This window comes from Stenotrophomonas sp. Iso1 (assembly GCF_027497995.1).
GTDB lineage: Bacteria > Pseudomonadota > Gammaproteobacteria > Xanthomonadales > Xanthomonadaceae > Stenotrophomonas.
Window position 1 is genome coordinate 1763682 of sequence record NZ_JAODBT010000001.1, and the last position, 227831, is coordinate 1991512.

The following is a 227831-nucleotide window of genomic DNA, read 5'->3' on the forward strand; positions in this document are numbered from 1 at the left end:
GGAGTGCTGCAGTTCGTGCAGCAGGCGCGGCACCAGCCCTCCGGTCAGGAATACGCCGTCCCAGGCGCCCTGCACCAGCACGGCGTCGCCTGCGACGGCACCGAAAATTTCCAGAAACACTTCCACCGCGCGCGCCGCTACCGCATCACCTTCCGCCGCGCGAGCGGTGACATCCGCCGGTTGCAGATGCCCCGGGTCGGTGCCGGCGATTTCGCTCAGGGCACGGTGGATATTGACCAGGCCAGGGCCGCAGATCAGACGCTCGTTGGAAACACGGCCAAACTGTGCCGACAGGATCTCCAGGATGCGGATCTGCTCCGGCGAGGCCGGCGCGAAGCTGGCATGACCACCTTCGGTGGCCAGCGGGTAGTTGCGGCCATCGCGCGCCACCAATCCGCCAACGCCCAGACCAGTGCCGGGGCCGAGTACGCAGTAATTGCGCGACTCGCCGGCAGGTGCAGGCACCCAGCTGGCGCCGCCGATCTGTACCACGTCATCCGTCCCGAGCAGGGCGATGGACATGGCTTGAGCGACGAAATCATTGATCAGGTGCAGCTGGTTGAAACCCAGCTGTGCAGCTGTGCGTGATCGCGAAATCACCCAGGGGTGATTGGTGATGCGTGCCTCGTCACCGTCTACACGTCCGGCGACCGCAAACACGCCGCGGCTGGCGGTTGCGCCTTGCTGCTGCAGATAATGCGCGGCGGCATCGGCCAGTGAGGCGAACTCCGTGACCGGATACTCGTCGATGCTGCCTTGGTCCAGCGGAACGCTGGCGGAGAGATCCGCCAGCGCGAAACGTGCGTTGGTGCCGCCGATATCGGCCACCAGTACCGCGTTGGCCGCTTGGCTCACAGTGCGGATTCCGCGCGGTTTTCAGCAACGATGGCCGCCGGCAGGAATTGATGCGCCTGCGCGGGACCCCAGCCGCCGGCCGGGTAGGGCTCCATCGGCAGATTGCCTGCCTTCCACGCGTCGCTGACGCTGTCGATCCAGGCCCAGGCAGCGCGCACTTCGTCGTCGCGTACGAACAGCGCGTGGTTGCCGTTGAAGGCATCCAGGAACAGGCGTTCGTAAGCGATGCGGCGATGCAGGCCGGTCGGTACAGACAGCTCCAGCTCCAACGGTTGCAGTTCCAGTGCGCCCCATTCGGGGCCGGCCAGCGAACTCATCAGGCCGAGCTGGATGTTTTCCTGCGGCTGCAGCTGGAAGGTCAGGCGGTTGGGCGTGGCGCTTTTGCGGTCAGGCCGCTCGAACAGCCAATGCGTCACCGGCTTGAGATTGACCTCAATGCGCGTGGTGCGTTCGGGTAGGCGCTTGCCGGTGACCAGATGGAACGGCACGCCGGCCCATCGCCAGTTATCGATGTGTGCGGTGACGCCGACAAACGTTTCGGCCTCGCTGCCTTCCGGTGGCTGGTAAGCCTGCGCCGGTTGGCCATTGATGGTGCCAGCGGTGTAGCGACCTCGCACCGAATCCTTGGCGGCGTGCTTGGCATCGAGCGGGCGCAGAGCGCGCAGCACCTTCACCTTTTCGTCGCGGATGCGATCGGCTTCCAGCGATGCCGGCGGCTCCATCGCCACCAGGCATAGCAGCTGCAGGATGTGGCTTTGCACCATGTCGCGCAGTGCGCCAGAGCGCGAGTAGTAGGAATCGCGCCCATCCACACCATCACTCTCGGCGACCAGAATGTGCACCGATTCGATGAAGTTGCGGTTCCACACTGCTTCAAGCAGCGTGTTGCCGAAACGCAGCGCCATCAGGTTCTGTACTGGTGCCTTGCCGAGGTAATGATCCAGGCGGAACACGCGGTCTTCGTCGACCAGCTTGCCGATGGATTGCAGGATTTCTTCAGCGCTGTCGGAGTCCGAGCCGATCGGCTTTTCCAGCATCAAACGGTTTGGTGCGGTCAGTGCGCCACCCAGTGCCAGGCCTTCGCAGGTCGAGATGTACAGGCCGGGCGGGATCGCCAGGTAGCTCACGCACTTGCGGTGGACCAGATCCTTGACCGATTCGGCCACGGATTCGGCGTTGCGCAGGTCCACCGAGCGGTAATCGATGCGCGCCAGCAGGTTGTTGATGTCGTCCTGGCTGGCCTGTGGCATGGCCTGTTCAAGGCGCGGACGGAGCAGGTCACGGAACTTGTCGGTGTCGTGCGGCGACAGCGCCAGTGCACGCACGCGGAAGTCTTCCGGCAGCAATCCGTCGCCGAGCAGGCGCAACAGGGAAGGGAACAGGTAGCGCTGGGCCAGATCACCTGTGGCACCGAACAGGAGGAGGGTGTCATGCATGGTCCGAGTTTCGTGTGCTGGTGACATCGTTGTCAATTGGTCTTGATGGGGCGCCAGCCCAGTGGGTAGCGTATGTTCGGGCGGCGGCGGGGCCGGGTGTCGCCGTGGTTGGTGTCCACAGTCTGCATCGCGACAAGGCGGGGTTCGTCACCCGTTCCCCTGCAGCGCAGGCCCTCTGTGAATGCAAGGCCGATGGTGCCATATGAATATGCTTACGGTGCACTCGGTTTCCGATGTATACGATTGCAGTGTTTTGATGGCAGCGGCCAAATCGTTGTAGTGGCAGTGCTTCGGCCGGAAGCGCAGCGAGAAGTTGAAGAGGTGAAGATGGCTAAGGTTCGTTTCGACGGGGTTCGCAAGGTCTACGACAACGGCCAGGTGGCCGTGCAGGGCGCCAGTTTTGAGATTGCAGACGGCGAGCTGATGGTGCTGGTCGGGCCGTCAGGCTGCGGCAAATCCACACTGCTGCGCATGGTGGCCGGTCTGGAGGAGATCAGCGCAGGCGACTTGAGTATTGGTGGCCGAGTGGTCAATGACGTGGCGCCGAAGGATCGCGATATCGCGATGGTCTTCCAGAACTACGCGCTTTACCCGCACATGAGCGTGGCCGAGAACCTGGCCTTCGGCCTGAAGTTGCGTGGCCACGAGAAGGCCGAGGTACAGCGTCGGGTACAGGATGCGGCCGAAGTGCTGGGTCTGACGTCCATGCTCGACACGTTGCCGCGTGCGATGTCCGGTGGACAGCGCCAGCGCGTTGCGCTGGGGCGGGCGTTGGTGCGCGAACCGGAGGTGTTCCTGCTGGATGAGCCGTTGTCGAACCTGGATGCCAAGCTGCGTCATTCGGTGCGCACCGAGATCGCCCAGCTGCACCGCAAGCTCGGCACCACGATGATCTACGTCACCCATGACCAAGTGGAGGCAATGACGCTGGGGCAGCGCATCGTGGTGCTCAACGAAGGTGCTATCCAGCAGATTGATACGCCGATGGCACTTTATGACCACCCCGCGAATCTGTTCGTTGCCGGCTTCCTGGGTAGTCCCGCGATGAATATGCTGCGCGGCGTCACCCGGCAAGGTGATGACGGCGAAGTATTGCTGCGTCTGGGTGACGGGCTGGACGTGCCGCTGGGTGTTGCTACGGTGCCAGGGCAGTGGTTGGGTCGCGAGCTGGTGGTCGGCGTGCGGCCGGAGCATCTGCAGCCGGCGACGGGGAATGCATCGTTCCGGGCACGTATCGAAGGACTGGAGCCGGTCGGCAACGAGATTTTCGTGAACTTGCGTCTGGGTGCGCAGGCATTGGTGATTCGCGTGGCACCGCAAGCGTTGCCGGCGCTGGGGCAGGAGATTGCAGTTGCCGTTGTGCCGGCCGCGCTGCACTTCTTTGATCCAGTCAGTGGGCAGCGGATCGAAGTCTGATGCACCGACTGTAAAGCGGAGCCGTGTCCCGTTCGGGCTTTACCTGGGAAAGACCTGGGAAAGACCTGGGAAAGACACTGCCGAGCATGGATCGGCAGTGTCGCGTGTAATCAGCGCGCCAAACCATCCAGCAGCGGTTCGATGCGTGCGATATCGCCATTGATCTGCAGGGGGCCTTCAGGCAATTCCAGCGGCAGTACCGCAAGGGCGAGATTGCCGGCGGCGCTGGCGACGCTGCCGATGCTGCTGTCTGCCTGCTGGACCTTGTCGCCAGCGTTGGCGGGTGCTGCGCATTCCAGGAGCGCCAGCGAGCGCTTGGCCTTGCCCAGGAAATGTGTACGGGCAACGATTTCCTGCCCCGGGTAACAGCCCTTCTTGACGCTATAAGCGGCAAGTCGGTCAAGCCCCAGCTGCTGTGGCGTCCATACCTCTCGCTGGGTTTCCACCAAGCGCGGCAAACCCAGTCGCAGGTCACTTTGGCGCCAGGCCAGCTCGGCTGCGGGGTCGTAGTTTTCGTCCAGCCTCGGGCAGATGTGGAGTGTGCGGGCGAGGGCGGGGCTACCCGCATCCAGCTCGATCACGCCACCTTCCAGTGTGTGCATCGCCGCACCCTGCGCGGCAATCGGCGCAGCGAGCGCGCCACGCACGACCAAAGTCGCAGCGTGACTGATGACCACTTTGCGCCGGAACACGAAGCGCCGCAGCTGCTCGACCATGGCTTCAGCGCCGCCGTCGTGGCAAACCAGCAGCAGGTTCTGCGGATCCACCCGTAACAGCTGGAAGATAGACAGGACGCGGCCCTTGGCGCTTAGCCAGGTGCTCCATTGCCAGTGATTGTCAGCCAGGGTGGGGACGTCGCTGGAGAATTGCGCCTGCGCGAATGCGACGCAATCCGGGCCGGAAAGGCTCACAAGCTGCGGTGAGGACAGTGTGCGGAAACCGCTGAAAGCTGGGGCGAGGTTGTCAGACACGAGTGTGAGGACTAAAATTTGTGCGTTGCGAGACCGACAATGATAGGACAAACAACCCCCACTCCCGAGACCGAACCTGAAGCCCCGCTGGCACCCGAGAAGCAGCCGCTTCCCGAGTCCGGAACGGTGCCCGAGGAATTCGGTGGTCGCGGCGGACTCGATCCGGTGCGATATGGCGATTGGGAAAAAAACGGGCGCTGCATCGATTTTTGAGCAGCGTTGAGCCAACGCGGCATTGAGCCGCCCAGCCGAGATATCGAGTCAGCGAATGGCGAACAGACCCCGCCCCCTTTCTCCGCACCTGCAGGTGTACCGCTGGCAGATCCAGATGGCCACCTCGATCCTGCATCGAGCCACCGGCATCATTCTGGCTGTCGGCGCCCTGATCATCGCGGGCGGTTTGCTCGCCCTGATGATGGGCCCTGAGTCCTGGAACTGCTTCACCACCCACGCCAGTGCCTGGTACGGGAAGGTGATCATGTTCGGTTGGACGTGGTGCTTCGCTTATCACCTGTGCAACGGCATCCGCCACATCGTGCAGGACTTTGCCATCGGCTACGACAAGGCAACCTTCGTCCGTAGTGGCTGGTTGTCGGTGATCGCATCGTTGGTCATCACTGCGCTGATCTGGGCATATGTCTGCATGGGAGCTGCCGCATGAGCAAGTACCGTACCCCGCTCAAGAATGCGCGTGGCCTGGGCAGTTCCAAGTCCGGCACAGAACACTTCATTCATCAGCGCCTGACCGCTACTGCGCTGGTCGCGCTGACCATCTGGTTCCTGTGCCTGGTGTTGAGCCTGATCGGTGCCGACTACGTCACCGCAGTTGAGGCTGTTTCCAAGCCGTGGAACGCGATCCTTCTGGTTGGCTTCCTGGTTGCCATGTTCTGGCACGCCCAGCTTGGCCTGCAGGTGGTCCTTGAGGACTACATCCACAATTCGCTGATGGCTCTTGCCCTGCAGACCACGGTGAAGTTCATTGCCGTGCTCGGCGCGATCATCAGCATCTTTGCGGTCGCCCGCATCGTGTTTGGGAACTGATACATGTCCGCTTACAACATCACTGAACACAAGGTCGACATGGTGGTCGTCGGCGCCGGTGGCGCTGGCCTGCGTGCAACCTTTGGCCTGGCCCAGAAGGGCCTGCAGACCGTCTGCATCACCAAGGTCTTCCCGACCCGTTCGCACACCGTGGCGGCGCAGGGCGGTATTTCCGCCGCACTGGGCAACATGGGTGAGGACGACTGGCGTTACCACTTCTTCGACACCATCAAGGGGTCGGATTGGCTGGGTGACCAGGACGCCATCGAGTACATGTGCCGTGAGGCCATCCCGGCGATCATCGAACTGGAGCACTACGGCGTTCCGTTCTCGCGTACTGAAGAAGGCAAGATCTACCAGCGTCCGTTTGGTGGCATGACCACCAAGTACGGTGAAGGCCCGTCCGCGCAGCGTACCTGCGCGGCCGCCGACCGTACCGGCCACGCCATCCTGCACACGCTGTACCAGCAGTCGCTGGCACACAATGCGCAGTTCATGATCGAGTACTTCGCACTCGACCTGATCTTTGATGACGAAGGTGTCTGCCGCGGCGTGCTCGCCCTGGACATGGCCGAAGGCACCCTGCACCTGTTCCGTTCGCAGGGCGTAGTGCTGGCGACCGGCGGCTACGGCCGTGCGTACTTCAGCGCTACTTCGGCGCACACCTGTACTGGTGACGGCGGTGGCTTGGTTGCCCGTGCGGGCCTGCCGTTGCAGGACATGGAATTCGTGCAGTTCCACCCGACCGGCATCTACGGCGCCGGCTGCCTGATCACCGAGGGTGTGCGAGGCGAGGGCGGCATTCTGCGCAACAGCAGTGGCGAGCGCTTCATGGAACGCTACGCACCTCATTACAAGGATCTGGCATCGCGTGACGTGGTATCGCGTTCGATGACCATCGAAATCCGCGAAGGCCGTGGCGTCGGCGAGCACAAGGATCACATCCTGCTCGACCTGACCCATCTCGGCCCGGGCGTGATCGACGACAAGCTGCCGGGTATCGCCGAAAGCGCCCGCATCTTTGCTGGCGTCGACGTGCACAAACAGCCGATTCCGGTCATTCCGACCGTGCATTACAACATGGGCGGCATCCCGACCAACTACCACGGCGAAGTCGTGCGCAAGGTCGGTGACAACCCCGATGCAGTGGTGCCGGGCCTGTACGCCATCGGCGAAGCGGCCTGCGTGTCGGTGCACGGCGCCAACCGTCTGGGTTCCAACTCGCTGCTCGACCTGGTGGTGTTTGGTCGTGCCGTGGCCAACCGCTGCGCCGAGACGATCAAGCCGGGTGCCACGCACAAGACCCTGCCGTCCGATGCCTGCGACAAGGCGCTGGGTCTGCTCGACAAGCTGCGTCACGCCAATGGCGATACGCCGACGTCGGTCATCCGCGACAACATGCAGCGCACCATGCAGAACGATGCTGCCGTGTTCCGCACCAGCAAGACGCTGGAAGAGGGCTGCCAGAAGATGGCCGACGTGTTCGATTCGTTCCAGGACGTCAAGGTTTCCGACCGTTCGCTGGTCTGGAACTCGGACCTGATCGAAACCTATGAGCTGAACAACCTGCTGCTCAATGCTGTGGCCACCATCAACTCGGCCGAGCAGCGCAAGGAAAGCCGTGGCGCTCACGCGCACGAGGACTTCCCGGACCGCGACGACGTCAACTGGCAGAAACACACGCTGGTCACCGTCGACGACAAGGGCAAGTGCAGCTTCGACTACCGTCCGGTGCACATGTACACGCTCAGTGATGACGTGTCCGTCGTGCCGCCGAAGCCGCGCGTCTATTGATCCCGGGAACCTACGAACATGGCTGAATTTGCACTTCCGAAGAACTCCCGGCTCACCAAGGGTAAGCACTTCCCGGTCAAGGGCGGTAGCAAGAACACGCGTACCTTCAAGATCTACCGCTGGAGCCCGGACGACGACCAGAACCCGCGTACTGACACCTACGAGATTGATCTCGATGCGTGCGGCCCGATGGTTCTGGATGCGCTGATCAAGATCAAGAACGAGATTGATCCGACCCTGACGTTCCGCCGCTCGTGCCGCGAAGGTATCTGCGGTTCATGCGCGATGAACATCGACGGCACCAACACGTTGGCCTGTACCCGTGCCATTGCCGACTGCGGCAAGGCTGAGGTGCCGATCTATCCGTTGCCGCACATGGATGTGATCAAGGATCTGGTTCCGGATCTGACCCACTTCTACGCGCAGTACGCCTCGATCAAGCCGTGGATCCGCACCCAGACCCCGGCTCCGCCGGACCGTGAGCGCCTGCAGTCGCCGGAAGACCGCAAGAAGCTCGATGGTTTGTACGAGTGCATTCTGTGCGCCTGCTGCTCGACCAGCTGCCCGAGCTATTGGTGGAACGGCGAGCGTTACCTGGGCCCGGCAATCCTGTTGCAGGCTTACCGCTGGATCATTGACTCGCGTGACGAGGACACCGGTGCACGTCTGGACGATCTGGAAGATCCGTTCAAGCTTTACCGTTGCCACACGATCATGAACTGCGCACGGACCTGTCCGAAGGGCTTGAACCCGGCGCTGGCCATTGCCGAGATCAAGAAGCTGATGATGGCGCGCCGCGCCTGATTCAGCGATTGGCCATCGTGAAGATGGCGGCGCGTTGGCCTTCTCCCGCGAGCGGGAGAAGGCGCCCGAAAGGGCCAGTGATGGCGCTCCACGTTTGAATGCCTTGAGTGTGCCTTCTCCTGCTCGCGGGAGAAGGTGTCCTACAGGGACGGATGAGGGGTCTTTCGCGGTTTCCCATCAAGGCGCGTGGCGACGCATTCGTCATGCCCACGCTTGCTGGCGCCTTTGCGCGCCGCTCACCTCGGCCCCCTCCCGCGAACCGGGACTAAGCTTGAAGCCATGCAGACCGAAGACGAAATCCTGTTGAAGAAGCTGCGCTGGCGTTGCCGGCGCGGCATGCGTGAGCTTGATCAGCTGTTTGGCCGTTATCTGGATCGTCGCTGGGTGGAAGCCCCCGAGGCCGAACGCGCGGTTTTCCTGCAGCTGCTGGAGACCGAGGACGATAAATTGTGGCGCTGGTCGATGGGCTATGAGGCTTGTCCGGATGCGCCGCAGGCACAACTCCTGGAATACATCCGCTCCCTTCCGGTGTGAGTGGAAGCCATCGTGCTGGTTGATCGGCGCGATCACCCTGTTGGGAGCACTGGGCGCCATTGCCGGCCTCAATTGCGATCTTGAGCGCCACCAGGCCTTGCCGCTGGCGATGGCGTCTATGGTGTGGGCCAGCCTGTTGCTGCGCAAAGAGCTGCGCAGGCCGTCGCAAAACCTGTTGATTCCACAAGCGTCGAGTCCAACCCGGCTTGATGGCGTGCCGCTGGAAACCTTGGAGCTGCTTGAGCGCGGACCGTTGCTGGTGCTGCGTTGGCGAGCCGCCAAGGGGCGGGGGACGCTGCTGTTCTGGCCAGATACCTTGCCGCGTGCACGCAGACGTGAACTGCGTCTGGCCGTTCGCGCCCACGCCGTTTCCTGCAAAGCGGAGACAGTGGCACCATAGCGGGAGTCCACGGGCACACACGCATGTTCAAACCCTTACCAGTAGCAATCGGATTGCGTTACCTGCGTGCAAAGCGCCGTAACGGCTTCATCTCCTTCATTTCCATGGCATCCATCCTCGGCATCGCGCTGGGGGTAACCGTGTTGATCACGACCCTGGCGGTCATGAGTGGCTTTCAGAAGGAGATTCGTGATCGCCTGCTGCAGATGTCGGCCCACGCTACCGTCAGTGCTGACGGTGAGCCGATGACGAACTGGCAGCATGCCGTTGACGTGGCGATGAAGGATCCACGGGTTGCCGGTGCCGCACCGTATATCGAAATTCAAGCCATGTTGGCCGGCCCGCGTGTGCAGGGCGCCATCGTGCAGGGCGTTGATCCGGCGCAGGAGCCGAAAGTGTCAGTGCTGGGCGAGAAGATGAAGAAGGGCTCGCTCGACAGCCTGAAGCCGGGCGAGTTCAACATCCTGCTGGGCAAGGAGCTCGCGCTGTGGCTGGGCGTGGATGTGGGTGACAACGTGATCGCCACGCTGGCGGAAATCCAGGGTACGCCGGTCGGTGCCATGGCCCGCACCAAGCGTTTCAAGGTAAGTGGCATCTTCGAGGCCGGTTCCAACGAGGTTGACCGCGGTGTTGCCTTCGTCAACATGAGTGACCTTGAGCGCGTCCTGCGCGTGGATGGTGTAACTGGCGTGCGTCTGAAGATGCACGACATGGATCAGGCCTATACGGTGGCGCGCGATCTCGCGGTCAACCTCAACGGTTATTACCGGGTGAGCGACTGGACCCAAGAGAACGCCAACCTCTACCACTCGTTGAAGATGGAAAAGACGGTGATGGGCATCCTGTTGTCGCTGATCATCGCCATGGGCGCGTTCAATCTGGTGTCTTCGCAGGTAATGCTGGTCACCGATAAACAGGCCGATATCGCCATCCTGCGCACGTTGGGGCTGACGCCCGGTGGCGTGATGCAGGTATTCATGGTGCAGGGCACGTTGATCGGTGTGTTCGGCACGATTGCCGGCGTCATCGGCGGCATCACCCTGACGCTCAATCTGGAGCGCATCCTTGGCCTGATCGAGTCGGTCTTCAGCATCAAGCTGCTGCCGGAAGACGTCTACTACATCACCGGTTTGCCGACGGACATGCAGACCAGCGACATCGTCGTCATCACGCTTATCGCACTACTGATGAGCTTTGCGGCAACGCTGTACCCGGCGTGGCGTGCAGCCCGTACCCAACCGGCGGAGGCGCTGCGCTATGAATGACAACACCCAGATGCAAGCTGTGATCAGCGCTGAAGGCCTGGGCAAGACTTACGCCGAAGGCAAGATGCATACGCCGGTGTTTGATGGACTGGACCTGCGCGTGGACGCAGGTGAAACAGTAGCCATTGTTGGCGCGTCCGGCGCAGGCAAGAGCACCTTGCTGCATCTGCTGGGTGGGTTGGACACGCCTACCGCGGGCGAGGTCTATGTGGCCGGCAACCGCATGTCAGCGCTGTCCGATACCGAGCGCGGCCATCTGCGTAATCGCTCGCTGGGCTTCGTCTACCAGTTCCACCATCTGCTGCCGGAGTTCACAGCACTGGAGAACGTGATGATGCCGGTGATGCTGGGCGGTGCCAGTGCGATTGCAGCGACTCGTAGCGCCAAGACCTTGCTGGAATCGGTGGGTCTGGGGCATCGGCTTGAGCACAAGCCCGGTGAGTTGTCCGGCGGTGAGCGGCAGCGTGCAGCTGTCGCGCGTGCGCTGGTCAATCAGCCGGCATGCGTGTTGGGCGACGAACCCACCGGCAACCTGGACGACAAAACCGCTGCCACGGTGTTTGAACTGATGCTGGAGTTGAACCGGGCACAGCGCACCAGTCTGGTATTGGTGACACATGACCGCAGCCTGGCTCGCAAGCTCGATCGTGTGTTGGAGCTGCGTGAAGGCAGGCTGCATCAGCTGACCCGCAACGAGGTTTGATCGGGGCAACCGCATTGCCTTGAATTTCACCCAAGGCAGCGGATGATTGATCGGTGCCCTGGCAACATCGGGGTTTTTCAGACCAGCAGGAGTGGTGTCATGAAAAGGTTGCTTCTTGCATTGATGGCCGCGGTGGTATTGGCGGGGTGTGCTACGGCGGGCAAGCTGACCAGCGGTGAACGCTTGGCGCTGTATCGCGCCCATGCCGGCGCGCCGGTCAAGGATTTCAGGTATTTCGGCTCGCTCAATGGCTGGACTGAACTGGGCGACAGCGCGCTGGCGGTGTGGACCCGGCCGAACGAAGCGTGGTTGTTGAATCTGAGTGGCCCGTGCCTGGATCTGTCGTTTGCCCCGGCCATCACCGTGACCAACATGATGGGTCAGGTGTCGGCCAAATTTGACCGGGTGATCGTGCACGGCAACGGACCGATGATGCATGTCCCTTGCCGCATCGACACGATCCAGCCGCTGGATGTGAAGGCACTGCGTGCGACCGAGAGGCAGCTGCGTGAGGCCAAGCTCGCTGCGCGTGCGGAAGAGCAAGCCGGCACGAACTGATGCGCGAGATGCGCCGCGAAAGAGCTGAGTGATGTTTCGCTGGGCGTTAACGGCGAAGTGAATGCCGAGCGCACTGCTCGGCATTATCGGGCTTGGTTTGGGACCTAGGCTGGGGTGGGCGAAGCGTGATCCCGGCCTGCGCTGTTTCGGCTGGTGGGTGCATGCGTGTAACGGAGCGATGCTTCGCCCGACGTAACCGGTGAAGCACGTGCCGAGCATGACTCGGCAGGGCGGCATCAATGGCTGTATAGGCTTAGTTTGATTCCGGCGCGACGTAGCCTGCTGGCTTTTCCGCGCCGCCGGAGAACAGGTACTTGACCAGTTCTTCTTCCAGGAACGCGCGGTGCTTCGGGTCGCGCGGTGAGAGCCGGTTTTCATTGATCAGCATAGTCTGGTGCGCCAACCACGCAGCCCAAGCCGGCTTGCCGATGTTGGCGAAGATGCGCTGGCCCAGTTCGCCGGGGTAGGGCACGAAATCCAGGCCTTCGGTTTCGCGTTGTTCGTACTGGCAGAAGACGGAACGGGGCATGACGTAATCCTGTTGGTTCAGCGCGCCGGATGGCGCTCGAGCAGTTTGCGGATGGGGGCGGGCAGGCCGAGGTCGGCCAGTTCGGCGCGTGCAACCCAGCGCAGGTTGTCATTGTCGCCAACCTTTGCGCGCAGAGCGACCTTTCGCGCATGCAGCGGCTGAAGATGCAGCCGGTAATGACTGAACGTGTGGACGATCAGGGGCAGTTCTTCGGCATTGTCGTAGTTGCCCTTGATGTTGCCGGCAAACCAGTCGCGCATGCCGCTGTCGGTGTCCGCCTGTGGCAGCGTCCACAGCGAAGCCCAGATGCCGGTGGGCGGGCGCTTGAGCAGCAGGATGCGGCCTTGTGTGTCTTCCAGCAGCAAGGCAGTGGCCTCGCGCTCTGGCAGTGTTTTGCTGGGTTTTGGTGTTGGCAGCGAATCGGCCAGGCCTTGCGTGTGTGCGACGCAGCGGGACTGCAAGGGGCACAGGATGCAGGCCGGCTTTGCGCGTGTGCACAGCGTTGCGCCGAAATCCATCTGCGCTTGCGTGTAGTCGGCCATGCGCCCTTGCGGCACGTGGGAGATGTGTTCGGCAGCAAGCGCCCAAAGCTGTTTTTCAACGACCGGCAAGCCGGGGAAGCCGGTGATGCCGTGGTAGCGGGTCATCACCCGTTTGACGTTGCCGTCGAGAATCGGGAATGGCTTGTTCCATGCCTGGCTAAGGATGGCGCCAGCGGTGCTGCGGCCGATGCCGGGCAAGGCGAGCAGGGCATCGAAGTCGCATGGCAACTCGCCGCCGTGCAGCTCAACGCATTGCTTGGCAGCGGCATGCAGGTTGCGGGCGCGGGCGTAGTAGCCCAGCCCGGCCCAATTGGCCATCACCGTGTCGTTGTCGGCGTTGGCCAGATCGACAAGCGTCGGAAACACCTGCATGAAGCGCAGGAAATACGGGGTGGCTGTGACCACCTGGGTCTGCTGCAACATGATTTCCGACAACCACACCCGGTATGGCGAACGCGGATGCTGCCAAGGCAGATCGTGGCGGCCATGCTGGTCGAACCAGGTGAGGAGTTGGCTGGGGAAGTTGGGCATTGGCTCGCGGAGGCTGGCGACTGCAGTTTTTTTCTCCCGAGAGCAGGGCATCAGTGCTCTGCTTGGGAGAACGTGCCCCGGAGGGGCGGATGAGGGGAGCTTTTGCTGTTTGCGATGGAGCTGATAAAACAGAAGCGCCGTCACCCCAGCCCTTGTCCCGCGCGCGGGAGACGGGTTTTTAAGGAGCTTGACTGCCCAGCGCCTGCGGCAGCAGGGCGTCAACGAAGGCTTCCGGGTCGAACACGCGCAGATCTTCCGGGCGCTCGCCGATGCCGGCAAAGCGGATCGGGATGCCAAACTCACGCGCCAATGCGAACACCACACCACCCTTGGCGGTGCCGTCCAGTTTGGTCACCACCAGGCCGGTCACGCCTGCGGCGGCATGGAACTGACGCAGCTGCGAGAGCGCGTTCTGGCCGGTGGTGCCGTCGATGACCATCAGCACTTCGTGTGGGGCGGTGTCGTCGATCTTGCCGAGTACGCGGCGAATCTTGCTCAATTCGTTCATCAGGCCGGTTTGGGTGTGCAGGCGGCCTGCGGTGTCGGCGATCAGCACGCTGGTGCCACGCGCTTTGCCGGCCTGCAGTGCGTCGAACGCGACCGACGCGGCATCTGCATTCTGGCCTTGTGCGACCACGGCTACACCGTTGCGTTCGCCCCATATCTGCAACTGAGCCACGGCAGCGGCACGGAAGGTGTCGCCGGCGGCCAGCATCAGGCTGTGGCCTTCATCCTTGAAGCGCTTGGCGAGTTTGCCGATGGTCGTTGTCTTGCCGACGCCGTTGACGCCGACGGTCAAGATCACGAATGGCTTGGCTTGGGGGTCGATGACCAACGGCTTGGAGACCGGCAGCAGCAACGCGATGAGGTCGGCACGCAATGCGGCGAGCAGGGCATTGGCGTCGGTGAACTCGCGCGACTTCATGCGCTTGCGCAGGTCTTCGATCAACGCGGTGGTGGCCGGCACGCCGACGTCAGCAGTGATGAGTGCGGTTTCGATCTCGTCGAGCAGGTCGTCGTCGAGCTTGGGGTTGCGCGAGAACAGGCCGCCGAAGCTGCGGGCGAAGGTGCTGTTGCGCAGGCGCTCGCGCCAGCCAAGCTTGCCGGATGCGGCAGCCGGAGCGGCGTTTGCGGGAATGAGTGCGTCGTCGGTTTGTGCAGTGTGAGCAGGAATGATTTCGGCAATCACGGGTGCGGGCGCGACCGGTGCGGTGACTTCCTGCTGCACATCTGCCTGCGGGGCAGGTGCGGTTTCACTGATTTCAACTGGGGCTTGCGGCGCTGCGGGTGCTTCAACGATGGCTTCGGGGGCGACTGGCGTCGGCGGCACTTCCTCCCGCACGGCGGGAGCGGCAACCGGGGCAACTTCGATGACGACGGGCTCGGCGACGGGCGCTTCGACAACCGGCATCACGAACGCTTCGCTGATATCGATCTGAGCAGTGGCTTCGGACGGCGCCTTCGGGAATGCGGCGGCCAGGTCTTCCGCGCTCAGCGTGGACGGCTTTGCAGGCGATAGGGCGTCGTCGGTTTTCTTGCGGCGAAAAAAGCTGAACATGGAGGAAAATCACCTGAAATCAGCTGCATATGCTACCACCGGCGGTCGTACTGCCGAGCGCGGCGGGGTGGGGTTGTGGGCGTTGAGCTCCGCTTCCCCATCCCTCCCCGTTGCCTTCGGCAAAAGGGAGGGGCGGGTACGCCAGCGACGGCTGACGCTGCCTGGGCTGGAATTGGAATCCCAGCGTTTGCGGCGTTAGGCCGACAACTCCAGCAGGAGCTTGTTCAGGCGACGCACGTAGCCGGCCGGGTCCTTGAGGCTGTCGCCAGCAGCCAGCGCGGCCTGGTCAAACAACACGTGTGCCAGGTCATTGAAGCGGCCGGTGTCGGTTTCGGCATCCAGCTTTTCAATCAACGGGTGCGCGGGGTTGAACTCGAACACCGGCTTGGAGTCGGGCACCTTCTGGCCGCTGGCTTCCAGTATCTGACGCATCTGCAAGCCCAGGTCCTGCTCGCCGATGGCGAGGATGGCCGGGGAGTCGGTCAGGCGGTGCGAGACACGCACTTCAGCGACGTCTTCGCCCAGCGCAGTCTTCAGACGCGTGACCAGCGCTTCCTTGGTCTTGGCGACTTCTTCCTGTGCCTTCTTGTCTTCTTCCGACTCCAGCTTGCCCAGGTCCAGGTCGCCGCGCGCGATGTCGGCAAATGACTTGCCATCGAATTCGTGCAGGTAGCTCATCAGCCACTCGTCGATGCGGTCGGTCATCAGCAGCACTTCGATGCCCTTCTTGCGGAACACCTCAAGATGCGGGCTGTCCTTGACCTGCTGGAAGCTCTCACCGGTCAGGTAATAAATCTTGTCCTGGCCTTCGATCATGCGGCTGACGTAGTCCGCCAATGCCACGTTCTGCTCGCCGCTGCCGTCATGGGTGGAGGTGAAGCGCAGCAGTCCGGCGATCTTCTCGCGGTTGTTGAAGTCTTCTGCCGGGCCTTCCTTCAGCACCTGGCCGAAGTTCTTCCAGAAGCCTGCGTAGGCTTCCGGCTGGTCCTTGGCCAGCTTCTGCAGCATGTCCAGCGAACGCTTGGTCAGCGCCGACTTCATCGAGTCGATCACGGGCCCGGACTGCAGGATTTCGCGCGAGACATTCAATGGCAGGTCGTTGGAATCCACCACGCCCTTGATGAAGCGCAGGTACAGCGGCAGGAACTGCTCGGCCTGGTCCATGATGAAAACGCGCTGCACATAGAGCTTCAAACCCTTCGGTGCATCCCGGTGGTACAGGTCGAACGGTGCGCGGCCAGGGGTGTACAGCAGTGAGGTGTACTCGAGCTTGCCTTCGACCTTGTTGTGGGTCCACGCCAGCGGATCGGCCGGATCGTGCGCGAGGTGCTTGTAGAACTCCTTGTATTCCTCGTCCGTGATCTCGGACTTGGAGCGGGTCCACAGCGCATTGGCGCGATTGACGGTTTCCCATTCCGGCGTGGCGGGCTTGTCGGCCTCTTCGCCGTGATGTTCTTTCTGCAGCTCGATCGGCAGGCCGATATGGTCGGAGTACTTCTTGATCAGGCTGCGCAGCTGCCAGCCGTCGGTATAGCCTTCTTCGCCTTCCTTCAGGTGCAGCACGATGCGGGTGCCGCGCTCGGCTTTGTCGATGGTTTCCACCTCAAACTCACCCTCACCGCGCGAGGACCAATGCACGCCTTCGCTGGCCGGCAGGCCGGCGCGGCGGCTGTACACGTCAACCTGGTCGGCGACGATGAAGGCCGAATAGAAGCCCACGCCGAACTGGCCGATCAGGTTGGAATCTTTCTTCTGGTCGCCGGACAGGTTCTTCAGGAACTCGGCGGTGCCGGACTTGGCAATGGTGCCCAGGTGCGCGATGGCTTCATCGCGACTGAGGCCAATGCCGTTGTCGTCAATGGTCAGGGTGCGCGCGGCCGGGTCGGCCTCGATGCGGATGCGCAGCGGCGCGCCGCCTTCCAGCAGTTCCGGCTGGGTCAGCGCCTCGAAGCGCAGCTTGTCGCTGGCGTCGGCGGCGTTGGACACCAACTCGCGCAGGAAGATTTCCTTGTTCGAGTACAGCGAGTGGATCATCAGGTGCAGCAGCTGCTTCACCTCGGTCTGGAACCCGCGGGTTTCCTTGTGGCTTTGTGCGTTCATCGGTCGGTCGTACTCCCTGGCTGACGTGCCGCGACGAGCGCGGCGGCTGACACAGGGGTAAGGGTGAACCGGCCGATTTCAAGGTGTGCGCTGCGTGGCGGGGCGCTGGTCTATCATCTGTGGCCTAATTTGATTGTTGCCGGGTGCCCCGCAGATGTTGTTGATTTACCAGCTGTTGTTGATCGTTTTGCCGGTTGCGGCGGCATGAGCCGCGGGCGCGGCAATGCGCCGGCGGCTGTCGGCCAGGTACGGATCATTGGCGGCCGCTGGCGCAATACGCGGCTCGAAGTGCCGCAGGTACAGGGCCTACGGCCCACCAGCGACCGTGTTCGCGAGACCCTGTTCAACTGGCTGATGCCCAAGCTGCCGGGCGCGCGGGTGCTGGATTTGTTCGCCGGCAGTGGCGCGCTGGGGCTGGAGGCGGTATCGCGTGGGGCGGCCTCGGCACAGCTGGTTGAGCGGGATCCGGCGCTGGTAGCAGCATTGCGCGGCGTGGTTGGCAAACTGGAGGCGGCTGAGCTGGTGCAGGTGTTCCAGGGCGACGCGGTGCAGTGGCTGGGCAGCGCTGCGTCTGCGCAGGCCGATCTGGTGTTCCTGGACCCGCCCTTTGCAGCTGGGCTTTGGGAGCAGGTGATCGAACGGCTGCCGGAGCATCTCGCCCCGGGCGCGTGGCTTTATGTGGAAGCCCCGTCTGGCGCGGGGCTGCGGTTGCCGGCCGGCTGGAACCTGCATCGCGAGGGAAGTACCCGCGATGTGAGCTATGCCCTGTATCGACAAGCCGCTGCTACACTTCGCGGCGACATGAACGCGCCTGAACCCGCATGACTACAGCCAATCGCCGTATTGCCGTTTACCCGGGGACGTTCGACCCGATCACCAACGGTCATATCGACCTTGTTAACCGCGCCGCGCCGTTGTTCGAGAAGGTGGTGGTGGGCGTGGCCCAAAGCCCGGCCAAGGGCCCGACGCTGCCGTTGGAACTGCGCGTGTCGCTGGCCGTGGAAGCCTTGAAGCACCACGACAATGTGGAAGTGGTGGGCTTTGACACCCTGCTGGCCCATTTTGTCCGTGCCTGCCATGGCGGTGTGCTGCTAAGGGGCCTGCGTGCGGTGTCCGATTTTGAATATGAGTTCCAGATGGCAAGCATGAACCGCCATCTGATCCCGGAGGTCGAGACCCTGTTTCTGACCCCGTCCGAACAACACAGCTTCATTTCCTCCTCGCTGGTGCGTGAAATCGCCCGGCTGGGAGGGGATGTATCCGGTTTCGTGCCGGCCACCGTGCTGGAAGCGTTGCGTAACGCCCGCGAAGCCCGCGCGGGCAAGTAAACCCTCCGAACAGTTGTACAGAACCTCAAAAGGGAGAAGAAACATGAAGAACACGATGCGCGTGATGCTTGCCGCTTCGATGGTGCTGGGCTTCACGGCCTGCAAGAAGGACGACGCTGCTCCGGTGGCCGAAGCCCAGCAGGCGCTGGTCGCCCCGGCCAAGGACGACGATGCAGGCTGGAAAAAGTACCTGCAGGCTGTGGCCGTGCAGAACATGGGCAACATCACTGCCAGCCCGTTCCTGTACTACCTCCCGCCGGAGTCGGATCCGGAGTTTGCCGCCAAGTACGAGCGTCAGGTTGAGAGCGCCACCACTGCCATCAGCCGTGGCATCCAGCCGGGCAACATGCTGGCCTTCGGTTCGTCGGCCTCGGCCAAGATGGCCGACATGATTGAAGCCGGCTTCAAGGGTGTGCAGGCTGACTCGATGAAGGGTGTACGTGTGGTGTTCATCGGCGATGCCGCTGATAACGCCCGCGTGCAGACCATTGTCCAGCCGACCGGCGCCGACTACATCTTCGTCGAAGCCAAGTGATGCAGTAGCGTGTGGTCGCATGCGACCACGCACCACGGCGTCATCCTCGCTAGGGCGGGGACCGGGCAGGGGCCGCATAGCGGCCCTGCCTTGCTTTTCAAGGTTGTTGTACGAGCGGCTTCAGCCGCCAAGCTACTGAAGAAACAACTGTCAGCAGGATTGCAATTGCAGACCCCCAATCGGAACCCTTGCCAATTTTGTGGCTGAAGCCGCTTCTGCGATGAATTCCGGAAATCAACCGACATGTTCGGTTGAAACGCCCGCCCTGACGGGAAGGCAGTAATCATGTCACTCAAAATCAATGAGCTCTGCGTCAACTGCGACGTTTGCGAGCCAGCCTGCCCGAATCAGGCCATTTCCATGGGCGAGACGATCTACGTGATCGACCCGGCCCGCTGTACCGAGTGCGTCGGCCATTTTGATGAGCCGCAATGCGTGGTGGTGTGCCCTGTGGAGTGCATCGACCCGGACCCGGACATCCCTGAAACTCAGGATCAGCTGTTGGCCAAATTGTTTGGCTTGCAGCGCGATCACCCCGAACTTTACGAACCGGAGAATCCGTCGGCATGAAGATCATTGCCCGTTCCCTGATGTTGTTTGCGCTGGTATCGACGCCCGCTGCATGGGCGGCTGATGCGCCGCAGGCACGCGCATCGCACCCCGATGGCGCGGTGATTGCCAGTGGTCACTCGCTGGCCACCGATGCCGGCATGGAAATCCTCGCCAAGGGCGGCAATGCGTTCGATGCTGCCATCGCCGTGTCCTCGACGCTGGCGGTGGTTGAGCCGATCAGCTCAGGCTTGGGCGGTGGCGGTTTCTTCCTGCTGCACGATGCCAAGACCGGCAAGGACGTGATGCTCGACGCGCGCGAAACCGCGCCGGAGTCCGCCACGCCGGAACAGTTTCTGGACAAGAAGGGCGACCTGGACCGCGACCGTTCGGTCAACGGCCCATGGTCGGCTGGTATCCCAGGCTTGCCGGCGGCGTTGGTGCAGCTGGCGCGTGAACACGGCCGTCTGCCGCTGACCGAATCGCTGACGCCGGCCATCCGCGTTGCCACTGATGGCTTCCCGGTTTACGCGCGCATGGCAAATGGCTACGCCTCACGTCGCGAAGTGATGGAGCGTTACCCCGGGACGCGTGAGGTCTACCTGCGCAACGGCCGCCCGATTGCCGAAGGCGACCTGTTCAAGCAGCCGGAGCTGGCGCACACGCTGCAGTTGCTGGCCGAGAAGGGCTTTGACGGCTTCTACCGTGGCGAAACCGGCCGCAAGCTGCTGGCTGGCGTGAAGCAGGCCGGCGGCCGCTGGACCGCCGAGGAGCTGGTCGGCTACACGGTCAAGACCCGCGAGCCCATCGTCTTCAACTACCGCGATTGGAAGATCACCACGGCCTCGCCGCCGTCCTCCGGTGGTATCGCGCTGGCCGCAATGTTGCAGATTCTGGAAGGCTGGGATCTGAGCAAGATGGACCAGGCGCACCGCACCCACCTGGTGGTGGAAGCCATGCGCCGCGCCTATCGCGACCGCACCTTCTTCCTGGGCGATCCGGACTTTGTCGACATCCCGCAGAAGGTGCTGACCAGCCACGACTACGCCCAGGGCCTGCGCGCCACCATCCATCCGGAAAGGGCCACGCCCAGCGATATGTTGTCGGGTAACCCGACGCCGCTTGAAGACGACGAGACCACGCATTTCTCGATCATCGACAGTGAAGGCAATCGCGTCGGCGGCACACAGACGGTGAACCTGCTGTATGGCTCGGGGCTGATCCCGGCCGGCACTGGTGTATTGCTCAACAACGAGATGGACGACTTCGCGCTGAAGCCGGGGACGCCCAATGCGTTTGGTGTGATGGGTTACGCCGCCAATGCGCCGAAGAAGGGCAAGCGCATGCTCAGCTCGATGACCCCGACGTTCATGGAGAACGCGGACAAGGTCGTCGTGATCGGTACGCCGGGTGGTAGTCGCATCATCACCATGGTGCTGCTGGGCATCCTCGGTTACGACGATGGCCTGACCGCGCAGCAGGTTGCGGCCTTGCCGCGTTATCACCACCAGTGGCTGCCGGATCTGATCGAAGCGGAAGATGGCGCGTTCGACGTTGATACCATCAAGCAGCTGCAGTCCATGGGCCACAAGATCGACCTGCCGGGTGACACTGCTGCCGGCGGTCGTGGTTCCAGCCACGTGTGGGGCAACCTGCAGACGGTGGAGTGGGACCGTGCCAGCAATACGCTTTACGGCGGCAGCGATCCGCGTAACCCGGTGGGTAGCGCCCGGGTGGTAAAGCCGGAAAAGACCAACTGAGGTTGATCAATAAAAACCCCGCTTTCGAGCGGGGTTTTTGTATGGGGTGTTTGTGGCTTGTGATGGCTGCGTAGAGCGGGGCGGTGCTTCGCTGAAGGATTGCCAGGAAAGCCCCTGTCGCTCAGGGCTCGTATGTTCGATATTTGAGCGTTGAGAGCAAAATCCAGCATCAATCGGGTTGCCTGCGGATGGTCGAACATTTCAGAACAATCGTTACTGGCAGTGTCAATAATCCGGCGCTTCCAAATTGCGAATATTTAACGTGTGCCGGGTAGAATTTTTCATATGAAACTTTGGTCGATCCGCGGTAATTCGCAAAAACTCGATGGCGGCGCAATGTTCGGCAACGCTCCAAAAGCGTTGTGGGAAAAATGGTCGCCGTCGGATGATCTCAATCGCATTGAACTAGCGTGCCGGGCCTTGCTCGCCAGCCCGCTGGGCGGCAAGACGGTGCTGTTTGAAACCGGCATCGGTGCGTTCTTCGAGCCGAAGTTGCGTGAGCGTTTCGGCGTGCAGGAACCGCGCCACATTCTGATGGACTCATTGCGCGAAGCAGGTTTCGAGCATGAGGACATCGACGTGGTGGTGCTCAGCCATCTGCATTTCGATCATGCCGGTGGCCTGCTGGCACCATGGTCGGAAGGCCGCGAGCCCGAGCTGCTGTTTCCCAATGCCACCTTCGTGGTCGGCGCCGCGCATTGGGAGCGCGCGCGGCATCCGCATCCGCGCGACCGGGCCAGCTTCATCCCCGAATTGCCGGGCCTGCTGGAAGCCAGCGGACGGCTGGAAGTGGTCGCGGGCGAGTACTCAAAGACCTTGGGCGAATCGGTGCGTTTCAGCTACAGCGATGGCCATACGCCGGGCCTGATGCTGGCCGAAATCGTCGGCCCGGAGCAGGTCAACGGGCAGTCGCGCGGCGGTGTGGTGTTCTGCGCCGACCTGATCCCGGGGCGCTCGTGGGTGCACGTGCCGATCACCATGGGCTATGACCGCAATGCCGAGCTGCTGATCGACGAAAAGCGCGCCTTCCTTGAAGACAAACTCGCGCGCAACGTGCATCTGTTTTTCACCCATGACCCCGAGTGCGCGATGGCGCAGGTGGTGCGTGATGAGAAGGGCCGATTCGGCACTGCCCATGAAGTGGGCGAGTTGAAGGCGCGCACGTTGGCGGCCTGAGATGACGACTGTCATGCGCAACCGCTGACGTCTGGCGCTGTTCTTGCCGGATGGCGCCGTAGAAACTGATCCCAATTTCCACGACCGGATCAGTCCCTTGAACTTTCGCTCAGTGTTTCGCCGCATCCTGTTTGCCGGCACGTTGTTGCTGGCCCCTGGGGCCAGCTTGCTGGCAGCCCCCACCCTGACGGTAACGCTGCATGTCAGTGCGGAGCGAGCGACGACGATGGACATCTGGGAACCGGCAAAGGTTCGTGGTGTGGTCCTGTTTTCCAGTGGACACGGCGCTTGGCCGGAGCGGTATGACCGCTTGTTGCAGACGTGGTCCGATGCAGGTTTCGTGGTGCTGGCGCCACTGCATGTGGACTCGATGAAGTACCCGGAGCGTGATCGGTTCACGCTGCAGCAAAGCCTGGGTGAGCGCTTTGCCGACATGAAAGCAGCCAGCAGCTATGCCGCAGCGCATTGGCCGGGCATACCGGTCGCTGCGGGCGGCCACAGCCTCGGCACACTGATATCGACTGTGTTGGGTGGTGCATTGGCAAACCTCGGGCCGTTGCGTGATCCGTCGGTGGTCGCGGTGGTGGGCTTTTCGTCGCCAGGCAGGATTCCAGGCTTGATCGGGCCTGACTCCTATGCCTCGCTGGCTGTTCCGCTGCTGCTGGTCACCGGCGACAAGGATGTCGTGCAGGGATTCGTCAGCAATCCGGCCGATCATCTGTACCCGGTGGAGACCGCAGCCGCCGGTGACAAGATTGCCGTGGTGCTGCCCGGTGGCGATCACAACCTGATTGGCGGTGAAGCGGGCCAGTTCGAGCGGGCGCAGCAGCTGGGGACCGCGTTCCTGCAAGCCGAGCTGTTGGGTGACGAACAAGCACGCGAGGTGTTGGATGCGCCGGCGGCGGCTGGCGAACAGTGGTTGCGTCGCTGAGGTTGGTCATGGCGCGGTGCGGATTTCCGGGCGCATTGCCCCGGAAATCCGTTAAGAAACAGCCGACGTGATGTCAGGCTGATCCTGGTGAACAACGAAAACGCTGCTTCAGCTCACTGGAGTGGCAGCGCGTTGCCACTGTTCAAGCGTATTCAGTGAATACCGAAGCTGATGTTGTAGGCGGCGTTCTGGCCGCGACGTGCCGAGGCGCGCATCTGATAAACCTGCACGGTGTAGGTGCCGTTGGTCGGCAGCGTGCCGTTCCAGTCCTGGCCCACCGCACCACTGCCGATTGCTGTGGCGGCACCAGGCACATCGCCCGGGGCGAAGACGTTGAAATTGGCATTGCTGCTGCCGGTGATGCTTACCCGCATCGTCTGCCCAGCCCGTGCCGAGAGCGTGTAACGGGCGCTGTCGTAGCCTTTCACCGCGCCGGGCACGGTGGCGCTGCTTGCGCCCTTGGTGAAGTGAACCGCCGTGGTGGTGATGTTGTCCTGAGCCAGTGCCGGTGCAGTGGCGCAGGCCAGCAGCGTTGCAAATGCGAGCGTCGCGAAATGCTTCATGGAATGCTCTCTTGTCTTTGTCCGTGAATAAGCAACGCTACGCCGTTGGGTTGTCAGCGCGCGTCAATGCGGCGCGCCGCGCAAGGCGGCATTCATGCGAGCCGCGATGCGGATAGATCACCAAGTCATGCGGCAGGAACGCGCTGCGAGGCGCGATGGCTTCAGCCGACGCGCGTGCCGAAGATGCGGTCACCGGCATCGCCCAGACCGGGCAGGATGTAGGCCTTGTCGTTGAGGCGCTCGTCGATGGCGGCGGCGTAGATTTCCACGTCGGGGTGGGCCGCTTCCACGGCCTGCAGGCCTTCCGGTGCGGCGACCAGGAAGATGCCCTTGATGCGGCGGGCGCCGGCACGCTTGAGCATGTCGATGGTGGCGATCAGGGTGCCGCCGGTGGCCAGCATCGGGTCCAGGATTAGCGCATCGCGCTCTTCCAGTCGACCGGTCAGGCGTTCGAAGTACGGCACCGCTTCCAGGGTTTCTTCGTCGCGCTGCAGGCCGACCACGCTCACGCGGGCGGCGGGAATCAGCGACAGCACGCCAGTGAGCATGCCCAGGCCAGCACGCAGGATCGGCACCACGGTGATCTTGGCGCCAGCGATGCGCTGAACCTGCACTGGGCCCGCCCAGCCGGCGGTGGTGTGGGTTTCGGTGTCCAGATCGGCGGTGGCCTCATAGGCCAGCAGCGTGCCCAACTCGTTGACCACTTCACGGAAATCCTTGGTGCTCATGGCCGCATCGCGGAGCAGGCCGATCTTGTGCTGGACCAGGGGGTGACGGACTTCGACGATCTTCATGGCGGAGGTGCTACTGGGGAGATGCCACAGTTTGCCGTAGGCGTTCTGTACTAGGCCAGTACACCGCTGAAATATTCCCGCCTCGGGGCTGTCATGGTGGCGCAACCCAACGGACATAACGTGCGCACCCATCCTTTACACAGTTCCGGGGGCAGGTGTGCGCAAGAGCGTGTTGGTGGTGGCAGTAACGACCGTGGTGGCCTGCATGGCTGCTGCGCCGGCAGGGGCGCAGCAGGTGGCATCGGACGGATCGGTGGTGGCTGTCGCCGCCGCAGGCGCGGTGGACCTGGAGCGGATCGAGGTGCGTCCGCAGTTGGAAGCGCAAACTCGCGCGGTGGAGCTCAAGCGCGATGCCAATGGGATCCAGGACGGCATTGCGTCTGACTCCATGGGCGACTATCCGGACATGAACGTGGCCGAATCCCTGCAGCGTCTGCCGGGCGTCAGCGTCACCCGTGACCAGGGCGAAGGTCGCTTTGTGGTGGTGCGTGGTCTGGATGCGGCGCTCAACAGCGTCAGCATTGACGGTATCGCCGTGGGCACCCCGGAGGATTCATCGCGCGGTGCGCCGCTGGACGTGATTCCCACCGACTCGACCGAGCGTCTGCGGGTGATCAAGTCGGCCACGCCGGACATGCCGGGCGATGCCATCGGCGGCAGCGTGGTGGTGGAATCGGCCTCGGCATTCGACCGCGATGGGCGCTCGCTGAAGGGCAAGATTGAGGCCAGCCATCAGCAGCTGTCCGGTGAAACCAGCCCCAAAGCCGCTTTCAATTACAGCGAGGTGTTCAACGACACCTTCGGCGTGGCGCTGGGTGTGAACTACCAGAAGCGCACCTTCGAGTCGGACAACACCGAAGCGGCCTATGACACCTTCGACGGCGGCGCGGACGACGATCTGGTCGTCACCGAGCTGCAGCGCCGCAAGTACACCATCGAACGCGAGCGCACCGGTGCCAACCTCAATCTGGATTGGCACCCGGATGATGACAACCGCTATTACCTGCGCACGCTGTACAGCCGCTTCGACGATGCCGAAACCCGCCAACGGACCGTGTTCGGGCTGGAGGATGGCAGCATCAGCGCGCTGGGTAACGGGCGCTATCAGGTCGATGACCTGCCGGCCGATGCCATTTCCAAGCGCATGCGCTACCGCACCAAGGAAGAGAACACCTTCGCCGCCAGCATCGGCGGTGAGAATCGCCTGACCAACGCCGTGCTCGACTATCGCCTGGGTTATACAAAGACCCGCGAACGCGTGAATGACGAGATGGAGGCGCGCTTCAAGTACGACGGTGATGACCTGTCGGCCACCATCGACCAGAACAGCGGCATTCCGGGTTTGTCGCTCAGTGACAACGGTTGGACCGATAGCGCCAATTACAAGTTCGACCGTGTGGTGCTCGCACCCAAGCAGGTGGATGACAGTGAGCGCAGCGCGCAGGTCAATATCCGCTTCGACGGTGACCGCGCCAGCTACAAGTTTGGCGTGCTTGGCCGTTGGCGCGAGCGCGCGGTGAACGTGGATGAAGCCGAGCTGCGCAAGGGCCCGGCGGTGGACCTGACCACCTGGAACGGCGAAACCCTGGACCATCGCGGCGGCCCACTGGGGCAGGGCATGAGTTCGGCGGCGATGCGCAAGTGGTGGGCGACCAATGGCAGCCTGTACAGCGCACGTCCGCAGGAAGTGGCGGGCAATGTAATGGCCTCGCTGGAAGAGGACTACACCGCTAACGAAGACATCTTTGCCGCGTATGCAATGGGCACCTGGGACATCGGCGCACTGCGCGTGATCGGCGGCGTACGCGTTGAGAACACCCAGTTCGACGCCACTGGCAACCAGGTGGACATCGACGCCGATGGCAAGAACGCGGTCGTCACACCGCGCACTGCGAACAACAGTTACACCAACGTGCTGCCGGGCCTGCATCTGCGCTACGACACCAGCAACAATTGGGTACTGCGCGGCTCGGTCAACAAGACCGTGGCACGTCCGTCGTTCGGTGATGTGTCGCCGCGCCTGGGCGTGAACCGCGATGACATGGAAGTGCGTGTCGGCAACCCGATGCTGGATCCGTACGAATCCACCAATCTTGATTTCTCGATCGAGCGTTACCTGGGTGACAGCGGCATTGTTTCGCTGGGTCTGTTCAACAAATCCATCGACGGCTACATCGTGGAAACCATCACCGACGAGGACGCGGAATACCCGGGCTTCGACGTGACCCGCGCGATCAACGGCGACAAGGCCAAGGTGTTCGGTGCCGAGTTCAATTGGCAGCAGCAGTTGGCGTTCCTGCCGGGTGCTTGGTCGGGCTTGCTGGTGGGCGTGAGCGGTACCTGGCTGGACACCGATTACGACCCTGGTATTGCCGGCCGTCACAACGATGATTTCACCCTGCCGCGTGCATCCAAGAATGTATACAGCGCGCATGTCGGCTACGAGTGGGCGGGCTTCAGCACGCGCCTGGCCGGCGTGTACCGCAGCGAATATCTCGACACCATTGGCAAGAACAGTGCCTACGACATCTACGTCGCCCCGCACACACAGCTGGATTTCAGCCTCGACTACAAGGTCAGCAAGAGCATGAGTGTGTACTTCGAGGCATCCAACCTGCTCGACAAGCCGCTGGAGCTTTACCAAGGCGTGCGTTCGCGCACCCTGCAGAACGAAGAGTACGGCCGCACCTACGCGGTTGGCCTGAAGGTGGCGCTGTGAGGGCCGCGCTGCTGGGTGCCGCCGTCGCGTTGGCACTGACGGCTTGCCAGCCGACACCGAAGGCATCCCATCCGCCGACTGCCGCCGATGTTGCCGAAGGCGCCGTTGCGACAGCGCCGGCGGCAGTGGCGGTGGCCGAAGCGTTCCTGACCCCGATGACGCCAGCCGACAACATCGACTCGCCAGCCAGCTGGCGGGCCCCCGATGGCCAGCTGTGGCTGATCGCCACCGCCAAGGCCACCGACAAACTGGTGGTCTACGACGGCCAGACTGGCAAGCACCTGCGTGACGTGGGAAGCACGGGCAAAGCGCTGGGGCAATTTGATCGCCCCAATGGCATCGCGGTGACGGGTGACCTGGTATTCATCGTCGAACGTGACAACCGACGCGTGCAGGTGTTGCAGCTTCCCGATTTCAAACCGTTGGGCGTGTTCGCCAGCGGCGATCTGCGCAAGCCCTATGGCGTGTGGGTGAACCCGGCGCAGAACGGCTACGACGTTTACGTCACAGACTCCTATGACGATGGCGAAGATGCCGCGGGCAACGACATCCTGCCGGCGCTGGAGCGCTTGAACGAGCGCGTGCGTCGCTACCACGTCACTCTGGGCGGCAGTGGCGTGCAGGCCACTTTGGTGCGCAGCATCGGTGACACCACGCCGAAGGGCGCGTTGCGAGTGGTTGAGTCGATCTGGGGCGACCCGGCCAATGACCGTTTGCTGGTGGCCGAAGAAGACGAAACCTATGCCAGCGAGTTCAAGGTCTACACGCTGGCTGGCGACTTCACCGGCAACACGTTCGGCAATGGCATGTTCAAGGCGCAGGCCGAGGGTGTGATGCTGCGTACCTGTGGCGATGGCGGCTGGTGGATCACCACCGAGCAGGGCAAGGACCGCAGCGTGTTCCATCTGTTCGATCGCAAAACGCTGGCCCCGGTGGGTGCGTTCCACGGCAGTACCGTGGCCAACACCGACGGGATCTGGAATAGCCAACAGCCGTCGGCGCGGTTCCCGCAAGGGGCTTTGTATGCAGTGCATGACGATCAGGGTGTGGTGGCGTTTGATTGGCGTGATATCGCCAAGGCGTTGTCGCTGCCGCAGGACTGCGCGCTGTGACGTTCAGGGGTAAGAGGCAGTGGCTGCTGTTGGCAGCCACGATGGTGGCGGCCGGAGCGGTGGGGGTCGCTCCGGCCGCAGAGCCAAATACGCAGGTGCCGGCCGGCAGCCGGCATTACGCAGCCAGTGGGTTCCCGGATCGCATCGTCGCTTCGCCGGCACAGGACGCGGCCACCGGTTTCGCGGTGGCTTGGCGCACGTCGACTTTGACGGTGCCACCGATGCTGGAACTGGCGCTGGCAGGTGACTCGCCGGATATGGGGAACGTGCGGCAGGTCACCGCTGCTAGTCGCGTTCTGCAGAGCGAGAACGGCCCGTCGCAGCACCATCGTGCCGATATCGACGGACTGCAACCGGACACGCTGTACGCCTACCGCGTGCAGGGGCAGGACACCTGGAGTGCGTGGCATCACTTCCGCACCGGGGGTGCCGCCGGGCAGCCTCTGACCCTGCTGTACTTCGGTGACACCCAGAACAAGAACCTCAGTCACGTCAGCCGGGTGATCCGCCAAGGCTGGCAGACCGCACCGGATGCACGGCTGGCGCTGTTCGCGGGCGATTTGGTCAGTGGTGGCGACGGTCAGGATGATAGCGAGTGGGGCGAATGGTTCGCCGCTGGCGGTTGGCTGCTGCCGGGCATCGCGGTTGCACCGGCTGCGGGCAATCACGAGTACTTCGAGGAGTTCGAAGACACACCGCAAGAGCGTCGCGTACTGGGTGGGCACTGGCCGGTAACCTTCGCGCTGCCGAGCAACGGCGCCCCGTCCACTGCCAACACCACGTACTGGTTCGACTATCAGGGCGTGCGCGTGGTGGTGCTGGACGGTACCTCCGCATTGGATCTCGGTACGGCGCAGGCACAGGCGCAGTGGCTTGGCGGCGTGCTCGCTGACAACCGGCAGCCGTGGAGCATCGTGGTGGTGCACCAGCCGCTGTATCCATTGCGCGCCGAGCGCGACACGTCGGTACTGGCCACGCAGATTCGGCCGGTGCTGCAGCAGCATCGCGTCGATCTGGTGCTGCAGGGCCACGACCACACGTACGGGCGCCGTGCTGATGACAACGCCGCATTACCGCAGTACATCTCGTCGGTGGCCGGCCCCAAACAGTACCGGTTGTCGACACAGGCGCGGGCGACGATGGAGCCGGTGGCCGAGGACACACAGTTGTTTCAGGTGCTGCACCTCGACGGCAAGCAATTGCGCTATGAAGCACGCACCGCAACCGGCCGCCTGTATGACGCCTTTCAGATCAATCGTGATGGCAAGGGCCGGAAGCAATTCAGGGAATTGCGCGAAGGCCGCATCGCCCCGCGTGACTGCCCGCGCCCGGTGTCGCCCAAGGGTCGTGACGACCGGTGTTGGGAATGATCGGGTTCATGCCCCGAGGAATGCCTATGAAGCTGCGATTTGTCGCGATGATGCTGTGCCTGTTGCCGTGTGCAGCAGGCGCGGCGCCGGGTGTGGTCCATCCGTTCCAGCTTGCGCAGGCGACGAACGCCCCAGAGGAAGCCCTGCTGGTCGTGGAAATCCCAGCCGGTGGCGCGATCAAGTATGAAATGGGTGAGGGCGGCGAGCTGCGGGTGGATCGGTTTCTGTCGATGCCAGTGGCCTACCCGGCCAATTATGGTTCGATGCCGAGAACCTTGGCGGGCGATGGCGACCCGCTGGATGCGTTGGTGCTGACGCGCTTCCCGGTGCAGCCGGGCGCGGTGATCCGTTTCCGCCCATTGGGCGTGCTGCGCATGGTTGATCGCGGCGAGGCGGACGAGAAGATCGTCGGCGTGCCGGTGGATGCGGTCGACCCGACCTATCGCGATATGCGCAGCTTGGACGACTTGCCGGCAATGGAGCGGCAGCGCATCGAAGCCTTCTTCCGTGTCTACAAGCAGCTGCCAGACGGCGGCGACATCCAGCTCAATGGCTGGGGCGATACGGCTGAGGCGCGGCAGATCATCGGGCGAGCGTTGCAGCAGTATCAGCGACAGAATCCGTAAGCCCTGCGAGTGCCAGACCGAAGCGCGCGACGCTTCACGACATGACTTCCGCGCTGCGCCTATAATTTGGCCCGTCGCCGAGTGCTGGGGAGTTGCTGCGGCGGAGCAAGCCAGGCCGAAAGGTCGGCCGGCTTCGATGACGGCCCGCTCCAGATTCCAGCCAAAAGCGAAGACCCACACATCGCCCTGGCGGGAACGGCGCGGGGTGCTCATCACGGAGGATAGTCATGCGAGCAGGCAAGTTTTTGGTCAAGACAGGGGCAGTGGTGTTGCTGGCTGCCGTCGCTTGGGGCGCGACAGCACAGCAGGTGCCGCTGCAGGAAGAGTTCGTAAACCCGAGCGAAGTCGTGTTCGAGGGCGGACAGGCCTATGCCGACGCCGGTGGCGGCAGGCTGGAGCGCCTGCACAGCCGCAAGCAGGACGGGGAAACCGTTTACTACCGCATGGTGCGTTACGACAACGAGTTGGGCTATGTCGACAACGATGGTGATGCTGTTGCATCGCAGGGCGTGAGCGCCAGCGAATCGTTGGGCGCTACGCCTTATCGCTATTACGGCTCCGGGCACCTGTCCCGTCCGGATTTCTACAACAGCCCGTATAACCGCGATGCGCGTCAGCGCTATTGGGGCCCCGGTTACTTCGGCAGCTGCAGCCGCTATGACGGGTGCCGCGAAGTGCAGTACGTGCCGTTGGTACCCGTTGTGCCAGTGGTGCCGTACTACCGCTCGGGGTATTGAGCAGCATCTTCTACGGATGAAGCCGCGGCTATTGGCCCTTCCGCTGTAGGAGCAGCCAGAGCCGCGCGTGGTCTGCAGCGTGGCAAAGGGGCTCGCATCGCTGGGGTCCTTTCAGGCCATGATTCCTGCATAGGCGGGAATCATTCCATTTTGTGAAATGGGCGGCGAATGGCAGTGGAAAAGAGCCAGAGCCAGGAGCCAGAGCGATTCCCCCCTGAGCGGGGATGACGGTCTGGAGGCGGCCTGGCTACTTGAGTGCTAGCCGCACTTCGCTACGCCGAACGCCCAATCCAAAACAGATTTCGTAATCCGGGTAAGTGCAGCGCCGCCGGGTCTGTCGTGGTGACCTCGCTGGCATTCCCGCGCGGCAAGGCTGGATGAAATCTGCCGGCTCCGCAGCGACGCATGCTACCCGGGCGCTTCGCTTGCCCGGGCAATACGCAGACCATCAACACGGCGCCTGCCAACCATCGCACGCCGTGTCGATGGCCTTCAGGCGTTGAGCACTTCCAATAGGCGGCCATCGGGCAGCTTCAACCCTTGTGGGCGCTGCTGGGTCTCGATGAGTTCTGCCAGGCGGCCGGCGTTCGGGCACTGCAACATCATGTAGTTGACGTCGAAGTTGAGCTTGTCCACCAGGAAGTCGATGAACGCGCGGACCTTCGGCGACACCATGCCGCCTCCGGCAAACACGGCGTTGAAGTCGTATTCCGGCCCGGTCCAACCGGCCAGTACGCGACGCAGCATGCCGGACTCGACGAAGGGCTTGGCCATCACGTCGCTGCTCAGCATCAGGCCTTCACCGGCCACCAGCATGGTGTTCAGCGCGGCGGGGTCGTTGGCGACCAGTGCCGGGTTGACCGTGAACTCCTGCATCTCGCCACCCGCTTCGGCCAGCGTCCAGCTGAAGCGGTTGTTGTGGTTGTGTGCCTTGCGTACCGCCAGCGTGCGATGGAACTGCAGTTCGCTGGGGTGGCGCGGCTCACCGTAGCGCTGGATATAGCCCGGGCTGGCGAATACCTGGCTGCGCAGTCGGCCCAGCTTGCGCGCGACCAGGTTGGAATCGGGCAATGGCCCGACCCGCAATGCCATGTCGGTTTCACCTGCGATGAGGTCCAGCTTCTCGTTGCCCAGGTGCATGTCCACGCGGATTTCCGGGTACTGCGCCTGGAACTGGTTCAACAGTGGTGCAATCCACATCGTGCCCATGGAGTAGGGCACGGTGAAGCGCAGCCAGCCGCGCGGGCCGGACTGGAGCTGGCTCACTGCGCTCTCGGCCTGCTCCAGTTCGCGGGCAATGCGTTGGCAATGTTCGTAGTAGACGGTGCCCGCTTCGGTAAGGCCGAGGCGGCGGGTGGTCCGATTCAACAGGCGTGCACCGAGCCGGCTTTCCAGCTCCTGCACCTTGCGGCTGACGGTGGTCTTGGGTTGCCCAAGCAGACGGGCGGCGGCGGTGAAGCTGCCCTGTTCGACCACCTTCACGAAGATCAGGGTGTCATTGAGATCGTTGGCCATTGGGGGCGCTCTAGCGGCAGCGGGATTGTGCCGGCGACGGGATGATTATTCCCTTGAATTCGTACTAATCAAGTCTGGATTAGAGGATTACTGTTTCGTCCTCCGCCAAGTCCGGATTTGCAGCCATGCGCCTGCGCCACCTTCCCGAGTTCCGCCAGACCCGCCGTATCCCGGCGTTCTCCGGTAATGCTGGTTACCGTTTTCCCGTCAACAAGCTGAATTCGTTGAACTTTGAAACCCTTTTCAGCGGTCCCGACGTCGCCGCTGAGCGCAAGGATGATGAGGTGAAGCGAGGTGGTTTGATGACTTTGCTGCAGGTCTTTGTCCCATCAATGGGAGAAAAATTTCCGTGAGCGGGACACTGGTGTCGCGTATTCAGCGGCGACGCAGCACCGGTTTCGACGGTGTGTGCGCAGCGTCGCGCAGAAGTGCCTTGGGTTGTTGCGCTGCGCATGGCCGCACGCCCGGTCGATTTGGTTTTTCGTTTTCTTTCCACTCCCCCATGGATGCATGACATGAACGGTATCTCCTTCCCCTCCCGCATCACGCGGCGCCTTGCCACTTTCGGCATGTCCGCACTCGCTCTTGCCGTGCTTGCCGCTTGCAGTGGTGGTCACGCAGAAGAAGCCGGCATGCCGCCGGCACCGCAGGTCAGTGCCGCCCCGGTGCTGGTCAAGCAGGTCAGCCAGTGGGACGAATTCAGCGGCCGCGTCGAAGCGGTACAGAGCGTTGAACTGCGCCCGCGCGTGTCCGGCTATATCGACAAGGTCAATTACGTCGAAGGCCAGGAGGTGAAGAAGGGCGATGTGTTGTTCACCATCGATGCGCGCAGCTACCAGGCCGAGTTCAATCGCGCGCAGGCCGAACTGGCACGCGCACGCACGCAGGCAGCGTTGGCACGCAGTGAATCCGAACGTGCTCGTCGCCTTGCCGAGCAGCAGGCCATCGCAGCGGAAACGGCAGAGCAACGTCGCGCCGCTGCCGACCAGTCCGGTGCGCAGGTCATGGCGGCTCAGGCAGCCCTGGATGCAGCGCGCTTGAATCTGGAGTTCACCAAGGTGCGTGCACCGATTGACGGCCGTGCTGGCCGCGCGATGGTCACCGCCGGCAACCTGGTCACCGCAGGCGATGCCGCCAGTGTGCTGACCACGCTGGTGTCGCTGGATACGGTGCATGTCTACTTCGATGCCGACGAAAGCACCTTCCTGCGTTACGCGCAGATGGCACGCAAGGGCGAGCGCCCAAGCGAGCGCGACGAAGCATTGCCGGTAAAGGTGGGTCTCAGTGGCGAAGAGGGCTTCCCGCATGACGGCAAAGTCGACTTCCTCGACAACCAGGTAGCACGCAGCACCGGCACCATCGGCGTGCGTGCATTGCTGGACAACCGCGAGCGTCTGTTTACGCCGGGCTTGTTTGCGCGTGTGCGGTTGCTCGGCAGCGGTGAGTTCCAGGCTGTGTTGATCGATGACAAGGCAGTGCTCACCGACCAGGACCGCAAGTACGTCTATGTGGTGGACAAGGACGGCAAGGCGCAGCGCAAGGATGTGCAGCTGGGCCGTACTGCCGAAGGCCTGCGCATTGTCGAGATGGGCCTGGCGGCCGGCGACAAGGTGATTGTTGATGGCGTGCAGAAGGTATTCATGCCGGGCATGCCGGTGCAGGCCAAGCCGGTGGCGATGCAGGCATTGCCCGCTGCCGGTGGCAAGACCGCATCGCTGAACTGATCCACGGTTTCGTTTGATGCCGGCGCAGTGCCGGCCCCAAGCCCTCGCCCGTAATGGGCGAGGGCAGGGCGGCTGTTTGCCGTCGTCAGCCCTTTCAAGGACTTCCCCCTTATGGATTTTTCCCGTTTCTTCATCGACAGACCGATCTTCGCGGCGGTGTTGTCGATCATGATCTTTGCCGCCGGCTTGATCAGCATTCCGATGCTGCCAATCGGTGAGTATCCGGAAGTAGTGCCGCCCTCCGTGGTGGTGCGCACGGTGTACCCGGGTGCCAACCCCAAGGTCATCGCCGAGACTGTTGCCACTCCGTTGGAAGAAGCGATCAACGGCGTCGAGGGCATGATGTACCTCAAGTCGGTGGCCGGCTCTGACGGCGTGCTGCAGATGACCATCACCTTCCGCCCGGGCACCGACCCGGACGAGGCGGCGGTGAAAGTGCAGAACCGCGTCGCTCAGGCGCAGGCACGTCTGCCCGAGGACGTGCGCCGGCAAGGCGTGACCACCCAGAAGCAGTCGCCCACCTTCCTGATGGTGGTGCACCTGACCTCGCCCAAGGGCAAGTACGACACGTTGTACCTGCGCAACTACGCGCGCCTGCACGTCAAGGATTCACTGGCACGTATTCAGGGCGTGGGCGATGCGCAGATCTTCGGCGGTGGTGACTACGCCATGCGCGCATGGCTGGACCCGGACCGCGTGGCCTCTCGGGGGCTGACTGCCAGCGACGTGGTACGTGCGATGCGAGAGCAGAACGTGCAGGTTTCGGCCGGCCAGCTCGGCGCGGAGCCGATGCCCAATAGTCAGTTCCTGACCCTGATCAATGCCCAAGGTCGCCTGCGCAGCGAACAGGAGTTCAAGGACATCGTGCTCAAGAGCGGTGTCGATGGTGAAGTGGTGCGTTTGTCGGATGTGGCGCGCGTCGAGCTGGGCGCGGGCGATTACACGCTGCGTTCGCAGCTGGATGGCAAGAACGCAGTCGGCATCGGTATCTTCCAGGCACCGGGTGCCAACGCGCTGGAGATCCGCGATGCGGTGATCGGCACGATGGACGAAATGCAGAAGGCCTTCCCGGACGACGTGAAGTACGAAGCGGTGTACGACACCACCATCTTCGTGCGCGACTCCATCAAGGCGGTAGTGACCACGTTGCTGGAAGCCATCGCTCTGGTGGTGCTGGTGGTGATCCTGTTCCTGCAGACCTGGCGTGCCTCGATCATTCCGTTGATCGCGGTGCCGGTGTCGATTGTGGGTACGTTCGCCGCGCTGTACATGCTGGGTTTCTCGATCAACACACTGAGCCTGTTTGGATTGGTGTTGGCGATTGGCATCGTGGTCGATGACGCCATCGTGGTGGTGGAAAACGTCGAACGAAACATCGAGGAAGGCCTGTCGCCTACCGCGGCTGCGCACCAGGCGATGAAGGAAGTGTCTGGGCCAATCGTCGCCATTGCGCTGGTTTTGTGTGCGGTCTTCGTGCCGATGGCATTCCTGTCTGGCGTGACCGGGCAGTTCTACAAGCAGTTCGCGGTGACCATCGCCATCTCGACGGTGATTTCGGCGATCAACTCGCTGACCCTGTCGCCGGCACTGGCCGCGCGTCTGCTCAAGCCGCATGGCGCGCCCAAGGATGGCCCGAGCCGTCTGATTGACCGTTTGTTCGGTTGGGTGTTCCGTCCGTTCAATCGCTTCTTCAAGTCCAGCTCGGAAAAGTACGAGCGTGGCGTGTCGAAGATCCTCGGTCGTCGCGGCGCCGTGTTCGTGGTCTACGCGATCCTGCTGGTGGGTACTGGCGTGATCTTCAAGTTGGTGCCGCCTGGCTTCATTCCGACGCAGGACAAGCTGTACCTGATTGCCGGTGTGAAACTGCCTGAAGGTTCGTCCATCGCGCGTACCGATGAAATGCTGCGCAAGGTCGCCAAGATTGCTCAGGAAACCGATGGCGTTGCACACACCATTTCGTTCCCGGGTTTGAATGCGCTGCAGTTCACCAACACGCCCAACACCGGCGTGGCCTTCATTCCGCTCAAACCGTTCAACGAGCGTCATGGCCGCACCGCTGCGCAGATCAATGCGGAGATCAACCAGAAGATTGCCGGGCTGCAGGAAGGTTTCGCGTTCGCGATGATGCCGCCGCCGATCCTTGGTTTGGGTAACGGCAACGGCTACCAGATGTTCATCGAGGACCGTGGCAATCTCGGTTACGGCGCGTTGCAGAATGCGGTGCAGGCGATGCAGGGTGCCGTGGCGCAAACCCCAGGTATGGCGTACCCAATCACCAGCTACCAGGCCAACGTGCCGCAGCTGGATGCGGAAGTGGATCGCGTCAAAGCCAAAGCACAGGGCGTGCAGCTGACCGAGTTGTTCGACACGCTGCAGACCTACCTCGGCTCGGCGTACGTCAACGACTTCAACCAGTTTGGCCGTACCTGGCAGGTGATCGCTCAGGCCGATGGCCAGTTCCGTGACAGCGTGGAAGACATTGGCAAACTGCGCACCCGCAATGATCGCGGGGAGATGGTGCCGATTGGTTCGATGGTGACCATCAAGGAAACCTACGGCCCGGACCCGGTGCTGCGCTTCAACGGTTACCCGGCGGCCGATCTGGCGGGCGAGGCAGACCCGCGCATGCTGTCTTCGGCTCAGGCGATGAACAAGCTGACCGAGATCGCCGGCAAGGTGTTGCCGGTGGGTATGACCACCGAGTGGACCGACCTGAGCTACCAGCAGGCCACGCAGGGCAAGGCAGCCTTCATCGTGTTCCCGGTGGCGATTCTGCTGGCGTTCCTGGTGCTGGCTGCGCTGTACGAAAGTTGGTCGCTGCCGCTGGCGGTGATTCTGATCGTGCCGATGACGTTGCTGTCTGCCTTGTTTGGTGTGTGGTTGACCGGTGGCGACAACAACGTGTTCGTGCAGGTGGGTCTGGTGGTGCTGATGGGGCTGGCGTGTAAGAACGCGATCCTGATCGTCGAGTTCGCCCGCGAACTGGAAATGGGTGGCAAGGGCATTGTTGAAGCGGCGCTGGAAGCCTGCCGTCTGCGTCTGCGTCCGATCGTGATGACGTCCATTGCTTTCATCGCCGGCACGGTTCCGCTGGTGTTGTCGCATGGTGCAGGTGCCGAGGTGCGTTCGGTGACCGGTATCACCGTGTTTGCCGGCATGTTGGGCGTAACGCTGTTCGGCCTGTTCCTGACGCCAGTGTTCTACGTCGCGCTGCGCAAGTTCGTCACCCGCAACGGTGGCGGCAAGCTCGCGCAGCATGGTGAGCCGACCATTCACCATTGACAGAGGCATTAGTGGAGAGGCGTGAGGAGTGAGGAGCGTTGGACGTAACAGCAGTCGCCATCACCTCTTGCCCTTGGCTCACGCGCTTGATCCGTCATTCCCGCGAAAGCGGGGATGGCGGCCAGAAAGTGGTCTACAGCCGTCCCAAATTGAATCCCCCATGAGAAGAATCCAATGAGCAATCACAACGAAAAAATCGCGCTGGTCACTGGCGCTACACGGGGCATCGGTGCCGAAACGGTCCGCCAGCTGGCTCAGTCCGGCGTGCACACGTTGCTGGCCGGCCGCACGCGTGAGACAGCGGTGGCGCTTGCGCTGAAGCTGCAAGCCGAGGGCCTGCCGGTGGAAGCACTGCAACTGGATGTGACCGATGCCGACAGCATCGCCATCGCGGTGGAGCACGTCACCGAACGTCACGGCCGTCTCGACATCCTGGTCAACAACGCGGGCGTGCTGATGGAGAACCCGGCAGTGGCACCGTCAGCACAATCGCTGGATGCCTGGCGCAGCACCTTCGAGACGAACGTATACGCCCTGGTCGCCGTGACTCAGGCGTTCCTGCCATTGCTGCGGCAGTCCGATGCCGGGCGCATCGTCAACGTATCCAGCGTGCTGGGTTCGCAGACGCTGCATGCTGACCCGACGTCCGATATCTGGGACTTCAAGATTCCTGCCTACAACGCTTCCAAGGCGGCAGTGAACAGTTGGACGCTGAGCTTGGCCTACGAACTGCGCGACACGCCCATCAAGGCCAATTCCGTGCATCCGGGCTACGTCAAAACCGATATGAATGGCGGTGAGGGTGAGATCGAAATCGCCGACGGCGCGCGTTCCAGCGTGCAGATGGCGCTGATTGGCAATGACGGCCCGACCGGCAGCTTTACTTACCTGGGCGAGGTGTTGCCATGGTGATACGCATGTTGACCGCAGCCGTTGCCAGCGCATTGCTGGCCGGCTGCGTCAGCGTCGGCCCGGACTACAAGGCACCACCGCCGCAAGCGGTGCAGCTGCAGGGTAGCGTTGATCCATCCTTCAGCAATGCTTCGCCGGTCGCGAATTGGTGGTCGCAGTTCGACGACCCGGTACTGGCGGAACTGGTGCATGGTGCGCTGGCGGGAAACCTTGATCTGCGCATTGCGATGGCGCGGGTGCGTGCAGCACGCGCGGTGTTCACCGAGCAGCGCCTGGATCAGGCGCCGCATGTGACGGCGGGTGGCAGCCAGGATCGCCGCAAGCAACCCGATCCCACGCAAGGCGGGGAGCGTGTTTACAGCGAAAGCTATCAGCTGGGTTTTGATGCTGGCTGGGAGCTGGATCTGTTCGGCCGGCAGCGGCGCGCCGCTGAAGCGGCCCGTGCTGACCTGGGTGCCGAGCGTGACAGTCTGGTCGACGCGCAGGTCACGGTTGCTGCCGAAGTGGCGCGCAACTATTTCGAGTTGCGTGGCACGCAGAAGCGTATCGCGGTAGCGCAGCAAACGCTGATAAACCTGCGCGACACCCAGCAGCTCACCGAGACCCGGTGGGAGCTGGGCGCTGGGAGCGAATTGGATGTGCAGAGCAGTCGCGCGCGGTTGAAAGCGATTGAAGCCGACATCCCGTTGCTGGAAGTGGTGCAGGTGCAATCGCGTCACCGTTTGGCGGTGTTGCTGGGTCGGCGACCGGATGCATTGAATACGCTGTTGCAGCCTCGCGAAGTGCCGGCATTCGCCAAGGCATTGCCGCTGGGCGACACCACCGATCTGCTGCGTCAACGTGCGGATGTACGTATTGCTGAGCGTCGTTTGGCTGCAGCAACTGCACGTGTTGGTGTTGCCACTGCAGATTTGTTCCCGCGTATCAGCCTGAGTGGTTTCGTCGGCTTCCTCGGCGGCGATGCCAACGGCCTGGTCAACGGCAACAACAAAGCGTGGTCACTGACCCCGTCGATCAGCTGGGCCGCGTTCGACTTCGGTACCGTGCGTGCACGTTTGCGTGCAAGCAAGGCGCAGGCCGATGGTGCCGCTGCAGAGTACGAACAGGCGGTGCTACTGGCATTGGAAGACACCGAGAATGCGCTGACGCGCTATGCCAAGGAACAGGCGCGGTTGGCGATCATTGCCGAGCAGGCGCAGGCAGCACGTCGTGCGGCTAGCCTGGCGCAGATCCGCTACCGCGAAGGCTCCGAGGACTTCCTCGCGTTGCTGGATGCACAGCGTAATCAGCTGGCTGCCGATGACGCGTTGGCAGCGGCAGAGGCCACGGTCAACGTCAATGTAGTGGCGGTGTACAAAGCCTTGGGCGGTGGTGTGCAGTCGGCGGAAACAGTAGCTCGTCTGCCTTGAATGGGCGTGCTCTGGTAACTGCAGTTTCCTAGCTCCCGCTCCGCAGCGGGGCTCTTGTATCCCTTCCAAAGGGTTCGTCGGGCTACGAATTTCAGGCCGCACACGGTCCGTTTCTCACCATGAGAGCGGGATTGGGAGCGGGGGATTGCAACAAGAAAGAGGCGGCCAATGGCCGCCTCTTTCATTCAACGCTCAGTTCAAACCGCTCAAGCCGCGTTGGCCTGCTCTCGGCGTGGGCCTTCAACCAGCGCGCGGCCGACCATCTCCACCAGCAGGTCCAGCTCTTCCTCATCCATATCGAAGTGCGGCGTGAAGCGCAGCGAATTCTCGCCACCATGGATGACGTTGACGCCATGCATGCGCAGCCACTCTTCGGTGGAGTTGGTGCCGTAGCACTTGAACTGCGGTGCCAGTTCGCAGGAGAACAGCAGGCCAGTGCCCTGCACCTTGGTGATCAACCCGCCGAGCTTGGCCTTGAGGGCCTCCAGCTTCTGCACCGACTGCTCGCCACGCAGGCGAATGTTCTGCCGGACTTCCGGTGACAGACGGGCGAGGGTGGCGCATGCCACGTCCAGCGCACGCGGGTTGGTGGTCATGGTGTTGCCATACACGCCCTTGCGATACAGGCCGGCGGCGTGTGCGGTAACAGCCAGCACTGACAGCGGGAACTGCGCGCCGTTCAGTGCCTTGGAATAGGTTTCCATGTCCGGCGGGTCGAGCGTCTCGTAGCCTGGGTAATCCACGAAGGACAGCGTCCCGTGTGCGCGCAACGCTGCTTGAATGGAGTCGATCAACAACAGGCTGCCGTGCTCGCGGGTCAGCTCGCGTGCCAACTTGTAGAAGCTAGCAGGCACGGCGCGGCCCGGGTCACCTTCGCCCATCACCGGCTCCAGGAACACCGCTTCGATGAACCAGTTGTTGGCTTCGGCATCGGCAAATACCTTGCGCAGCGCAGCTTCGTCATACGGAGCGATGGTGATGACGCTGTTCTCGCCGCGATAACTGGCCAAGTGCTGGTCGTAGGTCTTGCGGCTGGAATCGGAGTACAGCGCCGGGCGATCGGTTCGGCCGTGGAAGCTGCCCTTGATCACCACACGCTTGATGGTGGCGCCGGCATGGCGCGCACCCAGGTCAGTCTGCAATTTGGCATTGATATCAGCGATGCGCGCGGCCAAGCCGACGGCTTCGGAACCGGAGTTCAAACACATGAAGTGTGAGAACGGACAGCCACCACGGCTGTGGCCGATTTCCTTGCGCATCGCCTGGGTGAAGCGGCGCTGGGCCAGGCTCGGGGTCATGATGTTGGCCATCACCTGCGGTTTTGCCGCAGCGGCCATCACATCAGCCGGAGTGTGGCCGAAACCGAGCATGCCGTAGCCACCGGCGTCGTAAAGCACTGCGCCCTTGAGTGAGATCACCCACGGGCCATAGGCGGCCAGCGCGATGTAGGGCACCACTGCGTCATCGGCGTAGAAGTTGACGAAGCCGGCCTGCATCGCGGCAATCTGGTCTTTCTCGTCCAGGTCCAGCAGATCGGCAACTTCACCTTTGACTCGGGTGTATTCGTTGCCAGCCGCTGCGATGGCGCGGGCCAGGTCGGGATGGGCGATGGCCAAGCGCTCGACGCTGGCATCGTCCAGGCCTTGGGTAAGGCGGGTGCCAGCGTGCGCGCGAAGCGGGGCGAGGGGGCCGAGTACGGTCATGCTCATCTCCAGAATTTTCTTGTATAGCCATTATCTGGAGATTCTGGACACATGGCAGCTGTGATCTCGACGATTTTTCGGTTAATTTCGTCGAATCGACGAAACTGGTGTGCAATGTGAAGATTTCCCCTGCTGATGAGCGCCTGCTTTCCGTCCTGCGTGAAGACGCTCGCGCCTCCACCGCACAGATCGCCCGTCGACTTGGGCTGTCGCGTACCACCGTGCAGAGCCGTATTGATCGCCTGGAACAACAGGGGGTGATTGCCGGCTACACCGTGCGCACTCACGAGGACTACGAGCAGGGGCAGGTACGCGCCCATATATTGATTACGGTGCTGCCGAAGAAGATGCCCGCAGTGGTGAAAGCCCTGCGCGATATCCCGGAGGTGCGTTCGCTACATTCGGTCAGCGGCAACCACGACCTGATCGCGATGGTGGTGGTGGGTGGGGTCAGCGAAATGGATGTAGTCACCGACGCCATCGGTGCGGTGGATGGCGTGGAGCGCACCACCAGCGCAATTATTTTGTCGACCAAGTTCGAGCGGTGAGGGAAGAAGTGGGGGCAATGGCGGGATGAAAAGCAAAATCCCCGTCGGAGCTACAATACCCGGCTCCCCGCAAGACGTTCCGGCCTTGAAGAAGTCCGATTTCAATTACGAACTGCCCGAGGCGTTGATCGCCCAGGCCCCATTGGCTGAGCGTTCGGCCAGCCGTCTGTTGCTGGTGCCGCCAGCGCCTGGTGTGTTCGATGACCGCCATATCCGTGACCTGCCGCAGTTGCTGCAGCCCGGCGACCTGCTGATCTTCAATGACACGCGGGTCATCCCGGCGCGTCTGTTCGGCCAGAAAGCCACCGGTGGCCGGGTCGAGATACTGATTGAGCGCCTGCTCGGTGGCCAACAGGCTCGCGCCCAGATCGGCGCCAGCAAATCGCCCAAGCCGGGCAGCCGCATTCAGCTCGATGCCGGCGGCGAAGCCGAAGTGCTGGGCCGCGATGGCGAGTTCTACGTACTGCGTTTCGATATCCCCGAGCCGCTGGAATCTTGGTTGGTACACGAAGGTCGTCTGCCATTGCCGCCGTATATCCACCGCGAACCCGGTGCTGATGACCGCGAGCGTTACCAGACCGTGTTCGCCAAACAGGTGGGCGCGGTGGCGGCGCCGACCGCGGGCCTGCATTTCGACGAAACCTTGCTGGCGCAGTTGAATGATCGCGGCGTGCAGTTCGGCCATATCACCCTGCATGTGGGTGCCGGTACCTTCCAGCCAGTACGGGTGGATGACCTCACGCATCACGTAATGCACCGCGAATGGCTCAACGTTGGCGCCGAGCTGGTGGACAAGGTGCGCCGCACCCGCGCTGCGGGCGGCCGTGTGATTGGTGTGGGTACGACCGTGGTGCGGGCGCTGGAGAGTGCGATGCGGGAAGGCGAGCTGCACCCGTATGCCGGCGAAACCCAGATCTTCATCACCCCGGGTTATCGCATCCGTAGCGTCGATGCCATGGTCACCAACTTCCACCTACCCGAGAGCACGCTGCTGATGATGATCAGCGCATTTGCCGGCAAACAACGGGTGTTCGAGGCCTACGCACACGCTATCGCACAGCAATACCGCTTCTTCAGCTACGGCGATGCGATGTTGCTGTTTCCCGCACAGGAGGGTGCGGCGGTTTGACGCAGTGGGCGTGGCAATGAAAATGAGATAAATTCTCATTTGAAACCGTTGCCGGCCACGCTGCCGGTTCCGACGACCACTTCTGGAGAATCAAATGCGTCATCCGAAGCGCGCCGCCGGCCATTTGGCTGCCTTGTGTTCCCTCATTCTTCTGGGCGCCTGCGCCAAGACCGACACCGCACCTGCTGCTGCGGATGGCAAGCCTGCCGTTGCGGCGGCAGGTGAGGTCAATCTTTACACCACACGCGAGCCGGGTCTGATCCAGCCGCTGCTGGATGCTTTTACGGCCGACACCGGCATCAAGGTCAACACCGTGCTGCTCAAGGACGGTCTGACCGAGCGTCTGGCTGCGGAAGGCGAGCGTTCCGCAGCCGATGTCCTGATGACCGTGGATACCGGCCGCCTGCTGGATGTGGTGGAAGCCGGGCATACCCAGGTCGTGGCTTCGGACGCTCTCAATACGGCCATCCCGGCCAACCTGCGTGGCGCTGATGGCCAATGGTTCGCCCTGTCGCTGCGAGATCGCGTGCTGTACGCGGACAAGGACCTGAAGCTGGACGGCTTCACCTATCAGGATCTGGCCGACCCGAAGTGGAAGGGGCGGGTATGCATTCGTTCGGGCCAGCACCCGTACAACACCAGCTTGTTCGCCGCGATGATCGCCCATGACGGTGCCGAGAAAACCGAAGCCTGGTTGCGCGGTGTGAAGAACAACCTGGCACGCAAGGCGGCGGGTGGTGATCGCGATGTGGCCCGCGACATCCTTGCCGGCATCTGTGACATCGGCATCGCCAACGCCTATTACGTTGGCCGCATGAAGAACGCCGAGGAAGGTTCCGAGCAGCGCGCCTGGGGCGAAGCCATCCAGGTGGTACGCCCGGTGTTTGCGGGCGCCGATGGCGGTACCCACGTCAACATTTCCGGTGCGGCCGTGGCCAAGCACGCGCCCAACCGCGACAACGCGGTCAAGCTGCTGGAATACCTGGTCAGCGATGGTTCGCAGAGCCTGTATGCGCGCGCCAATTACGAATACCCGGTCAAAGTGGGCGTTGAACTGGACCCGGTGGTGGCCAGCTTTGGGCCGATGAAGATTGATCCGCTGCCGCTGACCGAGGTGGTAGCCAATCGCAAGCTTGCCAGTGAGCTGGTGGACAAGGTTGGTTTCGACAACTGAGGGCTGCCCCGTAATGCGATCAGCCGGTGCCCTTGAACAGCGCACCGGCGTCGTTTTTTTCGGGGTGAGCGCATGATGATGCGTCGATGGAATCCTTGGCTGGCCACCGCTGTGCTGGCGTCCTTGCTCATGCTTGCGCCAGTGGCGGCGCTGGCGTTCTCGGCGCTGCAGGGCAGTGCGGGTTTGTGGGGCCATCTGTGGGCGAACGTGTTGCCCGTGGCGCTGCGCAATACCGTGTTGATGTTGCTGGGTGTCGGGGCGTTGGTCACCGTGTTGGGCACCGGCAGCGCCTGGCTGGTCACGGCCTACCGGTTCCCGGGCCAGCGCCTGTTGAGCTGGGCACTTTTGCTGCCCTTGGCGGTGCCAACCTACATCGCTGCCTACGCCTATCTGGATGTGCTGCATCCGCTGGGGCCGGTGCAGGGGCTGATCCGGGACCTGCTGGGTTACAGCAGTCCGCGTGAATTCCGCTTGCCGGACATCCGCCACCTGGCGGGTTGCATCGTGCTGTTGGGTTTTGTGTTGTACCCCTATGTCTACCTGACGACGCGTGCCCTGTTCATGACCCAGGCCGCAGGTCTGCTGGAAGCGGCGCGCACCTTGGGTGCGACGCCGGCGCAGTTGTTCCGGCAGGTGGCGTTGCCCCTCGCACGTCCGGCCATTGTCGTGGGTGTGGCGTTGGCGCTGCTGGAGGCGCTCAACGACATTGGTGCGTCTGAATTCCTGGGCGTACAGACACTGACCGTCTCCATCTACACCACTTGGGTCAGTCGTGGTGATCTGCCGGGAGCGGCACAGATCGCATTGGCGATGCTGCTGCTGGTGGCGGTGCTGCTGATGCTCGAAAAACATGGCCGGCGTCGCCAACGCTATGCCAGTACCTTGCGGCCGCGTCCCATGCAGCCACAGACCTTGCGGGGTTTCGGCGCCCTGTTGGCGTTTGCGCTGGGCGCCGTGCCGGTGGTGGTTGGGTTTCTGGTGCCCGCGAGCTACCTGGCTTGGGAGGCGGTAGGGCGCGTACGTGATGCAGGCGTCTCTCCCCAGCTGCTGGGTGCCTTGCAGAACACCTTGGGCATCGCGCTGGCAGCCACTGCGGTGGTGATGGCGGTGGGGTTGGTGGTGGCGTGGGCGTTGCGGCTTGCGCAGGTGCGGCGTAGTGGGCGACTGGCATCGGCCTGCAGCCGCATTACGTCGCTGGGTTACGCCATTCCCGGTGCCGTGCTGGCGATTGGTTTACTGGTGCCAATGGGTGCCCTGGATGCGGTGTTCGCGGAACTCCGCTTTGCCGTCGACGGCGGGCGGGCGCAGATGCTGCTGATGGGGTCGGCAACGGCCTTGGTCGTGGCTTACACCTTGCGCTTTCTTGCGATATCGGTAGGTGGTATCGAGGCGGGTCTGGCGCGCGTGCCGCCATCGCTGGACCAGGCTGCAGCCAACCTGGGCGAAAGTGCGAGTGGCATGCTGCGGCGCGTTCACCTGCCCCTGTTGCGACCGGCGTTTGCGGCGGCGGCGCTGTTGGTGTTTGTGGACACCATGAAGGAGCTGCCGGCCACGCTGGTGTTGCGTCCCATGAATTTTGAAACCCTGGCGACCTGGTTATATGCCGAGGCTGCACGGGGAACTTATGAGGAGGGTGCCGTGGCGGCCTTGTTGATCGTATTGAGTGGCCTGCTTCCGGTGATTCTATTGGCGCGTGCCGGTGCCGCCCATGGAGCGCGGCCATGATCGGTTCGCCGCAGTTGCAATTACAGGCGGTGCAGATCGGTTATGCAGGAGCCAGTGGTTTCAAGCGAGTGGTCGATGGCCTGTCGCTGGAGCTGGCACGCGGGGAAATCGGCTGTCTGTTGGGTGCTTCGGGTTGCGGAAAGACCACGGTGCTGCGCGCTATCAGTGGCTTTGAGCCGTTGCAGCAGGGCCGCATTGTCCTGGGCGGCCGTGAACTGGAAGGTCCGGGTGGCAGTGTGGCTGCAGAGAAACGTCGGGTCGGGATGATGTTCCAGGATTACGCGTTGTTTCCACACCTGGATGTCGCCGCCAACGTCGGCTTTGGACTGCGCGGGATTGTGCGGGCAAAGCGACAACAGCGGGTCAATGCGATGTTGCTGCAGGTTGGGCTGGACGGGCTGGGAGGTCGCTATCCGCATGAGCTCTCCGGTGGCCAGCAGCAGCGGGTGGCGCTGGCCCGCGCACTGGCACCGATGCCCGAGCTGCTGTTGCTCGACGAACCGTTTTCCAATCTGGATACAAGCACCCGCCAACGGCTGGCCGAGGAGCTGCGGCAACTGCTCAAAGCCACCGGCACTACGGTGTTGATGGTCACCCACGACCAGTCGGAAGCCTTTGCCATGGCTGACCGCATTGGCGTGATGCAGGGAGGGCGTCTGCTGCAGTGGGGCGCGGCGCCGCAGTTGTATCGGGCGCCAGGCGACGCATTCGTCGCCGGCTTCATCGGGCGTGGCGTGGTGCTGCCGGCGTCGCTGCTTGAAATGGGCGAGGGCAACGTACTGGTTCGGCCCGAAGATCTGCAGCTTGACCCTGCCGGCAGCTTGCGTGGCGTGCTGGAGTCGGTGGTGTTTCGGGGCCCGGGCTACAGCGGCTGGCTTCGTCTACCGGGTGGCGAGCGTTTGGCGCTGGATTTCAATGGCGCATCACCCCCTTCACCGGGGGAGAACGTTGCCCTGCGGTGGGTCAACCCCGCACCGGTACGCTTTGCGGGCTAGGTGCCGAGGGCGGCGATTCGCCCCGGCGGCGCATATCCGCGACAATTGCACGCATTCGATAGCTATCCACCTCAATGTCCAGACTGCAGTTCAAGCTCCAGAACACCGATGGCCGCGCCCGACGCGGCCAGTTGTCCTTCCCGCGCGGCACCGTGCAGACCCCGGCGTTCATGCCGGTCGGCACTTATGGCTCGGTGAAGGGCATTTTGCCGGAGCAGGTCCGTGCGCTCGGCGCCGAGATCATCCTTGGCAATACTTTCCATCTGTATCTGCGCCCGGGCCTGGATGTGATCGGCGACCACGGCGGCCTGCATGGCTTCTGCCGCTGGGATGGGCCGATCCTCACCGATTCGGGCGGTTTCCAGGTGTTCTCGTTGGCGCATCGCCGCAAGATCACCGAAGAAGGCGTCACCTTTGCTTCGCCCACCGACGGCGCCCGTGTGTTCCTGGGCCCGGAAGAGAGCATGAAGATCCAGAAGGTGCTGGATTCGGACATCGTCATGATTTTCGACGAATGCACGCCGTACCCGGCCACCGAGCCGGTGGCGCGCACCTCGATGGAGCTGAGCCTGCGTTGGGCCCAGCGCAGCCGCAATGCGCACGACGCAATGGGTAACGATGCCGCGCTGTTCGGCATCGTCCAGGGGGGCGTGCATACCGACTTGCGCAGCCGCTCGGCCGAAGGCCTCCAGCAGATCGGCTTCGACGGTTATGCCATCGGCGGGCTGGCCGTGGGCGAGCCCGAGCACGAGCGCAACGCCATGCTCGATCACATGCATCCGATTTTGCCGGCTGACCGCCCGCGCTACCTGATGGGCGTCGGCCGCCCGGAGGATCTGGTCGAAGGTGTGGCTCGTGGCGTGGACATGTTTGATTGCGTCATGCCTACCCGTAACGCTCGCAACGGCCACTATTTCACCTCGTTCGGCACGGTCCGCATCCGCAATGCCAAGTACGAGCGGGACATGAATCCGATCGAGCCGGGCTGCGGTTGCCATGCCTGCACCAGCGGCTACACGCGCTCTTACCTGCGCCACCTGGACCGTTGCAACGAGATGCTGGCGCCGATGCTGGGCACCATGCACAACCTGTTCTATTACGAAAAACTGATGGCAGACATGCGCGCGGCCATCGAGTCGGGAACCTTCCTGGCCTTCCGCGAGTCCTTCTATGCAGCCCGGGGCGCCAGCGTCCCGGCGTTGTCGGGGGAGTAAACGCGTTCACGCCGCCCGGGACGACGTCCCGGGGGCATGGCATACTTCACGGCTGACCCCCGTTTCGCGGTGACTTCCGGCGTAGGCCGGGCCGGTTGCCGCCCAACACCAAGGACACAAGATGAATCTGATGGCTATCTTTCTCCCCGTTGCACAGGCCGCTCCGGCCCCGGGCATGGGCACCTTCCTGCTGCCGATCGCGCTGATCGCGGTGATGTACTTCCTGATGATCCGCCCGCAGATGAAGCGCCAGAAGGAACACAAGGCGATGCTGGAGAAGATCTCCAAGGGCGACGAAGTGCTGACCTCGGGCGGAATCGCTGGCGTGGTCACCGACATCGGCGACAACTTCATCACCGTGGAAGTGGCCGACAACGTCCGCATCCGCGTGCAGAAGGCTTCCGTCGGCAACGTCCTGCCCAAGGGCACGCTGAAGTCTGCTGCCTGAGACTGAGTTTCCTTTCCGTCATGTCGTGACGCCGGGGAAGGTGTCACGCAGGAATCCGCAATGCTCGAATTTCCACGCTGGAAGTACTTTCTGATCCTGATCGTTCTGGCGGTCAGCACTTTGTACGCGCTGCCCAACATTTATCAGAAGGATCCGTCCGTACAGATCACCGCCAGTCGTGGCGGGCAGGTAGATGACGCACTCAAGCAGCGTGTCACCGCTGCACTGACCGAGGCTGGCGTTGCGCCCAAGTCGGTGGAAGAGGAGGGCGAGAACAACTTGATCGTCCGCCTGTCCTCGCTTGACGAGCAGTCCAAGGCCGCCGAGGTGCTGCGCGACACGACCGGTGAGAACTACTCGGTCGCGCTGAACCTTGCTTCGACCGTGCCGGATTGGCTGTCCAACCTGGGCGGCAAACCGATGGTGCTGGGCCTGGATCTGGTTGGCGGCGTTCACTTCGCCCTGCAGGTCGACCAGAAGGCTGCGGTGGACAAGCGCTTTGAAGCGTTCGCCGAAGACGTGCGTACCACGCTGCGTGACAACCGTGTTTCCTACCGTTCGGTGGAACGTCGTGGTGAAAGCGATATCCAGGTAGCTCTGGCCAATGCCGCCGATGCCGACAAGGCCCGTGCTGCACTGGCCAAGGCGCAGCCGACCTTCACCTACTCGGTGAACGGTGACCGCATCACCATCAGCGTGCCGCAGACGGAGATGAGCCAGATCGCCTCCGGTGCCATCGAGCAGAACCTGACCACGTTGCGCAACCGCGTCAATGAGTTGGGTGTGGCCGAGCCCATCATCCAGCGTCAGGGCGAAGACCGCATCGTGGTCGAGCTGCCGGGCGTGCAGGACACCGCTGAAGCCAAGCGCATGATCGGTGCAACCGCCACGCTGGAATACCGCGCAGTGGTGGATGGCAATGCTGAAGACGCCGTCACCAGTGGCCGCATTCCGCCGGAAGCCAAGTTGTACCGTGACCGTGCCGGTCGCCCGGTTCTGCTGAACAAGCGCACCATCGTTACCGGTGACCAGATGGTTTCGGCCACGACGAGCACCGACCAGAACGGTATGCCGGCAGTCAGCGTCAAGCTGAACAGCGTCGGTGGCCAGCGCATGTTCGACTTCACCAGCGGCAATGTCGGCAAGCCGATGGCAGTGGTGTACACCGAGCGCATTCCGCAGGTGACCGTGGTCAATGGCGAAGAGCAGCGCAGCTTCCGCGTCAAGGAAGAAGTGATCTCGGTTGCCAATATCAACGGCGTGTTCGGCAAGGAGTTCCAGACCACCGGCCTGGAGAAGACTGAAGCCGATGGCCTGTCCAAGCTGCTGCGTGCCGGTTCGCTGGCCGCACCGATGGACTTCGTCGAGGAATACGTGATCGGCCCGAGCCTGGGTAAAGAGAACGTGGATCGCGGCGTCAAGGCGGTGGTGTTCTCGTTCGTGTTCACCTTGGTCTTCTTCACCATCTACTACCGCATGTTCGGTGCGATCACCTCGGTGGCGCTGCTGTTCAACCTGCTGATCGTGGTGGCGGTGATGTCGATGTTCGGTGCAACGATGACCTTGCCGGGCTTTGCCGGTCTGGCGTTGTCGGTGGGCCTGTCGGTGGACGCCAACGTGCTGATCAACGAGCGTATCCGTGAAGAGTTGCGACTGGGCATGCCAGCCAAGGCTGCGATTGCCGCCGGTTATGAGAAGGCCTCGGGCACCATCCTCGACGCCAACCTCACCGGCCTGATCGTCGGCGTTGCGCTGTACGCGTTTGGTACCGGCCCGCTGAAGGGCTTCGCGCTGACCATGATCATCGGTATTTTCGCCTCGATGTTCACTGCGATCACCGTGTCGCGTGCGCTGGCGGTACTGATCTATGGTCGCCGCAAGAAGCTCCAGTCCGTAGCGATCTAAAGCGAATCCCTTCGCAAAAGCCCGCACATCCGTGTGCGGGTTTTTTAAGGAAAATCCTTGCATGAAACTGTTTCCGCTTCATATCGTCCCGAACGACACCAACATCGACTTCATGCGTCACCGCAAGCCCGTGCTTGCGCTGATGGTGTTCTTGTTGCTGGTTTCGGTGGCGATCATTGGTTTCAAGGGTTTCAACTACGCGCTGGAGTTCACCGGCGGTACCGTGGTGCGTACCCACTTTGAAAAGACCATCAACGCCGATGACGTGCGCGAGAGCTTGGCCAAGGCCGGCTTTGAGAACGCGCAGGTGCAGAGCGTGGGTGGCGGCAATGACGTGATGATCCGCCTGCAGCCGGACGGTGAGCACAACAACGCTGCCGATGCTGCGCAGAAGGTGGCTGAGAAAGTCCGTCAGGCCGTGACCACGGCCGACAACACGGCCACGGTGCAGCCCGGCGAGTTTGTTGGCCCGCAGGTGGGTAAGGACCTGGCAATGAACGGCGTGTACGCCACGTTGTTCATGGTGATCGGCTTCCTGATCTACATCGCCGCGCGCTTTGAGTGGAAGTTCGCGATGGTGGCAAGTCTCACCGCGTTCTTCGACCTCATCCTGACCGTGGCGTACATGTCATTGGTCGGCCGCGAGTTCGACCTGACGGTGCTGGCCGGTATGTTGTCGGTGATGGGTTTTGCCATCAACGACATCATCGTGGTGTTCGACCGCGTGCGTGAGAACTTCCGCAGCCTGCGTGTGGAGCCGCTGGAAGTGCTGAACCGTTCGATCAACCAGACGCTCTCGCGTACGGTGATCACGGCGGTGCTGTTCTTCCTGTCTGCACTTGCGCTGTACATCTATGGCGGCGAGTCGATGGAAGGCCTAGCCGAAACCCACATGGTGGGTGCGGTGATCGTGGTGATCTCGTCGATCATCGTGGCGGTACCGCTGTTGAGCATCGGCCCGTTCAAGGTCAGTAAGCAGGATCTGCTGCCCAAGGCCCGCGACGAGGAAGAGCTGGCCCGTCGTCCCTGACGGTTCAGCCTGTGAAGCGAAGAAAAGCCGCGCCCAGCGCGGCTTTTCTTTTGCCGGGCCGGCTGGCACGGCGAAGAATTCCATGCGGTAGCGTCGGTTGTGTTCGTTGCGGGTGCACACTACGATCCTCCCGGTTCAGCCCCTGCCGGTGGTTTCTGCTGCCGTCAGGTGCCGCTGTTTTCCTGCTTACCTAGTTGAGGTTTTCATGGTCATCAAACCGCGTGTGCGCGGCTTCATCTGCGTCACTACCCATCCGACCGGTTGCGATGCGGCGGTCAAGGAACAGATCGACTACATCACGTCCCAGCCCAAGCTGGCCAATGGCCCGAAGAGGGTGCTGGTGCTGGGTGCATCGACCGGTTATGGCCTTGCCGCACGTATCAAGGCTGCCTTCGGTAGCGACGCTGCCACGCTGGGCGTCTTCTTCGAGCGCCCGGGCAGTGAGACCAAGCCGGGCACCGCGGGCTGGTACAACTCGGCCGCATTCGAGAAGTACGCACACCAGGCCGGCCTGTACGCGCGCAGCGTCAACGGTGATGCGTTCTCAGACGAGGTGAAGCAAAGGGTCATCGAGATCATCAAGGCTGACCTTGGTCAGGTGGATCAAGTGGTTTATAGCTTGGCTGCACCGCGTCGCAAGCACCCCAAGACCGGCGAGATCATCAATTCCACGCTCAAGCCGATCGGTGCGCCGATCACCCTGCGTGGTCTGGATACCGACAAGGAAGTGCTGACTGAAACCACGTTGCAGCCGGCTACCGCTGACGAAGTCGCCAGCACCGTGCAAGTGATGGGCGGCGAAGATTGGCAGATGTGGATTGACGCGCTGCTGGAAGCCGGTGTGCTGGCGCCGGGCGCGACGACGACTGCTTTCACCTACGTGGGTGAGGAAATCACCCAGGCTATTTATTGGAACGGCTCCATTGGTGCTGCCAAGAAAGACCTGGACAACAAGGTGCTGGATATCCGTAGCAAGTTGCAGGGCATTGGCGGCGACGCGCGCGTGTCGGTGCTCAAGGCTGTGGTAACCCAGGCCAGCTCGGCCATCCCGACCATGCCACTGTATCTGTCGTTGCTGTTCAAGGTGATGAAAGAGCAGGGCACGCATGAGGGCTGCATTGAGCAGCTCGATACCTTGTACGACATCCTCTACAACGGTGCGCAGAACGGCAGCAATGCGGCCGACCACATTCGTCACGCGCTGGTGGATGGCAAGGGTCGTGAGATCGCACTGGTGGATGGTGAAGGCCGTCTGCGTGCGGACTACAAGGAAATGGCGCCGGAAGTACAGTCCAAGGTGCTGGAGCTGTGGCCGCAGGTGACCAATGAGAACCTGTACGAGATCAGCGATCTGGCTGGTTACAAGGCTGACTTCCTGCGCTTGTTCGGGTTTGGCATCGATGGTGTGGACTACGAGGCCGACGTAAATCCGGATGTGGCGATTCCGGGGATCGTTGAGGTTTGATCGTTGGGTTCTGCTGAAAAAAGAAGGCCGCGCATTGCGCGGCCTTCTTTTTTGGGTGGTTTTAAGGGGCAGTGCCAAAGCTACCCTCACCCCAACCCCCGTTCCGCACGCCGGAAGGCCGTTCGGTGGGCAGCGAACCGGACCGGTGGCTCGCACAGCTCAAGGAGATCTGAGCCCCTCTCCCGCCCGCGGGAGAGGGGTTGGGGAGAGGGGAAGCTTCCAGCTGGCGAACGAGTTAATCAGCGAACCAGCGAACCAGTCTCAGTTGAACTCAAAATCCATCTGCGCCGTCGGCGGACCCACAAAGTCACCTTCTACGTAATCCACGCCGGCACTGAACAACAGGCTCATCGTTGCCGCATCAGTCACGAACTCGGCGATGGTGCGGATATCGGCCGACTGTGCCTTGGCGGTGATCTCCTGGGTTTTCTCCAACTGTTCCTTGGCCAGCGCCGGGTCTGCGGTGAAGCTGCTGTCCAGCTTGAGGAAGGCGGGCTGGAAGTGCGCCAGCAGCTGGAATGAATCCAGCCCCGAGCCGAACTGCTCCAGTCCCACCTTGCAGCCCATTGCCGCCACCGCCGCCAGGAACTGCTGCGCAGTGCGTAGGTGAGTGAACACCTTGGCTTCGGGAATCTGCAGCCATAGTTGGCCGCCATCCACGCCTTCAGCCTGCAGGCCATCGCGGATGACTTGCAGCAGTGCAGCATCGGAGAACGACTCCGGGGTGATGCGCAGCATCAGGTGGGTCGTGTGCCCGAGGCGGCGGCGCTCGCCCAGCGCGCGGATGGCGTTTGCCACCACCCAGCGGTTGATTGGCGCCAGCAGCTCGTGATCCTGGGCGATCGGCAGGAACGTACTTGGGCCGACCAACTCGCCATTGTTTTCCATCAGCAGGGAGGTGTCGTACAGCTGCAGCGGCTCGCCCATCAGGTTCAGTACCGGACGGAAGCGCAGCTGGAAGCCATCGCCGCTGATGGCTTCGCGGATGCGCTGCACCCAGCGCTGGATACGCTCTTCCTCGACGCGGTCAGCGGCGCCTGGGTCGAATACCTTGACCGTGTTGCCGCCCAGTTCCACTGCCGCCCGGGTGCAGTCGTTGGCGCGGTTCAATACCTGACCCACGCTGGCGATCTTCTCGCCTACCTGCACGCCGCCAATGCTGACGGTCACGGTGGCCGAACGGTCGCCGATGCTGAACACATGGGAGGCAAACGCCTTGCGCACGCGTTCGGCCATGTCGGTCGTATGCGTGTACTGGCCCTGTGTGAGCAGGGCGAAGCTGTGTTCGCCGAAGCGCGCCAGCTGTGCGTCATCACCCAGCGTGGCCGCCAGGTGCTGGCCCATCGCGGCGATCAGGGCATCGGCCGAATCCAGGCCAATGTCCGGCAGCAGCCGTGCGTAATGGTCGGGCTCGACCAACAGGAAGCCGTACTGGCCATCGCTGCGGCTGACCTGCGCCACCGCGTTTTCCAGGTGCACCATGAAAGTTGGGCGATTGAGCAAGCCGGTGACCTGGTCGCGCTGGCGCAATTCTTCCACTTCGCGCGCCAGTTCGGGGTCGTACTCCTCGCGGCGGCGGAACACGACCTGGAAGCAGGCCTCGCCTTCGTAAGTGGCGGCGGTGAACTCCATCGTCGCCGGGAAGGTGTCACCGTCCTGATTGCGCGCATGTGCTTCGTACTGCGGCGGTGGTGTCTCGCCCTTGCTCAGCGATTTGAGCAGGTTTTTGAAATCCTCCACGTGCTGCGGCGCCACCATGTCCAACAGCGAGATGCCTTCCACGTCCTCGAACGATTCGTACCCGAACATGTCCAGGTAAGCCTCGTTGGCGCGGATGTGCATGCCTTCATGGATGTAGGCGATGGGGTCGCGCGAGGAGGAGATCAATGCATCGCAGCGGCGCTCGGTCTCGCGCATCTGTACTTCGATGCGGCGCAGCCCTCGGCGCGCCTGCAGGTCGACCCATTCATTGCGCACCACGGACAGCAGGTGATCCGGTTGCTGGCGCAGGGCGATGGAGCGGATGCCGTTGGCAGCCGATTCCAGTAGTTGCTGCGCATCGACCTGGTCGGCCAGCAGGATCATCGGAATGTCCTTGCCACTGGCGGCAATCTGCTGGGTCAGCAACAGCTGCGGAATGCTGTAGGAGGTGGCCGCCAAGACCAGGTCGATGGGTTGGGTCGCCAGGGCCTGAGTCAGCTCTGCCGGATTCTGCGGCCGGAAAGGACGCACCGCGATGCCACTGTTGCGCAGCGCGCTGACGATGGCTTCAGCGCTCTCGGCGCTGTCGTCAACGATCAGCAGGCGCAAGGTGATGTCTTTGGCGTTCTGCATTCAGTACTCCCGGGAGACGGGGTTTAATACACGAAGGGCGGGCGTGGCGTCTATGCGCGAACCGGTTGATGTGCCGGAATTCCGACGCAATACCGGATCGCAGTCTCAAACTGCTTGTCCGGCCGCATGTCCGGAGGCCCACGCCCATTGGAAGTTGTAGCCGCCGAGCCAACCGGTTACGTCCAGCACCTCACCGATGAAATGCAGCCCGGGAACCACATGTGACTCCATGGTCGAGGATGACACCTTGCGGGTATCCACGCCGCCCAGCGTGACTTCTGCGGTGCGGTAGCCCTCGCTGCCGCTGGCCACCAACGGGAAGTTGTTGAGCAGGTCGGCGGTGGTTTTCAGCGCGCGCTCGTCGAGCTGGCGCACCGGCTTGTCGTCCAGCCACTGCTCGCACAGGCGCAATGCCAAGCGGCGGGGCATCACTTCTGAAAGTATCGTGCGCAGCTCCGAGGCGCCGCGCTCGCGTTTCATTGTGCGCAGCCACTCGCCGGCATCCTGGCCGGGCAGCAAGTCGAGCCGCAGGTCATCGCCGGGTTGCCAGTAGGAGGAGATCTGCAGGATTGCCGGCCCGCTGACGCCGCGATGGGTCAGCAGCATGAAGTTCCGGAAGCTCTGGCCGTTGCAGCGCGCTTCCACCGGCAGAGCGACGCCACTGAGTTCGGCGAAACGCTCCTGATGCTTGCCGCTGAGCGTCAGCGGCACCAGTCCGGCGCGGGTCGGCAGCACCTCATGGCCGAAGCGGCGCGCGACCTCGTAACCGAAGCCGCTGGCGCCCATGCTGGGGATGGACAGGCCGCCGGTGGCGATCACCAGCGAGGCACAGTGGAACAGGCCCTGCGCGGTCTGCACATGGAAGCCATCGGTGCCGCGTTCGATGTCCTGCACACCGCAGTCGGTACGCACTTTCACGCCAGCGTCGGCGCATTCGTCCAGCAGCATCTTGACGATCTGCTTGGAGGAGATGTCACAGAACAGCTGGCCCAGCTCCTTCTCGTGGTAAGCGATGCCGTGGCGTTCCACCATGTCGATGAAGTCGCCCGGCGTATAGCGCGCCAGTGCCGATTTGCAGAAATGCGGGTTGGCCGAAAGGAAGTTGGCCGGCGTGGTGCCGGTATTGGTGAAATTGCAGCGGCCGCCGCCGGACATCAGGATCTTCTTGCCCGGCTTGTTCGCATGGTCGATTACTTGCACCAGCCGCCCGCGCTGGCCAGCCGTGAGTGCACACATCAGGCCGGCAGCGCCGGCACCGACGACCAATACGTCGCAGCGGATCGTAGTGCTTGCCACGGACTGCTTACTCCGCCTTCGGCTTGCGCCAGGTCGGGATCACATCCAACTGCATCTGGTCGTTGATCAACTGCACCTCACCGTCCTGGATCAACACGCTCCAACGCATTGCCCGCTGGATCTGGGTGCTCCACAGCTCGACGAAAGCAGCAGGTAGATCGAGCACAGACAGATTGTTGAAGCGGGTGAGGTGCTTGCTCTGCTTCTGCCACCAGATATCGGAGGCATTGCCGCCGTAATTGATGACCTGCACGCGGCCGCTGCGGTTGCAGGCCTTGCGGATGCGCGATTCGTCCGGGTGGCCCAGATCGATCCACTGCGCGATGTCGCCGGTGTAATCGTGTTCCCACAGGTCCGGCTCATCGTCGGTGCTCAGGCCGCGGCCGAATTCCAAGCGGTCACCGGCATTCAGGGCGAAGGCCAGCAGGCGCACCATCAGGCGCTCGTCGGTTTCGGAAGGATGCTGGGCCAGGGTCAGGTTGTGGGTCGCGTAATAGCCGCGGTCCATGTCACTGATCTGCAGTTCGGCCTTGCGGATGGTGGCGGTGAGGGCCATGGGTACACCAGAAACTAAAGAGCACCATGATAATGGTTGCGCCATGACACCGTTTGAATTGACCGCTGACGTGCCAGCTCCCAGCCGCCTGCAATTGCCGCCCGGCGATTGGATGTGCCTCCTGGACGGGCTGTGCGCACGCTTTCCGCGCATTGCGCGTGAGCAGTGGCTGGACCGTTTTGCACGCGGTCGCGTACAGGATGCGCAGGGCAGAGCGCTGGTCCCCGGTCAGCCTTGGCAGGTGGGGCTGGAGATCCGCTATTTCCGGGAGGTAGCAGATGAGCCGGTGATTCCCTTCATGGAAACCATTCTTCACCTGGATGCGGATCTGCTGGTCGCGGACAAGCCGCACTTCCTGCCGGTCATGCCGGCTGGCCGGCATGTGCGCGAAACCCTTCTGACGCGGCTGGTGGCGCGCACCGGCAATAAGGAACTGGTACCGCTGCACCGGTTGGATCGGCTGACTGCGGGCCTGGTGTTGTTTTCAACCCGGCCGGAAACGCGCGGAACCTATCAATCACTATTCCGTGAGCGGCGCATCGACAAGACCTACGAAGCGCTGGCACCGGCCTTGCCATCGCGGGTGTTCCCGCTGCAACGCCATAGCCGATTGGCGCCGGGCGAGCCGTTTCACTGCATGACGGAAGTCCCCGGCGAGCCAAATGCACTGACCGGCATTGAAGTGATTGAGAACAGCGGTTCGCTCTGGCGTTACCGATTGCAACCGGTCACCGGGCGAAAGCACCAATTGCGCGTACATATGGCGGCGCTTGGGGCGCCGATTACCGGGGACGATCTCTACCCGGCATATCACCCGCGTGATGCGGCGGATTACAGCGCGCCGTTGCAGTTGCTGGCGCGTGAGCTGCAGTTCGTTGACCCCTTGAGTGGTGAGTTGCGGTGCTTCAACAGCCAACTTGGGTTGAAGCCGTCGGTTGATTGAGTGTCACGGCGTCAATGGCCTTGCTGTGCAAGCCAGCGATCCAGCTGTGCAGCGAAGGCTTGGCGGTCGCGCGGATGAAGCGCAGCGGGGCCGCCCGTCTGGACTCCGGCACCGCGCAATTCCTCCATGAAGTTTCGGACCGACAGGCGTTCGGCAATGGTGTTGGCTGTATACAGTTCGCCGCGCGGATTGAGTGCCACGGCGTTCTTTTCCAGGACACGAGCGGCGAGCGGAATGTCCTGGGTGACCACCAGGTCGCCGCGAGCGAGGCGTTCGACGATGGCGTCATCCGCTACATCCGGACCACCGGCCACCTGCAAGGAGCGGACGAAGCGGGACGGCGGGGTGCGTAGCCATTGGTTGGCGACCAGAATCGTCTCGATCCGGGCGCGCTCGGCAGCTCTGAACAGAATTTCCTTGATCACAGCCGGGCAGGCATCGGCGTCCACCCAGATGCGGGGAGCGGGGGTTTGGGGTTCCATTTGCGCAGTCTATCGGTTGGCGGCGTTTGAGAGAGGCGTCGGGAATTTGACGAAAACACGGCCAAGTCAATGAATTTGCGCGGGTTATTGATTGTGCTGAACAAGACGTAGTAGATGAATACGGTATTTATCGCTTTTTCGGCAAAAGCCGCGTATCTTTCATCCCACTGTGCTTGCAAGGGTCACCGTGAATCGTGGCCTGATGCAGTTGATCTAACCGATCCGCTCATCGATCCGCTTTACCAACGCCTGCAACTCAGTCTCGGCCCCGATACCCGGTGGCTGCGATTTTTTCAACTAATGTTTCAGGAGTTTGTAAATGTCTGATCGTCAGACCGGTACGGTTAAGTGGTTCAACGATGCAAAGGGCTTCGGCTTCATCACCCCGGAAAGCGGCCCGGACCTGTTTGTGCACTTCCGTGCCATCCAGGGCAACGGCTTCAAGACCCTGCAGGAAGGCCAGAAGGTTACCTTCGTCGCCGTCCAGGGTCAGAAGGGCATGCAGGCTGACCAGGTGCAGGCGGTCTAATCGACCCCCCGCCACCGTAAGGTAGCCAAGAACGCCGGAAGCGAAAGCTTCCGGCGTTTTCTATTGTGTTTTCAGCAGCAACGACGCTGTAGTTCAGGTCAGACGGGTACGATGGCCGCTGGCAATCGCAGGACCGCCCATGATCAAGGTTCACCATCTGGACCACTCGCGTTCGCAGCGGGTGCTGTGGATGCTCGAAGAGCTTGGCCTGCCGTATGAACTGGTGACCTACCAGCGCGACGCGAAGACATGGTTGGCTCCCAAAGCATTGCGCGACGTGCATCCGCTGGGCAAGTCGCCAGTGCTGGAGGACCAGGGCCTGGTACTGGCTGAGTCGGGTGCGATCCTTGAGTACCTTGCGGATCGCTATGACAGCGAGCGCCGCGTGTCGCCGGAACTCCTACCGCCGCAGGCCCCCGAGCGCCTGCGTTACCGCTATTGGATGCATTACGCCGAAGGCTCCGCGATGCCGCCGGTGTTGATGGCGCTGGTGTTCGCGCGTCTGCGCAAGGCCCCGATGCCGTTTTTCATCAAGCCGGTTGCGCGGATGATTGCGGACAAGGCCATGCAGGGTTTTATCGGCCCGCAGCTGAAACTGCATCTGGACTGGATGGAGGCCGAGCTGGGCAAATCGCAATGGTTTGCCGGCGAGCGCTTCACTGCTGCCGATATCCAAATGAGTTTCCCGATCCAAGCCGCTGCCACCCGCAGTGGGGGACTTGAAAAGTACCCGCATCTGACTGGCTTTCTTGCGCGCATTGCCGAGCGTCCCGCCTACCGGCGTGCGGAAGCACGCGGTGGCCCGTTGGACCTGGCAGCGGCGGGGCGTTGATTCTGGGTGCTTGGCTGCCCGCACTTAATCTGATGAGTAACGTGAACCTGCATTTCGATAACCGTTTCCTGCGTGAGCTGCCTGGCGACTCCGAAACCGGCCCGCGTCGGCGCGAGGTGTTGGGGGCGGTGTGGTCGCAGATTGCGCCCATGCCTGTCATTGCGCCGAAGTTGCTTGCCCATTCGCCAGAAGTTGCTGCGCTGTTGGGATTTGATGCGGCAATGGTGCATGCGCCGCAATTCGCCGAGGTGTTCGCGGGCAATGCGCTGTATGCCGGCATGCAGCCATGGGCGGCCAACTATGGAGGCCACCAGTTTGGCCATTGGGCAGGACAACTGGGTGATGGCCGTGCGATCTCACTCGGCGAGCTGGTTGCTGAAGGGCAGCGATGGGAGCTGCAGCTCAAGGGCGCCGGGCCGACGCCGTATTCGCGCGGTGCTGATGGTCGCGCAGTGCTGCGCTCGTCGATTCGTGAGTTTCTGTGCTCCGAAGCCATGCATCACCTTGGCGTGCCGACCACGCGCGCATTGAGCTTGGTCGCGACCGGCGAAGCGGTGATGCGTGACATGTTCTATGACGGACATCCGCAAGCCGAGCCGGGTGCGGTGGTGTGCCGGGTCGCGCCGTCGTTCATTCGGTTTGGCAGCTTCGAGTTGCCTTCCTCGCGTGGCGACGTTGCATTGCTGCGGCAGCTGGCTGAGTTCTGCATCGCGCGTGATTTTCCCGAATTGGCAGATGCCGGGGAGCAGCGCTTTTCGCGTTGGTTCGGACTGATCTGCACGCGCACGGCGGTGACGGTGGCGCAGTGGATGCGGGTGGGTTTCGTGCATGGCGTGATGAACACCGACAACATGTCCATTCTTGGTTTAACCATCGACTACGGTCCCTACGGTTGGGTGGAAAACTACGACCCGGACTGGACGCCCAACACTACGGATGCGCAGGGCCGTCGTTACCGCTTCGGCACGCAGATGCAGGTGGCGTATTGGAACCTGGTGCGTCTAGCGCAGGCGCTGTCGCCGTTGTTCGATGATGCGCAACCGTTGCAGGCGGGCTTGGATGCCTTCCGCGAACGCTATGACGATGAAGACCGTGCGCACCTGGTCGCCAAGCTGGGGCTGGGTGAGTTCCGTGACGGTGATGAAACGCTGATGGCGCAGTTTCGGGAGTTGCTGCAACAGGGCGAAATGGATATGACGCTCGCGTTCCGGGCGCTGGCGGATATTGCGCCGGCAGCGCCAGATGTGGCGATGCTGGATGGAGCCTTCTACTCACCTGAGGCGCGTACTCAGGTGTTGCCCGCGTTGCAGGAATGGCTGCAGCGTCACGCGCGCCGTGTGCTTGAGGCCGGGCAGCCCGAGGACGAACGCCGCCGCATCATGCACGCCGCCAACCCAAAATATGTGCTGCGCAATTGGTTGGCGCAGGAAGCCATTGACCGTGCCGAACGTGGCGATCCGGCCGGCATCACGGAGTTGCTCGGCGTGATGCGGCATCCTTGCGACGAACAACCCGGCCGCGAGGCCTACGCGCGTAAACGCCCGGAATGGGCACGCGAACGCGCGGGCTGCTCGATGCTTTCGTGCAGCTCCTGATTTCTTCTTTTTAGTGATTCGATATGACGACTTCCTATCCCGCGTGGTCCCACGCAATCCGTGACGTAAACGATTTCCCCAAACCCGGCATCTTGTTCAAGGACATCACGCCGCTGCTTGCTGATGCCGATGGCCTGCGTGCTGCGATCAAGGCGATGGCTGCGCCGTGGCGCGATGCTGGTGTACAGGCGGTGTTGGGTGTGGAGGCACGTGGCTTCATTCTTGGCGCAGCATTGGCGTTGGAACTGGACGCGGGTTTCGTGCCGGTGCGCAAGCCGGGCAAGCTGCCGGGTGTCACGCTGAAGCAGGAATATGCATTGGAATACGGCAGCGATCGCATTGAAGTCTGTGCGGGCGCCATTGCGCCGGGTACGCGCGTGGTGCTGGTTGATGACGTGCTCGCCACCGGCGGCACGTTGGCCGCAGCGCTGTTGCTGGCTGGGCAGCTGCAGGCTGACGTGCTGGGCGCCGCGGTACTGGTGGAATTGGACGGTCTCGGCGGGCGTGCGCGCCTGCCGGCCGATGTTCCGTTGCAGGCCACGCTGGTTTACTGAGCCCTGCGCAATCCGTGTTTTGACTGGAGTCACCATGCCGAGTTTGAGTGAGCTGTTGTCGTCGTTCGATCCGAAGCAGGGGCTGGTGTTGCCCGACAGTTGGCGGCAGGGGCGCACGGCTTACGGCGGCATCATCACGGCGTTGGGTGTGCTGGCGGCGGAACGGGCCTATCCGGAGTCGATGCCGCCGCTGCGATCAGTGCAGGTGTCTTTCATCGGGCCGGCTGTCGGGCTGTTGACGTTCGCGCCGCAGGTACTGCGCGAGGGCAAGTCGGTGGTGAATGTTGGCGTGGATGTGCATGCCGATGGTGCGCTGGCGGCGCGGTTGATCCTGGTGTTCGGCCGCGCGCGTGACAGCGCTATCGCGCATGATTTCTGCGCGCAGCCGTCCGTTGGAAAACCGCTGGCTTGCCGTGAATTCAAGCTGTCAGAAATGCCTTTTGCACCAGCATTCACCCAGAATTTCCAGATGCGCCCAGCTGGCGGAGCGTTGCCGATTTCAGGCGCGCCGCACCCGGAGTTGCTGATCTGGATGCGGCACAACGACGCCAATGGTGTGGACCCGGCCGTTGCGCTGGTGGCGATGGCCGATGCGCTACCACCGGCTGCGTTCACCAGCTTCACTGCGCCTGCGCCGATCAGTTCGATCAACTGGAGCTTTGACCTGCTGGAGCCGGTGCCAGCGGGCGAATGGTTCCTGTTGCGGTCCTTCAGCGAGCATGCGCGTGACGGCTATTCGTCGCAGGACATGCATGTCTGGAATGAAGAAGGGCAATTGCTGATGCGTGGCCGGCAGAGCGTGGCAGTGTTTGCCTGAGCGCAAATTGCGGGCAATGATCGACGCTGGTTTTCAGGGGGAGACGGTATGCGAATTCTGGGTACGCTGGTGCTGTTGCTCGCGATGCTGGGCTGGAGCACCTGGTTCGTCATCTGCAATGTCTATGAGTTCGCCCCGGCGATGAACCCGTGGGCATTGGCCTTTGGTTGGCTGTTGGCGTTACTGGGTTGGACTCAAGCCTGGCGGTCCCGCAATCGTGCCCGTTGGGGATGGGGGCTGTGTGGACTGGCGGGTTGCGTCGGCGCGTATCTGTTGCTGATCCATCGCGGCGTGAGCGATGGCATGGCACTGGCGGCGCTGGTCATTGCCAGTGCCGGCGTATTGCTCTGGGCGCGGAAAGCAATGCGTAGGCGGGGATGAAACCGCATCCATCTGCGGACAGGGTTTTGTGCGAGTTTCGTTTTCTGTATGCCCCGACGGAATCGCCGCGCTCCATCAACGTGTGATTGCGCGAAGTAGGCGGGGATGGCGCTTCGCTTCATCCCCGCTTGTCGCCATGATCCGGCGTGCTGATATTGCGGATTACATCTTGCGGACGCGGAAGCGCTTGCCCTTGATCTTGCCGGCTTCCAGGCGCGAGATGGCCTTGCCAGCCTGCTCGCGTGCGATGGCCACGTAGGAGCGGGTGGCGAAGATGTCGATCTTGCCGATGGCCTTGCCCGGCAGACCAGCGTCGCCGGTCAGCGCGCCGAGGATGTCACCGGCACGCAGCTTGTCGGTCTTGCCGCCATCGATACGCAGCGTGGTCATCGCTGCCTGCGGCAACTCGGCCGGGCGTGCGGTGGCCAGCGGCGTCTTCTGCCAGTTCAACGGATTACCCTGCGCTGCTTCCAGTGCATCGGCACGGTTGCGTTCGCGGCCACTGACCAGGCTCATCGCCAAGCCACGGCGACCGGCACGCCCGGTGCGGCCCACGCGGTGCTGGTAAGTGTCGATGTCGGTGGGCAGCTCGTAGTTGATCACCGCAGCGAGGTCTTCAACGTCCAGGCCGCGCGCAGCCACGTCGCTTGCGACCAGTACGTTGCAGCTGCGGTTGGAGAACTGCAGCAGCACTTCATCGCGGTCGCGCTGCTCCATATCGCCGTGCAGGGCCAGCGCCGAGAAGCCGAACTGGCATAGCGAGTTGGCCACTTCGTCCACGTCCTTGCGGGTGTTGCAGAACACCACAGCGGATTCGGGTGTGTATTTGAGCAGCAAGCCGCCGAGTGCCTTCTGCCGTTGTGCGGGCTCGGCCTCGAAAAACAGATGCTGGATGGCCGGTGCTTCGGACTGACCATCAATGGTGACTTCCACCGGCTCGTTGAGCAGCTCACGCGCCAGCTCTCGGATTTCTTCCGGGAACGTGGCCGAGAACAGCAGGCTCTGGCGCTCCTTGTGGGTGCGGCCGGCGATCTCGCGGATGGGCTCCTCGAACCCCATGTCGAGCATGCGGTCGGCTTCGTCCAGCACGAAGGTGCGGACCTGGCCGAGATTCAACGCACGCTTGCGTGCGAGCTCCTGCACGCGGCCGGGGGTGCCGACCACGACCTGCGGGTCATGCGCTTCCAGCGAAGCCAGCTGCGGGCCGAGCGGCATGCCGCCGGTAAGGATCAGCAGCTTGAGGTTGGGGATGCCGGTGGCCAGCTTGCGCAGCTGTTTGCCTACCTGGTCGGCCAATTCGCGGGTGGGGCAGAGCACCAGTGCCTGGATGCGGCTGGTGGCCGGATCAATCCGGTTAAGCAGGCCCAGGCCGAAGGCGGCAGTCTTGCCGCTGCCGGTGGGGGCCTGCGCGATCACGTCGCGGCCCTCCAGGATCGGCGGCAGGCTCAGTGCCTGCACGGGAGTCATCGAGGTGTAGCCCAGCGCGTCGATGCCGGGAGCGAGTGCCGGGGACAGCGGCAGGGAGGAGAAATCATTCATGCGGCATTTTCGCAGATGCCGGGGAGCTGTGCCTGCTCTGCTGCTTATGCGAGAGGACGCTTAAGCGCCTCTCCCATTTATGGGAGGGGCGCTGGGTGAGGGGAGGCTTCCGAAAAGAAGGAAAAAACTGCCCCATCCGACCTTCGGGCAACTTTCCTGGCGAGAGGGGGAAGGAACCATCAAAGCAGCGCCCGAACCCCTAGATTGATCGCCATCCCGCCCGCCAGCAGCCAGGCAAACAGCAGCACCGCCAGCAGCATCGGTTTGGCGCCGGCCTGGCGGAGCGCCGAGACATGCGTGGTCAAACCGAGTGCGGCCATCGCCATCGCCAGCAAGGCCGTGTCCAGATCCACCAATAGAGCCACAAGGCTGGCTGGCAGCAACTGCAATGAATTGAACGCGACCATGGCGATGAAGCCGAACGCGAACCAGGGGATGGTGATCTTCGAGCGTTCACCGCTTACGGCATGCGTGCCTCGGGCCAGCAGTGCCGACAGCCCCACCAGGAAGGGCGCCAGCATCATCACCCGCACCATCTTGGTGATGACGGCCGCATCGGCGGCGGGCTCGCTGATCGCGCGCCCAGCGGCGACCACTTGTGCGACCTCGTGCACGGTGGAGCCGGTGAACACGCCGAAGGCGGTTTCATCCAGCGGCATCCAGCCGGCATTGGCGCCCCACTGGTACAGCAGCGGGTACAAAAACATCGCCAGCGTGCCAAACACGACCACGGTGGCCACAGCGACGGCAACCTGCTCGGCGCGGCCCTTGACCACCGGCTCGGTCGCCATCACCGCAGCGGCACCACAGATCGAACTGCCTGCACCGATCAGCAACGCCGAGTTGCGATCCAGCCCCAATACCCGGGTGCCGAGCCACCAGGACAGGGCAAACGTGGAGAGCAGCACCAACGCGTCGATCACCACGCCGGTCACGCCCACCTGGCCGATGTCCTGAAGGGTCAGGCGCAGCCCGTACAGGATGATGCCGGCGCGCAGCAAGGTTGCTTTGGAAAAGCCAACCCCGGCCGCAGCGCGCGGTGCCAATGTGCCGTAGACGGTGTTGCCGACGACGATACCGATCACGATGGCCAGCGTCAGGGCGCTGATGCCATGGGCCTGCATCCACGGTAGGGTGCCCAGCCAGATCGACAGGCCGGCAATGCTGGCTGTCAGCAAAAGGCCGGGGAGAAGTTTGGGAATGGGGCGGTTCATGCGTTGTGCGGCGGTGTTCATAACGGTGGGTTATCAGAAGATGGCGCATTTTGAACCGAGCGATATCAGCTGTAAAACAGATAGTATTAGTAAATTCAACCTGTTTTATAGGTAATTTATGCACCTTTCCTTGCGACAGCTGCAGATCTTTTCGGCCATAGCCGAGGCGGGAACCACCACCGCTGCAGGCGAAGCCATTGGCTTGTCGCAGTCGGCAGTGAGCGCCGCCTTGAGCGAGCTGGAAAGCCTGTTGGGCTTGCCGCTGTTTGACCGGGTCGGGCGCCGGCTGGTGCTCAACGGTCATGGCCGGGCACTGCTGCCAGAGGCGCGGGCACTGTTGGCCGGCATGACGGATATCGAACGCCGTTTCAGCACGGGAAAGGAGGCCATCGCGCCCGTGCGCTGGCGGGTGGGGGCCAGCACCACCATCGGCAACTACCTGATGCCAGCCCGCATCGCCGACCTGTTGGAGATCAACCCACAGGCGCATGTTGACCTGGTCATCGGCAATACCCGGGAAGTGACGACTGCTGTTCAACGGTTGGAAGTGGATATCGGCCTGATTGAAGGCCCCAACCATGAGCCGGGGTTGGAGGTCGCTGAATGGAGGGATGACGAGCTGGTCATTGTGTTTGGCGAGCGGCACCCTCTGGCGGCCGATCTGCGTCAGGGCGCCGACTTGGCTCAGCTCCGCCGGGCCTGCTGGCTGCTGCGCGAACCGGGTTCAGGCACCCGCGAGGCCGCTGAACACGCCTTGTTGCCGCATCTGCACGGCTTTGCTGAGGTGCTGCAGTTGGGAGGCACCGAGGCGATCAAGCAGGGCGCAGTGGCGGGGTTGGGGTTGGCCTGCCTGTCGCGGCATGCGGTGGCTGACCTGGTCGCGTTGGGCAAGCTCAGGGTGCTTGCCACCCCGTTGCCATTGCTCAGTCGCCGCCTCTGGCTGGTCCGTCACCCCGGCAAGCGGGTGCCCGCCAGCCTGCGTCAGCTGCTCGCCTTGCCTGAGGACGTCTTTGTCGACCGCTGAGTCCCGTACAATAGGCGGATGTCTTTGATTACTCTGCAGAACGTCGACTACAGCGTCGGCGGCCCGTTGTTGCTGGAAAAAACCGAACTGTCGATCGAAGCAGGCGAGCGTATCGCCCTGATCGGCCGCAACGGTGCCGGCAAATCCACTTTGATGAAGTTGATGGCCGGCGAGCTCAAGCCCGACGACGGCGAAGTGCGCGTCCAGCAAGGCGTGCGCGTCACCCGGCTTGAGCAGGAAGTGCCACGTGGCGCGGCCGGCAGCGTGTTTGACGTGGTCGCCGAAGGTTTGGGCGAACTGGGTCACTGGCTGGCCGAGTTCCACCGCCTGAGCCACGCCGAGGTCTTTGATGGCGACGCCATGGGCGACGTGCAGGCAAAGATCGACGGCGCCGACGGCTGGGGTCTGGACCAGCGCGTGGCAGAAACGCTGACCAAGTTGGAGCTGGACGGCGACGCTGAATTCAGCCGCTTGTCTGGCGGCATGAAGCGGCGCGTGCTGCTGGCGCGTGCGCTGGTGGCCGGACCGGACGTGCTGTTGCTGGACGAGCCGACCAACCACCTGGACATCGAAGCCATCGATTGGCTGGAAGGTTTCCTGAAAGGCTGGAACGGCTGCGTGGTGTTCGTCACCCATGACCGTCGCTTCCTGCGCGCACTGGCCACCCGCATCGTCGAAATCGACCGTGGCCAGGTGACCAGCTGGCCGGGCGACTGGGAAAACTACGAACGTCGCCGCGAGGAGCGCCTCAACGCGCAGGCGCAGGAAAACTCCCGATTCGACAAGATGCTGGCACAGGAAGAAGTGTGGATCCGGCAGGGCATCAAGGCCCGCCGTACCCGTGACGAAGGCCGCGTGCGCCGGCTCAAGGCCATGCGTAACGAGCGTGTGCAACGTCGCGAGCTGGGTGGCAACGTCAAGCTGGAAGCCGCGGGAGCGGAGAACTCCGGCAAGAAGGTCATCGACATCAAGGAGGTGTGCTTCTCCTTCGGTCAGCGAACGATGATCAAGGATTTCTCAACCGTCATCCTGCGCGGCGACCGCATCGGTCTGATCGGCCCGAACGGCAGCGGCAAGACCACGCTGCTCAAACTGCTGCTGGGCGAACTTCAGCCGGACAGCGGTGAAGTGCGCCAGGGCACCAACCTGCAGATCGCTTACTTCGACCAGTACCGCGCCACGCTGCGCGAGGACTGGAGCGCCATTGAGAATGTGGCCGAAGGCGCGGACTTCATTGACCTCAATGGCAAGCGCAAGCATGTGCATGCCTACCTGCAGGACTTCTTGTTTACCCCGGAGCGCGCACGCGCGCCGATCACCCGCCTGTCCGGTGGTGAGCGTAACCGCCTGTTGCTGGCCAAGCTGTTCGCGCAGCCGTCCAACCTGCTGGTGATGGACGAACCGACCAACGATCTGGACGTGGAAACCCTGGAGCTGCTGGAAGAGCTGCTGGGCGACTACACCGGCACCTTGCTGTTGGTCAGCCATGACCGTGACTTCCTCGACAACGTGGTGACCTCCACGCTGGTGCTGGAAGGCGAGGGCCGTGTGGGCGATTACGTTGGCGGCTATAGCGACTCGCTGCGCCAGCGCCCGGTATCCACGCTGAGCGGCATGGCGGTGGCCAAGGCATCGGCGACGGCGGTTCCGACGAGCAAGCCTGCAGCTCCCGTGGTGGAGGCTGCCGCAGCCAAGCGCAAGCTCAGCTTCAAGGACGCGCGCGAGCTGGAGCAGCTGCCGGCCAAGATCGAGCAGCTGGAAATGGACGTGGAAGGCCTGACCAGTGCGATGAACGATCCGTCGTTCTACACGCGCTCCAGCGCCGAAGTCACTGCGCACACGCAGAAGCTGACCAAGGTGCAGGCCGAGCTGGATACGGCCTATGCGCGTTGGCAGGAACTGGATGCCTGAAGGAATAAGCCCCTCTCCCGCCTGCGGGGTGAGAGGGGCAGTGCTTTCGAGCCACCGGTTCGCTGCCCATCGAACAGCCTTGCTGCCGGCACTACGTGCCGGTCATCCATAGGCCGTCTTGCAATTTCAAGCCTGGGAACAAGAACGTCTGGGCACCGGCATCGAACCGTGTTTTTCGATGAGATCCTTGAGTTGCGCTGTGTGGCGCCCCAGGGTGGCTGCTGTCTACTGCGCTAAGCGCAAGCGGCAGGCCCGCTCACCCTTCCTCCGCGTCCTCATCAACCTCCAACCCGGCGCCGGCATTGGGCAGTTCCAGGAATGCCCAGAACGGAACCTTGTCTTCCGCCCAGCGGCTCGCGGTTTCGGAAAGGATGTCGAGCAGCGTGTCGAAGTCGCCGCTGCTGCCTTGGCGCAGGTCGTTGGCGTCATTGAACAGCAAGGCGTAACCATTGGCCGGTAGCCAAGACAGGTCGCGCAGGCTGTCGGACAACGCGTCCCAGTTGCGGCCCCGGCCAGGCGGGAAATCCAGCTGCGTGCCAATGCGCATCAACAGTGTGCGTTTGTCGATGCAGCCTTCCAAGTCCACGCGCAGCACCTTCAGGCCGGCATCGCGTGCAGCGGCAGCCAATCCGCCGAGGTCGCCATCGCTGACGCCGTAGACGCCGGCCTGGCTGGCGTCTTCCAGCCCCATGTCGAATCCACTGTCACTCATGGCGTTCTCCGGTAGCGGGCACTTCGAAGCTGCGGAAACTCTCGTAATGGTTATCGGTGTAGTACCAGGCATCGGGTGGATCACCGCCAGTGACGATGCGTTTGGCGCCGCGATGGTTCAGGCCGGGCGTGTCCACCGTGTATTCGCGGTAGTAGCCACGTGGGCGCTGCGGCAATTGACGCTCGCGGTTGCCGAACACGCTGCCGTCCTGTTTGTGCGGATAAGGTCCGCCGCGTTGGATCAGTGCGATTGTCGCGCGCGCCTCGGGCGGCAAGAAGGCGGGTAGAGCGTCCCTGTGTGCTGCTTTGGAACGTTGCGGGGCCGGTGGGCTCTCGGTGGCGCCCTGCGTCAACGACGGTGCGAACCTGGGAGGCGAGGGCTGCTGTAGCGCGCGCATTCCCCACAGTCCGACGATGAGCAGGATTACAGCGGTAACCAGTAATTGGGGCTTACGCATCGACGTGGCTGGGTTCAGCGGACAAGGCGTTGATTATCACGTGCGGACGTCGTTTTTTTTGAACGGCGGGCTTATCGGCGGTGCTTCACATCGAGGTAACAACGGCGGCAGTTGTTACGCCAAGTAATGCGAGGCCCAACGGCGGGACAAAGTTTCCTTTACACCGGCCTTGGTAAGTTACGACTTCGTCCCTACTATTCACTGCGCATCGCCCGGTTTCTCACCGGGCGCAGAACCCAGGCAATCAGACGGAGATCCCTCATGGCCTACACCCTGCCCAAGCTTCCCTACGCCTACGACGCCCTCGAGCCGAATATCGACGCCGAGACGATGGAGATCCATCACTCCAAGCATCACCAGACCTACATCAACAACGTCAATGCGGCGTTGGAAGGCACCGAGTACGCCGACCTGTCGGTTGAAGAGCTGGTCAAGAAGACCAAGTCGCTGCCGGAAAACCTGCAGGGCCCGGTCCGCAACAACGGTGGCGGCCACGCCAACCACTCGCTGTTCTGGACGGTGATGTCCCCCAACGGTGGCGGCCAGCCGGTCGGCGACGTGGCCAAGGCCATCGATTCGCAGCTGGGCGGCTTCGAGAAGTTCAAGGAAGCCTTCACCAAGGCGGCATTGACCCGCTTCGGCAGCGGCTGGGCGTGGCTGAGCGTCACCCCGGACAAGAAGGTGGTCGTGGAATCCTCGGCCAACCAGGACAGCCCGTTGATGGACGGCAACACGCCGATCCTGGCGCTGGACGTTTGGGAACACGCTTACTACCTGAAGTACCAGAACCGTCGTCCGGAATACATTGGCGCGTTCTTCAACGTCGTTGACTGGAATGAAGTCGAGCGTCGTTACCAGGAAGCCATCGCCTGAGATGGCCGATAAGACTGCTGCGGTACCGTGATGGTACTGATGCAGACTGAAGTACAAAGGCCGGGCATTGCCCGGCCTTTTTTGTTCACCGCCCGCAATCGCGGTCAGGGAGTCTTTGGAACGGCTTCCACTTCTTCGGTTGCTTCGGCCGGTACCGTCTGGGTCAACCGCAGGGTAGCCATCGTGCCAAGCCGCTGCGCTTCGCTGGAGTCATTGGCGGGCAGTTCGATGACCTGCTGACGGATGTCGGCGAAGCTGCGCACTTGGTACAGCACGTCCATACCGTGCTCATCGCTGCCACTGCGCGGGCGTATATCGCCGTGGCGCATGGACGGATTGCGCCGCGCCGGTTGGAAGCCGGGCAGTTGCCGCACCAGTTCTTCGGTAGGGGCAGCAAAGTCGCCGACGATCAGCGAGGGCAGGCCGTCACTGGTGGCATCCATCCAGGAGCGCAGGTCGGCGGCTTGGTGGCCGCGCGCGATCGGGGTGTTATCGGCAGGAAGCATGGTGGCCGCATAAAGATTCAAGCGCGCGCGCTGCAGTTCCAGGCGCTGCATGCCGGCGGCGGTGGGTGCCAGGTCGCCATGCAGCAGGGTAACGGCGTCTTCCAGAGTGGTCAGGCGCGACAGCACAGCGTGGCCATGGCGCGCGGGTTGGCTAGGGCGGTCGGCACTGATGAAGTCGCAGCTGTACTTCAGGCGGCTGCCCAACCAGCAGGCAGGGTTTGAGCCGGTGCTGGACTGGTTTACGTCCTGCACCACGATCACGTCCGCATGCAGCTCTTCCATGAGTGCAGCAATACGGTCGCGGTTATCGGTCCAACTGCTTTCGGTGGCCGGCAAGCGCAGGCTGGCGATCTTGATCACCGGCATCGTCGGCTCGGCCAACACGGAGAAGGAAAGCACCAACAGTCCAAAACAACCCAGACGCAGCATTGCAACGGCTCAGGGAAAGGGAGTGCTTATCGTAATCCGGTCGCCGTCCAAGCCGCGTGCACGGCATCTCTGATGCGGCGCGGTACGGCAACGGAGGGTGCGCGTGATGGCGGCACGATGGGTTACGCTTGCAACCTTTGTATCAACTGATCGCCTCCAGATGACGACCAATCACGTAGCAGCAAATCCCGCCCCATCCGGCAAAATGCCCCGCCAGATTCCCTACATCATCGGCAATGAGGGCTGTGAGCGATTCAGCTTCTACGGGATGCGCAACATCCTGGTGCAGTTCCTGATCACCTCCACGCTGCTGCAGCACATTCTGGATTCGGGTGAGCGCGCGCTGGCGGCCAAAGACCTGATGCACACCTTCATGATTGGTGTGTACTTCTTCCCGCTGCTGGGCGGCTGGGTCGCCGACCGTTTCTTCGGCAAGTACAACACCATCCTGTCCTTCAGCCTGATCTACTGCCTGGGCCATGCGTTTCTGGCGGTGTTCGAGGACAGCCGCATGGGCTTCTTCGCCGGTCTGGGCCTGATCGCCTTTGGCGCCGGTGGCATCAAGCCGCTGGTGGCGTCGTTTGTCGGCGACCAGTTCGACCAGACCAACAAGCACCTCGCCAAGAAGGTGTTTGACGCCTTTTATTGGATCATCAACTTCGGCTCGCTGTTCGCCTCGCTGAGCATGCCGCTGTTCCTGAAGAACTTCGGCCCGTCGATTGCCTTCGGCATCCCCGGCCTGTTGATGTTTATTGCCACCTTCGTGTTCTGGCTGGGCCGCAAAAAGTACGTGCTGATCAAGCCGGACACTGCCGAAAACCCGCATTCCTTCAGCAAGGTAATTCGCACTGCATTGTTCGAACAGAAGGCTGGCAAGGGCCGTCCGGGCATGCTGTTGGCCGGCCTGGGTGTGGTGGCTGCGGTGGCCTCGCTGGCGATGACGCCGGTGCTGGGCTTTGTGATTGCCGCGTGTATTGCACTGGTATTGATCATTGCCGGCGTGGGCGGCGGCGCGTGGCTGCAGCTGGATCGGGCCCGGGGCATCCACCCCGATGAAGCGGTCAATGGCGTGCGTAACGTGCTGCGGGTGCTGGTGATCTTCGCGCTGGTCACGCCGTTCCATTCGCTGTTCGACCAAAAGGCGTCCACCTGGGTGCTGCAGGGCGAAGAGATGACCAAGCCGGCATGGTTTGTAGCCTCGCAGATGCAGGCATTGAACCCGGCGTTGGTGATGATCCTGATTCCGTTCAACAACCTGGTGCTGTACCCGATGCTCGCCAAGTTTGGCTGGGAGCCGACCGCGCTGCGCCGCATGACCGCCGGTATCGCCTTCAGTGGCCTGGCCTGGATTGTGATTGGCGGCATCCAGGTGGTGATGGATGGCGGCGAGCCGATGTCCATCGTCTGGCAGGTGCTGCCGTATGCGCTGCTCACCTTCGGTGAGGTGCTGGTGTCGGCTACCGGCCTGGAGTTCGCTTACAGCCAGGCCCCGCAGACGATGAAGGGCGTGGTGATGAGCTTCTGGAACCTGACCACCACGATCGGCAACCTGTGGGTGCTGCTGGCCAACTTCGCGGTGCGCAACGACACGGTGACCGGTAACATCGCCACGACCGGCTTGAGCGTGACTGCCTTCCAGATGTTCTTCTTTGCCGGGTTCGCGCTGTTGGCGGCCCTTGCATTCGGCTGGTACGCACGCAGATACAAGCTGGTCGACAATTACCGTGCGGCAGCCTGAGCCTGATTACCCATGAGCGGAATGTTCACCCTGATCCTGATCGCCGTCACCGCCCTGGTGTCGTGGATGGCGTTTTCCAATAAAAAGCTGGCCGACCGGTTGATCTTGTGGCCGCCGGCCATCGATCGCCACAAGCAGTACGACCGGTTGGTGACTTACGGTTTCCTGCATGCGGATTTCTCGCACCTGCTGTTCAACATGGTCACGCTGTTCTTCTTCGGGCGGCCGATTGAAGCGCTGATGGGGCGGCTGACCGGGCATTGGTGGGTGTTCCCGTTGTTCTATCTGGCGGCGCTGGTGATCTCGATCCTGCCCAGCTATCTGAAGAACCAGAAGAATCCGAACTACCTCAGCTTGGGTGCCTCGGGTGCGGTGTCGGCGGTGTTGTTCGCTTTCATCCTGGTTTCGCCGTGGTCGCTGATCTTCGTGTTCTTCATCCCGGCACCGGCCATCCTGTATGCCCTGTTCTACGTCGGCTACAGCATCTGGATGGACAAGAAGGGCGCGGACAACGTTAACCACAGTGCGCACTTGGCGGGTGCGGCGTTCGGTGTGATGTTCATGCTGTTCATGTCACCGGACCTGCTGCAGCACTTCATGACCAGCCTGATGAACCCCAGTTTCGGCCGCTGACCCCTCACGGCGTTGCGGTGTGATGGACAAGGCGGTGCTTGCACCGCCTTGTCCGTTTCCGGGCCAGAGCGGGAGCGATTGGGTTACACGGGACAGCCCGCGCGCTGTCTTGACCCGGTCATCAAACGGGATGTTGCAAAGTACTCAGTGGCGCTGTTCTGGTGATGTATTTGAAGCGCGCCCCTTCCATCAGCAGCCACGGAAACCCGTAATGACCGCCAACCCAAAGTCCCCGAGTCCCGTTGACCATAACCCGACGCAGGCGCGTTTTGAAACCGAGGTGGACGGACACCTTGCGGTGCTGGAGTACGTGCTTGAGGACGGCAGCATGGTCATCACCCACACCGGAGTGCCAGAGGCTATCGGTGGGCGCGGGATTGCCGCCGACCTCACCCGTGCTGCGTTGGCGCATGCGCGCGCGGCTGGTTTGAAAGTGGTGCCGGCGTGCGCTTACGCGGCGACTTTCATGCAGCGTCATTCCGAGTACACGGATCTGCTGGGATAATCGGCGCGGGCGGCCGGCCCATGGGGGGTCCGGCAGGATCACCGAGGAAAGAAACGAATGAACAGGTTTGCACAGGGATCGTTTGCGGCAGCGACGCTGCTGCTGGCGTTGGCAGGATGCAATAAGGACGGGCAACAGGACGTGGTAGCGCCGGCGCCGGAGCAAGTGGCAGCGCCGACCGAGACCGCGCCGGGGGCCGCGCCGATCAACCTGAGTGATGTCATCGAACACACCCCCAGCTACATGGTGGGCATCAGTTATCCTCCGGCGGCGGCCAAGTATCCGGGCCTGGCGCAGGAGTTGACGAGCTATGCCGAGCACGCCAAGGCTGAGCTGCTCAAGGCCGCCAGCGAGCTGGGTAACGACAAACCCACCGCGCCTTACGAGCTGTCGCTGTCTTTCGACATGCTGATCGACACGCCCAAGGTGGTTGCGGTCTCGGCCGATGGCAGCAGCTACACCGGTGGCGCGCACGGCCAGCCGCTGGTGGCGCGTTTTGTCTGGTTGCCGGAGCAGCAAAAGCTACTCAAGGCCGAAGACCTGATCAACACGGCCAAGGGCTGGCAGGCGGTCAGCGACTACGTGGAAGACAAATTGCTGGAACAGGCCACCGTCCGCGCCCAGGGCGAGGAGCTTTCGCCGGAAGAACAGCAGGAGCAGGTGCGCAACCTGTCCCGGATGATCGACGAAGGCACCGCACCAGAGCCAGCCAACTTCTCGCAGTTCCAGCCGGTGCTGGACGGCGCGGGCCACATCAGCGCCTTGCGCTTCGTGTTCCCGCCGTACCAGGTCGGCCCGTATTCCGACGGCACCCAGTCCGTGGATGTGCCGGCGGCAGCGCTGCTGCCCAACGTGGCCGCAGATTACCGGGAGTTGTTCTCGCGCAACTGAATCGTGGAGGCCAGCGATGGATGCAGGGTTGCAACGACGTGTCGAGGCATTGTTGCAGGAAGCGGACGTTATCCCCGGGGGAACCCGTTCGCAGGATATCGACATCCATGACCCGCGCTTTTATGCGCGGGTGCTGGCCAGCGGTTCGCTCGGGCTGGGCGAAAGCTACATGGATGGCTGGTGGCAGGCGCATTCGCTGGATGGCTTGCTGACCCATCTGTTGGATGCACGGCTGGACGAACGCGTGCATGGCAGTGGTGAAGTGTGGGATGCGCTCAAGGCCAAGCTGTTCAACCTGCAGGCCGGGCAGGGCAGCTACGAAGTAGGCAAGCGCCACTACGACCTCGGTAATGATCTGTACCGGGCGATGCTCGGCAAACGGCTGGTCTACAGCTGTGGCTACTGGCGCGATGCCGACAACCTCGATGATGCCCAGGAAGCCAAGCTGGAGTTGATCTGTCGCAAGCTTGGCCTGCGCCCGGGTATGCGCGTGTTGGATATTGGCTGTGGGTGGGGTGAGGCACTCAAATACGCGGCGCAGCGCTATGGCGTGCAGGGCGTGGGCGTGACCATCTCCGCAGAGCAGGCTGCGTTTGCGCGCGAGCTGTGTGCCGGCTTGCCAGTGGACATCCGTCTGCAGGATTACCACGAACTGGATGAGCCCTTCGACGCGATTCTGTCGGTGGGTATGTTCGAGCATGTCGGGGTCAAGAACTACCGCGCCTATTTTGAAGTCGCCCGTCGCTGTCTCAGCGAAGAAGGGCTGTTCCTACTTCATAGCATCGGCACCAACATCAGCCGTGACCACACTGACCCGTGGATCGCCAAGTACATCTTCCCCAACTCAATGCTGCCCTCGGCTGCACAGATCACTGCTGCGATGGAAGGTTTGTTCGTACTGGAGGACTGGCACAACTTCGGCACCGACTATGACCGCACGCTGCAGGCGTGGCGCAGCAATGTGGAGGCGGCCTGGGGCCAGCTTGATCCGCGTTACGACGAGCGCTTCCGGCGGATGTGGCGCTTCTATCTGGCAGCCTCGATGGCGACGTTTCGCACCCGCCATTCGCAGCTGTGGCAGTTGGTGTTGTCGCCGCGCGGCCAGCGTGGTGGCTATTGGGCAGCTCGATGAGGTTCGCGGCGTCCGGTCGTTCTCCGGCTTGAAGGCGGCCGATTAGGGCAGGAAGTCGTTCCGCCACAACAGTCTCACGATTAATGAGATCGTGACAAAGTCAAGCCCCGGGTAACTCAATGCTCCTTGATGAAAATTAATTCACTCATTGATATTTCATTTCTGTAATATGTTGGCGGTCCTCCATGCCGCCAATCAATGAGCAGCTTCGATCCCACCGAATCCCGCATCAACGCCACCTGCCGTCGCTGGCCGGGATTCCCGCGTGAGCCTGCGGTGCTGGTTCGGCTGATCAAGGGGCTCTACAAGAGCGTGCACGACCACGCCAACGCGGTGCTGCGTGATTTCGACCTGTGCCACGGCGAATACAACGTATTGATGATGTTGTACGGAACGCCTGATCGCCTGCTTGGGCCGTCTGAGTTGGCTGGGGCCGCAACGGAAAAGTCCGCCAACATCACGCGCCTTACCGACTTGCTATGCCGCAAAGGGCTGATCGAACGCATCCCGCATGCCGAAGATCGCCGCAAGCTGGAGTTGCGTCTGACACCAGAAGGCGTTGCTTGCGTCGAAAGCGTATTGCCGCGCATGTCCGAACTGCTGCTGACAGAAATGAAGGGCCTGGACGGTGCCGAACAGCATCAACTGGAAGGCCTGCTGAAAAAAATGCTCGACGGCATCGACACAATCTGAGCCATCCATGTCTACTGTTTCTCCCTCGGCCGCGCCCAACAGCGGGGCCGCAAACTGGTTCTCCGGTTTTCGTGGCGTCCTCGCCGGCGAAGCTGACGCTTGGCTGTTCGTACTGAGGGCAACGCTGTCGCTGTTCATTACCGGTTGGCTGGCCATGCGCTTGCAGTTGCCGCAGGCGGGTACGGCGATGCTGACTACTGTGATCGTCATGCATCGGCAGAGCGGCATGGTGCTGGCCAAGAGTTTCTATCGCGTGCTCGGCACCTTGATTGGTGCGGTCGCGGCGTTGGCGGTGGTGGCGGCGTTTCCGCAGCAGCGTGAGCCGTTCCTGTTGGTGATGGCGTTGTGGATCGGCGCCTGTGCGGCTGGTGCCACGTTGCATCGAAATTTCAAATCCTATGCATTCGTGCTGGCCGGCTATACCGCGGCCATCATCGCGTTGCCAGTGATCACCACGCATCCGGGCAACGTGTTTGATTCGGCAGTGGCGCGCATTACCGAGGTGATGCTGGGGCTGGTGGTCAGCGCGGTGATCAGCGACACGGTGCTACCGGTGCGCCTGCGTGACAACCTGCGCAATGCAGTACGCAACCAGTACGCCAACTTCCTCGAATTTGTCAGGGAGGCGTTGCTGGGGCAGTTGCCGCGCGAGCGCATGGAGCAGCAGCATCTGCGCATGGTGCGCGATGCGGTGGCACTGGAGGACCTGCGCAGCGCGGTGATTTTTGAAGACCCCGAAGCGCGTGCACGCAGTCTGCATCTGCTGCAGTTCAATCAGGGTTTCATGGCGGCATCGACAAGCTTCCAGTCGCTGCACCACCTGATCAATCGTCTGATGCGGCAGGAGGCACCGGTCGCTGCACAGGCGCTGCTGGTGTTGTATCGGCCGCTGGGCGTAGCACTGCAATCGTCACCACAGGAACTGCCGGCCGACGCGTTGGCTGCGCGTATCCGCCAGGTGCGATTGGAACTGCCAGCACGCGGCAAGGCGCTACATGCAGAGATCAAGGACGCTGCCCAAGCTGAAGATTTCGAGGTTGGCACCGGCTTGCTGCGGCGTTTCAGCCAGGAATTGGAATCGTATATCCGTGCCCGTGGCCAGCTGCTGCAGCGGGTGGCGCCTTCCAAGGGCGTGGAGCGCGTGCGCTTTGTACGCGGCAATGACCGGGCCGGTGCCATGTTGGCCTTTGTCCGTACCACCACGACGATGTTGTTGCTGGGCGCTTTCTGGGCTGCCACGGGGTGGCAGATGGGCGCCAACGTGATGTTGCTGGCGACCATCTTCTCCGGTTTGTTCGCTACCGCACCCAATGCGGCGCGGGTGACCAGCAAGGTGCTGTTCGGCTACATCGCGGGACTGGCGGCTGGGTACGTCTGTGCGTTCGAAGTACTGACACGCATGGATGGCTATGCCTTGCTGGTTGCGAGCGTGCTGCCGTTCTTCATCATCGGGCCGTACCTGACCACGCGGCCAAAATTGGCCCTCTTCGGACTGGGCTACACGATGGCGCTGGTCAACATTCTGACCATCACCAATCCGATGACTTTCGATCCGCAACGCTATTTCAACGACGCCCTGTCGCAGATCGTGGGGCTTGGCGCAGCGGGGGTGGGGTTTGCATTGTTACCGCCCGCTGTGGGCAGCCGATGGTTGCGGCAGCGGCAGATGGCCGCGTTGCGGGCCCTGGTGCGGTTGGCTGCACAGGCGCCTTTGCCTGGCTTGCGGCATCACTTCGAGAGTATGAGCAGCGATCTGGTGCATCAGGTCGTCGCCCACACCGTGCCGGGTAGTGACGATTCGCGCTCGCTGTTGGCGTGGGCGTTGGCGGTCAATGAGACCGGACGCGCCTTGATCCATTTGCGTCATGACGTGGCCCGGCGGCCCTTGTCCGCGGCCTTGCATCGCGACGTAGACGACGCTGTGAATGCACTGGCGGCGTTCTTTGGCCAGCCGTCGCGGGAGGCATGGCAAGGCGCTGATATCGCGCTGCGCCGGGCCAGCGACGCAGCGCGTGCCGACACCGAAGCGCCGGAGATTGCACGCCAGGTGCTGTATCACCTGCGGTTGGTACGGCTGGCGATGGTCGATGACCACTCGGTGATGGCGGCGTATATCGTTTCTGCAGATGCACCGAAGGAGGGCGTGATCAATGCCGATTGAACTGGCTTTTGGTGGTGCCTTGTTCCCGGGCCTGCTGCTGTTGTTTTGCGTGGTATGCGCCTTGTTGTGGGCGCTGGATGCGGTGGCAGGGCGACGCGGCTGGTATCGCTACGTGTGGCACCCGTCGTTGTTCCGTATCGCGGTATTTGTTGGCCTGTTCGCCGGGCTTGGCCTGCTGTTGTTCTGAGATATCCCTATGTCCCCCAAAATCCAATCTTTGCTTCGTCTTTCCATAACTACGGCAGTCGTGGTGGTGGCCGCGCTGATCGCGATGGCGATGTGGCGTCACTACATGTATTCCCCGTGGACGCGCGAAGGACGCCTGCGCGCGGAAGTGGTGCGGATAGCGCCAGATGTATCCGGCCTGGTCACCGAAGTGGCGGTGCGTGACAACCAATTGGTCAAGCGTGGCGATGTCTTGTTCGCGGTTGACCCGTTGCGCTATCGCCACGCCTTGGCACAGGCGCGTGCGAATCTCGACGCTGCCCGTGCTGCAGCGCGGGCGGCCGGTGCCAGCATCCAGGCGGCGGCGGCCGGCGCGACGCAGCAGAGCGTCAACGCCAGTCGTTACGAACTGCAGTACGAGCGCCGGCAGCGTATTGCCGGCAGCTTGATTTCCGAAGAGTCGCGCAGTGATGCACTGAGTGCTGCGCAGGCGGCGCGGGCGGGCGTTGCTCAGGCACAGGCCAATCGCCAACAGGCCAGCGCGTCGCAACAACAGGCAGTGGCGGCGGTGGAGCAGGCACAGGCTGCGCTGGATACCGCCGAGTTGAACCTGGAACGCACCCAGGTGCGTGCGCCGGTGGATGGCTATGTGACCAATCTGGAAGTGCGTACCGGCGACTACGCCAGCGCCGGTGCTGCACGATTGGCACTGATTGAGACTGCATCATTCTGGGTGTACGGCTACTTCGAGGAAACCAAGCTGGCGCAGCTGCATGTGGGTGATGGTGCGAAGGTGCAGTTGATGAGTGGCCAGGAACTGCATGGCCACATCGAGAGCATTTCCCACGGTATTTCCGACGCGGACAGCCCAACCGGCAATGATCTGCTGGCCAACGTCAATCCGACCTACAACTGGGTGCGTTTGGCGCAGCGCATTCCGGTACGGATCAAGCTCGACGCCGACAGCCTGCGCGATGGTGTGGTGCTGGCCAATGGCATGACCGCAACCGTTGTGGTTGAGCCGCACGGCTGAGTGTTGGGGTTGTGCGCCTTTTCCCTCATCCGCCCTTCGGGCACCTTCTCCCGTAAACGGGAGAAGGGATGGCGCCGTGGCTTCGGATGCAGACAGAGTCCGGATGCACAATGGCTTGCGGCAAAGGCGAACAACTCACTTCTCCCGCCTGCGGGAGAAGGTGCCCGAAGGGCGGATGAGGGCCGCTCCAGCCTTAGCTACACACCGCTCAAAAGAAAACGCCCGGCAATCGCCGGGCGTTTTCATTCAATCCACGTTCCTAAGAACGCTTAGTTGCTGGCCGCGCCCGTGGTCAGGCCACGCTTTTCCAGCAGCGGCTCGATCTGCGGCTCATGGCCGGCGAAGTTGCGGAACAGCTCCATCGCATCAACGCTGCCGCCCTTGGACAACAACGTCTCGCGGAAACGATCGCCATTGGCGCGGGTCAGACCACCGTTCTCGCGGAACCATTTCTGGGTGTTGGCGTCCAGCACTTCCGACCAGATGTAGGCGTAGTAGCCGGCCGAATAGCCGCCCATGATGTGGCTGAAGTACGTGGTGCGGTAACGCGGCGGAACCGGCGCGTAGTAGATACCGTCCTTCTCCAGGGCAGCGCGTTCGAACGTGAGCACGTCGGCCGGCGCCGGCACGTCCTTGACGCCGATCTGGTGCCAATTCTGGTCCAGCATTGCAGCACCCAGGTACTCGGTAGTGGCGAAGCCCTGATTGAACTTGGCCGCGGCGATCACCTTGTCCAGCAGCGTCTGCGGCATGGCCGCGCCGCTTTCGTAATGCTTGGCGTAGTTGGCCAGGATGGTCGGTTCGTCGGACCACATTTCGTTGACCTGCGACGGGAACTCGACAAAGTCACGCGGCACGGCGGTGCCGGCGAAGTACGGGTACTTCACGTTCGAGAACATGCCGTGCAGCGCGTGGCCGAACTCGTGGAAGGTGGTGGTTACTTCGTCCCAGGTCAGCAGGGTCGGCTTGCCGGACGGCGGCTTCGGGATGTTGAGGTGGTTGGCCACCACCGGCAGGTCACCGGTCAGGCCCGACTGCGAAACGTAGGCGTTCATCCACGCACCGCCACGCTTGGACTCGCGTGCATACGGGTCGAAGATGAAGATCGCCAGCTGGCTGCCGTCTTCGTTGAATACGTCGTAGACAGTCACGTCAGCGTGGTAGACCGGCAAGTCGGTGCGCTGCTTGAAGGTCAGGCCGAACTCCTTGCCTGCGGCAAAGAACACGCCGTCTTCCAGCACCTTCGTCATCTCGAAGTACGGCTTGAGCTGCGATTCGTCGAAGTTGTACTTGGCCTGGCGAACCTTCTCGCTGTAGAAGGCCCAATCCCACGGCTGCAGTTCGAAGGTCGGTTTGCCGGCGGCCTTCTGCTCGGCGTCGATCATTGCCTGCAGGTCGCCCGCTTCGCGCTTGGCGTTGGCCACGGCGGCTGGTGCCAGCTGGCCCAGCATCGCGTTGACGGCTTCCGGTGTCTTGGCGGTCTGGTTGCCCAGCGAATATGCGGCGAAATTCGGGAAACCCATCAGTGCGGCCTTTTCGGCGCGCAGGGTCATGATGCGCGAGACCAGCGCGGTGTTGTCGTACTCACCGCCGCGGCTGCCACGCGAAACCGAGGTTTCGTAGATCTTCTGGCGCAGCTCACGGTTGGTCAGGTTGGTCAGCGACGGCTGGCCGGTGGTGTTGAGCAGGGCGATGACGTACTTGCCATCCAGCTTGCGGGCCTTGGCGGCTTCAGCGGCAGCAGCAATCTGCTCGGCCGACAGGCCATCCAGCTGCTTCACATCATCGACCACGATGAACGAGCCGTTGACCTCGGCCAGCACGTTCTGGCTGAACTTGGTGCCCAGGTTGGCCAGCTCGGCGTTCATCGCCTTGAGCTTGGCCTTGTCGGCGTCACCCAGCTTGGCGCCGGAGCGGACGAAGTTGTCGTGATACTTCTCGACCAGGCGCAGGCCTTCTGCATCCAGACCCAGCGTGGCGCGGTCGTTGTAGAGCTTCTCGATGCGCTGGAACAGCTTGCCGTTGAGGTTGATGGCGTCGCTGTGCGCAGCGAACTTGGCCGAGTAGTCGGCCTGCAGCTTCTTGCGCGTGTCGTTGGTGTCCGCGCCGATCAGCGAGAAGAACACGGTGGTGGCGCGGTCGAGCACGGCGCCGCTGTTCTCCAGCGCGATCAGGGTGTTCTCAAAGGTCGGAGCGGCCGGGTTGTTGGCGATCGCTTCAACTTCCTTCAACTGCTGTGCCATGCCCGCATCAAAGGCCGGTGCAAAGTCGGCGTCCTTGATCTTGTCGAACTGCGGGTAATGCAGCGGCAGGGGGCTCTCGGCGAAGAACGGGTTGGCCTGTTCGGCCGACTGGGCGGCAGCGGCGTTTGCGGTCACGCTGTAGGCCGGCAGGGCAAGGCCCAGGGTCGCGGCGAGGGCAAGGGCGAGGCGTGTGTTCAAGACGGAAGCTCCGTGAAAATGCTGATCGCGAAGATTAACCCGCGCGCACGGGCTTCCGGGTGTGTCGAAGGGCATGGTTGCAATGGAAAACACCGTACCTGACGGGGGTGATGGCGTACGCTTACCACACTGTCCAGGAGCCTGCCATGACCACTGCATTCGACTTCAAGATCACTGCGCTGGACGGCCAGCCGCTGGATCTGACGGCCTACGCGGGCAAGGTGCTGTTGGTGGTCAACACCGCCTCCAAATGCGGTTTCACCCCGCAATACGAAGGATTGGAGCGGCTATGGCGGGAATTGGGTCCACAGGGGCTGGTGGTGATCGGTTTCCCCTGCGACCAGTTTGGCCATCAGGAGCCGGGCGAGGCGACGGATATCCAGGCGTTCTGCGCACTCAACTACGGAGTGAGTTTTCCGATGTCGTCCAAGGTCGAGGTCAACGGCGCCAACGCGCACCCATTGTGGCAGTGGCTTAAGCAAGAGAAGCGCGGCGCCTTGGGCATTGGCGCGATCAAATGGAACTTCAGCAAGTTCCTGATCGGCCGCGACGGGCAGGTGCTCAACCGCTATGCGCCGACCGCCAAGCCGGAATCGCTGGAAGACGATATCCGGTTGGCGTTGGGCTGAGAATTCGGTTTCCCACGCACCGGGCCATACCGGCACCGGCGTAGTGAGGGGTGTTCCCGATCAGGCGGTAGTGGCGTAAGTAGCGACTTCGTCGAGCAGATCCTGATGCTGGACCTGCACCTTGGTTGGGTCGCCGTCCTGCATCATTGCCCGTCGCAATGCGCGGCGGGTGGCTGCGGTGACCAGCGACTGCAGGTCGCGCCCGGATTTGCCATGCGTGGCAGCGGCCAGATCATCCAGCACATCATTGACGGCGAAGCCCAGCGGCTTGCCGGCCAGCTGCAGGCGCAGGATAGCCGCGCGCGCCGCTGCATCCGGCAGGCCGATCTGGATCTTGCGTTCCAGCCGTGAGAGCAGGGCGCTGTCGATACTGTCCACATGGTTGCTGGCAGCCAGCAGGAACACCTGGCCCTTCCTCGTTGTCACGCCGTCCAACTCCTGCAGCAATTGGGCGACGATTTCGGCGTTGAGCTTGTCCGAACCATTGCTGCCGCGGGGCGGGGCGATGGTGTCGATTTCATCCAGGAACAGAATGCACGGTGCCTGCGCGCGCGCCGTTTCGAACAACTGCTTGACCCGCGCACCGCCATCGCCAATGAACTGGCCTTTGACATCGGTCGACGATGCCGAAATAAACGACAGCCCCGACTGACTGGCAAGCACGCGTGCGATCTGGGTTTTGCCTGTGCCGGGCGGGCCGTACAGCAGGATGCCGCGAGGCACCGGGATGTTCATCTTGGCAAGCTCTTCGGCGTGCAGCAGTTCCTTGCCCAGGCTCTCGAACTCGTTGCGGGTGGACGTCGGCAGGATTACGTCGTCCCAGCCCAGCACTTCCACCGAGGCTGAACTCTTGCCGCGCAAGCGTGCGATGGCGGCGCTGAAGTTCTCGTGCGACGGGCGCCCGGCCGGATGCGTGGCAACCACGCTGGTGACCAGGGTGGAAAGGTCACGCCCGGACATGCCAGAAGTCTCGCGGATCAGTACGTCGGTCACCGGCAGTGCCAGCTGTGCCTTGTCGAACTCGGCCAGCAGGATGCGCTCGCGCGCGGTCGCATCGGGCGCCGGCAGCTCGATGGATACGGTGAAACGCGACAGCACGGCGTCGTCGATCATCTCGCGGCGATTGGTCGCGCCGATGACCAGAACATTGCCGCCGCATTGGTTGAAACCGTCCCATTCGGCGATGAAGGTTTGCACCAGCTCGTTGCCGAAGTTGTCGGTATCGCGGCTGCCACGTCGGGCGAAGGCGCTTTCACATTCATCCACGAACAGGATGGTCGGGCCCTTGCTGCGTGCGCTGTCCCAGATTTTTTTGACCTTGGGCCCGGTGTGGCCGATGTGCTCGCCTTTCAGGTCAGCAATGGTGAGCGCCACGAAATTGCAATTCACGTGCTGCGCCAGCTTGCGCGCGATCAGGGTCTTGCCGGTGCCCGGCGGCCCCCACAGCAGCATGCCTTTGGGCAGCGGCGGGGTGCCAGCGGCAAAGCGGTCTACCAGCTTGATCACCTGCTCCAGGGTTTCTTCTGGAATAGCGACGTCCTGCCAATTGGCTTCCAGCTTGTCCAGCGAGGCCAGCCGGCCCAGTAGTGATTTCTGCACCTGCAACTCACGCTCATACGGCGCGCTGAGCTGTTGCAGGTCCACGATGGGCTGAGCGAACGGTGCCAGTAGCGGTGCCAGTTCGACCGCCAGTGGGCTCCACACCGCGGTGTGATTGTCCGCATTAGCGCTCAGTCTCAGATAGCCGGCGGACTGGCCGTTCAATGGCAGGCGGATGAAAAGATCAGGGTCTTTGTCTGTCGCCAGGTCGAGGCTCAGGCCGACCATCACCGCGTTTGAGTTGTCATGCTTTTCGGAGAGCTGCCAGCTCAGACCGAGCTTCTCCACCGAAGGCGCCGGTGCCCGCACTACCGGATAGGGATGCGTTCGGCCGTCCTCATGCTTTTTGCCAAAGGCATTCAATTGCAGCTGCCGCTTGCCCAGTTCGTTGATCGACGCCAGCGCACCCGCGGCGTTGCGCTTGGACAGCGAGCGACGGCCCAGCCACACCAGCCCGGCATAAAGCATCAGCCCCGGCGGAACGAGCACGCTCAGTGAGAACAGCAGGCTGACCGGGAACGGAAGGCTGTAGGAATAATGGCGATACAGCTCACGCAGCGGGCTGTAGAACAGCAGGCTAGCGATCAGCACCAGCCAGAAAACAGTGCGGAAGCCGCCCTTGCCCAGTGTCGCGCTCAAGCTCAGGGCCGGGCCCCAGGTGCCTTTGCGGCCGTTGTCCATTGCATCGCGGCGGGCTTGCGCCAGCCCCTGCTCGAACGCGGGACGCATGGTTTGCGCAGCCTGGCAGGCGGCGGGGTAGGCCGCACCGAGCGCCTGTTTGGCGGTCTCGGCACGTTGTTGGCATGACGCCAGTTCTTGAAGCAGCACGGTGCGCTGTTTGTCGATGAAGCTGCTGCGTGAAGTGCTGGAACTCATGAATCCTAACCCCTGAACTGAAAACGGCCGGATCATCATGATCCGGCCGGTAAGCTAAACGATCAGAGCGGTGCTTCAAAGCAGCGCGCTGTAGGTGAATTCCCTACAGGGCAGTTATTTCTCGACGAATGCGCGCTCGAATACATAGTGGCCGGGCGTGCCAATCCGCGAGGAAACCTGGAAGCCGCGCGCATCCAGCACGCTGCGCAGGTCAGCCAACATCTGCGGGCTGCCACAGATCATGAAACGGTCGTTGGCCGGGTCCAGCTGCGGCAGGCCGAGGCTCTGCTGCATGAGGCCGGTTTCCATCAGCGTGGTCAGGCGGCCCTGATTGGGGAAGGGTTCGCGGGTGACGGCCGGGTAGTACAGCAACTTGTCACGGACGATATCGCCGAGGATTTCATCCTCCGGCAGTTCCTTTTCAAAGTAGTCGCGGTAAGCGAGGTCCTTCTCGAAGCGCACGCCGTGGCAGACGATCACCTTGTCGAAGCGCTCGTAGGTTTCCGGATCTTTGACGATGCTCAGCCACGGTGCCAGACCGGTGCCGGTACCCAATAGATACAGATGCTTGCCAGGGTGCAGGTCGCTGATCAGCAACGTGCCGGTGGGCTTCTTGCCGACCAGTACCTTGTCGCCCGGCTTGAGGTGTTGCAGGCGCGAGGTCAACGGGCCTTCCTGCACCTTGATGCTGAAGAAGTGCAGTTGCTCTTCCCAGTTGGCGCTGGCAATGGAATAGGCACGCATCAACGGTCGGCTGCCTTCTTCGTTTTCAAGGCCGATCATCACGAACTGGCCGTTGTCGAAGCGGAAACCGCTGTCGCGGGTGGTGGAGAAACTGAAGTAGGCGTCCGTCCAGTGACGGACTTCAAGCACCGTTTCGGCGCCAAAAGCGGAAGACATGCCGTGGTTCGTTATATGGATGACCGCGCCATTCTATCCGATCCTGATTAAATGGGAATGAATCTCATTTGCTGGGGTCGTCACGGCGGAACTGCGCTCCGCTGGGGCTGGCGGTGAGCCGATGCCGAGCATGGCTCGGCGCTTCACGGTCAGCGCCGTGGTTTCAGCGGTAGCCGGCGGCCTGCAACTCGAACAGCTCAGCGTAGCGGCCGCCCTCGATCATCAGCTCCTCGTGGGTGCCACTGGCCTCGATGCGCCCGTCGGCAAGCACCAGGATGCGATCGGCCATGCGTACCGAGGAGAAGCGGTGCGAAATCAGCACGGCAGTGCGGTTGTCCGACAGCTCTTTGAAGCGCTGGAACACCTCGAACTCGGCCCGCGCATCCAGCGCGGCGGTAGGTTCGTCCAAAATCATCACCTGCGCATCGCGCATGTAAGCGCGAGCGATGGCGATCTTCTGCCATTGGCCGCCGGACAAATCCACGCCGGTCTTGAAGCGGCGGCCGATCAACTGGTCGTATCCGGCGGGCAGGGTATCGATGACCTCATCAGCCAGCGCGCGACGGGCGGCATTCTGGATACGTGTTGTGTCCTGCATGGACTCGACCAAGCCCACACCGATGTTTTCGCCGGCGGTCAGGTGGTAGCGCACGAAGTCCTGGAAGATGACGCCAAGGTTGGCGCGCAGGTCGTCCAGGTCGTAGTCGCGCAGGTCGCGACCATCGAGCAGGATGCGGCCTTCGTCCGGGTCGTACAGGCGTGCCAGCAACTTGACCAAGGTGGTCTTGCCGGCGCCGTTTTCGCCAACCAATGCAATCACCTCACCGGCCTGCAGCTGGAAATCGAGATGGCGCACTGCCCAGCGTTCGGCATCGGGATAGCGGAAGCCGACGTTCTCGAATACGAACCCCTCGCGAATGGGGCGCGGTATTGCCACGGCGTTTTCGCGCGAGTGGATTTCCGGCTTGATCGCAAAGAACGAGAACAGGTCGTCCAGGTACAACGCTTGGCTGGCTACCTGCGAAAAGCCGGTCAACAAGCCTTCCAGCAGCTGACGCAGGCGCATGAAACTGCCGGACAGAAACGTCAGGTCGCCGATGCTGAAATCGCCGCGAATGGTGCGCCAGGCGATGTAGGCATAGGCGGCGTAATAGCCCAGCGTGCCGAGTGCGGCGAGCAGCGTGCCCCACACCGCGCGCTTGCGGGCCAGCGCGCGGTTGGCGCGGAAAAAACGTTCGGACAGCAACTTGTAGCGGTCAATCAGGAACCGGTGAAGGTTGAAGATCTTCACCTCCTTGGCGGTTTCCACGCTGGCGCCGACCTGACGCAGGTAGTCGAGCTGGCGACGCTCTGGCGTCCAGCTGAAGTTGAGCGTGTACCCCAGTGCATTGAAGTGCGATTCGCCGACGAATGCCGGGATCAACGCCACCGCTAGCAGCAGCATCAACCACGGGGCATACATCACCAGGCCGGCGGCGAAACTGATGACGGTGATGACATCCTGTGCCTGCCCGAACAGCTGGCTCATCAGGCTCATGCGGCCCATGGTCTGGCGCCGCGCACGGTCGAGCTTGTCCTGCAGTTCCGGGTCCTCGAAGTCCTCCAGGTCCAGCTCGGCGGCGTGTTCCATCAGGCGCACGCTGGTGGCGTTGGTGAACAGCTCCGACAGCAGCGAATCGGCGTAGTTGACCATGCGTCCGAGCAGGTCCGAACCGATGGCGATGCTCAGTTCCAGCAACAGCAGTTCGAGCAGGGTATTGAGGTGGCCGCTGGACAACGCTTCGCCCAGCGGCGGCATGCCGCCGGCACCGGCCAGGCGCACGGCCTCATCGATAATCAGCTTGCCCACGTACAACATCGCCACCGGCATCAAGGCGCGGATAAGACGCAAGCCCAGGCTGGTCATCGTCAACACGCGGCTGGTCTGCCATACCTGTCGCAGGAAGGGCGGCAGGTTGCGCATGGCGTTCATGCGTTCGCGCAGGCTGGGTTGCGGCTTGGCGGGTGCAGCGGAGGGGTGCGGCATGGGCGGCTCAAACGGCGGGGTGCGTGTTCAGGGTAACGGCAAGGCGTGATGCATCAATGGGGTGGTGCCGCGGCAGTCTCAGCCGTCTTTGTCCAGATCGATGTCGCCCATTTGCGCATCGTCGCGGCCGTCGGGATTGTCGCGCACGGCTTCGCCACGTGCGCCGAACGAACTGTTTCCCGAATCGACATGCAGATGGCTGCGGACATCACGCACGCCCTGAATGCCGGCAATGAGTTTTTCGATATCCAGTTTGGCTGTGGTATCAGGCACGTCGCCGGAGAGGGTCACTGTTCCGTCCTTCACTTGCACCAGTACCTGCGAGGACTGGCTGTGCTGGCCCAGCGTGTGTACGACTTCATCGGCAATCAGGGTGTCGGAGCGTTCTGCGGCCATTGTGATCTCCAGCGGAAGTGGAGCCTGCACGATGGCGCAGACGCTGTGAGTGTGACGTTACCCAGGCTGTGGGTGTGTCGAGCCGTTGTCGGTTCCACGGTTCAAGCCGCTTCTACGAGCGCGGACCTTCCGGTGGTGACGGATCGGATGACTGCAGTGCCACCGGCAGGTGCCAGCCATAGTGCATCGCCATGATTCGCAGGCCGAAACACAGCCCGGCACCGGCCAAGGCGCAGGGCAGCGGCGGCAGGCCCAGCCAGTAACCGATGGCCACAATCGACGCGCCAGCCAATGCGGCCACGGCATACAACTCGGCCTGCAGTACTAGCGGTACCTGCGCCAGCAACACATCGCGGGCGATGCCGCCGCCGACGCCGGTCAACATGCCCAAAGCGGCTGCCATTGGCGGATCGATGCCGTAGGACAACGCCTTTTGCGTGCCGGCCACGGCGAACAGTGCCAGCCCCATCGCATCGAACATGCGCACCGGGTACTGCATGCGCTCGATCAACGGCGCCCAGAAGAAGGTCACCACGCCTGCCGCCAGGGTGATGGCCGGATAGCGCCAGTCGCTGATGGCGGCCACCGGGGTGGCCCCGATCAGCAGGTCACGGGTGATGCCGCCAGCCAGTGCAGCCGCGAACGACAGCACCAGCACGCCGAAGATATCCAGCCGACGGCGCACCCCCATCGTCGCCCCGGACAGGGCGAAGACGAAGGTGCCAATAAGGTCGAGGATCAGTACCAGGGTTCCCATGCGGCCTATTGTGCGGCCTGTCCATGGCTGCGGCCATCGGTCCGGTCCGGCGTGGATGCCGCAGGACCAGACCGACCTGCTTACGGCAGTGGCGGCAGCAGCCCGGCGCCGAGGCGATTCCAGGCATTGATGACGGCCACGGCCATGCTCAGGTCACTGATGCCTTTTTCGTCGAAGTGCGGTGCCAGTGCCTCGAAGGCGGCATCGGAGGGGGCGCCGTCCGGCAACCGGGTGAGGGCTTCGGCCCAGCCCAGAGCGGCGCGTTCGCGTGCATCAAAAAATCGGCTTTCGTGCCAGGCAGGCAGCGTGTCGAGCTTGCGCGGTTCGATACCGGCCTTGCGCAGCGCGGTGCCGTGCATGTCCATGCAGTAACCGCAGCCGTTGATCTGGGACACGCGCAGGAACACGAGTTCCATCAGGTCATGCTCGAGCGAGCTGTCATGCACAGCCTTGCTGGTGGCCAACAGGCCCTTGAAGGCGTCGGCAGCCAAGCGGGTGTAAGCGACACGGGGAGAAGCAGCAGCTGACATCGGGGGTCTCCTGGCGACCGGAGTGGTCGCGTTTCATTACAAGGACGCCTCAGCGTCGGCAGTCGTGACAAGCCGTGGCAATTTATTTGGATTGAGCACGCTGTACAGCGCGACGATGCGGTCGTCGACAACTTCGACGGTGGTGAAGGACGCCAACCTCCCTCCGGCAAAGCGCAGGATCGCCAACTCGCCGTTGACGTATCCCAGCTGCGCCGGCAATGCCGCGCCACGGCGCGCGATGGCCCAGTACAGCCGGCCGATGCGTTCGGCGCCCTGCAGCGGCCGCACCGTGGCGGTGACGACGCCGCCACCGTCGGATATTTGTGTGGCATTGGCGTGCAGCAGGGCCTGGATGGCCTGGCTGTCGCCGCGTTGGGCGGCGTCCATGAAACGCGCCAACAACTGCCGGTGCTGATCCGGAGCGGCCCGGAAGCGGGGGCGTCCTGCCTGCAATCGCTGCTTGGCTCGGTGTACCAGCTGCCGGCAGTTGGCCTCGCTGTGGCCGATCAGCTCGCCGATCTGCTGATAACTGTGGTCGAAAGCCTCCTTGAGCAGAAACGCAGCACGTTCTTCCGGCCCCAGTTGTTCGAGCAGGGACAGGAAGGCGACGGAAACTTCGTCAGCCAGCGCGAATGCCTGCGCGGGATCGGTGCTGGTGTCCGCTTCCAGGCTGACTTCCAGTGGTTCGGGCAGCCACGGGCCGACGTACTGCAGGCGTTCGCGCTTGAGCGCGCGCAACCGGTCCAGACCAAGCCGGGTGGTTGCGGTGATCAACCACGCTTCGGCGTCGCGGATGGCGGTTGTGTCGGTGTTGGCCCAGCGTAACCAAGCGTCCTGGACCACGTCTTCGGCATCGGCGCGACTACCGAGCAGGCGGTAGGCCAGGGCCAGCAGGCGGGAGCGGTGAGTCTGGAAAGTGATATCGGCGTTCATGTGGGAAGGACGTGCCAAGGCGGGCTGGCGTGACGGGTGACGCCTACTTTGCCGCAACCTTTCTGGCAGCGGCATATGCCCTGTGTGGGGATGATCTTCACGGGCTTCGGCTTCGCGGCTTTTGCCGCTGCGGTAACCGCCCCTACAAAGGTAGGAAGCACGGTCCGTCGGCAAGGCGTAAAATGGCCGGCTGAACCCCCGCCAGCCTTCAGCAAGCGAGCAAGCCGTGACAACGATCAAGCAGGAAGACCTCATCCAGTCCGTCGCCGACGCGCTGCAGTACATCTCGTACTACCACCCGGTCGACTACATCAAGAGCCTCAGCGCTGCCTATGAGCGCGAGGAGTCGCCGGCGGCCAAGGAGGCGATTGCGCAGATCCTGATCAACTCGCGCATGTGCGCTGAGGGACATCGTCCGATCTGCCAGGACACCGGCATCGTCACCGTGTTCCTGGAAATTGGCATGAACGTGCGTTGGGACGACGCCACGATGGGCGTGGAAGACATGGCCAATGAAGGCATCCGTCGCGCCTACGCCTATCCGGACAACAAGCTGCGCGCCTCGGTGCTCGCTGACCCGGCGGGCAAGCGCACCAATACCAAGGACAACACTCCGGGCGTGGTCAACGTCAAGGTGGTGCCGGGTAACACCGTGGACGTGATCGTCGCGGCCAAGGGCGGCGGCTCGGAAGCCAAGAGCAAGTTCGCCATGCTCAACCCGTCCGACTCCATCGTCGACTGGGTGCTCAAGACGGTGCCGACCATGGGCGCCGGCTGGTGCCCGCCGGGCATGCTCGGCATTGGCATCGGCGGTACCGCCGAGAAGGCGATGCTGCTGGCCAAGGAGTCGCTGATGGAGCCGATCGACATCACCGATCTGCAGGCCCGCGGCGCGTCCAACCGTGCCGAAGAGCTGCGCTTGGAGCTGTACGAAAAGGTCAACGCGCTGGGTATTGGCGCGCAGGGCCTGGGTGGCCTGACCACGGTGCTGGACATCAAGGTCAAGGATTTCCCGACCCACGCTGCCAACTTGCCGGTAGCGATGATCCCGAATTGCGCCGCCACTCGCCACGCGCACTTCACCCTGGATGGCAGCGGCCCGGTGATGCTGGATCCACCGTCGCTGGAAGACTGGCCGCAGATCACCTACGACTCGTCCAAGGGCACCCGCGTCGACCTCGACACGATCACCCCGGAAGAAGTCGCCAACTGGAAGCCGGGCCAGACCCTGTTGCTCAATGGCAAGCTGCTGACCGGCCGTGACGCTGCGCACAAGCGCATGGTCGACATGCTCAACAAGGGCGAACAGTTGCCGGTCGATCTGAAGGGCCGCTTCATCTATTACGTCGGCCCGGTCGATCCGGTGCGTGACGAAGTGGTGGGCCCGGCGGGCCCGACCACAGCGACGCGGATGGACAAGTTCACCCGCCAGATTCTGGAGCAGACCGGTTTGTTGGGGATGGTCGGCAAGGCCGAGCGCGGTCCGGCGGCGATTGAAGCCATTCGCGACAACAAGTCGGCTTACCTGATGGCGGTTGGCGGCTCGGCTTACCTGGTGTCCAAGGCGATCAAGGCCTCCAAGGTGGTGGGCTTTGCCGACCTGGGCATGGAAGCGATCTACGAGTTCACCGTGCAGGACATGCCGGTGACCGTGGCCGTGGATTCCACCGGTGAGTCGGTACACAAGACTGGCCCACGTGAATGGCAGGCCCGCATCGGCAAGATTCCGGTGGTGGTTGAGTAAGCCGCACGCGCTTCACTGGTGACCAGACAACGGCTCGGGCTATGCTCGAGCCGTTGCTGTTTTCGGGGGAGAGGTTCGATGCGTAGTTTCCAGTGGATGATGGTTCTGATGCTCGCGTTGCTGCTCGCCGGTTGCGGGAATGGCGGCTGGCGCGACGCCCCCAAAGATGACCCGGCCGCCTGTGTAAATTACTGTCAGAGCCGCCACCAGGACTGCAACGCCAACCCGCGAAGCTACGGCGATTGCGGCGAAGCGAACAAGAACAACCAGTGCGACAAGATCACCAATCCCGAGCTGCGTGGCGCCTGCCAGACTTCGCAGGCTTTCTGCCAGAACCGCTCCGCCGCCGCAGTTTGTGGTGAGCGTCTCAGCAACTGCATGGCCAGTTGCAATTAAGTAAGAAGGAAAGGCGCGGCGGCGTTGGGCTTGAGCGACGTTTCAGCCCATCCGGAACGTGGCATTGCCCGGTGGATCACTGCTCAGAATCTGTGCGTCCGGGGGCATCTCTGCCCACGATTGCATGCCGACGTCGCTAGAATACGGCTCTGCCCGCACGAGAGCCGCTCATGTCCGTTGTTCTGTATGGATCGCAAAGCACTGCCTCACTCGTTGTGCATTGGCTGTTGATTGAGCTAGGCATAGAGCACCAGCTGCATCAGCTGGATTTTGATCGCAACGAACAGAAGTCGGTAGCGTACTTGGCCATCAATCCAGCCGGCCGCGTGCCGACGTTGTTGATGGACGGCCAGGTGTTGACCGAGTCGGCCGCTATCGCGATGCATCTGGCTGACGTGCACCCGCATGCCGGCTTCGCACCCGTACCGGGCACGCCAGCACGCGGTGATTACTACCGATGGATCTGCTTCTGCGTTTACACCTTGATGCCTGCATATCGGAGCTGGTTCTACCCGGATGAACCTGCCGGCCAGGCCAATGTCACCGAGGTCCAGCAGCGTGCCCGCGTGCAACTGGAAACGGCTTGGCAGCAGATGGCTGATCACCTCGCTGTGAAGGGGCCGTATGTGCTCGGCGAGGAGCTGTCAGTCGTGGATTTCATGCTGACCATGTTGATGCGCTGGAGTCGCAATATGCCGCGCCCGAGTGACAGCTGGCCGGCGCTGGCCGCACATGCCGCGCGGATGAAAGCGCGTCCGGCGTTTGCCGAGGTCTATCGACGTGAAGGCATCACGGACTGGGCGTGACGCGGATGATCACGCCCTTCTCGCGAGGATGAGGAGGGCAGTTCGCGGATCGCCGGTTCCGGTCGAGATTCGGCATCCAAATTCCGCTTAACTCAATCCACGTGATCCTCAAACTTCCGTCCGCCCTGGAACGGCATCAAGTGCTGTTTGATGATGCCGTTTGGCACCGTCTCCAACTTCATCACGCCATACTCCTGCGGCCACTGCGCTTGGTCACGCGGTAGCTTGAACGTGCCCATCAACATGTCCACCAGTGGCAGATGGATGGCGTAGTTCACGTCTACATATTCCTGTTGCCGTGCATGGTGCCAGTGGTGATAGCGCGGTAGCACCAGCAGGTATTCAAGCCAGCCAAAACGGATGCCGAGGTTGGCATGTGCCAGTACCGCCTGCAGGCCAACCAGGATCACGTAAGCGTTCACTGCTGGCGTCGAGAAACCCAGAATCAGCAAGGGCAACAACACTGCGCTGCGGGTCATCACAATCTCGACCAAGTGGATGCGCGAACCCGCCAACCAGTCCATATGGCGGCTGGAGTGGTGTACAGCGTGGAAGCGCCAGAGCCAAGGGATGTTGTGATATGCGCGGTGCAGCAGCGCCTGTGCCATGTCTGCGACGAACACCGCGATCAGAAACTGCGCCCACACCGGCAACGATTGGATCGCCATTTTGAGTGACGGAAATGCGGCCAGGCCCGCAATGGTCGACGTGGATGCCGTCACCAGGATCAGGATGAACTGCACCAGCACATGGCTCATGAAGAAGTAGGCCACGTCGGTGCGCCAGCCGGAGCGTAGTGGCGATAGCATGCGCTTGCCCAGGTAACGTTCCAGCGGCACAAACACCAGCGCCGAGAAAAACAGCGACAGCACGAACCAGTCCAGCCCCAGCGAATAGGGTGTCTGTCCAACGCCGTCAATCTGCACATTGGTGCCGCCCAGAAGCACCGCCAGCGTCGCGCTGCCAACGCCGATGGTGGCGATGCGTTTATTGCGGTCACGCAGGATGGCAGCCGTTCCCATGATGAACGCCGCCGCCAGACCCGTCAGCAGCAGATGACGGGCGAAATGCTCGTTGTAGACCGCGCGGAACTCGCGGCTGGTCAGCAGTTCCGGGAAGTGGAAACAGGCCACTGCCATCAGGCTCAACAGCCCCAGCAGTGCTGATCCATAGGCGAAGAACGAACGGTGTTGTTGGGCCATGCGCGGACTTCCTGTCTGTGACCGAGGGATTCTGCCTGTCGGCGCGGCCCTCTGAAAGCCCCAGGGCATGGGGGTCACGCTGGGCATCCATGCGTTTCACACTGGCTGCGCAGGCCGCGGCGTACGCTGCATCAAGCAACGGAGACGGTGGTTCAGGCCGCGCCCGACGCTCCAATCCGTTGTCTGGGAGTGCGCTGATGGCTGTCCTGAGTGTTGCTGCAAGCAAGAATGACCATATCCAGGGAAGCCTGGGCGCGCCGGTTGTGCTGGTGGAGTACGCCGACTACCAGTGTCCTCAATGCGGTGAAGCCTTCTCGTTGGTGCAGCGTTTGCGGCAGCGGTTTGGTGATGCGCTGTGCGTGGTGTTCCGCAATTTTCCGCTGGTGCAGTCGCATCCGCAGGCATTGCCGGCAGCGATCGTGGCCGAGTATGCCTCCGTCCACGGGCAGTTCTGGCCGGCGCACGATGCGCTGTTCCGCAGCCAGCAGCAGTTGGGCGAGGTGGTCTACCGCGAACTGATGCGCGAGTTGGGCCTGTCCGGGGACGAAATGATGGCGGCGATGGATACACCGGCTCACATGCAGCGCATCCAGGGCGATATCGAAGGCGGCGTACGCAGTGGCGTGAAAGGCACACCGACGTTCTTCGTCAATGGCGAGATATTCACGCCGCAGAGCAGCTTCGAAGAGCTGTACGACCGTATCAACGCGGCGGTTACTCACGCCGTCTGACGCGCACAGGGCGCGCCATTGACGTGCCCTGATGTGCAGCCGCCTGGTTGGGATCAATCCAACAGTGAGTGGACAGTTTCCGGTGGTCGGCACAGCGCTGTGCCTTTGGCCGTGCGCACGATCGGGCGGTTGATCAATGCCGGATGCGCAGCCATGGCGTCGATCAGTGCCGCTTCATCGTCGAGCTTCTCGGCCAGCCCCAGCTCGGCAAAAACAGCTTCCTTGGTGCGTAGCAAGTCGCGGGCAGGCAGGCCCATTTCTTTCAGTAGCACCCGCAGCTCCGCTGCTGAAGGCGGGGTGTCGAGATAGTTGATGACCTCGATGTCGGCACCCGCTTCTTGCAGCAAGGCCAGGGCGCCGCGTGAGTTGGAGCAGCGGTTGTTGTGCCAGAGGGTTGCTTTCATGCGCTTAGAACCACTCCAGCAGGGACACGCCCACGCCGATGTAAGTGGCGCGATGGTTGTAGTCGATCATGCTTTCACCGTAGCCATCGAACACCTGCACGTGGCCACGCAGCAGGTTGTTGATCGGGAAGCCGTAGTCCAGTTGCACCGAGCCATGTGCCCGGTCACCACTGCGCAGTGAATGACGCCCCGTCAGCGCCAGCTCGTGGCCTTTGTGGTTGTAGACCAGGGTGGCGTCGCCACGGCCGATGTAATCCTCGATGTCAGGGTTGTTGTCTTCGCTGCGGCTTTCGGGGATGCGGTACCAAGGGCGCAGCATGATGGCCCAGTTCTCGCGGTCCAGGCCCACATTGAAGATCACCCGGTTCCAGCTGCGCGACAGTGGGTCGCTGCGGCCATTGGACTGGTGGTTGAGGCTGATGCCGGTCATGCGTCCATTCCAGCCGAACAGCGAGTAACCGTTGCGGAAGGTCAGCATCACCTCGGGTTCGTAGTTGGTCTCCCGGAATGGCCGTGACAGTTCGCTGTTGTAAGCCTGCCAACGCGAGCTCTGGGTATAGCCGACCCAGATATCGCCGTTGTCGCCGAACAGGTTCTCGGTGACCTTGGTCTTGAAGCTGAGCTGGAACTTCAGCTCGGTGCCGTCCAGTTCTTCCGGCGCGGTGACGGAGTTGTTGGGGTTGGGCGAGTGCGGCATCACATTGGGCTTGCTGCTCCAGAACGCCGGCAGCAGGTACACCGGCTTATAGGCGCGCAGTTGGAACAGGCCCAGTTTGGAGTCCTTGGCCAGCTCCCAGCGGCTGTCCAGCAGCGAGCCGCGGCCGGCATTGGCCGCCAACGAATCCAATTCGTCATGGGCAAACAATTCATTACGGCGGGGATTCTGCTCATCCAACGCTTTGGCTTCCTTTCGAGCCATGAGCGCGGCACTGGCAGCGGCGTCGGCGGCGCGGGTATCGGCGGGGCCGCGGCCCAATGCCTTGTCGTAGCAGGCCAGCCGGGCGGCATCAAAATCCAGGGCGAAACAGGCCTCCGGCGAGGCTGGCTCGGGAGCAGATTCCTGGGCAAATAGGGGGCTGCTGGTGCCACCCAAGGCGATCAGCAAGGCGTAGTGCAGGGGCGTATTTCGCATGGTGTGCATCCGGTCGCTGGAGGGGCCGGGCCGTGCCGGGGGCAAGGAGTGCCCCGGCGCGACGTAATGGCTTTGAGGGGATTGTCGGCGATTGCCCCGTGGAGGGGGAGTCGTGATGCAGCCAGGTCACATGAACCAGGCTGCCGCGAACAGGCCAATCATCGCCATGGCCAAGCCCAGTTTGAGTGCCACGCCCAACACGATGCCCAGCCAGGTACCCAGACCGACCTTGGTGGCCTGGCCCAGCTTGCGCCCGTGCAGATACTCGCCAAGCAGCGCGCCAGCAAAGGGGCCGACAAACAGGCCGATGGGCATGAAAAATAACCCCACTACCGTACCGATAGCCGCGCCCAGTAGGGCCATTTTGCTGGCCCCCACCTTCTGCGCGCCGATCACCGTGGACAACACGTCAACCACCATCGAGATGAGGGTAAGCACACCCAGCACCACCAGCGGCAGCCAGCCGACCCGTTCAAAACCCTCGGTCCAGGCCGCGACCAGCAGGCCAATAAACACCAAGGGCACACCGGGCAGGGCAGGCAGGATGATGCCGGCGAAACCGACGATGACCAGTAGGGCGGCGATCAGATAAAAGATGAATGAATAGTCCATGTTGACTCTGAGGAAGGACGAATAGGGGTTGACTTTATTGTCTCACCGCGATTGCAATTTGATTTGCCTCGGGTTAAGTTGCAGCCGCTGAGCTTGGCAAGGTCACCGTGAATCGTGGCCTGATGGGTAGATCGAATGATTTGCTGCATCGTTGCACCTCGCTTCCTCCTTGCAATCAGCCGCCTTACGGGGCGTTCCATCAAACGAGAGAGAGCACCAGGGAGTTAGTGAGATGTCCGATCGCGAAACCGGTACCGTCAAGTGGTTCAATGATGCCAAGGGCTTCGGCTTCATCAGCCGTGAAAGTGGTGAGGATGTGTTCGTGCACTTCCGCGCCATCCAGTCCGATGGTTTCAAGAGCCTGAAGGAAGGCCAGCAGGTCACCTTCACCGTCGTCCAGGGCCAGAAGGGCCTGCAGGCGGACGCTGTGCAGCCGGTCTGAGAAGGCCCGCTGCAGCAGAACAAAGAAAGGCCCGCGCAAGCGGGCCTTTCTTTTTGCCGGAGGGCAGGGCTGCCAACTCAGCGCAGCACGACGCGACCGTTCACCACGCGAACGTAGGTGTTCTCGCGGATGCCGCCCAGATCCTTCTGGTTGACCATGATCACGCGGCCGTCATCCATGCGTACCTGGATGTCATACGAGTTGCCGGTCACGTTCTGCTGGACCTTGTTGCCGGCCAGTGCGCCACCGACAGCGCCTGCCACGGCAGCGATGTTCTGGTTGCCCTTGCTGCCACCGGTATGGTCGGAGATTTCATGGCCAGCAACGGCGCCCACCAAGCCGCCAAGAATGGCGCCGGTAGCCGTGGGTGCGGTGCGGCCGGAAGCGACAGTGTTGATGCGAGTGACGATGCCGCAGTCATTGCAACGGTTCTGGTTGTAGCCGTTGTCGTAATTGCCGCCGCTGTTGCCGCCATAGTTGCCGCCGTTGCTGTAACCCGGGGAAGTGGCGCAACCGGCCAGGGCCAGGCTGGCAATTGTGCCTACGGCGATCAGTCGAATCTTCATGAGTGTTTGTCCTTGCCAGATGAGGATGACGGTATGAGGGCATACCCGTCGCGAAGATCGTGTCGTTTTTCATGTGAATGGAGGGCCAACCACATGTTCAGAACCTGTACTTACTTGAAATCCTGGTGACAGGCCTTGCAGTCGCTGCCGATCTTCTGGGCCATGACCGCCAATGCTGCACAGTCTGCTGGGGGCTTGGCCAGAGCATCGTTCAACGTGGCGCGGAAGCGGCTGGCGTGCAGTTGGAAGCGCTGGTCGTCACGCAGGCTGGGGAATGCCGTTTCCAGATCATTGGACAGCGCGCGCAGGGTCTGCAGGCGCGGCGTGGTGTCGTTGATGGTGCAGCGGTTCTGCTTCTGGCTATCGCTGAGCAACTGCGCCTGCTTGGCCATCACGGTCATCAGGCTGCCGGGGAAGTGATCCTGGCGGGCCTGCAGGGCGCGCATGCCCATCACCGTGGTCACCCCGCCGATCAACAGCCCGGCGATGAGAACAAACAGATAACGGGAGGCTTTGGACGGCGGGCGGACGGGGTCGGTCATTGCGTTGGCTCCGGAGGCTACGTGGCAGTGAGGGTGTGATGTTCGCGCATTATGCCGTCAAGGCTAAAATGCGCCGATGAAAGAACAACTGCGTGAGCGATTTGCCGGCGTGGACCGGCTGTACGGGGCGGGCACCATTGAGCATCTGGCCAACTGCCGGGTGGCGGTGGTCGGCATGGGGGGGGTGGGCTCGTGGGTGGTTGAAGCCTTGGTGCGTACGGCCGTCGGCCACCTCACCCTGATTGATGCTGACGACATCTGTGTATCCAACAGCAACCGGCAGCTACCGGCGATGGTTGGCCAGTATGGGCGCAACAAGGCGCTGGCGATGGCCGAGCGTTGCCGGGCGATCAATCCGGATGTGGACGTGGATGCGGTGGAGTCGTTCCTCACCACCTCCAACATGGAGCAGCTGTTGGACCGCGGTTTCGATCTGGTGATCGACGCCTGCGACAGCTTCCGGGTGAAGGTGGAAACCATTGCCTGGTGCCGCCGTCGCAAGTTGCCGTTGCTCACGGTGGGTGCTGCCGGCGGGCGTACCGACCCGACGTTGGTGCGCGTTCGCGACGTGTCGCGTACTGAGCATGACGCGATGATGGCCTTGATCCGCAAGAAACTTCGCAGTGAGTTCAATTTCCCCAAGAACGCGCAACGCTACTTCGGCGTGCCGGCGGTGTATTCGCTGGAGAACGTGAAATACCCGCAGGCCGACGGCAGTGTCTGTGGCGTGCGGCCGAACTTGGGCCCGGATGAAGCGATGAAGCTCGACTGTGGCGCAGGCCTGGGCGCAGCCACGCACATCACCGGCGCCTTTGCATTCGTCGCGGTAGGCAAGGCATTGGAGATGTTGCTCAAGAAGCGGGACGCCACGCCGGCGGCACAAGGCCGTTCTACAGCGGCGTGAGTCCAAACAGACGTCGTGCGTTGGCGGTGGTTTGCGTGGCGATTTCTTCGGGTGTTTGGCCGCGAAGTTCGGCGACGGTTTCCAGAATGACGGCCAGACGCTCCGGCTCGTTGCGTTGGCCACGGATGCCGGCATCGGGTTGGTCCGGGGCGTCGGTTTCCAGCAGCAGGTATTCCAGCGGCATCTGTGCCACCAGGGTGCGCAGTCGGTTGGCGCGCGGGTAGGTCAACGGCCCACCCAGGCCGATCATGAAGCCCAGGTTCCACAGTTGCCGCGCCTGCTCCGGACTGCCAGAGAAGCTGTGCACCACGCCGCGCAGCGGTCCGGTTTGACGGATGCGCTGGATCACCTCGTCCACCGCACGCCGTGCGTGAACTATCAGCGGTAGTTGGTACGTGCGCGCCAGTGTCAGTTGCCCTTGGAAGAAGAAGCGCTGGCGTTCTGGGTCGAGATCCTCGACAAAAAAGTCCAACCCGCATTCGCCGATGGCGGTTGGTGACTCGCGCTCAATCCATTCCTGCAGCAACGGCAGGTGCTCAGGGCGGTGCTCGGCCAGGAACATCGGGTGCAGGCCGTAAGCTGGATGCAGTCCGGGAGCGGAGGCGCATACGTGCTGCAGTTTGGGCCAGCTGGCGGCGGTTACCGCCGGGAGGACCTGATGTCGTACCCCGGCGGCGTGGGCCCGGGCCAGCACGGCCTTGCGGTCGATATCGAACGCATCGGCATCAAGGTGGCAATGGCTGTCGACCAACTGCACGGATCAGGGCTTTCGGGGCAAAGCGGGCGGATCGGTCGCAGGGTCCTTGCGACGCTTCCAGTTAGCCAGTAGCACGGTGCTCAGGCCAAACAGGATTTCGTCGAGGAACGGCAGCGGATCGGGCAGCAGCATGCTGACTGCGAACAGGGCTGCAGTGATCTTGAACAAGGTGGGATAACGCAGCTTGCGCGCCCAGTTCAGGAACGGCGTCAGCATCATGGTCGACATGGCAAATCCTGTTGTAGGGAGGACCAACAGGCGTGATATTGCGACGGTCAGGGCGATTTCGATAGATGGCTGCCAGAGATACTGGCCTCTGTTCAGCTTGGTCGTGCTGGAATCGCCCCATATCAGAACGCGGCCAAGCCGCTGGGAGCCCGCTTATGAAGAGCACTACGACAACCATCCTGGTGGCAACTGGCGCTTTGCTGGTGGGCGGTATTGCCACGGCCGCCTTCATGCAGGGCCGCGATAAAGCCACCACGCTGCCGGCCACTGAAACGCCGGCCCCGTTGGTGGACGGCGCCTTGCTGGGCGGCGACGCAGCCACCGATGCGCTGGCGGCAACCGGCAACAAGCTGGAATACGCCGACGTGCTCAAGGTCGCTCCGGTGACCCAGAAGGAGCGCATCTACGGCACCGTGACCGGTAGCGACCCGATCCGCGAAACCTCCAGTACCAGCACCCCGCACGAGGTCTGCGAAGACGTGGCAGTGCAGGAGCGCCTGCCCGAGCGCGACGGCAATGTCGGCGGCACCGTTGCTGGTGCGGTGATTGGCGGCCTGCTGGGCAACCAAGTGGGCGGCGGCAACGGCAAGAAGGCGGCAACCGCTCTGGGCGCGGCCGCAGGTGGCGTGATTGGCAATCAGGTCGACAAGCGTCACGTGGGTGGCCGTGTGGTCAACCGCACCGAGCGCCAGTGTCACACCGAGCAGCGCACTGCGGAGTCCAGTCGCGTCACGGGCTACAACGTCACCTACCGCAAGCCGGATGGCAGCACCGGAACCATGCGCACGGACAACAAGCCGGGTGAGCGCGTGTCATTGGGCAATGCTGACCAGACCATCGGTTACGACGTGACGTACCGTTATGACGGCCAGGAAAAGACCGTGCGCATGGACAACCGTCCGGCCAGCGATCGCCTGCCAGTGTTGGATGGCCAGATCGTGACCCAGACGGCTGCGGCTGATGGCAGCAGCAACCGCCAGTAAGTGGCGTTGTCTGATGGAAAAGTGGAAGGCCGGCGAAAGCCGGCCTTCTGCGTTTTTGAGTGAGGGTGCGTGGCAAAGCAGCTGCCCCCAGTTCTCCCCTTCGCTTCGTAAGAAGAAGGGGCGCATCGCCACTGCTACAACCGTCATCCTCGACCGAGACATCGCTTGCGCACAGCCATGGGAGGATCTGGGGTGGCGCTCCCTATTCCTGGTGATAGCGTTGCACCCCTAATCAACGGAGAAGATAAACATGAGCATCTTCGACCTGCGTCTGGAAACCGAGCGCCTATTGCTGCGTCCACCGGCAATGGAAGATTTCGAGGCCTTTGCTGCGTTCTGTGCCGATCCAATCACGATGCAGCATCTTGGTGGCGTGCAAGCCAAGCCGGTGGCGTGGCGCAGCTTTGCCGGACTGGTCGGCAATTGGCAGTTGCAGGGGTATTCGATGTTCTCGGTGATCGAGAAAAGCAGCGGCCGCTGGATGGGGCGCGTCGGGCCGTGGCAGCCCTACGGGTGGCCGGGCACTGAAGTGGGCTGGAGCCTTTCCTCTGAATTCTGGGGCCGGGGGTATGCGCCCGAGGCGGCGCGGGCCAGCATCGATTGGGCGTTTGACGCCCTGGGCTGGAGCGAGGTCATTCACTCCATTGCGCCGGATAACACCAACTCACAGGTGGTTGCGCGCAAGTTGGGTTCAAGCATTCTGCGCACGACACATCTGCCGCCGCCGCACGAAGTACCGGTGGATATCTGGGGCCAATCGCGTGCGCAATGGCTGGCACAACGCGGATAGTGCCGCGCTATGTGCGTCAGCGGCCTGGATGATGTTCGTAGAGCGGAACGTGGCCCTGCATTACATCGGCAGGGCGCGATATTTGCTGCGATTGCAGCTTTACCCCGCTGCGGGAAGTCCGGTCAAATGAGCGCTGTCATCTGCCATTGCGGCAGGCGGGAGAACCGGTTCAGTGAGTAAGTCTGGGGCTGCGTTGACGGTGTATGGCATGTCCACGTCGGGCAATTGCCACAAGGTGCGATTGTTGCTGGAACAGCTGGGCACACGCTACGAATGGTGTGAGGTGGACAGCGCTGGTGGCAAGACCCGCACGCCGGATTTCCTGGCGATGAACCCCAATGGCAAGGTGCCGTTGGTTCGGCGAAATGACGGCCGCGTACTCACTGAATCCAATGCCATCCTGTTTTGGCTGGCAGAAGGTACGCCGTTCCTACCAGCGGATGGTTGGCAGCGCGCGCAAGCGTTGTCATGGATGTTTTTCGAGCAATACAGCCACGAGCCCTACATCGCAGTCGCGCGCTTCATCTGTGGCTGGACACCGGCAGATTCGCCACGTCGCGCTGATCTGCCCAGGTTGCGTGAGCGCGGGCATGAAGCGCTGGCGGTCATGGAGCAGCATTTGGTGGCGCACGACTGGTTCACCGGCCCGCATTACGGCATCGCGGATATCGCGCTGTACGCCTATACCTCAGTGGCCGAGGACGGAGGCCTGGCGCTGGTGGCCTATCCGGCCTTGCAGCGCTGGTTGCAGCGCGTGCGCGACCAGCCGGGTTTTGCGCCGATGGCCCCGCCCGCTGCGGAGGTGCAGGCCTGCTTCAACGCGTCACGCTGAATCCCATTCCCCCGCAATACCCGCTTGCCTTGTGGAGTCTGTCTGCATGTTTGCTCGTGTACCGAATCCTATTCCGGCCCGCATGAAGGGCCTGAACCGCGCTGAGATCTGCGATACCAATTTCATCGATCACGTAAAAAGCCTGGGGCAGGGGCCCGACTCAGGCCCACAGGATGCAGCGCCGGTGTTGCCGGGCAGCGCGTTGGATGCGAAAGGATTCCGCGAGTTGTTCGAGTCGCAGTTGATCAGCCGCCATCTGGATTTGATGGCGCGCGTGCTGCGTGTGCAGAACAAGGTTTTCTACACGATTGGTTCCTCCGGTCACGAGGGCAACGCGATGGTGGCACGGGCTACCCGCCACACCGATCCGGCCTTCCTGCATTACCGCTCTGGTGGCTTCATGGCTGAGCGTTTTCGCAAGCTGCCGGGCATGGACCCGGTGATGGATTCAGCGCTGTCGTTCGCTGCCAGCAAGGACGATCCGGCCAGCGGCGGCCGTCACAAAGTGTGGGGAAGCAAGCCGTTGTGGGTGCTGCCGCAGACCTCGACCATCGCCTCGCACCTGCCCAAAGCCCTTGGCACGGCAATGGCGATTGAAGCCGGCAAACGTTTGGGGTCGGCCCTGCCGATACCCGACGACAGCATCGCCATCTGTTCCTTCGGCGACGCCTCGGCCAATCACGCCACCGCGCAGACCGCATTCAATGCCGCGGCATGGAGCAGCTTCCAGAAGCTGCCGGCGCCGGTGTTGTTTGTCTGCGAGGACAACGGCATCGGCATTTCGGTGAAGACACCGGAAGGCTGGATCGGCGAGAGCTTCCGTCATCGTCCGGGGCTGGATTATTTTCAGGCGGACGGCCTGGATCTGGCCAACGGCTATGCCGATGTACAACGTGCCGTCGAGCATTGCCGCCGTACGCGGCGCCCAACCTTTCTGCACCTGCGTACCACGCGCTTGATGGGTCACGCCGGTACCGATTTCGAGATCGAATGGCGCGCACTGGAAGAATTGTGTGCCGTGGAGGCTGGCGATCCGCTGCTGCGTTCGGCACAGATCGCCATTGAATCCGGATTGATGGACAAAGACGAAGTTCTGGCGCTGTACGAACACACGCGCAGGCGTTGTTTTGAAGCCGCCGAGGCCGCCGATCAGCGCCCGCGCCTGAAGAGCCTGCAGGAAGTGGTGACGCCGCTGGCGCCGTACACGCCGGACAAGGTGCGTGCTGAAGCCAATCGCGCCGACTACAGCGAACGCCGCCTGCAGGTGTTCGGCAGCGAGGCGACATTGCCGGAGAACCAGCCGCCCAGGCATCTGGCCATCCAGATCAACCAGGCTCTGCACGAGCTGTTCTGCAAGTATCCGGAGACGCTGTTGTTCGGCGAGGACGTCGCGCAGAAGGGTGGCGTTTATACGGTGACCAAGGGGCTGCAGAAGGCGTTCGGCCCGCGACGTGTGTTCAATACCTTGCTGGACGAAACCATGATCCTCGGCATGGCCCAGGGGTTCGCCAACATGGGGTTGTTGCCACTGCCGGAAATCCAGTACCTGGCCTATCTGCACAACGCTGTGGACCAGGTGCGTGGTGAGGCGTGCTCGCTGCAGTTCTTCTCCAACGATCAATACCGCAACCCGATGCTGATCCGCATTGCGGGACTGGGCTACCAGAAGGGCTTTGGCGGCCACTTTCACAATGACAATTCGATCACCCCCATCCGTGATATCCCGGGGCTGATAGTCGGTTGCCCATCGCGCGGTGACGACGCTGCGGCGATGCTGCGCACCTTGGCGGCGCTGGCAAAAGTGGATGGGCGTGTGTGCATCTTCCTTGAGCCCATCGCGCTGTACATGACCAAGGATCTACACGAGGCTGGCGATGGTCAGTGGCTGTTCCCGTATCCAGCGCCGGGGCAGAGCATCGCGGTGGGCGAAGGCCGCGTGTACGGCGAGGGCAACGATGACCTGGTGATCTTCAGCTACGGCAACGGCGTGCCGATGAGCCTGCGTGCCGCGCGCAGCATTGAGCAGGCGCATGGTTGGAAGGTGCGGGTGATAGACCTGCGCTGGTTGGTGCCGCTCAACGATGCCTGGATCGCCGAACAGGCCACGGGCGCCAAGCGCATCCTCGTGGTGGACGAGGGCCGCCACAGTGCCGGCGTGGGCGAGGGCGTGATCACTGCGTTGGTCGAAGCTGGCTTGGGCAGCGTGCCGCTGCGGCGGGTCACCGGCGCCGACACCTACACGCCGCTGGCCGGGGCTGCGTTGCTGGTGCTGCCGGGTGATGCGGATGTGGTGGCTGCGGCGGCGGAATTGAGCTGATTGCTGGGCCTGCTGTGAACGGATATCCCACGCCCTCTGGTGCAAGGGCAGATGGGCTCGGCATGCGTCAGCGTCAGGTTAAGGCCAATTGAGCAACTGCAGCCTTATAGCCCCTCGCCCCTGGTGGGAGAGGGGCTGGAGAGCGACGGACGAGACCTTCACCCCAGCCGAAGCTCCGGCTGGCTAGCCTGAAGCCTCCATTCGCAGTGAGATCGCCATGAGCCACTACAAGATCGCGGTATTCGTCGGCAGTCTGCGCAAAGACTCGATCAACCGTCAGTTGGCGCGTGCGCTGGAAAAGCTGGCCGGTGATCGTGCCAGTTTTGAATACATCAAGATCGATGACATCCCGCTCTACAACCAGGATCACGACGGTCAGTTCCCGGCGCAGGGTACGCGCATGAAAGGACAGATCCTCGCGGCTGACGCAGTGTTGTTTGTCACCCCCGAATACAACCGTTCCATTCCCGGTGTTCTCAAGAACGCCATCGACACCGCGTCGCGCCCCTATGGCGATAACGCATTCGTAGGCAAGCCGGCGGCAGTGATCGGCAGCTCCATCGGTGCCATAGGCAGCGCGCTGGCGCAGCAGCACCTGCGCAACGTGCTGGTGTTCGTGAATCTGGCGGTGATGGCCCAGCCGGAAGCTTTCGTTCACTACAAGGAAGGCTTGATCGAAGCCGACGGTACGGTCAGCAGCGAAGGCACGCGCAAGTTCCTGCAGGGCTACATGGACGCCTTTCTGGATTGGATCAAGGTTCACCATAAGGCCTGAACCCCGGCGTGTCCGGCGTGGGGCAGGGCCGTCCCCCAGCCTCAACATTTGCGATAATCAACGCCCGGTGCCGCAAGGGTGCCGGGCGCGTCTTTCTGTACGACCACCTCATTCGTGACTCCCGGACATCCGCCCGGGGCTTGAGTTGTGGACAGGTTATCCACAGAGTTGTCCGTACCCCGGTGGCCGACGCCCACCTACCATGGCCGCACGGCCTTTACCGTAGGAAAAACGCTTTTCATGCCCGCTCGTACTGGTTTCCGATCTGACCGCAATGACCGCTCCGAGCGCAGTGAACAGCGCATCGACGCCCTGCGCGTCCCCCCGCATTCGGTGGAAGCCGAGCAGGCGGTGCTGGGCGGCTTGATGCTGGCGCCGGAGGCCTATGACCGGGTCAACGAGGCGCTGACCGAAAAAGATTTCTACCGTCGCGACCACCAGCTCATCTACCGCGCCATCCGTGAATTGTCCGAGCGCGATCGCCCGTTCGATGCGGTGACGCTGGGCGAGTGGTTTGAGTCGCAGGGCAAGATGGACCAGGTGGGCGATGGCGCTTATCTGATCGAACTGGCCAGCACCACGCCATCCGCTGCCAATATCGGCGCTTACGCCGAAATCGTGCGCGACAAGGCCGTGCTGCGGCAGCTGATCCAGGTGGGCACGGACATCGTCAACGATGGCTTCCAGCCGGAAGGTCGTGACAGCTCCGAGCTGTTGCAGACCGCTGAAAAGTCGGTGTTCGCCATTGCCGAACAAGGCGCGCGCGGGCGGACTGATTTTGTGGCCATGCCTGGTGCCTTGAAGGACGCCTTCGAGGAACTGCGCAACCGCTTCGAGAATGGCGGCAACATCACGGGTCTGCCGACTGGCTACACCGATTTCGATGCAATGACCGCCGGCCTGCAGCCGACCGATCTGATCATCCTGGCTGCGCGCCCGGCGATGGGTAAAACCACGCTGGCGCTGAACATTGCCGAATACGCCGCGATCAAATCCAAAAAGGGCGTGGCGGTGTTTTCGATGGAAATGTCGGCCTCGCAGCTGGCCATGCGTTTGATCTCCTCCAACGGCCGCATCAACGCCCAGCGTCTGCGTACCGGCCAGCTGGAAGACGAGGACTGGAGCCGCGTCACGGGCGCGATCCGCATGCTGAAGGAAACCAAAATCTTCATCGACGATACGCCTGGCGTGTCGCCGGAGATCCTGCGTTCCAAGTGCCGCCGCCTCAAGCGCGAACACGACCTGGGTCTGATCGTCATCGACTACCTGCAGCTGATGAGCGTGCCGGGCAACAGTGAAAACCGCGCAACCGAAATCTCGGAAATTTCGCGTGGCCTGAAAGGCCTGGCCAAAGAATTGAACGTGCCGGTGATTGCGCTGTCGCAGCTCAACCGCTCGCTGGAAACGCGCACCGACAAACGTCCGGTGATGGCCGACCTCCGCGAATCCGGCGCTATCGAGCAGGATGCGGACATGATCGTCTTCATCTACCGCGACGATTATTACAACAAGGAAACGTCGCCGGACAAGGGCCTGGCCGAGATCATCATCGGCAAGCACCGAGGTGGCCCGACCGGCTCGTGCAAGCTGAAGTTCTTCGGCGAGTACACCCGGTTCGACAACCTCACCCACGATTCAGTGGGTTCGTTCGAGTAATCGGGAGTACGCGCATGTCCGTGGCCATCGTCTGGTTCAGGCGTGACCTGCGCCTGCGCGACAACCCTGCGTTGCAGGCGGCAATCGAGGCCGGCCACACGGTACTGCCGGTCTACATCCACGCGCCGGAAGAAGAGGGCGCGTGGGCACCGGGCGCCGCTTCCAATGCGTGGCTGCATCGTTCGTTGGGGCAGCTCGATGCTGACTTGCGTGGCATGGGGTCGTTGCTGGTGCTGCGCCGTGGCGACAGCATGGCCCAGCTGCAGGCGTTGATCGCCCAGAGCGGCGCGGAGGCGGTCTATTGGAACCGCAAATACGAGCCGGCCACGCAGCCGCGTGATGCGGCCATCAAACGTGGTCTGCGCGAACAGGGGCTGCAGGTGGAAAGCCACAACGGCTACCTGCTGTTCGAGCCGTGGGAGTTGTCCACTCTGCAGGGCGGCCCTTACAAGGTGTTCACCCCGTTCTGGCGCAATGCGCTGAGCCATTGGCGCTTGCCGGTATTGTCGGCGGCGCCGGCCGTGCTGGCATCTCCGAAGGTCGACAGCCTTGCGCTGGATGAGCTGGGGTTACAGCCGCAGCTTGGCTGGGATGCCGGCTTCTGGACGCATTGGCAGCCTGGCGAGCGCGGTGCGCTGGAAGCGTTGGAGGTCTTTGTCGACGGTGCGCTCAACGGGTATCGTGAGCAACGTGATCTGCCGGACCGTACCGGCACCTCGCTGCTGTCGCCACACCTGCATTTTGGCGAAATAGCACCTTGGCGCATCGCACACGTGCTGGAATCGCAGCGCAGTGCCGGCCGCGATGCCGATATCGACGGTTATATACGGCAGTTGGGCTGGCGTGAGTTTTCTTGCCACCTGCTGCATCACTTCCCGCAGACCTCCGATGCCAACCTCAACCCGCGCTTCGAGGGTTTTGCCTGGGCGCCGGCGCAGCCTGCGTTGCTGGAAGCGTGGCAACGCGGACGCACGGGTATTCCCATCATCGATGCCGGCATGCGCGAGTTGTGGGCCACGGGAACCATGCACAACCGGGTGCGGATGTTGGTGGGCAGCTTTTTGTGCAAGCACCTGCGCATGCATTGGAAGGAAGGCGCGCGTTGGTTCTGGGACACGCTGGTCGATGCCGACCTGGCCAACAACAGCATGGGTTGGCAATGGATCGCTGGCACCGGTGCCGATGCTGCGCCGTACTTCCGCGTGTTCAACCCGGTGACGCAGGCGCAGAAGTTTGATCCGCAAGCGCGCTACATCACCCGATGGGTACCGGAGTTGGCTGCCTTGCCGCTGAAGGCTCGGTTTGCACCCTGGTTGTCACCGACATTGCTGGCGCAGGCGGCGCCGATGTATCCGTCGCAGCCACTGATGGATCTCGCCGAAGGCCGGCAGGCCGCTTTGGACGCATATCACCGTTGTCGGTGAATGGTTGAACGGTTCAGACAGGAAGATGAATGGAGCCCTGTGCAGCCCGGTTTCCATCATGTCGGCATCGCATTGCTGTGTTTATCCTTGCCCGGCACCCACTAAGGCCGACCGGCCCCCGAAGGAGTTCCATATGACCACCCGCAACGTGATTCGCAATCTTTCCATCGGCCTGGTGGCTGCTGCCGTTCTTTCGGGCTGCGCTACCGGTGGTTCGTATGTGCAGCAGGATCAGTACGGCAACACCCCGCAGCAGCAGAACAAGACCGGCAAGGGCGCGCTGATCGGCACCGCCATTGGTGTTGCAGCCGGCCTGCTCAGTGGTGGTGATGCTACTGAACGTCGCCAGCGTGCGATGGTCGGTGCCGGTATCGGCGCACTCAGTGGCGGCGCGATTGGCAATTATCAGGACCGTCAGGAGCGCGCCCTGCGTGAGCGCACCGCCAACACCGGCATCGACGTGCAGCGCGATGGTGACAACATCACCTTGAACCTGCCGGACGGCATCACCTTCGACTTCAACAAGACCGCGCTCAAGCCGCAGTTCTATGGCGCGCTCAATGGCGTTGCCAGCACGTTGAACGAGTACAACCAGACCATGATTGAAGTGGTTGGCCACACCGACAGCATCGGTACCGATGCGGTCAATAACCGTATTTCCAAGGAGCGTGCCGACGCCGTGGCTGCTTATCTCAGCGCACAGGGCGTGCAGCGCGCGCGTATCGAAACGTTGGGCGCAGGTAAGTCCTACCCGATTGCCGACAACAGCACCGATGCCGGCCGCGCACAGAACCGTCGTGTCGAGATTCGTGTGATCCCGCTGCGTTCGTAATCGACGCAATTGCATGAGTCAGCAGAAGGGCCGCGAAAGCGGCCCTTCTTCATGGGTGGCCGGTTATTGCAGAGGTGCTACGGCGCCACCGAAATACTGTTGCGGCCCTGGTGTTTGGCTTGATACAGCGCCGCATCGGCACGACCGAACCACTCCTGCCAGCGCTGTTCGCCGGCATACATCGCCGCACCCACCGACACCGTGATGCGGCCGTCCGGGCCGCGCAGCGCTTGGTACACCGCTTTGCGGATGCGTTCGGCGAAGCACTCCAGCGCTTCGCGTGAGCCGGTTTCGGCGAGGATCACGAACTCCTCGCCGCCGAAGCGGAATACCTTGTCGTTCTCGCGCAGTTCGAACCGCAGGATGGCGGCAAGATCGGAGAGCGCGACATCGCCAGCGGCATGTCCGTGCCGATCATTGATCGCCTTGAAGTAATCAATGTCCAGCACCAGCAGCGCTTGGCGAGTGCGGCTTTCGCGGGTGCCGGCCAGTTGCTGCAACAAGGCTTTTTCGAGCGCACGGCGGTTGGGTAGCCCGGTGAGTGCGTCTTGCCAGGCTAGTTCCTCCAGCTGCATGCGATCACCCTGCATACGTCGGGAGAAGTGGTAGCCGAAGCCGAAGGTCAGGGTGATGGCAACCAGTGCATGCAGATGCGCTTGCGGCCCAAGGAGAAGCTCTGGCATTGCCAGCAGGCCAGCGATCAACAGCAGGTTGATAGGCGTAGCAATCTGGTTGTGCACAACGAACGCATTGGACATCAGCGCCAGGCACACCCAGGGCAAGGCGCTCTGGCCCAGTACCCAGGCGGCCAATCCGCTGCCGACTGCATTGGCCACGCACAGCAGCACGCCGGCCATCAGCAGCCGTTGCCGGCTGCGGTGTGCGAATGCCGCAGCTACAGCGGCGAGTATCGCAAGGATGAAGTTGGCTACAGCAAACGCGTAACGGCCCTCCAGCAGCATCCATCCGGAGAAGACCAGCAGCGCCAACGTGGTGATCGGGGCGATAGTGCGCAGTGGGACGCTGCGCAGCGCGTGCGACAAGGGAGAGACGGGACGCTGGCCGCCGACAGGTTCCATTTCGGCGGAAGATAGCAGGGCGCATGTGGTGGAACTGTTCACCTGAGACCGAGCGCTCAGGCGCTGGCGGACAGTGTTCAGGGAGGCATTCCCGTGCGAGAAGGCGTTAGGGGCTAACCATCGCGGTGCAGGACTGTCGGTGCTTCTGCCGCGATCTCGGGGCGCGGTGCACGTTTGAGTCCAAACCACGGACTGAGTAGGGGGCTGCGACGGATCAGCTCATAGGCGCCCAAGCACAGCGCGAAGGTGCTCACGATCAACAGCAACGCTTCGGCAGGCGGCGCGATGCTGGCCGGTTTGAGCGAATGCGCCAGTACGACGATCACGGTCTGATGAAGGATGTAGAGCGGGAACACCGCCACGGTGAGGTAACGCAGAATGGCGCTGTCGGCGTGACGCCAACGGTATGCGAAGCCGAGCAGGGCGGCGATGGCGCACCACTGGTCCAGCGCCCAGGCGATCCGCAGGCAGGTGCGCAAGGTATCCGGCAATGGTTGGGCGTCGGTGTAACCAGCGAAGTACCACGCGTGGATCATCAAGGCGTAGCTGGTGGCGGCAAGCCCCAGCGCTACCCAGCGCAGCCGCTGCAGGGATTCCCAGAAGCGGGCGTCGAAAGCGACCAGAAAGCCGATGAAGAACACCGTGGCGTACTCGGCATGGCTGTACCAGTCGTCAATCAACGCGTGGGTCTGCTCAAAGCGTTCGACCAACAGCAAGCGGGCTAGTGCCAATAGCGCGACCGGCACCAGCAGCGCGCGCCACCCGCGCAGGCCGAGGCTGACCCAGTGACGCAGGCGTTCGAGCGCGGTAGTTGGCAGCCATCGCCACAGCGCCCATGCCAGCAGGGTGTAACTCCACAGGTACGGGAGAAACCACAGGTGATTCCAGGTGGGCAGCAGCAGGCAATCGCCGTCATCGCCGCAGAAGCCGCGATAGGCGCTGAGATATTTCGCATAGAACGCCCCATAGGATTCGCCATAACCCCCGGGCAGTTGCTCGACCACCTGCAGGTACGCCTGCGGCGGCACGATGATCAGCATGCCGAACAACAACGGTAGCAATAGCTGACGTGAGCGCTGGCGCAGGAAGCCGCTGGGCAGTTTGCGTAGCAGGTAGGCGGTCGCCACGCCGGAGATCAGGAACAACAACGACATCCGCCAGGGACTGGTGAGCAGCATGAACGGCTCGGGGCCTTCGCCGGCGTGCGGGCTTTTGACGTGCCATCCCCAGCTCACGTAGTACATGCCGACGTGGTAGATCACCAACAGTCCGAACGCGATCACGCGCAGCCAGTCCAGGTCATGACGTCGTTGCATTGCTTCGTCTCATTCTTGCCTTGATGGAGCGGAGATTGGGCGCGATTGAGGCGGGTTCGGCGAGGTTGAAGTGATCGGTCGTGGCCGAGAAGTGACGAATGGTGGCAGTCCAGTGACGTAATGCCGTGGCCCGTACGGGCCGCTGACCTAGAATGCGCGGATGGAAACCGCACCTGCACGCGATGCGCTGGAACGCTATCGACCCTGGCAACGCAGCACCGAGGTGCTGTTTTGGTTGCTGGTGGTGGGCATCAACTGCAGCGGCAATGCACTGACCAGTTGGATGGATGCCAGTCGTGGCGGTGGTGCCACGCTGCAGCCGTGGGAACCCTGGGTGTGGGAATTCTCCAGCGGCGTGGTGTGGTTGCTGATTGTGGTTCCTGCCATCGTCGGATTCACACGGCGTGCGCCGCTGCATCTGGACAACTGGCGCAGCCGGTTGCCGTGGTACGTATTGGCGAGCGTGCCGGTGTCATTGGTGCATGTGCTGGCCATGTTCGGGCTGCGTGCAGTTGCCTATCGGTTGCTGGGCGATCACTACACGATCGACTCGCTGCCGCACGAGCTGCTGTACGAATACCTCAAGGATGTACGCACTTACGCGTTCATCGTCGCGCTCATTCATGGCTACCGCTTTTTGCTGCGCCGGCTGCAGGGCGAGGTGCAATTGCTGGCCGCACCGGATGAAGGGCCTCCGCTGGAGCCGGTCGAGCGACCTGAGCGCCTGCTGGTGCGCAAACTGGGGCGCGACTTCCTGGTCGCCACGCAGGACATTGAATGGGCGCAGGCATCCGGCAACTACGTGAACCTGCGCGTGCGCGGGCATGACTATCCATTGCGCATCACCATGGCCGCGCTGGAGACGAAGCTGGATCCGGCCTGCTTTGTACGCGTGCACCGCAGCTGGATCATCCACATCGGTCACCTGGTCTCGATCGAGCCACTGGACGGTGGTGAGGCGCGGTTGCAAATGGATGACGGCCAGCAGCTGCCCTGCAGTCGCCGCTACCTGCCGCAGGTGCGGCAACAGTTGAGCGAAGGCCAGCGCACAACGGTGCCTGCCTGAGTTCGGATTGCTGTGCCGTGTAGTGGAGCGGGGAAACGTTCCGCTGCGGGCTTCCCGGGAGCGCTTCTGTCGAGGGCGTAGTGGTAGACCGCCGGAGCGGGAGCCGGCGCGATGCCGGCTCCCGATTGCTGCGTATTGCTTACTTGCGACGTGCCAGCAGGCGGTAGCCGCCGGAGGCATTGGAGTCGAAGCTGTGCGCCAGCAGCACATAGCGGCCGGCGTCCAGTTCCACTTCCAGCGACGGATCCAGGCTGCTGTCGCTGTCGTCCTGTTTGGCGACTTCTTCACCGTTGCGCATCAGCGTGATCATGCCATCCAGGCCGCCGCTGCCGACCATGCTGATCACGTAGGTGCCCTTGCGCGGGATCTCCAGTGTGTACAGGTCACGGTTGCCCGGGCGCAGTTGGCCCTGGACTTCGCGGCCGATTTTCAATTCCGGGCGGGCGGCGCTTTCGCCTGCCGGCGAGGTCACGGTAGCCAGCTGGAACACGCCGCCGCGGCCGTTCACCGAACGCACCGAGATGTTGTATTCGCCAGCTTCCAGCACCTGGGTCAGGCGCGAGTTGGTGCCGTTGCCGGCGCCATCGTCGTCGCTCAGGGTGATGTCGCCGCCCTGCATGGTCAGCAGGGTGTCGATGTCGCTGCTGCTGGCATCGAACTGCACGCGGCGACGCTCGGGCAGGGTAAGCACGAAGCTGCGGGTTGCGTCGGCAGCAACGAAGCCGCTGACCGAGCCGTCCACCGGCAGCGCGCTGCCATCTTCAAAGACCAGGCCTGCAGGCAGATCGGCCTGTTCCACGCTCAGGTAGAAGGCGCCGGCGCCATCGCTGAAGCCACCAGCCTTGAGGGTGTACGTGCCCTGCTGCAGCGGGGCCATCAGGCGTGCATTCAACTCGCTGCCGCCGTCGTCGTCTTCCATGCTGACGCCGTTGCCGCTGATCTCCAGGCGCGAGTCGAACTCGCTGGACTCCATGTTGATGGTGTACAAGCCCGGCTTGCTGACCTGCAGGGTGTAGCTCTTGTCGCCGCCGCGCAGCCAATCGGTGATGCGCTGGCCGGCGGTGAGCGGCTTGCCGTCATAGGCGACGATCGGCTCGACCGACAACTCGAACGGGCCAAAGGCACGGGCATCCGCGCCGCTGACGGCCACCATGTAAGTACCCGCCTTGTCGGCGCGCACGCTCAGAGCGTTGTCGCGTTTTTCACTGGCTTCGGAACGGCCCACCAGCGTGTCACGGTGGAATACCGCCAGCGTGCCGTTGAGAGCGCCCTCCAGCTTCAGCGAAACCGCCTGGCCAGCAGCCAGCTGCAGCGTGAACAACTGGCTGCGGGTGCCGTCGGCATAGTTGACCGGGGTGGCGGAGGTGATTTCGCCGGAAACGTCGGCGTTGAGGGCCAGGGGACGGGCAGCCGGGGCGGCGTGAGCGGGGACGTTCACGGCGGCGGCGATGGCCAGGGACAGCAGTCCTGCTGCAAATCGCTTCACTTAGATCTTCCTTAGTGGATGGAACCGGGGGGTGTTGTGCAAGTGCCCACGCCACCGTCACCGGTGGCATGGACATGCACTGTTTAGGAGACAGGCTCCGTCAGTCGGGGGACTGGCCGGAGCGCATCAGACAACGTTAGCGGATGGTTGAAGGGTCGGCTGCGACATCGGCCGTTGCAGTGGCTTCAGCGGCTGCATCGTTGGCGCCATCCTTGCGGTTGCTGTTGTTGGGAGCGGCAACGTCGGAGCCCAGGTCGGTGGTTTCCAGCTCGAATACACCCTGCTGGCTGCCGAGGCTGGTGACCGCAACGATATAGCGGCCCGGACGCAGGTCCAGGGTCAGCTGCGCGTTGGTGCCGTTGCCGCCGTCATCGTCCTCGGCATCTACGCCGGGGCCGGTGATCTTCAGTACCGAGTCGAAACCATCGGCGATGGCGTCGAACTGCACCTGACGCGGGCTGTCCACGTTGAGTACAAAGGTGCGGCGGCCGCGCGAATCCATCATCGACTGTGCCGGCTGGCCGATGGTCAAGGCGGTGCCATCACGGGTGACCAAGCCATTGGGGGTCGGGGTCAGCGCGACGCTGAGCTTGAACGAGCCGGTGTTGCTGTTCACCGACGAGGCGCCGATGGTGTATTCGCCCGGCTCCAGGAAGGTGCGGATACGGGCGTTGAGCTGGCCGCCGTTGTCGTCGTCTTCCACTTCCACGTTACGGCCGGTCAGGTTCAGGAAGGCGTCGAACGCGCTGGATTCCAAGGTGATGGAGTACAGGCCCGGCTTGTCTACCTTGAGCTTGTATTCCTGCTTGTCGCCCACCAGCCAGTCGATGGCCTGACTGTCGGCGCCCAGCGGCTTGCCGTCATACGGCACTACCTGGGCGGTCTTGAGCTTGAACGGGCCAAAGCTCTGCGCGCTGGCGCCGTTCACCGCAATCAGGTAGGTGCCATCCTTCGGGGCGCGGAAGGCAAGGCTGACCGAGCTGCCGCTGGAGTCGCCTTCACCGGAACTGCCGGAGGTGGCGTTGGCCAGCATGCTCTGGCCATCGAATACGGCCAACTGGCCGCTGAGCGCACCGCCCAGCTCCAGCGACACGGCTTCGCCGTTTTTCAGGGTCATCTTGTAACCCTGGTGGCGGCTGCCGTCGTTGTAGTTGAGGCTGCTGGAAGAGGTGATTTCGCCGGATACGGCGTCGCCGACCGCCAGCTTCGGGGAGTTGTCGCCGCCGGCGACGCCCCCCAATTTCTGGCAGGCAGCAAGCGCAAGTGTCATCGAGACAGCAGCAAACAGGCGGGCATGACGAGTATTCAAGCGGGACGTCCTTCGATTGTTGAGGGTGTTTCCGTTCCCCGCATGGGCGGGTCCGGTCGCGATTCTAACGGCAAGCGGTGTCTATTCAGTGAGAATGCCAGCGGCCTGGGTCCAGGCCGTCAGCGGATGTTAGAATTAGCCTCTTGTCTGCCTCATTTTTGATAGACCGACCATGATCGAACTCAACCCTATCCGCCAGCGAATCGCCGATCTCACCGATCGCGTACTTTCGCTCCGGGGGTATCTTTGACTACGACGCCAAGAAAGAGCGTCTTGAAGAAGTAACCCGCGAACTGGAAAACCCCGACATCTGGAACAAGCCCGAGTACGCCCAGTCACTGGGCCGGGAACGTTCGATGCTGGACAAGACCGTCAGCGGCATTGCCGCCGTGCTGGACGGCATGGATGACGCGACCGAACTGCTGGAGCTGGCCGAGAGCGAGCAGGACGAGGACACCGCACTGTCGGTGGTCGCCGATCTGGACAAGCACCAGGCGCACATCGAGAAGCTGGAATTCCAGCGCATGTTCTCTGGCGAAATGGACAACTGCAACGCGTTCGTGGACATCCAGGCCGGTGCCGGTGGTACCGAAGCCCAGGACTGGGCCGAGATCATGCTGCGCATGTACCTGCGTTGGTGCGAGTCGCGCGGTTGGAAGACCGAGCTGATGGAAGTGTCCGGTGGTGACGTTGCCGGCATCAAATCGGCCACCTTCCGGGTCGAGGGTGAGTTTGCCTACGGTTGGCTGAAGACCGAAATCGGCGTGCACCGTCTGGTGCGCAAATCACCGTTCGATTCGGACAACCGCCGCCACACCAGCTTCACCTCGGTGTTCGTGTCGCCGGAAGTCGATGACAACATCGAAATCGACATCAACCCGGCCGACCTGCGTACCGATGTGTACCGCTCGTCCGGCGCCGGTGGTCAGCACGTCAACAAGACCGAATCGGCGGTGCGTATCACGCACATCCCGACCAACACTGTGGTTGCTTGTCAGATGGGCCGCAGCCAGCACCAGAACCGCGACACCGCGATGAAGATGCTGGCCGCCAAGCTCTACGAGCTGGAAGTGCAGAAGCGCAATGTCGAGCGTGACGCGCTGGAAGCAACCAAGTCCGACATCGGCTGGGGCAGCCAGATCCGCAACTATGTGCTCGACCAGAGCCGCATCAAGGATCTGCGCACCGGCATCGAGCGCACCGATACGCAGAAGGTGCTTGATGGTGACCTGGATGAATTCATCGAGGCCAGCTTGAAGTCCGGCCTGGCAGCAGGCGCCAAGCGCAGCGACGCGTAATCGCGGGTGGCCCGGCAAGGGCCACCTCATTGTTGTACGGTGCGGCGACGCCCTTGGGCCGCCGCACTTCGTTTTTCTCCCCCAATCGAAACCCAATGCCATGAACGAACAGACCCCGGTAACGCCGCAGCCCCCCGTCGACGAGAACAGCCTCATCGCCGAGCGCCGCGCGAAACTCACGGCGCTGCGCGGGCAGGGCATCGCCTATCCGAATGATTTCCGTCGCGAAGACTTCGCCGGCAAGTTGCAGGACGAGTTCGCCGATGCTGACGCCTGGACTGCCGAAACCCTGGAGGCCTCCGGCCGCAAGGTGAAGATGGCCGGCCGCCTGATGGCAAAGCGGGTAATGGGCAAGGCCAGCTTCGCTACCATCCAGGATGAATCTGGCCGTATCCAGTTGTTCCTTCAGGCCACCGCGCTGGGCGACGTCTACGCAGCCTTCAAGGGCTGGGACGTGGGTGACATCATTGCCGTCGAAGGCGGGCTGACCCGCACCAAGACCGGCGAGTTGTCGGTGCGTGCTGAAAACATCCGCCTGTTGGTCAAGTCGTTGCGTCCGTTGCCGGACAAGTGGCATGGCCTGTCGGACGTCGAGCAGCGTTACCGGCAGCGTTACGTGGATCTGATCGTGACCCCCGAGTCGCGCGAGGTCTTCATCAAGCGCTCCAAGATCATCCGCGCCATGCGCGCGTGGCTGGACAACCGCGACTTCCTGGAAGTCGAGACGCCGATGATGCATTACATCCCCGGCGGTGCCACGGCCAAGCCGTTCAACACCCACCACAACGCGCTGGATCTGGACCTCTACCTGCGCGTGGCACCGGAGTTGTACCTCAAGCGTTTGGTCGTGGGCGGCTTGGAGCGTGTGTACGAAATCAACCGCAACTTCCGTAATGAAGGTGTCAGCACCCGCCACAACCCCGAATTCACCATGATGGAGTTGTACGAGGCCTACGCCACGTACAACGAAGTGATGGACCTGACCGAAGGCGTTATCCGTGATGTCGCCCAGCAGGTGCTCGGAACCACTGAGGTCGAGTGGGATGGCGCCAAGATCGACCTGGCTCCGGCATTCCGCCGCTGGCGCATGGACGAGGCGGTGCGTCACTACAACCCGGAAATCACGGCAGCCGACTGCACCGACCGTGATGCGCTGCTGCGTCATTGCGAACGCCTGAAGATCCGCGTCAAGCCGTCCTACGGCTGGGGCAAGCTGCTGCTGGAAATCTTTGAAGCCACGGTCGAGCACACTTTGATCCAGCCGACCTTCATCACCGACCACCCGGTGGAGGTGTCGCCGCTGGCCCGTGCCAGCGACAACGAGCCGGGCTACACCGACCGCTTCGAGTTGTTCGTCAACGGCAAGGAGCTGGCCAATGGCTTCTCCGAGCTCAACGATCCAGAAGACCAGGCGGCGCGGTTCCAGGCGCAGGTGGCTGCGAAGGACGGCGGCGACGATGAGGCCATGCACTACGATTCCGATTACATCCGTGCCCTGGAATACGGCCTGGCGCCGACCGGCGGCCTGGGTATCGGTATCGACCGCCTGGTGATGATGCTGACTGGCCGCGCCTCGATCCGCGATGTGCTGCTGTTCCCGTACATGCGCCCGGAAAACTGATTCAGTTCGCATGCAACACAAAAGCCTCCGTGGAAACACGGAGGTTTTTTATTGGCTTTTGTCTGGGGTTTCTAATGTTTCAACAGCGCGTCATTCCCGCGAGGGTGTGGGGATGGCTTTCCCCAGTCTCGTTGAGACGTTCATTCGCACGAAGGCCGGAATCGCTCTCGGCTTCCGAATCGCGTGAAATCGAGTGTTGGAACGACGGTCCAAAGCAAAAGCGCAGGGTCGAAGAGTGGTTTCCGCCGTCGCGGGAATGACGGTATCGCGTCAACAGCAAACCCAGTATCCAAAACAGAAAGCCCTCCCGGCGAGGGGAGGGCTTTCGTCATTCAACGGATTACATCCAGTGCCTGATCAGGCTTCCGGCTTTGCATCTCGCAGTTCGCGACGAAGAATCTTGCCGACGTTGGTCTTCGGCAGTTCCTTGCGGAACTCGACGATGCGCGGGTGCTTGTAACCGGTAAGGTTGGCGCGGGCGAATTCCTTGACCTGTTCTTCGGTCAGGTTCGGGTCCTTCTTGACGATGACCACCTTCACCACTTCGCCGGATTTCTCGCTCGGTGCGCCGACGGCAGCTACTTCAAGAATGCCGGGCATCATCGCCAGCACGTCTTCGATCTCGTTCGGGTAGACGTTGAAGCCGGACACCAGAATCATGTCCTTCTTGCGGTCGACGATATAGAAGAAGCCGTTTTCGTCCATGCGTGCCATGTCGCCGGTATGCAGCCAGCCCTCAGCATCAAGCACCTTGTCGGTTTCATCCTGGCGATGCCAGTAACCCTTCATCACCTGCGGGCCACGGATGCACAGCTCGCCGACTTCGCCCATCGGCACCCGCTGCCCATCGTCGTTCTTGACGCAGGCATCGGTGGACGGAATCGGCAGGCCGATGGCGCCGTTGTATTCCTTTAGATCGAGTGGGTTGATACAGGCCGCCGGCGAGGTTTCGGTGAGGCCGTAAGCTTCCACCAGGGTGACACCGGTGACCTTCTTCCACTTCTCTGCCACGGCGCGTTGCACCGCCATGCCGCCGCCCAGTGCGAACTTGAGCGAGGAGAAATCCACGTCGGCAAAACCGTCGGTATTGAGCAGGCCGTTGAACAGCGTGTTGACACCGGTGATGGCAGTGAAACGGTTGTTCTTCAGCTCCTTGACGAAGCCCTTCATGTCGCGCGGATTGGTGATGAGGTAGTTCAGGCCGCCGAGCTTCATGAAGACCAGCCCGTTCGCCGTCAACGCGAAGATGTGGTACAGCGGCAGCGCGGTGATGATGACTTCTTCGCCGGCCTTCACGCCCGATGCGCCAATCCATGCCGAGGCCTGCTGCATGTTGGCGATCAGGTTGCGATGTGTGAGCATCGCGCCCTTGGCCACACCGGTGGTGCCACCGGTGTACTGCAGGAAGGCGATGTCGTCGTGATCGATTTCCACCACCGGTAGCGTGTGGCGCTTGCCAAGGCTCAAGGCTTCCTTGAAACGGGTCGCATTGGGCAGGCGGTAGTCCGGCACCATTTTCTTTACGTACTTCAGTACGAAATTGACGATTGGGCCCTTCGGGAAGCCGAGCATGTCGCCCAGGCCGGTGGTGATGACCTGCTTGACCGGGGTATCAGCAATGACCTGCTGCACGGTTTGGCCAAAGTTGTCGACGACTACCAATACGGCAACGTCGGCATCCACCAGCTGGTGCTTCAGTTCGCGCGCGGTATAGAGCGGGTTGACGTTCACCACGGTCAGGCCGGCGCGCAGGATGCCGAAGATGGCAATCGGGTACTGCAGGCAGTTGGGCATCATCACCGCAACGCGGTCGCCCTTCTTGAGCTGCAGCTCTCCCAGCAGGTAGGCCGCGAACTGGGTGATCAGTACATCGGCTTCGCCGTAGGTGAGTACCTTGCCGAAGTTCGAGTAGGCGGGACGATCACGGAACTTGGCTACGGACGTGTCGAATACGGCTGCGACGGAACGAAACTCGTTGACGTCGATTTCAGCCGGCACGCCAGCCGGGTAGCTCTGCAGCCAGGGACGTTCCTGATTCATCTTCCCCTCCAGGAAATGGATGTGATCTAGTGGTAAGGCCCGGCATTCAGACACCGGGTCATTGCCGCAGCATACCGTTCCGAATTGAAAAGGCGAAGGGATTAGATGATCCGAACAGTCCTCAACTGCATGCTTTGTGCGGTGATTGTGCTTTCCATGGCCGCTTGCGGGCGGGAACTACCCGAGCAGCGGCTGCGGCAGACGATTGCTGCAATGCAGGAAGCGGTGGAGAAGGGGGCGCCGAAGAACTTCATGGAATCAGTCGCCGAGGATTTCGTTGGCAACGGCGGGCTGGACCGTGCGGGGCTGGAACGGCTGCTCAAGGGACAACTGCTGCTCAACCCGAATGTGACGGTGCAGACGGGCCCGTTGTCGGTGGAAATGGGTGCGGACGACGCCACCGCAACGGTGCGCCTCAGCGTATTGCTGGCCGGCGGCAGTGGGCGCTTTGTTCCGGAGCGTGGCGACATGCAGGAGCTTGTCAGCGGTTGGCGCGAAGAAGACGGCCAGTGGCGTTTGTACAGCGCATCGTGGAAGCCGGTAGGCGCCGACTAACCGTTCAATATAACAACGGCGCGGGCCGCATCGGGGTTGTTGCCCCGTGCGACCCGCGCCGTTGTTGTGTCGTGGCTATCAGTACAGGACGCGCGTGCGCAACGTACCCGGGATGGCCGCAAGCTCATCGCGGATGGCGCCGGCCTGTTCTTCGCTGGCTGCAATGTCGATGACCACGTAGCCAACCTTGGGGTCGGTGCGCAGGAACTGGCCGTCAATGTTGAGGTTGTGGCGGGAGAAGATCTCATTGATCTTGGACAACACGCCCGGCACGTTGCTGTGGATGTGCAGCAGACGCGTGCTCTGCGCATGTTCGGGCAAGGTGACTTCGGGGAAATTGACGGCCGACAGGGTGGAGCCATTGTCGCTGTAGCGCACGAGCTTGGCAGCGACTTCGATGCCGATGTTGTCCTGCGCTTCCAGCGTGGAGCCGCCAACGTGCGGGGTCAAAATGACGTTGTCGTGCGCGGTGAGCGGCGACTCGAACTTGTCACCATTGCCCTTGGGCTCGACCGGGAACACGTCCACGGCCGCGCCGCCGATATGGCCGGAGCGCAGGGCTGCATCCAATGCATCGATATCGACCACGGTGCCACGTGCAGCGTTGATCAGGTGCGCGCCGGGTTTCATGCGTGCCAGCTGGTCGGCGCCGATCATCCACTGCGTGGACGGGGTTTCCGGCACATGCAGGGTGACGACATCCGAGCGCTGCAGCAGGTCATCCAGGCTGATGGCCGGTTGCGCGTTGCCAAGCGATAGTTTGGTTTCAATGTCGTGGAAGATGACCTTCATGCCGAACGCTTCTGCCAGCACACCGACCTGCGTGCCGATGTGGCCATAGCCGACGATGCCCAGCGTCTTGCCGCGGACTTCGTGGCTGCCCGACGCGGACTTGGACCAGCCGCCACGGTGACATTCGGCATTCTTCTGCGGCACGCCACGGGTCAGCAGGATTGCTTCTGCCACGACCAGCTCAGCCACTGAGCGGGTGTTGGAATAGGGCGCGTTGAATACCGGGATGCCGGCCAGCTCGGCCGCTTCCAGGTCCACTTGATTGGTGCCGATGCAGAAGCAGCCCACCGCGATCACCCGCTTGGCATGGGCCAACACGTCGGCGCTGAGCTGCGTGCGTGAGCGGATGCCGACAATGTGGGCTTCGGCGATGCGCGCCTTCAATTCTTCTTCGGGCAGCGACTTGTTGTACAGCTCGATCTGTGAGTACCCGGCGGCGCGGAAGGTGTCCACGGCGGTCTGGCTGACCCCCTCGAGCAACAAAACGCGGATGTCCTGCTTCGGAAACGAGGTCTTCTTGGGCGACATGTCGGGATCGACGGCACAGGTAGATGGCCGGCCACTATGCCAGAACATTGAGCGCTTTGGTGCGCTGCGCAACGCGGCAAGATATTGATAGGAAAAGGTTTCATCTGAACTCACTTGTCTGATCGCATGTTCCCGGTCTGGCAGCTGGACGGCGTGCGGCGTGGCTGGCACGCTTGCGGGCTTTCATGCCCCAGAAACACTCGCCATGACCGACCCGCGCCTGCATTCCTTGCAGCAAGCCTGCCCCAGCCTGCGTTTGAAGACCGATCCGTCCGACCTGGAGCATTACGGCCGCGACTGGACCCGGCGCTGGACGCCGGCGCCGCTGGCGATCGCCTTGCCCGCCACGGTGGAGGAGGTTCAGGCGGTGGTGCGCTGGGCCAATACGGAATCGGTGGCGGTGGTGCCTTCGGGCGGCCGCACCGGTTTGTCCGGTGGTGCGGTGGCTGCCAACGGCGAGTTGGTGCTCAGCCTGGAGCGCATGAACAAGGCACTTGGTTTTGATGCGGTGGACCGCACGCTGACCGTGCAGGCTGGCATGCCGCTTGAGGCACTGCACAACGCTGCGCGCGAGCATGGCTTGATCTACCCGGTGGACTTTGCCGCGCGTGGCTCCTGTTCCATCGGCGGCAACATCGCCACCAATGCTGGCGGCATCCGCGTGATCCGCTACGGCAACACCCGCGAATGGGTGGCCGGGCTGAAAGTGGTGGCCGGTAATGGTGAGCTGCTGGAACTCAACAAGGGCCTGATCAAAAACTCCAGCGGTTACGACTTCCGCCAGTTGATGATTGGTTCGGAAGGCACCCTGGGCATCGTGGTTGAAGCAACGCTGAAACTGACCGATCCGCCGCCGACCACCAACGTGATGCTGTTGGCGCTGCCTTCGTTTGAAGTGCTGATGCAGGTGTTTTCGACATTCCGGGAGAAGCTGCAGCTGGAAGCGTTCGAATTCTTCACCGACCGCGCCGTCCATCACGTCACCGCGCATGGCGCGCAGTATCCATTTGATGAAATTCACCCGTACTACGTGGTCACCGAATATGCCTCGGCTGATGAAGCCGGCGAAGCGGCGGCGATGGCGGCGTTCGAACAGTGCATGGAGCAAGGCTGGGTACTGGATGGTGTGATCAGCACCAGCGAAGCGCAGGCGCAGCAGCTGTGGCGTCTGCGTGAAGGCATTACAGAGTCGGTGGCGCGCTACAAGCCGTACAAGAACGACGTGTCGGTGCGGATATCGGCGATGCCGGCGTTTTTGGCTGAAACACAGGCACTGATCAATGGCGCGTATCCGCATTTTGAAGTGGTCTGGTTTGGCCACATCGGTGATGGAAACCTGCATATCAACGTGCTCAAGCCGGACGACACCTCCGACGCGGAGTTCCTGGGCGAATGTGAGCAGGTCACCAAGCTGTTGGCGCAAGTGCTGCACCGGTTCCACGGCAGCATCTCGGCTGAGCACGGTATTGGCCTGGTCAAGAAGGCCTACCTGGACAGCACCCGCGATGCGGCTGAAATCGCACTGATGCGCGGGGTAAAGCGTGTCTTTGATCCGAATGGATTGATGAACCCAGGCAAGGTGTTCGACCTGTAAGGCCCGCGTAGTGGGCGAGCCGGGCGACTGCCTGGCAAGCGCTTCAGTAGCGTCGCTGGTGGAGCGCGGTTCTGCGGGGTGTCTGGCACGCCGTCGGCTGAACACGTTGTATGCGGCGGCTCACAAAGGTTCGACCTGCACGCCGGACGCCGTTACTCTTTGCCATCTCTACTTGCCACGCCTCCTCCCGATGAAAATTCGACCGATCCTGTTCTGCGCCCTGTTTGCTCTGCCGATGTCAGTATTCGCTTCCAGCTTTGCCGGCACCTCGGCCGGTTCGGCTTCGGGCGCATCGTCCAACAGCTCGGGCAGCTCGTCCGGTGATGACAAGGTGGTGCTGGAAGCGCGCGAGGACGCGGCTGGTTTCGTTGCCAGCAATGGCGCCATCCGCGGTGCCTGGCTGGAAGCAGCGCTGATTCACTTGCGTGAGAAGGATGTGGCGGCACGCGACGCCAGTGATATGGAACTGGCCCGGAAGATTCTGGCACTGTGACTGTGTTTTGCCGGCTGCCGCCTGTGCGGTGGCTGGCATTGCTATTGGCTCTGTCGGTGACGGGGCCGCTGCATGCTGCACTCCATGTGGAGGTGGCAGATGTACTCACGCCGGCCGAACGCGCCGCCAGCGAGCGGCTGGTGGCTGACGTGCTCAACCAGCTGCCGGCGACCTTGCGCGAACAGCACGATCTGCAGTTGCGTCTGCGCTGGCGCGATGATTTGCCTGCGCATGTGCAGGGCAGGGCACGTGGACGCGACCTGGGCTTGGATCGCCGCTTGCTGCCACCGCTGCTTGCCGCTACCGACGCCTCGCACACCGATGTCGCCTGGCAACAGGCACATGCCGCACTGATCCACGAATTGGCGCACGCGCTGGATCGTTCGCCACAGGGCGGCTGGTCACGCCAGGCACGCTTTCTTGATCTGGCTGGGTGGCAACAACGGCCGCTGTGGCCGGGACGTGGCCGCAACCAGTTTGCGCTGCGCAGCCCGGACCGCTACGAGCTGCACAGCCCGGCAGAATTTTTTGCGGTCAACCTTGAGCACTATCTGCTCGACGCGGAGTACCGCTGCCGGCGACCGGCCTTGCATGCTTGGTTTACCCAGCGCCTGGGACAGGCATCGCCGGGAACCGATACAACCTGTGACGCGACGTTGCCCTTCATGCAAGCCGGTGAGCAGGACGGGCTGGCTGACCTGCTCGAACTGGACCCTGCGCGTATCTACGAGGTCGATTTCCTGCTGGCCGAAGGCAATGCGCAGCTGATGAGTCGCTGGGGCCACAGCATGCTGCGCCTTGTCATCTGTGCGCCGGGGCGTTTGCCCGGCCCCGCGTGTCGGATGGATCTGCAGCACCACTTGGTGCTGTCGTTCCGTGCATTCGTTGGTGACGTGCAGCTATCCAGTTGGCGCGGGCTCACCGGTTCCTATCCGTCACGCCTGTTCGTGTTGCCGCTCAGTCGCGTGGTCGAGGAATACACGCGGGTCGAACTACGCGGGCTGTCATCCACGCCGTTGGCGCTTTCGCGGCAGGAGATCGATCAACTACTGGTGCAGGCCGCACGATTGCACTGGAGTTATGACGGTCGGTACTTTTTTGTCAGCAACAACTGTGCGGTGGAAACCTGGAAGCTGCTGCACGAAGGTGTATCGCGCCTGGATGCTGCGTCCCTGTCGTCGATCACGCCGACCGGGTTGCTACGACGGTTGCGCGAACAGGCGATCGCGTCGGCAGAACCTACGGACCGGCAGCAGGCCATCGCCAAGGGCTACTACTTTGAATCGGCCGCAACCCATTATGCGCTGGTGTTCGATGTCGCCCGCAAGGCGCTGCCACTGCCGTCTGCTGACGTCGAAGCGTGGCTGAAATTGCCAGCTGGACAGCGGCGGCCCTGGATGGAACAGGCGGACGACGAAGTATTGGCGGCAATGCTGTTGCTGGAGCAAGCCGCATGGCGGCGGCAGGAGTTGTTGGCGCGCGATGTCCTGAAGCGGCATCTTCTGTCGGGCAAGGGCTTGGCCAATGCGCTTGAACAATTCAACGGGCTGATGGCGCGGGCGGACGTGCTGCTGGCCCCCGGCAACCTGCCGGCGCCGGGGTACGGAATCCCGATCGCGCAGGAGCGGATCGCATTGCAGGCGCAAGTCGCCGGCGGCGCACCCGAAGCAGAGGTACAGTGGCAAGCGCTGCGGGAGCGGGCTTTGGCGTTGTTACCAGTTGCGCAGCGCCAGCAGATGGAGGGCATCGAGGCAAACCTGGGCTATCTGCGGCAGCGTTTGCGTTTGCGCTACGGTGTCGACTCCGCAGAGCCGGTGCTGTCGGCTGCAGGTGATCGGGAAAACATGATTGGGTACGAGGCGAATGGTTCCAAACCACACTGACGATATATTGCTGCAGGACATTCTCAAGCTGCGGGCCTACGCGATTCTGCGGTTGGACGGCGATGGCCGTGTGCTTGGTTGCAATGCCGGTGTGGAGGCGATCTTCGGCTATGCGCCCGACGAGTTGAAGGGGCGGCATTTTTCCTGCTTTTTCAGCGAATCGGATGTTGAGCGCGGGGTTGATCAGCAAGCACTTCTGCAGGCGTTGGCAGGCGACTTCGAGCAGGTTGGGCTTGCCATGGTGCGCAAGGACGATAGCCGTTTCCGCGCCAGTTTGATGCTTGAAAACATGTCCAGCGACGGGGTGGTGAGCGTGGTGATGGTCATCCGTGACGTCACCGGTTACTTCAATACTCAGAAGCGGGTGCGTGAGGCGCAGGAGCTCACCTTGCGCGGGCAACGGCTGGACGCGGTGGGCAAGCTGACGCTCGGGCTGTCGCACGATTTCAACAATCTGCTCTCGGTGATCGGCAATAGCCTGGACATGTTGGCCGCACGCCGTACTGGTGATGAAGCCGCGCGTCGCATCCTGGACATCGCGTTACGCGCTGTGGAACGTGGCACCCAGCTGACCCGGCAGATGCTGGCTTTCGGCGGCGGGCATGCTGTGGTGCCGCAGCTCAGTCACGTGAACGACCTGCTGCGTGCATCACATGAACTGTACGAGCGCGTCTGCGGTGAAGGGGTCGCGCTGGAGATACGCGCCACCGACGATTTGCCGCCGATTACCGTGGATGTCGCGCAGTTGGAAGCGGCATTACTCAACTTGTTGAGTAACAGCCGCGATGCAATGAATGGCGTTGGCCACGTGGTGCTGGAGGCACGGCCGGAAATGATGGCCGCGCCGACGGCGAGCGGAGGCGAACGTCCTTTTGTCTGCATCACCGTCGGTGACAGTGGGCCGGGCATAAACGGGGATATCAGAGGGAATGTGTTCGAGCCATTCTTCACCACCAAGGCGGTGGGTGATGGCAGCGGCCTGGGTTTGAGCCAGGTTTACGGCTTCGCGGTGCAGTCTGGTGGTCTGGCGACCATCGGTACTTCGCCATTGGGCGGTGCTGCCGTATCGATTTATCTGCCGGCGGTGCTCTGACACGCGCAGGCGCGGCCTGAGGTGCTCCCAAAAAAAGCCCCGCCCGCCTTGGTGGGGCGGGAGGGGCGTTGTCTACGGCTATCAGTCGGCGCGGCCGCCGAATTCGCCCGTGGTGGTATTCACCAGGATGCGCTCACCGTTGACGATGTATTCCGGCACCATGATTTCGAGGCCGGTGTTGAGCTTGGCCGGTTTCGGGCGCTTGGTGGCGGTGCCGCCCTTCAGCTCCGGCGGGGTCTCGACCACTTCCAGAGTGACGTGCTGCGGCAGCTGGATGGCCACCGGCTGCTCGTCGATCACCTGCACGAAGATGCCGGTCAGGCCTTCGGTGATGTAGCCGGCGTCGTCGCCGATTACCTCCGAGTCCAGCATGTATGGCGTGTAGTCCTCGTCGTCCAGGAACACGAAGGCATCGCCGTCCATATACGAGTAGGTGGACTGGCGGCGCAGCAGTTCGACTTCCGGCAGGTTGTCATCGGCGTCGAAACTGGCGTCGAGCTTGTTGCCGCCCGGCACGCTGTACATGATGAAACGGAAGCGGACGTTGCCGCCTCGGCCCTGCGGTGAGCTGCGCTCGATGTCGCGGATCTGATAAACGCCGTTGTTGTACTCGACGACGTTGCCTTTCTTGATCTCGTTGGCTTTCATGCTTGGAAAGTCTGTTGGGGTAAACGGAAGCGGGCGCCCTGAGGACGCCCGCCGGTGAATCACTTGGGTGCCAGACGCACGGCACCGTCCAGGCGAATAGTCTCACCGTTGAGGTAGGTATTGCCAATAATGTGGCCGACAAGGCTGGCAAAGTCGGCCGGTTGGCCCAACCGCGACGGGAACGGGATGGAGGCCGCCAGCGATTCCTGCACGTTTGCGGGCATGCCATCGACCATTGGCGTCCAGAACACGCCCGGAGCGATGGTCAGCACGCGGATGCCGAAGCGGGACAGCTCGCGCGCCATCGGCAGGGTCATGCCGACCACGCCACCCTTGGAGGCGGAGTAGGCAGCCTGGCCGATCTGACCTTCGTAGGCAGCCACCGAGGCGGTGTTGATGATCACGCCACGCTCGCCGTCGGCGCTGGCTTCGTTGTGCTGCATGATGTCCGCAGCAGCCTTGGCTACGTTGAAACTGCCGACCAGATTGACCATCACCGTGCCCTGGAAGTTGGCCAGCGGCATCGGCGCTTCGCGGCCCAGCACGCGGCCAGCGCCGAGGATACCGGCGCAGTTCATCACCACGTTCAGGCCACCCAGGAACTCACGTGCAGCGGCCAGGTTGGCAGCCACGCCGGCTTCGTCGGTGACGTTGGTGGTGAAATAGCGGGCGTTGTCGGCGCCGAGTTCGGCCACCGCAGCGGCGCCCTTTTCATCGTTGAGATCGAACAGGGCGATTTTGCCGCCATTGGCGACGAGGAACTGGGCGACGCCGAGGCCGAGGCCGGAGACGCCGCCGGTAATGACGGCGCGGACGGAGGACAGCTGCATTGGATCAATCCTGCGTGAAAGAGCCGCCGATTCTAGCTGATGCCTGACATTGGCAAAGGTGTACCGATAAGACTTGGCCGATCAGCCGGCAAGGTCAGCGCAGCTTGTGCGCGAACTCCACCGGTGACAGGCCGGGCGCGAACAGAAAGCCTTGGCCCACCGGCACTCCCAGCTGCAACAGGTATTGGCGCTGGGCCTCCGACTCGATGCCCTCGGCCACCAGGCCCAGGCCGAGGCTGCGGGCAATGCCGCTGACGGCCTCACAGACCGCCACATCGGAGCGGTTATTCGGTACGCCGCTGATGAAAAGCTGGCTGAGTTTTAGTCCGTGGATGGGCAGGGTGCGCAGGTAGTTCAAGGCGCTGTAACCCTCGCCGAAATCATCGATGGTCAGCATCACGCCCATCTGCCGCAGTTCGGCAAAGGTGCGCAGAGTTGAGGGTGCATCTTCGATCAATACCCGCTCGGTGAATTCCAGCTCCAGTGCCGCACCGGGCAGGCCGTGCTCGTCGAGCACATCGCGCACTAGCCGCGCCAACCGGTCGCCGCTGAATTGGCGGTAAGACACGTTGATCGCAACGCGGATCAACCCGAGACCTTCGTCCTGCCACTGGCGGACCTGCCGACAGGCTTCATGCAGCACCCATTCGCCGATGCGCACGATGTCGCCGGTGTTTTCGGCATGGCTGATGAAGATGTCTGGGCGTAGTTCGCCCAGTTGCCGGTTGCGCCAGCGGATCAACGCCTCACAGGCGATGATCTTGCCGCTTTGTAGATCAACTTGCGGTTGGTATACCAACCGGAATTCATGGCGTTCCAGCGCCTTGCGCAGGCGCCGTTCGATCTGCAGGCGGTCATGTTGGCGCCGCTCCATTTCCTCACAGAATTCCAGCCATCCATTGCGGCCACGACGCTTGCATTCGTACATCGCAAGGTCCGCACTCTGGATCAGCTGCTGTGGGCGTAACCCATGTTGTGGCGCGCGTGCGATGCCGATGCTGGTGGTGACCGAAAACTCATCCTTACCGAACAGGAAAGACGGCGCGAAGGCCCGGGTAATGGCTTCGGCCAGTTGCTCCGGGCGTTGCGGTACATCGCGCGCATCGCAGGTGACCACGAACTCGTCGCCGCCAAAGCGGGCCAGCAGGCCCTCGGTGCCGACTGCGTCGCGGATGCGGCGACTGGCTTCGATCAACAACTGGTCGCCAGCGTTGTGGCCGAGCACATCGTTGACAGTTTTGAAGCGGTCCAGGTCGATGTACAGCACCGCCACGCCGGCATGCGATGGATTACTCAGGCGCATTTCGAGATCGGTCAGTGCCGCGTCGCGGTTCATGATGCCGGTGAGTGGATCGGTGCGCGCCTGGTTCTTCAGCGTCTCTTCGGCATGCTTGGGTTCGGTGATGTCCTGGAAGGTGCCGGCGATACGGGTGGAGGCAAGGTCGCCCGGTTCCACTTCGCCAATCATGCGGATCCAGAAGCTATGGCCATTGGCGCGTTGGCCCTGGAGTTCCAGTTCAAAGCCACCCCGGTGCTCGGCTTCGCGCTCCATTGCATCGCGCAGCAGTTGGCGTGAGCTGGAATTCAAACAGGACAACAGTTGCTCAAGGTCATCCGGCGGCTGCTCCTGGCCGAGGATGCGCTGCGCTTCACCCGTCAGGTAAAGGCATTGCTGGCCTCGGTCCCATTCCCAGCCGCCGATATGCGCCAGCGATTGCGCGCGATCGAACAGCGCGTGGTCGCGTTTGAGTTCGGTGATGTCACTGAACAACGAAAACACATGATCGGGGAGGTCGCAGTCCGAGGAAAACACCGGCACCGTGGTGATCGAAATCCAGATCATGCGGCCGTGCGGGCGGTGGTACAGCCCAATGATGGTGCTGGGAATGATGCGGCCGTTGCGGAACGCCTTGGCGACCGGCCATTGGTCCAGCCCAAGACGGCGGCCGTGCTCATCGACCGTGATCCATTCATCGCTGTTCAGCGGTAGCCGCCCGGGTGCCATCCCGCTCATGTTGAAGATGCGGTGTGCGGCGGGATTGGCTGAGACGATGCCGAGGTTGCGGTCAAACAGCATCACCCCCTTGTCGATGGATTCCAGCAACAGGCGATAACGTGTCTCAGCTTGCCAGCGGCGGCTCAGATCGCGTGCGACGGCGACGATACACGGTTGGCCGTCATGCTCGAACCCGGCCGAATGCACCTCCACCGGAAAGCGGCTGCCGTCACCGCGCATGTTGGTGACTTCGACTACATAGGTCTGGCCGCGCTTGAGGGTTTCCCAGACCGGCTCCAAGTGGTTGGCCGGCAGGTCTGGATTGAGCAGTTCGATGGGCTGGCCGACGATCTCTTCGCGACTGCGGCCGTAGGCATTCACCCCGGAAGTATTGACGTCCAGCACTACGCCGGTGGCGCTGAGAATGCTGACCGGGTCGGGGACTGCATCAAACAAGGCTTCGTAGCGGCGCTGCGCGCCCTGGCGCTCGCTCATGGCTTCGCGCAGTGCGTCGGCGGCGGCCTGCAGTACGCCTTGCAGCTTGTGGGGCAGGGGTTGGTGGAGGGCCAGCTCCAGTTCGGCCAACGCATCGACATGGGCGGCGGGATGCTCGCCCTGATCGTGGACTATGCGCTGGCCGGAACCGGTCATGACACTGCCAAAGCCTTTCCTGTCTTGCTGCCTGTTGGCCGGCCCAGCCGATCGGCGAGCCAGTTCCCCGTGGCGGCCAGTGCCGGCAGATCGATGCCAGTGGCCAACCCCATCCCCTGCAACATGTAAACGACATCCTCGCTGGCGACATTACCACTTGCACCGCGCGCGTAGGGGCAGCCGCCGGTGCCGGCCACGGCGGCATCGACCACACGCACGCCGACCTCCAGGCAAGCCGCGATATTGGCCAGCGCCTGGCCGTAGGTGTCGTGGAAATGGACGGCCAGCGCTTCCATGGGAATCTCCGCCGCAACCGCCTGCAGCATGGCGCGAGCCTTGAGTGGAGTGCCCACGCCGATGGTGTCGCCCAGCGATACCTCATAGCAGCCCATGGCATGCAGGCGCACGGCCACGCGGACCACATCGGCCAGCGGTACCGCGCCCTGGTACGGGCAGCCGAGCACGGTAGAGACATAGCCGCGCACCTTGATGCCATCGGCCTTGGCACGGGCCAGGATCGGCTCGAAGCGCTGCAGTGACTCATCAATGCCGGCATTGGTGTTGGTGCGGTTGAACTGCTCCGAGGCGGCGGTGAACACCGCCACTTCCTCGGCGCCCACGGCCAAGGCACGTTCGTAGCCTTGCTCGTTGGGCACCAGCACCGGATAGCTGATGCCGGGCCGGCGCTGGATGCCGGCGAACACCTCGGCGGCATCGGCCAACTGCGGCACCCACTTCGGGCTGACGAAGCTGGTGGCTTCGATGCTGCGCAGGCCGGTGGCTGAGAGCCGGTCGATCAATTCGATCTTGTCGGCGGTGCTGACCAGTTGTTTTTCATTCTGCAGACCATCGCGCGGGCCTACTTCAACGATACGGACGAAGTCGTTCATGGTGTTCCAAGGTAAGGCAGGTGATGGCGACGGATTACTTCGTGGCCCAGGCGGGCGCGCGTTTTTCCAGGAAAGCCGACAAGCCCTCGCGGCCTTCGTCAGAGGCGCGCAAGGCGGCTATCAGGCCGGCATTGGCGCGGTCGAGCCCATCGCGGTCGCCCACGGCAGCACAGACTTCGCGCACCAGCACCTTGGCCGAACCTGCAGCGACCGGCGCGGCCTTGGCCAGGAGATCCAACTGCGCACGCACGGCTGCATCCAGCGCGTCGGCCGCGACGACCTGGTGAACCAACCCGATCCGTTCGGCAGTGGCGGCGTCGAAATGCTCGCCGGTGGCGAACCAACGCCGGGCCTGACGGGGGCCGATGGCCGCAATGACATAGGGTGAAATGACAGCCGGCAGCAGCCCGAGGCGGCTTTCGGTCAGGCCGAATCGCGCGCCTTCAGCAGCGATGGCGATATCGCAGCAGGCCACCAGGCCCACGCCACCGCCGAATGCGGCGCCGTGGACGCGGGCGATGGTCGGCTTGGGGAGTTCGTCCAGCGTACGCATCAGTCGCGCCAGCGCCAGCGAGTCGGTGCGGTTTTCTTCCTGGGTGGCGGTGGCCATGGCCCGCATCCACTGCAAGTCGGCACCTGCGGAGAAGGATGGGCCGCTGCCGGCCAGCACCACCGCGCGGACTGTGGGGTCGGTTCCCAGCGCCTGCAAAGCCAGGGTCAAGGATTGAATAAGGGCCGCATCGAACGCGTTGTGCAGTTCTGGCCGGTTCAAGTGCAGGGTCGCAATCGCGCCCTCATGCTGCACGAGCAGTGCATCGCTCATCTGGGAAAGCCTGTGTATCGAAGAAATCCGGCGAATCATAGCGGTGCATGGGCAGGACGCCATGACGCGGCGCGGCGATGCTAGAATTGATAACCATTCTTATTCATCACTTTCTACATAGGCGCCCATTCAGTGACGTTGTCCGATTTGCCGCTGCATGCCCCCGCTCGGGTGGAGGACGTGCAGGATATGCACCCCAATGACGCCATCGCTCGCAGGCTGCGGGAGTTGGGATTCGTAAACGGCGAAGAGGTTCGTGTGGTGGCCCGTGGGCCGGTGGGCGGCGAACCGTTGCTGTGTCAGGTGGGTTTCACCCGTTTCGCACTGCGCCGCAGTGAAGCCGCGCGCGTGCGGATACAGCGTGAAGGAGCTGCGTCATGAATGAATCGATTGCTCGGCTGGCGCTGGTTGGCAACCCCAACAGCGGCAAGACCGCTCTGTTCAATCAGCTGACCGGCAGCCGCCAGAAGGTGGCCAATTACACCGGCGTGACCGTCGAACGCAAGGAAGGCCGCATGCGCGGGCCGTCCGGCCGCGAGTACGCGGTGCTGGATTTGCCAGGTGCTTACAGTCTGCAGCCGGCCAGTCTGGATGAAGCGATCACCCGCGACCTGTGCCGGGGTTTCTACCCGGGCGAAGCTGCGCCAGATGCACTGGTATGCGTGGTCGATGCCACCAACCTGCGTTTGCACCTGCGCTTTGCGCTGGAAGTGCGCGAGTTGGGCAAACCGATGATCGTGGCGTTGAACATGGTGGACGCCGCGCGTCGGCGTGGTATTGAGATCGACGTGTCAGCACTGGAAAAGGCCTTGGGCGTACCGGTGGTGGAAACCATCGCGGTGCGTCGCAACGGTGCCAAGGCGCTGGTGGAGCGCATTGATGCGCTGGTGCCGCAGCTGGCATCGATACCGGTAAACGCGCCGGTCGCCGATGAGGACCTGCATGTACAGGTGCGCGACATTCTCGCTACCGCCGTGCAGATGCCGACACGCACGGCGAAGATTGATGACGCATTGGACCGCTGGCTGCTCCATCCGGTGTTTGGGCTGGTGACGCTGGCCGTGGTGATGTTTTTGATCTTCCAGGCCGTGTATGCCTGGGCCACACCATTGATGGATGGCATCGAGGCAGCCTTTGCCTGGCTCGGGCCAGTGGTGGCGGGCGCCTTGCCCGAAGGCCCGCTGAGCAGCCTGCTGGTGGACGGCATCATTGCCGGCGTCGGCGGCGTGCTGGTGTTCCTGCCGCAGATCCTGATCCTGTTCGCCTTCATTCTGGCGTTGGAAGAGTCGGGCTATCTGCCGCGTGCAGCGTTCCTGTTGGATCGCATGATGGCTGCGGCCGGTTTGTCCGGGCGGTCGTTCATCCCGCTGCTGTCCAGCTTTGCCTGTGCGGTGCCGGGCATCATGTCCACGCGTTCCATTCAGGACCCGCGTGACCGCCTGGCCACCATTCTGGTGGCGCCGTTGATGACCTGTTCTGCACGTCTGCCGGTGTATGCGCTGCTGATCGGCGCCTTCATCCCGGCCAAGACGGTGTGGGGCATGTTCAACCAGCAGGGGTTGGTGCTGTTCGGCCTGTACCTGGCCGGCATACTGAGTGCGCTGGTGATGTCGTGGACGATGAAGAAGTTCCGTCGCGACAAGCGCGAACACCCGTTGATGCTTGAGCTGCCGTCGTATCGTTTGCCGCATCCGCGTGATCTGGCGGTAGGCCTGTACGAGCGCGCGATGATCTTCCTCAAGCGCGTCGGCGGCATCATCCTGGCGCTGACCATCCTGTTGTGGTTCCTGTTGTCGTTCCCGGGCGCGCCGGAGAACGCAACGATGCCGGCCATCGATTACAGCTACGCCGGTCAGTTGGGCCATTGGATGGCGCTGATCTTTGCGCCGCTGGGTTTCAATTGGCAGATATGTATTGCGCTGATTCCCGGCATGGGCGCACGCGAAGTGGCGGTGTCCTCGCTGGCCACCATCTACGCGCTCTCCGCTGTCGACGATGATGCTGCCATCCAGGCGCTGACCCCGGTGATCAGCGATGGCTGGACGCTGGCGACAGGCCTGTCGCTGATGGTGTGGTTCATCTACGCACCGATGTGCATTTCCACGCTGGCTACCATCAAGCGCGAAACCAACTCGTGGAAGCAGATGGCCTTCGCCACGGTGTACTTGTTCGGCGCTGCGTATCTGGCTGCACTCGTCACCTACCAGGTGGCTGTGGCGCTGGGGGCGGGCTGATGGACACCGGCTTGCTGCTTCAATATCTGCTGATCGCGCTGGCCGTCGTGGTCAGCGTGTGGGTGGTGCTGAAGAAGCAATTTCCGGGTTTCTTGCGGCGCGTGCGGGGGGTGTTGGCGCTATGGCTGGTCAAGCCGCAACGTTCCTCGCGTCTGCAGGCGTGGGGCCGCAAGCTGGCACCGGAGCCTTCCAGTGGTGGCGGTGCCTGCGGTGGATGTGACAGCTGCGGTCCGAAAGCTCCCAAGCAGCACTGAAAGCGAAAACGCCGGCAATGCCGGCGTTTTTTCTGTCGATGCGCTTTGTGCTTGGTTGCGGGCCAAGCCACCATCGACCCTCACGTTCTGTCCGGCCCGCGCGCGACCACAGCAGCCACGTGTGAGCGATCACGCCAATCAGTTTGCAGCGCTTCGCCAAGGCTCGCGCTCGACGGCCAGCGCTTTAGTCGCGCCGTGGTTGTTGCAGTAATTGACGGTCACGTTGGCCCGTTCGCGCACAGACGCGCATGCCAATGCGGAGCCCATGCTGCAGCCGGAATCCGTGATGAGGCTTGGCTGATTGGGGTCCTCGATTTCGATCATCCAAAGCGTGGGAGTGGATCGACAGCTGGGGCAGCGATGCGAGCATCTGCAGCGTGGAACTGTTCCGCTTGAAACACCTCTTGTGTCCTGTCGTGCTTGAACGTAGCTTGCCCGGCATGAACAACACTCCGATTCGTTTGCTGATCCATGGTGCTTCCGGTCGCATGGGCCAAGCCTTGCTGCGTCTGGCAGCGGAAGACTCTTCGTTGCAGGTAGTGGCTGCGGTGGTGCGCAAGCCACCGGCACAGCGCGTGGTGGACGGCATTCCCCATTTCGCTGCCAGTGAGTTGGCCGGCGCCCCTCCATTTGACGTCGCCATCGACTTCAGTCTGCCGGAAGGCTTTGATCCGATTCTGGCGTTGTGCCTGGAGCGCGGTGTTGGCTTTGTGTCCGGCACTACTGGTATCAGCGAGGCGCAGCAGGCCGCGTTATCGGCTGCGTCGCAGCGCATTGCGCTGGTGTGGGCGACCAACTTCAGCCTGGGTGTGGCGGTATTGGCCGGACTGGTCGAACGTGCTGCTGCTGCTTTGTCGGGCTGGGATTGCGACATTGTCGAGTCGCATCACGTGCACAAGAAGGATGCGCCCTCGGGCACGGCCATCACCCTGGGTGAGGCGGCCGAGCAGGGCGGGGCGGCGCCGCGCTTTGCCAGCCTGCGCGCTGGCGACATCATCGGCGAGCATTTCGTTCAGTTCACCGGGCTCGGCGAGCGGGTTGAACTGGTGCATCGGGCCACCAATCGCGACATTTTTGCCCGGGGCGCGCTACACGTGGCCAGGCAGCTGAAGGCACAGGCACCGGGCCAGTACCGGGTGCGTGATCTGGTCGGCAAGCCCGACTGAAACTGAATGCGAGGGGGTGTTTGCCGGCAAAGTGCCAGCGCACTGCCATGAAAGGGTAATTCAGGGCTCACGGGGCGCTAGCGCTGGCGCCCCCCATGCCAGTACAATTCTCGCTCGCCGAAACACGTCAGCCGGACCGGTTCCCAGACCGCCGTCCGCGCTTTTTTGCAACCGGTTTTTGCCGTGGACGCAGGCGTGGCTTCGGAGTCCCCCGGTAGCCAAAGTGAGATTCCCGTGACCCAAGCCGCAATTCTCGTGCTCGAAGACGGCACCGTATTCGAGGGCGAATCCGTAGGCGCGCCCGGCCTGTCCGTGGGTGAGGTGGTGTTCAACACCGCCATGACCGGTTATCAGGAGATGCTGACCGATCCCTCCTACGCCCGGCAGATGATCACCCTGACGTATCCGCATATCGGTAACACCGGTATGAACGATCAGGATGACGAGGCCGCCAAGGTGTGGGCTGCGGGCCTGATCGTGCGCGATGTGCCGCGCCGTCCCAGCAGCTGGCGCAACCAGGTGTCGCTGCAGGATTGGTTGATCCAGCGCGGCGTGGTCGCCATCTCCGGTATCGATACCCGCAAGTTGACCCGCATCCTGCGTGAGCGCGGCGCCCAGAACGGTGCGCTGATGGCTGGCGACATCGATGTCGAAAAGGCATTGGAAGCCGCCCGCAAGTTCCCGGGCCTGAAGGGCATGGACCTGGCCAAGGTGGTCAGCACGGACAAGTCCTACGGTTGGGCCGATGGCCAGCTGGACCTGGACAGCAACGAATTCGTGCGTGCCGAACCGAAGTTCAAGGTCGTGGCCTACGACTTCGGCGTGAAGACCAACATCCTGCGCATGCTTGCCGAACGCGGTTGCGAGCTGACCGTGGTGCCGGCACAGACCCCGGCCGCCGACGTGCTGGCGATGAATCCGGATGGTGTGTTCCTGTCCAACGGCCCGGGTGATCCGGAACCGTGTGATTACGCGATCGCCGCCATCAAGGAATTCGTGGCCAAGAAGGTGCCGACCTTCGGTATCTGCCTGGGCCACCAGCTGCTCGGCCTGGCCTCGGGCGCGCGCACCATGAAGATGGGCCACGGCCACCACGGCGCCAACCATCCGGTGCAGGACATCGACAGCGGCCGGGTGATGATCACCTCGCAGAACCACGGCTTCGCCATAGACGAAAGCTCGCTGCCGGCCAACATCCGCGTCACCCATCGTTCGCTGTTCGACCAGACCATCCAGGGCGTCGAGCTGACCGATGCACCGGCGTTCTCCTTCCAGGGTCACCCGGAAGCATCGCCCGGCCCGCACGACGTGGCCCCGCTGTTCGACCGCTTCATCTCGTTGATGGAAGGGGCCAAGGCCTGATGCGCGCCATCGCGCTGCTGGCGGGTTTGTTGTTGACCGGTGGTGCTTCGGCAGCCTCTGCCGACCGTGCCGATATCGGCCAGATCATGCAGCAGTTGGGCATGGGCAGGCTGGGAGCGGATTCGGCGGCGAGCCTGATCGAGAACTTCCCGGCGTTGCAGACGCAGGATGCGGCAGGCAAGGCCTGCGCCACGCAGCAGGTGTCCACGATGCTGGACGTGCAGGTCCAGCAGGGCATCGTGGACAGCATGGGCACCGACGGCAAGACGCTGGTCAAGGAATGGAAAAAGTTCCTTGCCACGGATTCGGGCAGCGACATGGCGCGTACGTTCCAGGCCACGGCAGCGGCCATCGCCAGTGGCGATGAAGGCTTCGATGCCGGGCTGGACGAAGACCGGAAGGCCGAGATTTCGCGCTTCATGGCGACCCCGGCGTTCCAGCGATTCATTGACGGGTTTGGCAGCGAGAGCCAATTGCCTGCGGACATCGGCCAGCGTCTGGTTGATGTACTGCAGCGCGAATGCCGCATCGCGCTGGACCCGGAACAGATTTCCTGATCGACAGCGTGCGATCACTTCCCCCAGACACGCTGTACTGACTTAGAGAAGACAATGCCAAAGCGCTCTGACCTCAAGACCATCCTCATCATCGGCGCCGGCCCGATCGTCATCGGCCAGGCCTGTGAGTTCGATTACTCCGGCGCGCAGGCATGCAAGGCGCTGCGTGACGAGGGCTACCGCGTGGTGCTGGTCAACTCGAACCCGGCCACGATCATGACCGACCCGGAGATGGCTGACGCCGTCTACATCGAGCCGATCAACTGGCAGACCGTTGAGAAGATCATCGCCAAGGAGCGCCCGGACGCGCTGCTGCCGACCATGGGTGGCCAGACCGCGCTGAACTGCGCGCTGGACCTGGCCGATCACGGCGTGCTGGAGAAGTACAACGTCGAGCTGATCGGCGCCAAGCGCGAAGCCATCCGCATGGCCGAAGACCGCGAGCTGTTCCGCGTGGCAATGGGCGAAATCGGTCTGGAATGCCCGACCGCCGCCGTTGCGCACACGCTGGAAGAAGCGCTGGAAATCCAGACCCGCGTGGGCTACCCGACCATCATCCGCCCGTCCTTCACCCTGGGCGGCAGCGGCGGCGGTATCGCCTACAACCGCGAAGAGCTGATCGAGATCGTCGGCCGCGGCCTTGAGCTGTCGCCGACCAACGAAGTGCTGGTCGAAGAGTCGGTGCTGGGCTGGAAGGAATTCGAGATGGAAGTGGTCCGCGACACCGCGGACAACTGCATCATCGTCTGCTCCATCGAGAACCTCGATCCGATGGGCGTGCACACCGGTGACTCGATCACCGTTGCCCCGGCACAGACGCTGACCGACAAGGAATACCAGCGCCTGCGCGATGCCTCCATCGCCGTGCTGCGCAAGATTGGTGTGGATACCGGTGGCTCGAACGTGCAGTTCGGCATCAGCCCGACCACCGGCCGCGTGGTCGTGATCGAAATGAACCCGCGCGTGTCGCGTTCTTCGGCGCTGGCCTCCAAGGCCACCGGCTTCCCGATCGCCAAGGTCGCCGCCAAGCTGGCCGTGGGTTACACGCTGGACGAATTGAAGAACGAAATCACCGGCGGCCTGACCCCGGCATCGTTCGAGCCGTCCATCGACTACGTCGTCACCAAGATTCCGCGCTTTGCGTTCGAGAAGTTCCCGGCAGCCGATGCACGCCTGACCACCCAGATGAAGTCGGTGGGCGAAGTGATGGCCATGGGCCGCACCTTTAAGGAATCGCTGCAGAAGGCATTGCGTGGCCTGGAAACCGGCAAGATCGGCCTCGACCCGACCGGCCTGGATCTGACCAACGACGACGACATCACCACCATCAAGCGTGAGCTCAAGGCCCCGGGCCCGGAGCGTCTGTTCTTCGTGGGCGATGCATTCCGCGCCGGTTTCAGCGTGGAGCAGGTGTTCGAGCTGTCGCACATCGATCCGTGGTTCCTCGACCAGATCGAAGAAATCATCGCCGATGAAACCCAGGTGCATGCCGAAGGCATCGACGCGCTGGGTGCTGCACGTCTGCGCAACCTGAAGCGCGCGGGTTTCTCCGATGCACGCCTGGCTGAGCTGACCGGCACCAACGAAGCGGCCATCCGTGCGCTGCGTCGCGCCCACAAGGTGCGCCCGGTGTACAAGCGCGTGGACTCGTGCGCGGCCGAATTCGCCACCAGCACCGCGTACCTGTACTCGACCTACGAGGACGAGTGCGAAGCCAACCCGACCAACCGCGACAAGATCATGATTCTGGGCGGTGGCCCGAACCGCATCGGTCAGGGCATCGAGTTCGACTACTGCTGCGTGCATGCCGCACTCGCCCTGCGCGAAGACGGCTATGAAACGATCATGGTCAACTGCAACCCGGAAACCGTTTCGACCGACTACGACACCTCCGACCGTCTGTACTTCGAGCCGCTGACGCTGGAAGACGTGCTGGAAATCGTCGAGCTGGAACAGCCCAAGGGCGTGATCGTGCAGTACGGCGGCCAGACCCCGCTGAAGCTGGCGCGTGCGCTGGAAGCCAATGGCGTGCCGGTGATCGGCACCTCGCCGGACTCCATCGATCTGGCCGAAGACCGCGAGCGTTTCCAGCAGCTGGTCGACAAGCTGGGCCTGAAGCAGCCGCCGAACCGCATCGCCCGCAACGACCAGGAAGCCCTGCTGCTGGCCCGCGAAATCGGCTACCCGCTGGTGGTGCGCCCGAGCTACGTGCTGGGCGGCCGCGCGATGGAAATCGTCTATGGCGAATCCGACCTGGCGCGCTACGTGCGTGATGCGGTCAAGGTTTCCAACGATTCGCCGGTGTTGCTGGACCACTTCCTGGACGCCGCTGTCGAAGCCGACGTGGACATCATCTGCGACAAGGACGGCAACGTCCTGATCGGCGGCGTGATGGAGCACATCGAAGAAGCCGGCGTGCATTCGGGCGATTCGTCCTGCTCGCTGCCGCCGTACTCGCTGTCGCAGGCCACGCAGGATGAACTGCGTCGTCAGGTGCGCGAGCTGGCCAAGGGCCTGAACGTGGTCGGCCTGATGAACACCCAGTTCGCCATCCAGCCCGATGCCGACGGCAACGACGTGATCTTCCTGCTGGAAGTGAACCCGCGCGCCTCGCGTACCGTGCCGTTCGTGTCCAAGGCCACCGGCGTGCCGCTGGCCAAGATCGCAGCACGCTGCATGGCCGGCATGACGCTGGCCGAGCAGGGCGTCACCGAAGAAGTGGTGCCGAGCTATTACTCGGTGAAGGAAGCCATCTTCCCGTTCGCCAAGTTCCAGGGCGTCGATCCGATCCTCGGGCCGGAAATGCGTTCCACCGGCGAAGTCATGGGCGTGGGCCGCAGCTTCAGCGCAGCATTCGCACGTGCGCAGGAAGCGGGCAGCATCAAGACCCCGCCGCTGGGCAAGGCGTTCATCTCGGTGCGTGATGCCGACAAGCAGCGCGTGATGCCGGCGGTGCAGGGCCTGGTCGAGCGCGGTTACTCGCTGGTCGCCACCCGTGGCACCGCTGCATGGCTGCAGCAGCAGGGTTACACCTGCGAAGTGGTCAACAAGGTGGTCGAAGGCCGTCCGCACATCGTGGACCGCATCAAGAATGGCGAGATTGTCTACATCGTCAACACGACCGAAGGTCGCGCCGCGATCAACGATTCGTTCTCGATCCGTCGTGAAGCGCTGCAGCACCGCGTCACGTACTCGACCACGGTTGCCGGCGCCAAGGCGCTGGTGCAGTCGCTGGAATTCCGTGGCACCGGCCCTGTTCTGTCGCTGCAGGAACTGCACAAGGAGTTGAATGCATGAGAGCTCCCATCACGATGAAGGGCGCCAAGCGCCTGCGTGAGGAACTTGATCACCTGAAGTCGGAAAAGCGCCCGAAGGTCATCGCCGCCATCGCAGAAGCACGCGAGCATGGCGACCTGAAGGAAAACGCCGAGTACCACGCCGCGCGCGAGGAGCAGGGCTTCATCGAAGGCCGCATCAAGCAGCTGGAAGGTGAGCTGTCGCACGCTGAAGTCATCGACATCAGCAAGCTCAACGCCGGCAGCAAGGTGGTGTTCGGCGCGACGGTGACGCTGGCCGACGTGGAAAGCGACGAAGAGAAGCGTTACCAGATCGTTGGCGACCTGGAAGCGGACATCAAGCTGGGCTTGATTGCCATTTCCTCGCCGGTGGCGCGCGCGATGATCGGCAAGAACGAGGGCGATTCCATCGTCATCGACGCGCCGGCCGGTCAGCGCGAATACGAAATCGTCAGCGTCGAATACCTCGACTGACGATGGCCAAGGCCACACTGCTGCTGCCTGCGCGCAGTCGTTTTCCGGCGGGTGCATTGCCGGCACAGGTGGCCGCCGCTCTGGGGCGAGCCGAACACGGGCTCGCCGAGGCGGGTGAGTCGGCGCAGCTGCGCCGGCATTTCACCATCGAGCCGGCAAGTTGGTCGGCGGCTGCACTCAGCCGCCACGCCGATGCCGGTGACGCCGATGGCAGCCTGTGGCTGCGCGCCGACCCTGCCAATGTCGTGCCCGACATGCAGGGCGCTCGGCTGATGGCGTCGGCCGAAACGTTGCGCCTGGAGCAGGCCGACGTGGATGCGCTGGTGCCGGAGCTGCAGACCTTGTTCGCCGGCTTCGGCTATCAACTGGATGCACCGACGCCCTCGCGCTGGTATCTGCGTCTGCCCGAAGCCACGCCGTTGCCGACTTTCGTCGAGCCGGAAGTGGTGCTGGGCGATGACCTATTTGAGCATCTGCCCGATGGCGACAACGGCCGCCAATGGCGCGCCTTGTTGACCGAAGCGCAGGTGGTGCTGCATCAGCATCCGTGGAACGAGCAGCGTGTTGCCGACGGCAAACGTGCGGTCAATTCCTTGTGGTTCTGGGGCGCGGGCACGCTGCCGGCGTCAGTGAGTACCGTGCATGCACAGGTGCGCAGCCGCGATGCCTTGTTGCAGGGCCTGGCGAAGATGGCCGGCGTGCGTATCGGCGGTGAGCAGACCGTGGATGCATTGGTCGATCTGCGCCAGCTGCGTTCTCTCGATCAACTTACGCGTGATGCGATCACGCCGCTGCTGGATGCCCTCGCTCGCGGCGAGCTGGAAGAACTGCGGCTGGATTTCGAAGACGGCACGCATTACCGCATTCTTCGCGGCCAACGGTGGCGGTTCTGGAAAAAGCCGCTGACGGCGCTGACGGATGGTTGAGTCGTTGAAGATCGTCCGCCGCGATATCGTCGATGGCGGGCAATGGAACGGCGAAACTTTGCCGTTGCTGCAACGTATCTATGCCGCGCGCGGCGCGCTGTCGCCCGAGCAGGCACAGCCGCGCCTGGCGCAGTTGCATGCGCCGGAACTGCTGGGCGGCATGCAATCGGCGGTCGCGCTGTTGGCCGCTGCCATTGCTGCAGATAAACGCATTTTGATCGTCGGCGATTTCGACTGCGACGGCGCCACCGCGTGTGCGGTAGGCGTGCGCGGATTGCGCATGCTCGGTGCGCGCGATGTGGTGCACGCGGTGCCAAACCGCATGGTGCACGGCTACGGTTTGTCGCCCGCGCTGGTGGAGGAATTGGCGGCGCTCAAACCGGATCTGCTGGTGACCGTGGACCATGGCATCGCCTGTCATGCCGGCGTCAACGCGGCAAAGGCGCTGGGTTGGCAGGTGTTGATCACCGACCACCATCTGCCCGGCGAACGGCTGCCGCCTGCCGATGCCATCGTCGATCCGAACGTGGACGGCGATGCGTTCCCGAGCAAGGCGCTGGCCGGCGTGGGCGTCATCTTCTACGTGTTGATGGCGTTGCGCCGTCATCTGCGCGGGCAGGGTGCGTTCGTCAGCCAGCCGGAGCCGGATCTGTTGACGCTGCTGGATCTTGTGGCCGTTGGCACGGTGGCCGACCTGGTGGCACTGGACGAAAACAATCGCGCGCTCGTGTCGGCCGGATTGCGGCGACTGCGTTCGGGCAAGGGTTGCGTCGGCCTGCGCGCCCTGATCGAAGCCAGCGGCCGCGACGTGCGACGCCTGAGCGCCAGTGACATCGGCTTCGCGCTGGGGCCACGTTTGAACGCAGCAGGGCGCCTGGAAGACATGGCGCTCGGCATCGAGTTGTTGCTCACCGAAGACGCCTCGCAAGCGCGCGAGATTGCCGCGCTGCTGGAAGAGATCAACAGCGAGCGTCGCGCGGTGCAGCAGATCATGACCGACGACGCGGAGCTGGCGGTGTCGCGGGTGCTGATCAACGACGACGGGCAACGCCCGGTCGCCGCGTGCCTGTTCGATGAGCAATGGCATCCGGGTGTGGTCGGCCTTGTCGCCTCGAAGATGAAGGATCGCCTGCATCGGCCGGTGATCGCTTTCGCGCCTGCAGAGCCGGGTGGGACGGCATTGCGCGGCTCGGCACGTTCGATTTCCGGCTTCCATATTCGTGATGCCCTGGCGGCCATCCATGCCAATCATCCCGGTTTGATGGAGAAGTTCGGCGGCCACGCCATGGCGGCGGGATTGAGCCTGCCGTTGCAACAACTTGAAGCCTTCAAGGAAGCCTTCCAGGCCCAGGTGTTGGCGACGATGGAGCCGGCATTGCTGCAGCAGCAATTGCTCAGCGATGGTGAGCTTTCCAGTGCTGAACTGGATTTCCAACACGCCGAAGCGTTGCGTCTGGCCGGCCCGTGGGGGCAGGGCTTCGCCGAACCCTTGTTCGACGGCGTATTCGAAGTGGTGGAATGGCGCGTGCTCAAGGAGCGCCATCTGAAGCTGGTACTGCGCCAAACCGGCAGCACCGCGCGCATCAACGCGATTCATTTCAGCGGCTGGCACGGCAGCGCGCCCGGCCAGCAGGTGCATGTCGCCTATCGTCTGGTCAGTGATGACTATCGCGGCGGCGAGGCGATCCAGTTGATCGTCGAGCATGTGAGCGCGGTTTAACAAAGCCGGCGCTGCGACTGCTGAATCCGGTCGTGTTGTTTCATAGAATGCAGGCGCATCGATGCAATGTGTTGTCGCCGGAGTCCGTCGCGTGATCGCTCTTCCCCTCAAACTGCTGCAGCTGGTCAGTCGCGAACCCTCGGTTCGTGCACAGACCTGCACGCGACAAAAGGGCATCAGTCATGACCGATAAGCCGATAGCAGCAACAACCACCGACACCGACCTCCACTGGATGCATCACGCTCTGGCACTCGCTGACCGCGCCCAGCGTGAGTTCGACGAGATCCCGGTCGGGGCGGTGTTGGTCGGTGCCGATGGTGAGCTGCTGGGCGAGGGCTGGAACCTCAACATCGCCAGCCATGATCCCAGTGCGCATGCCGAGATCGTCGCGATGCGCGAGGCGGGCAAGCGCTTGGGAAACCATCGGCTGATCGGCAGCACGCTGTACGTGACCCTGGAGCCCTGCGCGATGTGTGCGATGGCGCTGGTGCATGCGCGTATCGCGCGGCTGGTGTTTGCGGCGGCTGACCCCAAGACCGGGGCCTGCGGCAGCGTGTTTGATCTTGTCGGCGACCCACGGCACAACCACCGTGTCGAGGTGCTCAGCGGGCTGCTGGCGCAGGATGCCAGCCTGCGCTTGACCAACTATTTCCGGGCCAAACGCGGCCGCCCGCTGCTGACACCGGGCGACCTTTGACGCGGTCTACCCGCAGGGCCGGCGTATCATGCGCGCTTCGATATTCCGGCTGGCGGCGTTGTTTCGCCGGCCCACAGCACGAGGCAAGACATGGTGGATAACAAGGCAGGCAATGACCGGTTGATCTGGATCGACCTGGAGATGACCGGGCTCGATACGGACAACGATTCGATCATCGAGATCGCCACTGTCGTTACCGACGCACAACTCAATGTGCTGGCCGAAGGGCCGGAGTTCGCCATTTCCCACCCATTGGCCACGCTGGAAGCGATGGACGAATGGAACCGCAATCAGCATCAGCGCTCGGGCCTGTGGCAGCGAGTGCTCGACAGCACCGTCACCCTGGGCCAGGCCGAAGCACAGACCATCGTGTTCCTGCAGGAATGGATCAAGGCCGGCGCCTCGCCGATGTGCGGCAACTCGATCTGCCAGGACCGCCGCTTCCTGCACCGCGAAATGCCGCGTCTGGAGAAGTACTTCCACTACCGCAACCTGGACGTGTCCACGGTCAAGGAGCTGGCCAAGCGCTGGGCGCCGACCGTCGCCGCCGGGGTGACCAAGACCTCCAGTCACACCGCGCTGAGCGACGTGCAGGACTCCATCGCCGAACTGCGCCACTACCGCCAGTTCATGGGCGCGCTGGCAGGGCTGCCCCAGGCATAAGCCACGCCGCAGGCGGGTGTAGTGCCGAGCCACGCTCGGCAGCTCCACCGAGAGGGCACCAGCCCCCAGCAACCCGAACGGCCGCAACCCCGCACATTCCATTCAACCCGCTGTCGCTATCATCGGCCGCATGAACGAATTGACCGTGATGCCGAGCGATATCCGTAGCCATGACCAGGACATGGCCGATCTGCAGCGTGCCGTGGCCCTGCTGGAAGCACCCACGCTGACCGCGAAGATGGCCAACCTGATCGGTTCGCCGCTGGAATTCGTGGTGCGCAAGCTGCCCAGCGCCGTTTCCTCGCGTATCCAGAGCGTTACCGAAGCCGCGCTCTACAAGGCGGCGCAGACGGCGTTGTGGAGCATGGACAAGCAGCAGGGCAAGTCGGCGTCGCCACGCCTGCACAAGCTCGCCGCGGCCGCCTCGGGTGCGCTGGGTGGCGCTGGCGGCCTGCCGGCGTTGGCCATCGAGCTGCCGCTGTCGACCACCATCATCATGCGCGCGGTGGCCGATATCGCCCGCAGCGAAGGCTTCGACCTGAATGACTTCGCCACCCGCCAGGCCTGCCTGGAGGTGTTCGCGCTCGGCGGCAACAGCGGCAAGGATGACGCCAGCGAGACCGGCTATTACCTCGCACGCGGTTTCACCACCGAAGTGATGCGGCATTTGTCGGCGGAACTGGCGGGTGGTGTCGCGACGGGTGGCCCCGGCGTGCTGCTCGGGTTGGGACCGAAGGAAGCGGGCCAGTGGCTGGCGAAGCTCGTCGAGAAAGTCGCCGTGCGCTTCGGCGTGGTGGTGTCGGAGAAGTTCGCCGCGCAGGCGGTGCCGGTGATCGGCGCGGTGGCAGGGGCCACGTTGAACACGATTTTCATCGGTTACTACCAGGACATGGCGCGCGGGCATTTCATCGTCAAACGGCTGGAGCGCAAGTACGGCTTCGAGTCGGTGCGTCTGGTCTACGGCAGTCTGGCGGGGCGCATTTCGTAGCGACGCAAGGCTGCGCTCGGTGACGCGAGCGGGGCAGGGCTCACAACGCTCACCAACGAAAACCCCGCCGAAGCGGGGTTTTTGATTTACAGCCGGGCAGCTACAGCAGGATCAGCTGTTGGCCTTGAGCTTGGCCAGACGCAGCCAGGTGTCGACCACGGTGTCCGGGTTCAGCGACACCGACTCGATGCCTTCCTGCATCAGCCATTCGGCCAGATCCGGGTGATCGGACGGGCCCTGGCCGCAGATGCCGACGTACTTGCCCTTGGCGCGCGCGGACTTGATCGCCATCGACAGCAGCTTCTTCACCGCTGGGTTCCGCTCGTCGAACAGGTGCGCGACGATCGAGGAATCGCGGTCCAGGCCGAGGGTGAGCTGGGTCAGGTCGTTGGAGCCGATCGAGAAGCCGTCGAAGATCTCAAGGAATTCATCGGCCAGCAGCGCGTTGGACGGTACCTCGCACATCATGATGATCTTCAGGCCGTTCTCGCCCTGCTTCAGGCCGTTGGCAGCCAGCACCTCGACGACTTTGCGGCCTTCTTCCAGCGTGCGCACGAACGGGATCATCACCCACAGGTTCTCAAGGCCCATCTCATTGCGCACGCGCAACACGGCCTGGCATTCCAGTGCGAACGCCTTGGAGAAGCTCGGGTCGACATAACGGCTGGCGCCGCGGAAGCCGATCATCGGGTTCTCTTCGTGCGGCTCGTAGCTGGTGCCGCCGATCAGGTTGGCGTACTCGTTGGACTTGAAGTCCGACAGGCGCACGATCACCGGGTTCGGTGCGACCGAGGCGGTGAGGGTGGCGATGCCCTCGGCCAGACGGTTCACGTAGAAGCTCACCGGGTCTTTGTAACCGGCAATCTTCTCGTCGATCTTCTTCTTGGTGGCGGCGTCCTGGCGGTCGTACTCCAGCAGCGCATTCGGGTGAATGCCGATGTGGCTGGCGATGATCATTTCCAGGCGGGCCAGGCCGATGCCGGCGTTCGGCAGCTGGCCGAAGTCGAAGGCGCGTTCCGGGTTGGCCACGTTCATCATGATCTTGAGCGGTGCCGGCGGCATGTTCTCAAGGTCGGTGGTGGTGCGCTCGAACGCCAGCTTGCCGTCGTAGATGAAGCCGGTGTCGCCTTCAGCGCAGCTGACGGTCACTTCCTGGCCATCCTTGATCAGCTGCGTGGCATTGCCCGAGCCGACCACGGCCGGCACGCCCAGCTCACGCGCGATGATCGCGGCGTGGCAGGTACGGCCACCACGGTTGGTGACGATGGCCGAAGCGCGCTTCATCACCGGTTCCCAATCGGGGTCGGTCATGTCGGCGATCAGCACGTCGCCGGGCTGCACGCGGGCCATGTCTTCCAGCGACTTCACCACGCGGGCGGTACCGGCGCCGATCTTGGCGCCCACGGCACGGCCTTCGGCAATCACTTCGCCCTTGCCCTGCAGCGAGTAACGCTCCATCTGCGTGGCCTTGGCGCGCGACTTCACGGTCTCCGGGCGGGCCTGCACGATGAACAGCTTGCCGCTGACGCCGTCCTTGGCCCACTCGATATCCATCGGGCGGCCGTAATGCTTTTCGATCACCAGCGCCTGCTTGGACAGTTCCTGCACGTCCTCGTCGCTGATGGAGAAGGTGTTGCGCATGTCGACCGGGGTGTCTTCGATCTTGACGCGCTCACCCGGGACATCCGAATAGACCATGCGGATCGCCTTGGAGCCCAGCGAGCGGCGCAGGATCGCCGGCTTGCCAGCATTCAAGGTGGGCTTGTAGACGTAGAACTCATCCGGGTTGACCGCGCCCTGCACGACCATTTCGCCCAGGCCGAACGACGAGGTGACGAACACCACGTCGCGGAAGCCGGACTCGGTGTCCAGGGTGAACAGCACGCCGGACGAACCCACGCCCGAGCGCACCATCAGCTGCACGCCGGCGGACAGGAACACGTCCTCGTGCTTGAAGCCGTGGTGGACGCGGTAGGCGATGGCGCGGTCGTTGTACAGCGAAGCGAATACTTCCTTGACCTTGTGCACGACATCGTCGGCGCCGGTCACGTTGAGGAAGGTTTCCTGCTGGCCGGCGAAGGACGCGTCAGGCAGATCTTCGGCCGTGGCCGAGGAGCGCACTGCAACGGCCACGTCGCCGCCGCCGTTGTCGGCGCTGAGCTTGGCGTAGGCCTCGCGGATGTGCTTGTCCAGCTCCGGCTGCAGCGGGGCGTCGATCACCCAGCTGCGGATTTCCTTGCCGGCGACGGTCAGTGCGGCGACATCTTCCACGTCCAGCGTGGCCAGCTTGTCAAAGATGCGCTTGGACAGGTCGTTATGGGCAATGAAGTCCTTGAAGGCCTCGGACGTGGTGGCATAGCCGCCAGGCACCGACACGCCCAAGCCGGCAAGATTGCCGATCATCTCGCCGAGCGAGGAATTCTTGCCACCTACGCGGGCCAGATCGGCCAAGCGCAGCTCATGCAACCACAGGATATTCTCGTTCAAGCGCGATGCTCCGTTTGGCCATCGCCCGAGGCGGGCTTGGGATGGCCACGTCCGTAGGAAGAAGCCAATATGATGCAGTGCACACCCAAGCGGCACAAGCTTGTGACAATACTTTGTCTTGTGCTTGTCTTTCCCGGGACAGGGTACGTCCAAGCATCCTGTCCTGAGTCAGGACCATCACTTCGAGGGATCGCGCATGACGGCAATTCGGCCGGTTTTCTATGTCTCTGACGGTACCGGCATCACCGCCGAAACCATTGGCCACAGCCTGTTGACCCAGTTCAATGGCTTCAGTTTCGTTACTGATCGCATGTCATTCGTGGACGATGCCGACAAAGCCCAAGAGGCGGCGGCGCGTATCCGGGCGGCCGGGGAGCGTTATCAAGTGCGGCCGATCGTCATCAGTTCCTGCGTGGATTCCAGCCTCGGCGGGATTCTGGAGGAGAGCGGGGCGCTGGTTCTGGACGTGTTCGCGCCGTTTATCGGCCCGTTGGAAAGTGAACTGAACGCTGCCAGGCACTCCAAAGTGGGTCAGGCCCATGGCATGGTCGACTTCGATACCTACCATCGGCGCATCAATGCGATGAATTTTGCGCTGAGTCATGACGACGGCATCGCGGTGAACTACGACGAAGCCGACGTGGTGCTGGTCGCGGTATCGCGCGCCGGCAAGACCCCGACCTGCATTTATCTGGCGATGCATTACGGCATCCGCGCGGCCAACTACCCGTTGACCGAGGAAGACTTGGAAAACGACCGTCTGCCGCCGCGCCTGCGTCCCTATCGCAACAAGCTGTTCGGGCTGACCATCGACCCGGAACGTCTGCAGCAGATCCGCCAGGAACGCCGGCCGAACTCGCGCTATGCCAGCGCCGAAGTCTGCAAGCGTGAGGTTTCGGCGGCGGAGACCATGTTCCGCATGGAGCGCATCCCGACCTTGAGCACCACCCATACCTCGATCGAGGAAATCTCCAGCAAGGTGCTGGGGACGCTGGGTCTGCAGCGCGAAATGTACTGAGTCGGCGCTCTCGCCGCCCCGTAGTGCGGAGCCAAGCTCCGCACCAATCCGCCGGGCGCCGGCACCGACCACAACCAGGCACCACCCAGTCTGCGCTTGTATCCGACAGGTCCACAAGGCTGCACCCGACACGACACCGCGTGTACGATCAGCCCATGTCACAGGCACTTTTCCGCATCGATCGCATCCCCCGTCTGAGCCGCCTCAGCTGGTTGATGGGCTTGTATGCGGAAAATTACGGGCACCTGGTGCGCTTGTTCGCACCGCAGCAGCTGAAAGCGGGTACGTATTCCTCGCGCATTGGTGATGGCCTGGATCTGCGTCTGGATGTCATTGAATGCCATCGCTACACGGTCGAATTGCGCATGACGTATGACCTGTGCGATCCGGTCACCGGCGAGCCTGATCCGTCCGCGTATGTGCGTCTGTACGGCGATGCGCGGCAGGCCGAGGCCACCCATTGTTATGTGGGGCGGCGCTGGCAGGACGTGGTTGGCATGTACCCGCCAGCCGATGAGCTGATCAGCCACCGCATGCGCATGAACACCTTCCTAGGCAAGTGGCTGGAATACCTGGCCGAGCGCGGCCATGGCGTGGCCACCCTGCATCGCATCGACACCGATGCCGCCGTGGTACGTCGGGTTCCTTCCGCGCTCGAACACTGAGGCGCAGCGGCAATCGGCCATAATGCGCGTTCCCCTGTTTCTGGTTGCCGCAGATGCCGTACACCCCGATTCTGGCCACGCTTGGTTACGTGCTGTCCCCTGATGGCACGCAGGCCTTGATGATCCACCGCAACACCCGTCCCGGCGATATCCACCTGGGCAAGTACAACGGGTTGGGCGGCAAGATGGAGCCGGACGAGGACATCCTGGCCTGCATGCATCGCGAAATTCGCGAAGAAGCCGGCATCGAATGTGGCACCACCCGCATGCGCGGCACCATCAGCTGGCCGGGTTTCGGCAAGAACGGTGAAGACTGGTTCGCCTTCATCTTCGTCGTCGACGACTACACCGGCACGCCACTGGAATCCAACCCGGAAGGTACGTTGGAGTGGGTCGCGGTGGACCAGCTGGAGTCGCTGCCGCTGTGGGAGGGTGATCGCAATTTCCTGCCGTTGGTGTTCGACGAGGACCCCCGGCCGTTCCACGGCGTGATGCCGTACCGCGACGGTCGGATGCAGTCCTGGGCTTACACCCGGTTATAACCGCACCGCTGCGCTGCGTGAGCTGCCGGTTGAAGTGCTTTGCAGGCAGGGCCCGCGCGGCGTGTTGAACGGCTGAATCGGCGGCACATCGTGCTGTCACGTACACAGGCGCTCGCGGTAATCTGTGGCGGTCCATGCCTTGTGAGTCCCCATGAAACGTCACTTTTCGATGCTTCGCGAGTTTCAGCTTGCGGACTGGTTCACGCTCGGCAACGCCTTCTGCGGCACTGGCGCGGTGTTTGCCGCGATGCGCTTCCTGCAGGACGGACAGCGCGGCTACCTGATGTTCGGCATGGCGCTGATCCCGCTGGCCTTCATTTTCGATGCGCTGGACGGGCGGGTGGCGCGCTGGCGGCAGTCGTCGTCCACGCTGGGTCGCGAGCTGGATTCGCTGGCCGATGTGATCTCCTTCGGCGTGGCGCCAGCGGCGCTGGCCTATGCCTGCGGCATGCAGGGCGGCTGGGACTGGCTGGTGCTGAGCTACTTCGTCTGCTGCGGCGTCAGCCGTCTGGCCCGCTACAACGTCACCGCCGAGGCGATTTCCGGTGATTCGGACAAGGTGCCGTACTTTGAAGGCACGCCCATCCCGACCAGCCTGGCACTGGTGATCGTGCTGGCCCTGGCGGCGCACTTCAGCGCCATCGGCCCGGCCTTGTGGGGCGGTAGCTGGCAGCTGGGCCCGTGGCAGCTGCATCCGATGGTGCTGCTGTTCGCGCTGTCCGGCTCGTTGATGATCAGCAAGACGTTGCGCATTCCCAAACCCTGAACCGGGCTCCGAGTGGCATTGCTATCATCGCCAGGCAATCAGGGAATCAACCAATGAGTGGGCCAGGTAACAACGGAAACGAGGGCTTTGACGGGGACATGCGCCGTTACTGGCAGGCATGGGCGCAGGCTTCTCAGGGGCAGGCCGAGGCGGCGGCGGGGGAGTTCCCCTGGCGCGAGAGCATCGAGCAGTGGACGCGGTTGGTTACCACCGACGCCCCGGCCGATGTGCAGGACCTGGGAGCACGTTTTCAGCATCAGGCGGGCGACTGGTTCAGCTTGATGCAGCAGGTGGCGGCCCGTTTCGCCGGACAGGACACCAGCGCGGCCGAAGTGGCCGGCGCCTGGCGCGAAGCGGTGCAGGGGCAGGGCGAAGGCTTGCTGCGCTGGATGCTCGGCGCTGCCCGTGGTGGCAATGCGCTCAACGACCAGCCCTGGGTGCGCGAATTCGCACGCACCGTGCAGGCCGGCTTCGGCGGCGACGAATGGCTGCAGGCGCCTGCGTTCGGCCCGGCACGTGAGCATCAGGCGCGCTGGCAGGCACTGCTGAAAATGCAGCGCGAGTACCAGGGCCGCGCCGATGTCTATGTGGAAACCATCCGCAACGTGCTGGACGACGCCTTCAAGCGCTTCGAGGCCAAGTTGGCCGAACACGAAGTGCCGGGTAGTCAGCTGACCAGCGCCCGCGCCATGTTCGATCTGTGGATCGATGCGGCGGAAGAGGCCTACGCCAAGGTCGCGATGTCGGAAGATTTCCAGCGCATCTACGCTGACCTGGCCAATGCGCAGATGCGTCTGCGCGCCGCCTCGCAACAGGAATTGGAGCGTGCCTGCGAAACGATGGGCATGCCGACCCGCAGCGAAATGGATGCTGCGCATCGGCGTATCACCGAGTTGGAACGTCAGATTCGGCGTTTGATAGCGGCGACGTCTGCGCCTGCTGCCAAACAATCCGCGGATCGTGCAGCGCCGGCTTCCGGCAAGCGCACAGCAGCTGCGGCAAAGCCGAAGACGGAATCGAAAGCGAAGCCGTCCGCGAAGCCGAAGGCCAAGGCGAAGCAGGCAACGAAGGCAACCGCGAAACCAGAAGCAAAGGCCAAGCCCAAGAAGGCCGCCACCAAATCCACCCGCAGCAAGACCACCTCCGGCAGAGGTAAGGCATGAAGGGCCCGCTAGGTTTCGGTGGCGATGATCTGTTGCAGGAAACGCTGCAATGGCAGCGCAAACTGCTGGAGGGCCTGAAGCTGCTGCCCGGTGTCGAAGACGTGGATTACGGCGTCACCGAGCGCGAGGAAGTGTGGAGCGATGGCAAGGTCAAGCTCTACCGCTTCGTCGGCAGTGAGCCGAGCAACGGGCAACCACCGCTGTTGATCGTCTATGCGCTGGTCAACCGACCGTACATGGTGGATCTGCAGGACGGCCGCTCGCTGGTGCAGAAGCTGCTGGCGCTGGGGCAGGACGTGTACGTGCTGGATTGGGGTTATCCCGATCGCTCCGAGCGTTACCTCACGCTGGAGGATTACCTGCTGCGCTACATCGACGGCGCGGTGGACCACCTGCGTGCGCAGCACGATGGCGAGGCGATAAACCTGCTCGGCATCTGCCAGGGCGGCGTGTTCTCGCTGTGCTATGCCGCATTGCGCCCGCACAAGGTACGCAACCTGATCACGATGGTGACGCCGGTGGATTTCCATACGGCGGACAACATGCTCTCGCATTGGGCGCGGCAGGTGGATGTGGATCTGTTCGTGGATACGCTGGGCAACATCCCGGCGGATCTGATGAACGCCAGTTACCTGATGCTCAAGCCGTTCCGCTTGAACGTGCAGAAGTACGTGGGCTTGATGGACATCCTGGACGACAAGCAGGCGCTGGAGGATTTCCTGCGTATGGAAAAGTGGATCTTCGATTCGCCTGATCTTGCTGGCGAAACCTTCCGCCAATTCGTCAAACAGTTCTACCAGGCCAATGGCCTGATGAATGGCAGCATCGTCATCGGCGAAGAGCCGGTGGACCTGAAAGCGCTGACCATGCCGGTGCTCAACATCTACGCCGAGCAGGATCACCTGGTGCCGCCTTCGGCTTCCAGGGCCATGCAGGCGCAGATCGGCGCCAGCGACTACACGGAAGTGGGTTTCCGTGGCGGCCATATCGGCATCTATGTTTCCGGGCGTGCGCAGCGGGAAGTGCCGGGCGCCATCCATGAATGGTTGAGTGAACGCGCATGATCCGTTGTTTCAAATATTCCGTCGGCATCGCGTTTGCGACCTTTGCTTCCATCGCCGGTGCTGCGCCGAGCGCCACCGCACAGCGTGAGATCAACGGCTTGATGCAGGCGTTGGAAACTTCAGGCTGCCGCTTCCAGCGCAATGGAAGCTGGCACGAACCGGCCGAGGCGCGCAGTCATCTGCAGCGCAAGTACGACTATCTGCTCAAGCGCAATTTGACCGATACCGCCGAGCAGTTCATCGATCGTGCCGCCAGCCGTAGCAGCATCAGTGGCAAGCCGTACCGTGTGGCGTGCCCGGGTACAGCCGAGCAGGATGCAGCGACGTGGTTCCAGCAGCAGTTGCAGCGCCTGCGTCGGGCAGGCGCGTGAACGTCGTGAGCGCGCGTGGCTGATTCATCGCCTCCGGCAGATGTTTCACGTCGGCAGGTTGGTCTGCGCGTGCTGCAGGGGCTGGGCGCGTTGTGGACGCTACCCAATACGCTGATCGGCCTGATTGCAGGTCTTGTCGGCATGGTTGCAGGCGCACGTTGGTACTGGAGCCGTCGCGAATGCGCATTGGTATTCCGGCGTTGGCCGTGGGGCCCGGGCGGTGCGATCACGTTGGGCATGGTGATCCTGCACACCGGCGATGATATGGATGGGCTATGCCTTACCTACGAACACCGTGCCGGACGATGCGAGCACCCGCGTGTGCGCCTGGGCGATCACGAACGCGCGCACGTGTTCCAGTACTTGTTGCTGGGTCCGTTGTTTCTTCCGCTGTATCTGTTGTGCGGTGGTGTGAGCGTGCGTAACCCGCTCGAACGCGCGGCGGATCATTACGCAATGCATGGACGCGGTTGGTGGCCGTGGTGGAACTGAACCGGCGTTCATGCATTGTCGTCATATCGAAATGCAGTGGTCATGGGCTGAAAACTTTTTTTGTACATCCTGGTAACACCCACCCACGTATGGTGGCGGCGTTGCAGAACTAACAGGAGTACTTACCACCATGGCAATCGTTCTTTACATCGGTGGCAGCAAGGATGGCGACAAGGGCGTCGTGCCCTACGGCTTCAGCAAGACCCGCGCGGATACGGAAAATGGTCCGGAGTTCTACGTGGAGCGGATGATGGAGGTCAATGGCCGTGCCCGCATGCGGGTCATGGTGCTGGAAGACCTGCGCGACGACATCGCCTCCCAACGTTTGAGTCAGCACCTGGGGTAATGGCCCCAGCGCGCCGGGCGACAGGTCCGGCGCGTGCTGTCAATGGCTTTCGCCCACGGCGCTGCGTTGCCAGAATGCAGACTACTGTCCCCGTGGGTTCCGCAGCAGGCAATGCAAGACACCAAGCTCGCGCAGCAGATTGCGCAGACTATCGCCGCCGAAATCGGCGCCCAGACTGCCCAGGCCAACGCCGCCATCGCTTTGTTGGATGAGGGCGCCAGCGTCCCGTTCATCGCACGCTACCGAAAGGAAGTCACCGGCGGACTGGACGACACCCAGCTGCGTAATCTCGAATCACGCCTGACCTACCTGCGTGAACTCGAAGACCGCCGCAGCTCGGTGCTGGCAAGCATTGAAGAGCAGGGCAAGCTCACCGACGTCTTGCGTGGCGAGATCCTCGGCGCCGATACCAAGAGTCGGCTTGAAGATCTGTACCTGCCGTACAAGCCGAAACGCCGCACCAAGGCGCAGATTGCCCGTGAAGCAGGATTGGAGCCGTTGGCTGATGGCTTGTTGGCCGATCCCTCGCTCGATCCGCAATCCTTCGCCAGTGGTTTCGTGGATACGGAAAAGGGCGTTGCCGACACCAAGGCCGCACTCGAAGGCGCGCGCGCCATCCTGATGGAGCGCTGGGGCGAAGATGCCGCGCTGGTCGGTGAACTTCGTCTGTGGCTCAACGACGTGGGCGTCATTCGCGCGCGCGTCGCCGAAGGCAAGGAAAACGAAGGCGCCAAGTATCGTGACTACTTCGACCATGCGGAATCGCTGGCGAAGATTCCGTCGCACCGTCTGCTGGCGTTGTTCCGTGCGCGTCGTGAAGAAATCCTGTTCCTGGAACTGGACCCAGGCACTGATGCGGAAGCTGGCCATCAGTACGGCGAAGGCCGCGTGGCACGCAATGCAGGCATCGCTGACAAAGGTCGCGCAGCGGACCGCTGGTTGCTGGATGCCTGCCGCCTGACCTGGCGCGCCAAGCTGCATATGCATCTGCTGCTGGACCTGTTCAACCAAGCGCGCGAGAAGGCCGAGGCCGAAGCGATCGCGGTGTTCGGCGACAACCTCAAGGATCTGCTGTTGGCCGCACCTGCTGGCCCGAAGGCGGTATTGGGCTTGGATCCGGGTATTCGTACCGGCTGCAAGATTGCCGTGGTGGACGCCACCGGCAAGCTGGTCGCGACCGACACCATTTATCCGCATGAGCCGCGCCGCCAGTGGGAGCAATCGCTGCAGACGATTCGTCATCTGTGCGACAAGCACAACGTTGAACTGATCGCCATCGGCAACGGCACCGCAAGCCGCGAGACCGACAAACTGGCCGGCGAAGTCATCGCGCTTTGCGGCAACCCGAAGCTGCAGAAGATCGTGGTCAGCGAGGCGGGTGCATCGGTGTACTCGGCCTCTGAATTTGCGGCCAAGGAATTCCCGAATCTGGATGTTTCCATTCGCGGTGCGGTGTCCATCGCACGGCGCCTGCAGGATCCGCTGGCCGAGTTGGTCAAGATCGATCCCAAGGCCATCGGCGTGGGCCAGTATCAGCACGATGTGGATCAGTACCGCCTGGCCAAAGCGCTGGATGCGCGCGTGGAAGACTGCGTGAATGCGGTGGGCGTGTTCGTCAACATGGCATCTGCGGCGCTGTTGTCGAGGGTGTCGGGTTTGTCATCGACAGTAGCTGAAAACATCGTGCGTCATCGTGATGAAAATGGCCCGTTCAAACGCCGCAAAGATCTGCTCAAGGTGCCGCGTCTGGGCGACAAGACGTTCGAGCAATGCGCAGGCTTCCTGCGTATCGGTGACGGCGATGAGCCGTTGGATGCGTCGGCGGTGCATCCGGAAGCGTATCCGGTGGTTCAGCGCATCGTCGCGGCAGCGGATCGCCCGATCAGGACGTTGCTCGGAGACGGCAGCTATCTGCGCGGTCTGAAGGCTGAGCAGTTCACCGACGACAAGTTCGGCGTGCCGACCGTGCGCGACATCCTCAAGGAGCTGGAGAAGCCCGGCCGCGATCCGCGCCCGGAATTCAAGGCGGCGCGTTTTGCCGAGGGCGTGGAAGACATCAAGGATCTGCGTGAAGGCATGATTCTGGAAGGCGTGGTCAGCAACGTGGCTGCGTTCGGTGCCTTCGTGGATATCGGCGTGCACCAAGACGGTTTGATCCACATCTCGGCGCTGTCGGACACCTTCGTCAAGGACCCGCGCGATGTGGTCAAGGCCGGTGACATCGTCAAGGTGAAGGTGCTGGAGGTCGATGTAGCCCGCAAGCGCATCGCCTTGACGCGGCGTCTGGACGACACGCCGGCGCCGAAGAAGGCTGAGCGTGATGACCGTCAGGCCGCAGGGCAGAGCAACGGCCCGCGCCGCGATGGCGGCAATGCCGGCAACCGTGGCGGCCGCAATGGCGGTGGTCAGGCATCACGTCCGACGACATCGGCGGCACCGGCCAACAACGCCCTGGCCGATGCATTCGCCCGCGCGCGTCGCGGCGACTGAGTCTGCAGTTTCGGCTGTGTGAACAAGGAAAGGCCCCGGTTTCGGGGCCTTTCCGTATGCGGGCTTCCGGCGCGGCTCAGGCCAGCGCCAGCGCCTGCCTCAGTGCATTGGTCAGATCGTTGCCGGTGTAGGGCTTGGCCAGCTTGATGCCCGCATCAAACACCTCGGGCAACAGCGAAATATCCATGCCTGTCGCGACCAGGAAGGGAATGCCCTGCAGGCAGAGCTGCCTGGCCACCGGGCTGCTGGTCTCGCCATGGGCGAGCCAATAGTCGAGAAACACCAGCTGCGGCTGCAGCTCGTCCAGCATCTGCAGCGCCACTGCCACGGAGGGCGCGACCCCCGTCACCAACATGCCTTCGCCCTCCAGCTGCAGCTGCAGCAGCATGGCGTTGAGCTCGTCGTTTTCGACAATGAGAACCCGCAGACCTTGAAGCGAGGTCATCGGCCACTCCCCGTTTTCCGAATGCACCGAGTATAGCCACTCCGCAAAACATGGATTACACAAAAAAAGGTGTCAGGTACCTGCCCAAGGGCCAAAACCTTCGCTATAATCGCCGGCCAGCCAGCCGAAGTGGCGGAATCGGTAGACGCAGCGGATTCAAAATCCGCCGCCCTTAAAAGCGTGGGGGTTCGAGTCCCCCCTTCGGCACCAATGCCTTGTTTCAAGACGTCCTAGGAAGTCCGGAAACTTCAATCAAACCCGCAACTTAGCGGGTTTTTTTGTGCCTGTTGGTTGGGTGGCGTCCAGCAAGATGCATTGCAATCCGGCGGTGGTTGGGGGCAAATATGGGGGCAACAGCCGTAATGACCCCAGCCTTCTCTATTGAGTTGCCCCCAATGGCGCTATCAGATCTCACAATCCGCAACGCGAAAGCTACCGGCCGAACCCAGCGGCTGTTTGATGGCGATGGCCTCTACTTGGAAGTCTCTCCCACCGGGGGCAAATGGTGGCGACTGAAGTACCGCATCGGAGGAAAGGAAAAACGCCTGTCACTTGGAACTTATCACAAAGTAGGGTTGAAGTTAGCCCGAAAGAAGTGTGATGAATTTCGCGAAATGATTGCGGCCGGGATTGATCCAAGTGAACAGCGCAAGCTGAGGAAGCTGGAGCAAAAGGCAGCGATGTCGGCCTCTGCTGACACATTCGAGGCCGTGGCTCGCGAGTGGATGACTCGGCAGGCTGTTGCACGTGTCACTGCTGAGAAGAACCGTTGGTTGTTGGAAACCTTCTTGTTTCCCGAGATCGGAAGCCGCTCTATTGGCGAAATCACGTCCCGCGAGCTACTTGCCGCCCTGCGGAAGATCGAGGCTACCGGAAAGTTGGAAACCGCCAGCCGCGCCAAGATCAAGGCCGGTCAGGTATTCCGCTACGCAATGCTGGAAGGTAAGACCGAGATTGACCCCACCGCCAGCCTGCGAGGGGCGCTAAAAAGCGTCAAGGCCCGCCACCATGCCGCCATCACCGAGCCGTCCAAGATCGGCCAGTTATTACGCGCCATAGACGGATTCAATGGTCAGCCCGTCACTCTGGCAGCGTTGAGACTTGCCCCGCTGGTGTTTGTCCGCCCCGGTGAGCTTCGGGCGGCAGAATGGGACGAGATAGATCTGGACGCAGCAATCTGGCGAATCCGTCCTGAACGCATGAAGATGAAGGCGGCGCATCTTGTACCCCTGTCCAGCCAGGCAGTGGCCCTCCTGCAGGAACTGCACGGACTTACAGGCGGCGGCTCCCACGTATTTCCGGGAATGCGTCCGAATCGCCCCATGTCGGAAAACACAATCAACGCCGCGCTGCGCGCGCTGGGCTATTCCGGCGATGAAATGACCGGCCATGGCTTCCGCAGCATGGCGGCAACAAGGCTCAACGAAATGGGCTGGAATGCCGATGCCATCGAGAGGCAACTGGCTCATGCTGAAACGAACAAGGTCCGCGAAGCCTACACGCATGCGGCGCAGTACCTGCCTGAGCGTGTAAGCATGATGCAGGCATGGGCAGACTACCTAGATGCCCTGCGAAACAATAATAACGTGCTGCCCTTCAAGAGTCGCGCGGGCTGACTTGTCGCGCCGGGCACAGACCTAACACCATCAAGCACCACCGGGGAAAGAACACGATGACCACACCACTGCAGGGATTGCTGGATTCGCTGCGCCAGTCTTCCAAGACCGAGCGCGAGAAAGGAACCTACTTTGAAGAGCTGATCGTGGCCTATTTGCGCCACGAAGCCAGCTACCGCGACCTGTATAGCAACGTCTGGACTTGGGCGCAGTGGGCGCTGGCGAACGGTTTCAGCGCCAAGGATGACGGCATCGACCTGGTGGCCGAAATGGCGGGAACCGGCGAAATTCATGCCATCCAGTGCAAGTTCTATGCGCCGGACTACAAGCTGCAGAAAAAGGATATCGACAGCTTTTTCACGGCGTCTGGGCGCAAACCGTTCGCCCGCCGCATCATTGTGGCCACCACCGATCACTGGAGCGACAACGCCGAAAATGCCTTGGTGGACCAGCAGCCCCCGGTCAGCAAGATCACCCTTCATGACCTGGAAGCCAGCCAGATCGACTGGAGCCGCTTCCAATCCAGCGCGCCGGTCGTCCTGAAACCTAAAAAGTCTCTGCGGCCTCACCAACAGAATGCGTTGAACGCGGCGATGGCAGGCTTGGCCGACGCTGATCGCGGCAAACTGATCATGGCGTGTGGTACCGGCAAGACTTTTACCAGCCTCAAGATTGCCGAAACGATGGCCGGCAAGGGCAAGCGCGTGCTGTTTCTGGTGCCTAGCCTTTCTCTGTTGTCGCAGACGCTTACCGAATGGACGCAAGAGAGCGACATTCCGCTGCACAGCTTTGCAGTGTGTTCTGACAGCGATGTAGGCAAGAAGAAGGGAAGGAAGGAGGACGATGCCGTCCAGACCTTTGCCCATGAACTGCGTTACCCGGCCACCACCGATGCCAAACGGTTGGCACAGGGTGTGGAGGCCCGTCACGACGCAAAGCATATGACGGTGGTGTTCAGCACCTACCATTCCATCGAAGTGCTGCACGACGCCCAGCACGCGCACGGCCTGGACGACTTCGATCTGATCGTTTGCGACGAGGCCCACCGCACCACGGGCGCAACGTTCGAAGCTGATGATGAAAGCGCATTCGTCCGCGTGCATGACGCCAACTACCTGCGCGCGGCCAAGCGCCTGTATATGACCGCCACCCCGCGCATCTACGGGAACGAGGCCAAAGCGATTGCCGAGCGCGACAATGCCACCCTGTACTCGATGGATAATGAGGAATGGTATGGCAAGCAGTTGTTTGTCATCACTTTCTCCGAGGCGGTCAAGCGCGGCTTGCTGGTGGACTACAAGGTGATCGTACTTGCCGTGGAGGAATCCCACGTCAACCGCCGACTGCAGGCACTACTGAAGGACGAGAACAACACACTTAAGGTGGACGATGCGGCCAAGATCGTCGGCTGCTGGAAGGCACTGGCCAAGTTGGGTCTGCACGAGGACGGTAACGACACTCCAGAGCCTATGAAACGTGCGGTTGCGTTCTGTCAGGTGATCGAGCCGGGCAAGGGTGGCAAAACCCACAAGGTCAGCTCCAAGGAAATTTCCGGCATGTTCCAGGCGGTGGTAGAGGCCTATCAAGATGCCGAGGACATTGAAGACGGCGCACGCCTGACATGCGAAGCCGAGCACGTAGACGGTGGCATGAATGCCGGGCAGAAGGAAGCCAAGCTTGATTGGCTCAAGGCGCCGACGCCGGAAGATACCTGCCGCATCCTGTCCAATGTGCGCTGCTTGTCTGAAGGCGTGGACGTGCCTGCGCTGGATGCCGTGCTGTTCCTCACCCCGCGCAACTCGCAGGTGGACGTGGTGCAGTCCGTCGGCCGTGTCATGCGCAACGCACCGGGCAAGCGGCGCGGTTACGTCGTGCTGCCGGTGGTGATCCCCGCCGGCGTCGAGCCTGAGCGCGCACTGGACGACAACAAGACCTACGCCGTGGTCTGGCAGGTACTGCAGGCGTTGCGCTCCCACGATGACCGCTTCGACGCGATGGTCAACAAGTTGGACCTGGTCGGCCCGGACCGCAGCAAGATGGAAGTGGTGGCCATTGCCGATACCGTACAGCGCAAGACCGCACGCCTAGTGGACAGCGCCGCCAAGACGGCCAAGGCTAAGGGTAGCTTTGGTATCGGCGAGAAGGCCGAGCGCTATGGCCCGGCCCCTGACCAGATCGGCTTCGAGTTCGAGGTTGGCCAGATCGAGCGCGCCCTATACGCAAAGGTGGTGGACAAATGCGGCAACCGTCACCACTGGGAAGACTGGGCCAACGATATCGCCAAGATCGCCCAGACCCATATCGACCGCATCAAGGCCGTGCTGGAGGACGACAGCCAGCCCAAGGCACGCGAGGCCTTCCACGCCTTTGCCCACGAGCTACGCGACGACCTCAACGACAAGGTCAGCGACGCCGAAATCATCGAAATGCTGGCCCAGCACCTCATCACCAAACCGGTGTTTGATGCGCTGTTTGCCGATTACAGCTTCGCCAGCCACAACCCCATGTCCAAGGCCATGCAAGCGGTGCTGGATGTGCTGCACGAACAGAATCTGGGCAAGGAGGCCGACACCCTGCAGGCGTTCTACGACAGCGTGAAGCTGCGCGCCGAAGGCATCGACAGCGCGCAGGGCAAGCAGAAGATCATTGTCGAGCTGTACGACAAGTTCTTCCGCAACGCCTTCCCGAAAATGACCGAGCGCCTGGGCATCGTCTACACCCCGGTGGAAGTGGTGGATTTCATCCTGCACAGCGTCAACCACCTGCTGCAGAAAGAGTTCGGCCAGACCCTGGGCAGCAAGGGCGTGCATATCCTGGACCCGTTTACCGGCACCGGCACCTTTATCACCCGGTTGCTGCAGTCCGGCCTGATCAAGCCGGAGGAATTGGCCCACAAATACAGGCACGAGATCCACGCCAACGAGCTGGTGCTGCTGGCCTACTACATCGCCGCCATCAATATCGAGGCGACATATCACGGATTGGCCGGCGGCGATTACGTTCCGTTCGAGGGCATTTTGCTCACCGATACCTTCCAAATGTACGAGAAGGACGATCTGGTGGATGCCCTGCTGGTGGACAACAGCGCCCGGCGCAAGCGGCAGAAGACGCTGGATATCCGGGTGATCGTCGGCAACCCGCCGTATTCCATCGGGCAGAAAAGCGAGAACGACAACAACGACAACGTGGAGTATCCCGCGCTGGATGCGCGCATCCGTGACACCTACGCGGCCCGCTCGAATGCCACCTTGTCCAAGGGGCTGTATGACAGCTACATCCGCGCCATCCGCTGGGCCAGTGACCGGGTCGGCGATGCCGGAATCATCGGCTTCGTCACCAATGCGGGCTTCGTGGAAGCTAATACCGCCGATGGCCTGCGGCAGTGCCTGGCCGAGGAGTTCTCCGACATCTACGTGTTCCATCTGCGTGGAAATCAGCGCACCAGTGGCGAGACCTCACGCAAGGAAGGTGGCAAGATTTTCGGCAGCGGCAGCCGCGCCCCCATCGCCATTTCACTGCTGGTCAAGAATCCGCAAGCTACCGAACATGGCCGCATCTACTTTCACGATATCGGCGATTACCTGAGCCGCGAAGACAAGCTGGAGAAGATCGAAACCTATGCCAGTGTCGGTGGCATTCCCGAGCAGGACTGGCAGCGCATCACCCCGGATGCACATTGCGACTGGCTGAAGCAGCGCGATGACAGCTTCGAACGTTTCATGGTGTTGGGCGACAAGAAGGGCGATGCGGCCAAGCTGTTCGACAACTTCTCGCTCGGCGTGGTCACCAACCGCGATGCCTGGGCCTACAACCAGAGCAAGGCCAAGCTCACGGCCAACATGACGGGAATGATCGGCTTCTACAACGCCGAAGTGGCACGCTTCGATGCCGCGCATCCGGGGCTGGATACCAAGGCGCGGCAGGTACGCGTGGATGGCTTCATCGACAGCGACCCGACGCGAATCAGTTGGACCCGCGCACTGAAGCAGGATCTTGGCAAGGATCGCAGCTATGTATTCGAGGCCGAGTGCATTGTTCCCAGCCTGTATCGCCCGTTCACCAGGCAATGGCTGTATTTCAACCGCCGTTTCAATGAAATGGTCTACCAGATGCCGCGCATCTTCCCGGATGCGAGAGCCGACAATGTCGTAATTTGTGTGCCATCGTCTGGAGGTACGGTTTCTTTCAGCACATTTATTTTCAACCTAGTTCCTGGGCTGAAGACCATGGGGGATGGGGGCACACAATGCTTCTCTCTCTACCTCTACGACGAAACCGCCCAGCGGTCCGATGATGGCCTGTTTGCCGGCCAATCCAGCAACGCCCCGCGCCGCCGCGACGCCATCACGGACGCCGGCCTCGCGCATTTCAGCAGCGCTTATCCGGGAGAGACGATCAGCAAGGAAGACCTGTTCTACTATATCTACGGCCTGCTGCACTCGCCGGACTACCGCGAACGCTATGCCGACAACCTTAACAAGGAGCTGCCGCGCATCCCGCGCGTGCGCACCGCCGCCGATTTCCGGCATTTCAGCCAGGCCGGCCGTGACCTCGCCGCGCTTCACCTGAATTACGAAGCGGCGGACGCTTACCCGCTGACCATCGACACGAAAGACAAGCTGACCGATGCCGACTACCGCGTCGAGAAGATGAAGTTCGCTAAGGTGAAAGATCCGGCCACTGGCAAATCCGTCAACGACCGCAGCACCGTGGTCTACAACACCAAAATCACCCTCCGCGACATTCCCGAGGCGGCCTGGGGCTACATCGTCAACGGCAAGGCCGCGCTGGACTGGGTGATGGAACGCCAAGCCGTGCGCGTGGACAAGGACAGCGGCATCGTCAACGACGCCAACGACTGGGCCACCGAAACCATGGGCAACCCGAAATACCCGTTGGAGCTGTTCCAGCGCGTGGTAACCGTCAGCCTGGAGACGCTGAAGATCGTAAATGCATTGCCTGCGCTCGACATCCACCCGGATGGCTGAAGCGTGTCAGGGTAGGGCGTTTGCCGATAGGTGCTTACATTACAAGTCCAAGGGCAATGCCCTTGGCTTCTGCGAAGGTTCAAATGGATCTTTATAAACCTCCTTCAAGGCGCAAGATTGCAGAACAGTTGGAACGTGCTGGAGCAGATGTTAACGGACAGATCAGTGGCGCAGTGTGGATTTCTCTGGCTCTGCAAGGCATTGGGATTACCAAGCTTGCGGCCGATGATTTTGACCGTCTTCGGAAGGCAAAGAACATGTTGGCCAAAGCGCTGACTGACCTTTCAGTCGTGGGGGCGCCTTTCACTACGGATCTTCCGATGGACTTTCCGATGCATGAGGAGCAAGAAGAGCTGCCGCAGGGCTGGTTGAATGCTGAAGTTATCGAGCCAGTTGCACGCGCCGCTTGGCACTTGGACGCGTGTATAGCCCTCTACCGACCTGCCAACAGTCCAAAGCATAGCCAGTTTTGGGAAGCACTCCTTCGCTACTTTAAAGCTGAGGAGTTGGAAGTCACCTTCGGAGAATCCAGTCCCATAGTAATGATCTTTGCCGAATGCATTGGACTGGATCAGGAGTCGGCATATAAATCAATCCAGCGCTTTCGCAGGGGACAAAGATCGAACAAATGATGCGCTTTTGTCCCTGATGAACAAACGTCATTAGAAAGATAGTGACTGCGTCAAACCACATGGAACGCAGTTATGCCCAGTAAGACTTTGTTACGCCTCCCGCGCGTCAAGGCCAAAGTTGACCTCAGTAAGTCTCAGATATATGCATTGATCAACGCGGGCAGCTTCCCGCCGCCTGTGAAACTGTCCGAACGTTGCAGTGCTTGGGTAGAAGCCGAGCTGGATGAATGGATCGAGGAGCGCATCGCAGCTTCGCGGAAGGAGGTTTCCGCATGATCCAGAAACGAAGGGGCCCCGGCGGGAACCGGGGCCATGCACACGCTGACAGGCAGGTTGCACGGCAAGTTTACGGCAAGATTTCACGAAATGGCGGGCGACTGCCGGATGACTGGCACACCCGTTTACCCGCCCCTGAAAATTATTATCGGGAGCGCGTTGCCAAACTAGGCAATGCAAAAAGTGGTGGCTGGGCACAGGGGCAATGTCCGTTTCACGAGGATCTAAATGCCTCACTGAGCGTGAATTTTTCACATGGCGGCTGGAAGTGCTTTGCCGGGTGCGGTAGCGGCGACTTGATCACCTTCCACATGCGTCTGTTCGTCCTGCCATTTACCGATGCAGCGCGCGAGCTGCTGGGGTTGCGAGCGTGAGTGCGGCTTCTATTGAAGCGCTCAAGGATGCAGCACGGAAATTGGCGGCCGATCCCATCCGCCTAGGTATGCGCCCCGTGGGCCTTCACACATACTCCGCCGCCGATGGTGAGCCATCTTTCTGGCGGATCCGCTGCAAGCATCCGGACACGGGCGAGAAATGGATTCGGCCGATGCACTGGAATGGTGCTGGGTATGTCATCGGGGAGCCGCCTGCACCGGCTGCCGGGAAGCTCTTGTATCGCCTGCATGAGCTGGCTGATGCCCGCGACGGCGCGCTTGTGTACATCGTCGAAGGCGAAGCCTGCGCAGATGCTTTGGCCAGGCTGGGCCTGCTGGCCACGACCAGTGGGAGTGCATCGAGTGCCGAGGGAGCCGACTGGTCGCCGCTGGCGGGGCGACGTGTTCGACTGTGGCCGGATAATGATGAAGCCGGAAGGAAGTACGCCGAGGAAGCGGGCGCGCGACTGTACGCGCTGGGCTGCACCGTGGAATGCATCGACGTTGATGCCCTTGGCCTGGCCGAGAAAGGAGACAGTGTGGACTGGCTGGCGGTCAACTCTGATGCCGATGCGGTCGCAGTAAACGCTTTGCTGCTATTACCGACTCCTTCGGAGGCAGCGCGCGCGCGAAGCCCTGTGCAGTCTTTCGCCCCCGAGCCGTTACCCGATCCGCTGCCAGCGGTGCCGGTACTCGATCCTGCGCTGTTACCGGACTGCGTACGCACTTGGTGCATGGACGCAGCCGACAGCTTGCAAGTACCGCTGGACTTCACTGCAGTGCCGGCAATGGTGGGGTTAGCTGCTGCGTTGGGTGGGCGGCACGTTGCTGTGCGACTCAAGACGCATGGGCATTGGTACGAAAGGCCCATTCTGTGGGGCTGCGTAGTTGGGCGCCCGAGTAGCGGCAAGAGTCCGGCCCTGTCGCCAGTACGGAGGCTGCTGGAAAAGGTGACCGAACCCGCGTGGGTTGATCCAGTTCCGCGATGAGCTGGCAGGTTGGCTTGCATCATTGGATCGAGAAGGGCGCGATCAGGACCGCGCATTCTGGCTGGAATGCTGGAATGGTACTGGCCCTTTCACTTCCGACCGCATTGGCCGGGGAACGGTTCGCATTGAAGCGTGCGCCGTGTCGATTTTGGGTGGCATGCAGCCCGGCAAGCTTGCCGAGTATGTGCGTGGAGCGGTGCGTGGGGGCTTCTCCGACGATGGTCTGATGCAACGGTTCCAATTGGCCGTCTATCCAGACCTGCCCGCATCGTGGCGCTACACCGACCGACCGCTGGACCGGGAAGCAGAGGACCGTGCGCGTACTGCATTCAATCAGCTTCGCGCGATGAATCCTGCGGGGGTGGTCGCAGAGACCACCGAGGCCTGCGACGTGCCCTTCCTACGCCTGTCCGAAGACGCCCAAGGGCTGTTTATCGAATGGCAGACCGAGCTGATGCAGCGGTTGCGTGCAGGTGGCGAACCGCCTTTCATGGAATCGCACTTGGCCAAGTATCCCGCCCTAGCGGGCAGGCTGGCTCTGGTGCTGCATCTGGCCGACAACGGGATCGGGCCAGTATCTGCCGACGCCATGCTCAAGGCTTTGGGCTGGTGCGAGCATTTGGAATGTCATGCACGCCGCATCTACGCCCCGGCCACTGACAACGGCCTGACCACAGCCCACCTGCTGCTGCGCAAGCGTGACAGCCTGCCCGATGTATTCACCGCCCGAGATGTGTATCGCAAGTGCTGGGCCGGCTTGGATGATCCGGAAAGCGTGGCCGAGGCACTGGCGCTGCTGGCCGACCACTGCCAAGTGATCGAGGTGTCCGAGACAACCGGCGGTCGCCCGTCCAGATCCTACCGGTGGGTGGTATGAGCGTGTGGCGTGAGAGGCTGGCAGAGCTTACTGGCCGAAAAGTGTTGGAACCGTCATTCTGCCAACTGACACAACTGCCAAAAATCCCTTTTGTCAGTAATGACAGTGAGCAAGACGAGCTTCTGGGAAGCGTCATTGATGTGGAGGCCGTCCGGCCCCACCAGTTAGACCGAGCCGAGGACGAAGGCCATAACGTGCGATCGACTGATGCGTTGTCGGTGCTATCGCTGGCAGAACGCTGGGCACAAGAGGACGCCGCGAACACCAGTGGTCCACCTTATTTCGTACCGCTAGGGGGAGCATCAAGATGAGTGATGGCTACCTGAGTAGGGATAAGGTGCATTTGGCCAAACTGCAACGGGATCGGCGGGCCGCCATGCGCCGGATCGACTACATGCCCGGCAGCCTGGCGCTGACCATATTCGAGGCTAGGCAGGAGTTGGAGCCGGCTGGGGGCGCTTCGGCGACCAACAGCGCGGTGCTGGACGCCATTCTGATCGAGTGGGCCGAACTGACCGGAATAGAATACAAAGACGTGGCGCCGCTCAATACTTCGGTGGGAGGGCTGAAGCCGTCCAAGCTATCTGCGCGGACGCCTAATATGCACACATCCCCACCGGAATTACGTCCTACCTTGCGCGCGCCCGCGCGCGCGTATGACTACGGGGAGGTGGTGAGTCGCAAGACCCTTCCGAAGCTAGGGCAGGGGGAAGTGAAGTGCGGTGCAGCACGCCACCGCGATGGCCAGCCGTGCCAAGCAACGCCAGAGCAAGGCAAACGGCGGTGCCGCTTCCACGGTGGGCGCAGCACCGGTCCAAAAACGGCCGAGGGCAAAGCCAGAGCAATGGCTAATCTGCGCCAATACGCAGTGAGCACCTAGGGGCAAGACGACGGCAAGCACCGCCCGTTTGGGGGCAACAGTGGGGGCATTTTTTTATATTCCTGCGCAAAAGCGTTGCAAACAATAGGATTTCGTTGCCCCCCTTCGCACCAGCAGCCTAGCGTTACCAACGGTTGCAAAGCAGTTTGGCGTAATGATGGCTTTACTCACCGCGTCGGCGTCCCTTAGGGATACCGGCGCGGTTTGCGTTTCGCCATTCGACAACTTCGCCGGCCACCCAAGTGGCTGATCGCATCGTCAGGCGCACCGGGAAGTCCGGCCGGCAAGCGACGGTCTCCAGAACTGTGCGCGCGGCCAGGCCGAGCAGGGCACCAACCTCTTCGGCGCCGATGGCACGGAGCTCCCACTGGATGTTCACTGCTGCACTCATTGGGTTTCTCCTTCCAGCGCCGCGCGGGCGCTCTTGTTGCGATTGGTGGTCATGCGGCTTGCTCCAGTTGCTGAGCAGCAAATGTCCGGCGCGCGGTGAGTGTCGAAAGGATGTGCCCCCTATTGATGCGCCATGGCTGCGGCCACGGCAGGATCGAAGGTCGTGTGTTCTCACAAAAGACATCGGATGGAATGACGCACTACACATCGCAGTCCCCGAACAGTGGCGGTTACAAGGCAATCGCGTATTACACGATTGCGAAAACTGGGCGAAGCAGGATCAACGGCTTGTTGTGCGAGTCCGATTGCGCTGGGGAGCAACAGGCCTATCAGCAAGCGCGCGATCATCGGATTGCTGATGAGAAGGATTGCCCGCTTTCACCTCGCACTGCCTCGACGGGTTGCAGACTGTGGGTCCAAGAAGTCAGATAGCAGAAACGACTGCGGGGAACGCAGTTTTCACCGTTACCACTTCATGCTCCGGCCAATGGCAGCGGACCAGTCACGGGCCGCTTGGGCTTTGGCTTCGTAGGCCCGTCGTTGGACGCGATGCTGGCCGGGCAATGTGCTTTGGGCAGCAACCCAGCGCTCGATGTAACGCTTTGCTGTGGCTAGGCATCCCCCGATGCTCGGCATTGATCGTCCTGCCACCCCACATCATGCAGATAGCGATGGGGGAGCGGCGCTCGGCTGGATTGATCACCGCCACGATTCCGTAGTTGAACATCAGGATCGGGGCTTCGGGGCTGCCGGCCCAGTGGCAGGCAGCGGGGAGGGGGCGCTGGCCATGGCCGGATCGTCGCGGTAATCCGGCTCACGATTTGAGACTGTCCGGTTTGCTAAGCCCCGCAACGCCGGTTTGACCAATAGTTCAAATCGTTGAAAGGCGATTCGATAGGACCACAACCAAAGCAGGCATCACCGAGCTGTTTCTAATGACTACCACGGCAACGGCCTTGTTCGAGCGTTGCGGGTACAGATGCTTGCCCCGGACGGAAGCACCGGAATCAATCAGCAAGTCTCAGCAGTTCGCCGGTTTATGTCCTGACATCGCGGCATTCATGGTCAAGCATCTATAGCGATGATGTCTTCTTGTGGCCGCAGGGCGTCATCCGACTCGAAGCGGACATGCCCCCTCGCTGGGTTAGTCGGGAATACGTGCAATCACCTTGATCTCGAAATCGAAACCCGCGAGCCAGTTGACGCCGATCGCCGTCCAGTTCGGATAGGGGGCGGTCGGGAAGACGTCGCTTTTGATCTTCATGATCGTGTCGAACTGATGCTCGGGATCGGTATGGAGCGTGGTGACATCGACGATGTCGTCCAAGTCGCATCCGCCGGCTTTCAGGGTGGCTTCAAGGTTGGCGAACGCCAGGCGGACCTGTGCTGCAAAGTCCGGTTCCGGTGAGCCGTCGCTGCGGCTGCCGACCTGGCCGGAGACGAACAGCAGGTCTCGCGAGCGGATCGCGGCGGAATAGGCGTGCGCGGTATAGAGGTCATGCCGGTCGGCGGGGAAAACGGCGTTGCGGGATGTCATGGCGATACTCCTGTCGTGGGTGAGGTCATGGGTCCCGTGCAGGGCGGCATACCGCTTGGCGATGAGGCACCCCGGGACATGACGGTCACTCTAGGCAGCGATCTCGATGGGATAAACACCGCTGTTGCGGCAGCACTGTTTGTAGAATTCAAACAATTCCGATCACCCGTGGACCCACATGGACCGCATCGATGCAATGCAGGTTTTCGCCCGCGTGGTGGAAACCGGCAGCTTCACCAAGGCCGCCGAGACGCTGCAGTCCAGCAAGACCCGCGTCACCCAGGCGGTGCAGCAACTGGAAGCGCACCTGCGGGTCAAGCTGCTCCATCGCACCACACGCAAAGTCAACGTCACCGCCGATGGTGCAGCCTATTACGCACGCGTCGTGCGCCTGTTGGCTGATCTGGACGATGCCGAAACCAGCCTGTCGGCCGCCTCGGCGTCGCCGCGTGGCCGGTTGCGTGTGGATGTGCCCGCGCCGCTGGCCAGTCTGGTGCTGGTGCCCGCGCTGCCCGATTTCAATGCGCGCTATCCCGACATCCAGCTTGACCTCGGCGCCAGTGATCGCAAGGTGGACCTGATCGACGAGAACGTGGACTGCGTGGTGCGGGGTGGCGAACTCACCGATTTATCCCTGCGCGCACGTCACGTCGCCAACCTGCCGTTGGGCGTGTACGCCGCGCCTGCCTATCTGGCGCGCGCGGGGATGCCGGCGCATCCGCTGGCACTTGAAGATGCGGCGCACCGTATCGTCGGCTACCGCAATTCGCGGACTGGCAGCCCCCTGATGTCGTCGATGCGCCGCGGCGACGAGGCGTTGCGCGTGCAGGGCCGTCATGTGCTGTCGGTGGATGACGGCAATGTCTATCTGGCAGCCGGCGTCGCAGGTCTCGGCGTGCTGTGGTTGCCGCAGTACATGGCGCGCCAACCGTTGGCGCGCGGCGAGCTGGTGGCGTTGTTTGAGGACTGGCAGCTTGACCCAATGCCGATGTACGTGGCCTTCCCGCCCAGCCGGCATGTAAGCACCAAGCTGCGCGTGTTCATCGACTGGATCGTGGAACTTATGGCGCAGCACGCGCCGACCATCCAGCCACCGCGATGATCCACCTACTGTCGCGAAACATCGGCGTGGATGGAGTTCGTGCGCCGATCACAACATCGCAACATGTCTGCCTCTGGCCGGAAGCAGACATGCCGTGTTATGCCCGGTACGCCACCCATCCTCGAAACGTAAACGCGGCATAGAACAGCTCGATTCCCTCGAATCCTGCCTGCCTGAGCAAATCCACCTCCCTATCCGGTGCCAGCACCGGAAGTCGTTCGCTCATCGCGGCAATGGCGGCATTCCGGTTTGAATCCGGCGTACTGGATGGTGACGCGAACGCGAGAAGGCGGTTGAACCAGAGTGCCTTCCCTTCGGCGGTTGTATCAAAGCTGTGATGCGCCACAACCAACGGAGCGCCGGGCTTCAGTCGCCGCCACACTTCCCGCAGCGTGCGCAGCCGTTCTTCCGGCGTCAGGAAGTGCAAGGTCAGGAGGCAGGCCGCCCCATCGAACGCTGTCTCCGGTGCGGCATCGATATGGCCTTCGATGAGTTCAACGCGGGGTGCCAGTGCGCCGAGCGTCTCTGCCGCCAGCGTGAGCATCGGGGCCGAGGGATCCACCCCCACCAGCCGCCAACCAGGGCGCGCTTCGGCGAATGCCTTCAGTTCCATTCCACCTCCCGCACCAAGCACCAGCACGCGGCCGTCCTCGGGGACGACTTCGGCGAGCAGGAGCTCCGACATCCGATGGAGCGCCAGGAGGCCCGGCACCCTCTTGATCGTTCCATCGAGGTAGTTGGCGATGGCACTGGGATCGTTGAACAAGGACATGGCGAACCTTCCGGGGTTGACGAGGGGGTTCATATGTAACATGGTTAGTTACATGAAACGAAACAGCCGACTTTCCGCCGTCCTGCACGCATTGCTGCACATGGCCCAGCACCGTGGGCCGATGACGTCCGCCGAACTGGGTCGATGCCTGGGCACGAACCCCGTCGTCGTCAGGCGGACCATGGGGCTCCTGCGCGAGGCGGGGCTGGTCGCCGCCGGACGTGGCCACGCAGGGGGTTGGATCATCAAGGCGGATCTGGCCGCCGTGACCCTCCGGGACCTGCACGAGGCGCTCGGTGAGCCGGCGCTCTTTGCCGTCGGCCATCGCAGCGAGAACCCGGCGTGCCTGGTCGAACAGGTGGTCAATGCGGCATTGGACGATGCATTCGATGAAGCCGAGGCGCTGCTGATGGAGCGGTTTGCTTCGGTGTCCCTGGCGCAATTGGCGAAGGAGTTCGCACGGCGCCACAAAGCCAGCAAGAGGAGTGCCGTGGCATGACAATGATGTACGACGTGATCATCATCGGCGGGAGCTATGCCGGCATGGCGGCTGCACTGCAGTTGCTCAGGGCCCGTCGCACCGTGCTGGTCATCGACGCCGGGCAGCGTAGGAACCGCATGGCGGCCGAGTCACACGGTTTCTTGGGCCAGGACGGGAGCGACCCTGCGGAGATCGCACGGGTCGCGCGGTCGCAGCTCGAGCGTTACTCCACGCTGACGTGGATCGAGGATGCGGCCGTTGCGGCATCTGGCGCGAGGGATGGCTTCACCGTCAGGACGAACGAAGGTGGTGTACATCAGGGGCGGCGCCTCCTGCTGGCGCTCGGTGTCTCGGATTCGCTGCCTAACGTTGAAGGCTTGGCGGAACGATGGGGGGTGAGTGTTTTCCACTGCCCCTACTGCCACGGCTACGAGCTCAACCGTGGCAACGTCGGCGTCATCGCCGCCAATCCAATGTCGGTGCATCAGGCAAGCCTGCTGGCCGAATGGGGGCAGGTGACGCTGTTGACCAATGGCGTGCTGGAGTTGGAGAAAGACGCGAAGGCCGCGCTGGCCACACGGGGCGTCGCGATCGAGCGTGCGGCAATCGCGCGTATCGACGGGCACGCGGACGTCGTGCTCGCCGATGGCCGATGCCTGGCGTTCGCCGGCCTGTTCGCGGCGCCACGCAATGCACCTGTTTCCGACATTGCCCAACGGATCGGGTGCAAGCTCATGGAGACTCCTATGGGCACGCAGTTGCACACCACCGAGACCAAGGAAACCAGCATCCAAGGCGTGTATGCATGTGGCGACGCCGCACGCGTGCCACATTCGATATCGCTGGCCGTCGGTGACGGCGCATGGGCCGGGGCCCAGGTGCACCAGTCGCTGGTGTTTCCTCGGATGGCTTGAGTGCCTCTCCAATCCACGGCTGAAGGCACGCATCGCACACGGCGTAGTTGATGCCAGCACCTTCTCCCGCTGATGAATAGGGAGAAGTCAAAAAGCTCTAGAGATCATTTGATGCAGGACAACCCTCTCGAGATCCAATGCTCACCCTGAATGAGGATCGATGACTGCAGCGAAGAGGACCAAGCGCTGCGGTTCTCCGTGGTGATCCACCAACCTCAGCAACGTGTGCGCAACGTCCAGCGCCGCGATGGCGCATTCGTCGTCGTCGCCCAAATGGCGCTCTTCCCCGCCCCTGAGGAAGCTCACATGAAAGAGATTGTTGCGCACCCGGCGCGCGGCTTCGACAAATGCACCTGCCTTCGATTCTTGGAGGGGACAGGCGCTCAAAGACGACCCTGTTTCGGCCATCGACCATTGCACCTCCTGGACCATTGGGCGGTTACGCCGAGGCGCAAGGATTTGAGCGCGCATGTCGTCTGACAGCTGATCAAAGAAAAGTAGGTAGGGAGCCGGTTCTACTTGATGCAAGTCAAGGTTGCGGATAGGGAGCTGGTCCATGATCCCCCTACCATCAAATGGGCGGGTTGATGAACCTACTTTCTTCGCTGGCGAAATTTTCCGAGGCTTCGTACCGGCGGTTTCCGCCTGGTAAGTAAGCGGTGCGGCATCGCTTGCCAAATCGCCATTGTCATCTCTCCGGACTTGGCGGCAACGGCAGCTCAGATTTCTCTGTCACGGCCACACGTTGGGCCGCGTTCTACCGGCTTTAATGAGTCGGCTCCATGATGTCGAGCCAGTGCACCCATGGCCTTTCACGATTTACGCCAGTTCCTACAACAGCTCTCCTTATGCGGCCAACTGCGTGCGCTTGACGCACCTATCGATGTGCAGTTGGAAAGCACATCGTTGAGTCTGCGCGCCTTGCGCGAGAATGGTCCCGCGCTGTTGATGCGTAATACCGGCACAGCGCATTCTTTGCTGGGCAATTTGTTTGGCCATCCGAAACGCATTGAAATGGCGTTGGATGGCCGACCACTGACTTCGCTGCGCGAGTTGGGCGAGCTCCTGGCCGCAGTAAAAGAGCCAAAGTGGCCCTCCAATCTACGAGACGCGTTCTCACAATGGCCAGAGTGGGCACAGTTGGTCAACGTGGCTCCTAAGCGGGTGCGCCAAGCCAATTTCAACGAACAAATTCTCAAGGGCGATGCAGTCGATCTGGCAATGCTACCCATACAGCGGTGCTGGCCCCAGGACGTAGCCCGTTTGATCACTTTCGGCATGGTGGTGACGCGTGGAGTACATCAATCCAGGCAGAACGTGGCGATCTACCGTCAACAGGTAATTGGGCGCAACCGGGTGATCATGCGTTGGCTACCGCATCGAGGTGGCGCACTGGATTACGCGGGTTGGCAGGCGGCCTTTCCAAACAAGCCCTTTCCCGTCGTGGTGGCAATCGGTGCGGATCCAGCCACCATGCTGGCAGCAGTGGCACCGGTGCCTGATACGCTGTCCGAGTATGAATTTGCCGGTCTGTTACGCGGAGCACGCACCCACCTTTGGCGCAGTGAGTTCACCGGGCTTGATGTACCGGCCGGTGCGGAGATCGTACTGGAAGGTTTCATCCATCCAGGTGATACCGCGCTGGAGGGGCCGTTCGGTGACCATACCGGCTATTACAACGGGCAAGAGCGTTTTCCGGTACTCACCATCGAATGCATGAGGATGCGTGCCGGGGCCATTTATCACGGCAGCTACATGGGACGTGCGCCCTTCGATGAGCCTTCGATCCTGGCACGGGCACTCAATGATGTGTTCGTTCCCATCCTGCGCAAGGTCTTTCCGGAGATCGTCGATTTCTTTCTACCACCGGAGGCATGCTCCTATCGTGTGGCGGTGGTGAGTATCCGTAAGCAGTACGCAGGCCACGCGCGGCGGATCATGATGGGTATCTGGTCATATCTGCGGCAATTCACCTATACGAAGTTTGTCATCGTCACAGACGAGGACATCGACGTGCGTGATTGGACGCAGGTGATCTGGGCACTTTCGACGCGTGTGGATCCCGCACGTGACAGCCTGCTGGTGGAAAATACACCCATTGATTATCTGGATTTTGCCTCGCCCGTATCCGGACTCGGCTCCAAGCTGGGACTCGATGCCACGCGCAAATGGCCTGGTGAAAGTGACCGGGAATGGGGAAGGCCCATCGTGCTCGACCCGCAGGTAGAGCAGCGAGTCGACGCATTGTGGGAGGGTATTCGCGCTGTCCGCATGACAGAAGCCGATGACCCATGACGAGGGCTCCTGTTGATGAAGACAACGGTGATACATCCTCAACGGAGAAACGATATGCAACTGGTTTGTCCAGCCGGAAATTTGCCTGCGCTGCTTGCGGCGATCGAGGCCGGTGCTGATGCGGTTTATGTGGGCTTCCGCGACCAGACCAACGCGCGCGCCTTTCCGGGCCTTAATTTTGACGAGCAGGAAATTCGCGACGGCATTGCCTATGCGCATGCGCGCGGCCGCAAAGTCTACCTGGCCTTGAACACCTACCCCGATAGCGCACGCTTGGAGCAATGGTTCAGGGCTGTGGATCATGCGGCCGACCTGGGCGCTGATGCCATCATTGTCGCGGAAATGGCGGTGTTGGACTATGCGTGCCGGCAGCATCCCCACATGGCGCGGCATCTGTCGGTTCAAGGCTCGGCTACCACGGCAGCCGCACTGCGCTATGCCTATGAACGCTTTGGTATCGCACGCGCCGTGTTGCCGCGTGTGCTGTCACTGCAACAAGTGCAGCGGCTTTGCCAAACCGCGCCGGTTCCACTGGAAGTTTTCGCTTTCGGGAGTCTGTGCATCATGGTCGAGGGACGCTGCCAGCTCTCTAGTTATGTCACCGGAAAATCGCCAAACCGTCATGGTGTCTGCTCCCCGGCCAACTTCGTGCGCTGGGAGGAGCTTCCCGACAACAATCGAAGTGTGCGTCTGAACGGCGTGCTGATCGATCAATTCGGTGCCGACGAGCCAGCCGGCTACCCGACAGTCTGCAAAGGCCGCTATCAGGTGGGCGAAGAGATCTTCCATGCATTGGAGGAACCCACCAGCCTCAACACGCTCGAACTGTTGCCGCAGCTGGCGCAGGCCGGGGTGGTGGCCCTGAAGGTGGAAGGTCGCCAGCGTGGCGTTGCCTACGTACGCACGGTTGCCCGTGTGTGGCGCGAAGCCATCGACCGGCATGCAGGCAGTGCGCAGGACTGGCGTCCCTACGAGCGATGGCAGCAGGCACTGGCCGCTCATGCCGAAGGGCAACAGACAACGCTTGGCCCCTACCATCGTGCTTGGCATTGAGACCATGAAACTAAGTCTTGGACCGCTGCAGTACTTCTGGCCTCGCGAACGGGTGCTGTCGTTCTATCGTGACGCGGCCGACTGGCCGCTTGATGTGATCTATCTCGGCGAGACGATATGCGGCAAGCGCCGCGAGCTGCGTGCGCGCGACTGGCTACATCTTGCAGATGAGCTCGCCGCCAGTGGCAAGCAGGTCGTACTTTCAACGTTGGCTCTGATAGAGGCGGAGTCCGAGCTCGGTGCCGTACAGCGCCTGGTCGAGAACGGGCGCTTCCTGCTCGAAGCCAATGATCTTTCAGCAGTGCAGTTGTGCCGCGAGCGGAGCTTGCCCTTCGTCGGCGGGCCGACATTGAATATCTATAATCACCGCGCTCTGCAATTGTTGATCGAGGATGGCTTGATGCGTTGGGTGCCGGGTGTCGAGCAGGGGCGCGAACTGCTTGAAGATATTCAGGCGGGCATGGACGCGCTGAATGCACCAATGCCTGAGCTTGAAATGCTTGTCTGGGGGCGTTTGCCGCTTGCCTATTCCGCGCGGTGCTTCACTGCGCGTGCGCTTGATGTTCCCAAAGACCAGTGCGGCTTCCGCTGTATCGAGCATCCCGACGGCTTGCCGTTGGCCACCCGCGAAGGTGAGCCTTTCATGGTCATCAACGGTGTGCAGATACAGGGAATGGAGATCGTGGACATGGCGCCGGAACGCGATGAGCTGTCAGCGTGCGGTGTCCGGATACTTCGATTGAGCCCGCAACACTCGGGCATGGCGGATGTCGTCGCGCGCTTCCGCGACATGCTGACGACATCACAACCGCTCGCAAGGATCGGTGCATGCAACGGCTACTGGAATGGCGGCCCTGGCAAGGCTTCGCTCGCAATATAGCAGTGCCGACGCGGTGTCTTGGCACAAGCCACATGGGTGCATTACCTGTTCAGTCGTTGAGCAGGTAATGTGCGCCGAGGCTGTGCTGCCGCTTCAGGGCGGCGCGCAGCATGCGTTCGATCAGACGGCCCTGCCAGCTCTCGGAAATCCCGGCATCGGCAAGTAGATGGAGTTGTGCAGCGCGCATGTTCTTGCGGCTGCGTATTGGGCCCATGGATTGCCAGGAGAGCGTACGCAGACGCATGAGCGCGTCAGTATCGGCGCTCACTCCACGGTCGATCCATTGTTCGCTGCCGGATCCAGGTAACTGCAGTTGCATGTAAGACAGCCGTCGTCCCAGCCTGCAGCCGAAAACCACACCCTCCAGTAATGAGTTGCTCGCCAATCGGTTGGCACCGTGCACGCCATTGCCGGCCACTTCACCTACCGCATATAGGCCATGCAGGGAGCTTCGGCCATCAAGGTCAGTAGCTATTCCTCCCATATGGAAGTGCACCGCCGGTGTGATGGGGATGCGTTGTTGGCGTGGGTCAATGCCGTGCTGCGCACACTGCGCGGCAACGGTGGGGAAGTGTTGTATCCAGTCGCCTTTCAATAGGGTGGCGTCCAGCCACACCCGTTTGCCTGCTTGTCGGTACTGCCAGACATGTCGGGCGACAAGGTCACGGGGCGCCAGATCTCCTGCCGGATGCAATGCCTGCATGATGCGCTGGCCATCATCGTCGACCAGGATGGCTCCGGCTCCACGCAGCGCTTCGGTGATGAGTGGCAGCCTGCCGGAAGCGGGGACATCAAGTGCGGTGGGATGAAACTGAAGCATTTCCATATCCCGCAGCGCAGCGCCGGCGGCTTGCGCCAGAGCCAGGCCATTGCCATCTGCGCCGGCAGGGTTGGTGGTGGCTGCGAACAGCGCTCCACAGCCGCCGGTAGCCAAGACCAGCTCAGCGCAGTCAATGTCTTGATGCGGGCCACTATGACCAAGCAATCGTACACCGGCGACGCGGCCTCCTCGCAATAGCAATGCTTCGAGTACAGCCGGAGGGTGCCAGTGAATGTGCGGGGCATGGCGCGCGGCGTCGGTCAGGGCTTGGAGTAGTGCCAATCCGCTGGCATCGCCGCCGGCATGAACGATGCGTGCGCAGCGATGGCCACCTTCATGCCCCAGTAGCAGGCGACGGCCTTGCCTATCGAAGTTGACACCCTGCTGCTGCAGCCAGCGCACGGCGATGGGCGCGCGGCTGGTGAGATAGCGCACGGCGTCGGAACAGTTATGGCCGGCGCCCGCGAGCATCGTGTCACGGGCATGGGCGTCGACGCTGTCGTTGACGTCCATGGCCGCTGCGATCCCGCCCTGCGCCAAGGCGGTTGAACAGTCGCTTCCGCTGGGTGCCCGACCGATCAATGTCACGGGCCGAGGCGCTGCCGCCAGCGCTACCGTCAGACCGGCGATGCCACAACCCACGACGACCAAAGGCGGTGCGTTCTTGGTCACGGTTCATCACGTCGGCCGACACTCAGCATTCTATGTAACGCTGCGCGTGCGGATATCGCCACTGCGCGGGGGATCTCCACCGCATGACGGAGTTCGGTCAGGCAGGCGTGGATATTCGGCAAAGTGATCCGCTTCATGTGGGGACACAGATTGCAGGGCTTGATGATCTCGATGGCGGGAAACTGATTACGTAGGTTATCGGCCATGGAACACTCTGTGACCAACGCCACTCTTGTTGGCTGCTCCTTCCTCAGCCAACTTGCCATCGCGGTGGTGGAACCCACGAAGTCCGCCTCGGCCAGCACCTCGGGGGAGCATTCTGGATGCGCTACCACTTGCGCATCGAAGCGCTCGCGGGTGTGCCGTACCTGTTGTGCTGTGAATTGCTCATGGACTTCACAACGTCCTTCCCACAGCACCAGTTCCACCTCGGTGCGCGAGGCAACGTGACGGCCCAGATACTGGTCGGGGATGAATATCACCTTGTCCGTGCCCATCGCCTCGACAACCTGCACGGCATTGGCCGAGGTGCAGCATGCATCCGACGCGGCTTTCACCGCAGCACTGGTGTTGACGTAGCTGACCACCGGCGCGCCAGGGTGAAGTGCACGCAATTGGTGGACATCATCGGCCGTGATGGACGCGGCCAACGAGCAACCTGCTTCCAGGTCAGGAATGAGGACGATGCGATCGGGTGCAAGGATTTTGGCGGTCTCTGCCATGAAGTGAACACCACACATCACGATGAAGTCGGCGTCACAATCGGCAGCGGCCTGCGCCAGCGCCAAGGAGTCACCAGTGACGTCGGCAACGCCGTGAAAGATTTCCGGTGACTGATAGCTGTGCGCCATGACGACGGCCCGTCGGTAGCGCTTGAGGCGATTGATGGCATCCACCCAAGGCAGATGCAGCGGCCATTCAAGGCAGGGAACCGTGGTGCCGACGCGCGTGATCAGGTCGCTGTATTGGTCCTCCAGTTCCGGCGTCCATGCAGGACGGAATTCCGAGGTGATCATGTCGCCTCCCTGATGCCCCGATGAGCGTCACGGGCCCGGGCTGCGAATAGTGCGGCGCGTTGGAGCAGGATGCGGCGGCCCAACGGAAGCGCTTCCCATGGAAGCCTGTCCAGCAGATTGCGCAGGGTCAGACCCAATTCGGTGTCTCCAATTAATGTCAGTCTGCGCTGGAAGAACAGGGTGTCGGCGTCCTGCTGGCGGCTGGCCAACATCAACAGATCAGTGAAGCTCCCGCTCACGATGGCTTCGGCAGGATCCTCGCTCGATTTCAATCCGCCGGGATGTAGTTCAAACACCCAATCCAAACCGAGGTCATCAATCCGAATGCCCAGCCGCCGGCCCACCACCGACTGCAATGTGTGCATGACCTGTGGTGAAGCGATGCTGGGCGCCAATAGCCGTACCCCAAGCGATTGCCGTAGGAGAGGCGGAAGGCGCGATATCAGCGACTTCCAGCGGCGCGGCGGCGGCATCAAGCGCAACCATTGCGAGTGCTTTTCACGATCAGGATAAGTGGCCATGCCGGGCTCTGTCAGGAGTGGGGAGGAAGACGCCGAGGTGCGTTGATGCTGATGCGCTTCGGCGACCAGCAATGCCATCAGATGCGCGACACTGTCGGCCGACACACCGCAGCGCTTGGCCAGGCGTTGGGCGCGCTGTTGGACGTTTGATTCGCGATTGGGGTCGTACTGTGGAAGACCGGCGCGACGCTTGGCCCCACCCGCTACGCCCGCGAGCCGCAGACGGCGGGCCAAGAGAAGCACCATGTCGCTATCTATCCTGTCGATGCCATGACGGGCACCAGCAAGCACCAGAAGATTCAGGTGTTGAACTAGCATGGGAGCCGCACTGAAGAGCAGTCTCGGAGCAGATGTGCCTTGGCCATGACGCCAGTGTCTGGATAGAAGGAGTAGGCGGCATCCTATGGCGAACGCGGTGGGGCACACCTGACTTAGGTCAAGCCGCCTTTCGTCCAAGTTCAACCGCCGCTGCCGGAATGTAGTGGCAGGCACCGCGCCAGCAGCGGCATACCACGGTCAGCGTGATGGCGTAAGCCAGCGCAAGAGCAATGCCCGCCAGCCAGGCCGGTGCTGCTCGCGCCGTGGCGGTGAGCAACAACATTGCAGCAATTGCATGTGCCAGCAGCAGGCGGTGTTTGAGTGCTTCCGGAAGCAGTCGATCAACCCCCGGCACACGCACGCCACGCGGTTGTCGCCGCCGCAGTTCCAGCCAGCAGAGGAAGCTAGTGATTTCCAGCAGCATGCCCAGCAACAACCAGGGCAATCCGATGGCGATGACCAGCACACCGGCAACGTTGGCTGCAGGTACCTGCAACAGCCATGTAGGCCAAAGTGCGACCAGGCATGCCGCTGTCAATGCGCCGCAGCCCAGAGACCAGAATTTCCGGAGCGTGGGATTTCGTTGATGAGGTGAGCGCCACTGCAGTATCCATACGGTCAGACAGAAGGCCAGTCCAGGGAGGGATAACCAAACTATTCGGACATGGCTGTTGCTGTGCGATACGTCATACATCGTTAAGGACAGCACTACTATCACCAGTGCCAACCACGCTAGGAAAGCGTGGCCGGGAATCGTGCGGGTCCCCTGGAACATGGGTAACGTGATCACAGCGACGGAGGCGGTCAATGTCACAACCCAACCGGAAAGGCCGAAGGTGACGTGGAGATCCGCCAGGCTGCCCAGCGGGAGTGCCAGGTGCCCTGATAGGACTGCCAGCAACAGCGCTCCCAGTGCGGCAGTCACCAGTAGGCAGAGCAATGCCCAGAATATCCCCATGCGCAATAAGAAAGGGCCGGCACCGCGGCACACTGCTACAAGCGCCGCTACTGCAAACGTGCCTATCGACATGAGCAGAAGTGCGCTTGCCCAAGCTGATAACACAGGGTGTGGAAACATCAATGCCGCCATCAGTAGCAAGAGCCCCGTATTGAACAGAACATGCAGTAAGGGCATGAGCCGAGTCCCGCTTAACGGGCTGCCGACGGCTACGGGCAGGAATTGAATCAGGCTGCCGAGCATCGCATTGCCCATAACGCCCAAGGTGTAAGCATGCACAAATACGACTGCTGCCGGCAGCCAGCGGGATTGAAACAAAGCAGGGCCGGAGCATGCCAACCACAGCCCAGCAAATACTCCCCATGCAAGTGCTGACAACAAAAAACGCAGTGGGAGGCTTGGTACGGGTGCCTTATCGAGTTCAAGCGCGCTCATTGAGCCGTTGCCAACCGATCCGCAGCGATTCCTGGACTCCAGATCGTAATCGAACCACTACCTCCGGGCAGCTCATCAACCCGATAGGCGAAGCCCCAGCGATCCAGTATGGGGAGCAGATGCAGTGGTGGGAACGGGGTCAGAGCAACCAACTGCTGATCATGTCTCAACGTCTGCAACGCACCCAGTATGCGGTGCATCGGCTCAGGCGCGGTGAGTGCGCGCAAATCTATGCGTAACTCGTTGCTAGTCGATATCCGATTCTGATGAGCAGCATTTCGCTCGCTTTCTTCATGCGGCTCTGGCATTGCCCTTCCTTAGTACCCGATCTGATGCGACTTATGCAGATGAAAAAATGACGGTCGTAACGGCCGCTCACGGCTTCTGTGGCTGATGTCCAACAAGCACTGGATTTTTTCGCCTACCACGCCGCGGTCCACGGCCGAAGATAAGCAGCTAACTTGAAAAGCTTCTGCTTCAGCCGGAGAAGACGCCCTGACTTAAGTCAAGTCTTCAGCGGATTTGCCGCCCGCATTGGATGACTGTCGGGAGGCGAGCAGGACAGGTGAGCAGTGACACGGGCAGGTGCCATAGGTGTAGCCCGGATGCAGGATGAGATGAGTGTGGCTTGATTTACATCAATCAATATGTGGTGTGTGCGAGTGATGATGTCCACTACATGTAGTGTCTATGGATTGAGATTGATGATGGAAAGCAATCAGGTACAGCACCAAATTGATCCGGTAGCTACGATTCAGGAGTACCTCTCTCGAAGCGATTGGAGAGTCAATGCGAATGCCAACCAGGGCTACTCATTGGGTGGGTTGATCCTGAATGTGTCCGGTAAGATCACGGCGAACTATTGGCTATCCCACGTCTATCCTGTGGAGGTCGGGCGTGCGCACCGAGAGGGGGATCTGCACATCCATGATCTGGATATGCTTGCCGGCTACTGCGCTGGCTGGTCATTACGCACGCTTCTCTATGAAGGCTTCAATGGCGTGTCCAACAAGGTCGAAGCCGGTCCTGCGAAACATCTGTCCTCAGCCGTTGGGCAGATCGTTAATTTTCTGGGGACGCTGCAGAACGAGTGGGCTGGTGCGCAGGCTTTCTCGTCCTTCGACACCTACATGGCACCATTCGTGCGCAAGGACCGTCTATCTTATGAGGCCGTCCGCCAGGCAATTCAGGAGTTGATCTTCAACCTCAATGTGCCTTCCCGCTGGGGGACGCAGACACCATTTACCAATCTGACGTTTGATTGGGTGTGCCCAGAGGACCTGCGTTGTCAAACCCCCTTCATTGCCGGTGAAGAGATGCCGTTCACATACGGTGAACTGCAGGCAGAGATGGAGATGATCAATCGCGCATACATCGAAGTGATGAGTACGGGCGATGCACGTGGCCGTGTGTTCACGTTCCCCATCCCGACATACAACATCACGGCGGATTTTCCGTGGGAATCGGAGAATGTGCAGCGGCTGTTTGAGATGACTGCCAAGTACGGATTGCCGTACTTCCAGAACTTCATTAACTCCGAGTTGGATCCAGGTCAGATCCGATCAATGTGCTGCCGCTTGCAACTGGATCTGCGCGAACTTCTCAAGCGTGGAAACGGACTGTTCGGCAGCGCCGAACAAACCGGGAGCCTCGGCGTCGTGACGATAAACTGTGCAAGACTCGGCTATCTCCATCGTGGTGACGAAGCCGCGTTGCAGGCGCGGTTGGATGAGCTTATAGAGTTGGGGCGGCGTAGTCTGGAGTTGAAGCGCGAGGTCATCCAGTCGCTGATTGATGGCGATCTATTTCCTTATACAAAGAGATACCTGGGCTCGCTGCGCAATCATTTTTCAACTCTAGGTGTGAATGGGGTCAACGAGATGATCCGCAACTTCACCGACGATGAGCACAACATCACCACCGAGTGGGGACATGCCTTCGCGCTGCGTCTTCTTGACCATTTGCGCACCCGGATGGTCCAATTTCAAGAGCAAACGGGCCATCTCTACAATTTGGAAGCGACGCCGGCTGAGGGCGCTACCTATCGCTTTGCGAAGGAAGATCGCAAACGCTGGCCCGACATCCTGCAAGCTGGTAGCGAACAGCAGCCGTACTACACAAATTCCTCGCAGTTGCCCGTTGGTTTCACCGACGATCCGTTTGATGCACTAGAGCGACAAGAGGCGCTGCAATCGCGATATACCGGCGGGACCGTGCTGCACCTGTACATGGGCGAGCGTATTTCCAGTGGCATTGCTTGCCGGGAGTTGGTGCGTCGTGCGCTGACACGCTTCCGCCTCCCATATATCACCATCACACCCACTTTCTCAATCTGCCCTAGACATGGCTACCTTTCCGGTGAGCATGAGTTCTGCCCTTGCTGCGACGAGGAGCGCCTTGAGGAAAAAAAACGTGCAGCCATAAGCTGATTTTTTGTCGCGCAGGTGCAGTGCATTGCTCAACACTCTCTTTTCTTACTCGTGGAGACTTACCATGCAGACATCTATCGTCAATTCCCCATCTACATTGAGCCAGGACGAGCGCCAGCGGTGCGAAGTCTGGACTCGGGTGATGGGCTATCACCGCCCCGTTTCCAGTTTCAACATCGGCAAGCAGGGCGAACACGCAGAGCGTCGCTTCTTCGTTGAAGGGTTGTGCTGCGAAAGGACGCCGGAAACCCCATGATTCAAGTTGGCGGGATGACGCCGCTGACTACCATCGATTTTCCGGGGCGGTTGGCGGCAGTTCTGTTCATGCAGGGATGTCCCTGGCGTTGCGGCTATTGCCACAACCCAGAGTTGCTGCCCGCACGCGCTCACGGCGCCATTGCGTGGAAGACTGTGGAGGAGTTTTTGAAGCGGCGGCAAGGGCTGCTGGATGCGGTGGTTTTCTCTGGGGGAGAGCCCTGCGCGCAAGTGGCCTTGCCTGGCGCCATCGCGCAGGTGAAGGCTATGGGATATCAGGTAGGAATGCATACCGGCGGCATGTATCCGGAGCGTTTGCGAGGCGTGCTTCCGTTACTAGATTGGGTTGGCCTAGACATCAAAGCGCCCGCTGACTACTACGATAGTGTCACAGGTCGTCCCCGTAGCTTCGCACCTTCCAAACGAGCGCTCGATTACATTTTGCAGAGCGGCATCGACTATGAGTGCCGCACCACGTGGCATCCGGGAGTGTTTCCCGTTGAGGCCTTGTATCGTTTGGCTGAAGATCTAACCGGGCGCGGCGTGAAGTCATGGGCGCTACAGGAATGTCGCGAGTACGGACGCGGCATCGCTCTCACTGAAAGGCCTGATCTTTCAAGATTGAACAAGGGGTTCATGGAATTTAATTTCCGCCATCTTTGATCTTCGTTCGATGTTTTCCTTGCTATCGCTTCCAGATTGGAACTATGAGATTCAGTTCGCTGCTATCGGGATCCTTCAGGCACTGTGTGGCAATAGATGAGTGCCGAACGTTTGGTCGGCGCCAGTCCCAACCTCAGATGACCGGGCATGCCAATCTTGGATTTTGCTGATCGCATCCTCATCCAGTGGCCAAAACAGCTGCTCTGTGGAACTTGCGTCCAGTCGTCCTCCCAAGACAGCCGCCACGCCTCAATGTTGAGCGCCCGACCGGTCGGACAATCACGGGTGATCGTCCATCTGTCGGTCGCATGGCGGGAGCCGCCCCATCCCGGGCAAACAATTTCCCTAGTCCCCGGCGAAGTGGGCGGGACTGCCGTCATCTAGCCTAGAGAAGGGGCGGACCAACGCGTAGCCCGCGGCGAACTTCTGAGGGTGCGCATCCGATCACCCGCCTGAAAGCTGCCGAGAACTTGCTGGCATTGGCGTACCCGACCGATTGGGCTACATACATAACACTTAAGCCGCGCTCAAGTTCTGCGCTTGCCCAATGCATTCTTCGATGCGTTAAGAAGTCATAGGGGGACATTCCTGTCGCAGCTTGGATGCCTCGCCGGAAGCGCGTCTGATCCATTCCCAGGACTTGAGCCATGTTCTGCACGCTTGGGCGCGCGTCTTTTGATGCGTCCACATACACCATCAGCGCATGCAACTGGTCGATGGTGAGAGGGCGCGGTGTGTCGGGTAGGTGCGCAGGCTTCTGGGCCAGTTGGGTCAATCGGCGAACGATCGTCAACGCGCCAGCCCAAAGGAACTGGTCTGAGAGCACCTTGGCCTCGGCCGCTGACTGGATTGCGTGAATTACGGCGCTGACCGTGGTGTCCCGGTGGAGTGCGGCGGTTAGGGGAGCAAGAGCCCGGACATCAACGACCTGTTCTTCCAGCTTTGAACAATCAATGGACAAGCCGAGTATCTCTACTGCCGGGCTGGAATAGGTGCCGGTTTGACCTGGCAGGACCACATTGAACTGTCCCACGGACCAGAGCGACTCGAGCTTGGGGCCGAAGACACTGTGCTGCTCTAGCCGACCACCACCTGACAGGACGAGGGCGACGCGCAACTGGGTCGGGTGTCCCAGCGTGCCAGAGCTTGCGGGAAAGCGCTGGTGGACGAACGCAAGGCAGCCATCTTGGCTGCAAGTCAGTATCGGTTCGTGATCGGGTATCGCCTCGACGAGCTCCTGAGCCACAGTCGTTTTCCTGCCACTAATGGAGTGGTCCGCGCGCATACGGAGTAGAAAAGTGAGGAAGGTGTTACATCATAACAGTCTGGCCGTTGGCCACTGTCCCCCCACTTGAGAGGTCCACTTGAGCTCCCCTGTCACTCTAGCCGCGGCAATCGCAGCCAACTTGCTTGTTCTCGCTTCACCGGCTTGGGCCCAAGACCCGCCTAGCACAACCTTATTGGACGGCGTCCGGGTCACAGGTTCCAAGCGTGACACTCCATACCTGAAGAGCGATCTATCCGTCACGGTTCTCAACCAGGAGGCTTTGAAGGAAGCTGGAGTGGTCGAATTTCGAGATCTGGACAAACTTGCACCCAACGTCAAGTTCAATGCGATGGGCCAACTGAGCGACATGTACATCTCCATCCGCGGGATCGAGTCCAATCCGTTCCTTGTTAACCGTGCGTCGGTCTACATTGATGGCATTCCCTTCAAGGAACTTAGTAATGCCGTGCTCAACCAGGTTGAATCGGTCGAAGTGCTCCGTGGTCCACAGGGAACCCTGTACGGCGCTAACAGTGAGTCGGGCCTAGTACTGGTCCGCACCAAGGGACCTACAGGGTCGTTGGAGGGTGAGGTCAATCTGCGCAGCACTTGGTTCAGCAATGGAAACGGCAAGAGCCTCGATGGCTTTTTCGCCGGTCCATTAACCAACGACGGCAATCTGTCTGGCTCCTTGGCCTTCATGGCGTCGGATGAAGACAGCTACCTGCGTAATCTGACGTCCTTTGAAGGCACCGAAGGCAAGGTTCGGGAGGGCTATCTGCAGGGCAAGCTGCGTTGGCGTCCCGGTGACTTCGTCACCGTGAACGCGCTGGCCTATCACCTGCGCACGCATGCGCCAGGGATGTTCGAGTACGAGTACCTTCCGCTTGATGTGAACCTGTACAACCGCACCTATGGGTCAAGCCTCAACGGTGGCAGGCAGTCCGGTGACTTCACCTACATCAACGACGCCCCGAAGCGCACCGAGAAGAACGAGACGGTCGCCGGCCTAAGCGCGCAATGGCAACTGGCCGCCGGCACCTTCGATGTCGCTGCGTCCTATCGGATACATGAAGACGTTTCCGCCGGCTACGACTTTGATATGACTGAAACGGCCGCGCTGGCCGGGCGAACCTATGACAAACAAGACGCATGGAACGTGGAGGCGCGCTTCAGCTCACCCGACGACCAGCCACTGACTTGGATGGCAGGCGTATCGACGTACCTGACCAAAAAGCACTCGGTCCTGGGTACTTTCGTGGGCCCGATCACCCGAGGGCTCAGCAGCTACAACCTTGCTCCGCGGCAGACTTCAGAGGGGGAGGACTACAGCATCTTTGCCACGGCCAGCTATACCTTCCCGTCGATGCCCAAGCTAACTGCCAGCCTCGGCCTGCGTCATGAGCAAGCTCAGCGTTCGACAGAGCAGCGTGCTGGCTCATTGGACTTGGCCGACGGTGGTCTCGTCCTGTACCGCGACGCAGCACTGGACCATACCTTCCGTGCCACGCTGCCACGTGTGTCGCTGCGCTACGACGCCACCGACGAGCTTTCTTTCTACGCGGCATCGGCCAAAGGCTACATCCCGGGTGGCTTCAATCTTGTAGCTGCGCAGAGCGACGAGGTCAATGACAAGGTGTTGCGCTACGAGTCGGAGATGATGTTGAGTCACGAGATCGGCTTCAAAATGAACGTTGGCGGTGGCCGTGGTCACATCGGTGGGGCGCTGTTTCACATCACTTCCGACAACTGGCAGGAAATCCAGGTGGCCACAGATGCTGACGGCCGACCGATCTCTTCGGACTACGTAGGATCTGACGCATCTATCCGTTCCCGCGGCGCGGAACTCGAAGGTGCCTATGAAGTGGCACCTGGATTCACGTTGACCGCCAATGTTGGCTACGTGGACGCCAAGTACACCAAACTGTGGGCGACTCTCGATGAGAGCCTGGCAGGTAACCGGGTGAAGCTGACGCCACACTACACCGGCTATTTAGCCGCACGGTATCAGCATGCGTCCGGCGTGTTCGCCCGGCTAGAGTCGGCCTTCACCGGATCAAGCGCCTTGGACGAGCGCAACCGAGCCTATCAGCCAGCCGTGGCGATCTTGGGACTTCAAGTGGGCTATGAGACTGGACCGTGGGCAGGTCGCTTGTTCATTCAAAACCTGACCAACAAGCGACGGGTGAACGGATTGATCTTCGACAATCTTGCGTTTGGACGGGATGGAAACTATTACGGGCCCATCGACAACCCCCGAGTTGTGGGTGTGGAACTCAGTCATACCTTCTAGAACGTAGCTCGACAACTCGGTTTGGCCGTGATTTCCCCGGTCCGACCACCTAGGGTGGTGGCCAAACGCCCAGGGAGCCGAGTTCCGCTGGCAGCGACAGTGGTGGTCCCCTAGCGCGGATCGCGGCGATGGGGGCTGCTCCACTGTCGCCGTCCAGATGGACCGCCCAACGGTCGTCCATGTCGCGCGGCCAGAGGCCTTCGCGTAAGCGTGTCAGGTCATCGGCGTTGAAGACATAGCCACACCGGATGGGTTGGCCAGTGCGTGGAATCGGTTTCACGCGCAAACCGGCTTAAGGAGGTTCCTGCGGTCCGAACGTTCCCTGATCAACCAGTCCCAGCAACGTGCACGTAATCCTGGGCGATTCAGTGCCCTCAGCTCCTGAATCCTGCCGATGCTAATTGCCCGCCACCCCAAGCAGTCATTGGCAGCCTTCTTCTATTGGTGTACATATGTACACCGTGTCCGAGTTATCTTCACAACGTGCTGCGGTTCTTGCCTTCCTGCGTGAGCGGGTGGGGGAGGGTGCGCCGCCCAGCCTGGCTGAAATCGCCGCCCACTGTGGCTTTGCCTCGCGCAATGCGGCGCAGAAGCATGTGCAGGCGCTGGCTGAGGCGGGGTTGATCGAGCTGCGCAGTGGGCAGAAGCGGGGCATCCGCATCCCGGGTGGCGAGCCGGATGCCTTGTTGACCTTGCCGGTCCTGGGGCGGGTGGCGGCGGGCCTGCCGCTGGGGGCGGATATCGGGCTGGACCGGCAACTGCGGCTGGATCGCGGGCTGTTCGCGCTGCGGCCGGATTATCTGTTGCAGGTGCAGGGCGACTCGATGATCGACGACGGCATTCTGGATGGCGATCTGGTGGGTGTGCACCGCAGTCGCGAGGCGCGCAATGGCCAGATCGTGGTGGCGCGCGTGGACGATGAAATCACCATCAAGCGGTTGGAGCGCACGCCGAACGGTATCCGCCTGCTGCCACGCAATCCGGCGCATGCGCCGATCGTGATCGCGGCCGATGCGGACTTCGCGATTGAAGGCATTTACTGCGGCCTGATCAGGCAGGGTTGAGCATGGGCGAGGTGTTGGCCCTGGATGAACTGATGGCGGCCCGCACGGTGTGGCGTGCCAGCCGTGGCAGTGCGCTCAATCATGAGGGCGAACCCACCGGCCATCCGACCCTGGATGCGGTGCTACCAACCGGTGGTTGGCCGCGCAAGGCGCTGACTGAATTGCTGCTCCCCGCCGATGGCGTTGGCGAGATTGCCTTGTTGCTGCCAACGCTGGCGCGGATGACCGCCGCCGGCAAGCGCGTGGTGCTGGTGGCGCCGCCCTACATTCCTTATGCGCCTGCATGGCAGTCCGGTGGTGTGGAGCTGGGCGGCATGGATGTCGTGGAAGCCGAACCGCGTGATGCGCTGTGGGCGTTCGAGCAATGCCTGCGCAGCGGTGCCTGTTCGGCGGTGTTGGGATGGCCGAAGACGGCCGATGCGCGCGCATTGCGGCGCTTGCAGGTGGCGGCCGACAGCGGCGATTGCTGTGGGTTTGCGCTGCGCGACCGGCGCCATGCGGTGAACCCGTCACCGGCTGCGTTGCGGCTGGAATACCTGCCTGCGCACGATGCCTGGCAGGTGCGCAAATGCCGCGGCGGGCAGGTTCCCTCGCAGCCGCTGCGCCTGGCGCAGTGAACGATCATGCTCTGGGCCTGCATTCTGTTGCCGCAGTTGGCGCTGGACGCCGTCCTCCGGCGTCTGCCTGATCCGCACGAGCCCTTGGCGCTGGTCGAAGGGCCGGCGCAGCTGCGCCGTCTGCACGCGGTCAACGACAGCGCCGCCCAGCATGGCTTGGCGCCCGGCATGCGCTTGTCCGCCGCGCATGCCTTGTTGTCGCAGGTGCGCACGCTGGACTACGACCCCAAGGCCGAGGCGCATTGGCATCGGTTTCTGGCGGCGTGGGCGTACCGTCACAGCTCGCTGGTCAGCCAGCAGTGGTCGCATGCGATCGTGCTGGAAGTGCAGGCCAGCTTTCAGTTGTTCGGGCCGTGGCCGCGTTTTGAACGGCGCCTGCGCAGCGAACTGGAAACGCTGGGCTTCCGCCATCGCATCGCATTGGCGCCGACACCGCGTGCGGCGCGGGTGCTGGTGGGTCTGCGCGATGGCATGGTGGTGACGCAAGCCGCGCAGATGCAGGCGATGCTGGACAAGGTGCCGGTGCGGCGCGCGGCCTTGCCCGGTGATGCGGGTGAGCGTCTGCATCGCATGGGCGTTCGCACGTTGGCCGCATTGCGCGCTCTGCCCAGCGATGGCGTGCGTCGCCGCTTTGGTGGCGAGGTGCTGGATCACGTGCGCAAGCTCTACGGCGAGGCCGATGACCCACTGACCTGCTACGCGCCGCCGGACCATTTCGATTCGCGACTGGAGCTGGGTTACGAAGTGGAAATGCACACCGCGCTGCTGTTCCCATTGCGGCGGCTGATCGGCGACCTGTGCACCTATCTCTCCATCCGTGATGGTGGTGTGCAGCGTTTTACGCTGCGGCTGGAACACGAGGAAGGCCACACCGACGTGGATGTTGGTCTGCTGGCCGCGGAGCGTTCGCCGTCGATGCTGTTTGAACTCTCGCGCAACCGCCTTGAGCGGGTGGAAATACCGCGCCCGGTGGTGGCGATGCGTTTGCTGGCGCGGCAGTTGCCGCCGTTCATTCCGGCGGCGCGTGATCTGTTCGACACACGCCCGCAGCAGGCGATGGATTGGCCGCATCTGCGTGAACGCCTGCGCGCCCGCCTGGGCGATGACGCGGTCTATCGCTTGGTGGCCGGTGACGACCCGCGCCCGGAACGCGCATGGCAGCGCGTGGTCGGCGACGTGCTTCCGGATACGACCGCGCCTGAGCGTCCGCCGCGTCCAACCTGGCTGTTGCCGCATCCGGTGCCGTTGCGTGATTCGCGCATACGCATTCTTTCTGGGCCCGAGCGACTGGAGAGTGGTTGGTGGGACGGCGACGATGCCCGTCGCGATTACTACGTGGTGGAAACCGTGCAGGGGCAGCGTGCCTGGGTGTTCGCTGCACCCGGCGAGCAGCAGGGCTGGATGCTGCAGGGCTGGTTCGCATGAGCTGGGATGATCTGCCGCCGGGTGTGCAGCCCGATACGCCAGGGGCGAGGCCGTCACGCAGCTGGAGCGTGGGGCAGCGTCTGTGCCTGGCGGCCAATGACGACATCGCCCATCACGACAACGACGGCAGCCCCGCCTATGCGGAACTGCATTGCCTGTCGGATTTTTCATTCCTGCGCGGTGCGTCCAGTGCGGAGAAGTTGTTCGAGCGTGCGCGCCACTGCGGCTACGACGCATTGGCGATCACCGATGAGTGCTCGCTGGCCGGCATCGTGCGTGCGTGGGAAGCGGCCAAGGCGACCGGATTGAAACTGATCGTCGGCAGTGAATTCAAACTCAGTGATGGGTTGAAGCTGGTGCTGCTGGTCGAGAACGCCATCGGCTACCGCCAGCTGTGCAACCTGATCACCAAGGGCCGTCGCGCTGCGGACAAGGGCGAGTACCGCGTGAGTCGCGCGGATATCGAAGGCGTGTTGAAAGAACAGGTGATCGGCCTCTTCGCGCTGTGGCTGCCGGGCCGGGAGCCGGATGTGGGCGAGGGTGAATGGCTCACGCAACGTTTTGGCGAGCGTGCGTTTCTGGCCGTGGAGCTGCACCGGGAATGGAATGATGCCGAGCGGCTTTCGCAGTTGCTGGCGCTGGCGCGCTCGCTGAATCTGACGCCGCTGGCCAGTGGTGACGTGCACATGGCGTCGCGTCGCGACCGGATCGTGCAGGACACCTTGACCGCCATCCGCCACAACCTGCCGCTGGCCGAAGCCGGCGCGCACCTGTTCCGCAATGGCGAGCGTCATCTGCGTGCGCGGCGGACGCTGGGCAACATTTATCCGGCGGCCCTGCTGCAGGCGACGTTGCAGTTGGTTGAGCGCTGCCAGTTCGAGCTCAAGCGCGACACGGAATACAAATACCCGGCCGAGTTGGTGCCGGCGGGGCATACGCCGTCCAGCTATCTGCGCGAGCTGACCGAGAAGGGCATTGCCGAGCGCTGGAATGAAGCCAAACCGCTGCCGGCGAAGGTGCGTGACGACATCGAGAAAGAGCTGGCGCTGATCGCCGAGCTTGAGTACGAGCCGTTCTTTCTGACGGTGCACGACATCGTGCGTTTCGCGCGGTCACAGAACATCCTTTGCCAGGGGCGCGGTTCGTCGGCGAACTCGGCGGTCTGCTATGCGCTGGGAATCACAGCCGTGGACCCGGGCGAGAACCGGTTGCTGATCTCGCGCTTCCTGTCCAAGGCGCGCAACGAGCCGCCGGATATCGACGTGGACTTCGAGCACGAGCGGCGCGAGGAAGTGCTGCAGTACGTCTACAAAAAGTACGGACGGGCTCGGGCGGCGCTGGCCGCGACGGTCATCAGTTATCGCGGCAAGAGTGCGGTGCGTGACGTGGCCCGGGTCTTCGGCCTGCCGCCGGATCAGATCAGCCTGCTGTCGAATTGTTTCGGCTGGGGCAATGGCGAAACGCCGATGGAACAACGCATCACCGAGGCCGGATTTGATCTGGAGAATCCGCTGATCGCGCGGGTGCTGCATGTGACCGAGAAGCTGCGCAACCACCCGCGTCATCTGTCGCAGCATGTGGGCGGGTTCGTGATTTCCGATGTGGCGTTGTCCAGCGTGGTGCCAGTGGAGAACGCCGCCATGGCCGAACGCACCATCATCCAGTGGGACAAGGACGATCTGGAAAGCATGGCGCTGCTCAAGGTCGACTGCCTGGCGTTGGGCATGCTTACTTGCCTGCGCAAGACGATGGATCTGGTGCGCGCGCATCGGGGTCGTGACTTTGAGCTGGCGACGATTCCGTCCGAGGATCCGCAGACCTACGCGATGATCCAGCGTGCCGACACCATCGGCGTGTTCCAGATTGAATCGCGCGCGCAGATGGCGATGCTGCCGCGACTGAAGCCGGCGACGTTCTATGACCTGGTGATCGAAGTGGCGATCGTGCGCCCGGGGCCGATCCAGGGCGACATGGTGCATCCGTATCTGAGGCGCCGTCAGGGCCTGGAGCCGGTGAGTTATCCGTCCGAGGGCGTGGAGGCGATTCTCGGCAAGACGCTGGGGATTCCCTTGTTCCAGGAGCAGGTGATGGAACTGGTGATGCATGCCGGTTACAACGCCGATCAGGCTGACCAGTTGCGCCGCTCGATGGCGGCATGGCGGCGCGGTGGCGATATGGAGCAGCACCGCGCGCGCATTCGCCACTTGATGGAAGGCAAGGGCTATTCGTCCGAGTTCATCGACCAGATCTTCGAGCAGATCAAGGGATTTGGCTCTTACGGTTTCCCGCAAAGCCATGCGGCGTCGTTCGCCAAGTTGGTGTATGCCAGCTGCTGGCTCAAGCGCCATGAGCCTGCGGCGTTCGCCTGCGGCCTGCTCAACGCGCAGCCGATGGGTTTCTACTCGGCCAGTCAGATCGTGCAGGACGCACGCCGTGGCTGTGCCGAGCGCGAGCCGGTGGAAGTGCTGCCGGTCGATGTGATGTGCAGTGACTGGGACAACCTGCTGCACGGCGGGCGGCCGTGGCGCAGTGAAGCGGACCCCAGCGAGCAACCGGCGCTGCGGCTGGGCCTGCGCCAGGTGACGGGCTTTTCCGAAGTTGCCGCACAGGCGCTGATGGCGGCGCGCGCGCAGCGCGCTTTCAGCAGCGTGGCGGACCTGTGTCTGCGCGCCGGGCTGGATGGCAAGGCACGCGAAGCGCTGGCCGAAGCGGGTGCGTTGCAGTCGCTGGTAGGCAACCGCAATGCGGCGCGCTGGGCGGTGGCTGGCGTCGAGCGCAAAAAGCCGCTGTTGCCCGGCAGCCCGGAAGAACTGGCGGTGGACTTGCACGCGCCGGGGGCGGGCGAAGAGATCCTGTCCGACTACAACAGCACCGGCCTGACCCTGCGCCAGCATCCGATGTCATTGCTGCGCGCGGAGATGACGCAGCGGCGCATCATCGGGCTGGACGCGCTGCGCAGGCGCCCACACGGCAGCGGCGCGCATGTAGCCGGGCTGGTGACGCAGCGGCAGCGGCCCGGCACCGCGAAGGGCACGATCTTCGTCACCCTGGAAGACGAGCACGGCATGATCAACGTCATTGTCTGGCCGCACGTGGCGCTGCGCCGTCGGCGTGCGTTGCTGGAATCCCGATTGATGGCGGTGCGCGGCCGTTGGGAGCGGGTGGACGGCGTGGAGCACCTGATTGCCGGCGATCTCTATGACCTGAGTGAGCTGCTGGGCGAACTGCAGGTGGAGTCGCGGGATTTTCATTGAGTGAGCGCCAACACAATCGTCAAAGAAAATAGCAGCCTGTAGGAGCGGCCTTGGCCGCGAAGCTGGCTGCAATCGATGCACCCTGATTGCGGTTGCATTGCGTGTTTCGCGGCCGAGGCCGCTCCTACGAGATTGCGCTTTTTACGGGGTTTTGCTGGCAATTCGTGATGCGTCACTTTAATGTGCGCGCATTCGCACGATAAGGAAATGTGATGGGCGACAAGAAATCTCCACCAGCGCCTGCACCGGCCGCAGAACCCGAAGCACCTCGCAAACGTGGCCGACCAAAGATCTACAGCGAGCCGTTGTCGCAGGCCGAGCGTGCGCGCCGCTATCGTGCCAAGCGGGCCAACGATTTCAGTCCGCCCGATGAGATGCGCGGCACCGCGTTGATCGACGCACTGCGCTGGTGCATCACGCATCAGCACGAGGCGGTGGATCTTTATCTGGAAGAGCTGGTGCGCCGCTATCACAGCAAGGGTGCTGAAGCGCTCAAGTAAGAGTGGGTCGTTGCCCGATGGCGCCGGGCCGATTTGACCGTGACCCCCATTCAAGAGCAAGCTCATCTGACACGTTGTTGTTTCCATCCAGAAGGAGGATTCATGACTGTCGCCTCATCCATGCCCGCCTCGGGCAGCAAACAACCTCCCTCCAAGCTCTGGCGCGTGTTCTGGCTGCAGGGTGTGATCCCCAGCAACATTCTCTGGGCGGTGGCGGCATGGGCCTTGATGCAGGGCAGGACGCCGCTGCTGCTGGCCATGTTCGCATTGCTGCTGCTCTACACCGGCTGGATCATCCCGGCGGTGTGGCGGGCCGCGCCCACGGCAAACAATCCCAACTGGGGCGTGGCCGCACGCGGCCTCACCGTGGCCTGGGGGTTGAACACCGTGTTGGTGGTGTTCTTCCTGACCCTGCAGTTGGTGGCTCAGTAAAACTGGATGGGATTGCCATCGCGGCCAAACGCGGCAAAGCGGCTGATTTGTCCGTCGTTGATGGCATTGACCATCAACTGCAGGGGCTGGGCCGCTTCATCGCTGGAGGGTGCGAAGCCGGCGCGGCCATCCATCGCGGCCACGAACAGCACATCCCACTCCATGCCGGTGTTGCCGGATTCAGCGGCCAGTGCGGCAAACGAAGCGACCTCGTCCGGGGCCTTGTCCACGCACAGCACCGGGCTCAGGGTGCCGCCCTCGCCACTGGCATGGCGCTCGTGCTGGTCGGACGTGGGAGATTCGGGCAGATCGGCGCGCGCGAATACAAACAACAGACGTTGTGGTTCGGTTTGCTGGCCTGCTGCGTGCAGCAGGCCGTCAAAGTCATTGAGCATCATGATCGCTGTCACACGGTGTAGGCATCTGAGCGGGCATGCTGCCACAACGCAGGTGAAGTCGGCAGGCCAGGCATTGATTTAAGTCATCCCATCGCGACGTTTCCCCCCGTAGGCTGGTCATCAATCAATGCGGTGAGGGCAGCTTCGGGTGCCGGGTGTTCGAAAAATGGAGTCAGAAGGTGGAACAGCCATGAGCCAACTCACCGACGGCTTCGGCCGTAGTTTTCCTTATCTGCGGCTGTCGCTCACCGAGGCCTGCAACTTCCGTTGCAGCTATTGCCTGCCCGATGGTTATCAGGCCGACGGGCGGCCGCAGTTCATGTCGGTGGCCGAAATCGAGCGGCTGGTACGCGCGTTCGCCACCCTAGGCATGCACAAGATCCGCCTGACCGGCGGTGAGCCGAGCTTGCGCAAGGATCTGGACCAGATCATCGAAACCGTGGCGCGCGTGCCGGGCATCCGCAAGGTGGCCATCACCACCAACGGCTGCCTGCTGCCGCGTCGTTTGTCGGGCTGGCACCGGGCCGGGCTGACCGCGTTGAACGTGAGCATGGACAGCCTGCGTCGCGAGCGCTTCCATGCCATCACCGGCCATGACCGCCTGCCCGAGGTGATGGAAGGCATCGCGATGGCACAGGAGCTAGGCCTGCAGTCGATCAAGCTCAATGCGGTGCTGCTGCGTGACCGCAACGATGATGAACTGCCGGAGTGGATGGAGTTCCTGCGCGACCGTCCTGTGAGCGTGCGCTTCATCGAGCTGATGCGCACCGGTGACAACCGTGAATACTTCGAGCGGCATCATCTGAATGCCGACGTGGTGATCAACCAGCTGGAAGCGGCCGGTTGGCACCTGCGCCCGCGCGCCGCCGATGCCGGCCCTGCGCGCGAATTCACCCATCCGGATTACCGCGGCAGCTTCGGCATCATCGCGCCGTATTCCCGGGATTTCTGCAAAGGCTGCAATCGTCTGCGGGTGACCGCGAAGGGCGATCTGCGGCTATGCCTGTTTGGCGACTTCGGCGTGGCCCTGCGGCCGCTGCTGCAGTCCGACGATGACCATGACGCGCTGCTGGCGCGCATCACCACCCAGCTCGGCCTCAAAGCGGCCGGGCATGGATTGCACCAGGGCCTGACCGGCCTCACGCCGCATCTGGCTTCAATTGGGGGATAGAGAACACGATGAGTGGTGAAATGAATGCGGCCTTCCATATGGCCGATGTCCGCAACAAACGCGTCACCCGTCGCCGCGCGGTAGCCGTGGGCGAATTGATTGCCGGGCCGGTGGCCTATCCGATGATCGTCGAGCGGCGTCTGCCCAAGGGCGATGCGCTGGTGATGGCGGAAATCGCCGGCCTGCAGGGCGCCAAGATGGCCTCGGCATTGATGCCGCTGTGCCACCCGCTGCCGCTGGAGCTGGTGCATGTCTATTGCGCGCCGGTGCCGGAACGCCACGCCATCCGCGTGTGGTGTGAATGCGCCAGCGAGGCGCGTACCGGCGTGGAGATGGAAGCACTGGCCGGCGTCAACGCGGCATTGCTGACCCTCTATGACCTGAGCAAGCCGGTGGAGCCGGCATTGGAAATCAGCGCCATCCGTCTGTTGTTCAAGGAAGGTGGCAAGAGCGGTTTGTGGCTGCATCCGCAAGGCATGGACGATGCGGAGCGCGAGCGCTTCCAGCCGCGTCCGCCGCGTGGACTGCAGGGCGCCCGCTGTGCAGTGATCACCCTCAGCGACCGTGCCAGCCACGGCGAATACGCCGATGAATCCGGCCCGCGTCTGGTGCAGGGTCTGCAGGCGATGGGCGGTGAGGTAGGTGTTGTCGAAGTGCTGCCCGACGGTGTCGAGCCGCTGGCGACGCGCTTGTACGCACTGTCCAACGACGGCGTGCGGCTTTGCCTGTGCACGGGCGGTACCGGTCTGGGTCCGCGTGATCTCACTCCGGAAGCGCTGCAGTCGCTGGGCGGGCGTCGCGTCGAAGGCTTGGCCGAAATGCTGCGCAGCCTCAGCGCACAACACACACAACAAGCGTGGCTCAGCCGCGCCGAAGTAGTGCAGCTGGGCAACATGCTGGTCTTCGCATTGCCCGGAAGCCCGCGTGCCGCCAGCCAATGCATGGACATCCTGGCGCCGGTGCTCGGCCACGCCTTGGCCATGATGGACGGCCAAAGCCACGGCAAAGGCAGCCACGCATGATCAGCTACGGCGAGGCATTGCAGCAGTTGCTGGCCGCCGCCGAGCCGCTGCCGGCACAGAACCTGCCGGTGGATCAGGCAGAAGGCCGCGTGCTCGCCGCTGCGATCACCAGCACTCAGGCATTGCCGCCTTTCGACAACTCGGCGATGGATGGCTTTGCCCTGCGTGCGGGCGGTGACGTGGTTCCCGCCGGCAGCATCTTCGATGTGCAGGGTTGGCAAGCGGCAGGCGATGTGGCGGCAGAAGGCGGGCAGGGTGCATGGGAAATCATGACCGGCGCGCGCATGCCCAGTGGCCTGGACAGCGTGGTGCCGGTGGAACAGGTGGACGTGGTCGAAGCGCAGAACGGCCGGCCATTGCGCATCCGTCTGCGCGAGGCGCTCAAGCCCGGCCAGCATGTACGCCTGCGTGGCCAGGACGTCGAAGACGGCGAAGAAGTGCTGGCCGCAACCACCACACTCGATATCAATGCATTGACCCTGCTGCATGCCATCGGCGCGGCCAATGTGCAGGTTCAGCCGCAACCGAAAGTGGCGGTCATCGCCACCGGCAAGGAGCTGGTCAGCGATGCCGCACAGGCATTGGAATCCGGCCAGATCCGCGACAGCAACCGGCCGTATCTGGTCCGCCGCCTGCAGGCCGCAGGCGCGGACGTGGTGTGGCAGGGCGTGGTCGGCGATGACACGGCTGCGTTCGACAACGTGCTCGATGTCGCTTTGGCGGCAGGTGCCAAGGTGCTGATCAGCACCGGTGCGGTATCGCAGGGACGTTACGACTTCATTCCCGATGCGCTGCGTGCGCGCGGCGCGCAGATCATCTTCCACAAGGTGGCCATCCGCCCCGGCAAGCCGCTGCTGTTCGCGCGGCTGCCGAATGGCGTGCTGTATTTCGGCCTGCCCGGCAATCCGATTTCAGCGGCGGTGGGACAGCGGTTCTTTGTTGAACCGGTGTTGCGTCGCCTGTTGGGCCTGCCCGAAGAGCCAGCATTGCAACTGCCGCTGCAGGCAGACGTGCGCAAACCGGCCGGTCTGCGCATGCATGCGCGTGCACGGGTTGAGCTGGATGCTGCCGGTCAGTTGTCGGTGCGGGTACTTTCCGGGCAGGAATCCTTCCGTTTGAAAACCATGCTCAAGGCCAACGCCTGGGCGGTGCTGGAGGGCGAGGGCGACCTTGCCGCTGCCGGAAGCCGCGTCCGTGTGCAGGGCTGGGGTCATCGCGATCCGGTGCAGTTGGCGCAACAGGAGTCACCATGAAACAGATAACCGTTCAGTTGTTCGGCGCGTTCTCCGAACTGCACCCCAGCCGCGAAATCGCGGTGCAGACCCACGGCGAGCACATCGCTGACCTGCGCAGCGCCCTGCGCGAACTGATTGCACAGCGCTGGCCGCAGTTCCGCGCCGGCTTGCTGGATTATTCGGCCTTTGCCGACGAACACCGCGTGCTGCGTGACAACGAACGCCTGCCCGAAGATGGCCGCGTCGCGATCCTGCCGCCGGTCAGTGGAGGTTGAGATGAGTACGCAGCACACCTGGAAAGTAGTGGACCGCGCCGTGGCGCCGATCGATCCGGCCGAAGGCATCAACTTCGTCTCCGACCCCGGCTTTGGCGGCATCGATGTCTTCATCGGCAAGGTGCGCGACCTCAATCAGGGTCGCCCGGTGCTGGGCATCACCTACGACATGTTCGAGCCGCTGGTACTCAATGAGATCCAGCGGATGGTGGCCGAGGTGGAAGCGCAGTTCGGCCCGCGCATCAAACTGTATGTGTCCCACGCGAAGGGGCGATTGGGTGTGGGCGATGTGGCGCTGGTCGTGGCCGCAGGTACCCCGCACCGTGATGAAGCCTTCCGCGCCTGCCGTCAGTTGATCGAAGAGGTGAAGCACCGCTCGCCCATCTGGAAGCAGGAGCACTATCAGGACGGCGACAGTGAATGGAGCGAAGGCTGCGCGCTGTGCCATCACGAGCCTGAAGCCGCCGGTGGAAAGCATGTCCACAACCACGATCATGCCCACGATCACGCCCACCGCTGAGTCACCGCGCATGGCCGGCATCGTGCTGGCCGGTGGCCTGTCCTCGCGGATGGGCCGCGACAAGGCGCTCTTGCCGTGGCAGGGCCAGACCCTGCTTGCCCATATGCACGGCCTGTTGAAGCGCGCGGGTGCTGAGATCGTAAGAGTCAGCGGCAGTTATCCGGAATTTGATGGCGTCGCCGATGCGGTTGCACGCTGCGGCCCTTTGGGTGGCCTGTTCAGTGTGGCGAACACGCTGCCCGACGGGCCCGCGTGGGTAGTGCCGGTGGACATGCCGCAACTGGATGTCGCACTGCTGCAGCAACTGCGCGACGCCCCCCCCGCAGCCTGCGTGATCTTCGCCGGGCAACCGCTTCCGATGCGTTTGAACATCGACGACGCCTGCCGCCGCTTGCTGCAATCCATGATCGGAGACCCGGATGGCCCGCGTTCGTTGCAGGCGCTGCAGCGTCGCCTGGGCGTTCTTGAATTGGCGGTGCCCGCTGCCGCAGCAGCGAGCCTGGTCAACTGCAATACCCCCGAGCAATGGGAGGAACTTGCGTCATGAAAATCCAACTGCAACAACAATCGGTGCGGCTGCGGCTTGATGAAAGCGAATTGGCGCAGTTGCTGGAGGGCGAAACGCTCCGCACCGCCACGCAATGGGGTGTCGTCGGTGACTGGTCGATGGCACTGCGGTTGCAGGCCGATGAACGGGTCAGCGTGGCGGCCGCTGCCGAGGGTGTGTTGATCAATCTTCCATACGAAGCAGTACTGGCGTTGGCCGGCCGCCTGCCATGCCGCGATGGTTTGGCGTGGGACATTGAGGCCGGTGGCGCGGCCCTGCAGCTTCAGTTTGATGTGGATGTGCGTGACAGCGTGCGACAGCGGGGGCCACGACGGCGCACTGACGCGGCCGTCACACCGTCCGTTTGACATTTATCAGCTACACCCTTCAAAAAGCAGTACGGATTGATCTTGATCAACCTCGTCTTGCGACACTCCGGGCCTAATAACGGCACGGCGACGAGGCACAGAAGAACGTAGCAACTCGTCGTCATTACATAGCCTGGAGCCATGCATGACCGTCGGTAGCGAAGTCGCAAAAAACAAGAGTGGCTCGGGTCGTGTGATTACGGACTGGAAGCCTGAAGATCCCGCCTATTGGGAGCGAACGGGCCAGCGTGTCGCCACGCGCAACCTGATCATCTCGATCCCCGCCTTGCTGCTGGCCTTCTCGGTCTGGGTATTGTTCTCGGCGGTGGCGATCAGCCTGCCGCGCATCGGCTTCAACTTCACGACTGACCAGCTGTTCTGGCTGGTGGCCTTGCCCAGCCTCTCCGGCGCAACGCTGCGCATCTTCTATTCCTTTGTCGTTCCCATCTTCGGTGGGCGGCGCTGGACCGCGCTTTCAACCGCTTCTCTGCTGCTGCCGACGATCTGGCTCGGCTTCGCGGTGCAGAACCCCAACACGCCGTTCTGGATCTTCGTCTGCATCGCCATCCTCTGCGGCCTTGGCGGCGCCAACTTCTCCTCGTCGATGTCCAACATCTCCTTCTTCTTTCCCAAGCAGCGCCAGGGCATGGCGTTGGGATTGAACGCAGGCCTGGGCAACGTCGGCGTGTCGGTATCGCAGCTGGTGGTGCCGCTGGTCATCACGGTCGGCGTGTTCGGCGCGATGGGCGGCGCACCGCAGCCGCTGGTGGAAGGCGGCGGCCAGTTGTTCGTGCAGAACGCCGGCTTCATCTGGGTGCCGGCCATCGCCATCGCCGCGATTGCTGCCTGGTTCGGCATGAATGACCTGACCAGCGCCCGCTCGTCGTTCTCCGAGCAGGCCATCATTTTCCGTCGCAAACACAACTGGCTGATGTGCTGGTTGTACATCGGCACGTTCGGTTCCTACATCGGCTTCTCGGCCGGCTTCCCGATGCTGGTCAAGAGCCAGTTCCCGGACGTGAACCCGATGACGTATGCCTTCATCGGCCCGCTGCTGGGTGCGTTGATGCGCTCGGTAGGCGGCAGCCTGGCCGACCGCTGGGGCGGGGCACGACTGACGTTCTGGGTGTTCGCGCTGATGATCGCCGCCGTGTTCGGTGTGCTGCACTTCCTGCCGAGCAATGGCACGGGCGGCAACTTCTACGGCTTCCTGATCTCGTTCATGGCGCTGTTCGTGCTGAGCGGCATCGGCAACGGCACCACGTTCCGCATGATTCCGGTGATCTTCCGCACCCTGCATGAGCGCCTGTCGGCCAAGGCCAATGCGCAGGGCAAGTCCGAGGCCGCGCACCAGGCCAGCATTGAATCGGCCGCCGTGGTCGGTTTCTCCGGCGCCATCGGTGCCTACGGCGGATTCTTCATTCCGAAGAGCTACGGCTCTTCCATCACCTTGACCGGCAGCCCAGACATGGCGCTGTACGGCTTCATTGCGTTCTACATCACCTGTCTTGTCGTGACGTGGTGGTGGTACTACCGGCGCGGGGCCGAAACCCCCTGCTGACAACGCAATGCAACGCAGCCAGATGACACACACAGCCACGATGCAGACGTACGCAAAGGGAGATTCACCATGAGTTATTTCCTGGATCGCTTGCAGTTTTTCAAGCGTGACCCACAACCCTTTGCCGATGGCCACGGGTTCAGTAAAACCGAAAGCCGGGACTGGGAAAACAGTTACCGTGCCCGCTGGCAGTACGACAAGATCGTGCGCTCCACCCACGGCGTGAACTGCACCGGCTCCTGTAGCTGGAAGATCTACGTCAAGAACGGCCTGGTCACCTGGGAAACCCAGCAGACCGACTACCCGCGCACGCGCCCGGACCTGCCCAACCACGAACCCCGCGGCTGCCCGCGCGGCGCCAGTTATTCCTGGTACCTGTACAGCGCCAACCGCCTGAAGTACCCGCTGATCCGCGGCACGCTGGTGCGCATGTGGCGCCAGGCGCGCAAGACCATGTCGCCGGTCGAAGCCTGGGCCAGCATCGTCGAGAACCCCGAGAAGTCACGCGAGTACAAGCGTCGCCGCGGCATGGGCGGTTTCGTGCGGTTGTCGTGGGATGAGGCCAACGAAATCATTGCCGCCTCCAACCTGCACACGGTGAAGGAATACGGCCCGGATCGTGTGGTCGGCTTCTCGCCGATCCCGGCGATGTCGATGGTGTCCTACGCCGCCGGCGCGCGTTACCTGTCGCTGCTCGGTGGCGCCTGCCTGTCGTTCTACGACTGGTATTGCGATCTGCCGCCGGCCTCGCCGCAGGTGTGGGGCGAGCAGACCGACGTGCCGGAATCGGCCGATTGGTACAACAGCCGCTACATCATCGCCTGGGGCTCGAACGTGCCGCAGACGCGTACGCCCGACGCGCACTTCTTCACCGAGGCGCGCTACAACGGCACCAAGACCGTGGCGGTCTGCCCGGATTACTCCGAGCTGGCCAAGCTCACCGACCATTGGCTGCACCCCAAGCAGGGCACCGATGCGGCGCTGGCGTTTGCGTTCGGCCATGTGATCCTGCGCGAGTTCCACGTCGACAAGCCTTCGCAATACTTCCAGGACTACTGCCGCCAGTACTCGGACATGCCGTTGCTGGTGCGCATTGAACAGCGCGACGACGGCCGTCTGGTGCCGGGCCGCTTCCTGCGCGCCAGTGAGCTGGGTGGCCTGGGCGAAAGCAACAATCCGGAATGGAAGACGCTGGGCTTCGATGAAATCAGCGGCGACATCGCCGTGCCCAATGGCTCGGTTGGTTTCCGCTGGGGCGAGAAGGGCAAGTGGAACATTGAAGAGAAGGCCAGCAACGGCAGTGCCACGCGCCTGCGGCTGAGCCTGGCCGACGTCAAGGACAGCATCGAGGGCGTGAGCTTCCCGTACTTCGGTGGCATTGAAAACGACGGCTGGACCGCTGCGCCGGTGGAAGAAGTACTGGAGCGCAACATTCCGGTGCGTCGCCTGCAGTTGGCCGACGGCAGCGAGACGTTCGTCGCGACGGTGTATGACTTGCTGCTCGCGCAGTACGGCGTGGATCGCGGTTTTGGTGGCGGTAATGTCGCCAGCAGCTACGACGACTACGTACCGGGCACGCCTGCCTGGCAGGAACGCGTCACCGGTGTGCCGCGTGCGGAAGTGATCGAGATCGCACGCGAGTTCGCGCGCACTGCCGACAAGACCCACGGTCGCAGCATGATCATCGTTGGCGCCGGCATGAACCACTGGTTCCACAACGACATGAACTATCGCGGCCTGATCAACATGCTGGTCATGTGCGGCTGCGTGGGCCAGACCGGTGGCGGCTGGGCGCATTACGTGGGCCAGGAAAAGCTGCGTCCGCAGACCGGCTGGCAGCCGCTGGCGTTCGGCCTGGACTGGAGCCGCCCGCCGCGTCAGATGAACGGCACCTCGTTCTTCTACTTCAACACCGGGCAGTGGCGTTACGAAAAACTGCAGGTGGACGAACTGCTGTCGCCGCTGGCCGACGCATCCAAGTACAGCGGCAGCCTGGCCGACCTCAACCTGCGCGCCGTGCGCATGGGCTGGTTGCCGTGCGCACCGCAGCTGGACCGCAATCCGTTGCAGCTGGTACGCGAGGCCGAAAAGGCCGGCGCGGACCCGGCCGACTATGCACTGGGCAAGTTCAAGGACGGCTCGCTGGACTTCGCATTCGCCGACCCGGATGCCAAGCAGAACCACCCGCGCATGATGTTCATCTGGCGCTCGAATCTGCTCGGTTCTTCGGGCAAGGGCCACGAGTACATGCTGCGCCACCTGCTGGGCACGCGACATGGTCTACAGGGCAAGGATCTGGGCGAGATGGGCGCGGTCAAGCCGGAAGAAGTGAAGTGGCGTGACGAGGCACCGGAAGGCAAGCTCGACCTGCTGGTGACGCTGGACTTCCGCATGTGCACCACCGCGCTGTACTCGGACATCGTGCTGCCGACGGCCACGTGGTACGAGAAGGACGACCTCAACACCTCGGACATGCACCCGTTCATCCACCCGCTGTCCAAGGCGGTGGACCCGGCCTGGGAATCCCGCAGCGATTGGGAGATCTTCAAGGGCGTGGCGCGCACGGTCAGTGAGCTGGCGCCGGGCGTGCTCGGTGTCGAGAAGGACCTGGTGCTGGTGCCGACGCTGCATGACACACCCAACGAACTGGGCATGCCGTTTGGCGTGACCGATTGGAAGAAGGGCCAGTGCGAGGCGATTCCGGGCCAGACCATGCCGACGATGACGGTGGTCGAGCGCGACTATCCCAACCTCTACCGCAAGTTCACCTCGCTCGGTCCGCTGCTGGACAAGCTGGGCAACGGCGGCAAGGGCATGAACTGGGATACCAAGCACGAGATCGATTTCCTCGGCAAGCTCAATCACACCGTGCGCGATGCTGGCGTCAGTCAGGGCCGTCCGGCGATTGAGACGGCCATCGATGCCTGCGAAGTGATCCTGCATCTGGCACCGGAAACCAACGGTCACGTTGCCGTGAAGGCCTGGGAATCGCTGGGTACGTTCACCGGCCGCGAGCACACGCATCTGGCCGTGGGCAAGGAGCATGAGGCGATCCGCTTCCGTGACATCCAGGCGCAGCCGCGCAAGATCATCTCCTCGCCGATCTGGTCAGGGCTGGAAGACGACAACGTCAGCTACAACGCCGGCTACACCAACGTGCACGAGCTGATTCCGTGGCGCACGGTCACCGGTCGTCAGCAGTTCTATCAAGACCATGAGTGGATGATCGACTTCGGCGAAGCGTTCATGAGTTACCGCCCGCCGGTGGATACCCGCACGGTGGAACCGCTGCTCAACAAGCGCTCCAACGGCAACAAGGAGATCGTGCTGAATTGGATCACCCCGCACCAGAAGTGGGGCATCCACAGCACGTACAGCGACAACCTGATCATGCAGACGCTGTCACGCGGCGGCCCGATCGTGTGGATCAGCGAGGACGACGCACGCAGCGCCGGCATCGAGGACAACGACTGGATCGAACTGTTCAACGTCAATGGTGCGATTGCCGCGCGTGCGGTGGTCAGCCAGCGCGTGATGTCGGGCATGGCGATGATGTATCACGCCCAGGAACGCATCATCAACGTGCCGGGCTCGGAGATCTCCGGCACCCGTGGCGGCATCCACAACTCGGTGACCCGCATCGTGCTCAAGCCTACCCACATGATTGGTGGTTACGCGCAGCTGTCGTACGGCTTCAACTACTACGGCACCTGCGGCACCAACCGCGATGAATTCGTGATCGTACGCAAGATGGACAAGGTTGATTGGCTGGATGGTGAAGACGCCGTTGTCGCCGCACGGGAGGTGGTGTGATGAAAGTACGTGCACAGATCGCGATGGTGTTGAACCTGGACAAGTGCATCGGCTGCCACACCTGCTCGATCACCTGTAAGAACGTGTGGACCTCGCGCGAAGGCGTGGAGTACGCCTGGTTCAACAACGTGGAAACCAAGCCGGGCATCGGCTATCCCAAGGAATGGGAGAACCAGGACAAGTGGAACGGCGGCTGGGTGCGTACCCGCGCCGGCAAGCTGGTGCCGCGTGCCGGTGGTCGTTGGCGGATGCTGGCCAAGATCTTCGCCAACCCGGATTTGCCGCAGATCGACGACTACTACGAGCCGTTCGATTTCGACTACCAGCATCTGCATGACGCGCCGGAAGTGAAGCATCAGCCGACCGCACGCCCGCGTTCGCTGCTGACCGGCGAGCGCATGGAGAAGATCGAGTGGGGCCCGAACTGGGAAGAAATTCTCGGCACCGAGTTCTCCAAGCGTTCACGCGACTACAACTTCGACCAGGTGCAGAAGGAGATCTACGGCGCCTTCGAGAAGACCTTCATGATGTACCTGCCGCGCCTGTGCGAGCACTGCCTGAATCCGGCATGTGTCTCGGCTTGCCCGTCCGGTGCCATCTACAAGCGCGAGGAAGACGGCATCGTGCTGATCGACCAGGACAAGTGCCGTGGTTGGCGCATGTGCGTGTCGGCCTGCCCGTACAAGAAGATCTACTACAACTGGAAGAGCGGCAAATCCGAGAAGTGCATCTTCTGCTATCCGCGCATCGAGATGGGCGAGCCCACCGTGTGTTCGGAAACCTGCGTGGGCCGCATCCGCTACCTCGGCGTGATGTTGTACGACGCCGACCGCATCGCCGAAGCGGCATCGGTGGCAGCAGAGAAGGATCTGTACCAGGCGCATCTGGATATCTTCCTAGACCCGGAAGATCCGGCCGTGATCGCTGCGGCGCGTGCCGAAGGCATTCCGGACAACTGGCTGGAAGCGGCCAAGCAATCGCCGGTGTACAAGCTGGCCATCGACTGGAAGCTGGCGCTGCCGTTGCATCCGGAATACCGCACGCTGCCGATGGTGTGGTACGTGCCACCGTTGTCGCCCATCCAGTCCGCCGCCGAGCGTGGCCATGTCGGCATGAACGGCGAACTGCCGGATGTCGCCTCGCTGCGCATCCCGGTGCGTTACCTGGCCAACATGCTGTCGGCCGGTGATGAAGCGCCGGTGGTACGTGCACTGGAACGCTTGATGGCGATGCGTGCCTGGCGCCGTGCCAAGAACGTGGACGGCGTGGAGGACACAACGGCACTGGACCAGACCGGTTTGACCGTGGCCCAGGCCGAGGACATGTACCGCTACCTCGCCATTGCCAACTACGAAGACCGATTCGTGATTCCCAGCAGCCATCGCGAGTACGCCAATGACGCATATGGTGAACGCGGCGGCTGCGGCTTCACGTTTGGAAGTGGTTGCAACGGCGACAGCCCGGCCGACCTGTTTGGCCAGCGCAAGAGCACCACGTATGCGGTTCATCCCAACCGCCAGCATCGGCATGAGGTGGCCAAATGAGCCTGCTTAAACTGATTGGCGTGCTGCTGGACTATCCGCGCGAAGAACTGTGGCAGCACGGTGAAGAACTCCTCGATGCCTGCGACGATCCGGCGCTGTCGCCGGCTCGCCGCAAGCAGCTGCGCGCCTTCGTGCAGCAGTTGATGGACAGCGACCCGCTGGATGCGCAGTCGGCCTGGCTGGCGACCTTCGACCGGGGCAGGGCGATGAGCCTGCTGCTGTTTGAACACATCCACGGCGAATCGCGTGATCGCGGCCAGGCCATGGTCGACCTGATCGATGCCTATCGTCGCAATGGTTTCGAGCTGGACGCGCGCGAGCTGCCGGACTACCTGCCGCTGTTGTTGGAATATCTGTCGCACCGGCCGCAGGCCGAGGCCAAGGATTACCTGCACCATGTCGGCCACATCGCCGGGATGCTCGCCGCACGTGCCGCCGAGCGTGAGCTGCCGCATGCGGTGCTGCTGGAGATTCTGGTTGAGGCAGGCGAAGGCAAGGTCAACCTGGCACTGCTGCGGCAACGTGCCAGCGAGGAAGTCCGTGACGACACCGTTGAAGTCATGGACCGGCTCTGGGAAGACGAAGCCGTGCGCTTTGGCAGTGAAGCGCCCTCACAGGATTGCAAACCGCCCCATCGTTCACCGGCCCGCGCCGCGCAGCAGGAGGCACAGCCATGAGTTATTTCCTGAATCAATTCGCTTTTCAGTTCTATCCGTATATCGCCGTGGCGGTGTTGCTGATCGGCAGCTGGGCGCGTTATGACAAGGCCATGTACAGCTGGCGCACCGGCTCCAGCCAGTTGTTGTCCGACCGCGGCATGCGGATCGGCAGCAACTGCTTCCATATCGGCATTCTGGCGATCCTGGGCGGCCATCTGGTGGGCCTGCTGACACCGCATGCGGTGTATGAGCAATTCATCACCTCGTCGCAGAAGCAGTTGCTGGCGATGGTGGTGGGGGGCTTCTTCGGCGCGTTGTGCTTCATCGGCATTCTGATCCTGCTGGTCCGCCGCCTGACCAACCCGCGCGTGCGCGCCACGGGCAGCTTCGGTGACACGCTGGTGCTGGTGCTGCTGTTTGCGCAGCTGTGCCTGGGCCTGATCAGCATCAAGGTGTCGGCCGGCCACATGGACGGTGGCGTGATGGTGATGTTGGCCGAGTGGGCACAGCACATCGTCACCTTCCGCGCCGGTGCCGCTGACTTCATCACCGACGTCCACTGGGTCTACAAGGCGCACATCTTCCTGGGCATGACCTTGTTCCTGATCGCACCATTCACGCGCCTGGTGCATGTGTGGAGCATCCCGGTCAGCTATCTGTGGCGTCCGTATCAGGTGGTTCGCCGCCGCCAGGCCACGCTGCGCTACGGTCCGAAGGAATAAGCCATGGGTAGCCTGCCAAGAATCCTGCCAATCACCGTCATCGACTCGGCACAGCCCGTGCCGGTCGAGGCCAGCCACCACCACGACGATGCGGATCAGCAAGGGCCGCGCTCGTTGGGGCAACCGGCACCCTGCAGCCTGTTCGTTGACGACACCCCCATCAACGAAGCCGACATCGCCCGCGAAATGCAGTTCCACCGCGCCATTCGCCCCGAGCAGGCCCGCGCCGATGCGGCCCGCGCTTTGGTGGTACGGGAACTGTTGCGTCGTGAAGCGCTGCGCCTGGGCCTGGATGAAGCACAGGGCGAGGGCCGCCAGACCGACGAAGAGGTGCAGATCCAGCGCCTGATCGAAACACTGGTGGAGGACCGGGTGCCGAACGAGGACGACTGCCGTCGTTATTTCGATCAGAACCTTGAGCGTTTCCGTGCCCCCGACCGCGTGCGCGTCCGCCACATCCTGCTGGCTGCGCCTGCCGACGACGTCGCCGGCAGGTTCAAGGCGCGTACCCAGGCCGAGCAACTCATCACCGAGTTGAACGAGCAACCGCATTTGTTCACTGACCTGGCATTGCGACATTCGCAGTGCCCCTCCAGCAGTGAAGGCGGCGAGCTGGGCTGGTTGCAGAAGGGCCAGACCACGCCGGAGTTCGACCGTCAGGTGTTTCGCCTGCGGCAGGGCTTGGCGGGCTTTCCGGTTGAATCGCGCTGGGGCTACCACGTGGTCACCGTTGATGAGCTGGAAACCGGGCAAGCGCAGACCTTTGAGCAGGTGCGTACGCACATCAGTGACTACCTGGAACTGCAGGTGCGTCAGCGCGAAGTGCAGCACTTTCTGCAGGAATTGAGCGAGCGTTATCCAGTACGCGGCCTGGCTGAAATTGAAGCCTTGGCCGAGTGAACTGACTTAATGAAGGAGTGGCGATGAGCCAGAGTCTGCAGATGGCATCCCATGGCGAGCAACAACGTGCGCTGTGGCTGAGTACCTTCGCCTTCACCGTGTGTTTTGCGGTGTGGATGATCTTCTCCATCATCGGTATCCAGATCAGCGAACAGCTGGGTTTGAACGACACCCAGTTCGGCCTGCTGATTGCGACGCCCGTACTGACCGGTTCGCTGAGCCGGGTGTTCCTGGGCATCTGGTCCGACCAGTTCGGTGGGCGCAAAGTGATGCTGTTGGTGATGCTGTGTGGCGCGGTTGCCACCTGGATGCTCACCTACGCGACAACTTACCTGCAGTTCCTGTTCGCGGCCCTGTGCGTGGGTATTGCCGGCGGCAGCTTTTCGGTAGGCGTTGCCTATGTGTCCAAATGGTTCCCGGCCAGCAAGCAGGGCACCGCGCTGGGCATCTTTGGTGCCGGCAATATCGGCTCGGCCGTTACCAAGCTGTTGGCGCCGATGGTGATGGTGGCCGCTGGCTGGACCATGGTCGCCAAAGTCTGGGCGGTGGGCCTTGCCGTTACCGCCATCCTGTTTTTCCTGTTCAGCAAGGACGACCCGCAGCTGGAGCAGCGGCGTCGTGATGGCGTCAAGCCAGTGCCGTTCGCCGAGCAGATGGCACCACTGAAAGACCTGCAAGTGTGGCGCTTCTCGCTGTACTACTTCTTTGTGTTTGGCGGCTTTGTGGCGCTGGCGCTGTGGCTGCCGCGCTACTTGATTGGTGCGTATGGCATGGATGTGGCCACCGCCGGCATGCTGGCGGCGTGTTACTCGATTCCCGCAAGTCTGTTCCGCGTGGTGGGCGGTTGGTTGTCCGACCGCATCGGCGCACGTCGGGTGATGTATTGGACGTTTAGTGTGTCGGTCATCTGCACCTTCCTGCTGGCTTACCCGGACACCGAGTATGTGGTGAAGGGCATCCACGGCGAGCTGCGTTTCCATTTGGCTATCGGCGTCACCATGTTCACGGTGCTGGTGTTCGTGTTGGGCTTCTTCATGTCGCTGGGCAAAGCAGCGGTGTACAAGCACATCCCCGTTTACTACCCCAAACATGTGGGCGCAGTGGGCGGTGTGGTCGGCATGATCGGCGGCCTGGGCGGCTTCATCCTGCCGATTGCGTTCGGCGCATTGAACGACGTAGTCGGTATCTGGAGCAGCTGCTTCATGCTGTTGTTCGTGGTGGTATCTGCGGCGCTGATTTGGATGCACTTCGCCATCCGTCGCATGGAACGCAGGCACTTCCCGCAATTGGACAAGGAAACCGATCTACCCGAAGCGATGGATGCTGCGCGGGCCACATAACACAGCCGCGCTTGATCCAGATCAGGGAATAGGACAGAAATCCACGCGAGGATAGCGGCATGTCAGTCGAGGCTCTCCCGTTGGAAGGCACTTTGTTGCGCAACTGCGTGTTGCATCAACCCCGCCATGTTCTGTTCCCCGCTGCCAGCCAGTTCAGCCCCGGCTTCGGTGAGGCGAGCTGGCGTGCAGCGATACGCGCCAGCAACGAGCACCTGATTCCCCGGGTGCTGACGCTGGGCTTCCAGGCATTCCGCGCCGGGCCGGCGGTTAACCCGGTCGCCTATCTACAGGCGCTGTTGTCCAGCTTGCAGTTGCAGGCCGCCGAGCTGGCCGAGGACCGGGAAGTCGCGGCCGTGGTGCTCCAGCTGGGGCTGGCCGAAGCCATGCCGCCGGCATTGCTGGCGCAACTGCTGGATGCGGTACCCCAATACCTGCGCACCGTTGCGCGTCCACAGGTGGAGGTGCGGGTGGATGCCGGCAGCGGCATTGCACCAGCGCAGCTTCGAGAGGTGGGCTGCACCCGCTTGAACGTGATCGACCGCGCGGGCGCACACGGGCCGGAGCTGCTGGCACAAGGGCAGAAGGCCGGCTTTACGGCCTGCTATTACCAGCTGCGGGTACCGGCTGCCGATGACAGCGGATTCCGGTCACGCCTGCAGGCGGTGCTGGCATTGGCGCCGGAACGCATCCTGATGCCGTCGCCATGTGCCTCAGTGGATTCACCATCGGCCGATGCCTGGTGGCAGGCGTGGACCGATGTATGCGCTGCCGGCTATCTGCCATTGGGTGGCGACCACTACCAGCGCGCCGACGGCAGCCCGCCTGCGCAACGCGGGGACGGCGCACGGCATTGCGACCTGGCAGGCGTCCCGCGTCGTGATCGCAGTGATTTCATCGGCATCGGTCTGGGTGCCTGCAGTCAGATTGGCGATGTCATCTGTCGGCAGGAAACCGACATGGCGCGCTGGCAGTCACGCTTGCAGGCCGGGCATAGCGGTGTTGTCGCCGGGCTCATCTTCTCAGAGCATGAGCGGCTGACTGATGAGGTGGTGCAAAGCATTGCCTGTGATCACGCATTGGATGTGGCTGCCTTTGAATGGCGCAACGGGTTGCCGTTTGATGAGTGCTTCGAAGAGGCGCTGGCCGAGTTGCCGGCGTTCATCGCACACGGCTGGTTGCGCTGGGACGGCAAGGTGCTGCACCTGCAACGTGAGGGGCAATTGTTGTGGCGTATGATCGCCGCGTGCTTCCGATCCACTACCGTCGCCGCATGATCCTTGAATGATGTCTGCTTCCCATCCTCCGCGTGGCGCGCATGCCACCCCCCCAAATCCTGCGGCAGCCAACGACGGTGACGAGCTGCGCTTCTGCAGCACCTGTGCGTTTTCCGATGCATGCGCATCACAGGGCTACGACAAGACCGCGCTGAACGAACTGCACGTGCTGGTAGACCATGTCGGTCCGTACCACGCTGGCGACTACATCTTCCGGGCGGGGGAGCCGTTTGATGCCATCGCCGCCGTGCGCGCAGGCATGGTCAAAACCTTCATCGATGACAGCCTGGGCAACGAGCAGATTCTGGGCTTTGCCTTGCCGGGTGAGGTGATCGGCCTGAACGCGATCCATGGGTCGCGCTATCCCTGCAACGCGGTGGCGCTGGATACGGTGCACCTGTGCCGTTTTTCGTTTCCCAAAATCAGCACCCTGGCGGGACGTATGCCGGGCCTGCAGACAAAGCTGTTCAGTCTGCTCAGTGCCGAGATCGGAAAGGCCGCCATGCTGGCGGCCAACTACCGCACCGAGGAGCGCATGGCTGCGTTCCTGCTCGACATCTCTGCGCGCTATGCGCGACGGGGGTTCTCTGCCACGCGTTTCAGCCTGACCATGAGCCGTACCGAGATCGCCAATTACCTTCGCATGGCCCCTGAGACTGCCAGCCGCGTACTGCGCAGGCTCAGTGATGACGGGGTTATAGCGGTCAAACAACGGGAAATCATTTTGCTGCAGCCCGAACGTCTGGCACAAATGGCAGCTAGCGACGACGCTTCCCCCTGACCCTCGCGGATCTCCCCATGAAAAAGCGCTATGCATTGCTGTTGATGTTTGCCGCAGGCGCATCCCATGCGGCCGACCTCACCGTTTCTGCCGCCTCCAGCCTGACCGAGAGCTTCCGCGACATTGCTGCTGCCTACGAAAAAGCAAACCCGGGCACCAAGGTTGATTTGAACTTCGCCGCCTCCGGCGTGTTGCTGCAACAGATTGCGCGCGGCGCACCGGTGGATGTGTTCGCATCGGCCGACCAGACCACGATGGATCAGGCCGCAGGGCAGGGGCTGTTGGAGGCGGGCAGCCGCCAGGTATTCGCCGAGAACACGCTGTGGGTGGTGGTGCCACCGCAAGCCAAGCAGCGGCCGACGTCGCTGGCAGCGCTGGCGGCACCGGCTGTTGAGCGCGTTGCCATCGGCAACCCCGACAGCGTGCCGGTCGGCCGCTACGCGCGCAGCGCGCTGCAGCAGGCGGGCATCTGGCCCGCCATACAGGCGAAAACCATCAGCACCCAGAACGTGCGTCAATCGCTGGATTATGTCGCGCGCGGCGAAGTGGATGCGGGCTTCGTCTACGCCACCGACGCGCAGGCCATGCCTGACCGCGTGCAGCGTGCCTTCCAGGTTCCCGTCGCCGGTGGCATCACCTACCCACTGGCGCAGATAAAGGGCAGCGACAATGCTGCTCAGGCACAGCGTTTCATCGCCTTCGTGCGCTCGGCGCAGGGGCAGGCCATCCTGCAGCGCCATGGCTTTGGCAGCCCCTGATTGATGGACCTGGACTGGAGTGCCCTGTGGTTGTCGCTGAAGGTGGCAGGCTGGGCCACTGCGATCAATCTTGTCGTGGGCGTGGGACTGGGCGCATTGCTGGCGCGCAAGCGCTTCCCCGGGCGTGAACTGCTCGACACACTGCTCACGCTGCCGATGGTGTTGCCGCCCACCGTGCTGGGCTATTACCTGTTGGTAGTGATCGGCCGCAACGGCCCGCTCGGTGCGTGGTTGCAAAGCACATTCGGCATCAACCTGGTGTTCACCTGGCAGGCGGCAGTCATTGCCGCAGCCATCGCCTCGCTACCGTTGGTGTTCAAGCCAGCACGCGCTGCGTTTGAAGATGTGGATGCTCAACTTGAGCAGGCTGCACGCACGCTTGGCGTGTCGGAGATGGCGCTGTTTTTTCGCGTGACCTTACCGCTGGCATGGCGCGGCATTCTGGCCGGGTTGTTGCTGGCATTCGCCCGTGCAATGGGCGAATTCGGCGCCACCATCATGGTGGCCGGCAGCATCCCGGGGAAGACGCAGACGCTTTCCATCGCCATCTACGAAGCCGTGCAGGCTGGCAAGGATGGCCGCGCAAATGTACTGGTGGTGCTGTCCTCGGTGGTCTGCATCACCGTGCTGCTGGTTGCCGCGCGGCTGGTAGGCCGCAGGCGGGGAGGGCAGCGCGATGTGGCTTGAGCTTGATGTCGCGCGTCATCTACAGGCAGCCGGCCAGCATTTCCAGCTACAGGTTGCCTTGCGATGTACGCAACGCAACGTGGTGCTGTTTGGGCCATCCGGCGCCGGCAAGAGCCTCACCTTGCGTGCCATCGCCGGCTTGCTGAAACCCGATAGCGGGCATATTCGCCTGCACAACCAGCTGCTGTTTGATGCAGCCAGCGGCCTGAACCTACCGCCACAACGGCGCAAGGTCGGCTACGTCTTCCAGGACTACGCGTTGTTCCCGCATCTCACCGTGCGCCAGAACGTTGCTTTCGGCCTGCACAAGGGTTGGCTCAATCCAGGTCGCAGTACCCACCACGAACAGGTTGAGCGCTGGCTGCACGCACTGCGCATCGATCATCTTGCACAGATGTACCCGCAACAGATATCTGGCGGGCAACGCCAACGTACCGCGCTGGCGCGCGCCTTGGCGCCGGGCCCGCAGGTGTTGCTACTGGATGAACCGTTCGCCGCGTTGGATCACGACCTGCGCAAGCATCTGCGGCAAGAGTTGGAAGCGGTGCTGGATGCCTCGGATATTCCCCTACTGCTGATTACCCACGACCCGCAGGATGTGGATGTGTTCGGCCAACAGGTAGTGCATTTGGCAGGAGGAAAGGTGAGGGGCTGAGCCTGCCTGCATAGCGATGGCTTCAGATCGGTGATGTCTAAATGTTCGTCTCGGCGGAAACATCTCGCTGCCTTGTGGTAGTGCAGCCCGTGGGTTGTTGATGTGTGAAGTGGGCTGAAATTGAACCTCAGGCACGTGCCTGTCATCAGGATGGCAGTGACTCTCCGAACTGTGCATCATGCGTGGGTTCCCCTGCGGATTTCCTGCCGAGATGAAACTGCACTTCAAGCTCGAATTCCTACTGGTATGCCTTACTGCTCTTGCCGGTATCGGATGTGACCATCGCGCTGCTGTTGTCACGGATACAACAGCGCCGCCGCTGCATATCGTGCCCATCCCCGCGTCGATGGACGTCACCGCCGGCGAGCTGCGGCTCGCCGCTGCGACCGTGGAGGGCAGGGCCGCCGCGCCCAATGCAGGGAGTGCACTGGACGCACTGCTGGCAGGTTTGAACATCAACACCCAAGATGCCACTGCAACGCCGATCCGCTTGCAGCTGGTGGATGATCCCGCGCTGGGTGAGGAAGGCTATCGCCTGGTGATCGATGATGCGATCCAGCTGAGTGCGCGGACCGACACCGGCCTGCTGTATGCCGTGCAGAGCCTGCGCCAGTTGCTGCCGGCCAGGGCCCAGGCGGAATACCGCCTGCCTAAGGTGGTGATCAACGATGTGCCGGCGTATTACTGGCGCGGCATTTCGCTGGACGTGGCCAGAAGCTTCCTGTCGGTCGAGTACCTGGAGAAGCACATCGATCGCATGGCGCTGTTCAAATTGAACCGACTGCATCTGCATCTGACCGACGACCAGGGCTGGCGCATCGAGATCAAGCGTTACCCGAAGTTGGTGGAAATCGGTGGCGGCAGTGCGGTGAAGGACGGGCGTGCGGGCTATTACACGCAGGAGCAACTCAAGCATCTGGTCGCCTATGCGCAGGCGCGCGGCGTCACCATCGTGCCGGAGATCGACATGCCGGGGCATGTGCAGGCAGCGTTGGCCTCGTACAACGAGCTGGCCTGCGATGACGTGAGCAATCTGGCAACCTATTCCGGTGTGAAAGTCGGTTTCAGCGTGTTCTGCCTGGAAAAGCCCGACGTCGTGTATCCCTTCGTGCGCAATGTGCTGGAAGAAGTGGTCGCCATCTTTCCCTCTGCCGAGATCCATATCGGCGGTGATGAAATCAAGCATTCGCTGTACGCCGATTTCGTGGCACGTACCGCGAAGATGGTGGATGAGATGGGTCGTACCCCCGTCGTCTGGGAAGAAGGCTCGGTGGCCGACATGAAACCCAACGTGCTGCTGCAGTTGTGGAATGACGACTATGCCATTGACGCGGCGGTGGCGAAGGGACATCCGTTGATCTTGTCGCCCTGCTCGTATCTGTATATCGACCACGGCAACTATGCGGGCCAGCCCGGTGCCGATTGGTGTCGCAAAGAGGGTCTGCCGTTGAAGCGGCTCTATGGCTTCGATCCGGCACCGTTCAAGAGCGCGGTGGGTATTGAAGCGGCGTTGTGGACGGAGTTCGTGCACACCGATGCGGCGGTGGACGATCACCTGTGGCCGCGTCTGGCGGCAGTGGGCGAGATCGCCTGGAGCCCTGCAGGGCAGCGTAACTACGACGGCTTCGTGCAGCGCATGGGCGCGTTGCGCCCGCAGCTGGATGCGCTGGGCGTTCACTATTACGCCGAACCGGATCTGGGTTGGGCGGATGCGAAGCCGGCGCACTGAAGATTGATCAAAAAGCCCCGCAGATGCGGGGCTTTTTTTTCTGTAGGGGGGATAGGCGAGGAGTGCTTGCTGTTCTCGTCGTGGATTGAAACGGTGCCCCGCGCAAAGCCGACCTTCGTGCCACGGAATGCTCGGCAAGGCGCTGAGCGAATTTACGAAGGGTGGTGATTGCAGCGAGGTGGATCAACGCGTCGCAATTCCATAGCACTGTGACCGCACAGCCGCTCAACCCAACGGTGCGCACATCGAGAGCGGGGTTGGTACGCCGATGCTGCAATTACTCGACCCGCGACGATTGCACCGCAACACCTCACACGGAAGCAGAAACGGAAAAACCGCCCTTGCAGGCGGTTTCCGAAAGCAGTCGATGGCCGTGTCAGCCCATCGGCAACAACCTCATCAATAGTCGAAGCGGACGCGCAGACCGACCGTGCGCGGGTCGTTCCAGTAGGCACGGATGAAGCCACCCGCATCGTCAGCCCAGTTCTTGCTCATCTTGTCGGTGGCGTTGAGCACGTACAGCTCGGCGCGCCAGAACGACGGCGATTGCAGGCTCAGGCTCGCATCGACGGTGGCATAGGCTTCCTGTGCATCGGAGACGTGCGCGTTGTCCAGGTTGCGCAACGTGAAGTACATCTTGTCCTGCCACTTCACGTTGAGCCATGGCACCAGCTCATAGCCGTTGCCGAACTTGAACGTGTGCGACACGTTGACGCCAGCGGTGAACTTCGGCGTCATCGGCAGATGGTTGCCGGTGATGTCGTAGATCTGGCGGCCGGCCAGTGTCGGGTCCGAGCCGGTGTACGGATCCGGGCAGGGCACCGCGCCGAATTCTTCGCGCACGCCGCAGTTCCACTCGTCGCTGAAGGTCGGGTAGTCCTTGATCTTGCTGTTGATGTACGAGAAGAAGCCGCCGATGCGGGTGTTGGGCGTGGGCAGGTAGTCCACTTCCACTTCCAGGCCCGGGATGTTCACGACACCCACGTTGACGGTCTGCCACTTCTTGACCACGTCGCAGGTCGGGTCCCAATCCGGGCACGGCTCGTTGACGTGCACCTTGGCGGCGAAGAAATCGCCGGTGACCTGCATGTCCTTGTAGCGGCTGTAGAAGGCGGTGACCGACAGGCTCATGCGCTTGTCCAGTAGCAGGCCCTTGTAGCCGATTTCCAGGTTGGTGACGGTTTCCGGCCGGTACGGGAAGAACGTGTACTGCGGGCCGGCAGGACCGTCCACGCAGACCTTGCCGTCGCAGATATCGTCCTTGTCACCGAAGCCGCCCGCCTTGTAGCCGCTGGACAATGAGGTGAACAGGATTTCGTCGTCGGAAAGATCCTTGGTCAGGCCCAGGCGATAGGTGAACTTGCGCCAGGAAGCGGCGTTGGCGTTTTCGGCCGGCGGTCCCCATAGCTTGTAGGCGTCTATGCCGCCGAACGGTCCCATCTTCTCGGTCAGATCACGGCCGTTATGCGGGCGGAAGCCCGGCTCGCCCGGCGTACCCGGGTTGTACAAGCCGTTGTAGTACGCCGTGGAGGTGCTGTCCCAACCGCCATAGACCTGACCACCATGGTCGGTCTTGGAATCGCGGCTGTAGCGTCCGCCGATCGTTGCGGTCCAGGTCGGCGCGAAGTGCCAGTCCGCCTGCGAGAAGATCGCCTTGGCATCGATCTGACGATCGGGCTGGTGATAGAACTGGCTGATCGGGTAACCGAACGGCGCGTTGACCAGCATTTCCTGCGCGTAGTTGATGGCGTTCTTTTCGCGCATCCAGAACAGGCCGGATACCAGATTCAACCGTTCGCTCTGATGCTTGAACTGCAGTTCGTGGACGAACGACTTGTACTTCGAATCCAGGGTGATGGAGGTGTTGTCACGCACCGGCCAGACGCCCCAGTCGCCGTCCGCCGTCACCGGCAAGGTGGCGGTGACCTGCGATGGAATCTCGTGATAGCCGCCGTCATCGTCGGAGATCTGGAACCGCTTCTGCGTGGCGAGGGCGACGCTGTACTCGATGCTGTTGGTGTCGCTCAGGAACCAGTTGAGGTTGGAGCGCAGCGTGTCGATGGACATGTCGGTCCTGCCGGGCACGTTGATCTTGACGTCCCACTTGCCGCCTTCGCAGGCGAAGCGCGTGCCGGCCGCCTGATCGCAGTCCTTCATGCCGACTTGGCCAGCACCGGAGTTCTGGAACTTCTCATAGGCCAGCAACCACTCGACGTTCTCGGTGAAGGCGAAACGTGCGGCGATGCGCGCGGCCCACTCGTCGCGGTTGTAGTAATAGTCGCTGCGCGAGACCTTCTTGTTGCGGCGCTGGTCCACATCCGGAATGCCGTCGGCGATGAAGCCGCGCTCGGGGATGTCGACATCGGTGAAGTCCTGCTTCTGGTCGATCCAGCCATCACGCTCGACCTTGGTGGCGGACACGCGCAAGGCAAAGCGCTCGCTCACCGCGAAGTTCTGAATCAGGTTGAGCTGGCGCAGGTTGTAGCTGCCCAGTTCCACTTCGGTGCTGCCGAACGTGGAATCAAAGCGCGGCTTGGCCGGGATGATGTTGATGCTGCCGCCGGTGGAGTTGCGGCCAAACAGCGTGCCCTGCGGGCCACGCAGCACTTCGACCTGGTCCACGTCGAACATCAGGGCCAACGCGCCCTGCGGACGCGGCGAGTACAGGCCGGCCACATGCAGGCCCACGGCCGGATCGCCGATCTCGGTGAAGTTGTTGGCGCCGATACCGCGGATGCTGACCTGCACGCCGGAATCCGGGCCGGAAGCGATCTGCAGATTCGGCATGCTGCCGGACAGGCCACGCACGTCGCGGATGCCTTCGCGGGTCAACGCTTCCTGGGTGACGGCGGTGACGGTGACCGGGGTCTTCAGCAGGTCCGATTCAACGCGGGTGGCGGAAACGCGTACGGTTTCCAGCGTGGTCTGGGCCTCGCCGGTGTTGGTTTTTTTCGCTTCTTCCGCCGTGCTGGATTGCGCCAGCACCGGCGCGGCGGTACAGCTGATCAGTACCGCTGCCACCGCGGCGGCGAGGCCGGTCGGTCGAACAGCGCTGGGATGCTTCTTCATCATTGGCTCCTGTTTGTACGGCGACTCGGGCCGGTGGCCCGTGCAGTGGCTGGTGCAGTTGCCCGATCAGGGCGAGGCGGGGGTGTTCTTCCTGGAGTACACGGTCTGGTTGCGCACCAGCGGCCTAGCCCAGGCACTGACGCTGAGGATGTAAAGCAGGGGGATGAAAACCAGCGACAGGCCAATACGCAGGCCCCAGTAGTCGGCGACGAATCCAATCAACAACGGCACGATGGCGCCGCCGAGGATGCCGCTGCACAAGATTCCCGAGAACGCGCCGTGGTGCTGACTGACCGAATTCAGCCCGAGCGAGAAAATCACCGAGAACATCACCGACAAGAAAAAGCCTGCAGCGGGGAAGGCGAGAAGAGAGATGGCTGCAGGGCCAAAAAGAGCGAAAGCGAGGCTGGCGATGGCAAGCGTGGAGAACAGCGCCAGCACCAGTTTTGAATCCAGCAGTTTCAGCAGGCCCAGGCCGGTCAAACAGCCCAGTGACATCAGGCCCCAGAAACGGCTGACGGCGATGGCGCCTTGTTCAGTGGCCGACAACCCGTGGTAGCTGTGCAGGAACTGCGACATCCAGTTGGCGATGGACTGCTCGGTGCCGACGTAGGCAACGATGGCCAGGAAGAACAGGCGCACATCGCGGCGCTTCAGCAGGCTGCGATACGCATCGCGGCTGCCGGCACGTTCGTCTTCCTTCAGTTCCACCCTCGGCAGCGGCAGCTTGTAGTTGAGCAGGGCCAACAGCACGAACGCAGCGGCGAAGTACCAATAGAAGTTCAACCAGGCCAGCGATTGGCCGTCCATGCCCGGGCGTTGCATGTAATAGCGGAAAACCAGCGGGCTGAGAAACGACGCCAGCCCGAACACCAGCTGCGCCATTACCGAGAAGAAGGCGAAATGCTGCTCGCCACCGGCGGTGCGCATCAGTGGATTGATCACCACCTGCAGCAAGGCCATGCCCAGGCCGATGACGAACAAACCGGCTATCACCGAGAAGTAGCCCGGTATCAGCGCGATGGCCAGCGCGCCGATGAAGTTCAGTGCGAAGGCGGTGAACAAGGTGAAGCGCGTGCCGCGTATTTCAATCAGCAAGCCGCCTGGTATCGAGATCA

Annotated in this window: 208 protein-coding genes, 1 tRNA gene and 1 pseudogene (2 of these 210 cut by a window edge); 148 read left to right on the forward strand and 62 right to left on the reverse strand. The window is 62.4% G+C overall.

Annotation, left to right across the window (positions count from 1 at the left end; genetic code table 11):
* Together glk and zwf are read right to left on the reverse strand one after the other, a co-directional pair.
* Window positions 1-855: the 5' portion of a glucokinase gene (gene glk / locus PAN08_RS07750; RefSeq protein WP_269790863.1), read on the reverse strand. The gene continues 153 nt to the left of window position 1, outside the view; 855 of the gene's 1008 nt are visible here — the first part of the coding sequence; the start codon lies at window positions 853-855; the stop codon falls past the left edge of the window.
* Window positions 852-2291, reverse strand: a complete 1440-nt coding sequence (gene zwf, locus PAN08_RS07755) for a glucose-6-phosphate dehydrogenase (protein WP_332840091.1) — start codon at window positions 2289-2291, stop codon at window positions 852-854. The genes glk and zwf overlap by 4 nt, the downstream gene beginning before the upstream one ends.
* A 327-nt stretch (window positions 2292-2618) precedes the next feature.
* Here zwf and ugpC point away from each other — a divergent pair, with 327 nt between their 5' ends.
* The gene (gene ugpC, locus PAN08_RS07760; RefSeq protein ID WP_269790865.1) at window positions 2619-3707 is read left to right on the forward strand and encodes a sn-glycerol-3-phosphate ABC transporter ATP-binding protein UgpC; all 1089 of its coding nucleotides are present in this window, start codon (window positions 2619-2621) and stop codon (window positions 3705-3707) included.
* Window positions 3708-3817: 110 nt separating this feature from the next.
* Here ugpC and PAN08_RS07765 read toward each other — a convergent pair whose 3' ends face one another.
* Window positions 3818-4678: a folate-binding protein gene (locus tag PAN08_RS07765; RefSeq protein ID WP_269790866.1), complete on the reverse strand. Its 861-nt coding sequence runs from the start codon at window positions 4676-4678 to the stop codon at window positions 3818-3820.
* Between the two features lie 39 nt (window positions 4679-4717).
* Between PAN08_RS07765 and PAN08_RS07770 the strand changes: the two genes are divergently transcribed.
* The 10 genes from PAN08_RS07770 to PAN08_RS07815 all read left to right on the forward strand — a co-directional run bounded on the left by PAN08_RS07770 (window position 4718) and on the right by PAN08_RS07815 (window position 11777).
* Window positions 4718-4891, forward strand: coding sequence for a DUF1674 domain-containing protein (locus PAN08_RS07770; RefSeq protein ID WP_269790867.1), 174 nt, complete (start codon window positions 4718-4720; stop codon window positions 4889-4891).
* A gap of 55 nt (window positions 4892-4946) precedes the next feature.
* Window positions 4947-5339 carry a succinate dehydrogenase, cytochrome b556 subunit gene (gene sdhC / locus PAN08_RS07775; RefSeq protein ID WP_269790868.1) on the forward strand — a complete coding sequence of 131 codons (393 nt, stop codon included), beginning with the start codon at window positions 4947-4949 and terminating at the stop codon, window positions 5337-5339.
* Complete coding sequence (gene sdhD / locus PAN08_RS07780) at window positions 5336-5719, forward strand: succinate dehydrogenase, hydrophobic membrane anchor protein (protein ID WP_269790869.1); 384 nt, start codon at window positions 5336-5338, stop codon at window positions 5717-5719. Before sdhC ends, sdhD begins: the two co-directional genes overlap by 4 nt.
* Before the next feature lie 3 nt (window positions 5720-5722).
* Complete coding sequence (gene sdhA / locus PAN08_RS07785) at window positions 5723-7513, forward strand: succinate dehydrogenase flavoprotein subunit (RefSeq protein ID WP_269790870.1); 1791 nt, start codon at window positions 5723-5725, stop codon at window positions 7511-7513.
* Between the two features lie 18 nt (window positions 7514-7531).
* The gene (locus tag PAN08_RS07790) at window positions 7532-8317 is read left to right on the forward strand and encodes a succinate dehydrogenase iron-sulfur subunit (RefSeq protein ID WP_269790871.1); all 786 of its coding nucleotides are present in this window, start codon (window positions 7532-7534) and stop codon (window positions 8315-8317) included.
* A gap of 279 nt (window positions 8318-8596) precedes the next feature.
* The gene (locus PAN08_RS07795) at window positions 8597-8851 is read left to right on the forward strand and encodes a succinate dehydrogenase assembly factor 2 (protein ID WP_269790872.1); all 255 of its coding nucleotides are present in this window, start codon (window positions 8597-8599) and stop codon (window positions 8849-8851) included.
* Between the two features lie 19 nt (window positions 8852-8870).
* Complete coding sequence (locus PAN08_RS07800; protein WP_269790873.1) at window positions 8871-9251, forward strand: hypothetical protein; 381 nt, start codon at window positions 8871-8873, stop codon at window positions 9249-9251.
* A gap of 23 nt (window positions 9252-9274) precedes the next feature.
* On the forward strand, window positions 9275-10516 hold the full coding sequence (locus PAN08_RS07805) for a lipoprotein-releasing ABC transporter permease subunit (RefSeq protein WP_269790874.1): 1242 nt from the start codon (window positions 9275-9277) through the stop codon (window positions 10514-10516).
* Complete coding sequence (gene lolD / locus PAN08_RS07810) at window positions 10509-11219, forward strand: lipoprotein-releasing ABC transporter ATP-binding protein LolD (RefSeq protein ID WP_269790875.1); 711 nt, start codon at window positions 10509-10511, stop codon at window positions 11217-11219. Before PAN08_RS07805 ends, lolD begins: the two co-directional genes overlap by 8 nt.
* 99 nt (window positions 11220-11318) lie before the next feature.
* Window positions 11319-11777, forward strand: a complete 459-nt coding sequence (locus PAN08_RS07815) for a DUF6491 family protein (RefSeq protein ID WP_269790876.1) — start codon at window positions 11319-11321, stop codon at window positions 11775-11777.
* Between the two features lie 253 nt (window positions 11778-12030).
* On the opposite strand, the gene PAN08_RS07820 is transcribed toward PAN08_RS07815, so the two are convergent.
* From PAN08_RS07820 to htpG, 4 genes are all read right to left on the reverse strand, one after another.
* The gene (locus PAN08_RS07820; protein WP_057631839.1) at window positions 12031-12306 is read right to left on the reverse strand and encodes an oxidative damage protection protein; all 276 of its coding nucleotides are present in this window, start codon (window positions 12304-12306) and stop codon (window positions 12031-12033) included.
* Between the two features lie 17 nt (window positions 12307-12323).
* Window positions 12324-13379, reverse strand: coding sequence for an A/G-specific adenine glycosylase (gene mutY, locus PAN08_RS07825; RefSeq protein ID WP_269790877.1), 1056 nt, complete (start codon window positions 13377-13379; stop codon window positions 12324-12326).
* A 178-nt stretch (window positions 13380-13557) separates the two neighbouring features.
* Window positions 13558-14937 (reverse strand): signal recognition particle-docking protein FtsY, encoded by a 1380-nt coding sequence (gene ftsY, locus PAN08_RS07830; RefSeq protein WP_269790878.1) that lies wholly within the window; start codon window positions 14935-14937, stop codon window positions 13558-13560.
* 195 nt (window positions 14938-15132) lie between these two features.
* Complete coding sequence (htpG, locus tag PAN08_RS07835; protein ID WP_269790879.1) at window positions 15133-17037, reverse strand: molecular chaperone HtpG; 1905 nt, start codon at window positions 17035-17037, stop codon at window positions 15133-15135.
* 204 nt (window positions 17038-17241) lie between these two features.
* Between htpG and rsmD the strand changes: the two genes are divergently transcribed.
* The 7 genes from rsmD to PAN08_RS07870 all read left to right on the forward strand — a co-directional run bounded on the left by rsmD (window position 17242) and on the right by PAN08_RS07870 (window position 23316).
* Window positions 17242-17862 carry a 16S rRNA (guanine(966)-N(2))-methyltransferase RsmD gene (gene rsmD, locus PAN08_RS07840; RefSeq protein WP_269790880.1) on the forward strand — a complete coding sequence of 207 codons (621 nt, stop codon included), beginning with the start codon at window positions 17242-17244 and terminating at the stop codon, window positions 17860-17862.
* On the forward strand, window positions 17859-18365 hold the full coding sequence (gene coaD, locus PAN08_RS07845) for a pantetheine-phosphate adenylyltransferase (protein ID WP_269790881.1): 507 nt from the start codon (window positions 17859-17861) through the stop codon (window positions 18363-18365). Before rsmD ends, coaD begins: the two co-directional genes overlap by 4 nt.
* 43 nt (window positions 18366-18408) lie before the next feature.
* Window positions 18409-18900, forward strand: a complete 492-nt coding sequence (locus PAN08_RS07850) for a hypothetical protein (protein WP_269790882.1) — start codon at window positions 18409-18411, stop codon at window positions 18898-18900.
* Between the two features lie 285 nt (window positions 18901-19185).
* Window positions 19186-19470 (forward strand): YfhL family 4Fe-4S dicluster ferredoxin, encoded by a 285-nt coding sequence (locus tag PAN08_RS07855; protein WP_269790883.1) that lies wholly within the window; start codon window positions 19186-19188, stop codon window positions 19468-19470.
* Entirely contained in the window at window positions 19467-21209 is a 1743-nt protein-coding gene (ggt, locus tag PAN08_RS07860) for a gamma-glutamyltransferase (protein WP_269790884.1), read from the forward strand. The genes PAN08_RS07855 and ggt overlap by 4 nt, the downstream gene beginning before the upstream one ends.
* 285 nt (window positions 21210-21494) lie before the next feature.
* Window positions 21495-22385: an MBL fold metallo-hydrolase gene (locus PAN08_RS07865; RefSeq protein WP_269790885.1), complete on the forward strand. Its 891-nt coding sequence runs from the start codon at window positions 21495-21497 to the stop codon at window positions 22383-22385.
* Window positions 22386-22482: 97 nt separating this feature from the next.
* Window positions 22483-23316 (forward strand): hypothetical protein, encoded by an 834-nt coding sequence (locus PAN08_RS07870; RefSeq protein ID WP_269790886.1) that lies wholly within the window; start codon window positions 22483-22485, stop codon window positions 23314-23316.
* Between the two features lie 152 nt (window positions 23317-23468).
* Here the strand turns inward: PAN08_RS07870 and PAN08_RS07875 are convergent, their stop codons facing one another.
* Window positions 23469-23879, reverse strand: a complete 411-nt coding sequence (locus tag PAN08_RS07875; RefSeq protein WP_269790887.1) for a pre-peptidase C-terminal domain-containing protein — start codon at window positions 23877-23879, stop codon at window positions 23469-23471.
* A 161-nt stretch (window positions 23880-24040) separates the two neighbouring features.
* The gene (upp, locus tag PAN08_RS07880) at window positions 24041-24673 is read right to left on the reverse strand and encodes a uracil phosphoribosyltransferase (protein ID WP_269790888.1); all 633 of its coding nucleotides are present in this window, start codon (window positions 24671-24673) and stop codon (window positions 24041-24043) included.
* A gap of 205 nt (window positions 24674-24878) precedes the next feature.
* Between upp and PAN08_RS07885 the strand changes: the two genes are divergently transcribed.
* The 5 genes from PAN08_RS07885 to PAN08_RS07905 all read left to right on the forward strand — a co-directional run bounded on the left by PAN08_RS07885 (window position 24879) and on the right by PAN08_RS07905 (window position 31237).
* Window positions 24879-27392, forward strand: a complete 2514-nt coding sequence (locus PAN08_RS07885) for a TonB-dependent receptor (RefSeq protein ID WP_269791208.1) — start codon at window positions 24879-24881, stop codon at window positions 27390-27392.
* On the forward strand, window positions 27389-28504 hold the full coding sequence (locus PAN08_RS07890; RefSeq protein ID WP_269790889.1) for a phytase: 1116 nt from the start codon (window positions 27389-27391) through the stop codon (window positions 28502-28504). Before PAN08_RS07885 ends, PAN08_RS07890 begins: the two co-directional genes overlap by 4 nt.
* Window positions 28505-28545: 41 nt before the next feature.
* Window positions 28546-29874 (forward strand): metallophosphoesterase family protein, encoded by a 1329-nt coding sequence (locus PAN08_RS07895; protein WP_332840099.1) that lies wholly within the window; start codon window positions 28546-28548, stop codon window positions 29872-29874.
* Between the two features lie 20 nt (window positions 29875-29894).
* The gene (locus tag PAN08_RS07900) at window positions 29895-30500 is read left to right on the forward strand and encodes an inorganic diphosphatase (RefSeq protein WP_269790890.1); all 606 of its coding nucleotides are present in this window, start codon (window positions 29895-29897) and stop codon (window positions 30498-30500) included.
* A gap of 227 nt (window positions 30501-30727) precedes the next feature.
* Window positions 30728-31237, forward strand: coding sequence for a hypothetical protein (locus PAN08_RS07905; RefSeq protein ID WP_269790891.1), 510 nt, complete (start codon window positions 30728-30730; stop codon window positions 31235-31237).
* A 570-nt stretch (window positions 31238-31807) separates the two neighbouring features.
* On the opposite strand, the pseudogene PAN08_RS07910 reads toward PAN08_RS07905, so the two are convergent.
* Window positions 31808-32752: pseudogene (locus PAN08_RS07910) on the reverse strand (LysR family transcriptional regulator); the annotation flags it as partial.
* Window positions 32753-32877: 125 nt separating this feature from the next.
* Here PAN08_RS07910 and PAN08_RS07915 point away from each other — a divergent pair.
* From PAN08_RS07915 to PAN08_RS07935, 5 genes are all read left to right on the forward strand, one after another.
* Window positions 32878-33105: a hypothetical protein gene (locus PAN08_RS07915; RefSeq protein WP_269790893.1), complete on the forward strand. Its 228-nt coding sequence runs from the start codon at window positions 32878-32880 to the stop codon at window positions 33103-33105.
* A gap of 216 nt (window positions 33106-33321) precedes the next feature.
* Window positions 33322-34476, forward strand: coding sequence for an efflux RND transporter periplasmic adaptor subunit (locus tag PAN08_RS07920; protein WP_269791209.1), 1155 nt, complete (start codon window positions 33322-33324; stop codon window positions 34474-34476).
* Window positions 34477-34587: 111 nt separating this feature from the next.
* Window positions 34588-37758: a multidrug efflux RND transporter permease subunit gene (locus tag PAN08_RS07925; protein WP_269790894.1), complete on the forward strand. Its 3171-nt coding sequence runs from the start codon at window positions 34588-34590 to the stop codon at window positions 37756-37758.
* Between the two features lie 174 nt (window positions 37759-37932).
* The gene (locus PAN08_RS07930) at window positions 37933-38670 is read left to right on the forward strand and encodes an SDR family oxidoreductase (RefSeq protein ID WP_269790895.1); all 738 of its coding nucleotides are present in this window, start codon (window positions 37933-37935) and stop codon (window positions 38668-38670) included.
* A complete protein-coding gene (locus PAN08_RS07935; RefSeq protein WP_269790896.1) occupies window positions 38664-40079 on the forward strand; it encodes an efflux transporter outer membrane subunit in 1416 nt (471 codons plus the stop codon). The genes PAN08_RS07930 and PAN08_RS07935 overlap by 7 nt, the downstream gene beginning before the upstream one ends.
* A gap of 206 nt (window positions 40080-40285) precedes the next feature.
* Here the strand turns inward: PAN08_RS07935 and PAN08_RS07940 are convergent, their stop codons facing one another.
* Window positions 40286-41782: an aminotransferase class III-fold pyridoxal phosphate-dependent enzyme gene (locus PAN08_RS07940; RefSeq protein WP_269790897.1), complete on the reverse strand. Its 1497-nt coding sequence runs from the start codon at window positions 41780-41782 to the stop codon at window positions 40286-40288.
* 116 nt (window positions 41783-41898) lie between these two features.
* On the opposite strand from PAN08_RS07940, the gene PAN08_RS07945 reads away from it, so the two are divergent.
* The 10 genes from PAN08_RS07945 (at window position 41899) to fabV (ending at window position 53415) form a co-directional block, all read left to right on the forward strand.
* Window positions 41899-42330, forward strand: a complete 432-nt coding sequence (locus PAN08_RS07945) for an Lrp/AsnC family transcriptional regulator (RefSeq protein WP_057632012.1) — start codon at window positions 41899-41901, stop codon at window positions 42328-42330.
* Between the two features lie 85 nt (window positions 42331-42415).
* Window positions 42416-43459 carry a tRNA preQ1(34) S-adenosylmethionine ribosyltransferase-isomerase QueA gene (gene queA, locus PAN08_RS07950; RefSeq protein WP_269790898.1) on the forward strand — a complete coding sequence of 348 codons (1044 nt, stop codon included), beginning with the start codon at window positions 42416-42418 and terminating at the stop codon, window positions 43457-43459.
* Between the two features lie 94 nt (window positions 43460-43553).
* Complete coding sequence (locus tag PAN08_RS07955; protein WP_269790899.1) at window positions 43554-44633, forward strand: Fe(3+) ABC transporter substrate-binding protein; 1080 nt, start codon at window positions 43554-43556, stop codon at window positions 44631-44633.
* 72 nt (window positions 44634-44705) lie between these two features.
* Window positions 44706-46358 (forward strand): iron ABC transporter permease, encoded by a 1653-nt coding sequence (locus tag PAN08_RS07960; protein WP_269790900.1) that lies wholly within the window; start codon window positions 44706-44708, stop codon window positions 46356-46358.
* Complete coding sequence (locus PAN08_RS07965) at window positions 46355-47353, forward strand: ABC transporter ATP-binding protein (protein WP_269790901.1); 999 nt, start codon at window positions 46355-46357, stop codon at window positions 47351-47353. Before PAN08_RS07960 ends, PAN08_RS07965 begins: the two co-directional genes overlap by 4 nt.
* 74 nt (window positions 47354-47427) lie before the next feature.
* Window positions 47428-48567, forward strand: coding sequence for a tRNA guanosine(34) transglycosylase Tgt (tgt, locus tag PAN08_RS07970; RefSeq protein WP_269790902.1), 1140 nt, complete (start codon window positions 47428-47430; stop codon window positions 48565-48567).
* 121 nt (window positions 48568-48688) lie between these two features.
* Complete coding sequence (gene yajC, locus PAN08_RS07975) at window positions 48689-49015, forward strand: preprotein translocase subunit YajC (RefSeq protein WP_057631865.1); 327 nt, start codon at window positions 48689-48691, stop codon at window positions 49013-49015.
* A 60-nt stretch (window positions 49016-49075) separates the two neighbouring features.
* Window positions 49076-50920 (forward strand): protein translocase subunit SecD, encoded by a 1845-nt coding sequence (gene secD / locus PAN08_RS07980; protein WP_269790903.1) that lies wholly within the window; start codon window positions 49076-49078, stop codon window positions 50918-50920.
* Between the two features lie 61 nt (window positions 50921-50981).
* On the forward strand, window positions 50982-51950 hold the full coding sequence (gene secF / locus PAN08_RS07985; RefSeq protein WP_269790904.1) for a protein translocase subunit SecF: 969 nt from the start codon (window positions 50982-50984) through the stop codon (window positions 51948-51950).
* 205 nt (window positions 51951-52155) lie between these two features.
* Window positions 52156-53415: an enoyl-ACP reductase FabV gene (gene fabV / locus PAN08_RS07990; RefSeq protein ID WP_269790905.1), complete on the forward strand. Its 1260-nt coding sequence runs from the start codon at window positions 52156-52158 to the stop codon at window positions 53413-53415.
* A gap of 261 nt (window positions 53416-53676) precedes the next feature.
* On the opposite strand, the gene PAN08_RS07995 is transcribed toward fabV, so the two are convergent.
* The 3 genes from PAN08_RS07995 to PAN08_RS08005 form a co-directional block, all read right to left on the reverse strand.
* Window positions 53677-55749 (reverse strand): EAL domain-containing protein, encoded by a 2073-nt coding sequence (locus PAN08_RS07995; RefSeq protein ID WP_269790906.1) that lies wholly within the window; start codon window positions 55747-55749, stop codon window positions 53677-53679.
* Between the two features lie 105 nt (window positions 55750-55854).
* A complete protein-coding gene (locus PAN08_RS08000) occupies window positions 55855-57045 on the reverse strand; it encodes an NAD(P)/FAD-dependent oxidoreductase (RefSeq protein ID WP_269790907.1) in 1191 nt (396 codons plus the stop codon).
* A 7-nt stretch (window positions 57046-57052) separates the two neighbouring features.
* Window positions 57053-57601 (reverse strand): YaeQ family protein, encoded by a 549-nt coding sequence (locus PAN08_RS08005; RefSeq protein WP_269790908.1) that lies wholly within the window; start codon window positions 57599-57601, stop codon window positions 57053-57055.
* Window positions 57602-57644: 43 nt separating this feature from the next.
* Here PAN08_RS08005 and PAN08_RS08010 point away from each other — a divergent pair, with 43 nt between their 5' ends.
* Entirely contained in the window at window positions 57645-58544 is a 900-nt protein-coding gene (locus PAN08_RS08010; protein WP_269790909.1) for a pseudouridine synthase, read from the forward strand.
* Window positions 58545-58555: 11 nt separating this feature from the next.
* On the opposite strand, the gene PAN08_RS08015 is transcribed toward PAN08_RS08010, so the two are convergent.
* Complete coding sequence (locus PAN08_RS08015) at window positions 58556-59026, reverse strand: YaiI/YqxD family protein (protein WP_269790910.1); 471 nt, start codon at window positions 59024-59026, stop codon at window positions 58556-58558.
* A 319-nt stretch (window positions 59027-59345) separates the two neighbouring features.
* On the opposite strand from PAN08_RS08015, the gene PAN08_RS08020 reads away from it, so the two are divergent.
* From PAN08_RS08020 to PAN08_RS08045, 6 genes are all read left to right on the forward strand, one after another.
* Entirely contained in the window at window positions 59346-59555 is a 210-nt protein-coding gene (locus PAN08_RS08020) for a cold-shock protein (RefSeq protein ID WP_057631873.1), read from the forward strand.
* A 139-nt stretch (window positions 59556-59694) separates the two neighbouring features.
* Window positions 59695-60387, forward strand: a complete 693-nt coding sequence (locus tag PAN08_RS08025) for a glutathione S-transferase (protein ID WP_269790911.1) — start codon at window positions 59695-59697, stop codon at window positions 60385-60387.
* 32 nt (window positions 60388-60419) lie between these two features.
* Window positions 60420-61982: a YdiU family protein gene (locus PAN08_RS08030; protein ID WP_269790912.1), complete on the forward strand. Its 1563-nt coding sequence runs from the start codon at window positions 60420-60422 to the stop codon at window positions 61980-61982.
* A gap of 23 nt (window positions 61983-62005) precedes the next feature.
* Entirely contained in the window at window positions 62006-62536 is a 531-nt protein-coding gene (locus PAN08_RS08035) for an adenine phosphoribosyltransferase (RefSeq protein WP_269790913.1), read from the forward strand.
* Window positions 62537-62570: 34 nt separating this feature from the next.
* Complete coding sequence (locus tag PAN08_RS08040) at window positions 62571-63353, forward strand: thioesterase family protein (RefSeq protein ID WP_269790914.1); 783 nt, start codon at window positions 62571-62573, stop codon at window positions 63351-63353.
* A gap of 48 nt (window positions 63354-63401) precedes the next feature.
* Entirely contained in the window at window positions 63402-63734 is a 333-nt protein-coding gene (locus PAN08_RS08045) for a hypothetical protein (RefSeq protein WP_269790915.1), read from the forward strand.
* Window positions 63735-63896: 162 nt separating this feature from the next.
* Here the strand turns inward: PAN08_RS08045 and dbpA are convergent, their stop codons facing one another.
* Both dbpA and PAN08_RS08055 read right to left on the reverse strand, forming a co-directional pair.
* A complete protein-coding gene (dbpA, locus tag PAN08_RS08050; protein ID WP_269790916.1) occupies window positions 63897-65273 on the reverse strand; it encodes an ATP-dependent RNA helicase DbpA in 1377 nt (458 codons plus the stop codon).
* 179 nt (window positions 65274-65452) lie between these two features.
* Window positions 65453-66487, reverse strand: a complete 1035-nt coding sequence (locus PAN08_RS08055) for a YeiH family protein (protein ID WP_269790917.1) — start codon at window positions 66485-66487, stop codon at window positions 65453-65455.
* Window positions 66488-66605: 118 nt separating this feature from the next.
* Here PAN08_RS08055 and PAN08_RS08060 point away from each other — a divergent pair, with 118 nt between their 5' ends.
* Both PAN08_RS08060 and PAN08_RS08065 read left to right on the forward strand, forming a co-directional pair.
* A complete protein-coding gene (locus tag PAN08_RS08060; protein ID WP_269790918.1) occupies window positions 66606-67511 on the forward strand; it encodes a LysR family transcriptional regulator in 906 nt (301 codons plus the stop codon).
* 18 nt (window positions 67512-67529) lie between these two features.
* The gene (locus tag PAN08_RS08065) at window positions 67530-69422 is read left to right on the forward strand and encodes an ATP-binding cassette domain-containing protein (protein WP_269790919.1); all 1893 of its coding nucleotides are present in this window, start codon (window positions 67530-67532) and stop codon (window positions 69420-69422) included.
* Between the two features lie 256 nt (window positions 69423-69678).
* On the opposite strand, the gene PAN08_RS08070 is transcribed toward PAN08_RS08065, so the two are convergent.
* Window positions 69679-70134, reverse strand: a complete 456-nt coding sequence (locus PAN08_RS08070) for a barstar family protein (RefSeq protein WP_269790920.1) — start codon at window positions 70132-70134, stop codon at window positions 69679-69681.
* Window positions 70127-70591 (reverse strand): ribonuclease domain-containing protein, encoded by a 465-nt coding sequence (locus tag PAN08_RS08075; RefSeq protein ID WP_269790921.1) that lies wholly within the window; start codon window positions 70589-70591, stop codon window positions 70127-70129. The genes PAN08_RS08070 and PAN08_RS08075 overlap by 8 nt, the downstream gene beginning before the upstream one ends.
* Before the next feature lie 261 nt (window positions 70592-70852).
* On the opposite strand from PAN08_RS08075, the gene PAN08_RS08080 reads away from it, so the two are divergent.
* A complete protein-coding gene (locus PAN08_RS08080; protein ID WP_269790922.1) occupies window positions 70853-71464 on the forward strand; it encodes a superoxide dismutase in 612 nt (203 codons plus the stop codon).
* Between the two features lie 104 nt (window positions 71465-71568).
* On the opposite strand, the gene PAN08_RS08085 is transcribed toward PAN08_RS08080, so the two are convergent.
* Entirely contained in the window at window positions 71569-72399 is an 831-nt protein-coding gene (locus PAN08_RS08085; protein ID WP_269790923.1) for an endonuclease/exonuclease/phosphatase family protein, read from the reverse strand.
* Between the two features lie 160 nt (window positions 72400-72559).
* On the opposite strand from PAN08_RS08085, the gene PAN08_RS08090 reads away from it, so the two are divergent.
* From PAN08_RS08090 to PAN08_RS08130, 9 genes are all read left to right on the forward strand, one after another.
* Entirely contained in the window at window positions 72560-74137 is a 1578-nt protein-coding gene (locus tag PAN08_RS08090; RefSeq protein ID WP_269790924.1) for an oligopeptide:H+ symporter, read from the forward strand.
* A 21-nt stretch (window positions 74138-74158) separates the two neighbouring features.
* The gene (locus PAN08_RS08095; RefSeq protein ID WP_269791210.1) at window positions 74159-74770 is read left to right on the forward strand and encodes a rhomboid family intramembrane serine protease; all 612 of its coding nucleotides are present in this window, start codon (window positions 74159-74161) and stop codon (window positions 74768-74770) included.
* A 211-nt stretch (window positions 74771-74981) separates the two neighbouring features.
* The gene (locus tag PAN08_RS08100; RefSeq protein WP_269790925.1) at window positions 74982-75275 is read left to right on the forward strand and encodes a GNAT family N-acetyltransferase; all 294 of its coding nucleotides are present in this window, start codon (window positions 74982-74984) and stop codon (window positions 75273-75275) included.
* A 57-nt stretch (window positions 75276-75332) separates the two neighbouring features.
* Window positions 75333-76166 (forward strand): DUF3298 and DUF4163 domain-containing protein, encoded by an 834-nt coding sequence (locus tag PAN08_RS08105; RefSeq protein WP_269790926.1) that lies wholly within the window; start codon window positions 75333-75335, stop codon window positions 76164-76166.
* Between the two features lie 16 nt (window positions 76167-76182).
* The gene (gene cfa, locus PAN08_RS08110; RefSeq protein ID WP_269790927.1) at window positions 76183-77298 is read left to right on the forward strand and encodes a cyclopropane fatty acyl phospholipid synthase; all 1116 of its coding nucleotides are present in this window, start codon (window positions 76183-76185) and stop codon (window positions 77296-77298) included.
* Window positions 77299-77496: 198 nt separating this feature from the next.
* Window positions 77497-77991 carry a MarR family transcriptional regulator gene (locus PAN08_RS08115; protein ID WP_269790928.1) on the forward strand — a complete coding sequence of 165 codons (495 nt, stop codon included), beginning with the start codon at window positions 77497-77499 and terminating at the stop codon, window positions 77989-77991.
* Window positions 77992-77998: 7 nt separating this feature from the next.
* Entirely contained in the window at window positions 77999-80152 is a 2154-nt protein-coding gene (locus PAN08_RS08120) for an FUSC family protein (protein WP_269790929.1), read from the forward strand.
* Window positions 80142-80339 carry a DUF1656 domain-containing protein gene (locus PAN08_RS08125; protein ID WP_269790930.1) on the forward strand — a complete coding sequence of 66 codons (198 nt, stop codon included), beginning with the start codon at window positions 80142-80144 and terminating at the stop codon, window positions 80337-80339. Before PAN08_RS08120 ends, PAN08_RS08125 begins: the two co-directional genes overlap by 11 nt.
* A 9-nt stretch (window positions 80340-80348) precedes the next feature.
* Window positions 80349-81350, forward strand: a complete 1002-nt coding sequence (locus tag PAN08_RS08130) for an HlyD family secretion protein (RefSeq protein WP_269790931.1) — start codon at window positions 80349-80351, stop codon at window positions 81348-81350.
* A 269-nt stretch (window positions 81351-81619) separates the two neighbouring features.
* On the opposite strand, the gene PAN08_RS08135 is transcribed toward PAN08_RS08130, so the two are convergent.
* The gene (locus PAN08_RS08135) at window positions 81620-83791 is read right to left on the reverse strand and encodes a M3 family metallopeptidase (protein ID WP_269790932.1); all 2172 of its coding nucleotides are present in this window, start codon (window positions 83789-83791) and stop codon (window positions 81620-81622) included.
* Between the two features lie 146 nt (window positions 83792-83937).
* Here PAN08_RS08135 and PAN08_RS08140 point away from each other — a divergent pair, with 146 nt between their 5' ends.
* The gene (locus PAN08_RS08140; RefSeq protein WP_269790933.1) at window positions 83938-84420 is read left to right on the forward strand and encodes a glutathione peroxidase; all 483 of its coding nucleotides are present in this window, start codon (window positions 83938-83940) and stop codon (window positions 84418-84420) included.
* A gap of 60 nt (window positions 84421-84480) precedes the next feature.
* Here the strand turns inward: PAN08_RS08140 and PAN08_RS08145 are convergent, their stop codons facing one another.
* The 7 genes from PAN08_RS08145 to sigJ form a co-directional block, all read right to left on the reverse strand.
* The gene (locus PAN08_RS08145) at window positions 84481-86895 is read right to left on the reverse strand and encodes an AAA family ATPase (RefSeq protein ID WP_269790934.1); all 2415 of its coding nucleotides are present in this window, start codon (window positions 86893-86895) and stop codon (window positions 84481-84483) included.
* A gap of 114 nt (window positions 86896-87009) precedes the next feature.
* Window positions 87010-87795, reverse strand: coding sequence for a ferredoxin--NADP reductase (locus PAN08_RS08150; RefSeq protein ID WP_269790935.1), 786 nt, complete (start codon window positions 87793-87795; stop codon window positions 87010-87012).
* Between the two features lie 163 nt (window positions 87796-87958).
* Entirely contained in the window at window positions 87959-89821 is a 1863-nt protein-coding gene (locus PAN08_RS08155; RefSeq protein WP_269790936.1) for an ABC transporter ATP-binding protein, read from the reverse strand.
* A gap of 78 nt (window positions 89822-89899) precedes the next feature.
* Window positions 89900-90217, reverse strand: a complete 318-nt coding sequence (locus PAN08_RS08160) for a BON domain-containing protein (protein WP_269790937.1) — start codon at window positions 90215-90217, stop codon at window positions 89900-89902.
* A gap of 112 nt (window positions 90218-90329) precedes the next feature.
* Window positions 90330-90974: a trimeric intracellular cation channel family protein gene (locus tag PAN08_RS08165; protein ID WP_269790938.1), complete on the reverse strand. Its 645-nt coding sequence runs from the start codon at window positions 90972-90974 to the stop codon at window positions 90330-90332.
* Between the two features lie 80 nt (window positions 90975-91054).
* Window positions 91055-91504, reverse strand: coding sequence for a carboxymuconolactone decarboxylase family protein (locus PAN08_RS08170; protein WP_269790939.1), 450 nt, complete (start codon window positions 91502-91504; stop codon window positions 91055-91057).
* A gap of 36 nt (window positions 91505-91540) precedes the next feature.
* On the reverse strand, window positions 91541-92437 hold the full coding sequence (gene sigJ / locus PAN08_RS08175) for an RNA polymerase sigma factor SigJ (protein WP_269790940.1): 897 nt from the start codon (window positions 92435-92437) through the stop codon (window positions 91541-91543).
* A 226-nt stretch (window positions 92438-92663) separates the two neighbouring features.
* On the opposite strand from sigJ, the gene PAN08_RS08180 reads away from it, so the two are divergent.
* The 3 genes from PAN08_RS08180 to PAN08_RS08190 all read left to right on the forward strand — a co-directional run bounded on the left by PAN08_RS08180 (window position 92664) and on the right by PAN08_RS08190 (window position 95383).
* A complete protein-coding gene (locus PAN08_RS08180; RefSeq protein WP_269790941.1) occupies window positions 92664-94181 on the forward strand; it encodes a fumarate hydratase in 1518 nt (505 codons plus the stop codon).
* Window positions 94182-94259: 78 nt separating this feature from the next.
* The gene (locus PAN08_RS08185; RefSeq protein WP_269790942.1) at window positions 94260-94577 is read left to right on the forward strand and encodes a hypothetical protein; all 318 of its coding nucleotides are present in this window, start codon (window positions 94260-94262) and stop codon (window positions 94575-94577) included.
* Between the two features lie 170 nt (window positions 94578-94747).
* A complete protein-coding gene (locus PAN08_RS08190) occupies window positions 94748-95383 on the forward strand; it encodes a glutathione S-transferase family protein (RefSeq protein ID WP_269790943.1) in 636 nt (211 codons plus the stop codon).
* Window positions 95384-95475: 92 nt separating this feature from the next.
* On the opposite strand, the gene PAN08_RS08195 is transcribed toward PAN08_RS08190, so the two are convergent.
* Entirely contained in the window at window positions 95476-96585 is a 1110-nt protein-coding gene (locus tag PAN08_RS08195) for a sterol desaturase family protein (RefSeq protein ID WP_269790944.1), read from the reverse strand.
* A gap of 197 nt (window positions 96586-96782) precedes the next feature.
* Here PAN08_RS08195 and PAN08_RS08200 point away from each other — a divergent pair, with 197 nt between their 5' ends.
* Window positions 96783-97316: a DsbA family protein gene (locus PAN08_RS08200; protein WP_269790945.1), complete on the forward strand. Its 534-nt coding sequence runs from the start codon at window positions 96783-96785 to the stop codon at window positions 97314-97316.
* Between the two features lie 53 nt (window positions 97317-97369).
* Here PAN08_RS08200 and arsC read toward each other — a convergent pair whose 3' ends face one another.
* The 3 genes from arsC to PAN08_RS08215 all read right to left on the reverse strand — a co-directional run bounded on the left by arsC (window position 97370) and on the right by PAN08_RS08215 (window position 99464).
* Window positions 97370-97720 (reverse strand): arsenate reductase (glutaredoxin), encoded by a 351-nt coding sequence (arsC, locus tag PAN08_RS08205; RefSeq protein WP_269790946.1) that lies wholly within the window; start codon window positions 97718-97720, stop codon window positions 97370-97372.
* A 4-nt stretch (window positions 97721-97724) separates the two neighbouring features.
* Window positions 97725-98852, reverse strand: coding sequence for a phospholipase A (locus tag PAN08_RS08210; protein WP_269790947.1), 1128 nt, complete (start codon window positions 98850-98852; stop codon window positions 97725-97727).
* A 126-nt stretch (window positions 98853-98978) separates the two neighbouring features.
* The gene (locus PAN08_RS08215; protein WP_269790948.1) at window positions 98979-99464 is read right to left on the reverse strand and encodes a DUF456 domain-containing protein; all 486 of its coding nucleotides are present in this window, start codon (window positions 99462-99464) and stop codon (window positions 98979-98981) included.
* A 232-nt stretch (window positions 99465-99696) separates the two neighbouring features.
* Here PAN08_RS08215 and PAN08_RS08220 point away from each other — a divergent pair, with 232 nt between their 5' ends.
* Window positions 99697-99906, forward strand: coding sequence for a cold-shock protein (locus PAN08_RS08220; protein WP_057631916.1), 210 nt, complete (start codon window positions 99697-99699; stop codon window positions 99904-99906).
* A gap of 77 nt (window positions 99907-99983) precedes the next feature.
* Here the strand turns inward: PAN08_RS08220 and PAN08_RS08225 are convergent, their stop codons facing one another.
* On the reverse strand, window positions 99984-100472 hold the full coding sequence (locus tag PAN08_RS08225; protein ID WP_269790949.1) for a glycine zipper 2TM domain-containing protein: 489 nt from the start codon (window positions 100470-100472) through the stop codon (window positions 99984-99986).
* A gap of 110 nt (window positions 100473-100582) precedes the next feature.
* Complete coding sequence (locus tag PAN08_RS08230; protein ID WP_269790950.1) at window positions 100583-101014, reverse strand: hypothetical protein; 432 nt, start codon at window positions 101012-101014, stop codon at window positions 100583-100585.
* A 76-nt stretch (window positions 101015-101090) separates the two neighbouring features.
* Here PAN08_RS08230 and PAN08_RS08235 point away from each other — a divergent pair, with 76 nt between their 5' ends.
* Complete coding sequence (locus tag PAN08_RS08235) at window positions 101091-101918, forward strand: tRNA threonylcarbamoyladenosine dehydratase (RefSeq protein ID WP_269790951.1); 828 nt, start codon at window positions 101091-101093, stop codon at window positions 101916-101918.
* Here the strand turns inward: PAN08_RS08235 and PAN08_RS08240 are convergent.
* Both PAN08_RS08240 and PAN08_RS08245 read right to left on the reverse strand, forming a co-directional pair.
* Window positions 101905-102675 (reverse strand): TatD family hydrolase, encoded by a 771-nt coding sequence (locus PAN08_RS08240; protein WP_269790952.1) that lies wholly within the window; start codon window positions 102673-102675, stop codon window positions 101905-101907. The genes PAN08_RS08235 and PAN08_RS08240 overlap by 14 nt on opposite strands.
* Window positions 102676-102678: 3 nt before the next feature.
* The gene (locus PAN08_RS08245) at window positions 102679-102903 is read right to left on the reverse strand and encodes a DUF6116 family protein (RefSeq protein WP_269790953.1); all 225 of its coding nucleotides are present in this window, start codon (window positions 102901-102903) and stop codon (window positions 102679-102681) included.
* Between the two features lie 155 nt (window positions 102904-103058).
* Here PAN08_RS08245 and PAN08_RS08250 point away from each other — a divergent pair, with 155 nt between their 5' ends.
* The 8 genes from PAN08_RS08250 to PAN08_RS08285 all read left to right on the forward strand — a co-directional run bounded on the left by PAN08_RS08250 (window position 103059) and on the right by PAN08_RS08285 (window position 112512).
* Window positions 103059-103886, forward strand: a complete 828-nt coding sequence (locus PAN08_RS08250; protein ID WP_269790954.1) for a glycine zipper 2TM domain-containing protein — start codon at window positions 103059-103061, stop codon at window positions 103884-103886.
* Between the two features lie 250 nt (window positions 103887-104136).
* A complete protein-coding gene (locus PAN08_RS08255) occupies window positions 104137-104676 on the forward strand; it encodes a GNAT family N-acetyltransferase (RefSeq protein WP_269790955.1) in 540 nt (179 codons plus the stop codon).
* A 172-nt stretch (window positions 104677-104848) separates the two neighbouring features.
* Window positions 104849-105508, forward strand: a complete 660-nt coding sequence (locus PAN08_RS08260; protein ID WP_269790956.1) for a glutathione S-transferase family protein — start codon at window positions 104849-104851, stop codon at window positions 105506-105508.
* A 46-nt stretch (window positions 105509-105554) separates the two neighbouring features.
* Window positions 105555-107825, forward strand: a complete 2271-nt coding sequence (locus tag PAN08_RS08265; RefSeq protein ID WP_269790957.1) for a thiamine pyrophosphate-dependent enzyme — start codon at window positions 105555-105557, stop codon at window positions 107823-107825.
* Between the two features lie 217 nt (window positions 107826-108042).
* The gene (locus tag PAN08_RS08270; RefSeq protein ID WP_269790958.1) at window positions 108043-108600 is read left to right on the forward strand and encodes an NADPH-dependent FMN reductase; all 558 of its coding nucleotides are present in this window, start codon (window positions 108043-108045) and stop codon (window positions 108598-108600) included.
* A 240-nt stretch (window positions 108601-108840) separates the two neighbouring features.
* Window positions 108841-110256, forward strand: coding sequence for a replicative DNA helicase (locus tag PAN08_RS08275; protein WP_269790959.1), 1416 nt, complete (start codon window positions 108841-108843; stop codon window positions 110254-110256).
* A 14-nt stretch (window positions 110257-110270) separates the two neighbouring features.
* Window positions 110271-111680: a deoxyribodipyrimidine photo-lyase gene (locus PAN08_RS08280; protein ID WP_269790960.1), complete on the forward strand. Its 1410-nt coding sequence runs from the start codon at window positions 110271-110273 to the stop codon at window positions 111678-111680.
* 133 nt (window positions 111681-111813) lie between these two features.
* The gene (locus PAN08_RS08285) at window positions 111814-112512 is read left to right on the forward strand and encodes an OmpA family protein (RefSeq protein WP_269790961.1); all 699 of its coding nucleotides are present in this window, start codon (window positions 111814-111816) and stop codon (window positions 112510-112512) included.
* Window positions 112513-112589: 77 nt separating this feature from the next.
* Here the strand turns inward: PAN08_RS08285 and PAN08_RS08290 are convergent, their stop codons facing one another.
* Both PAN08_RS08290 and PAN08_RS08295 read right to left on the reverse strand, forming a co-directional pair.
* Entirely contained in the window at window positions 112590-113591 is a 1002-nt protein-coding gene (locus tag PAN08_RS08290) for a GGDEF domain-containing protein (protein ID WP_269790962.1), read from the reverse strand.
* A gap of 113 nt (window positions 113592-113704) precedes the next feature.
* The gene (locus tag PAN08_RS08295; protein ID WP_269790963.1) at window positions 113705-114907 is read right to left on the reverse strand and encodes an acyltransferase family protein; all 1203 of its coding nucleotides are present in this window, start codon (window positions 114905-114907) and stop codon (window positions 113705-113707) included.
* A gap of 160 nt (window positions 114908-115067) precedes the next feature.
* Here PAN08_RS08295 and PAN08_RS08300 point away from each other — a divergent pair, with 160 nt between their 5' ends.
* Window positions 115068-115973: a LytTR family DNA-binding domain-containing protein gene (locus tag PAN08_RS08300; RefSeq protein ID WP_269790964.1), complete on the forward strand. Its 906-nt coding sequence runs from the start codon at window positions 115068-115070 to the stop codon at window positions 115971-115973.
* Window positions 115974-116112: 139 nt separating this feature from the next.
* Here the strand turns inward: PAN08_RS08300 and PAN08_RS08305 are convergent, their stop codons facing one another.
* Together PAN08_RS08305 and PAN08_RS08310 are read right to left on the reverse strand one after the other, a co-directional pair.
* Complete coding sequence (locus PAN08_RS08305) at window positions 116113-117459, reverse strand: ABC transporter substrate-binding protein (protein ID WP_269790965.1); 1347 nt, start codon at window positions 117457-117459, stop codon at window positions 116113-116115.
* Window positions 117460-117595: 136 nt separating this feature from the next.
* Complete coding sequence (locus PAN08_RS08310; RefSeq protein ID WP_269790966.1) at window positions 117596-118768, reverse strand: pre-peptidase C-terminal domain-containing protein; 1173 nt, start codon at window positions 118766-118768, stop codon at window positions 117596-117598.
* Window positions 118769-118940: 172 nt separating this feature from the next.
* Here PAN08_RS08310 and prfB point away from each other — a divergent pair.
* Together prfB and lysS are read left to right on the forward strand one after the other, a co-directional pair.
* Window positions 118941-120066, forward strand: a protein-coding gene (prfB, locus tag PAN08_RS08315) for a peptide chain release factor 2 (RefSeq protein ID WP_269790967.1) whose coding sequence is annotated in 2 segments (ribosomal slippage) — window positions 118941-119015 and window positions 119017-120066 — 1125 coding nt in all. Because the reading frame shifts where the segments join, the coding sequence is not laid out codon by codon here.
* A 100-nt stretch (window positions 120067-120166) separates the two neighbouring features.
* Window positions 120167-121687, forward strand: coding sequence for a lysine--tRNA ligase (lysS, locus tag PAN08_RS08320; protein WP_269790968.1), 1521 nt, complete (start codon window positions 120167-120169; stop codon window positions 121685-121687).
* A gap of 357 nt (window positions 121688-122044) precedes the next feature.
* Here the strand turns inward: lysS and PAN08_RS08325 are convergent, their stop codons facing one another.
* Window positions 122045-123727, reverse strand: coding sequence for a long-chain fatty acid--CoA ligase (locus PAN08_RS08325; protein WP_269790969.1), 1683 nt, complete (start codon window positions 123725-123727; stop codon window positions 122045-122047).
* Window positions 123728-123832: 105 nt separating this feature from the next.
* Between PAN08_RS08325 and PAN08_RS08330 the strand changes: the two genes are divergently transcribed.
* A complete protein-coding gene (locus tag PAN08_RS08330) occupies window positions 123833-124282 on the forward strand; it encodes a nuclear transport factor 2 family protein (protein WP_269790970.1) in 450 nt (149 codons plus the stop codon).
* A gap of 78 nt (window positions 124283-124360) precedes the next feature.
* On the opposite strand, the gene serA is transcribed toward PAN08_RS08330, so the two are convergent.
* A complete protein-coding gene (serA, locus tag PAN08_RS08335; protein WP_269790971.1) occupies window positions 124361-125602 on the reverse strand; it encodes a phosphoglycerate dehydrogenase in 1242 nt (413 codons plus the stop codon).
* Between the two features lie 205 nt (window positions 125603-125807).
* On the opposite strand from serA, the gene PAN08_RS08340 reads away from it, so the two are divergent.
* From PAN08_RS08340 to PAN08_RS08355, 4 genes are all read left to right on the forward strand, one after another.
* Window positions 125808-127196 (forward strand): FAD-binding oxidoreductase, encoded by a 1389-nt coding sequence (locus tag PAN08_RS08340; RefSeq protein WP_269790972.1) that lies wholly within the window; start codon window positions 125808-125810, stop codon window positions 127194-127196.
* Between the two features lie 190 nt (window positions 127197-127386).
* Window positions 127387-127689, forward strand: a complete 303-nt coding sequence (locus PAN08_RS08345; RefSeq protein WP_269790973.1) for a DUF2388 domain-containing protein — start codon at window positions 127387-127389, stop codon at window positions 127687-127689.
* A gap of 38 nt (window positions 127690-127727) precedes the next feature.
* Complete coding sequence (locus PAN08_RS08350) at window positions 127728-129572, forward strand: DUF4105 domain-containing protein (RefSeq protein ID WP_269790974.1); 1845 nt, start codon at window positions 127728-127730, stop codon at window positions 129570-129572.
* Window positions 129553-130665, forward strand: coding sequence for an ATP-binding protein (locus tag PAN08_RS08355; RefSeq protein WP_269790975.1), 1113 nt, complete (start codon window positions 129553-129555; stop codon window positions 130663-130665). Before PAN08_RS08350 ends, PAN08_RS08355 begins: the two co-directional genes overlap by 20 nt.
* Before the next feature lie 81 nt (window positions 130666-130746).
* Here the strand turns inward: PAN08_RS08355 and yeiP are convergent, their stop codons facing one another.
* From yeiP to PAN08_RS08380, 5 genes are all read right to left on the reverse strand, one after another.
* Window positions 130747-131313, reverse strand: a complete 567-nt coding sequence (gene yeiP, locus PAN08_RS08360) for an elongation factor P-like protein YeiP (RefSeq protein WP_269790976.1) — start codon at window positions 131311-131313, stop codon at window positions 130747-130749.
* A 59-nt stretch (window positions 131314-131372) separates the two neighbouring features.
* Entirely contained in the window at window positions 131373-132143 is a 771-nt protein-coding gene (locus PAN08_RS08365) for an SDR family NAD(P)-dependent oxidoreductase (protein ID WP_269790977.1), read from the reverse strand.
* Between the two features lie 94 nt (window positions 132144-132237).
* Entirely contained in the window at window positions 132238-134790 is a 2553-nt protein-coding gene (locus PAN08_RS08370) for an EAL domain-containing protein (protein ID WP_269790978.1), read from the reverse strand.
* Entirely contained in the window at window positions 134787-135680 is an 894-nt protein-coding gene (locus tag PAN08_RS08375) for a hydroxymethylglutaryl-CoA lyase (protein WP_269790979.1), read from the reverse strand. The genes PAN08_RS08370 and PAN08_RS08375 overlap by 4 nt, the downstream gene beginning before the upstream one ends.
* A 34-nt stretch (window positions 135681-135714) precedes the next feature.
* The gene (locus PAN08_RS08380; RefSeq protein WP_269790980.1) at window positions 135715-136503 is read right to left on the reverse strand and encodes an enoyl-CoA hydratase-related protein; all 789 of its coding nucleotides are present in this window, start codon (window positions 136501-136503) and stop codon (window positions 135715-135717) included.
* 132 nt (window positions 136504-136635) lie between these two features.
* Here PAN08_RS08380 and PAN08_RS08385 point away from each other — a divergent pair, with 132 nt between their 5' ends.
* From PAN08_RS08385 to PAN08_RS08395, 3 genes are read left to right on the forward strand one after another with little or no spacing between them, the layout of a single operon-like run.
* Window positions 136636-136884 carry a FeoA family protein gene (locus PAN08_RS08385; RefSeq protein ID WP_269790981.1) on the forward strand — a complete coding sequence of 83 codons (249 nt, stop codon included), beginning with the start codon at window positions 136636-136638 and terminating at the stop codon, window positions 136882-136884.
* Complete coding sequence (locus PAN08_RS08390; RefSeq protein WP_269790982.1) at window positions 136881-138737, forward strand: ferrous iron transporter B; 1857 nt, start codon at window positions 136881-136883, stop codon at window positions 138735-138737. Before PAN08_RS08385 ends, PAN08_RS08390 begins: the two co-directional genes overlap by 4 nt.
* Window positions 138737-138991, forward strand: coding sequence for a DUF6587 family protein (locus PAN08_RS08395; protein WP_269790983.1), 255 nt, complete (start codon window positions 138737-138739; stop codon window positions 138989-138991). The genes PAN08_RS08390 and PAN08_RS08395 overlap by 1 nt, the downstream gene beginning before the upstream one ends.
* A gap of 138 nt (window positions 138992-139129) precedes the next feature.
* Here the strand turns inward: PAN08_RS08395 and PAN08_RS08400 are convergent, their stop codons facing one another.
* Window positions 139130-139315: a hypothetical protein gene (locus tag PAN08_RS08400; protein WP_269790984.1), complete on the reverse strand. Its 186-nt coding sequence runs from the start codon at window positions 139313-139315 to the stop codon at window positions 139130-139132.
* Between the two features lie 116 nt (window positions 139316-139431).
* Between PAN08_RS08400 and dapB the strand changes: the two genes are divergently transcribed.
* From dapB to PAN08_RS08450, 10 genes are all read left to right on the forward strand, one after another.
* Entirely contained in the window at window positions 139432-140157 is a 726-nt protein-coding gene (dapB, locus tag PAN08_RS08405) for a 4-hydroxy-tetrahydrodipicolinate reductase (RefSeq protein ID WP_269790985.1), read from the forward strand.
* Window positions 140158-140391: 234 nt separating this feature from the next.
* Window positions 140392-141519 carry a glutamine-hydrolyzing carbamoyl-phosphate synthase small subunit gene (gene carA / locus PAN08_RS08410; protein WP_269790986.1) on the forward strand — a complete coding sequence of 376 codons (1128 nt, stop codon included), beginning with the start codon at window positions 140392-140394 and terminating at the stop codon, window positions 141517-141519.
* Window positions 141519-142076, forward strand: a complete 558-nt coding sequence (locus PAN08_RS08415; protein WP_269790987.1) for a hypothetical protein — start codon at window positions 141519-141521, stop codon at window positions 142074-142076. Before carA ends, PAN08_RS08415 begins: the two co-directional genes overlap by 1 nt.
* A gap of 54 nt (window positions 142077-142130) precedes the next feature.
* Window positions 142131-145373, forward strand: a complete 3243-nt coding sequence (gene carB / locus PAN08_RS08420) for a carbamoyl-phosphate synthase large subunit (RefSeq protein WP_269790988.1) — start codon at window positions 142131-142133, stop codon at window positions 145371-145373.
* Window positions 145370-145846, forward strand: coding sequence for a transcription elongation factor GreA (gene greA, locus PAN08_RS08425; protein WP_269790989.1), 477 nt, complete (start codon window positions 145370-145372; stop codon window positions 145844-145846). The genes carB and greA overlap by 4 nt, the downstream gene beginning before the upstream one ends.
* Before the next feature lie 2 nt (window positions 145847-145848).
* On the forward strand, window positions 145849-146772 hold the full coding sequence (locus PAN08_RS08430) for a phosphoglycerate mutase (RefSeq protein WP_269790990.1): 924 nt from the start codon (window positions 145849-145851) through the stop codon (window positions 146770-146772).
* Complete coding sequence (gene recJ, locus PAN08_RS08435) at window positions 146765-148492, forward strand: single-stranded-DNA-specific exonuclease RecJ (RefSeq protein ID WP_269790991.1); 1728 nt, start codon at window positions 146765-146767, stop codon at window positions 148490-148492. Before PAN08_RS08430 ends, recJ begins: the two co-directional genes overlap by 8 nt.
* A 182-nt stretch (window positions 148493-148674) precedes the next feature.
* Entirely contained in the window at window positions 148675-149190 is a 516-nt protein-coding gene (gene tadA / locus PAN08_RS08440; protein ID WP_269790992.1) for a tRNA adenosine(34) deaminase TadA, read from the forward strand.
* A 90-nt stretch (window positions 149191-149280) separates the two neighbouring features.
* A complete protein-coding gene (gene orn, locus PAN08_RS08445) occupies window positions 149281-149853 on the forward strand; it encodes an oligoribonuclease (protein ID WP_269790993.1) in 573 nt (190 codons plus the stop codon).
* 130 nt (window positions 149854-149983) lie between these two features.
* Window positions 149984-150841 carry an EcsC family protein gene (locus PAN08_RS08450; RefSeq protein ID WP_269790994.1) on the forward strand — a complete coding sequence of 286 codons (858 nt, stop codon included), beginning with the start codon at window positions 149984-149986 and terminating at the stop codon, window positions 150839-150841.
* A gap of 111 nt (window positions 150842-150952) precedes the next feature.
* On the opposite strand, the gene ppsA is transcribed toward PAN08_RS08450, so the two are convergent.
* Window positions 150953-153328: a phosphoenolpyruvate synthase gene (gene ppsA, locus PAN08_RS08455; protein ID WP_269790995.1), complete on the reverse strand. Its 2376-nt coding sequence runs from the start codon at window positions 153326-153328 to the stop codon at window positions 150953-150955.
* 196 nt (window positions 153329-153524) lie between these two features.
* Between ppsA and PAN08_RS08460 the strand changes: the two genes are divergently transcribed.
* From PAN08_RS08460 to PAN08_RS08505, 10 genes are all read left to right on the forward strand, one after another.
* Entirely contained in the window at window positions 153525-154346 is an 822-nt protein-coding gene (locus PAN08_RS08460; protein ID WP_269790996.1) for a pyruvate, water dikinase regulatory protein, read from the forward strand.
* Window positions 154347-154501: 155 nt separating this feature from the next.
* On the forward strand, window positions 154502-155011 hold the full coding sequence (locus tag PAN08_RS08465; RefSeq protein ID WP_269790997.1) for a DUF1249 domain-containing protein: 510 nt from the start codon (window positions 154502-154504) through the stop codon (window positions 155009-155011).
* A 53-nt stretch (window positions 155012-155064) separates the two neighbouring features.
* A complete protein-coding gene (locus PAN08_RS08470) occupies window positions 155065-155553 on the forward strand; it encodes an 8-oxo-dGTP diphosphatase (RefSeq protein ID WP_269790998.1) in 489 nt (162 codons plus the stop codon).
* A gap of 151 nt (window positions 155554-155704) precedes the next feature.
* Window positions 155705-156319 (forward strand): phosphatidylcholine/phosphatidylserine synthase, encoded by a 615-nt coding sequence (locus PAN08_RS08475; protein WP_269790999.1) that lies wholly within the window; start codon window positions 155705-155707, stop codon window positions 156317-156319.
* A gap of 53 nt (window positions 156320-156372) precedes the next feature.
* Window positions 156373-157482, forward strand: a complete 1110-nt coding sequence (gene phaE, locus PAN08_RS08480) for a class III poly(R)-hydroxyalkanoic acid synthase subunit PhaE (RefSeq protein WP_269791000.1) — start codon at window positions 156373-156375, stop codon at window positions 157480-157482.
* A complete protein-coding gene (locus tag PAN08_RS08485; protein WP_269791001.1) occupies window positions 157479-158546 on the forward strand; it encodes a class III poly(R)-hydroxyalkanoic acid synthase subunit PhaC in 1068 nt (355 codons plus the stop codon). The genes phaE and PAN08_RS08485 overlap by 4 nt, the downstream gene beginning before the upstream one ends.
* Window positions 158543-158917 (forward strand): DUF5329 domain-containing protein, encoded by a 375-nt coding sequence (locus PAN08_RS08490; protein ID WP_269791002.1) that lies wholly within the window; start codon window positions 158543-158545, stop codon window positions 158915-158917. The genes PAN08_RS08485 and PAN08_RS08490 overlap by 4 nt, the downstream gene beginning before the upstream one ends.
* A gap of 72 nt (window positions 158918-158989) precedes the next feature.
* Window positions 158990-159409, forward strand: coding sequence for a hypothetical protein (locus tag PAN08_RS08495; RefSeq protein ID WP_269791211.1), 420 nt, complete (start codon window positions 158990-158992; stop codon window positions 159407-159409).
* Window positions 159410-159539: 130 nt separating this feature from the next.
* The gene (locus tag PAN08_RS08500; RefSeq protein ID WP_269791003.1) at window positions 159540-159755 is read left to right on the forward strand and encodes a hypothetical protein; all 216 of its coding nucleotides are present in this window, start codon (window positions 159540-159542) and stop codon (window positions 159753-159755) included.
* Window positions 159756-159866: 111 nt separating this feature from the next.
* On the forward strand, window positions 159867-162245 hold the full coding sequence (locus PAN08_RS08505) for a Tex family protein (protein WP_269791004.1): 2379 nt from the start codon (window positions 159867-159869) through the stop codon (window positions 162243-162245).
* A 76-nt stretch (window positions 162246-162321) separates the two neighbouring features.
* Here the strand turns inward: PAN08_RS08505 and PAN08_RS08510 are convergent, their stop codons facing one another.
* Window positions 162322-162690: a response regulator gene (locus PAN08_RS08510; protein WP_269791005.1), complete on the reverse strand. Its 369-nt coding sequence runs from the start codon at window positions 162688-162690 to the stop codon at window positions 162322-162324.
* A gap of 123 nt (window positions 162691-162813) precedes the next feature.
* Between PAN08_RS08510 and PAN08_RS08515 the strand changes: the two genes are divergently transcribed.
* The 9 genes from PAN08_RS08515 (at window position 162814) to PAN08_RS08555 (ending at window position 173322) form a co-directional block, all read left to right on the forward strand.
* Window positions 162814-162900, forward strand: a tRNA-Leu gene (locus PAN08_RS08515).
* 152 nt (window positions 162901-163052) lie between these two features.
* A complete protein-coding gene (locus PAN08_RS08520) occupies window positions 163053-164306 on the forward strand; it encodes a tyrosine-type recombinase/integrase (RefSeq protein ID WP_332840092.1) in 1254 nt (417 codons plus the stop codon).
* A 56-nt stretch (window positions 164307-164362) separates the two neighbouring features.
* Window positions 164363-169294 (forward strand): type ISP restriction/modification enzyme, encoded by a 4932-nt coding sequence (locus tag PAN08_RS08525; RefSeq protein WP_269791006.1) that lies wholly within the window; start codon window positions 164363-164365, stop codon window positions 169292-169294.
* 83 nt (window positions 169295-169377) lie between these two features.
* The gene (locus tag PAN08_RS08530) at window positions 169378-169926 is read left to right on the forward strand and encodes a hypothetical protein (protein ID WP_269791007.1); all 549 of its coding nucleotides are present in this window, start codon (window positions 169378-169380) and stop codon (window positions 169924-169926) included.
* A 72-nt stretch (window positions 169927-169998) separates the two neighbouring features.
* Complete coding sequence (locus tag PAN08_RS08535; RefSeq protein ID WP_269791008.1) at window positions 169999-170202, forward strand: AlpA family transcriptional regulator; 204 nt, start codon at window positions 169999-170001, stop codon at window positions 170200-170202.
* Complete coding sequence (locus tag PAN08_RS08540) at window positions 170199-170576, forward strand: CHC2 zinc finger domain-containing protein (protein ID WP_269791009.1); 378 nt, start codon at window positions 170199-170201, stop codon at window positions 170574-170576. Before PAN08_RS08535 ends, PAN08_RS08540 begins: the two co-directional genes overlap by 4 nt.
* Window positions 170573-171565: a DUF3987 domain-containing protein gene (locus PAN08_RS08545; RefSeq protein ID WP_269791010.1), complete on the forward strand. Its 993-nt coding sequence runs from the start codon at window positions 170573-170575 to the stop codon at window positions 171563-171565. Before PAN08_RS08540 ends, PAN08_RS08545 begins: the two co-directional genes overlap by 4 nt.
* A 22-nt stretch (window positions 171566-171587) precedes the next feature.
* The gene (locus PAN08_RS08550; protein ID WP_269791011.1) at window positions 171588-172442 is read left to right on the forward strand and encodes a DUF3987 domain-containing protein; all 855 of its coding nucleotides are present in this window, start codon (window positions 171588-171590) and stop codon (window positions 172440-172442) included.
* Between the two features lie 307 nt (window positions 172443-172749).
* Window positions 172750-173322 carry an HGGxSTG domain-containing protein gene (locus PAN08_RS08555; RefSeq protein WP_269791012.1) on the forward strand — a complete coding sequence of 191 codons (573 nt, stop codon included), beginning with the start codon at window positions 172750-172752 and terminating at the stop codon, window positions 173320-173322.
* Between the two features lie 163 nt (window positions 173323-173485).
* On the opposite strand, the gene PAN08_RS08560 is transcribed toward PAN08_RS08555, so the two are convergent.
* Window positions 173486-173713: a hypothetical protein gene (locus PAN08_RS08560; protein ID WP_269791013.1), complete on the reverse strand. Its 228-nt coding sequence runs from the start codon at window positions 173711-173713 to the stop codon at window positions 173486-173488.
* Window positions 173714-174856: 1143 nt separating this feature from the next.
* A complete protein-coding gene (locus PAN08_RS08565; RefSeq protein WP_269791014.1) occupies window positions 174857-175249 on the reverse strand; it encodes a RidA family protein in 393 nt (130 codons plus the stop codon).
* A gap of 178 nt (window positions 175250-175427) precedes the next feature.
* Between PAN08_RS08565 and PAN08_RS08570 the strand changes: the two genes are divergently transcribed.
* A complete protein-coding gene (locus PAN08_RS08570; protein ID WP_269791015.1) occupies window positions 175428-176351 on the forward strand; it encodes a LysR family transcriptional regulator in 924 nt (307 codons plus the stop codon).
* A gap of 97 nt (window positions 176352-176448) precedes the next feature.
* Here the strand turns inward: PAN08_RS08570 and PAN08_RS08575 are convergent, their stop codons facing one another.
* A complete protein-coding gene (locus PAN08_RS08575; protein WP_269791016.1) occupies window positions 176449-177123 on the reverse strand; it encodes a class I SAM-dependent methyltransferase in 675 nt (224 codons plus the stop codon).
* A 52-nt stretch (window positions 177124-177175) separates the two neighbouring features.
* On the opposite strand from PAN08_RS08575, the gene PAN08_RS08580 reads away from it, so the two are divergent.
* Both PAN08_RS08580 and PAN08_RS08585 read left to right on the forward strand, forming a co-directional pair.
* Window positions 177176-177622 (forward strand): Rrf2 family transcriptional regulator, encoded by a 447-nt coding sequence (locus PAN08_RS08580; RefSeq protein WP_269791017.1) that lies wholly within the window; start codon window positions 177176-177178, stop codon window positions 177620-177622.
* A 2-nt stretch (window positions 177623-177624) separates the two neighbouring features.
* Entirely contained in the window at window positions 177625-178518 is an 894-nt protein-coding gene (locus PAN08_RS08585) for an NAD(P)/FAD-dependent oxidoreductase (protein ID WP_269791213.1), read from the forward strand.
* Between the two features lie 141 nt (window positions 178519-178659).
* Here PAN08_RS08585 and PAN08_RS08590 read toward each other — a convergent pair whose 3' ends face one another.
* Entirely contained in the window at window positions 178660-179076 is a 417-nt protein-coding gene (locus PAN08_RS08590; protein ID WP_269791018.1) for a hypothetical protein, read from the reverse strand.
* A 246-nt stretch (window positions 179077-179322) separates the two neighbouring features.
* Between PAN08_RS08590 and PAN08_RS08595 the strand changes: the two genes are divergently transcribed.
* The 3 genes from PAN08_RS08595 to PAN08_RS08605 are packed head-to-tail and all read left to right on the forward strand — an operon-like array spanning window position 179323 to window position 182746.
* On the forward strand, window positions 179323-180813 hold the full coding sequence (locus PAN08_RS08595) for a UbiD family decarboxylase (RefSeq protein ID WP_269791019.1): 1491 nt from the start codon (window positions 179323-179325) through the stop codon (window positions 180811-180813).
* A 54-nt stretch (window positions 180814-180867) separates the two neighbouring features.
* Window positions 180868-181866, forward strand: a complete 999-nt coding sequence (locus PAN08_RS08600; RefSeq protein ID WP_269791020.1) for a peptidase U32 family protein — start codon at window positions 180868-180870, stop codon at window positions 181864-181866.
* 4 nt (window positions 181867-181870) lie between these two features.
* On the forward strand, window positions 181871-182746 hold the full coding sequence (locus PAN08_RS08605; protein ID WP_269791021.1) for a U32 family peptidase: 876 nt from the start codon (window positions 181871-181873) through the stop codon (window positions 182744-182746).
* A 49-nt stretch (window positions 182747-182795) separates the two neighbouring features.
* Here PAN08_RS08605 and PAN08_RS08610 read toward each other — a convergent pair whose 3' ends face one another.
* The 4 genes from PAN08_RS08610 to PAN08_RS08625 form a co-directional block, all read right to left on the reverse strand.
* Window positions 182796-184238 (reverse strand): FAD-binding protein, encoded by a 1443-nt coding sequence (locus tag PAN08_RS08610; RefSeq protein ID WP_269791022.1) that lies wholly within the window; start codon window positions 184236-184238, stop codon window positions 182796-182798.
* Window positions 184235-185254: a quinolinate synthase NadA gene (gene nadA, locus PAN08_RS08615; protein ID WP_269791023.1), complete on the reverse strand. Its 1020-nt coding sequence runs from the start codon at window positions 185252-185254 to the stop codon at window positions 184235-184237. The genes PAN08_RS08610 and nadA overlap by 4 nt, the downstream gene beginning before the upstream one ends.
* The gene (locus PAN08_RS08620) at window positions 185251-186066 is read right to left on the reverse strand and encodes a chorismate mutase (protein ID WP_269791024.1); all 816 of its coding nucleotides are present in this window, start codon (window positions 186064-186066) and stop codon (window positions 185251-185253) included. Before PAN08_RS08620 ends, nadA begins: the two co-directional genes overlap by 4 nt.
* A 145-nt stretch (window positions 186067-186211) precedes the next feature.
* On the reverse strand, window positions 186212-187486 hold the full coding sequence (locus tag PAN08_RS08625) for a hypothetical protein (protein WP_269791025.1): 1275 nt from the start codon (window positions 187484-187486) through the stop codon (window positions 186212-186214).
* Window positions 187487-188190: 704 nt separating this feature from the next.
* Here PAN08_RS08625 and PAN08_RS08630 point away from each other — a divergent pair.
* The 3 genes from PAN08_RS08630 (at window position 188191) to PAN08_RS08640 (ending at window position 190833) form a co-directional block, all read left to right on the forward strand.
* Window positions 188191-189915 carry a ribonucleoside triphosphate reductase gene (locus PAN08_RS08630; RefSeq protein WP_269791026.1) on the forward strand — a complete coding sequence of 575 codons (1725 nt, stop codon included), beginning with the start codon at window positions 188191-188193 and terminating at the stop codon, window positions 189913-189915.
* A gap of 64 nt (window positions 189916-189979) precedes the next feature.
* Window positions 189980-190171, forward strand: coding sequence for an anaerobic ribonucleoside-triphosphate reductase (gene nrdD, locus PAN08_RS08635; protein WP_269791027.1), 192 nt, complete (start codon window positions 189980-189982; stop codon window positions 190169-190171).
* The gene (locus PAN08_RS08640) at window positions 190168-190833 is read left to right on the forward strand and encodes an anaerobic ribonucleoside-triphosphate reductase activating protein (RefSeq protein ID WP_269791028.1); all 666 of its coding nucleotides are present in this window, start codon (window positions 190168-190170) and stop codon (window positions 190831-190833) included. The genes nrdD and PAN08_RS08640 overlap by 4 nt, the downstream gene beginning before the upstream one ends.
* A gap of 385 nt (window positions 190834-191218) precedes the next feature.
* On the opposite strand, the gene PAN08_RS08645 is transcribed toward PAN08_RS08640, so the two are convergent.
* Window positions 191219-192079, reverse strand: coding sequence for an AraC family transcriptional regulator (locus PAN08_RS08645; protein WP_269791029.1), 861 nt, complete (start codon window positions 192077-192079; stop codon window positions 191219-191221).
* A 214-nt stretch (window positions 192080-192293) separates the two neighbouring features.
* On the opposite strand from PAN08_RS08645, the gene PAN08_RS08650 reads away from it, so the two are divergent.
* From PAN08_RS08650 to PAN08_RS08680, 7 genes are all read left to right on the forward strand, one after another.
* Window positions 192294-194393, forward strand: coding sequence for a TonB-dependent receptor (locus PAN08_RS08650; RefSeq protein ID WP_269791214.1), 2100 nt, complete (start codon window positions 192294-192296; stop codon window positions 194391-194393).
* Between the two features lie 452 nt (window positions 194394-194845).
* Window positions 194846-195457: a transcriptional repressor LexA gene (gene lexA, locus PAN08_RS08655; protein WP_269791030.1), complete on the forward strand. Its 612-nt coding sequence runs from the start codon at window positions 194846-194848 to the stop codon at window positions 195455-195457.
* A gap of 2 nt (window positions 195458-195459) precedes the next feature.
* Window positions 195460-196074 (forward strand): translesion DNA synthesis-associated protein ImuA, encoded by a 615-nt coding sequence (gene imuA, locus PAN08_RS08660; RefSeq protein WP_269791031.1) that lies wholly within the window; start codon window positions 195460-195462, stop codon window positions 196072-196074.
* 6 nt (window positions 196075-196080) lie between these two features.
* Window positions 196081-197499 carry a DNA polymerase Y family protein gene (locus PAN08_RS08665; RefSeq protein WP_269791032.1) on the forward strand — a complete coding sequence of 473 codons (1419 nt, stop codon included), beginning with the start codon at window positions 196081-196083 and terminating at the stop codon, window positions 197497-197499.
* Entirely contained in the window at window positions 197496-200753 is a 3258-nt protein-coding gene (locus PAN08_RS08670) for an error-prone DNA polymerase (RefSeq protein ID WP_269791033.1), read from the forward strand. Before PAN08_RS08665 ends, PAN08_RS08670 begins: the two co-directional genes overlap by 4 nt.
* A gap of 212 nt (window positions 200754-200965) precedes the next feature.
* Window positions 200966-201253 carry a hypothetical protein gene (locus tag PAN08_RS08675; protein WP_269791034.1) on the forward strand — a complete coding sequence of 96 codons (288 nt, stop codon included), beginning with the start codon at window positions 200966-200968 and terminating at the stop codon, window positions 201251-201253.
* A gap of 102 nt (window positions 201254-201355) precedes the next feature.
* The gene (locus tag PAN08_RS08680; RefSeq protein WP_269791035.1) at window positions 201356-201685 is read left to right on the forward strand and encodes a hypothetical protein; all 330 of its coding nucleotides are present in this window, start codon (window positions 201356-201358) and stop codon (window positions 201683-201685) included.
* Here PAN08_RS08680 and PAN08_RS08685 read toward each other — a convergent pair.
* Entirely contained in the window at window positions 201679-202083 is a 405-nt protein-coding gene (locus PAN08_RS08685) for a ribonucleotide reductase subunit alpha (protein ID WP_269791036.1), read from the reverse strand. The genes PAN08_RS08680 and PAN08_RS08685 overlap by 7 nt on opposite strands.
* A 190-nt stretch (window positions 202084-202273) precedes the next feature.
* On the opposite strand from PAN08_RS08685, the gene moaA reads away from it, so the two are divergent.
* From moaA to PAN08_RS08785, 20 genes are all read left to right on the forward strand, one after another.
* Complete coding sequence (gene moaA, locus PAN08_RS08690; RefSeq protein ID WP_269791037.1) at window positions 202274-203254, forward strand: GTP 3',8-cyclase MoaA; 981 nt, start codon at window positions 202274-202276, stop codon at window positions 203252-203254.
* A gap of 8 nt (window positions 203255-203262) precedes the next feature.
* A complete protein-coding gene (gene moaCB, locus PAN08_RS08695; RefSeq protein ID WP_269791038.1) occupies window positions 203263-204276 on the forward strand; it encodes a bifunctional molybdenum cofactor biosynthesis protein MoaC/MoaB in 1014 nt (337 codons plus the stop codon).
* The gene (gene glp, locus PAN08_RS08700) at window positions 204273-205529 is read left to right on the forward strand and encodes a gephyrin-like molybdotransferase Glp (RefSeq protein ID WP_269791039.1); all 1257 of its coding nucleotides are present in this window, start codon (window positions 204273-204275) and stop codon (window positions 205527-205529) included. The genes moaCB and glp overlap by 4 nt, the downstream gene beginning before the upstream one ends.
* Window positions 205526-205786 (forward strand): MoaD/ThiS family protein, encoded by a 261-nt coding sequence (locus PAN08_RS08705; RefSeq protein ID WP_269791040.1) that lies wholly within the window; start codon window positions 205526-205528, stop codon window positions 205784-205786. The genes glp and PAN08_RS08705 overlap by 4 nt, the downstream gene beginning before the upstream one ends.
* 1 nt (window position 205787) lies before the next feature.
* Window positions 205788-206306, forward strand: a complete 519-nt coding sequence (locus PAN08_RS08710) for a molybdenum cofactor biosynthesis protein MoaE (RefSeq protein ID WP_269791041.1) — start codon at window positions 205788-205790, stop codon at window positions 206304-206306.
* A complete protein-coding gene (locus PAN08_RS08715; protein ID WP_269791042.1) occupies window positions 206263-206853 on the forward strand; it encodes a molybdenum cofactor guanylyltransferase in 591 nt (196 codons plus the stop codon). Before PAN08_RS08710 ends, PAN08_RS08715 begins: the two co-directional genes overlap by 44 nt.
* Entirely contained in the window at window positions 206850-207221 is a 372-nt protein-coding gene (locus PAN08_RS08720; protein WP_269791043.1) for a hypothetical protein, read from the forward strand. Before PAN08_RS08715 ends, PAN08_RS08720 begins: the two co-directional genes overlap by 4 nt.
* Before the next feature lie 145 nt (window positions 207222-207366).
* Entirely contained in the window at window positions 207367-208782 is a 1416-nt protein-coding gene (locus PAN08_RS08725) for a NarK family nitrate/nitrite MFS transporter (protein ID WP_269791044.1), read from the forward strand.
* 69 nt (window positions 208783-208851) lie between these two features.
* Window positions 208852-212595, forward strand: coding sequence for a nitrate reductase subunit alpha (locus PAN08_RS08730; protein WP_269791045.1), 3744 nt, complete (start codon window positions 208852-208854; stop codon window positions 212593-212595).
* Window positions 212595-214139, forward strand: a complete 1545-nt coding sequence (gene narH, locus PAN08_RS08735) for a nitrate reductase subunit beta (protein WP_269791046.1) — start codon at window positions 212595-212597, stop codon at window positions 214137-214139. The genes PAN08_RS08730 and narH overlap by 1 nt, the downstream gene beginning before the upstream one ends.
* The gene (gene narJ, locus PAN08_RS08740) at window positions 214136-214816 is read left to right on the forward strand and encodes a nitrate reductase molybdenum cofactor assembly chaperone (RefSeq protein ID WP_269791047.1); all 681 of its coding nucleotides are present in this window, start codon (window positions 214136-214138) and stop codon (window positions 214814-214816) included. Before narH ends, narJ begins: the two co-directional genes overlap by 4 nt.
* Entirely contained in the window at window positions 214813-215520 is a 708-nt protein-coding gene (gene narI, locus PAN08_RS08745) for a respiratory nitrate reductase subunit gamma (protein ID WP_269791048.1), read from the forward strand. The genes narJ and narI overlap by 4 nt, the downstream gene beginning before the upstream one ends.
* Before the next feature lie 3 nt (window positions 215521-215523).
* Complete coding sequence (locus tag PAN08_RS08750; protein WP_269791049.1) at window positions 215524-216420, forward strand: peptidylprolyl isomerase; 897 nt, start codon at window positions 215524-215526, stop codon at window positions 216418-216420.
* 23 nt (window positions 216421-216443) lie between these two features.
* Window positions 216444-217760 (forward strand): nitrate/nitrite transporter, encoded by a 1317-nt coding sequence (locus tag PAN08_RS08755; protein WP_269791050.1) that lies wholly within the window; start codon window positions 216444-216446, stop codon window positions 217758-217760.
* A 59-nt stretch (window positions 217761-217819) separates the two neighbouring features.
* The gene (locus PAN08_RS08760; protein WP_269791051.1) at window positions 217820-219034 is read left to right on the forward strand and encodes a coproporphyrinogen III oxidase; all 1215 of its coding nucleotides are present in this window, start codon (window positions 217820-217822) and stop codon (window positions 219032-219034) included.
* Between the two features lie 10 nt (window positions 219035-219044).
* Window positions 219045-219815 (forward strand): helix-turn-helix domain-containing protein, encoded by a 771-nt coding sequence (locus tag PAN08_RS08765; protein WP_269791052.1) that lies wholly within the window; start codon window positions 219045-219047, stop codon window positions 219813-219815.
* A gap of 17 nt (window positions 219816-219832) precedes the next feature.
* Window positions 219833-220573 carry a molybdate ABC transporter substrate-binding protein gene (gene modA, locus PAN08_RS08770; RefSeq protein ID WP_269791053.1) on the forward strand — a complete coding sequence of 247 codons (741 nt, stop codon included), beginning with the start codon at window positions 219833-219835 and terminating at the stop codon, window positions 220571-220573.
* Between the two features lie 3 nt (window positions 220574-220576).
* Entirely contained in the window at window positions 220577-221260 is a 684-nt protein-coding gene (gene modB / locus PAN08_RS08775) for a molybdate ABC transporter permease subunit (RefSeq protein ID WP_269791054.1), read from the forward strand.
* Window positions 221250-221915, forward strand: a complete 666-nt coding sequence (locus PAN08_RS08780; protein WP_269791055.1) for an ATP-binding cassette domain-containing protein — start codon at window positions 221250-221252, stop codon at window positions 221913-221915. Before modB ends, PAN08_RS08780 begins: the two co-directional genes overlap by 11 nt.
* A gap of 211 nt (window positions 221916-222126) precedes the next feature.
* Window positions 222127-223644, forward strand: coding sequence for a family 20 glycosylhydrolase (locus PAN08_RS08785; protein ID WP_269791056.1), 1518 nt, complete (start codon window positions 222127-222129; stop codon window positions 223642-223644).
* Between the two features lie 399 nt (window positions 223645-224043).
* Here the strand turns inward: PAN08_RS08785 and PAN08_RS08790 are convergent, their stop codons facing one another.
* Both PAN08_RS08790 and PAN08_RS08795 read right to left on the reverse strand, forming a co-directional pair.
* Window positions 224044-226713 (reverse strand): TonB-dependent receptor, encoded by a 2670-nt coding sequence (locus tag PAN08_RS08790; protein ID WP_269791057.1) that lies wholly within the window; start codon window positions 226711-226713, stop codon window positions 224044-224046.
* Between the two features lie 66 nt (window positions 226714-226779).
* On the reverse strand, window positions 226780-227831 hold the 3' portion of the coding sequence (locus PAN08_RS08795; RefSeq protein WP_269791058.1) for an MFS transporter. The gene runs 166 nt beyond the window's last position; only the last 1052 of its 1218 coding nucleotides appear in the window; the start codon falls outside the window, past its right edge; it ends in the stop codon at window positions 226780-226782.

What these genes read in the sequence shown, in the direction of transcription:
- PAN08_RS08070 (WP_269790920.1), bottom strand. Translation starts at nt 70,134, where the DNA reads ATGAGTGACAGTGGATTCGACATGGGGCTGGAAGACGCCAGCCAGGCC.
- PAN08_RS07930 (WP_269790895.1), top strand. Translation starts at nt 37,933, where the DNA reads ATGAGCAATCACAACGAAAAAATCGCGCTGGTCACTGGCGCTACACGG.
- PAN08_RS08230 (WP_269790950.1), bottom strand. Translation starts at nt 101,014, where the DNA reads ATGACCGACCCCGTCCGCCCGCCGTCCAAAGCCTCCCGTTATCTGTTT.
- PAN08_RS07960 (WP_269790900.1), top strand. Translation starts at nt 44,706, where the DNA reads ATGATGATGCGTCGATGGAATCCTTGGCTGGCCACCGCTGTGCTGGCG.
- PAN08_RS08045 (WP_269790915.1), top strand. Translation starts at nt 63,402, where the DNA reads ATGCGAATTCTGGGTACGCTGGTGCTGTTGCTCGCGATGCTGGGCTGG.
- coaD (WP_269790881.1), top strand. Translation starts at nt 17,859, where the DNA reads ATGACTACAGCCAATCGCCGTATTGCCGTTTACCCGGGGACGTTCGAC.
- PAN08_RS08170 (WP_269790939.1), bottom strand. Translation starts at nt 91,504, where the DNA reads ATGTCAGCTGCTGCTTCTCCCCGTGTCGCTTACACCCGCTTGGCTGCC.
- PAN08_RS08130 (WP_269790931.1), top strand. Translation starts at nt 80,349, where the DNA reads ATGTCCCCCAAAATCCAATCTTTGCTTCGTCTTTCCATAACTACGGCA.
- PAN08_RS07895 (WP_332840099.1), top strand. Translation starts at nt 28,546, where the DNA reads ATGGTGGCGGCCGGAGCGGTGGGGGTCGCTCCGGCCGCAGAGCCAAAT.
- PAN08_RS08600 (WP_269791020.1), top strand. Translation starts at nt 180,868, where the DNA reads ATGCAACTGGTTTGTCCAGCCGGAAATTTGCCTGCGCTGCTTGCGGCG.
- PAN08_RS07965 (WP_269790901.1), top strand. Translation starts at nt 46,355, where the DNA reads ATGATCGGTTCGCCGCAGTTGCAATTACAGGCGGTGCAGATCGGTTAT.
- PAN08_RS08225 (WP_269790949.1), bottom strand. Translation starts at nt 100,472, where the DNA reads ATGAAGATTCGACTGATCGCCGTAGGCACAATTGCCAGCCTGGCCCTG.
- PAN08_RS08475 (WP_269790999.1), top strand. Translation starts at nt 155,705, where the DNA reads ATGAAACGTCACTTTTCGATGCTTCGCGAGTTTCAGCTTGCGGACTGG.
- PAN08_RS08505 (WP_269791004.1), top strand. Translation starts at nt 159,867, where the DNA reads ATGCAAGACACCAAGCTCGCGCAGCAGATTGCGCAGACTATCGCCGCC.
- PAN08_RS08345 (WP_269790973.1), top strand. Translation starts at nt 127,387, where the DNA reads ATGAAAATTCGACCGATCCTGTTCTGCGCCCTGTTTGCTCTGCCGATG.
- PAN08_RS08295 (WP_269790963.1), bottom strand. Translation starts at nt 114,907, where the DNA reads ATGCAACGACGTCATGACCTGGACTGGCTGCGCGTGATCGCGTTCGGA.
- sdhA (WP_269790870.1), top strand. Translation starts at nt 5,723, where the DNA reads ATGTCCGCTTACAACATCACTGAACACAAGGTCGACATGGTGGTCGTC.
- fabV (WP_269790905.1), top strand. Translation starts at nt 52,156, where the DNA reads ATGGTCATCAAACCGCGTGTGCGCGGCTTCATCTGCGTCACTACCCAT.
- PAN08_RS07795 (WP_269790872.1), top strand. Translation starts at nt 8,597, where the DNA reads ATGCAGACCGAAGACGAAATCCTGTTGAAGAAGCTGCGCTGGCGTTGC.
- PAN08_RS07790 (WP_269790871.1), top strand. Translation starts at nt 7,532, where the DNA reads ATGGCTGAATTTGCACTTCCGAAGAACTCCCGGCTCACCAAGGGTAAG.
- tadA (WP_269790992.1), top strand. Translation starts at nt 148,675, where the DNA reads ATGACCGATAAGCCGATAGCAGCAACAACCACCGACACCGACCTCCAC.
- PAN08_RS08090 (WP_269790924.1), top strand. Translation starts at nt 72,560, where the DNA reads ATGACGACCAATCACGTAGCAGCAAATCCCGCCCCATCCGGCAAAATG.
- PAN08_RS08605 (WP_269791021.1), top strand. Translation starts at nt 181,871, where the DNA reads ATGAAACTAAGTCTTGGACCGCTGCAGTACTTCTGGCCTCGCGAACGG.
- PAN08_RS07815 (WP_269790876.1), top strand. Translation starts at nt 11,319, where the DNA reads ATGAAAAGGTTGCTTCTTGCATTGATGGCCGCGGTGGTATTGGCGGGG.
- PAN08_RS08255 (WP_269790955.1), top strand. Translation starts at nt 104,137, where the DNA reads ATGAGCATCTTCGACCTGCGTCTGGAAACCGAGCGCCTATTGCTGCGT.
- yeiP (WP_269790976.1), bottom strand. Translation starts at nt 131,313, where the DNA reads ATGAAAGCCAACGAGATCAAGAAAGGCAACGTCGTCGAGTACAACAAC.
- PAN08_RS08685 (WP_269791036.1), bottom strand. Translation starts at nt 202,083, where the DNA reads ATGATGCTCAATGACTTTGACGGCCTGCTGCACGCAGCAGGCCAGCAA.
- PAN08_RS08120 (WP_269790929.1), top strand. Translation starts at nt 77,999, where the DNA reads ATGTCTACTGTTTCTCCCTCGGCCGCGCCCAACAGCGGGGCCGCAAAC.
- PAN08_RS08075 (WP_269790921.1), bottom strand. Translation starts at nt 70,591, where the DNA reads ATGCGTAAGCCCCAATTACTGGTTACCGCTGTAATCCTGCTCATCGTC.
- PAN08_RS08265 (WP_269790957.1), top strand. Translation starts at nt 105,555, where the DNA reads ATGTTTGCTCGTGTACCGAATCCTATTCCGGCCCGCATGAAGGGCCTG.
- PAN08_RS07820 (WP_057631839.1), bottom strand. Translation starts at nt 12,306, where the DNA reads ATGCCCCGTTCCGTCTTCTGCCAGTACGAACAACGCGAAACCGAAGGC.
- PAN08_RS08705 (WP_269791040.1), top strand. Translation starts at nt 205,526, where the DNA reads ATGAAACAGATAACCGTTCAGTTGTTCGGCGCGTTCTCCGAACTGCAC.
- PAN08_RS07915 (WP_269790893.1), top strand. Translation starts at nt 32,878, where the DNA reads ATGCGCCTGCGCCACCTTCCCGAGTTCCGCCAGACCCGCCGTATCCCG.
- PAN08_RS08290 (WP_269790962.1), bottom strand. Translation starts at nt 113,591, where the DNA reads ATGGAACCTGTCGGCGGCCAGCGTCCCGTCTCTCCCTTGTCGCACGCG.
- PAN08_RS08765 (WP_269791052.1), top strand. Translation starts at nt 219,045, where the DNA reads ATGTCTGCTTCCCATCCTCCGCGTGGCGCGCATGCCACCCCCCCAAAT.
- PAN08_RS08640 (WP_269791028.1), top strand. Translation starts at nt 190,168, where the DNA reads ATGATTCAAGTTGGCGGGATGACGCCGCTGACTACCATCGATTTTCCG.
- nadA (WP_269791023.1), bottom strand. Translation starts at nt 185,254, where the DNA reads ATGATCACCTCGGAATTCCGTCCTGCATGGACGCCGGAACTGGAGGAC.
- PAN08_RS07900 (WP_269790890.1), top strand. Translation starts at nt 29,895, where the DNA reads ATGCCTATGAAGCTGCGATTTGTCGCGATGATGCTGTGCCTGTTGCCG.
- PAN08_RS08370 (WP_269790978.1), bottom strand. Translation starts at nt 134,790, where the DNA reads ATGACCGGTTCCGGCCAGCGCATAGTCCACGATCAGGGCGAGCATCCC.
- PAN08_RS08725 (WP_269791044.1), top strand. Translation starts at nt 207,367, where the DNA reads ATGACCGTCGGTAGCGAAGTCGCAAAAAACAAGAGTGGCTCGGGTCGT.
- PAN08_RS08055 (WP_269790917.1), bottom strand. Translation starts at nt 66,487, where the DNA reads ATGAACCGCCCCATTCCCAAACTTCTCCCCGGCCTTTTGCTGACAGCC.
- PAN08_RS08540 (WP_269791009.1), top strand. Translation starts at nt 170,199, where the DNA reads ATGATCCAGAAACGAAGGGGCCCCGGCGGGAACCGGGGCCATGCACAC.
- cfa (WP_269790927.1), top strand. Translation starts at nt 76,183, where the DNA reads ATGGATGCAGGGTTGCAACGACGTGTCGAGGCATTGTTGCAGGAAGCG.
- PAN08_RS08565 (WP_269791014.1), bottom strand. Translation starts at nt 175,249, where the DNA reads ATGACATCCCGCAACGCCGTTTTCCCCGCCGACCGGCATGACCTCTAT.
- narJ (WP_269791047.1), top strand. Translation starts at nt 214,136, where the DNA reads ATGAGCCTGCTTAAACTGATTGGCGTGCTGCTGGACTATCCGCGCGAA.
- htpG (WP_269790879.1), bottom strand. Translation starts at nt 17,037, where the DNA reads ATGAACGCACAAAGCCACAAGGAAACCCGCGGGTTCCAGACCGAGGTG.
- PAN08_RS07955 (WP_269790899.1), top strand. Translation starts at nt 43,554, where the DNA reads ATGCGTCATCCGAAGCGCGCCGCCGGCCATTTGGCTGCCTTGTGTTCC.
- moaA (WP_269791037.1), top strand. Translation starts at nt 202,274, where the DNA reads ATGAGCCAACTCACCGACGGCTTCGGCCGTAGTTTTCCTTATCTGCGG.
- PAN08_RS08375 (WP_269790979.1), bottom strand. Translation starts at nt 135,680, where the DNA reads ATGAACGACTTCGTCCGTATCGTTGAAGTAGGCCCGCGCGATGGTCTG.
- PAN08_RS08390 (WP_269790982.1), top strand. Translation starts at nt 136,881, where the DNA reads ATGAATGAATCGATTGCTCGGCTGGCGCTGGTTGGCAACCCCAACAGC.
- PAN08_RS08450 (WP_269790994.1), top strand. Translation starts at nt 149,984, where the DNA reads ATGAACGAATTGACCGTGATGCCGAGCGATATCCGTAGCCATGACCAG.
- PAN08_RS08210 (WP_269790947.1), bottom strand. Translation starts at nt 98,852, where the DNA reads ATGCGAAATACGCCCCTGCACTACGCCTTGCTGATCGCCTTGGGTGGC.
- PAN08_RS08750 (WP_269791049.1), top strand. Translation starts at nt 215,524, where the DNA reads ATGGGTAGCCTGCCAAGAATCCTGCCAATCACCGTCATCGACTCGGCA.
- tgt (WP_269790902.1), top strand. Translation starts at nt 47,428, where the DNA reads ATGTCCAGACTGCAGTTCAAGCTCCAGAACACCGATGGCCGCGCCCGA.
- PAN08_RS08460 (WP_269790996.1), top strand. Translation starts at nt 153,525, where the DNA reads ATGACGGCAATTCGGCCGGTTTTCTATGTCTCTGACGGTACCGGCATC.
- PAN08_RS08220 (WP_057631916.1), top strand. Translation starts at nt 99,697, where the DNA reads ATGTCCGATCGCGAAACCGGTACCGTCAAGTGGTTCAATGATGCCAAG.
- PAN08_RS08040 (WP_269790914.1), top strand. Translation starts at nt 62,571, where the DNA reads ATGCCGAGTTTGAGTGAGCTGTTGTCGTCGTTCGATCCGAAGCAGGGG.
- PAN08_RS08025 (WP_269790911.1), top strand. Translation starts at nt 59,695, where the DNA reads ATGATCAAGGTTCACCATCTGGACCACTCGCGTTCGCAGCGGGTGCTG.
- PAN08_RS08160 (WP_269790937.1), bottom strand. Translation starts at nt 90,217, where the DNA reads ATGGCCGCAGAACGCTCCGACACCCTGATTGCCGATGAAGTCGTACAC.
- PAN08_RS08665 (WP_269791032.1), top strand. Translation starts at nt 196,081, where the DNA reads ATGCTCTGGGCCTGCATTCTGTTGCCGCAGTTGGCGCTGGACGCCGTC.
- PAN08_RS08465 (WP_269790997.1), top strand. Translation starts at nt 154,502, where the DNA reads ATGTCACAGGCACTTTTCCGCATCGATCGCATCCCCCGTCTGAGCCGC.
- PAN08_RS08165 (WP_269790938.1), bottom strand. Translation starts at nt 90,974, where the DNA reads ATGGGAACCCTGGTACTGATCCTCGACCTTATTGGCACCTTCGTCTTC.
- PAN08_RS08095 (WP_269791210.1), top strand. Translation starts at nt 74,159, where the DNA reads ATGTTCACCCTGATCCTGATCGCCGTCACCGCCCTGGTGTCGTGGATG.
- PAN08_RS08005 (WP_269790908.1), bottom strand. Translation starts at nt 57,601, where the DNA reads ATGGCCCTCACCGCCACCATCCGCAAGGCCGAACTGCAGATCAGTGAC.
- PAN08_RS08710 (WP_269791041.1), top strand. Translation starts at nt 205,788, where the DNA reads ATGAGTACGCAGCACACCTGGAAAGTAGTGGACCGCGCCGTGGCGCCG.
- PAN08_RS08030 (WP_269790912.1), top strand. Translation starts at nt 60,420, where the DNA reads ATGAGTAACGTGAACCTGCATTTCGATAACCGTTTCCTGCGTGAGCTG.
- PAN08_RS08485 (WP_269791001.1), top strand. Translation starts at nt 157,479, where the DNA reads ATGAAGGGCCCGCTAGGTTTCGGTGGCGATGATCTGTTGCAGGAAACG.
- PAN08_RS08015 (WP_269790910.1), bottom strand. Translation starts at nt 59,026, where the DNA reads ATGGAACCCCAAACCCCCGCTCCCCGCATCTGGGTGGACGCCGATGCC.
- PAN08_RS08235 (WP_269790951.1), top strand. Translation starts at nt 101,091, where the DNA reads ATGAAAGAACAACTGCGTGAGCGATTTGCCGGCGTGGACCGGCTGTAC.
- upp (WP_269790888.1), bottom strand. Translation starts at nt 24,673, where the DNA reads ATGAAGATCGTCGAAGTCCGTCACCCCCTGGTCCAGCACAAGATCGGC.
- arsC (WP_269790946.1), bottom strand. Translation starts at nt 97,720, where the DNA reads ATGAAAGCAACCCTCTGGCACAACAACCGCTGCTCCAACTCACGCGGC.
- PAN08_RS08730 (WP_269791045.1), top strand. Translation starts at nt 208,852, where the DNA reads ATGAGTTATTTCCTGGATCGCTTGCAGTTTTTCAAGCGTGACCCACAA.
- modA (WP_269791053.1), top strand. Translation starts at nt 219,833, where the DNA reads ATGAAAAAGCGCTATGCATTGCTGTTGATGTTTGCCGCAGGCGCATCC.
- PAN08_RS08430 (WP_269790990.1), top strand. Translation starts at nt 145,849, where the DNA reads ATGGCCAAGGCCACACTGCTGCTGCCTGCGCGCAGTCGTTTTCCGGCG.
- PAN08_RS08065 (WP_269790919.1), top strand. Translation starts at nt 67,530, where the DNA reads ATGTCTTTGATTACTCTGCAGAACGTCGACTACAGCGTCGGCGGCCCG.
- mutY (WP_269790877.1), bottom strand. Translation starts at nt 13,379, where the DNA reads ATGCCCAACTTCCCCAGCCAACTCCTCACCTGGTTCGACCAGCATGGC.
- PAN08_RS08675 (WP_269791034.1), top strand. Translation starts at nt 200,966, where the DNA reads ATGGGCGACAAGAAATCTCCACCAGCGCCTGCACCGGCCGCAGAACCC.
- zwf (WP_332840091.1), bottom strand. Translation starts at nt 2,291, where the DNA reads ATGCATGACACCCTCCTCCTGTTCGGTGCCACAGGTGATCTGGCCCAG.
- lysS (WP_269790968.1), top strand. Translation starts at nt 120,167, where the DNA reads ATGAACGAACAGACCCCGGTAACGCCGCAGCCCCCCGTCGACGAGAAC.
- sdhD (WP_269790869.1), top strand. Translation starts at nt 5,336, where the DNA reads ATGAGCAAGTACCGTACCCCGCTCAAGAATGCGCGTGGCCTGGGCAGT.
- PAN08_RS07850 (WP_269790882.1), top strand. Translation starts at nt 18,409, where the DNA reads ATGAAGAACACGATGCGCGTGATGCTTGCCGCTTCGATGGTGCTGGGC.
- PAN08_RS08470 (WP_269790998.1), top strand. Translation starts at nt 155,065, where the DNA reads ATGCCGTACACCCCGATTCTGGCCACGCTTGGTTACGTGCTGTCCCCT.
- PAN08_RS08300 (WP_269790964.1), top strand. Translation starts at nt 115,068, where the DNA reads ATGGAAACCGCACCTGCACGCGATGCGCTGGAACGCTATCGACCCTGG.
- PAN08_RS07940 (WP_269790897.1), bottom strand. Translation starts at nt 41,782, where the DNA reads ATGACCGTACTCGGCCCCCTCGCCCCGCTTCGCGCGCACGCTGGCACC.
- PAN08_RS08125 (WP_269790930.1), top strand. Translation starts at nt 80,142, where the DNA reads ATGCCGATTGAACTGGCTTTTGGTGGTGCCTTGTTCCCGGGCCTGCTG.
- PAN08_RS08400 (WP_269790984.1), bottom strand. Translation starts at nt 139,315, where the DNA reads ATGATCGAAATCGAGGACCCCAATCAGCCAAGCCTCATCACGGATTCC.
- PAN08_RS08630 (WP_269791026.1), top strand. Translation starts at nt 188,191, where the DNA reads ATGATGGAAAGCAATCAGGTACAGCACCAAATTGATCCGGTAGCTACG.
- PAN08_RS08275 (WP_269790959.1), top strand. Translation starts at nt 108,841, where the DNA reads ATGCCCGCTCGTACTGGTTTCCGATCTGACCGCAATGACCGCTCCGAG.
- PAN08_RS08525 (WP_269791006.1), top strand. Translation starts at nt 164,363, where the DNA reads ATGACCACACCACTGCAGGGATTGCTGGATTCGCTGCGCCAGTCTTCC.
- ggt (WP_269790884.1), top strand. Translation starts at nt 19,467, where the DNA reads ATGAAGATCATTGCCCGTTCCCTGATGTTGTTTGCGCTGGTATCGACG.
- PAN08_RS07925 (WP_269790894.1), top strand. Translation starts at nt 34,588, where the DNA reads ATGGATTTTTCCCGTTTCTTCATCGACAGACCGATCTTCGCGGCGGTG.
- PAN08_RS08215 (WP_269790948.1), bottom strand. Translation starts at nt 99,464, where the DNA reads ATGGACTATTCATTCATCTTTTATCTGATCGCCGCCCTACTGGTCATC.
- PAN08_RS08145 (WP_269790934.1), bottom strand. Translation starts at nt 86,895, where the DNA reads ATGAGTTCCAGCACTTCACGCAGCAGCTTCATCGACAAACAGCGCACC.
- sdhC (WP_269790868.1), top strand. Translation starts at nt 4,947, where the DNA reads ATGGCGAACAGACCCCGCCCCCTTTCTCCGCACCTGCAGGTGTACCGC.
- PAN08_RS07905 (WP_269790891.1), top strand. Translation starts at nt 30,728, where the DNA reads ATGCGAGCAGGCAAGTTTTTGGTCAAGACAGGGGCAGTGGTGTTGCTG.
- PAN08_RS08080 (WP_269790922.1), top strand. Translation starts at nt 70,853, where the DNA reads ATGGCCTACACCCTGCCCAAGCTTCCCTACGCCTACGACGCCCTCGAG.
- PAN08_RS08200 (WP_269790945.1), top strand. Translation starts at nt 96,783, where the DNA reads ATGGCTGTCCTGAGTGTTGCTGCAAGCAAGAATGACCATATCCAGGGA.
- rsmD (WP_269790880.1), top strand. Translation starts at nt 17,242, where the DNA reads ATGAGCCGCGGGCGCGGCAATGCGCCGGCGGCTGTCGGCCAGGTACGG.
- lolD (WP_269790875.1), top strand. Translation starts at nt 10,509, where the DNA reads ATGAATGACAACACCCAGATGCAAGCTGTGATCAGCGCTGAAGGCCTG.
- PAN08_RS08020 (WP_057631873.1), top strand. Translation starts at nt 59,346, where the DNA reads ATGTCTGATCGTCAGACCGGTACGGTTAAGTGGTTCAACGATGCAAAG.
- PAN08_RS08355 (WP_269790975.1), top strand. Translation starts at nt 129,553, where the DNA reads ATGGTTCCAAACCACACTGACGATATATTGCTGCAGGACATTCTCAAG.
- PAN08_RS08755 (WP_269791050.1), top strand. Translation starts at nt 216,444, where the DNA reads ATGAGCCAGAGTCTGCAGATGGCATCCCATGGCGAGCAACAACGTGCG.
- PAN08_RS08085 (WP_269790923.1), bottom strand. Translation starts at nt 72,399, where the DNA reads ATGCTGCGTCTGGGTTGTTTTGGACTGTTGGTGCTTTCCTTCTCCGTG.
- serA (WP_269790971.1), bottom strand. Translation starts at nt 125,602, where the DNA reads ATGTCGCCCAAGAAGACCTCGTTTCCGAAGCAGGACATCCGCGTTTTG.
- PAN08_RS08790 (WP_269791057.1), bottom strand. Translation starts at nt 226,713, where the DNA reads ATGAAGAAGCATCCCAGCGCTGTTCGACCGACCGGCCTCGCCGCCGCG.
- modB (WP_269791054.1), top strand. Translation starts at nt 220,577, where the DNA reads ATGGACCTGGACTGGAGTGCCCTGTGGTTGTCGCTGAAGGTGGCAGGC.
- PAN08_RS08245 (WP_269790953.1), bottom strand. Translation starts at nt 102,903, where the DNA reads ATGTCGACCATGATGCTGACGCCGTTCCTGAACTGGGCGCGCAAGCTG.
- PAN08_RS08270 (WP_269790958.1), top strand. Translation starts at nt 108,043, where the DNA reads ATGAGCCACTACAAGATCGCGGTATTCGTCGGCAGTCTGCGCAAAGAC.
- orn (WP_269790993.1), top strand. Translation starts at nt 149,281, where the DNA reads ATGGTGGATAACAAGGCAGGCAATGACCGGTTGATCTGGATCGACCTG.
- imuA (WP_269791031.1), top strand. Translation starts at nt 195,460, where the DNA reads ATGGGCGAGGTGTTGGCCCTGGATGAACTGATGGCGGCCCGCACGGTG.
- ftsY (WP_269790878.1), bottom strand. Translation starts at nt 14,937, where the DNA reads ATGTTCAGCTTTTTTCGCCGCAAGAAAACCGACGACGCCCTATCGCCT.
- PAN08_RS08380 (WP_269790980.1), bottom strand. Translation starts at nt 136,503, where the DNA reads ATGAGCGATGCACTGCTCGTGCAGCATGAGGGCGCGATTGCGACCCTG.
- PAN08_RS08195 (WP_269790944.1), bottom strand. Translation starts at nt 96,585, where the DNA reads ATGGCCCAACAACACCGTTCGTTCTTCGCCTATGGATCAGCACTGCTG.
- PAN08_RS08590 (WP_269791018.1), bottom strand. Translation starts at nt 179,076, where the DNA reads ATGGACCAGCTCCCTATCCGCAACCTTGACTTGCATCAAGTAGAACCG.
- PAN08_RS08670 (WP_269791033.1), top strand. Translation starts at nt 197,496, where the DNA reads ATGAGCTGGGATGATCTGCCGCCGGGTGTGCAGCCCGATACGCCAGGG.
- PAN08_RS08720 (WP_269791043.1), top strand. Translation starts at nt 206,850, where the DNA reads ATGAAAATCCAACTGCAACAACAATCGGTGCGGCTGCGGCTTGATGAA.
- secD (WP_269790903.1), top strand. Translation starts at nt 49,076, where the DNA reads ATGCTCGAATTTCCACGCTGGAAGTACTTTCTGATCCTGATCGTTCTG.
- PAN08_RS07995 (WP_269790906.1), bottom strand. Translation starts at nt 55,749, where the DNA reads ATGCAGAACGCCAAAGACATCACCTTGCGCCTGCTGATCGTTGACGAC.
- greA (WP_269790989.1), top strand. Translation starts at nt 145,370, where the DNA reads ATGAGAGCTCCCATCACGATGAAGGGCGCCAAGCGCCTGCGTGAGGAA.
- PAN08_RS07920 (WP_269791209.1), top strand. Translation starts at nt 33,322, where the DNA reads ATGTCCGCACTCGCTCTTGCCGTGCTTGCCGCTTGCAGTGGTGGTCAC.
- PAN08_RS08250 (WP_269790954.1), top strand. Translation starts at nt 103,059, where the DNA reads ATGAAGAGCACTACGACAACCATCCTGGTGGCAACTGGCGCTTTGCTG.
- PAN08_RS08010 (WP_269790909.1), top strand. Translation starts at nt 57,645, where the DNA reads ATGACACCGTTTGAATTGACCGCTGACGTGCCAGCTCCCAGCCGCCTG.
- PAN08_RS08190 (WP_269790943.1), top strand. Translation starts at nt 94,748, where the DNA reads ATGTCCGTTGTTCTGTATGGATCGCAAAGCACTGCCTCACTCGTTGTG.
- PAN08_RS08570 (WP_269791015.1), top strand. Translation starts at nt 175,428, where the DNA reads ATGGACCGCATCGATGCAATGCAGGTTTTCGCCCGCGTGGTGGAAACC.
- PAN08_RS08585 (WP_269791213.1), top strand. Translation starts at nt 177,625, where the DNA reads ATGATGTACGACGTGATCATCATCGGCGGGAGCTATGCCGGCATGGCG.
- PAN08_RS08500 (WP_269791003.1), top strand. Translation starts at nt 159,540, where the DNA reads ATGGCAATCGTTCTTTACATCGGTGGCAGCAAGGATGGCGACAAGGGC.
- PAN08_RS08185 (WP_269790942.1), top strand. Translation starts at nt 94,260, where the DNA reads ATGCGTAGTTTCCAGTGGATGATGGTTCTGATGCTCGCGTTGCTGCTC.
- PAN08_RS08510 (WP_269791005.1), bottom strand. Translation starts at nt 162,690, where the DNA reads ATGACCTCGCTTCAAGGTCTGCGGGTTCTCATTGTCGAAAACGACGAG.
- PAN08_RS08575 (WP_269791016.1), bottom strand. Translation starts at nt 177,123, where the DNA reads ATGTCCTTGTTCAACGATCCCAGTGCCATCGCCAACTACCTCGATGGA.
- PAN08_RS08035 (WP_269790913.1), top strand. Translation starts at nt 62,006, where the DNA reads ATGACGACTTCCTATCCCGCGTGGTCCCACGCAATCCGTGACGTAAAC.
- PAN08_RS08340 (WP_269790972.1), top strand. Translation starts at nt 125,808, where the DNA reads ATGACCGACCCGCGCCTGCATTCCTTGCAGCAAGCCTGCCCCAGCCTG.
- PAN08_RS08415 (WP_269790987.1), top strand. Translation starts at nt 141,519, where the DNA reads ATGCGCGCCATCGCGCTGCTGGCGGGTTTGTTGTTGACCGGTGGTGCT.
- PAN08_RS08115 (WP_269790928.1), top strand. Translation starts at nt 77,497, where the DNA reads ATGAGCAGCTTCGATCCCACCGAATCCCGCATCAACGCCACCTGCCGT.
- dapB (WP_269790985.1), top strand. Translation starts at nt 139,432, where the DNA reads ATGAACAACACTCCGATTCGTTTGCTGATCCATGGTGCTTCCGGTCGC.
- carB (WP_269790988.1), top strand. Translation starts at nt 142,131, where the DNA reads ATGCCAAAGCGCTCTGACCTCAAGACCATCCTCATCATCGGCGCCGGC.
- PAN08_RS08285 (WP_269790961.1), top strand. Translation starts at nt 111,814, where the DNA reads ATGACCACCCGCAACGTGATTCGCAATCTTTCCATCGGCCTGGTGGCT.
- PAN08_RS08595 (WP_269791019.1), top strand. Translation starts at nt 179,323, where the DNA reads ATGGCCTTTCACGATTTACGCCAGTTCCTACAACAGCTCTCCTTATGC.
- PAN08_RS08490 (WP_269791002.1), top strand. Translation starts at nt 158,543, where the DNA reads ATGATCCGTTGTTTCAAATATTCCGTCGGCATCGCGTTTGCGACCTTT.
- lexA (WP_269791030.1), top strand. Translation starts at nt 194,846, where the DNA reads ATGTACACCGTGTCCGAGTTATCTTCACAACGTGCTGCGGTTCTTGCC.
- PAN08_RS08520 (WP_332840092.1), top strand. Translation starts at nt 163,053, where the DNA reads ATGACCCCAGCCTTCTCTATTGAGTTGCCCCCAATGGCGCTATCAGAT.
- PAN08_RS07865 (WP_269790885.1), top strand. Translation starts at nt 21,495, where the DNA reads ATGAAACTTTGGTCGATCCGCGGTAATTCGCAAAAACTCGATGGCGGC.
- PAN08_RS07885 (WP_269791208.1), top strand. Translation starts at nt 24,879, where the DNA reads ATGGCTGCTGCGCCGGCAGGGGCGCAGCAGGTGGCATCGGACGGATCG.
- narI (WP_269791048.1), top strand. Translation starts at nt 214,813, where the DNA reads ATGAGTTATTTCCTGAATCAATTCGCTTTTCAGTTCTATCCGTATATC.
- narH (WP_269791046.1), top strand. Translation starts at nt 212,595, where the DNA reads ATGAAAGTACGTGCACAGATCGCGATGGTGTTGAACCTGGACAAGTGC.
- recJ (WP_269790991.1), top strand. Translation starts at nt 146,765, where the DNA reads ATGGTTGAGTCGTTGAAGATCGTCCGCCGCGATATCGTCGATGGCGGG.
- nrdD (WP_269791027.1), top strand. Translation starts at nt 189,980, where the DNA reads ATGCAGACATCTATCGTCAATTCCCCATCTACATTGAGCCAGGACGAG.
- PAN08_RS08100 (WP_269790925.1), top strand. Translation starts at nt 74,982, where the DNA reads ATGACCGCCAACCCAAAGTCCCCGAGTCCCGTTGACCATAACCCGACG.
- PAN08_RS08535 (WP_269791008.1), top strand. Translation starts at nt 169,999, where the DNA reads ATGCCCAGTAAGACTTTGTTACGCCTCCCGCGCGTCAAGGCCAAAGTT.
- PAN08_RS08325 (WP_269790969.1), bottom strand. Translation starts at nt 123,727, where the DNA reads ATGAATCAGGAACGTCCCTGGCTGCAGAGCTACCCGGCTGGCGTGCCG.
- PAN08_RS07805 (WP_269790874.1), top strand. Translation starts at nt 9,275, where the DNA reads ATGTTCAAACCCTTACCAGTAGCAATCGGATTGCGTTACCTGCGTGCA.
- moaCB (WP_269791038.1), top strand. Translation starts at nt 203,263, where the DNA reads ATGAGTGGTGAAATGAATGCGGCCTTCCATATGGCCGATGTCCGCAAC.
- PAN08_RS08625 (WP_269791025.1), bottom strand. Translation starts at nt 187,486, where the DNA reads ATGAGCGCGCTTGAACTCGATAAGGCACCCGTACCAAGCCTCCCACTG.
- PAN08_RS08140 (WP_269790933.1), top strand. Translation starts at nt 83,938, where the DNA reads ATGACCACTGCATTCGACTTCAAGATCACTGCGCTGGACGGCCAGCCG.
- phaE (WP_269791000.1), top strand. Translation starts at nt 156,373, where the DNA reads ATGAGTGGGCCAGGTAACAACGGAAACGAGGGCTTTGACGGGGACATG.
- PAN08_RS08780 (WP_269791055.1), top strand. Translation starts at nt 221,250, where the DNA reads ATGTGGCTTGAGCTTGATGTCGCGCGTCATCTACAGGCAGCCGGCCAG.
- PAN08_RS08330 (WP_269790970.1), top strand. Translation starts at nt 123,833, where the DNA reads ATGATCCGAACAGTCCTCAACTGCATGCTTTGTGCGGTGATTGTGCTT.
- PAN08_RS08105 (WP_269790926.1), top strand. Translation starts at nt 75,333, where the DNA reads ATGAACAGGTTTGCACAGGGATCGTTTGCGGCAGCGACGCTGCTGCTG.
- PAN08_RS08760 (WP_269791051.1), top strand. Translation starts at nt 217,820, where the DNA reads ATGTCAGTCGAGGCTCTCCCGTTGGAAGGCACTTTGTTGCGCAACTGC.
- PAN08_RS08155 (WP_269790936.1), bottom strand. Translation starts at nt 89,821, where the DNA reads ATGCCGCACCCCTCCGCTGCACCCGCCAAGCCGCAACCCAGCCTGCGC.
- PAN08_RS08580 (WP_269791017.1), top strand. Translation starts at nt 177,176, where the DNA reads ATGAAACGAAACAGCCGACTTTCCGCCGTCCTGCACGCATTGCTGCAC.
- PAN08_RS07855 (WP_269790883.1), top strand. Translation starts at nt 19,186, where the DNA reads ATGTCACTCAAAATCAATGAGCTCTGCGTCAACTGCGACGTTTGCGAG.
- PAN08_RS08715 (WP_269791042.1), top strand. Translation starts at nt 206,263, where the DNA reads ATGTCCACAACCACGATCATGCCCACGATCACGCCCACCGCTGAGTCA.
- PAN08_RS08060 (WP_269790918.1), top strand. Translation starts at nt 66,606, where the DNA reads ATGCACCTTTCCTTGCGACAGCTGCAGATCTTTTCGGCCATAGCCGAG.
- PAN08_RS08680 (WP_269791035.1), top strand. Translation starts at nt 201,356, where the DNA reads ATGACTGTCGCCTCATCCATGCCCGCCTCGGGCAGCAAACAACCTCCC.
- PAN08_RS08280 (WP_269790960.1), top strand. Translation starts at nt 110,271, where the DNA reads ATGTCCGTGGCCATCGTCTGGTTCAGGCGTGACCTGCGCCTGCGCGAC.
- ugpC (WP_269790865.1), top strand. Translation starts at nt 2,619, where the DNA reads ATGGCTAAGGTTCGTTTCGACGGGGTTCGCAAGGTCTACGACAACGGC.
- PAN08_RS08785 (WP_269791056.1), top strand. Translation starts at nt 222,127, where the DNA reads ATGAAACTGCACTTCAAGCTCGAATTCCTACTGGTATGCCTTACTGCT.
- secF (WP_269790904.1), top strand. Translation starts at nt 50,982, where the DNA reads ATGAAACTGTTTCCGCTTCATATCGTCCCGAACGACACCAACATCGAC.
- sigJ (WP_269790940.1), bottom strand. Translation starts at nt 92,437, where the DNA reads ATGAACGCCGATATCACTTTCCAGACTCACCGCTCCCGCCTGCTGGCC.
- PAN08_RS08150 (WP_269790935.1), bottom strand. Translation starts at nt 87,795, where the DNA reads ATGTCTTCCGCTTTTGGCGCCGAAACGGTGCTTGAAGTCCGTCACTGG.
- PAN08_RS08395 (WP_269790983.1), top strand. Translation starts at nt 138,737, where the DNA reads ATGGACACCGGCTTGCTGCTTCAATATCTGCTGATCGCGCTGGCCGTC.
- yajC (WP_057631865.1), top strand. Translation starts at nt 48,689, where the DNA reads ATGAATCTGATGGCTATCTTTCTCCCCGTTGCACAGGCCGCTCCGGCC.
- PAN08_RS07875 (WP_269790887.1), bottom strand. Translation starts at nt 23,879, where the DNA reads ATGAAGCATTTCGCGACGCTCGCATTTGCAACGCTGCTGGCCTGCGCC.
- PAN08_RS08530 (WP_269791007.1), top strand. Translation starts at nt 169,378, where the DNA reads ATGGATCTTTATAAACCTCCTTCAAGGCGCAAGATTGCAGAACAGTTG.
- glp (WP_269791039.1), top strand. Translation starts at nt 204,273, where the DNA reads ATGATCAGCTACGGCGAGGCATTGCAGCAGTTGCTGGCCGCCGCCGAG.
- PAN08_RS08555 (WP_269791012.1), top strand. Translation starts at nt 172,750, where the DNA reads ATGAGTGATGGCTACCTGAGTAGGGATAAGGTGCATTTGGCCAAACTG.
- dbpA (WP_269790916.1), bottom strand. Translation starts at nt 65,273, where the DNA reads ATGAATGATTTCTCCTCCCTGCCGCTGTCCCCGGCACTCGCTCCCGGC.
- PAN08_RS07935 (WP_269790896.1), top strand. Translation starts at nt 38,664, where the DNA reads ATGGTGATACGCATGTTGACCGCAGCCGTTGCCAGCGCATTGCTGGCC.
- PAN08_RS07770 (WP_269790867.1), top strand. Translation starts at nt 4,718, where the DNA reads ATGATAGGACAAACAACCCCCACTCCCGAGACCGAACCTGAAGCCCCG.
- PAN08_RS08365 (WP_269790977.1), bottom strand. Translation starts at nt 132,143, where the DNA reads ATGCAGCTGTCCTCCGTCCGCGCCGTCATTACCGGCGGCGTCTCCGGC.
- PAN08_RS08560 (WP_269791013.1), bottom strand. Translation starts at nt 173,713, where the DNA reads ATGAGTGCAGCAGTGAACATCCAGTGGGAGCTCCGTGCCATCGGCGCC.